Origin of the sequence: Ralstonia mannitolilytica, assembly GCF_000954135.1 — a bacterium.
In the GTDB taxonomy this organism is placed as follows: domain Bacteria; phylum Pseudomonadota; class Gammaproteobacteria; order Burkholderiales; family Burkholderiaceae; genus Ralstonia; species Ralstonia mannitolilytica.
Genome location: NZ_CP010800.1, coordinates 450,989 through 678,669, shown reverse-complemented (window position 1 = coordinate 678,669; position 227,681 = coordinate 450,989). Strand labels below are relative to the sequence as shown.

General features: G+C 66.1%; 204 protein-coding genes, 1 tRNA gene and 5 pseudogenes (1 of these 210 cut by a window edge). 113 read left to right on the top strand and 97 right to left on the bottom strand.

Going from position 1 to position 227,681, the window contains the following annotated elements; genetic code table 11:
* Positions 1–425: 425 nt before the first annotated feature.
* The 6 genes from TK49_RS19740 to TK49_RS19715 all read right to left on the bottom strand — a co-directional run bounded on the left by TK49_RS19740 (position 426) and on the right by TK49_RS19715 (position 5,796).
* The gene (locus TK49_RS19740; protein WP_045219308.1) at positions 426–704 is read right to left on the bottom strand and encodes a hypothetical protein; all 279 of its coding nucleotides are present in this window, start codon (positions 702–704) and stop codon (positions 426–428) included.
* Positions 705–1,120: 416 nt separating this feature from the next.
* Positions 1,121–1,729: a hypothetical protein gene (locus TK49_RS19735; RefSeq protein ID WP_045219306.1), complete on the bottom strand. Its 609-nt coding sequence runs from the start codon at positions 1,727–1,729 to the stop codon at positions 1,121–1,123.
* A gap of 68 nt (positions 1,730–1,797) precedes the next feature.
* Positions 1,798–2,883, bottom strand: a complete 1,086-nt coding sequence (locus TK49_RS19730; RefSeq protein WP_157774021.1) for a hypothetical protein — start codon at positions 2,881–2,883, stop codon at positions 1,798–1,800.
* Between the two features lie 53 nt (positions 2,884–2,936).
* The gene (locus TK49_RS24625; protein WP_045219302.1) at positions 2,937–3,914 is read right to left on the bottom strand and encodes a PD-(D/E)XK nuclease domain-containing protein; all 978 of its coding nucleotides are present in this window, start codon (positions 3,912–3,914) and stop codon (positions 2,937–2,939) included.
* Positions 3,915–4,021: 107 nt separating this feature from the next.
* Positions 4,022–4,702: a GIY-YIG nuclease family protein gene (locus TK49_RS19720; RefSeq protein WP_045219300.1), complete on the bottom strand. Its 681-nt coding sequence runs from the start codon at positions 4,700–4,702 to the stop codon at positions 4,022–4,024.
* A gap of 134 nt (positions 4,703–4,836) precedes the next feature.
* Positions 4,837–5,796, bottom strand: a complete 960-nt coding sequence (locus TK49_RS19715) for a restriction endonuclease (protein ID WP_045219299.1) — start codon at positions 5,794–5,796, stop codon at positions 4,837–4,839.
* A 403-nt stretch (positions 5,797–6,199) separates the two neighbouring features.
* Between TK49_RS19715 and TK49_RS19710 the strand changes: the two genes are divergently transcribed.
* The 9 genes and pseudogenes from TK49_RS19710 to pdeM all read left to right on the top strand — a co-directional run bounded on the left by TK49_RS19710 (position 6,200) and on the right by pdeM (position 16,316).
* Positions 6,200–6,931: a fatty acid desaturase gene (locus TK49_RS19710; RefSeq protein ID WP_157774019.1), complete on the top strand. Its 732-nt coding sequence runs from the start codon at positions 6,200–6,202 to the stop codon at positions 6,929–6,931.
* Complete coding sequence (locus TK49_RS19705) at positions 6,924–8,180, top strand: SLC5/6 family protein (RefSeq protein WP_157774018.1); 1,257 nt, start codon at positions 6,924–6,926, stop codon at positions 8,178–8,180. Before TK49_RS19710 ends, TK49_RS19705 begins: the two co-directional genes overlap by 8 nt.
* Before the next feature lie 42 nt (positions 8,181–8,222).
* A complete protein-coding gene (locus tag TK49_RS19700) occupies positions 8,223–8,969 on the top strand; it encodes a metallophosphoesterase family protein (protein WP_045219297.1) in 747 nt (248 codons plus the stop codon).
* Between the two features lie 199 nt (positions 8,970–9,168).
* Positions 9,169–10,011 (top strand): DUF2242 domain-containing protein, encoded by an 843-nt coding sequence (locus TK49_RS19695; protein WP_045220376.1) that lies wholly within the window; start codon positions 9,169–9,171, stop codon positions 10,009–10,011.
* A 59-nt stretch (positions 10,012–10,070) separates the two neighbouring features.
* Positions 10,071–10,226: pseudogene (locus TK49_RS24450) on the top strand (VOC family protein); the annotation flags it as partial.
* Between the two features lie 135 nt (positions 10,227–10,361).
* Positions 10,362–11,408 carry a ligase-associated DNA damage response exonuclease gene (locus TK49_RS19685; protein ID WP_045219295.1) on the top strand — a complete coding sequence of 349 codons (1,047 nt, stop codon included), beginning with the start codon at positions 10,362–10,364 and terminating at the stop codon, positions 11,406–11,408.
* Complete coding sequence (locus tag TK49_RS19680) at positions 11,405–13,051, top strand: ATP-dependent DNA ligase (protein ID WP_045219292.1); 1,647 nt, start codon at positions 11,405–11,407, stop codon at positions 13,049–13,051. Before TK49_RS19685 ends, TK49_RS19680 begins: the two co-directional genes overlap by 4 nt.
* Positions 13,048–15,663, top strand: a complete 2,616-nt coding sequence (locus TK49_RS19675; RefSeq protein ID WP_045219291.1) for a ligase-associated DNA damage response DEXH box helicase — start codon at positions 13,048–13,050, stop codon at positions 15,661–15,663. Before TK49_RS19680 ends, TK49_RS19675 begins: the two co-directional genes overlap by 4 nt.
* Positions 15,660–16,316, top strand: coding sequence for a ligase-associated DNA damage response endonuclease PdeM (gene pdeM / locus TK49_RS19670; protein ID WP_045219289.1), 657 nt, complete (start codon positions 15,660–15,662; stop codon positions 16,314–16,316). Before TK49_RS19675 ends, pdeM begins: the two co-directional genes overlap by 4 nt.
* A gap of 18 nt (positions 16,317–16,334) precedes the next feature.
* On the opposite strand, the gene TK49_RS19665 is transcribed toward pdeM, so the two are convergent.
* The 3 genes from TK49_RS19665 to prpR all read right to left on the bottom strand — a co-directional run bounded on the left by TK49_RS19665 (position 16,335) and on the right by prpR (position 20,823).
* Positions 16,335–17,678, bottom strand: coding sequence for a GGDEF domain-containing protein (locus TK49_RS19665; RefSeq protein ID WP_045219286.1), 1,344 nt, complete (start codon positions 17,676–17,678; stop codon positions 16,335–16,337).
* 207 nt (positions 17,679–17,885) lie between these two features.
* Positions 17,886–18,803, bottom strand: a complete 918-nt coding sequence (yddG, locus tag TK49_RS19660) for an aromatic amino acid DMT transporter YddG (protein ID WP_045219284.1) — start codon at positions 18,801–18,803, stop codon at positions 17,886–17,888.
* Between the two features lie 70 nt (positions 18,804–18,873).
* The gene (gene prpR / locus TK49_RS19655) at positions 18,874–20,823 is read right to left on the bottom strand and encodes a propionate catabolism operon regulatory protein PrpR (RefSeq protein WP_045219282.1); all 1,950 of its coding nucleotides are present in this window, start codon (positions 20,821–20,823) and stop codon (positions 18,874–18,876) included.
* Between the two features lie 166 nt (positions 20,824–20,989).
* On the opposite strand from prpR, the gene prpB reads away from it, so the two are divergent.
* From prpB to prpF, 4 genes are all read left to right on the top strand, one after another.
* The gene (prpB, locus tag TK49_RS19650) at positions 20,990–21,886 is read left to right on the top strand and encodes a methylisocitrate lyase (protein ID WP_045219281.1); all 897 of its coding nucleotides are present in this window, start codon (positions 20,990–20,992) and stop codon (positions 21,884–21,886) included.
* Positions 21,887–21,923: 37 nt separating this feature from the next.
* Positions 21,924–23,093, top strand: a complete 1,170-nt coding sequence (gene prpC / locus TK49_RS19645) for a bifunctional 2-methylcitrate synthase/citrate synthase (protein WP_045219279.1) — start codon at positions 21,924–21,926, stop codon at positions 23,091–23,093.
* Between the two features lie 276 nt (positions 23,094–23,369).
* Positions 23,370–25,967 carry a Fe/S-dependent 2-methylisocitrate dehydratase AcnD gene (gene acnD, locus TK49_RS19640; RefSeq protein WP_045219277.1) on the top strand — a complete coding sequence of 866 codons (2,598 nt, stop codon included), beginning with the start codon at positions 23,370–23,372 and terminating at the stop codon, positions 25,965–25,967.
* A complete protein-coding gene (prpF, locus tag TK49_RS19635) occupies positions 25,964–27,148 on the top strand; it encodes a 2-methylaconitate cis-trans isomerase PrpF (RefSeq protein ID WP_045219275.1) in 1,185 nt (394 codons plus the stop codon). Before acnD ends, prpF begins: the two co-directional genes overlap by 4 nt.
* Positions 27,149–27,236: 88 nt before the next feature.
* Here prpF and TK49_RS19630 read toward each other — a convergent pair whose 3' ends face one another.
* The 13 genes from TK49_RS19630 to TK49_RS19570 all read right to left on the bottom strand — a co-directional run bounded on the left by TK49_RS19630 (position 27,237) and on the right by TK49_RS19570 (position 43,234).
* Positions 27,237–28,367, bottom strand: a complete 1,131-nt coding sequence (locus TK49_RS19630) for a collagen-like triple helix repeat-containing protein (RefSeq protein WP_045219273.1) — start codon at positions 28,365–28,367, stop codon at positions 27,237–27,239.
* Positions 28,368–28,669: 302 nt separating this feature from the next.
* A complete protein-coding gene (locus tag TK49_RS19625) occupies positions 28,670–30,232 on the bottom strand; it encodes a SulP family inorganic anion transporter (protein ID WP_045219272.1) in 1,563 nt (520 codons plus the stop codon).
* 123 nt (positions 30,233–30,355) lie between these two features.
* A complete protein-coding gene (locus TK49_RS19620) occupies positions 30,356–31,000 on the bottom strand; it encodes a carbonic anhydrase (protein WP_045219269.1) in 645 nt (214 codons plus the stop codon).
* Between the two features lie 395 nt (positions 31,001–31,395).
* On the bottom strand, positions 31,396–33,132 hold the full coding sequence (locus TK49_RS19615) for an ATP-binding protein (RefSeq protein ID WP_045219267.1): 1,737 nt from the start codon (positions 33,130–33,132) through the stop codon (positions 31,396–31,398).
* Positions 33,133–34,263, bottom strand: coding sequence for a substrate-binding domain-containing protein (locus tag TK49_RS19610; protein ID WP_082076359.1), 1,131 nt, complete (start codon positions 34,261–34,263; stop codon positions 33,133–33,135). It lies immediately after the preceding gene.
* Between the two features lie 23 nt (positions 34,264–34,286).
* Positions 34,287–35,735, bottom strand: coding sequence for a response regulator c-di-GMP phosphodiesterase, NosR family (nosR, locus tag TK49_RS19605; RefSeq protein WP_045219264.1), 1,449 nt, complete (start codon positions 35,733–35,735; stop codon positions 34,287–34,289).
* Positions 35,736–35,765: 30 nt separating this feature from the next.
* Positions 35,766–36,377 carry a chemotaxis protein CheC gene (locus tag TK49_RS19600; protein ID WP_045219262.1) on the bottom strand — a complete coding sequence of 204 codons (612 nt, stop codon included), beginning with the start codon at positions 36,375–36,377 and terminating at the stop codon, positions 35,766–35,768.
* On the bottom strand, positions 36,370–36,738 hold the full coding sequence (locus tag TK49_RS19595) for a response regulator (RefSeq protein ID WP_045219260.1): 369 nt from the start codon (positions 36,736–36,738) through the stop codon (positions 36,370–36,372). Before TK49_RS19595 ends, TK49_RS19600 begins: the two co-directional genes overlap by 8 nt.
* A 13-nt stretch (positions 36,739–36,751) precedes the next feature.
* Positions 36,752–38,179 (bottom strand): PAS domain-containing sensor histidine kinase, encoded by a 1,428-nt coding sequence (locus TK49_RS19590; protein ID WP_045219258.1) that lies wholly within the window; start codon positions 38,177–38,179, stop codon positions 36,752–36,754.
* Positions 38,180–38,391: 212 nt separating this feature from the next.
* A complete protein-coding gene (locus tag TK49_RS19585) occupies positions 38,392–40,419 on the bottom strand; it encodes a transglutaminase TgpA family protein (protein WP_045219256.1) in 2,028 nt (675 codons plus the stop codon).
* Positions 40,416–41,480: a DUF58 domain-containing protein gene (locus TK49_RS19580; RefSeq protein WP_240480074.1), complete on the bottom strand. Its 1,065-nt coding sequence runs from the start codon at positions 41,478–41,480 to the stop codon at positions 40,416–40,418. Before TK49_RS19580 ends, TK49_RS19585 begins: the two co-directional genes overlap by 4 nt.
* Positions 41,481–41,504: 24 nt before the next feature.
* Positions 41,505–42,461, bottom strand: a complete 957-nt coding sequence (locus TK49_RS19575) for an AAA family ATPase (RefSeq protein WP_045219252.1) — start codon at positions 42,459–42,461, stop codon at positions 41,505–41,507.
* 128 nt (positions 42,462–42,589) lie between these two features.
* Entirely contained in the window at positions 42,590–43,234 is a 645-nt protein-coding gene (locus tag TK49_RS19570) for a TetR/AcrR family transcriptional regulator (protein WP_045219250.1), read from the bottom strand.
* Between the two features lie 174 nt (positions 43,235–43,408).
* Here TK49_RS19570 and TK49_RS19565 point away from each other — a divergent pair, with 174 nt between their 5' ends.
* Positions 43,409–44,707 (top strand): MFS transporter, encoded by a 1,299-nt coding sequence (locus TK49_RS19565; RefSeq protein ID WP_045219248.1) that lies wholly within the window; start codon positions 43,409–43,411, stop codon positions 44,705–44,707.
* On the opposite strand, the gene modA is transcribed toward TK49_RS19565, so the two are convergent.
* The 4 genes from modA to TK49_RS19545 all read right to left on the bottom strand — a co-directional run bounded on the left by modA (position 44,708) and on the right by TK49_RS19545 (position 47,760).
* Positions 44,708–45,481 (bottom strand): molybdate ABC transporter substrate-binding protein, encoded by a 774-nt coding sequence (modA, locus tag TK49_RS19560; protein ID WP_045219245.1) that lies wholly within the window; start codon positions 45,479–45,481, stop codon positions 44,708–44,710.
* A 90-nt stretch (positions 45,482–45,571) separates the two neighbouring features.
* Positions 45,572–46,456 carry a LysR family transcriptional regulator gene (locus TK49_RS19555; protein ID WP_045219243.1) on the bottom strand — a complete coding sequence of 295 codons (885 nt, stop codon included), beginning with the start codon at positions 46,454–46,456 and terminating at the stop codon, positions 45,572–45,574.
* 50 nt (positions 46,457–46,506) lie between these two features.
* Complete coding sequence (locus TK49_RS19550) at positions 46,507–46,941, bottom strand: VOC family protein (RefSeq protein WP_045219241.1); 435 nt, start codon at positions 46,939–46,941, stop codon at positions 46,507–46,509.
* Between the two features lie 240 nt (positions 46,942–47,181).
* Positions 47,182–47,760: a GNAT family N-acetyltransferase gene (locus tag TK49_RS19545; RefSeq protein WP_045219239.1), complete on the bottom strand. Its 579-nt coding sequence runs from the start codon at positions 47,758–47,760 to the stop codon at positions 47,182–47,184.
* 140 nt (positions 47,761–47,900) lie between these two features.
* On the opposite strand from TK49_RS19545, the gene TK49_RS19540 reads away from it, so the two are divergent.
* The 5 genes from TK49_RS19540 (at position 47,901) to TK49_RS19520 (ending at position 53,096) form a co-directional block, all read left to right on the top strand.
* Complete coding sequence (locus tag TK49_RS19540) at positions 47,901–48,443, top strand: winged helix-turn-helix transcriptional regulator (protein WP_045219237.1); 543 nt, start codon at positions 47,901–47,903, stop codon at positions 48,441–48,443.
* Between the two features lie 167 nt (positions 48,444–48,610).
* On the top strand, positions 48,611–49,435 hold the full coding sequence (locus TK49_RS19535) for a GntR family transcriptional regulator (RefSeq protein WP_045219234.1): 825 nt from the start codon (positions 48,611–48,613) through the stop codon (positions 49,433–49,435).
* A 99-nt stretch (positions 49,436–49,534) separates the two neighbouring features.
* Positions 49,535–50,776, top strand: a complete 1,242-nt coding sequence (locus tag TK49_RS19530) for an MFS transporter (protein WP_045219233.1) — start codon at positions 49,535–49,537, stop codon at positions 50,774–50,776.
* 182 nt (positions 50,777–50,958) lie between these two features.
* The gene (locus TK49_RS19525; RefSeq protein ID WP_045219231.1) at positions 50,959–52,263 is read left to right on the top strand and encodes an MFS family transporter; all 1,305 of its coding nucleotides are present in this window, start codon (positions 50,959–50,961) and stop codon (positions 52,261–52,263) included.
* 173 nt (positions 52,264–52,436) lie between these two features.
* Positions 52,437–53,096: a carbonic anhydrase gene (locus TK49_RS19520; protein ID WP_045219229.1), complete on the top strand. Its 660-nt coding sequence runs from the start codon at positions 52,437–52,439 to the stop codon at positions 53,094–53,096.
* 73 nt (positions 53,097–53,169) lie between these two features.
* Here TK49_RS19520 and TK49_RS19515 read toward each other — a convergent pair whose 3' ends face one another.
* From TK49_RS19515 to TK49_RS19505, 3 genes are read right to left on the bottom strand one after another with little or no spacing between them, the layout of a single operon-like run.
* Positions 53,170–54,102 carry a TIGR01777 family oxidoreductase gene (locus tag TK49_RS19515; protein WP_045219227.1) on the bottom strand — a complete coding sequence of 311 codons (933 nt, stop codon included), beginning with the start codon at positions 54,100–54,102 and terminating at the stop codon, positions 53,170–53,172.
* Between the two features lie 34 nt (positions 54,103–54,136).
* On the bottom strand, positions 54,137–55,678 hold the full coding sequence (locus TK49_RS19510) for a cryptochrome/photolyase family protein (RefSeq protein ID WP_045219226.1): 1,542 nt from the start codon (positions 55,676–55,678) through the stop codon (positions 54,137–54,139).
* Between the two features lie 48 nt (positions 55,679–55,726).
* Positions 55,727–56,338: a lipocalin family protein gene (locus TK49_RS19505; RefSeq protein WP_099050680.1), complete on the bottom strand. Its 612-nt coding sequence runs from the start codon at positions 56,336–56,338 to the stop codon at positions 55,727–55,729.
* 339 nt (positions 56,339–56,677) lie between these two features.
* Between TK49_RS19505 and TK49_RS19500 the strand changes: the two genes are divergently transcribed.
* Positions 56,678–57,157, top strand: coding sequence for a chalcone isomerase family protein (locus TK49_RS19500; RefSeq protein WP_045219224.1), 480 nt, complete (start codon positions 56,678–56,680; stop codon positions 57,155–57,157).
* A gap of 11 nt (positions 57,158–57,168) precedes the next feature.
* Here the strand turns inward: TK49_RS19500 and TK49_RS19495 are convergent, their stop codons facing one another.
* Positions 57,169–57,801 carry a lipocalin family protein gene (locus tag TK49_RS19495; protein WP_240480066.1) on the bottom strand — a complete coding sequence of 211 codons (633 nt, stop codon included), beginning with the start codon at positions 57,799–57,801 and terminating at the stop codon, positions 57,169–57,171.
* Between TK49_RS19495 and TK49_RS19490 the strand changes: the two genes are divergently transcribed.
* Positions 57,790–58,320, top strand: coding sequence for a DUF2878 domain-containing protein (locus tag TK49_RS19490; RefSeq protein WP_045219221.1), 531 nt, complete (start codon positions 57,790–57,792; stop codon positions 58,318–58,320). The genes TK49_RS19495 and TK49_RS19490 overlap by 12 nt on opposite strands.
* A gap of 15 nt (positions 58,321–58,335) precedes the next feature.
* Here the strand turns inward: TK49_RS19490 and TK49_RS19485 are convergent, their stop codons facing one another.
* From TK49_RS19485 to TK49_RS19455, 7 genes are all read right to left on the bottom strand, one after another.
* Complete coding sequence (locus tag TK49_RS19485; protein WP_045219220.1) at positions 58,336–59,436, bottom strand: SAM-dependent methyltransferase; 1,101 nt, start codon at positions 59,434–59,436, stop codon at positions 58,336–58,338.
* Between the two features lie 29 nt (positions 59,437–59,465).
* Positions 59,466–60,242, bottom strand: coding sequence for a DUF1295 domain-containing protein (locus tag TK49_RS19480; RefSeq protein WP_045219217.1), 777 nt, complete (start codon positions 60,240–60,242; stop codon positions 59,466–59,468).
* Between the two features lie 2 nt (positions 60,243–60,244).
* Positions 60,245–61,444 carry an SAM-dependent methyltransferase gene (locus tag TK49_RS19475; protein ID WP_045219216.1) on the bottom strand — a complete coding sequence of 400 codons (1,200 nt, stop codon included), beginning with the start codon at positions 61,442–61,444 and terminating at the stop codon, positions 60,245–60,247.
* Positions 61,441–62,208, bottom strand: coding sequence for a DUF1365 domain-containing protein (locus tag TK49_RS19470; protein ID WP_045219214.1), 768 nt, complete (start codon positions 62,206–62,208; stop codon positions 61,441–61,443). Before TK49_RS19470 ends, TK49_RS19475 begins: the two co-directional genes overlap by 4 nt.
* Positions 62,205–63,500: an NAD(P)/FAD-dependent oxidoreductase gene (locus TK49_RS19465; RefSeq protein WP_045219211.1), complete on the bottom strand. Its 1,296-nt coding sequence runs from the start codon at positions 63,498–63,500 to the stop codon at positions 62,205–62,207. Before TK49_RS19465 ends, TK49_RS19470 begins: the two co-directional genes overlap by 4 nt.
* A gap of 28 nt (positions 63,501–63,528) precedes the next feature.
* The gene (folE, locus tag TK49_RS19460; RefSeq protein WP_045219208.1) at positions 63,529–64,257 is read right to left on the bottom strand and encodes a GTP cyclohydrolase I; all 729 of its coding nucleotides are present in this window, start codon (positions 64,255–64,257) and stop codon (positions 63,529–63,531) included.
* 86 nt (positions 64,258–64,343) lie between these two features.
* Entirely contained in the window at positions 64,344–65,258 is a 915-nt protein-coding gene (locus TK49_RS19455; RefSeq protein ID WP_233902565.1) for a MerR family transcriptional regulator, read from the bottom strand.
* Between the two features lie 325 nt (positions 65,259–65,583).
* Between TK49_RS19455 and TK49_RS19450 the strand changes: the two genes are divergently transcribed.
* Positions 65,584–65,997: an HU family DNA-binding protein gene (locus TK49_RS19450; RefSeq protein WP_045219204.1), complete on the top strand. Its 414-nt coding sequence runs from the start codon at positions 65,584–65,586 to the stop codon at positions 65,995–65,997.
* A gap of 141 nt (positions 65,998–66,138) precedes the next feature.
* Here the strand turns inward: TK49_RS19450 and TK49_RS19445 are convergent, their stop codons facing one another.
* The 11 genes from TK49_RS19445 to TK49_RS19395 all read right to left on the bottom strand — a co-directional run bounded on the left by TK49_RS19445 (position 66,139) and on the right by TK49_RS19395 (position 80,892).
* On the bottom strand, positions 66,139–68,706 hold the full coding sequence (locus TK49_RS19445; protein ID WP_045219201.1) for a 2-oxoglutarate dehydrogenase E1 component: 2,568 nt from the start codon (positions 68,704–68,706) through the stop codon (positions 66,139–66,141).
* Positions 68,707–68,970: 264 nt separating this feature from the next.
* Positions 68,971–70,611: a methyl-accepting chemotaxis protein gene (locus TK49_RS19440; protein WP_045220366.1), complete on the bottom strand. Its 1,641-nt coding sequence runs from the start codon at positions 70,609–70,611 to the stop codon at positions 68,971–68,973.
* A gap of 99 nt (positions 70,612–70,710) precedes the next feature.
* Entirely contained in the window at positions 70,711–72,006 is a 1,296-nt protein-coding gene (locus tag TK49_RS19435) for an ISL3 family transposase (protein WP_045218767.1), read from the bottom strand.
* A 617-nt stretch (positions 72,007–72,623) separates the two neighbouring features.
* A complete protein-coding gene (locus TK49_RS19430) occupies positions 72,624–73,016 on the bottom strand; it encodes a RidA family protein (RefSeq protein ID WP_045219199.1) in 393 nt (130 codons plus the stop codon).
* A gap of 14 nt (positions 73,017–73,030) precedes the next feature.
* Entirely contained in the window at positions 73,031–73,459 is a 429-nt protein-coding gene (locus TK49_RS19425) for an acyl-CoA thioesterase (protein WP_045219198.1), read from the bottom strand.
* Positions 73,456–75,072, bottom strand: a complete 1,617-nt coding sequence (locus tag TK49_RS19420) for an AMP-binding protein (RefSeq protein ID WP_045219196.1) — start codon at positions 75,070–75,072, stop codon at positions 73,456–73,458. Before TK49_RS19420 ends, TK49_RS19425 begins: the two co-directional genes overlap by 4 nt.
* Before the next feature lie 27 nt (positions 75,073–75,099).
* Complete coding sequence (locus TK49_RS19415) at positions 75,100–76,284, bottom strand: acyl-CoA dehydrogenase family protein (protein ID WP_045219194.1); 1,185 nt, start codon at positions 76,282–76,284, stop codon at positions 75,100–75,102.
* A 1-nt stretch (position 76,285) separates the two neighbouring features.
* The gene (locus TK49_RS19410; protein ID WP_045219192.1) at positions 76,286–77,146 is read right to left on the bottom strand and encodes an enoyl-CoA hydratase family protein; all 861 of its coding nucleotides are present in this window, start codon (positions 77,144–77,146) and stop codon (positions 76,286–76,288) included.
* 17 nt (positions 77,147–77,163) lie between these two features.
* Positions 77,164–77,748: a MarR family winged helix-turn-helix transcriptional regulator gene (locus TK49_RS19405; protein WP_045219190.1), complete on the bottom strand. Its 585-nt coding sequence runs from the start codon at positions 77,746–77,748 to the stop codon at positions 77,164–77,166.
* Positions 77,745–78,527: an SDR family NAD(P)-dependent oxidoreductase gene (locus TK49_RS19400; protein ID WP_045219188.1), complete on the bottom strand. Its 783-nt coding sequence runs from the start codon at positions 78,525–78,527 to the stop codon at positions 77,745–77,747. The genes TK49_RS19405 and TK49_RS19400 overlap by 4 nt, the downstream gene beginning before the upstream one ends.
* A gap of 1 nt (position 78,528) precedes the next feature.
* Entirely contained in the window at positions 78,529–80,892 is a 2,364-nt protein-coding gene (locus TK49_RS19395; protein ID WP_045219187.1) for a bifunctional salicylyl-CoA 5-hydroxylase/oxidoreductase, read from the bottom strand.
* Positions 80,893–81,077: 185 nt separating this feature from the next.
* Between TK49_RS19395 and TK49_RS19390 the strand changes: the two genes are divergently transcribed.
* From TK49_RS19390 to TK49_RS25105, 4 genes are all read left to right on the top strand, one after another.
* Positions 81,078–81,761, top strand: coding sequence for a DUF2076 domain-containing protein (locus TK49_RS19390; RefSeq protein WP_045220364.1), 684 nt, complete (start codon positions 81,078–81,080; stop codon positions 81,759–81,761).
* 158 nt (positions 81,762–81,919) lie between these two features.
* Positions 81,920–82,336, top strand: coding sequence for a MarR family winged helix-turn-helix transcriptional regulator (locus tag TK49_RS19385; protein ID WP_045220362.1), 417 nt, complete (start codon positions 81,920–81,922; stop codon positions 82,334–82,336).
* A gap of 54 nt (positions 82,337–82,390) precedes the next feature.
* Positions 82,391–82,783 carry a tautomerase family protein gene (locus tag TK49_RS19380; RefSeq protein WP_045219185.1) on the top strand — a complete coding sequence of 131 codons (393 nt, stop codon included), beginning with the start codon at positions 82,391–82,393 and terminating at the stop codon, positions 82,781–82,783.
* A gap of 42 nt (positions 82,784–82,825) precedes the next feature.
* Positions 82,826–82,960: a hypothetical protein gene (locus TK49_RS25105; RefSeq protein ID WP_045219183.1), complete on the top strand. Its 135-nt coding sequence runs from the start codon at positions 82,826–82,828 to the stop codon at positions 82,958–82,960.
* Positions 82,961–82,984: 24 nt separating this feature from the next.
* Here the strand turns inward: TK49_RS25105 and TK49_RS19370 are convergent, their stop codons facing one another.
* Positions 82,985–83,800 (bottom strand): anti-sigma factor family protein, encoded by an 816-nt coding sequence (locus TK49_RS19370; RefSeq protein WP_045219180.1) that lies wholly within the window; start codon positions 83,798–83,800, stop codon positions 82,985–82,987.
* Positions 83,790–84,419, bottom strand: coding sequence for an RNA polymerase sigma factor (locus tag TK49_RS19365; protein ID WP_045219178.1), 630 nt, complete (start codon positions 84,417–84,419; stop codon positions 83,790–83,792). Before TK49_RS19365 ends, TK49_RS19370 begins: the two co-directional genes overlap by 11 nt.
* 180 nt (positions 84,420–84,599) lie before the next feature.
* Here TK49_RS19365 and TK49_RS19360 point away from each other — a divergent pair, with 180 nt between their 5' ends.
* Positions 84,600–85,559, top strand: coding sequence for a metallophosphoesterase family protein (locus TK49_RS19360; RefSeq protein WP_045219176.1), 960 nt, complete (start codon positions 84,600–84,602; stop codon positions 85,557–85,559).
* Between the two features lies 1 nt (position 85,560).
* A complete protein-coding gene (locus TK49_RS19355; protein ID WP_045219174.1) occupies positions 85,561–85,938 on the top strand; it encodes a cupredoxin domain-containing protein in 378 nt (125 codons plus the stop codon).
* Positions 85,939–86,008: 70 nt separating this feature from the next.
* On the opposite strand, the gene TK49_RS19350 is transcribed toward TK49_RS19355, so the two are convergent.
* Positions 86,009–86,527 (bottom strand): SRPBCC family protein, encoded by a 519-nt coding sequence (locus TK49_RS19350; RefSeq protein ID WP_045219172.1) that lies wholly within the window; start codon positions 86,525–86,527, stop codon positions 86,009–86,011.
* Complete coding sequence (locus tag TK49_RS19345; protein WP_045219170.1) at positions 86,517–86,861, bottom strand: ArsR/SmtB family transcription factor; 345 nt, start codon at positions 86,859–86,861, stop codon at positions 86,517–86,519. The genes TK49_RS19350 and TK49_RS19345 overlap by 11 nt, the downstream gene beginning before the upstream one ends.
* A 103-nt stretch (positions 86,862–86,964) precedes the next feature.
* Between TK49_RS19345 and TK49_RS19340 the strand changes: the two genes are divergently transcribed.
* From TK49_RS19340 to TK49_RS25235, 7 genes are all read left to right on the top strand, one after another.
* Positions 86,965–87,591, top strand: coding sequence for a J domain-containing protein (locus tag TK49_RS19340; RefSeq protein ID WP_045219168.1), 627 nt, complete (start codon positions 86,965–86,967; stop codon positions 87,589–87,591).
* A gap of 786 nt (positions 87,592–88,377) precedes the next feature.
* A complete protein-coding gene (locus tag TK49_RS19335; RefSeq protein ID WP_240480064.1) occupies positions 88,378–90,852 on the top strand; it encodes a type VI secretion system Vgr family protein in 2,475 nt (824 codons plus the stop codon).
* Between the two features lie 9 nt (positions 90,853–90,861).
* On the top strand, positions 90,862–91,773 hold the full coding sequence (locus tag TK49_RS19330; RefSeq protein WP_157774017.1) for a DUF4123 domain-containing protein: 912 nt from the start codon (positions 90,862–90,864) through the stop codon (positions 91,771–91,773).
* Entirely contained in the window at positions 91,766–94,363 is a 2,598-nt protein-coding gene (locus TK49_RS19325) for a T6SS effector BTH_I2691 family protein (RefSeq protein WP_045219161.1), read from the top strand. Before TK49_RS19330 ends, TK49_RS19325 begins: the two co-directional genes overlap by 8 nt.
* Positions 94,360–95,520: a DUF6708 domain-containing protein gene (locus TK49_RS19320; RefSeq protein ID WP_240480059.1), complete on the top strand. Its 1,161-nt coding sequence runs from the start codon at positions 94,360–94,362 to the stop codon at positions 95,518–95,520. Before TK49_RS19325 ends, TK49_RS19320 begins: the two co-directional genes overlap by 4 nt.
* Positions 95,517–96,770, top strand: a complete 1,254-nt coding sequence (locus TK49_RS19315; RefSeq protein ID WP_045219160.1) for a hypothetical protein — start codon at positions 95,517–95,519, stop codon at positions 96,768–96,770. The genes TK49_RS19320 and TK49_RS19315 overlap by 4 nt, the downstream gene beginning before the upstream one ends.
* 13 nt (positions 96,771–96,783) lie before the next feature.
* On the top strand, positions 96,784–97,272 hold the full coding sequence (locus tag TK49_RS25235) for a PAAR domain-containing protein (protein ID WP_082076358.1): 489 nt from the start codon (positions 96,784–96,786) through the stop codon (positions 97,270–97,272).
* Here the strand turns inward: TK49_RS25235 and TK49_RS19310 are convergent.
* The gene (locus TK49_RS19310) at positions 97,175–98,080 is read right to left on the bottom strand and encodes a LysR substrate-binding domain-containing protein (RefSeq protein WP_045219157.1); all 906 of its coding nucleotides are present in this window, start codon (positions 98,078–98,080) and stop codon (positions 97,175–97,177) included. The two genes, TK49_RS25235 and TK49_RS19310, sit on opposite strands and share 98 nt — an antisense overlap.
* A 165-nt stretch (positions 98,081–98,245) precedes the next feature.
* Between TK49_RS19310 and mdcA the strand changes: the two genes are divergently transcribed.
* From mdcA to TK49_RS19260, 11 genes are read left to right on the top strand one after another with little or no spacing between them, the layout of a single operon-like run.
* Positions 98,246–99,934, top strand: coding sequence for a malonate decarboxylase subunit alpha (gene mdcA, locus TK49_RS19305; protein ID WP_045219155.1), 1,689 nt, complete (start codon positions 98,246–98,248; stop codon positions 99,932–99,934).
* The gene (locus tag TK49_RS19300; protein WP_045219152.1) at positions 99,934–100,851 is read left to right on the top strand and encodes a triphosphoribosyl-dephospho-CoA synthase; all 918 of its coding nucleotides are present in this window, start codon (positions 99,934–99,936) and stop codon (positions 100,849–100,851) included. Before mdcA ends, TK49_RS19300 begins: the two co-directional genes overlap by 1 nt.
* The gene (locus TK49_RS19295) at positions 100,838–101,143 is read left to right on the top strand and encodes a malonate decarboxylase subunit delta (RefSeq protein WP_045219150.1); all 306 of its coding nucleotides are present in this window, start codon (positions 100,838–100,840) and stop codon (positions 101,141–101,143) included. Before TK49_RS19300 ends, TK49_RS19295 begins: the two co-directional genes overlap by 14 nt.
* 9 nt (positions 101,144–101,152) lie before the next feature.
* Positions 101,153–101,998, top strand: a complete 846-nt coding sequence (locus TK49_RS19290) for a biotin-independent malonate decarboxylase subunit beta (protein ID WP_027679644.1) — start codon at positions 101,153–101,155, stop codon at positions 101,996–101,998.
* A complete protein-coding gene (gene mdcE / locus TK49_RS19285; protein ID WP_045219148.1) occupies positions 101,995–102,825 on the top strand; it encodes a biotin-independent malonate decarboxylase subunit gamma in 831 nt (276 codons plus the stop codon). The genes TK49_RS19290 and mdcE overlap by 4 nt, the downstream gene beginning before the upstream one ends.
* Positions 102,826–102,855: 30 nt before the next feature.
* Complete coding sequence (locus TK49_RS24620; protein WP_157774016.1) at positions 102,856–103,197, top strand: hypothetical protein; 342 nt, start codon at positions 102,856–102,858, stop codon at positions 103,195–103,197.
* Complete coding sequence (gene madL / locus TK49_RS19280) at positions 103,194–103,601, top strand: malonate transporter subunit MadL (protein ID WP_027679642.1); 408 nt, start codon at positions 103,194–103,196, stop codon at positions 103,599–103,601. Before TK49_RS24620 ends, madL begins: the two co-directional genes overlap by 4 nt.
* A gap of 11 nt (positions 103,602–103,612) precedes the next feature.
* On the top strand, positions 103,613–104,377 hold the full coding sequence (gene madM, locus TK49_RS19275; RefSeq protein WP_045219146.1) for a malonate transporter subunit MadM: 765 nt from the start codon (positions 103,613–103,615) through the stop codon (positions 104,375–104,377).
* A complete protein-coding gene (locus TK49_RS19270; protein WP_045219144.1) occupies positions 104,374–105,009 on the top strand; it encodes a malonate decarboxylase holo-ACP synthase in 636 nt (211 codons plus the stop codon). The genes madM and TK49_RS19270 overlap by 4 nt, the downstream gene beginning before the upstream one ends.
* Positions 105,006–105,941: a malonate decarboxylase subunit epsilon gene (gene mdcH / locus TK49_RS19265; protein WP_045219142.1), complete on the top strand. Its 936-nt coding sequence runs from the start codon at positions 105,006–105,008 to the stop codon at positions 105,939–105,941. The genes TK49_RS19270 and mdcH overlap by 4 nt, the downstream gene beginning before the upstream one ends.
* Positions 105,942–106,505 (top strand): hypothetical protein, encoded by a 564-nt coding sequence (locus TK49_RS19260; RefSeq protein ID WP_240480057.1) that lies wholly within the window; start codon positions 105,942–105,944, stop codon positions 106,503–106,505.
* A 42-nt stretch (positions 106,506–106,547) separates the two neighbouring features.
* Here TK49_RS19260 and TK49_RS19255 read toward each other — a convergent pair whose 3' ends face one another.
* Complete coding sequence (locus TK49_RS19255) at positions 106,548–108,143, bottom strand: peptide chain release factor 3 (protein WP_045219138.1); 1,596 nt, start codon at positions 108,141–108,143, stop codon at positions 106,548–106,550.
* Positions 108,144–108,513: 370 nt separating this feature from the next.
* On the opposite strand from TK49_RS19255, the gene TK49_RS19250 reads away from it, so the two are divergent.
* Together TK49_RS19250 and TK49_RS19245 are read left to right on the top strand one after the other, a co-directional pair.
* Positions 108,514–108,741 carry a hypothetical protein gene (locus TK49_RS19250; protein ID WP_045219136.1) on the top strand — a complete coding sequence of 76 codons (228 nt, stop codon included), beginning with the start codon at positions 108,514–108,516 and terminating at the stop codon, positions 108,739–108,741.
* Positions 108,742–108,884: 143 nt separating this feature from the next.
* Positions 108,885–109,190, top strand: a complete 306-nt coding sequence (locus tag TK49_RS19245) for a hypothetical protein (protein ID WP_045220358.1) — start codon at positions 108,885–108,887, stop codon at positions 109,188–109,190.
* A 1-nt stretch (position 109,191) separates the two neighbouring features.
* On the opposite strand, the gene TK49_RS19240 is transcribed toward TK49_RS19245, so the two are convergent.
* The 4 genes from TK49_RS19240 to TK49_RS19225 all read right to left on the bottom strand — a co-directional run bounded on the left by TK49_RS19240 (position 109,192) and on the right by TK49_RS19225 (position 112,266).
* A complete protein-coding gene (locus TK49_RS19240; protein ID WP_045219134.1) occupies positions 109,192–110,151 on the bottom strand; it encodes a YihY/virulence factor BrkB family protein in 960 nt (319 codons plus the stop codon).
* A gap of 105 nt (positions 110,152–110,256) precedes the next feature.
* A complete protein-coding gene (locus tag TK49_RS19235) occupies positions 110,257–110,562 on the bottom strand; it encodes a membrane protein (protein WP_045219132.1) in 306 nt (101 codons plus the stop codon).
* 47 nt (positions 110,563–110,609) lie between these two features.
* Positions 110,610–110,777 carry a DUF1328 domain-containing protein gene (locus TK49_RS24285; RefSeq protein WP_004632450.1) on the bottom strand — a complete coding sequence of 56 codons (168 nt, stop codon included), beginning with the start codon at positions 110,775–110,777 and terminating at the stop codon, positions 110,610–110,612.
* A gap of 88 nt (positions 110,778–110,865) precedes the next feature.
* A complete protein-coding gene (locus TK49_RS19225) occupies positions 110,866–112,266 on the bottom strand; it encodes a sigma-54-dependent transcriptional regulator (RefSeq protein ID WP_045219130.1) in 1,401 nt (466 codons plus the stop codon).
* 525 nt (positions 112,267–112,791) lie between these two features.
* Between TK49_RS19225 and TK49_RS19220 the strand changes: the two genes are divergently transcribed.
* Complete coding sequence (locus TK49_RS19220) at positions 112,792–113,892, top strand: sigma-54 interaction domain-containing protein (RefSeq protein WP_045219128.1); 1,101 nt, start codon at positions 112,792–112,794, stop codon at positions 113,890–113,892.
* 225 nt (positions 113,893–114,117) lie between these two features.
* Here the strand turns inward: TK49_RS19220 and TK49_RS19215 are convergent, their stop codons facing one another.
* The gene (locus TK49_RS19215) at positions 114,118–114,516 is read right to left on the bottom strand and encodes a hypothetical protein (RefSeq protein WP_045219125.1); all 399 of its coding nucleotides are present in this window, start codon (positions 114,514–114,516) and stop codon (positions 114,118–114,120) included.
* Positions 114,517–114,850: 334 nt separating this feature from the next.
* Here TK49_RS19215 and TK49_RS19210 point away from each other — a divergent pair, with 334 nt between their 5' ends.
* Genes TK49_RS19210 through TK49_RS19200 form a run of 3 tightly spaced genes read left to right on the top strand, consistent with a single transcriptional unit; the run spans position 114,851 to position 118,392 of the window.
* The gene (locus TK49_RS19210) at positions 114,851–116,356 is read left to right on the top strand and encodes an RNA polymerase factor sigma-54 (RefSeq protein ID WP_045219122.1); all 1,506 of its coding nucleotides are present in this window, start codon (positions 114,851–114,853) and stop codon (positions 116,354–116,356) included.
* Entirely contained in the window at positions 116,353–117,585 is a 1,233-nt protein-coding gene (locus TK49_RS19205; protein ID WP_240480056.1) for a glycosyltransferase, read from the top strand. Before TK49_RS19210 ends, TK49_RS19205 begins: the two co-directional genes overlap by 4 nt.
* A 9-nt stretch (positions 117,586–117,594) precedes the next feature.
* Entirely contained in the window at positions 117,595–118,392 is a 798-nt protein-coding gene (locus TK49_RS19200) for a DUF2334 domain-containing protein (protein ID WP_045219119.1), read from the top strand.
* 43 nt (positions 118,393–118,435) lie between these two features.
* On the opposite strand, the gene TK49_RS19195 is transcribed toward TK49_RS19200, so the two are convergent.
* The 6 genes from TK49_RS19195 to TK49_RS19170 all read right to left on the bottom strand — a co-directional run bounded on the left by TK49_RS19195 (position 118,436) and on the right by TK49_RS19170 (position 125,313).
* The gene (locus TK49_RS19195) at positions 118,436–118,972 is read right to left on the bottom strand and encodes a phosphatase PAP2 family protein (RefSeq protein WP_045219117.1); all 537 of its coding nucleotides are present in this window, start codon (positions 118,970–118,972) and stop codon (positions 118,436–118,438) included.
* A complete protein-coding gene (locus tag TK49_RS19190) occupies positions 118,950–120,122 on the bottom strand; it encodes a glycosyltransferase family 4 protein (RefSeq protein WP_045219115.1) in 1,173 nt (390 codons plus the stop codon). Before TK49_RS19190 ends, TK49_RS19195 begins: the two co-directional genes overlap by 23 nt.
* 7 nt (positions 120,123–120,129) lie before the next feature.
* Positions 120,130–120,537, bottom strand: a complete 408-nt coding sequence (locus tag TK49_RS19185; protein WP_045219114.1) for a hypothetical protein — start codon at positions 120,535–120,537, stop codon at positions 120,130–120,132.
* Positions 120,538–120,736: 199 nt separating this feature from the next.
* The gene (locus tag TK49_RS19180) at positions 120,737–122,008 is read right to left on the bottom strand and encodes an AI-2E family transporter (RefSeq protein WP_045220354.1); all 1,272 of its coding nucleotides are present in this window, start codon (positions 122,006–122,008) and stop codon (positions 120,737–120,739) included.
* A 49-nt stretch (positions 122,009–122,057) separates the two neighbouring features.
* On the bottom strand, positions 122,058–124,442 hold the full coding sequence (locus TK49_RS19175) for a hybrid sensor histidine kinase/response regulator (protein WP_045219111.1): 2,385 nt from the start codon (positions 124,440–124,442) through the stop codon (positions 122,058–122,060).
* Between the two features lie 88 nt (positions 124,443–124,530).
* Positions 124,531–125,313: a DUF4397 domain-containing protein gene (locus tag TK49_RS19170; protein WP_045219109.1), complete on the bottom strand. Its 783-nt coding sequence runs from the start codon at positions 125,311–125,313 to the stop codon at positions 124,531–124,533.
* 293 nt (positions 125,314–125,606) lie between these two features.
* Between TK49_RS19170 and TK49_RS19165 the strand changes: the two genes are divergently transcribed.
* Entirely contained in the window at positions 125,607–126,872 is a 1,266-nt protein-coding gene (locus TK49_RS19165; protein WP_045220352.1) for an integrase, read from the top strand.
* 271 nt (positions 126,873–127,143) lie between these two features.
* On the opposite strand, the gene TK49_RS19160 is transcribed toward TK49_RS19165, so the two are convergent.
* On the bottom strand, positions 127,144–128,448 hold the full coding sequence (locus TK49_RS19160) for an NCS2 family permease (RefSeq protein WP_045219107.1): 1,305 nt from the start codon (positions 128,446–128,448) through the stop codon (positions 127,144–127,146).
* A gap of 1,414 nt (positions 128,449–129,862) precedes the next feature.
* On the opposite strand from TK49_RS19160, the gene TK49_RS19155 reads away from it, so the two are divergent.
* The gene (locus TK49_RS19155) at positions 129,863–130,930 is read left to right on the top strand and encodes a replication protein RepA (protein WP_045219105.1); all 1,068 of its coding nucleotides are present in this window, start codon (positions 129,863–129,865) and stop codon (positions 130,928–130,930) included.
* Positions 130,931–131,004: 74 nt separating this feature from the next.
* Here the strand turns inward: TK49_RS19155 and TK49_RS19150 are convergent, their stop codons facing one another.
* Positions 131,005–131,208: a cold-shock protein gene (locus TK49_RS19150; RefSeq protein ID WP_045219103.1), complete on the bottom strand. Its 204-nt coding sequence runs from the start codon at positions 131,206–131,208 to the stop codon at positions 131,005–131,007.
* A 413-nt stretch (positions 131,209–131,621) separates the two neighbouring features.
* Here TK49_RS19150 and TK49_RS19145 point away from each other — a divergent pair, with 413 nt between their 5' ends.
* The 7 genes from TK49_RS19145 to TK49_RS19115 all read left to right on the top strand — a co-directional run bounded on the left by TK49_RS19145 (position 131,622) and on the right by TK49_RS19115 (position 140,505).
* Positions 131,622–132,293, top strand: a complete 672-nt coding sequence (locus TK49_RS19145; RefSeq protein ID WP_045219101.1) for an AAA family ATPase — start codon at positions 131,622–131,624, stop codon at positions 132,291–132,293.
* A complete protein-coding gene (locus tag TK49_RS19140) occupies positions 132,290–133,297 on the top strand; it encodes a ParB/RepB/Spo0J family partition protein (RefSeq protein ID WP_045219099.1) in 1,008 nt (335 codons plus the stop codon). Before TK49_RS19145 ends, TK49_RS19140 begins: the two co-directional genes overlap by 4 nt.
* A 314-nt stretch (positions 133,298–133,611) precedes the next feature.
* Positions 133,612–134,448, top strand: coding sequence for a hypothetical protein (locus tag TK49_RS19135; RefSeq protein ID WP_045219097.1), 837 nt, complete (start codon positions 133,612–133,614; stop codon positions 134,446–134,448).
* 224 nt (positions 134,449–134,672) lie between these two features.
* The gene (gene galU / locus TK49_RS19130; protein WP_082062903.1) at positions 134,673–135,617 is read left to right on the top strand and encodes a UTP--glucose-1-phosphate uridylyltransferase GalU; all 945 of its coding nucleotides are present in this window, start codon (positions 134,673–134,675) and stop codon (positions 135,615–135,617) included.
* A 278-nt stretch (positions 135,618–135,895) separates the two neighbouring features.
* Positions 135,896–137,236, top strand: a complete 1,341-nt coding sequence (locus tag TK49_RS19125; protein ID WP_045219095.1) for an MFS transporter — start codon at positions 135,896–135,898, stop codon at positions 137,234–137,236.
* Between the two features lie 4 nt (positions 137,237–137,240).
* On the top strand, positions 137,241–139,154 hold the full coding sequence (locus tag TK49_RS19120; RefSeq protein ID WP_045219093.1) for a sensor histidine kinase: 1,914 nt from the start codon (positions 137,241–137,243) through the stop codon (positions 139,152–139,154).
* On the top strand, positions 139,147–140,505 hold the full coding sequence (locus TK49_RS19115; RefSeq protein WP_045219090.1) for a sigma-54-dependent transcriptional regulator: 1,359 nt from the start codon (positions 139,147–139,149) through the stop codon (positions 140,503–140,505). The genes TK49_RS19120 and TK49_RS19115 overlap by 8 nt, the downstream gene beginning before the upstream one ends.
* Positions 140,506–140,523: 18 nt before the next feature.
* On the opposite strand, the gene TK49_RS19110 is transcribed toward TK49_RS19115, so the two are convergent.
* The gene (locus TK49_RS19110; protein ID WP_045219087.1) at positions 140,524–141,324 is read right to left on the bottom strand and encodes a YhfC family intramembrane metalloprotease; all 801 of its coding nucleotides are present in this window, start codon (positions 141,322–141,324) and stop codon (positions 140,524–140,526) included.
* Between the two features lie 143 nt (positions 141,325–141,467).
* Here TK49_RS19110 and TK49_RS19105 point away from each other — a divergent pair, with 143 nt between their 5' ends.
* The 7 genes from TK49_RS19105 to TK49_RS19075 all read left to right on the top strand — a co-directional run bounded on the left by TK49_RS19105 (position 141,468) and on the right by TK49_RS19075 (position 149,715).
* Positions 141,468–141,884 carry a surface-adhesin E family protein gene (locus TK49_RS19105; protein WP_233902564.1) on the top strand — a complete coding sequence of 139 codons (417 nt, stop codon included), beginning with the start codon at positions 141,468–141,470 and terminating at the stop codon, positions 141,882–141,884.
* Positions 141,885–142,007: 123 nt separating this feature from the next.
* Complete coding sequence (locus TK49_RS19100) at positions 142,008–144,689, top strand: sensor domain-containing diguanylate cyclase (RefSeq protein WP_045219082.1); 2,682 nt, start codon at positions 142,008–142,010, stop codon at positions 144,687–144,689.
* 432 nt (positions 144,690–145,121) lie between these two features.
* Positions 145,122–146,282, top strand: coding sequence for an ABC transporter substrate-binding protein (locus tag TK49_RS19095; RefSeq protein WP_045219080.1), 1,161 nt, complete (start codon positions 145,122–145,124; stop codon positions 146,280–146,282).
* Between the two features lie 108 nt (positions 146,283–146,390).
* Complete coding sequence (locus TK49_RS19090; protein WP_045219078.1) at positions 146,391–147,272, top strand: branched-chain amino acid ABC transporter permease; 882 nt, start codon at positions 146,391–146,393, stop codon at positions 147,270–147,272.
* Between the two features lie 13 nt (positions 147,273–147,285).
* Positions 147,286–148,185: a branched-chain amino acid ABC transporter permease gene (locus tag TK49_RS19085; RefSeq protein WP_045219076.1), complete on the top strand. Its 900-nt coding sequence runs from the start codon at positions 147,286–147,288 to the stop codon at positions 148,183–148,185.
* 10 nt (positions 148,186–148,195) lie between these two features.
* Positions 148,196–148,993 carry an ABC transporter ATP-binding protein gene (locus TK49_RS19080; protein WP_045219074.1) on the top strand — a complete coding sequence of 266 codons (798 nt, stop codon included), beginning with the start codon at positions 148,196–148,198 and terminating at the stop codon, positions 148,991–148,993.
* A complete protein-coding gene (locus TK49_RS19075; protein WP_045219072.1) occupies positions 148,990–149,715 on the top strand; it encodes an ABC transporter ATP-binding protein in 726 nt (241 codons plus the stop codon). Before TK49_RS19080 ends, TK49_RS19075 begins: the two co-directional genes overlap by 4 nt.
* 75 nt (positions 149,716–149,790) lie before the next feature.
* On the opposite strand, the gene TK49_RS19070 is transcribed toward TK49_RS19075, so the two are convergent.
* Positions 149,791–150,663 (bottom strand): LysR family transcriptional regulator, encoded by an 873-nt coding sequence (locus TK49_RS19070; RefSeq protein ID WP_045220347.1) that lies wholly within the window; start codon positions 150,661–150,663, stop codon positions 149,791–149,793.
* A 198-nt stretch (positions 150,664–150,861) separates the two neighbouring features.
* Between TK49_RS19070 and TK49_RS25230 the strand changes: the two are divergent.
* From TK49_RS25230 to TK49_RS19045, 5 genes and pseudogenes are all read left to right on the top strand, one after another.
* Positions 150,862–151,859, top strand: a pseudogene (locus tag TK49_RS25230) (quinone oxidoreductase family protein).
* Between the two features lie 83 nt (positions 151,860–151,942).
* Positions 151,943–152,260: a YciI family protein gene (locus TK49_RS19060; RefSeq protein ID WP_045219070.1), complete on the top strand. Its 318-nt coding sequence runs from the start codon at positions 151,943–151,945 to the stop codon at positions 152,258–152,260.
* A gap of 51 nt (positions 152,261–152,311) precedes the next feature.
* Entirely contained in the window at positions 152,312–153,706 is a 1,395-nt protein-coding gene (locus TK49_RS19055; protein ID WP_045220346.1) for a ClcB-like voltage-gated chloride channel protein, read from the top strand.
* A gap of 275 nt (positions 153,707–153,981) precedes the next feature.
* The gene (locus TK49_RS19050) at positions 153,982–156,216 is read left to right on the top strand and encodes a TonB-dependent receptor (RefSeq protein ID WP_045219068.1); all 2,235 of its coding nucleotides are present in this window, start codon (positions 153,982–153,984) and stop codon (positions 156,214–156,216) included.
* Between the two features lie 47 nt (positions 156,217–156,263).
* Positions 156,264–156,950 (top strand): Fe2+-dependent dioxygenase, encoded by a 687-nt coding sequence (locus TK49_RS19045; protein ID WP_045219066.1) that lies wholly within the window; start codon positions 156,264–156,266, stop codon positions 156,948–156,950.
* 56 nt (positions 156,951–157,006) lie between these two features.
* Here the strand turns inward: TK49_RS19045 and TK49_RS24810 are convergent, their stop codons facing one another.
* The 4 genes from TK49_RS24810 to TK49_RS19030 all read right to left on the bottom strand — a co-directional run bounded on the left by TK49_RS24810 (position 157,007) and on the right by TK49_RS19030 (position 159,217).
* Positions 157,007–157,153, bottom strand: coding sequence for a hypothetical protein (locus TK49_RS24810; protein ID WP_164491387.1), 147 nt, complete (start codon positions 157,151–157,153; stop codon positions 157,007–157,009).
* Positions 157,154–157,267: 114 nt separating this feature from the next.
* Positions 157,268–157,558 carry a PEP-utilizing enzyme gene (locus TK49_RS19040; protein ID WP_045219064.1) on the bottom strand — a complete coding sequence of 97 codons (291 nt, stop codon included), beginning with the start codon at positions 157,556–157,558 and terminating at the stop codon, positions 157,268–157,270.
* Positions 157,558–158,196, bottom strand: a complete 639-nt coding sequence (locus tag TK49_RS19035; RefSeq protein ID WP_045220344.1) for a TetR/AcrR family transcriptional regulator — start codon at positions 158,194–158,196, stop codon at positions 157,558–157,560. Before TK49_RS19035 ends, TK49_RS19040 begins: the two co-directional genes overlap by 1 nt.
* A gap of 109 nt (positions 158,197–158,305) precedes the next feature.
* Positions 158,306–159,217, bottom strand: a complete 912-nt coding sequence (locus TK49_RS19030) for a LysR family transcriptional regulator (RefSeq protein ID WP_045219062.1) — start codon at positions 159,215–159,217, stop codon at positions 158,306–158,308.
* Positions 159,218–159,339: 122 nt separating this feature from the next.
* On the opposite strand from TK49_RS19030, the gene leuC reads away from it, so the two are divergent.
* From leuC to TK49_RS18995, 7 genes are all read left to right on the top strand, one after another.
* Complete coding sequence (leuC, locus tag TK49_RS19025; protein WP_045219061.1) at positions 159,340–160,755, top strand: 3-isopropylmalate dehydratase large subunit; 1,416 nt, start codon at positions 159,340–159,342, stop codon at positions 160,753–160,755.
* Entirely contained in the window at positions 160,748–161,410 is a 663-nt protein-coding gene (gene leuD / locus TK49_RS19020) for a 3-isopropylmalate dehydratase small subunit (RefSeq protein WP_045219059.1), read from the top strand. Before leuC ends, leuD begins: the two co-directional genes overlap by 8 nt.
* A gap of 97 nt (positions 161,411–161,507) precedes the next feature.
* Positions 161,508–162,830, top strand: a complete 1,323-nt coding sequence (locus TK49_RS19015; protein ID WP_045219056.1) for a 2-hydroxycarboxylate transporter family protein — start codon at positions 161,508–161,510, stop codon at positions 162,828–162,830.
* 79 nt (positions 162,831–162,909) lie between these two features.
* Entirely contained in the window at positions 162,910–163,863 is a 954-nt protein-coding gene (gene pip, locus TK49_RS19010; RefSeq protein ID WP_045219055.1) for a prolyl aminopeptidase, read from the top strand.
* A 3-nt stretch (positions 163,864–163,866) separates the two neighbouring features.
* The gene (locus TK49_RS19005) at positions 163,867–164,772 is read left to right on the top strand and encodes a LysR family transcriptional regulator (protein WP_045219053.1); all 906 of its coding nucleotides are present in this window, start codon (positions 163,867–163,869) and stop codon (positions 164,770–164,772) included.
* Between the two features lie 103 nt (positions 164,773–164,875).
* Positions 164,876–165,535, top strand: coding sequence for an HAD-IA family hydrolase (locus TK49_RS19000; RefSeq protein ID WP_099050682.1), 660 nt, complete (start codon positions 164,876–164,878; stop codon positions 165,533–165,535).
* A gap of 10 nt (positions 165,536–165,545) precedes the next feature.
* On the top strand, positions 165,546–166,697 hold the full coding sequence (locus TK49_RS18995) for a DSD1 family PLP-dependent enzyme (RefSeq protein ID WP_045219050.1): 1,152 nt from the start codon (positions 165,546–165,548) through the stop codon (positions 166,695–166,697).
* A 65-nt stretch (positions 166,698–166,762) separates the two neighbouring features.
* Here the strand turns inward: TK49_RS18995 and TK49_RS18990 are convergent.
* Positions 166,763–166,847: transfer RNA gene (locus TK49_RS18990), tRNA-Leu, on the bottom strand.
* A 179-nt stretch (positions 166,848–167,026) separates the two neighbouring features.
* Here TK49_RS18990 and TK49_RS18985 point away from each other — a divergent pair.
* The 5 genes and pseudogenes from TK49_RS18985 to TK49_RS18965 all read left to right on the top strand — a co-directional run bounded on the left by TK49_RS18985 (position 167,027) and on the right by TK49_RS18965 (position 171,646).
* Complete coding sequence (locus TK49_RS18985) at positions 167,027–167,854, top strand: OXA-22 family class D beta-lactamase OXA-443 (protein ID WP_045219048.1); 828 nt, start codon at positions 167,027–167,029, stop codon at positions 167,852–167,854.
* Positions 167,848–168,122, top strand: a pseudogene (locus tag TK49_RS25010) (MFS transporter); the annotation flags it as partial. The gene TK49_RS18985 and the pseudogene TK49_RS25010, both read left to right, overlap by 7 nt.
* Before the next feature lie 430 nt (positions 168,123–168,552).
* Positions 168,553–168,732 carry a DUF3311 domain-containing protein gene (locus TK49_RS18975; protein WP_009240236.1) on the top strand — a complete coding sequence of 60 codons (180 nt, stop codon included), beginning with the start codon at positions 168,553–168,555 and terminating at the stop codon, positions 168,730–168,732.
* A complete protein-coding gene (mctP, locus tag TK49_RS18970; RefSeq protein WP_045219042.1) occupies positions 168,732–170,240 on the top strand; it encodes a monocarboxylate uptake permease MctP in 1,509 nt (502 codons plus the stop codon). The genes TK49_RS18975 and mctP overlap by 1 nt, the downstream gene beginning before the upstream one ends.
* A 485-nt stretch (positions 170,241–170,725) precedes the next feature.
* Entirely contained in the window at positions 170,726–171,646 is a 921-nt protein-coding gene (locus TK49_RS18965) for a recombination-associated protein RdgC (protein WP_045219040.1), read from the top strand.
* A 46-nt stretch (positions 171,647–171,692) separates the two neighbouring features.
* On the opposite strand, the gene TK49_RS18960 is transcribed toward TK49_RS18965, so the two are convergent.
* Positions 171,693–172,403, bottom strand: coding sequence for an IclR family transcriptional regulator (locus TK49_RS18960; RefSeq protein WP_045219037.1), 711 nt, complete (start codon positions 172,401–172,403; stop codon positions 171,693–171,695).
* Positions 172,404–172,574: 171 nt separating this feature from the next.
* On the opposite strand from TK49_RS18960, the gene TK49_RS18955 reads away from it, so the two are divergent.
* The 6 genes and pseudogenes from TK49_RS18955 (at position 172,575) to TK49_RS18930 (ending at position 178,934) form a co-directional block, all read left to right on the top strand.
* Positions 172,575–173,273 (top strand): RraA family protein, encoded by a 699-nt coding sequence (locus TK49_RS18955; protein ID WP_045219035.1) that lies wholly within the window; start codon positions 172,575–172,577, stop codon positions 173,271–173,273.
* Positions 173,273–174,220: pseudogene (locus TK49_RS18950) on the top strand (NAD(P)-dependent oxidoreductase). The gene TK49_RS18955 and the pseudogene TK49_RS18950 overlap by 1 nt, the downstream one beginning before the upstream one ends.
* Positions 174,220–175,167 (top strand): SMP-30/gluconolactonase/LRE family protein, encoded by a 948-nt coding sequence (locus tag TK49_RS18945; RefSeq protein WP_394372238.1) that lies wholly within the window; start codon positions 174,220–174,222, stop codon positions 175,165–175,167. Before TK49_RS18950 ends, TK49_RS18945 begins: the two are co-directional and overlap by 1 nt.
* Before the next feature lie 50 nt (positions 175,168–175,217).
* On the top strand, positions 175,218–176,588 hold the full coding sequence (locus TK49_RS18940) for an MFS transporter (RefSeq protein ID WP_045220340.1): 1,371 nt from the start codon (positions 175,218–175,220) through the stop codon (positions 176,586–176,588).
* Between the two features lie 85 nt (positions 176,589–176,673).
* Entirely contained in the window at positions 176,674–177,999 is a 1,326-nt protein-coding gene (locus tag TK49_RS18935) for an MFS transporter (RefSeq protein WP_045219034.1), read from the top strand.
* 2 nt (positions 178,000–178,001) lie between these two features.
* On the top strand, positions 178,002–178,934 hold the full coding sequence (locus tag TK49_RS18930; RefSeq protein ID WP_045219033.1) for an amidohydrolase family protein: 933 nt from the start codon (positions 178,002–178,004) through the stop codon (positions 178,932–178,934).
* 84 nt (positions 178,935–179,018) lie between these two features.
* On the opposite strand, the gene TK49_RS18925 is transcribed toward TK49_RS18930, so the two are convergent.
* The 6 genes from TK49_RS18925 to TK49_RS18900 form a co-directional block, all read right to left on the bottom strand.
* Positions 179,019–181,190, bottom strand: a complete 2,172-nt coding sequence (locus TK49_RS18925) for a TonB-dependent siderophore receptor (RefSeq protein ID WP_157774015.1) — start codon at positions 181,188–181,190, stop codon at positions 179,019–179,021.
* A gap of 108 nt (positions 181,191–181,298) precedes the next feature.
* Positions 181,299–182,918, bottom strand: coding sequence for a PepSY-associated TM helix domain-containing protein (locus TK49_RS18920; RefSeq protein WP_045219031.1), 1,620 nt, complete (start codon positions 182,916–182,918; stop codon positions 181,299–181,301).
* Positions 182,919–182,925: 7 nt separating this feature from the next.
* Positions 182,926–183,192 carry a hypothetical protein gene (locus tag TK49_RS18915; protein ID WP_045219029.1) on the bottom strand — a complete coding sequence of 89 codons (267 nt, stop codon included), beginning with the start codon at positions 183,190–183,192 and terminating at the stop codon, positions 182,926–182,928.
* Entirely contained in the window at positions 183,189–183,473 is a 285-nt protein-coding gene (locus TK49_RS18910; protein WP_045219027.1) for a hypothetical protein, read from the bottom strand. The genes TK49_RS18915 and TK49_RS18910 overlap by 4 nt, the downstream gene beginning before the upstream one ends.
* Positions 183,474–183,586: 113 nt before the next feature.
* A complete protein-coding gene (locus TK49_RS18905) occupies positions 183,587–184,075 on the bottom strand; it encodes a hypothetical protein (RefSeq protein WP_226947021.1) in 489 nt (162 codons plus the stop codon).
* A 5-nt stretch (positions 184,076–184,080) separates the two neighbouring features.
* Positions 184,081–184,614: a hypothetical protein gene (locus TK49_RS18900; protein WP_045219022.1), complete on the bottom strand. Its 534-nt coding sequence runs from the start codon at positions 184,612–184,614 to the stop codon at positions 184,081–184,083.
* A gap of 215 nt (positions 184,615–184,829) precedes the next feature.
* Here TK49_RS18900 and TK49_RS18895 point away from each other — a divergent pair, with 215 nt between their 5' ends.
* Together TK49_RS18895 and TK49_RS18890 are read left to right on the top strand one after the other, a co-directional pair.
* Positions 184,830–185,255 carry a MarR family winged helix-turn-helix transcriptional regulator gene (locus TK49_RS18895; protein WP_045219020.1) on the top strand — a complete coding sequence of 142 codons (426 nt, stop codon included), beginning with the start codon at positions 184,830–184,832 and terminating at the stop codon, positions 185,253–185,255.
* Between the two features lie 66 nt (positions 185,256–185,321).
* On the top strand, positions 185,322–186,020 hold the full coding sequence (locus tag TK49_RS18890) for an SDR family oxidoreductase (protein WP_045219018.1): 699 nt from the start codon (positions 185,322–185,324) through the stop codon (positions 186,018–186,020).
* Here TK49_RS18890 and TK49_RS18885 read toward each other — a convergent pair.
* A complete protein-coding gene (locus TK49_RS18885) occupies positions 186,005–186,823 on the bottom strand; it encodes an AraC family transcriptional regulator (protein WP_045219016.1) in 819 nt (272 codons plus the stop codon). The two genes, TK49_RS18890 and TK49_RS18885, sit on opposite strands and share 16 nt — an antisense overlap.
* 110 nt (positions 186,824–186,933) lie before the next feature.
* Here TK49_RS18885 and TK49_RS18880 point away from each other — a divergent pair, with 110 nt between their 5' ends.
* From TK49_RS18880 to TK49_RS18870, 3 genes are all read left to right on the top strand, one after another.
* Positions 186,934–187,824, top strand: coding sequence for a DMT family transporter (locus TK49_RS18880; RefSeq protein ID WP_045219014.1), 891 nt, complete (start codon positions 186,934–186,936; stop codon positions 187,822–187,824).
* A 109-nt stretch (positions 187,825–187,933) separates the two neighbouring features.
* Positions 187,934–188,974 (top strand): LacI family DNA-binding transcriptional regulator, encoded by a 1,041-nt coding sequence (locus tag TK49_RS18875; RefSeq protein WP_045219011.1) that lies wholly within the window; start codon positions 187,934–187,936, stop codon positions 188,972–188,974.
* Between the two features lie 427 nt (positions 188,975–189,401).
* On the top strand, positions 189,402–190,625 hold the full coding sequence (locus TK49_RS18870; RefSeq protein ID WP_045219009.1) for a GumC domain-containing protein: 1,224 nt from the start codon (positions 189,402–189,404) through the stop codon (positions 190,623–190,625).
* Positions 190,626–190,692: 67 nt separating this feature from the next.
* On the opposite strand, the gene TK49_RS18865 is transcribed toward TK49_RS18870, so the two are convergent.
* From TK49_RS18865 to TK49_RS18845, 5 genes are all read right to left on the bottom strand, one after another.
* Positions 190,693–191,619: an NAD-dependent epimerase/dehydratase family protein gene (locus TK49_RS18865; RefSeq protein ID WP_045219007.1), complete on the bottom strand. Its 927-nt coding sequence runs from the start codon at positions 191,617–191,619 to the stop codon at positions 190,693–190,695.
* A 272-nt stretch (positions 191,620–191,891) separates the two neighbouring features.
* Positions 191,892–193,091, bottom strand: a complete 1,200-nt coding sequence (locus tag TK49_RS18860) for a sugar ABC transporter permease (protein ID WP_045220337.1) — start codon at positions 193,089–193,091, stop codon at positions 191,892–191,894.
* Between the two features lie 13 nt (positions 193,092–193,104).
* Positions 193,105–194,652 carry a xylose ABC transporter ATP-binding protein gene (locus TK49_RS18855; RefSeq protein WP_045219005.1) on the bottom strand — a complete coding sequence of 516 codons (1,548 nt, stop codon included), beginning with the start codon at positions 194,650–194,652 and terminating at the stop codon, positions 193,105–193,107.
* Between the two features lie 42 nt (positions 194,653–194,694).
* Entirely contained in the window at positions 194,695–195,702 is a 1,008-nt protein-coding gene (gene xylF / locus TK49_RS18850; protein ID WP_045219003.1) for a D-xylose ABC transporter substrate-binding protein, read from the bottom strand.
* A 27-nt stretch (positions 195,703–195,729) separates the two neighbouring features.
* Positions 195,730–197,088 carry a carbohydrate porin gene (locus tag TK49_RS18845; protein WP_045219002.1) on the bottom strand — a complete coding sequence of 453 codons (1,359 nt, stop codon included), beginning with the start codon at positions 197,086–197,088 and terminating at the stop codon, positions 195,730–195,732.
* Positions 197,089–197,384: 296 nt separating this feature from the next.
* Between TK49_RS18845 and cynS the strand changes: the two genes are divergently transcribed.
* A complete protein-coding gene (gene cynS, locus TK49_RS18840) occupies positions 197,385–197,828 on the top strand; it encodes a cyanase (protein ID WP_045219000.1) in 444 nt (147 codons plus the stop codon).
* 505 nt (positions 197,829–198,333) lie between these two features.
* A complete protein-coding gene (gene pobA, locus TK49_RS18830; protein WP_045218996.1) occupies positions 198,334–199,518 on the top strand; it encodes a 4-hydroxybenzoate 3-monooxygenase in 1,185 nt (394 codons plus the stop codon).
* A 20-nt stretch (positions 199,519–199,538) separates the two neighbouring features.
* Here the strand turns inward: pobA and TK49_RS18825 are convergent, their stop codons facing one another.
* Positions 199,539–200,375, bottom strand: a complete 837-nt coding sequence (locus TK49_RS18825) for a FadR/GntR family transcriptional regulator (protein ID WP_045218995.1) — start codon at positions 200,373–200,375, stop codon at positions 199,539–199,541.
* A gap of 355 nt (positions 200,376–200,730) precedes the next feature.
* On the opposite strand from TK49_RS18825, the gene TK49_RS18820 reads away from it, so the two are divergent.
* The 7 genes from TK49_RS18820 to TK49_RS18790 all read left to right on the top strand — a co-directional run bounded on the left by TK49_RS18820 (position 200,731) and on the right by TK49_RS18790 (position 208,080).
* Positions 200,731–201,930: an ABC transporter substrate-binding protein gene (locus TK49_RS18820; RefSeq protein WP_045218992.1), complete on the top strand. Its 1,200-nt coding sequence runs from the start codon at positions 200,731–200,733 to the stop codon at positions 201,928–201,930.
* 84 nt (positions 201,931–202,014) lie between these two features.
* Positions 202,015–202,872 carry a branched-chain amino acid ABC transporter permease gene (locus tag TK49_RS18815; protein ID WP_009240143.1) on the top strand — a complete coding sequence of 286 codons (858 nt, stop codon included), beginning with the start codon at positions 202,015–202,017 and terminating at the stop codon, positions 202,870–202,872.
* A complete protein-coding gene (locus tag TK49_RS18810; protein WP_045218988.1) occupies positions 202,872–203,840 on the top strand; it encodes a branched-chain amino acid ABC transporter permease in 969 nt (322 codons plus the stop codon). The genes TK49_RS18815 and TK49_RS18810 overlap by 1 nt, the downstream gene beginning before the upstream one ends.
* Positions 203,837–204,607: an ABC transporter ATP-binding protein gene (locus TK49_RS18805; protein ID WP_045218985.1), complete on the top strand. Its 771-nt coding sequence runs from the start codon at positions 203,837–203,839 to the stop codon at positions 204,605–204,607. Before TK49_RS18810 ends, TK49_RS18805 begins: the two co-directional genes overlap by 4 nt.
* On the top strand, positions 204,604–205,320 hold the full coding sequence (locus tag TK49_RS18800; protein WP_045218983.1) for an ABC transporter ATP-binding protein: 717 nt from the start codon (positions 204,604–204,606) through the stop codon (positions 205,318–205,320). The genes TK49_RS18805 and TK49_RS18800 overlap by 4 nt, the downstream gene beginning before the upstream one ends.
* 11 nt (positions 205,321–205,331) lie before the next feature.
* Positions 205,332–206,585: a Zn-dependent hydrolase gene (locus TK49_RS18795; RefSeq protein WP_045218982.1), complete on the top strand. Its 1,254-nt coding sequence runs from the start codon at positions 205,332–205,334 to the stop codon at positions 206,583–206,585.
* Between the two features lie 19 nt (positions 206,586–206,604).
* Positions 206,605–208,080 (top strand): M81 family metallopeptidase, encoded by a 1,476-nt coding sequence (locus TK49_RS18790; RefSeq protein WP_045218979.1) that lies wholly within the window; start codon positions 206,605–206,607, stop codon positions 208,078–208,080.
* Here TK49_RS18790 and TK49_RS18785 read toward each other — a convergent pair.
* Both TK49_RS18785 and TK49_RS18780 read right to left on the bottom strand, forming a co-directional pair.
* A complete protein-coding gene (locus tag TK49_RS18785; RefSeq protein WP_197742994.1) occupies positions 208,011–209,210 on the bottom strand; it encodes a cupin domain-containing protein in 1,200 nt (399 codons plus the stop codon). The genes TK49_RS18790 and TK49_RS18785 overlap by 70 nt on opposite strands.
* A gap of 88 nt (positions 209,211–209,298) precedes the next feature.
* The gene (locus tag TK49_RS18780; RefSeq protein ID WP_045220333.1) at positions 209,299–210,654 is read right to left on the bottom strand and encodes a polyhydroxyalkanoate depolymerase; all 1,356 of its coding nucleotides are present in this window, start codon (positions 210,652–210,654) and stop codon (positions 209,299–209,301) included.
* A 256-nt stretch (positions 210,655–210,910) separates the two neighbouring features.
* Between TK49_RS18780 and TK49_RS18775 the strand changes: the two genes are divergently transcribed.
* Positions 210,911–211,570: a glutathione S-transferase family protein gene (locus TK49_RS18775; protein ID WP_045218977.1), complete on the top strand. Its 660-nt coding sequence runs from the start codon at positions 210,911–210,913 to the stop codon at positions 211,568–211,570.
* 77 nt (positions 211,571–211,647) lie between these two features.
* Here TK49_RS18775 and TK49_RS18770 read toward each other — a convergent pair whose 3' ends face one another.
* Together TK49_RS18770 and TK49_RS18765 are read right to left on the bottom strand one after the other, a co-directional pair.
* On the bottom strand, positions 211,648–212,901 hold the full coding sequence (locus TK49_RS18770) for an NAD(P)/FAD-dependent oxidoreductase (protein WP_045218975.1): 1,254 nt from the start codon (positions 212,899–212,901) through the stop codon (positions 211,648–211,650).
* Between the two features lie 13 nt (positions 212,902–212,914).
* The gene (locus TK49_RS18765) at positions 212,915–213,271 is read right to left on the bottom strand and encodes a RidA family protein (protein WP_045218973.1); all 357 of its coding nucleotides are present in this window, start codon (positions 213,269–213,271) and stop codon (positions 212,915–212,917) included.
* 423 nt (positions 213,272–213,694) lie between these two features.
* Between TK49_RS18765 and TK49_RS18760 the strand changes: the two are divergent.
* A pseudogene (locus tag TK49_RS18760) lies at positions 213,695–214,623 on the top strand (hypothetical protein).
* Between the two features lie 3 nt (positions 214,624–214,626).
* Here the strand turns inward: TK49_RS18760 and TK49_RS18755 are convergent.
* The 4 genes from TK49_RS18755 to TK49_RS18740 form a co-directional block, all read right to left on the bottom strand.
* On the bottom strand, positions 214,627–216,096 hold the full coding sequence (locus TK49_RS18755; RefSeq protein ID WP_205624852.1) for an efflux transporter outer membrane subunit: 1,470 nt from the start codon (positions 216,094–216,096) through the stop codon (positions 214,627–214,629).
* Positions 216,096–217,403 (bottom strand): efflux RND transporter periplasmic adaptor subunit, encoded by a 1,308-nt coding sequence (locus tag TK49_RS18750; RefSeq protein ID WP_045218968.1) that lies wholly within the window; start codon positions 217,401–217,403, stop codon positions 216,096–216,098. The genes TK49_RS18755 and TK49_RS18750 overlap by 1 nt, the downstream gene beginning before the upstream one ends.
* Positions 217,396–220,602, bottom strand: coding sequence for an efflux RND transporter permease subunit (locus TK49_RS18745; protein ID WP_045218965.1), 3,207 nt, complete (start codon positions 220,600–220,602; stop codon positions 217,396–217,398). Before TK49_RS18745 ends, TK49_RS18750 begins: the two co-directional genes overlap by 8 nt.
* A 216-nt stretch (positions 220,603–220,818) precedes the next feature.
* Positions 220,819–221,679: an SDR family oxidoreductase gene (locus TK49_RS18740; protein WP_045218962.1), complete on the bottom strand. Its 861-nt coding sequence runs from the start codon at positions 221,677–221,679 to the stop codon at positions 220,819–220,821.
* Between the two features lie 140 nt (positions 221,680–221,819).
* Between TK49_RS18740 and TK49_RS18735 the strand changes: the two genes are divergently transcribed.
* The 6 genes from TK49_RS18735 to TK49_RS18710 all read left to right on the top strand — a co-directional run bounded on the left by TK49_RS18735 (position 221,820) and on the right by TK49_RS18710 (position 226,885).
* Positions 221,820–222,311, top strand: coding sequence for a DUF421 domain-containing protein (locus tag TK49_RS18735; RefSeq protein WP_045218960.1), 492 nt, complete (start codon positions 221,820–221,822; stop codon positions 222,309–222,311).
* 47 nt (positions 222,312–222,358) lie between these two features.
* Positions 222,359–222,625 (top strand): hypothetical protein, encoded by a 267-nt coding sequence (locus TK49_RS18730; protein WP_045218958.1) that lies wholly within the window; start codon positions 222,359–222,361, stop codon positions 222,623–222,625.
* Between the two features lie 8 nt (positions 222,626–222,633).
* Positions 222,634–223,905: an Nramp family divalent metal transporter gene (locus TK49_RS18725; protein ID WP_045218956.1), complete on the top strand. Its 1,272-nt coding sequence runs from the start codon at positions 222,634–222,636 to the stop codon at positions 223,903–223,905.
* A gap of 88 nt (positions 223,906–223,993) precedes the next feature.
* Positions 223,994–225,265, top strand: coding sequence for a zinc-dependent alcohol dehydrogenase (locus TK49_RS18720; RefSeq protein WP_045218954.1), 1,272 nt, complete (start codon positions 223,994–223,996; stop codon positions 225,263–225,265).
* Positions 225,262–225,978 carry a PIG-L deacetylase family protein gene (locus tag TK49_RS18715; protein ID WP_045218952.1) on the top strand — a complete coding sequence of 239 codons (717 nt, stop codon included), beginning with the start codon at positions 225,262–225,264 and terminating at the stop codon, positions 225,976–225,978. Before TK49_RS18720 ends, TK49_RS18715 begins: the two co-directional genes overlap by 4 nt.
* Complete coding sequence (locus TK49_RS18710) at positions 225,962–226,885, top strand: glycosyltransferase family 2 protein (protein ID WP_045218950.1); 924 nt, start codon at positions 225,962–225,964, stop codon at positions 226,883–226,885. Before TK49_RS18715 ends, TK49_RS18710 begins: the two co-directional genes overlap by 17 nt.
* Positions 226,886–226,898: 13 nt before the next feature.
* On the opposite strand, the gene TK49_RS18705 is transcribed toward TK49_RS18710, so the two are convergent.
* Positions 226,899–227,681, bottom strand: partial view of a UDP-glucuronic acid decarboxylase family protein gene (locus TK49_RS18705; RefSeq protein WP_205624851.1) — the 3' portion only. It continues 240 nt past the right edge of the window; only the last 783 of its 1,023 coding nucleotides appear in the window; the start codon falls outside the window, past its right edge — the gene reads right to left on this strand; the stop codon is at positions 226,899–226,901.

Genomic DNA, 227,681 nt, shown 5'->3' with positions numbered 1-227,681 from the left:
GGCTGTGTCTTCCCGGGAACAATGCCGACCGCTGTTGGCGCGGGGGCTTGCGGCGGCTCTTTCAGGGTTCGGAACGCGACTCCGGGTTCTGGACTCCACCGTTGGAGTTCTGAGCCGCACCTTCGGCCCTCAAAGCTCCGATTTGTCGGACCTAACACCTCGGCGGTTGGCCTGCTGACCGCGGTGCGACTGTTTGAGATCGCCACGCGGGTGTCTGCGCTCGGTGCGCGCGTGTTTGCGGTCGAAATTTTGAATGTCTGCGAGCGGCGCTTGGACGTTGGCGCTCGGCGATTGGGCCACAGACGTCTGCGGTCGGGCCGTTGAGCATCGTGCGTGGGCCGTTGGGCTCGGCACGTCAAGGACTGGGTAGGTCCCCCGGTATAGCGTGCCCCGCCCGTCTCGGGGTCGCCTTTCCTGCTGTTCTTTTATTTCTTGCGGTTTGCGCTTTCCAGCACGCGCAGCACTTCCCACCCGTACAGATCGACCAACACCCCCTCCAGCGTGATCAACATGTAGGCGCCAATCGCGTCCAGAAAGCCGGCCTGATATTCAGGGGACTTGTCCTGGACGTAGAGCTGATATTCCCAGCGGAACGTCTTGGGCTCGAACTGCCGATGCAGTTGCAGACTCGCTTGCGTGCGCCGCAGAAACTCTCGCCCGCCTATGGCGCCCTGCAGATACTGGCGGTTGGTTTGCAGGCTCATCGGGCACCTCCGGACGGAGGACGTTGCGCGATGCGTGGGAAGGAACAGATTGCGGCGTGCTGCCCGCGTGGGATGGGTATGGCTTGGGTCGGTTGATCCATTGTCTTGCCCTCTGGTTGAGTGAGGAGCCACCCACCTGGGAGGGTGGGCGGGCACACGACAAGGTCTGCAATACCGACGATCCATCAAGACGGCAGGGCCTAAGCCCTCCCTGCCGAGGCCCGCCCGTAGGGGCGAACGACAGCAGCGGTAGAAACTTGATGTTTCTTCCGGACGGATCGATCGAGATTGCAGTCTCGGCTGCGGTTGTTTTCGCAGCGGGGGCAGTTTAGCGGTGCAGGCAACAGCAAGGCAAGCTGGCAGTAGCGAGTCAGGCGCCGAGTCGCGGTTCGGTTTAAACAACTGGCCCGCAAGCGTCAGCGTGTGCTCTTAGGAAGCGACTGTCGGAGTAGCGGCAAAAGATCAATTGCCTGCTCCGTCGGTATCTTGGCTGTACCGTTATTGGACAAGTGAAGGGATACATTTTTTCCCGGCGTTGTCAGCCGAACCTGAATCTTTTCTAGTGAATACCGCTTACCTTTCAAAATACTACCCACCGCTTCACGAACATCTTTGTCGCCCTTTAGAAGAATCTTCCCAGTGATTCCCTCTTCCAGTTCAACGCCCGAAACCTGCAGAGAATCCACGATGATCCGGTCTCCAAGAACCTTCTGAAACGATGTTACCCAATCAAGAAGGTTCACTGCGACAGGAGAAACGACTAAGTCGAAGTTGCATGCCTGCAGTAAGCGATTCACGAACTCCTTGATACTACGTTGACCATTTCGTAGTTCGATGTAGGGAAACTGTGCAAATAGGGTGAAATCAGTCAAACGATAACCTGTTCGCTCAATCATCTCCTCCCCACCAAACGGATCTACGTTGATTTCCTGGTAAACGTACCTCTCAATAAATCGCCCTTCAACGAAATCGTCACGAATACGCTCCACCCAAAACCCGTCCACACTTTCTTCCGTGAAGGGCATGCCTTTCAGCCGGTTTCCAATCGTTCGCATTGACGAAGGCCACAGCGCATTAAGCCATCTGACCCTATTCATACAGGCTCCCCCTGAATTTTTCCTTCTTTTTCTGCAGAATAACTAGCCATCTTTTGCAGAAGATTTTTAATAGCATTCGCAGCCGTATCCTCAATGATACCCAAATATGTCTCTCTATCTGCGGGATCGACGGGCCGAATAGTCTTCGTATACTGCTTATCGATCATATTATAGGCGCCACGAACGAAGTATTTAAAACCTCGACCGAGCAACGGCTCTTCGAAGGCAGCCTCAAACTCGACCATAGGATATGGATGCTTTTTCAGTGTCGAACGCCAAATAATAGACGTGATGAAAAATCCTTTTTTTGTAAGGCTTTGATACTCTTCCGAGGCAAGCAGTGTCTCCCCTTTCAGGGCCACTTTCTTCACCAGAGCCAATGCTTCTTGCTTCGCCTCCTCGGCTTCTTGGTCATCGTCAATGTCCAGTTCGTCTTCCTGCGGCTCTTGCTTCAATCGCTCGACTTTGACACTAGTGACATTTTTTAGATCGAAACCCTGGAGCCCACTAATGAGAGTTGTGAAAAACTCGGTACGCATAGCAGCTGACTCGAACTGCCCAATTTCGATCCTAATTGCCGGAATCTCAGTCTTTCTTTTGCCGTCAAGCTTGTCCTTAATCTTTCCAAAAATCCCTTTGACCCTGTCGTTCGCAGGCATGCGGATGATCGTTCTGTCAGCCTCAATATGGAACTCGATTCCGGCTTCTTTTGGGGTACGCTGAACCAGTCGCGTCTTTCCGTAGTCAATGTCTGAATATTTTATATTCGCGACAACCTGATCCCCACCCTTAGCGTGATGTGTTACCCGCTCGTCGCTGGGCGATTCAGCAGTGTATTCCTTTATGACCTCTTTAATTTCCTCCACAGTCAGGACTGCTGGAAGAATTACCGACGTCAGCTTTTCCGGCCTTCCCGCATGCTCCCTCTGCTCCAGTAACGTATTTAAATCGTGGAAATCTTGTGGCAGAAGAGATATGGCACTTATCAGGTCCTCGCGACTATCCTTTGGCGAATAAAATATACCTCGATCCTTTGCCAGCTCCAAAATTACTTTCTCATTTATTTTCTGCTTCGCGGACATCAGAGCATCAAATATCTCTTTGTCAGTAGCACAATACTGCAGAGCGTTCTTTATCATTGCCGTGACAGCTCCAATTCGCAAAACGTGGTGCGCACATTCTCCAGCTTCCCCATGTCAATTTCATCAAGGATTTTTTTTATCATTTCTCCACCCTGATAGTCTGATACATACTGGTCCTTAGCCTTTGCAAAGTTCGCCGATGAATTTGGGTGCGGATCCAAAATTCGGATAGTAACCTCCGTTACATCCGTGATGACTTGATAGTGCATGAGGTATTCAATTAGGTAGAGAAACTCATCTACGGTACTCCCTCTTTTTCTCATGAATACCACAAACCCTTTCTTGCCATTATTTTTTTGGTTTACATAAGACAGAATAATCCAAGGGGCCGTTAGCATTTCCAAAGTTGCCGCCTTAGCCTGATCCATCTGTACATTTTTTCTTCTCACCAAATGGGGATAGAAGAAACGGCATTGGTCTCGTTCAGGCAACAACCCCGCACCGCCACGAAGATGAATAATTTCATGGTGAACATTGTTCAACCAGAAAATATCCTCGGGCCCGAAAACGACGATTTTGGCCCCTCTCGGAATATCCAAATCCTCATTTCGAACCCTATCTAAGATTTTGGAAAATTCCTTGTCATAGCCTCCGTCGTGGTTATAGACAAAAAGCATCCCATGAATGTTTGCTGAAACGTTCTGATGAATATATGTTTCACTGAACTCTTGACTAACCTCTGCACAACTCAAGGTCTTTGCAAGACTTTCGATCGCTTCCCGAATTGCTGATGTTGTTATGGAACCTTGAGCATAACTCTTGAGATCACAATTCACATAAGTCCGCGACTGAGAATATGGTTCGTCATACCAAAAAACAACATCTGAAGGATGTGTTTTTACCTCATGCTTCTCCTTATTCTCACATGACCAATTAATATTGGTATGCTCCATACGCCCCCATAGGAATTCATTAAAAATCCCTTTTGATAGCTTCTCTGCCATCTTTGCAATATTTATAGTTTCAGCCATAGCTTCCAAATAAATAATCAACCGACAGAGCTTTATTAATAAAATCTACAACTAGCTCTTGTCAAGAAAACCAATTCCGATCCAGATTGAATCAAAAATACCCCTAATTACGCCCTGGCATTAGCAAAAGTCTCCATACGGACATTTAGTAAATTGTTCGCGAAGCCCCTCACCATTAGCGCCTCAAGATCATCGATCATGCCAACATCGACCTGATACGCGCTGAAATAGAAAGCCATATCGAACAACTCAAGTCTCTTATCAAGAGGCCTCCTCAACTTCTCATACCCCGGCTTGAAATCTTGATTTCTCCCTGGATGACGAACGAGCTTTATGGTCTGAATTTCCCGCTTTCTGTTAAAAGCCAAATTCATTTCTTTCCATAATGACTGCTCGCGTGCCTTACCAACATATAGCGCTTGCCCGCGAGAATCATAGAAAATATAAATCCCATTGCAGTCCTCCAAAAAGCCCTTCAGACCCTGCGCGTACAAGCTAGCTTCCTGACTAGCATCGAACAACAGCCAGTTCCTCTCACCTTTGCTTAGGCATTTTTCAATTCGATAAAGCTCTGCAATTGGTTGGATAGTTTTCAGTTGAGCTTCACGAACCGCTACATCTCTGGATTTCGCAAGGGCGGAGGCAACCTGATTCGGGCTTAGGTCTTCATTTCTACCCCTCCAATTTATTAAAGTTCCCACCGATACCCCGAGAGCGCGAGCCAACTCCAACTGTGAGCTGGTATTTAGTTTTCTCGCCAATGCATCAATCAGATCCGTTGCCTTCATAATGTCTATTTAAGAAATACAAGTGCAGTTCGCAATTCATTTGTAGACATCGGCCGCCGAACCGTGACAGGCTTGGCAGCGGGACAGTCCACTTTTCATATTTCAGGCACGACTTTTTTCGTATGGATGCATCCTCACGAAGCGCGCCCGATCTGCAACGTATACCGACACCCCTTCCAGTAATTGCTGCACCCCCAAAACGCCCCACTCTTCCCCTTCCGCGCCACCAGCTTCACCCCACAAGCCGGGCACGAGGGCGTCCGGTAATCCCCCTCAAACACCTTCGCCAGCAGCGCAGCCTGCTTGTCTTCGGCCAGCGCGCGAATGCGCTCAAGCACCGCCGGCCCGTCCAATAGCTGGATGCCGGCAAGCTCGGAATACTCTTGCACCGGGTTGCCGACATAACCGGACAAAGACCAGAACACGCCCCGCTTGACCTTGTGCGCCAGCATGGAGCCGCCCAGCGCCCGCACCTGCTCCACCTTCACGGGCTTGGACCACGCCTTGCACTGGACGACCGCCACGGGCGCGTCCTGGCCGGCCATGTACAGCGTGGCGTCAATGCCGCCGTCCGGGCCGTGCGGCACGGTCTTCACGGTGAACCCCATGTGTTCGTAGTACTGGACGCACAGCAGCTCGAACCGCTTCCACTCGAGGGACTGGATGGCCTCCAGCGTCCAGCGCTGCGGCGTGGCGGGTTCTGTGGGGGTGGGTGTTTGGCTTGGGGTGGCAGTGGCACCTGCCGGGCTGCGCGCTTGCTGGTCTGCCGCGTTGTGGACAGTGCGCAGCGGCGCGTGGGATGACCGGCCGCGCGTGGCAGGCTCAGCCCGCACGGGGCCGAGCCGGGCATCGGCCTGATGGCTGCGCTCGCGCAGGTACGACAACAGGGCAAAGAACGCCAGCAATACGGCGGGCATCCACGCCAGCCCGCGAACGAGCATCGCGAGCGGCGCCAGAATCGGGTTGCCGCGGAATATTGCCGGCGCGAGGCTCAACACCACGTAACTCGCCAGCGAACCGATCGCCAGCATCCACCACGGCAACGCCAGAAGCAGATCGCTCGTGGACGGTTGTTGTCTTCTCCTACGCCCCATTCATCATCCCCCGGCCCGCTGTTTTTAGATATTTTGGCTTAGGCGCTTTCTCTGATAATCCCAACGCAAATCAGGGCGCCGTTTTTTTGCCGGGAAACAGCATAGACGATGGGTTGCAATTTCGCTGCCCCCATTGGTGGGGTTTTATGGGGGTTTTTTGCTTTCTGCTAATGAAAATCCAAGCTCTGCCTCTGATTTATATTTAGTTGATATCTGAATTCAATAACAAGCATCACTGGCACCTTCTTTTGGGGGATGCGACTGGGTATGCCGCCGCCTAAGATCGTGGGCACTTTCCGTGGCCGCCACAAGCGGCGTCCGGCAACACTTACCGTCTCCCAAAAGGAAGTCATGACACTGCTCTCCCGCCCTGCTGCAGTGGTGCCCGCGGGCGCCCTCGCGAGTGGGCCGCTGCGCTCGGCACAGGCAGACATCCACGCGTTCCGACAAGCTTCATACGCGCCTCAACGATGCAATCGGGCAGTGGTGGATTGCGCTGCCATCGCTGGCATCGCTCTATCGCTACCGGAGCACGCATTTTCAGCACCATGCCAAGTTGGGGAGCCGAGCCAATGACCCGGACTATTACGCTCACCACGTATTCCAAGTCGGCAGCAACGATGCGGTTGCGGTTTTCTTGCGCATGGTTTGGAATCGGCGGCACTGGCTTGGGGATGGTTTTGGCGATCTGCTCGGCGCGTCGTGGCATGTTCGTCTGCAGATCGTGGCGTGGTGGGGTGTGGCTTGGATGGTGCTTGGGGCCCTCTCCACACCAGCGGATGCCAACGTCTTTTTGGCGCTGTGGTTCACAAGCCGTCTGACGGTCTTTCACGCAATCACGTCCTTCCGCGAGTTGTGCGACCACACGGGCATGACGCCTGGCGGTGTGTTCGCGTATACCCGCAACGTGGTCGGCAACGGATGGCTGAGGCAGTTGATCCATCCACATAACAATGGCTATCACTTGGTGCATCACCTCATGCCGACCATTCCATACCATCGCCTTGCAATAGCGCATCAGCAGTTCTCTACGGTGGCAATGTATCGGCAGCAGGCTTGTCATTGCACGGGTTACTTTGCGGGCGAACAGCCTGCCGTGAACTGCTGGATCAAACGCGGCTACCACCATGAATAAGCGTTCTCTGGGCCCTTGGAATGTGGCGATCCTGCTGGTGTCGGCCAGCTACGGTATCGGTTTTGTATTCGGCACCGGTGAACTGGCGCGAACTGTGGGCATGGCCTCCAGCCTCTACGCCGCAGCCACCGGTATCGGCATGCTGTTCCTGGCCGTGGCGGCCGGCACGTTCTGGCGGCTGGGCACGCCCATTTGGGGCCTTTTCAGAGGCAAGAACGCAGCGCTTGAGAGCGGTGTCGCGCTGTTGTCTTCGGTGTGGTTGCTTGGAATTTTCTCTGTACAACTGCAGGGCGCTGCTGCGGTACTCGGGCTCAATTTCGGCCTGACGCCAGTGTGGCAATACGCCATTGCCGGGTTGCTGGTGTGGGGGCTGGGGCGGCTGCGGCCGGGGCGGCTGGGGGCTGTGTTTTCGGTATTCCTCGCTGCCGCCTCCGCATCGCTGGTGGTGGTGATTGTGCTGAACAACGGCATTGGCTTATATGGCCGCTCACTGGCCTTGCTCGCCACGGATGCGGCGCGCTACCTGTCGGTGTCGGACATCGGGGTCACGATGTTGAGCACGATTGCGCTGGTGGTACTGGGGGCGGACTACCAGCAGTTCGTCATCCTCGCGCGTTCCCGGCGGGCGGCCGTGTTGGGCTGTGTGCTGGCCGGTGTGCTCGTCATGTTGATCAGCACGTTGCCTTCCACGGCGGTATTGGCTGCCATGCAGGCTGGCCATCTGCCCGACGGCTTGGCCGCCAAGGAGACAATTCCGTTTCTGGTCGTAGAGCCGTTCGGCGGCAGCCATACCGGCGTTGGCAAGGGCATTCTGTGTGCGCTGCTGCTGGCGGCGCTCGGTTCCGGCGCCGCCGTTGCCATGGCGGCAGCACACGCCATGCGGCAAGCGCTGTCGTGGCACCGCGCGCCAGACGGCGTTGTTTCGCTGGCCGTCGTGCTCGGCGGCATCGGTATCGCTCAGATCGGCACGAGCATGGTTGGGTTGATTGTGTCGATCAACACGCTGTTTCTGACTACGGTGGCGGTGCCCTTGGTGGCCACGCTCCTTGGCTATGGCGGCGGGCGCAGTACCGCATGGGCTATGGGTGCGAGCTTTGTCAGTGCGCTGACGATGCTGTGCGTATCACCGCTATTGGCGTGGCACGCCAGCGCTTGGGTGAGCGCGCTGGTGGGCATTGCGTGTGGGGCACTGGTGCTGGTGGGCGTTGCGCTGTACGAGGCGCGGGCAGACGTGGCGTCGGCCGCCTGATTGCCACCGGTAGGATTGGCGCTTTGCCAACATCGCCCCGCCATGAGAATCGCCGCCCTCTCTGATATTCACGGCAACTTGGCCGCGCTGGACGCCGTGTTGGAAGACATTCAAGCGCAAAGTGTCGATCTGATCGTGAACCTCGGCGATATTGCGTCGGGCCCGCTGCAACCGCGCGAAACGGTCGATCGCTTGATGGCGCTGAACCTGCCGACCATTCGCGGCAACCATGAAAGGCAGGTTCTTGCCGGCGACCCGTCAAGCATGGGCCCGTCGGACCAGTACGCGTTTGCGCAGTTGAGGCGGGACCAGCTCGCGTGGCTTGCCCGCCTGCCCGTGCTTCGGTACATCGAAGACGAGGTGCTCCTCGTTCACGGGTCTGTGCACTACGACCAGACCTACTTTCTGGAATCGCTTTGCGAGCAAGGATGTCGCGCGGCGACCCACGATGAAGTGCTCTACCGCGCAGAGGATGCCGACGCGAGGCTCGTGCTTTGTGGGCACACCCATATGCCACGCGCGATGCGACTGGTGGATGGCCGCTTTATCGTCAACCCCGGCAGTGTCGGCCTGCAGGCTTACAGCGACGCCTATCCTTTCCCCCATACGATTGAAACCGGCAGCCCGCATGCACGCTACGCCATCCTGACTGAACAGGAAGGAGAGTGGACCGCAGAATTCCGTGCGGTGGACTACGCGTGGGACGATGCAGCGGCGCTTGCGGACGAACGAGGCCGCCCGGATTGGGCGTTTGCGCTGCGCACTGGCAAGGTGCGCTCGCGGGGTTAGGCCCAGAACGCACGAATGCGGCTGCCGAAGGCTGTCCGCGCCACCCAACAAACTTATAATGTCGCCCGGCCACACCAGCCCACGCGCCACGTGCCCGGGCCGCGCACAAAACTTGCGCCGCCCACGCAGTGGCACCGCCGGGCGGCTGCCTGATGACGCATCGGGCACATCGTCCGGCCGAGCCCTTTTGCCCAACACCATGCCCATCCGCCTCCGTCTGTCGTCTGCTTCGTGCGCCCTTGCCGTTGCCGTGTCTGCCCTGTCGGCGTGCAGCTCTTCTCCCACGCCGCTCTACCAGCAAGAACAGTTCGATGCGGACAAGAGCCCCTACGCGCGCACGTTCCACGCACGGTCCGACGCCACGTGCGAGGCCGCGCGCCGGGCACTGCTGAGCCAGGGCTATGTCGCGAGCTCACCGCGCGCAGACACGATTGACGGCAGCAAGAACTTCCAGCCGAGCAACGATTCGCACGTGGTGATCTCGTTCCACGTGGTGTGCGCCGATGCCACGTCAGACGGCACGTCGAGCACGGCCTACGTGAACGCGGTGCAAGACCGCTACGCGCTCAAGAAGACAAGCACGTCGGCAAGCGTGGGGCTGAGCGTGCTGGGCTCGCTGTCGCTGCCGATCGGCTCGGGCGACGATTCGATGGTGAAGGTGGCAAGCGAGACGATTCCGGCCGGCGTGTTCTACGAGCGCTACTTCAACCTGGTCGACCACTTCCTGAAGATCGACCCGGCGCGCCACGACCGCAAGGTGGCCAAGGCCGCAGAAAAGGAACCCGTGGCTCCGCTGCCCGAACCCGCGCCCACGCCGCAGGGCGAGCCGATGAAGATGACGACACCGGTGGTGCCGACGCCGCCCGCGCCGCCTGTGCCGGTGGCGGCGCCCGCGTCGGCGCCGGCTGCTGCGCCGGCACCGAAGGCACCGGCGGAAGCGGCACCGGCATCGGCCCCTGCGGTGACCACGCCGCCCGCACCGGCTGCGGAGCCGGCACCTGCGTCCAAGCCTGCCAGCTCGACGACGGGCGGCGCGAGCTGAGTGCCTCCGCTAAAAAGCGGTGCCGGCCCCTTCAGGAGACAGCCATGACGAGCAAGTCCCGGGACAAATGGGGCCTGTCGTGGCAGATCACGCCGCGCGCGCTGATCGCCGCCGTGACGGACCCTGACCGCGCAGCCGCCAAGCGCGCGTTTGACGCGATGATGACGATGGGCAAGATCGACATCGCCAAGATCGAGGCCGCGCGGCGCGGTTGAACCGCGCGCGGGGCGGCACGGGCACAAACCGTGCTGAAGTGACATCACCGTCGCACGCCGTCGGCGGTGACGGCGCGTGTGGCCGCCTTCCATGCGCCGGGGCGCGGCCCTCGCGGCGCATGGAGCCAACACAGCATGCCCCCAACAGCCGATCTGATTGTCACCACGCCCAGCGGGCTGTACTGCCCCGCGGGCGATTTCTATGTAGACCCATGGCGGCCGGTGGACCGCGCCGTCATCACGCACGCGCATAGCGACCACGCCCGCGTGGGGCACCACCACTACCTGGCGGCCGCGCCGGGCGCGGGTGTGTTGCGCGCGCGGCTCGGCAGCGACATTCCGCTGCAGACGCTCGCGTATGGCGAATCGGTCGTCCACCACGGGGTGCGGCTGAGTTTCCATCCGGCGGGGCATGTGCTGGGCTCCGCGCAGGTGCGGCTGGAATACGGCGGCGAGGTCTGGGTGGTCTCGGGTGACTACAAGGTCGAGGCCGACCGCACGTGTGCCCCGTTCGAGCCCGTGCGCTGCGACACGTTCATCACCGAATCCACCTTTGGGCTGCCGATCTACCGCTGGCGGCCGCAAGCCGAGATCTTTGCGCAGCTCAACGCGTGGTGGCGCGCCAATGCGGAGGCGGGCCGCGCGAGCGTCGTGTTCTGTTATTCGTTCGGCAAGGCGCAGCGCATCCTGTCCGGGCTGGATGCCGGCATCGGGCCCATCGTTTCGCACGGCGCCATGCTGCAGATGGACGCGGCGTATCGCGCGGCAGGCGTGGCGCTGCCGATGACGCAACTGGTGACCGACCTGCCTCGTGCGGCGTTGCGGCGCGCCATGGTGCTGGCGCCGCCATCGGCGCAACGCACGCCGTGGATGCGCCGCTTTGGCGACTATGCCGATGCGTTTGCCAGCGGCTGGATGCAGTTGCGTGGCGCGCGGCGGCGGCGCGGCGTCGATCGCGGTATCGTGCTGTCCGACCATGCCGACTGGCCGGGCCTGCTGCAGGCAATCGAGGCCACGGGCGCCACGCGCGTCTACGTCACGCACGGGCAGGTGCCTCCGATGGTGCGCTGGCTGTGCGAGCAAGGCTTGGACGCGCGCGCCTTCGCCACCGAGTACGGCGACGAAGATGAAGCGGCCGCGGCGCAGAGCGCGCCGGTTGCAACGGAGCCGTCCGCCCCATGAAAGCCTTTGCCGACCTGTACGCGCAGCTGGACGCCACCACGTCGAGCAACGCCAAGCTGGCCGCGCTGGTGGCGTATCTGCGCGCCGCGCCCGACGCCGATGCGGCGTGGGCCGTGTACTTCCTGGCCGGCGGCAAGCCGAGGCAGCTCGTGCCCGTGCGCGTGCTGGCCAACTTCGCGCAGTCAGCCTCCGGCCTGCCCGAATGGCTGTTCGACGAGTGCTACCAGGCCGTGGGCGACCTGGCCGAGACCATCGCGCTGATCCTGCCCGATGCCGACCACACGGACGACGCCAGCCTGGCCGAGTGGATGGAAGCGCGGCTGCTGCCGCTGCGCGGCCTGCCGCCCGAGGTGGTGCTGCCGCGCCTGGCGGAGTTGTGCCGAGGCCTGCCGCTGCACGCGCGGCTGGTACTGATGAAGCTGATGACGGGTGCGTTTCGTGTGGGCGTGTCGAAACTGCTTGTCACGCGCGCGCTGGCCGAGGTGGGCGGCACCGACCCGAAGCATGTGGCGCAGCGGCTGATGGGCTATACGGATATTGCCCAGGCGCCCACGGCCGAGCGCTATCGCGCGCTGCTGGCCGATGCGAGCGCCGACGGCCACGCGCTGGACGCAGGCCACCCGTATCCGTTCTTCCTGGCGCATCCGCTGCAGGCCGACGTGGAGGTCTTCGACACGCTGCTGGGCCCGCCGGCCGATTGGCAGATCGAATGGAAGTGGGATGGCATTCGCGCGCAACTCGTGCGCCGGGCCGATGGCGCGTGGCTGTGGTCGCGCGGGGAGGAGCTCATCACCGAGCGCTTTCCTGAACTTGCCGACATGGCGCGCGTGCTGCCGGCCGGCACGGTGCTCGACGGCGAAATCGTGGTCTGGCGCGAAGGCCGCGTCCAGCCGTTCGCACTGCTGCAGCAACGCATCGGCCGCAAGACGCTGAATGCGCGCGTGCTGCGCGATGCGCCCGCCGTGCTGCTGGCGTATGACCTGCTCGAATGGCAGGGCGAGGATTGGCGCGGCCGCACGCAAGCCGAGCGGCGCGCCCAGCTTGAACGCGTGATTGCCGAATGCGTGCACCCGGCGCTGGAGCTGTCGCCGCTGCTTCAGGGCGACGACTGGCCGCACCTTGCGCACCAGCGCGAGGCCTCGCGCGAGCTCGGTGTGGAAGGGCTGATGCTCAAGCGGCGCGATGCGCATTACGGCGTGGGCCGTACCAAGGACGTGGGCGTGTGGTGGAAGTGGAAGATCGATCCGTACTCGGTCGATGCGGTGCTGATCTACGCGCAGCGTGGCCACGGGCGCCGCGCGAGCCTGTACACCGACTACACCTTCGCCGTGTGGGATGCCCCGCCCGACGTGCCCGAGCGCAAGCTGGTGCCGTTTGCCAAGGCGTATTCCGGCTTGAGCGATGCGGAGATCCGCCAGGTGGATGCGCTCATCCGCAAGACCACGGTGGAGACCTTCGGGCCCGTGCGCAGCGTGACCCCGACGATGGTGTTCGAGCTCGGCTTTGAGGGCATCGCCCGCAGCGCGCGCCACAAGAGCGGCATTGCGGTGCGGTTTCCGCGCATGCTGCGCTGGCGGCACGACAAGCCCGTCGCCGAGGCCGATACGCTGCAGACCCTCGAAAGCCTGCTGCCCGTGCCATGAGCGAAGCCGCGCTGCCCACCGTCGATGCATGGTTTGCCGCGCGCGGCTGGACGCCGATGCCGTTTCAGCGCGCGGTATGGGACGCCATGGCGCGCGGCGAATCGGGCCTGCTGCATGCCACCACGGGCGCGGGCAAGACGTATGCCGTGTGGCTGGGTGCGCTGCAGCGCCTGGCCGACGTACGCGGGCGCGGCGGTGCGCCGCCGCTGTCGGTGCTCTGGCTCACGCCCATGCGTGCGCTGGCCGCCGACACCACGCGTGCGATCTCGGAAGCGGCACAGGCGCTGGCACCGCACTGGACGCTGGGCCTGCGCACCGGCGACACGGGCAGCGCCGAACGCGCTGCGCAATCGCGCCGCTTGCCCACGGCACTGGTCACCACGCCGGAGAGCCTGTCGCTCATGCTGGCGCGTGCCGATGCGCGCGAAGCGCTGGGCTCCGTGCGCGTGGTGGTGGTGGACGAATGGCACGAGCTTGTCGGCAACAAGCGCGGCGTGCAGGTGCAGCTGGCGCTGGCACGGCTGCGGGCGTGGTCGCCGGGGCTGATCGTGTGGGGCCTCTCGGCCACGCTGGGCAACCTGACGGAAGCCATGCAAGCCCTGGGCGACGCCGGCACGCCCGCCGCCGGCACGCTGGTGCAGGGCCACCTGCCCAAGCGCATGGAGATCGACACGCTGCTGCCCGATGGCGTCGGACGGTTTCCGTGGGCCGGGCATCTGGGCATGGCGATGCTGCCTCACGTGCTGGAAGAACTGGAGAGCGCCCGCACCGCGCTGGTGTTCCTGAACACGCGCTCGCAGGCGGAACTGTGGTACCAGGCCGCCATCAACGCGCGGCCGGAATGGGCGGGTCTGATTGCGCTGCATCACGGCTCGCTCGATCGCGGCACACGCGACTGGGTGGAAGCGGGGCTCAAGCAAGGCGCGCTCAAGGCGGTGTTCTGCACGTCGAGCCTGGACCTGGGCGTGGACTTCCTGCCGGTGGAACGCGTGCTGCAGATCGGCTCGCCCAAGGGCGTGGCGCGGCTGCTGCAGCGTGCGGGGCGGTCCGGCCACGCGCCGGGGCGGCCGTCACGCGTGACGGTAGTGCCCACGCACAGCCTGGAACTCGTGGAGAGCGCGGCCGCGCGTGCAGCCGCGCTCTCGGGCCAGGTCGAGGCACGCGCCTCGCCGCACAAGCCGCTGGACGTGCTGGTGCAGCATCTGGTGACGGTGGCACTGGGCGGCGGCTTCGTGCCCGATGCGCTGCTGCCGGAAGTGCGGCGCGCGTGGGCGTATCGGGATCTGCGCGACGACGAATGGCAATGGGCGCTCGACTTCGTGCGCCAGGGCGGCCACTCGCTCACGGCCTACCCCGACTACCACCGCGTTGCGCCCGACGAACACGGCATCTGGCGCGTGCCCGACGCGCGCCTGGCCCGCCGGCACCGCATGAGCATCGGCACCATCGTCAGCGATGCCACGATGACCGTGCGCTGGTGGCGCGCGGCGGGTGGCGGTGCGCTCGGGTCGATCGAGGAAGGGTTCATCGCGCGCCTGCGCCCCGGCGACAACTTCCTCTTTGCGGGCCGGCTGCTTGAACTGGTGCGCGTGCAGGACATGACCGCCTATGTGCGCCGCGCCAGCGGCAAGCGGGCCGCCGTGCCGCGCTGGAATGGCGGACGCATGCCGCTGTCCACCGAGCTGGCGCATGCCGTGGTGGCACAGCTCGATGCCGCGGCACACGGGCGCTTCGACGGCCCCGAGATGCTGGCTGCGCGCCCCCTGCTGGAGTTGCAGGCGCGCTGGTCTGCACTGCCGACCACCGCCACGCTCGTTGCCGAGACCTTGCACACGCGCGAGGGCTGGCACCTGTTCCTGTATCCGTTTGCCGGGCGGCATGCGCATCTGGGGCTGGCGAGCCTGCTGGCGTGGCGCGCGGCCGAGCGCACGCCGGCCACGTTCTCGATGGCGTTCAACGACTACGGGCTGGAGCTGCTGTCTGCCACGCCCATCGACTGGCCCACGCTGCTGGCCAGCGGCGAGCTGTTTGCAACCCACACGCTGCTGCACGATGTGCTGGCCAGCCTCAACGCCGGCGAGCTCGCGCAGCGGCGCTTCCGCGAGATTGCGCGCGTGTCGGGGCTGGTGTTCCAGGGCTATCCCGGCGCGCACAAGAGCACGCGCCAGCTGCAGGCGTCATCGGGCCTGTTCTATGAAGTCTTCCGGCGGCACGACCCGGGCAACCTGCTGCTCACGCAGGCCGAGAACGAAGTGCTGCGCCAGGAGCTCGATCTGGACCGCATCGACGCGGCCCTCACACGCATGCGCGCGCTGCGGCTGGAGCTGCGGGCGCTGCAGCGGCCATCGCCGTTCGGGTTTCCGTTGATGGTGGAGCGCTTTCGCGAGCAGCTGTCCACCGAGAAGCTGGCCGACCGCATTGCCCGCATGCTGGCCGACGCCGAACGCGCGGCCGGCCCCGAGCCGACCGACCCCGATGCGGCGCCGCGCCCCGCCATCGATGCCGACGTGCAAGCCGCGCTGCGCATGACGGAATCGCCTGAGACGGCGGGCAAGGGCAGCCGCCGTGCGCGCCGTCCGCGCAAGACGTCGAAACCGCTGCCGCTGCTATGACCGGGCCGCACGATCTCGTCATCCAGTGCGCGGGCGAAGCCGTCTGGCTGCTGCCCGAGCGCGCGCTGTGGTGGCCGGCGCAGCGCATGCTGATGGTGGCCGATGCGCATTTTGGCAAGGCGGCGACGTTCCGCGCGCGCGGTGTGCCGGTGCCCGCCGGCAGCACCGGGCAAGCCGTGGCGCGGCTCGATGCCATGCTCGCGCGGCTGCCGGTGGCGCACATCGCCTGGCTCGGCGACCTGCTGCACGCACGCGAGGCGCAGGCGGCCCTCGAAGCGCTGGCGGCATGGCGCGACCGGCATGCCGACGTGGCGTGCACGCTGGTGCGCGGCAATCACGACCGCCACGCGGGCGACCCGCCGGCCGCGCTGCGCTTCAACGTGGTGGAAGAACCGTGGGTGCTCGGCCCCTTCGCGCTGTGTCACGCGCCGCAAACGGTGCCCGGCCACTACGTGATCGCCGGGCATGTGCACCCCGGCATCGTCATCAGCGGACGCGGGCGCGACCGGCTGCGGCTGCCGTGCTTCCGCTTTGGCCCCGGCGCTGCGCTGCTGCCGGCATTTGGTGAGTTCACGGGCTTGTGGACGGCCCCCGCCGCGCCCGGTGAAGCCCTGTATGGCGTGGCAGACGGCCAGGTGTGGCCGTTGTTCTAGCGCGCCCAGCGCGGCGCCTCAGACGCTGACGACCTTGTTCTTGCCCGCGCGCTTGGCCTGGTACATGCCGCGGTCTGCGCGGTGGATGGCCGCCATGGGCGGTTCGTCCTTGCCCAGCTCCGCCACGCCGGCAGAAAACGTGATGAACAGGCGCGTGTCGCCGGCCATGAAGAAGCGCTGGGTCAGTGCACGCTGCAGCCGGACGATGGTCTTCACGCCGTCTTCCAGGCGCGTGTCCGGCATGAGCACCACGAACTCCTCGCCGCCGAAGCGGGCCAGCGTGTCCTGCGGCCGCATCGACTCGCGCGCCACCTGCGCCAGGTGCGCGAGGGCATCGTCGCCCGACGTGTGGCCGTGCGTGTCGTTGATAGCCTTGAAGTTGTCGATGTCCAGGAAGGCGATCGACAGCGCGGCGCCCTGCTGCATCGCCTGGGCCACCTCGCGCTCCAGCGCCTCTTCCAGGCCCTTGCGGTTGAGCGCACCCGTGAGCAGGTCGTGCCGCGCCGACGCCGAAGCAAGGTCCAGCGCCTTGCGCAGCCGGGCCACTTCGGCGGCGGCTTCTTCGGCCTTCATCTGCATGGCCGACAGCTCGTCGCGATTGCGCGCGGCTTCCGAAGACATCCACCGCGTGGCCGACAGCGCGTCCTGGATGACGGGCGCAATGTCCGCCACGGTCCGGGCCGCTTCGATGCGCCGCGCGCAGGCTTCCATCTGCCGGTGGTGTGCGTCCGACGTGGCGGCCGCGGCAGACAGGCGCTCCATGAAGGCGGCCAGCAGCCGCTTCATCTCTTCCTGCGCCTCCATCGACTTGCTCTTGAGCGAGCTCTGCTTGTGGATGACCTCCTTGAGGCGGCGCCGCAGATCGTCCAGCCGGCGCAGGCTCACGGGCGCTTCGCTGGCCCGCATCAGGGCGTCGATCTGGCCGCGCAGCCAGTGGTCGTCCAGCGAGAGTTCGCTAATGTTCTCGAACACGAGCTGCAGCAGGCCCAGCAGCGACTGGCGGATGTCGTTCTGGTCAGCGGCCGCCAGCGCCAGCCGCTGGTTGAACGCCGCGAGCCGGCTGTTCACGCTGGCGAGGCTTTCGGCGTCGGAGCGGCACGCCTTGACGAGCGCCCAGGCCGCTGGGCCGACCAGGGCATCGTCGGTGCCCAGGGCCGGCAGGCAGCACTCGACGGTGCGCGCAAGATGCTCGCGCAGGTCGCGCACGAGCGCCGCGCGCTCTGCCGGGGCGTCTTCATGGGGCTTGCTGCCTGCGATTTCGTAATAGATCGCGGCAAAGTTGTCTGGCGTGGGAGCCAACCTGCGTGAGGCCAGCAGCCGGAGAGCGTGCCGCGCGGTCTCCGATGGGTTCTTTTCGGTCATACCTAATACAACAGGTTGGCAAGCGGGATTGGAGACCGATTCTCCATGGTTCGCGCCGCACCGAAAAGCCGCGAAAAGGTGTATGTGGGTGTTTGTTGTGGAAAGGCGTCCGCCGTGATCCCCGGGCGAGACACGCCGCCAGGCGCGGTGGCGAGCGAAGGATTGCGCCGGGCAGCGCCGTGCGCCGCTGGTGGACGCGGCCTGCCGTTACGACAGCTCGGGCGCGGCAGCGGCGCGCGCGCGTTGCCCACGCGTTGCCACCCAGCAGAGGATGGAGCCCGCACACACCATCGAGGCGCCTTTCCAGAACGCGAACGACAGCGGCGTGCGCAGCAGCGCCGCGGCCAGCGCCGCAGAAAACACCGGAATGAAGTACGACGCGCCGGCCAGCACCGTCACGTTGCCGTGCAGGATGCCCACGTTCCACGCTGCATAACCGAAGCCCATGGCCGATGCGGCCATCGCCAGGTAGACAATCGCCTCGACGCTGAAGTGCATCGCGCCGCCGCCGGTGGCGAAGTATTTGATCCACAGCGCCAGCGCCGTCAGCATGAAGAACAGCGTGATGCCGTTCTTGCCCTCGGCGATCCGGGCGGTCACGGTGCAATACGCGGCCCAGATCACGGCGCCCGAAAACGCCAGCCCATAGCTGAGCGGGTTGTCGCGCACGTTTGCGGCCATGCCGCCGATGTCGAGCCCCTGGTCGCCGCCCAGTACGAGGCAGATGCCGAGAATGGCAATGAGAAACCCCGGCACGATCAGCAAGTTCGATCTCTGCTTGTTGAACACGATCGCGCACAGCATCGTGAACGACGGCCACAGGTAGTTGACCATGCCGACCTCAATGGCCTGCCGGCTGGTGTTGGCATAGCCGATCGACAACGACAGGCACAACTCATACGCCACGAAAAGCAGGCTTCCCCACACGAGATACCGGCGCGGAAAATCCTTCCAGCGGATGAACCCGACGGTGAAGAGCAGCAGCACCGAGGCCACGCTGTACATCATGGCGGCACCGCCCACGGCCCCGAGGCTCTGGCTGACGCCCCGGATCAGCCCGACGATCGAGGCCCACAACAACACCGCGATGAGCCCGATGAGGGTCGCCCTGCTCCTGCTTTGCATAACGTGCCTGCGCTGACTTGTCGATTGGGAAGGGGCCGATCTTACCGCCATCGCGCGGCACGTCGATCGGCTAGCCGGCCTGCAACCGCCGCCACAGCGTCGTCTTGCTGATGCCGAGCGCCGCGCACACCGCGTCGCGGTCGCCGCCATGCGCGGCCAGCGCGGCCCGGATCGCTTCGGCTTCCACGCCACGGCTGCGCTCACGCAGCGTTTGCGCGCCGCCCCTGCCGCGCGCCGTCTGTGCAAACACCTCGGGCGCGATCATGCGCAGCACGTCTTGGGTGAGGGGGCTGGCGTCGTCGGTATCGGCCAGTTCCACCGCAATGCGCTCGACCACGCTTTGCAGCTCGCGCACGTTGCCGGGCCACGTGTAGCGCTGCAGCGGCGCCGCAATGCCGGCCAGCAGATGCGCGGCCTCGTCGGTATCGGCAATGCGCAGCAGCAGGCGCGGCTCGCGGCGTGCGGCCTGCACGAGCAGTTCGGCGGCCAGCGGCATCACGTCGTCGGGGCGCTCGCGCAGCGGGGGCAGCGCGATGCTGAGGATGTTGAGGCGGTAGTACAGATCGGCGCGGAAGGCGCCGGCTTCCACCGCGTCGGTCAGGGCACGGTGCGTGGCCGCCACGACGCGGATGTCCACGCGCGTGGGCTCGGTCGAGCCAAGCCGCACGACTTCGCGCTCCTGCAGCACGCGCAGCAGGCGGCTTTGCAGCGGCAGCGGCATCTCGCCGATCTCATCGAGGAAGAGCGTGCCACGATGCGCCGCCTCGATCAGCCCGGCCTTGCCGCCCTTGCGTGCGCCGGTGAACGCGCCTTCTTCGTAGCCGAAGAGCTCGCTCTCGAGCAGCGCCTCGGGAAACGCACCGCAGTTGATGGCGACGAACGGAAAATCGCGCCGCGCGCTGAGCTCGTGCATGCTCTGCGCGACCATCTCCTTGCCGGTGCCGGATTCGCCGAGCACGAGCACGGTCGCATCCGACCTGGCATAGCGGCGCACGAGCGTGCGCACGCGCTCCATGGGCGGTGATGCGCCCACGAGATCATCGAGCCGGTAGCGCGCGCTGAACTGCTGCGGGCGCTGGCGCGAGCGCAGCGTGCGGTCGAGCCGCTCCACGGCGCGCGACTCCTGGAACGTGAACACGGTACCGTCTGCGGCGCCCATGCCGGCCAGCGGGCCGCGGTGGATGACGTAGCTCACGCCGCGCACGGTGCCGAGCGTGTCGCCGTCCGCATCGGGCAGCAGGCCCAGCAGGTTCGGCGCGATGCTCAGCAGCGGCTGGCCGATGGCCTGCTTGGCGTCGATGCCGAGCGCCGTGGCCAGCCGCTCGTTGATCGCTTCCACGCGACCTTGCGCATCGAGCGCCACCACACCGTCGCGCAGGTGCTGCAGCAGGTTGTCGAGCCGCTGGCGGCGCTGCGCTTCGCGGCGCGTGGCCTGCACGACTTCAAGCGCGGTGTCGAACGCCGCGCGCACGGAATCGCGCGAATACAGGAACACGGCCTGCATGCCGGCGCGCGCGGCCAGGTCCGTCACCAGGCCCGGTCCGACGACAGCGCCGACGCCGCGGTCGCGCAGGTCGAGCACGCAGCTCTCCGCGTCCTGCCGCGACGCATACGACGCGAACACCACGTCCATGTTGTATGCAGCGACAAAGCGGCGCACCTCCTCGGGCGTGTCGCCATGCGTGACGAGCGCCACCGGCTGCGCAGCATCGGCCACCGCACGGCGTGCACGGGCCAGCGCGTGCATCACGTCAAAGCCCGTCGGGTTGATGACGACCACCGGCAGAGACAGCCGCGGCTTCAGGTACGCGCCGTTCGAGCCGCCCGCGACCACCACATCCGGGCGCTGGGGTCCGGCCATGTCGATCTCGCGCACGATGTCTTCAAAGCCGCGCGTGACGACGCGCAGCTCGGCGCGGTCGTTGTACTCGGCGGCAATGTCGAGGAACAGGTCGCTCAGGCGGCTGATGCCGCACGCCCAGATGCGCGGGCGGTCAGCATGGTCGGCAGTCGGATGCATGATCCCTGCATTATGCGCCCGCCATTTCTATATTGAAATGGAAATTTCAATATAGAAATGAGGTGATCCGGGGCGCCAACGCCACACCCATACAAATCAACGGCTTAGGCGGCGCGGCGCCGATGGCCCGCTTCCTGCTCTATACGGCGATTCTTCTGGAGCACGCATGAGCACAACCAAACGACAGCCCACCAGCGCGGGCGCCAAGTTCCGCCAGGCCGTGGCGGAGTCCCAACCGCTGCAGGTGGTAGGCGCCATCACCGCCTACGCCGCCAAGATGGCCGAGCAGACCGGCTTCAAGGCCGTGTACCTCTCGGGCGGCGGCGTGGCCGCCAACTCGCTGGGCCTTCCGGACCTGGGCATCAGCACGATGGAAGACGTGCTGATCGACGCCCGCCGCATCACCGACGCCGTGCAGGTGCCGCTGCTGGTGGACATCGACACTGGCTGGGGCGGCGCCTTCAACATCGCACGCACGATCCGCTCGTTCATCAAGGCGGGCGTGGCGGCCGTGCACCTGGAAGACCAGGTCGGCCAGAAGCGCTGCGGCCATCGCCCGGGCAAGGAAGTCGTGCCGACCGACGAGATGGTCGACCGCGTCAAAGCCGCCGTGGACGCCCGCACCGACGACGACTTCGTCATCATGGCCCGCACCGATGCGGCCGCCTCCGAAGGCATCGACGCGGCCATCGAGCGGGCCGTGGCCTACGTGGAAGCCGGCGCCGACATGATCTTTCCGGAAGCCATGAAGACGCTGGACGACTACCGCCGCTTCAAGGCCGCCGTGAAGGTGCCCATCCTGGCCAACCTGACCGAGTTCGGCAACACGCCGCTGTTCACCACGGACGAGCTGCGCAGCGCGGACGTCGATATCGCCCTGTATTGCTGCGGCGCGTATCGTGCGATGAACGCCGCGGCGCTGAACTTCTACCAGACCGTCATGCGCGACGGCACGCAGAAGGCCGCCGTCGAAACCATGCAGACCCGCGCCGATCTGTATCAATATCTCGGTTACCACGCGTACGAAGACAAGCTCGACGCGCTGTTTGCCGCACAGAAATAAGCCCGAAGATTCAACGCATCCAAGGAGACACCGCACCATGAGCGAAGCAGACAACAGCACCCCGAACACCGGCGCCTTCAAGCCCAAGAAATCCGTGGCCCTGTCGGGCGTGACGGCTGGCAACACCGCGCTGTGTACCGTCGGCCGCACCGGCAACGACCTGCACTACCGCGGCTACGACATCCTGGACCTGGCCGCCGCGTGCGAGTTTGAGGAAGTCGCCCACCTGCTGGTGCACGGCAAGCTGCCGAACAGGGCCGAACTGGCCGCCTACAAGGCCAAGCTCAAGGCGCTGCGCGGCCTGCCCGCCAACGTGAAGGCCGCACTGGAATGGGTGCCCGCCTCGGCCCACCCGATGGACGTGATGCGTACCGGCGTGTCGGTGCTCGGCACCGTGCTGCCCGAGAAGGACGACCACAACATCCCCGGCGCCCGCGACATCGCCGACCGCCTGATGGCCAGCCTGGGCTCGATGCTGCTGTACTGGTACCACTACAGCCACAACGGCAAGCGCATCGAAGTCGAAACCGACGACGACTCCATCGGCGGCCACTTCCTGCACCTGCTGCACGGCGTGGAGCCGTCGAAGTCGTGGGTCGATGCGATGCACGTGTCGCTGAACCTGTACGCCGAGCACGAGTTCAACGCCTCGACCTTCACCGGCCGCGTGATCGCCGGCACGGGCTCGGACATCTACTCCGCCATCACCGGCGCGATCGGCGCACTGCGCGGCCCGAAGCACGGCGGCGCAAACGAAGTGGCGTTCGAGATCCAGAAGCGCTACGACACGCCGGACGAAGCCGAGGCCGACATCCGCCGCCGCGTGGAGGCCAAGGAAGTCGTGATCGGCTTCGGCCACCCGGTGTACACCGTGTCCGACCCGCGCAACAAGGTCATCAAGGAAGTGGCGAAGAAGCTGTCGAAGGAAGCCGGCAACATGAAGATGTTCGACATTGCCGAACGCCTCGAAACCGTCATGTGGGACATCAAGAAGATGTTCCCGAACCTCGACTGGTTCAGCGCCGTGTCGTACCACATGATGGGCGTGCCCACCGCGATGTTCACCCCGCTGTTCGTCATCGCACGCACCTCGGGCTGGGCCGCGCACATCATCGAACAGCGCATCGACAACAAGATCATCCGCCCGAGCGCCAACTACACCGGCCCCGAAGACCTGAAGTTCGTACCGATCGGCAAGCGCCCGTAAGAAATAGGAAAGAAGAAAGGAGCGTCAACACACACCCACCGGCGGTGTGGCCGTTGACGTTGCTGCCCTAAATGGCGCCTTGAGTTTCTGTAAGCGGGCGAAAAAAAGAAGGAGGCTTGTCTGAGCGAAGCGAGTTTGCCTCCTTCTCCGCACGGTTACATAAATTCAAGGGGAAGTCGCCATCTCGGGCGCGCCTTTCTTTGCTTGCTTTCTTTGGCAAGACAAAGAAAGTAAGTCGCCCCCGGCAGGGGGAGAAACAAGGGATGGACCCACACCATGAACACAGCACACCGCAAACCCCTCCCCGGCACACACCTCGACTACTTCGACGCGAGAGAAGCCGTCGAAGCCATCCAAGCCGGCGCCTACGACAAGCTCCCCTACACCTCCCGCGTCCTCGCCGAGAATTTGGTACGCCGCTGCGACCCGTCCACCCTCACCGCCTCGCTCAAGCAACTGATCGAGCGCAAACGCGACCTCGACTTCCCGTGGTTCCCGGCACGCGTGGTGTGCCACGACATCCTCGGCCAGACCGCATTGGTGGACCTCGCCGGCCTGCGCGATGCCATTGCCGACCAGGGCGGCGACCCGGCCAAGGTCAACCCGGTCGTGCCGGTGCAGCTGATTGTCGACCACTCGCTGGCCGTCGAATGCGGCGGCTTCGACCCCGACGCGTTCGCCAAGAACCGCGCCATTGAAGACCGCCGCAACGAAGACCGCTTCCACTTCATCGACTGGACCAGGCACGCGTTCAAGAACGTCGACGTGATCCCCGCGGGCAACGGGATCATGCACCAGATCAACCTGGAGAAGATGTCGCCCGTCATCCAGGCGCACGACGGCGTGGCCTATCCCGACACCTGCGTCGGCACCGACAGCCACACGCCGCACGTCGATGCGCTGGGCGTGATCGCCATCGGCGTGGGCGGGCTGGAAGCCGAAAACGTGATGCTCGGCCGCGCCTCGTGGATGCGCCTGCCGGACATCGTCGGCGTGGAGCTGACCGGCCAGCGCCAGCCCGGCATCACCGCCACCGACATCGTGCTGGCGCTGACCGAATTCCTGCGCAAGCAGAAGGTCGTGGGCGCGTACCTGGAGTTCTACGGTGAAGGCGCGTCCAAGCTGACGCTGGGCGACCGCGCCACCATCTCGAACATGGCACCGGAATACGGCGCCACGGCGGCGATGTTCTCGATCGACCAGCAGACGCTCGACTACCTGCGCCTGACCGGCCGCAGCGACGAGCAGGTCAAGCTGGTCGAAACGTACGCCAAGACCGCGGGCCTGTGGTCCGACACGCTCGAGCACGCCGAATACGAACGCGTGCTGCGCTTCGACCTCTCCAGCGTGGTGCGCAACATGGCCGGCCCGTCGAACCCGCACGCGCGCGTGGCCACGACCGACCTCGCTGCCAGGGGCATCGCCGGCAAGTGGGAAGACACACCGGGCCAGATGCCCGACGGGGCCGTCATCATCGCCGCCATCACGAGCTGCACGAACACCAGCAACCCGCGCAACGTGATCGCCGCCGGGCTGCTGGCACGCAATGCCAACCGCCTGGGCCTCACGCGCAAGCCGTGGGTCAAGACCTCGCTCGCGCCGGGCTCCAAGGCGGTGGAGCTGTACCTGAAGGAGTCGGGCCTGAAGGAAGAACTCGAGAAGCTCGGCTTCGGCATCGTCGCGTTTGCCTGCACCACCTGCAACGGCATGAGCGGCGCGCTGGACCCGAAGATCCAGCAAGAGATCATCGACCGAGACCTCTACGCCACGGCCGTGCTGTCGGGCAACCGCAACTTCGACGGCCGCATCCACCCGTATGCGAAGCAGGCGTTCCTCGCATCGCCGCCGCTGGTGGTGGCCTATGCGATTGCGGGCACCGTGCGTTTCGATATCGAGCGCGACAGCTTCGGCACCGATGCCAACGGCAAGCCGATCCTGCTGAAAGACCTGTGGCCGACCGACGAAGAGATCGACGCCATCGTGCGCGCCTCGGTCAAACCGGAGCAGTTCCGCCAGGTGTACATCCCGATGTTCGAGCAACGCAGCGAAACGGCCGCCAAGGTGAGCCCGCTGTACGACTGGCGCCCGCAAAGCACGTACATCCGCCGCCCGCCGTATTGGGAAGGCGCCTTGGCCGGCGAGCGCACGCTCAAGGGCCTGCGCCCGCTGGCGGTGCTGGGGGACAACATCACGACCGACCACCTCTCGCCGTCCAACGCCATCCTGCCCAACAGCGCGGCGGGCGAATACCTCGCCAGGATGGGCTTGCCGGAAGAAGACTTCAACTCGTACGCCACGCACCGCGGCGATCACCTGACCGCACAGCGCGCGACGTTCGCCAACCCCACGCTCGTCAACGAGATGGCCGTGGTGGACGGCAAGGTGCAGAAGGGTTCGCTCGCGCGCATCGAGCCCGACGGCAAGGTCACGCGCATGTGGGAAGCGATCGAGACATACATGGAGCGCAAGCAACCGCTCATCGTCATCGCTGGCGCCGACTACGGCCAGGGCAGCTCGCGCGACTGGGCCGCCAAGGGCGTGCGCCTGGCCGGCGTGGAGGCCATCGTGGCCGAAGGCTTCGAACGCATCCACCGCACGAACCTGATCGGCATGGGCGTGCTCCCGCTGGAGTTCAAGCCGGGCACCACGCGCCTCACGCTCGGCATTGACGGCACCGAAACCTTTGACGTGATCGGCGAGCGCAAACCGCGCACGGACCTGACGCTCGTCATCCACCGCAAGAACGGCGAACGCGTGGAAGTGCCCGTCACGTGCCGCCTGGACAGCGACGAGGAAGTGTCGATCTACGAAGCCGGCGGTGTGCTGCAGCGCTTTGCGCAGGACTTTTTGGAATCGAACAAGGAAGCAGCATGAGCCACCCCGCGCAAGTGAAGATTCCCGCCACCTACATGCGTGGCGGCACCAGCAAAGGCGTGTTCTTCCGTCTGCAGGACTTGCCGCCGGCCGCGCAACAGCCCGGCGCCGCGCGCGACGCGTTGCTCATGCGCGTGATCGGCAGCCCCGACCCGTACGGCAAGCAGATCGACGGCATGGGCGGCGCCACGTCGAGCACCAGCAAGACTGTCATCCTGAGCAAGAGCACCCGCCCCGACCATGACGTGGATTACCTCTTCGGCCAGGTCTCGATCGACAAGCCGTTCGTGGACTGGTCCGGCAACTGCGGCAACCTGTCGGCGGCCGTCGGGCCGTTCGCCATCAGCAACGGCCTGGTGGACCCAAGCCGCGTGCCGGAAAACGGCACTGCCATCATCCGCATCTGGCAGGCCAACATCGGCAAGACGATCATTGCCCACGTGCCGATGACCAACGGCGCGGTGCAGGAGACGGGCGACTTTGAACTGGACGGCGTGACCTTTCCGGCGGCGGAAGTGCAGCTCGAATTTCTCGACCCGGCTGCCGAAGAGGAAGGCGACGGCGGCGGCGCGATGTTCCCTACCGGCAACCTCGTCGATGACCTGGAGGTGCCCGGCGTGGGCACGCTCAAGGCGACGATGATCAACGCGGGCATCCCGACCATCTTCGTCAACGCAGAGGCCATCGGCTACACCGGCACCGAACTGCAGGACGCCATCAATGGCGATGCGAAGGCGCTGGCGATGTTCGAGACCATCCGCGCGCACGGCGCGGTGCGCATGGGGCTGATCAACAGCATTGAAGAAGCCGCCACGCGGCAGCACACGCCCAAGGTGGCGTTCGTCGCACCGCCGAAGGACTACGTGGCATCGAGCGGCAAGAAGGTCGGCGCAGGTGATGTGGACCTGCTGGTGCGTGCGTTGTCGATGGGCAAGCTGCACCACGCGATGATGGGGACGGCAGCGGTCGCCATCGGCACGGCGGCGGCGATTCCGGGCACGCTGGTCAACCTGGCAGCGGGCGGTGGAGAACGCGGTGCCGTGCGCTTCGGGCATCCGTCGGGCACCCTGCGCGTCGGGGCGGAGGCCAAGCTCGTCGACGGGGAATGGACCGTCACCAAGGCCATCATGAGCCGCAGTGCGCGCGTGCTGATGGAGGGGTGGGTGCGCGTGCCGGGCTGAGCGTTGCCGACAAAACCGCCGTTCAGCGCCAACGCATGAACGGCTCGGAGAGGGCCAGCCATTGCTGGCCCTTTTCGCAGGATGCGGCTCAGCGCGACAGCGCGCCGCCCACGGTGGTCAACGCACCGCCCACCGCACCCGTGACGGGTGACAGCGGCGTGGTGGCCCCCGTCGACGTGACCGACGAGCCGACGCTCGTCACGAGCGAACCGATGGGGGCGGTGACGCCGGTGGTGGGAGTCGCCCCGCCCAGCGCGCCGGTCACGGCCCCGAGCGGGTTGCTGCCGCCCGTGGCACCGCCCAGTGCACCGGTGATCGGCGCCAGCGGGCTGGCCGTTGTGCTGCCGCCCGACAGCGGCCCGCCCAGGGCGGCCACCGTGTTGCCCGTGGCCGTCACCACGCCCCCCAGGTTCGACACCACCGGCGCGTTGGTCGCCGTGAGCGATGTACCGACGTTGGCCACGCCGCCGCCCACCGTCTGCAGCAGGTTGGTGGCCGGCGCACCCAGGCCCGTGGTGTTGCCCAGCGTCTGCGTGGCGTCGGTCACCTGCGAGGTGAGCGGCACCACGGCCGAGCTCAACTGCTGCGTGACCTGCTCCACTGGCCCCGTCGACAGCGACGTGCCCAGCGTGCCGCCCGCCTTGGCCACCGCCTGGCCGACCTGCGACACCGCGCCACCCACCGGCGAAGTGACCGGCGACAGCGGCTGCAGCGGCCCCGTGCCGAGGCTGTTCACCAGCCCGCCCGTCGCCGTGACGGTGTTGCCGACCTCCGTGACGACGTTGCCCGTGCTCGACACCGTGGTGCCGATCGGGTTCGGGTTCGTGCCGATGCTGCCCAGCCCGGACTGCACGCCCGTGCCCAGCGCAGACACCGTGTTGCCGGCCTTGTCGATGACGTTGCCCAGGGCCGACGCGCTCGGCACATTGGTGCCGCCCACGGTGGTGCCCAGGCTGCTGACGGCATCGCCCGTGGCTGTCAGCACGCCGCCGCTCTTGTTGGCGATGGTGCCGGTGGGTGTGGTGGACGCGGTGGTGCCTGTCCCGCCCGTGCCGCCCGAGCCGTTCGACCCCGAACCGCCGCCGCCGTTATTGGCCGAGCTGCCGCCGCCGTCCGTGGTGCCGCTCATGTCGCCCGAGCCCGAACTGGCGCAACCGCCCAGCACCAGCAACCCGGCCACAAGGGCCGACACCAAGGTCCCTCGTTGGATTTTGTTCATGTCCGCCTCCTGTTTGAAATGCATGCTCGAAATAATGCGAGACCCTGCCCTGCCAAGTGTTTTTCTGCATGCCGCCATCGATTAATACGCGGCATGTTCAAACCGAGTCTATTAACTGGACCCGGGGCGATTGCAAACATTGTCAAACGCCGAAAAGCCTTTGCTGATGCGGCATCGGCACATGCACCCGCTGCCGGTAGAGGTCAAGCTACAGGAAACAGTGTTTTCCGGGTGCATCGTGTGCCGATTATGTTTGGAGGCCAGGCTCTAAACTACCCAGATTGGGTTAAATCCATTCGGCCTTATCGGGCAGCCGGACGCACAAATGGCAGCCGCGGGAACCGGAAAACCGGAGTGCGAGGCGGAATGGCCGGATCAAAATGGTGGCGCTCGATGACAATGCCGCGCGCCGGCGCCTCCTCGATGAAGCGCTCGACCAGCTCGCGCACATCGGCATCGATGTAGTCCGCGCGCGCGGCATCGACGATGAGCGTGGCGCCGTTGGGCACCTGCGCCAGATAGCGCTTGAGCGGCACCTTGCCCATGAACGACACGTCCTTGCGAAACGACAGCAGGAAGTGGTCCTGGTGGCGCGCCATGACGATCGTGCGGCGCACGTTGGCGCGGATCGCCAGCGCAACGCTCAACGCGATGCCGATGAGGATGCCGACGAGCAGATCGGTCAGCAGCACGCCAACGACCGTGGCAATGAACGGGGCGAATCGGTCGACCCCCTGCCGCGCCACCGACGCGAACAAGGACGGCTTGGCCAATTTGTAGCCCGTGAAGATCAGGATGGTGGCCAGGCACGCCAGCGGAATGCGGTTGACGATGGCCGTCAGCACGAACACGCTCGCCAGCAACAGCACGCCGTGCACCACGGCAGACCAGCGGCTCTGCGCGCCGGCATGCACGTTGGCCGAACTGCGCACGATGACAGACGTGATCGGCAGCCCGCCCAGCGCGCCGGCCACCAGGTTGCCGATGCCCTGCGCCTTGAGTTCGCGGTCGGGCGACGCCCAGCGCTTCTTCGGATCGAGCTGCTCGACGGCTTCGAGACACAGCAGCGTTTCGAGGCTCGCCACGATGGCCAGCGCCACCGCCACGCGCCACACGTCTGGATTGCCGAGCGCGCCCAATGCCGGAGACGCCATCGCATCCAGGAACGCGCCGAACGATGCCAGTTCGGGCAGGTTCACCCGCTGCTCGCCCGACGGCGCGATGCCCGGCGCCATCGCATCCAGCAGCACCGTCACGCCGATCCCGAGCGCCACCACCACCAGCGGCGACGGCAGTGCCCGCACGAGCGCAAAGCGGCGCAGCGCCGGCGTATCCCAGCCGATCAGCACGGCGGCCGAAAGCAGCGCCACCAGCGTCGCCGTGGCAGACACGGCGCCCACCGGCGTGCTGAGCATGCCCGGGCCCGCCGCAGCCGGCCCCTCCGCCAGCCCGAACGCCAGGGGCACCTGCTTGATGATGAGCAGCAGTCCGATCGCCGCCAGCATGCCCTTGATGACCGAAGACGGCACATAGGCGGCAAAGCGCCCGGCGCGCAGCGTGCCGAACAGAAACTGCAGCGCGCCGGCCAGGCCCACCGCCACCAGAAACGTAGAGAACCCGCCCAGCCTGGCGATGCCGTCAACCACGATCACCACAAGCCCGGCCGCCGGACCGCTCACGCTCAGTTGCGAGCCGCTGAGCAGCGCCACGACCAGGCCGCCGATCATGCCAGAGATGAGCCCCGCCAGCGGGTCGACGCCCGAAGCATTGGCAATGCCCAGGCACAGCGGCAGGGCGACGAAAAACACGATGACCCCGGCGAGCACGTCGCGCGGGGAGAATGCCGGTGAGGTGGATGTCTGCATGGCTATCGGTGTTGTCGGAAATGCGTACGCGCGAACGCCTGCCCGCGGGCGTGGCACCGCCGCGCCGGCATGCGTGAGGAGAAAACGTCAGGAGATGCGGCCGCGCAAAGGCAGCCGCGCTGGCTAGGCGATGGCCTCGGCGGGCATCAGGATGTCGCCGCGGGCCGCGTGTTCGGCATCGGGGTCGCCCGAAGCCAGCACGCGGATGCGCCCGTCCGCGAGGCCGAAGATCCAGCCGTGCACGCGCGGCGGCGGGTCGGCATCGCGCACGATGGGGCTCTCGCGCAGGCAGCGCACCTGTTCGAGCACGTTGAGTTCGGCGAGCCGGTTCACGCGATCGTCCGGATCGGGCACCGCCGACAGCGCGCCGCGATGCCGGGCAGCCAGCGCGCACAGCGGCCCGATGCGGCGCGCCACATGCGGCAGCCCGTCGGGCGGAGGCAGCAGGGAAGCGCGCACGCCGCCGCAGCCCTCATGGCCGCACACGATCACGTGCGCAACCTTCAGGACGCGCACGGCATATTCGAGCACGCTCATCGTGTTGTCGTCGGCCGGACACACGAGATTCGCGATATTCCGATGGACGAATAAATCGCCCGGATTGGAACGGGTAATGGTTTCAGCGGGGACACGGCTATCGGCACAGCCGATCCATAACACTTGCGGTTGCTGGCCTTGTGCCAGCCGTGAAAAGAAATCGGGATCGCGCGCGACGGTTTCGTGCGCCCACGCGACATTCTCGACGAGCATGCGTTTCGGACGATGCATTGAATACACTCCTGCGGAATCGGCTTGGCCGCTGCGAGGCTGAAAAACCCGTAAACCCAGATCTGAAGGGCTTCTACGTTGACGTTGCAGTGCAGCGGAACAGCTACGAAACGATCGTACGAGAAAGGTTCCCGCCGTGCCAATCTGGTCCCGATGCAATATCGGCGCGAGAACGCACTGATAATTTGCACACATCTGCAAGAGCGAATCACGACGATTATCTGCAAGCGCGAAACTGCGTGCAGTTATTGCATGGCCGAGTTATCTATCCTGAATATTCAAACCAGGGATTGGAAAATATTCCATCACAAGTGAATGACCGGAACCCTTCAACGCCACCGCTTTGCCCGTATTTGGGGCGCGCTTTCTAAGCCGATCGACAGCTTGTGCGCAACTCAGGCGTCGGCGGGCAACGGCAGGGTCATGCGAAAGCACGTGCCGCGACCAACCTCGCTGCGAGCCTCGATGTGGCCGCCATGCTTGCGCACGATGCCGTAGGAGATGGATAGGCCGAGCCCCGTTCCGAGGCCCACGGGCTTCGTGGTGAAGAACGGGTCGAAGATGCGGCCCAGGTGTTCGGGGCGGATGCCGCTGCCCGTGTCTTGCACCTCGACCCAGACGCTGCCGGCGTCGCGGCCCGTGCGCAGCGTGATGCGCCCATGCTCGTGGATCGCCTGACCGGCGTTGACGAGCAGGTTCATGAAGACCTGGCTCAGCTGCGACGGCATGCAGTCAACCTCGGGAATCCCGCCGTACTCGCGCACCACGTCCACCTTGTACTTGAGCTCGTTCCAGACGATCTTGACGGCGGTCTCGAGGCACGTCTCGAGGTTGCAGCGCTGCAGCTGCGCATCGTCCACATGCGAGAACGCCTTGAGACCGTGCACGATGCTCTTGACGCGCTGCAGGCCATCCAGCGATTCGGCCAGCAGCGCCGGCACGTCTTCGCGTACGTAGTCCAGGTCGGCCCGCTGCCGCACCTCGGCCAGCGTGGCGCGTGTGGCAGGCGTCAACTCCGCCTCGTGCGACTCATACGCAGAGACGGTGTCGAGCAGCGCTGCGACGTAGCGCTGCAGGCTGCCCAGGTTGGCATTGACGAAAGAGACGGGGTTGTTGATCTCGTGCGCCACCCCGGCCGCCAGTTGGCCGATCGAAGCCATCTTCTCCGACTGCAGCAACTGGCCCTGTGCCTGCGCCAGCTCGTGCAGCAACTGCTCCTGGCGTGCGCGCTCGGCCTGCAGCGCCTGGTGCGCCAGCGCGAGCTGCCATCGGTCACGCTGGAACTGCTCGACGGCGCGCGCCATCTGGCCGATCTCGTCGTCGCCCCTGACCGGCACCGCCCCGGGAGCGCCGTCGGCATGCTGATCGCGCAGGCTGCGGCTGACCTGCAGCAGCCGCTGCAGCACGCGACGTCCCAGCAGCGCGTACGCGGCAAGGCAGGCAAACGCCACGCTGCAGGCGAGCAGCGCGGTCACCCAGCGCTCGTTGCGCTCCGACACGGCGGCCAGCGCCTCCAGGGCCTGCTGAAACGCATGCGCATGCCGCGCCGACAACTGCTGCGCAGACTGCACCATGGCGCCGGCCTGCATGTACAGCGCCTCCGCAGATCGACGCCCGGCCTGGGCGCGCGCCGACGCTGCCGCAGAAGCCGTGGCGCCAGCGCCCGCACGCTGCAGCTCGCTTTCCCACCACTGCGCGACGATGTAGACCGCATTGCGAAACAGCTGGGTCGACTGGTGCAGATCGAGCACTTCAATGTCGTCATCGGCGGCGGCCAGATGTTCGGACAGCTGTTCGAACGCCTGCAGGTTCTGCAGGATCTCCGCATAGTGGCGGCGCAGCGCCTCCACCGAGGCCGTCTTCTCGAGCTGCGCCGATTCGCGCTCGATGAGCAGCGTGCGCTGCACGAGCTCCTGCGCGTGCCGCAGTCGCGTGAGCTGTTCGTTGGCCAGCGCCCGTGTCGCCTCCGCGGATGTCCGCAGCGCATACACCGCGGTAAAACCGCCCGCCGAGATCAGCAGCGCCAGCACGGCCACGGCCAGCACGAACTGCCGACCGAGCGAACTCGGCCACACCCCGCGCAGCGGCACACGAAGGCGCACGAGAGCGATACCGGCGACGTCCCCTGGCATTCAGCGGCCCCAGATCCGCCGATAGACGGCGCGATACCCGCTGTCGGGGTCGTACTGCCCGAGCGGGCCACCGTCAAACGCGATGTTGCCCGCGGTGACAAGATGCACCGGCGACACATAGCCGCTCACCGGCTGACCGGCCAGAAGCCGGTTCAGCTCGTCCACCAGCTGCCAGCCCTGCAGGTTCAGCGGCTCGGCCACCGTGCTGGTCTGGAAGGCACCGGCCTGGATGCGCAGGAACGCCGCGGCGCTGCCGTCGCCGGCAGAGAGCATGCGCAGCCCTTCGGACCTGCCGGCCCGCGTCAGTTCGGCACCGGCGTAATCGAAGTAGATGTCGTTGATGGCCAGCGCGTACGTCCACGTCCGCCCGTACCGCTCCAGCAGACGGCGCATGACGCCAGGCATGGCTTGCGCGCTGCCCGAGATGGGCACGTCTTCCAGCGCCAGCAGCCGGCAGCCGCTGCACGCGCGGATCACCTCCGCCATGGCAGCGGCCTTGGCCTTGGCGATCTGGAAGTTCGAATCGGTAAAGATGACCACGTTGGCGTGGCCGGCGGAATCCGCCACCGCTGCCATGGCGGTGAGCCGTGCGACGGCGAGCGGGTCGGTCGATACGTTCACCGCGACAGGGCCATCGGCCATGGGCCCGGCGGTGGCGGCCACATGCCAGCCCACCACCGGGATGCCGCGTTGCGCGAACGGGGCCAGCGCCGGGCGCATCTCGACGGCATCGCCGCCTACCAGCACGACGCCGCCGGGCTGCAGCGCCAGCGCGGAGGCCACGGCGCGCCGCCGGCCCTCGGGCGTACCGCCTGCGTCGTACACGTGCACCTTCCACCCGATCACGCGCGCAGCTTCCTTGATGCCCTTGGCAACGCCAAGGATGCCGCCGTTACGCAAGTCTTCACTCACGATGGCAAGCGTGATGTCGGCCCGCGCGCGCGGGCCCGACGCCGGACCATCCCAAGGCGCGCCGTGTTCGCTGGCGCGCGCGACGATCTGCTGCATGCGCACCGTGTCGGGCAGCGCCTCGGCCGCCCGTGCAGCCCCGCCTTGGGCGAGCGCGCTCAACAGGCCACACGCACATGACGCAGCCGCCAGCCTGCGCCTGCCATCCGTCCACCAATCCATGGGCGCTCCCAAAAGGCGAAGGTTCAAGCGGCGTCCGGGGCGCCGGGCGCCGTCGCCGCGGGGCCGCCCGACGCGCGTGCGGCTTCCGCGTAGACGAGGATGGCGAACGGCACGTCTTCGTGCGCTTCGAAATGCTTGATCTGCTGCACCTGGTGGGCACTGACCACGCTGTCGCGCGTGATGAGCAGCACCCCGCGGCGCGTAAGCAGGTCATCGGCCAGGCGCATGCCTTCGCGCAGTTCCGTCGAGGTGATCTGGCGCACGGGCATCACCTCGCCCTGCTGCTTGAGCACCGCAACGAAGCGCACCACCACATCGGGGTCGTAGCGCAGGCCGGACTGCGCCTTGATCATCTCCATGGCCTGGTCGGGCGACGTACGCTGCTTGACGATCTCGCCCGACATCAGCCCCTCGAAATCGCGCGCCACGGCCACGATGCGCGCCCCGATGGGGATGGCCGGGCCTGCCAGGCGATCGGGCGTGCCGCGGCCATTGAAACGCTCGTACTGGTGGCGGATGATCTGGGCCACCTGCTCGAGCTGCGGCACCGGCGTGAGCACCATCTGCGCCCGCAGCGGATGCTGGTAGAACTGCTGCGCCTGCTCCGCAGACAGACGGTCGAGCGACGTGCTCAGCAGCACATCGGGCAACGACAGCTTGCCGATGCCATGCAGCAGCCCGGCATGGAAGATGTCCTGCACCTGCAGCCCCGTCAGCCCGCACCCGATGGCGATGCGCCGCGCGAGATCGGCCACCCGCAGCGACTGGCGCGCCATGGCACCGCAGCGCATCTCGATCATGCTGGCGCACACCTGAACCATGTTGGTGAAGCTGGTCTTCAGATCGCGCTGGGCGCCTTCCAGGAACATCACCGTCTGACGAATCTCTTCGGTGCGCGCCTGCACCTGGGTCTCCAGGCCTGCGTTGAGCCGCTGCAGCATGTCGTTCTGCTGGCGCGTGAGGTCGCTCAGGCGTTGCGCTTCACGCGCGAGCGTGCGCTGCTCGACCGCGTGCCGCACGGTGAGCAGCAGATCCTGGTCGTCCCACGGCTTGTTGAGGTAGCGGTAGACCCCGCCCTCGTTGATGGCGCGCACGGCCGAATCGATCTCGGAATAGCCGGTCAGCAGGATGCGCATCACGTCGGGATACCGCTCGCGCGCGCAGGCCAGAAACTCGGCGCCGCTCATGCCGGGCATGCGCATGTCCGAGACGATCAGGTCCACCGGATATACAGCCAGCATCTCGAGCCCAGCCGCCCCGCTCTCCGCCGTGATCACCCGGTAGCCAGTCGGCCGCAGCAGCCGACGCAACGATGCGAGCACGCCCGCCTCGTCGTCGACGAGCAGGATCAGCGGTGTGGCGGCAGCCGAGGCGGCGCCCGACGTTGCAGGCACGGGCTGGGCCGTCTCTGCCGGCCCGGGAGCGGTACCGGGCGTGGTGGTTTGTGCAGTGTCTTCTTCGTAGGCGAGCATGGCCCGGTCCTCTGTGAGTTCAAAGCGCGTTCAGAGCGCCTGCAGAAACTGCTCGAGCGCGCGCTTCATGGTGCGGATGGCCGTTTCGGGCAGCAGCATGACGAGCTGCGCCACAAAGCCGCCGCGCTCGAGTGTGAAGCGCACCTCCAGCAGCAGCGCGACGTCCCAGCGACGGAACTGTTCGCCCGACAAGGCCTGTTGCAACGCGGTCGCGGGCACGAAGCTCGGGCGCGAGAACGACAGGTTGCGCCCCAGCTGCTCGAACACGCTGCGCACGCACGCGCCCACCAGCAGGTTGGCAATGTCGGACAGCGCCTCGCTCTGGCCGTGGAGGTCGGCATCGTCGTAGCCCATCAGTTCTTCGAGCTCTTCGCGGCCGTCCTTGCCGAAGAGCACGATGGCTTCGCCGGAAATGTCCGACTGGAACGCCTGCCGCACCGGCGACGGCGCATCGCCTGCCATGTCGCAGGCCAGCAGGTTGGCCTGCAGCTGTGCGGCGTCGACGAGCTTGATGCCCGGCACCGACAGCGTCACGAACGCCCCCAGCAGTTCGGCCAGTGCAGCGCCGGCCTTGCCCATGCCGATGTTGGCGATCTCCTGCAGCGCGTCGCGCTGCTCTTCGTTGAGCGTCAGGTCATGCATAGAGCCCATACCCCCGCAGGATCGGAACAATCCGCTCGGCCGAGACCGGCTTCGGTATGAACCCGATGGCACCGAGTTCCTTGACGCGCTCCACCGCGCCGGACTGGATGTCAGCCGACACCACGATCACAAAGGCATCGGCGGCGGCCCGGCGAATGTGTTCGAGCACCTGGAAGCCGTCCATGTCGGGCATGGTGAGATCGAGAAAGACGACGGTGCCCTTGCCCGCCCGGAACAGCTCCAGCGCCTGCACGCCGTTGGAAGCCTGCGAGACTTCGACGTCCCAGTCCTCGGGCAAGGCGTTGATCAGAAGCTTGCGTGCCAGCGACGAGTCGTCGGCAACGAGCACGGGTAGCGCCATGGTGTGTCTCCCTTCAGGCGTAAGACGTGGGGTTCAGGGGGGCCGCCGCCTTGACGGCCGGCGCGGGTTCTGAGGCGAGGGCGGGCGCGGGGCCGCCCACGGGCAGCGTCACGCGAAAGGTCGTGCCCTTGCCGACCGTGCTCGATACATCGATGCGTCCGCCATGCGCCTGCACGATGCCGTAGGTGACCGACAATCCGAGCCCCGTGCCCTTGCCGACCGGCTTGGTGGTGAAGAACGGATCGAAGATGCGCTTGAGGTTCTCGGGCGGAATACCGCAACCGGCATCGGCCACCTCCAACCAGACCGACGCCTTGGCATCCGCCTCGCCAGGGTCGGGCGCATCGCACCCGGTGCGCACCGCGATCACCCCGCGCTCGCCACCAGACTCGGCCTTCTTGGCGTAAGCCTGCGCGGCGTTCACCACCAGGTTCAGCACCACCTGGTTGATTTGCGACGGGATGCACATCACGGGTGGCAGTGTGCTGTACTCGCGCACGAGATCGGCCTGGTACTTGATTTCATTGTGGACGATGTTCAGCGTGGATTCGATGCAGCGGTGGATGTCGACCTGTTCCCACTGGTGCTTGCTGTCCACGCGCGAGAAGTCGCGCAGGTCCACCACGATGTCGCGCACGCGGGCCAGGCCCTCTTTCGATTCTGCGACGAGCGCCGGGGCGTCTTCGGTGAGGTAGTCGATATCGGCGGCCTGGGCGAGCGCGGCGAGCTGCGGGTCCAGCGAAGGCGCCGCCTGCGTGATCAGTTGCTCCATGCCGCGCGCATAGTCGAGCAGCGTGCCCATGTAGCGTTGCAGGCTGTTCAGATTCGACAGCACGAAGCCCACGGGGTTATTGATCTCATGCGCAATGCCGGCCGCCAACTGCCCGATGGCGGCGAGCTTCTCCGATTGCAGCAACTGCTGGTGCGCCTGGGCCAGCTCTTCGTTCAATGCCGAGAGCTGCGCGTTGCGTACGGTCAGCTCCTGCAGCGCATCGGTCACGATCTTTTCGCGCTTTTTCAGCTCGCCATAGGCCAGGCAGACATCGGTCGCGTCGAGCAGCGTAATGCCGACGGCAATCACCACGCCGTGCTCATCCTCGATCGGAATGAAACTGCAGTTCTGCTGCATCCATTCGATCGTGTCGGTAATGGGCCGGGTATGCCGAAAACGGAACAGATAAGGCCGGTGCTCCCACGATGTATATGCCGAGACGCCCAATACAAAAACGCTCTCGATTTTCTTGCGCAGCCATTTTTCGGGCAGCTCGGGAAACAGGGCGAACATATCCTGGCCGAGCACCTCGTCGGCCGAACGCCCGCTGTGATACTGCATGAAACGGTTCCACGACAGGATCCGCATGTGCCGATCCACCGAGAACACGCCGCAACTCACCAGTTGCGCAATGGCGTCGGAGAGTTGGGATGGGGTGATGTCTGCCATGCCTGGGCGCCGGTCTGCAAATGCATGCGGTTGATGTCGGGTCACATCGCATAACCCGCTCTTACCCTGCTTATCGACAGAGTTTTGCTCAGGCAGATAAGGACAAATCCCTAATCGCGCGTGATTATCGGAAGATCAGAGTGAAGACACATGAACATCGGCCGCGGCGCCATGAATAATGTGCGGGATTACACGCTTTTTCTCGGCCGGTTTCAGCTGCGCAGATGCAATTGCGCCAGAAGCTGCCGCCACTGTGCGAATTGGCGCGCCCGTGCCTGCGGATCAGCAGCGTCGCGGCCATAGCGCAGCGCGACGTAGCCGGCGGCGGCCTCGCGGATGGCCTGCGCGGCCTGGGGGAAGTGCACGGCGGCGCGTTCGGCATAGGCCATCGGGCCTTCTGCCGGTGCGCGCGGGCAGCCATGCCGCGCCAGCCTGTCGCACAGGCGCTGCCACTGCGCCTGCACCGGATCGGGCTTCGGCTTGCGCGGCTGCCACAACAGCGGCAGCGCGGCCAACAGCACGAGGCCCGACACGCCCCACAGCACGGCGCGCGGGTCTGCCGCATCCAGCCCCAGCCACGCGAACAGACGCGCCTGGCGGCTGCGGTCATAGCCGAGCACCCAGCGGTTCCACCCGCTGACCAGGCCATCCAGCCCCCAGCGCACGTTGCGCAGCCACGCGGGCTCTTGCGCGCGGCGCGAGCGGAATTCGCTGGCGGGCACGGCTGCCGCAAGCCCCCGTTCCACCCGCTGCGGCGCGACGGCGGCGGTCGGGTCCACGCGCACCCAGCCGCGCCCGTCCAGCCAGACCTCGGCCCAGGCGTGCGCATCGGACTGGCGCACGATGATGTCGCCGCTCACGACATTCACCTCGCCCCCCAGGTAGCCGACCACCACGCGCGCCGGCATGCCCGCCGCACGCATCAGGAAGACGAAGCTGCCGGCGTAGTGCTCGCAGAAGCCGCGGCGCGTGCGGAAGAGGAAGTCGTCGATCTGCGGATCCTGCAGCGGTTCGGGCTCGAGCGTGTAGGCAAACGGCGCGCGGCCAAACAGCTTCAACGCGGCCGAGATGCGCTCGGCAGGCGGCAGGCCAGCCCATTGCGCGGCGAGCGCACGCGCCTGCGGGTTGCCCGGCGGCAGTGCCAGCGCCAGCTGCCGCGTAAGCGGATCGAGCGGCCCGGCATCGTCCGCGCCACGGCGGCCGGGCAAACGCGAGCGCGCGTGATAGCGCATGCGCTGGTCGAGCACCTGGGTGCTGACGAATTCGCCGTCAAGGCTGCGGCGGATGCCGTCGCGCGCGTCGATGGACACACCGCGGTCGAGCGCAAAGAGCCAGCGCTGGCGTGTCGGCTCGAGCGTGATGTTGTAGTCGACCAAGTCCGCTGCGCTGCCGGCAGCGTCCGCAGAATCGGGTACGCCTTCGGGCGCGGGACGCTGCCGCATCGAGGCGGCCGTCCACGCCTGGCCGTCGAAACGCCACAGCACCAGGCCGCGCCAGTAGAGCGTGTCGGGCGGCGGCGGCGCGCCGGCAAAGTCGGCGCGGAAGGCGAGGTCATCCGACAGGATCAGCTGGCCGACCGAGCCCGGCGCCATGCGGTCAGACAGGCCGCTGGTGGCGGTGTCGGCGGCTTGCGGCAGGCGCCACAGCGGGTGATCCAGGCGCGGGAACAGCAAGAAGAGTACGGCCGCGCACGGCAAACCCATCAGTACCAGGCGCGTCAACACGCGCGCGGGCGACACGCGCGTGCGCGCCTGCGGATGCAGCAACACCAGCCAGTTGCGCAGCAGCAGTGCCACGGTGGCCAGCATGCTGGCGGCCAGCCATGGCGGCTGGTCAAACAGCACTTGCGAGAGCAGCAGGAAGCAGCACAGCTGCGTGACCAGAACGCCATTGCGCACCGTGTGCGACTCCATCAGCTTGAGCACGAGGAACGCGCCGAGCAGCGCCACCGACAGGTCGCGCCCGATATTGCCGCCCGTGCGCATGGCCAGCGCCAGCGTCACGAGCAGCGTCGCCACGCCGGTCAGCCCGAGCACCCACTTGCCCGGCAACGGCGCGCGGCGCACCCACAGCAGCGTGCGCCAGAGCAGCAGCACGCCAAACACGGCACAGGTGACGAGCGGCAGCGCCCGCAGCAGCGGCGCCAGCACCACGGCCAGCTGCGCGATGAGCCAGCCGTGCTCGCGGTGCGTGAGCGCGCGGGCCGGGCCAAACACGGGGGTCTCCGAAGGCGGGCTCATGCGGAGGCCGCCTCGGGCATGGCAGGCCTGCCCCACAGGGCCAGGGCTTGCAGGCATGCATCGCGATGCGCACACCCGCGTGCGGGGCCGATCGACAGGCCCGGAAGGTTCAGGGTGTAGTCGGGCGCCTCGGCAGCCGGCGCGTGCTCGGCAGCCAGTACCCAGGCACACAGGCGCGAGAGGCGCTGCTCCACGCTCATCCACGGCGGCAAGGCATCCCACGCCAGCACGCACTGGGCGCGGCGCACCTGCTGCCCGGTGCGGCTGACCCACGTATCGAGCCGCGCACTGTGCTTCCACGCAATGCTGCGCAGCGGGTCGCCGGGGCGGTAGGCGCGCAGCTGGTCGGCGGCGTCTTCGGGGGCGCTGCGGGCGGCGCGCAGGTCATCTTCCTCGCCGGGGTCGGGAGCCATGCTGGCGGGCAGCGGTGGGGGCGAGGATTCCGGCTCGGGGTACACGAGCAACGTCAGCGGCGCGTCGGCATAGCTCCACGCGCGGAACAGCCCCAGCGGAAAGCGCGTCGACACCGTCAGCCGCGGCAGCGCAAACCAGCCGCGCGGCTGCGCGGCAAACGACAGCACCGCGACCACCGCGTCCTGCGCGTCGAGCGACATCTCCACCGCCGCCGCGTCGCGCGCGCCCACATCGATGCCCACACGCGCCCACGGCGTGACGTTCGCAAGCGCCACGCTCACGTTGACGGCGTGCCCGACAAACACGGCATCACCCGCCGCGCCGCGCACTTCCAGGTCGACCAGGTTGCGATGCGTCTGCCACATGGCCGCGGCCACCACGCCGGCCAGCACGAAGGTCAGCAGGAAACCGAGGCTGACGTTGTAGTTGAGCGAGGTCAGCAGCATCACGATCAGCAGCAGCGCGAAGCCCGCACCGGCTGCGGTGGGCAGGATGTAGACGTGATTGCGGTCCAGCCGGATGCGGCCTTCTCGCGGCGTGCGCGGCCGCTGCAGAAAGCGCTGCACACGCCCGCGCACGAAGCGGATGCCGGGCAGCCTTGCCAAGCCCGCGCCCAGCACACGCAGCGGCGCAGACAACGCGGGCATGAAACGCGCCATGGCGCCGCGCCCTTAAGGGATGGCCACCGTATCGAGCAGCCGCTGCGCCAGCGCCGTGGCCGACAACGTGCCGCCCGTGGGCAGCAGCCGGTGCGCCGCCACGGCCTTGAAAACGGCCTGCACGTCTTCGGGCAGCACGGCGTCGCGGCCGTCGATCAACGCCCATGCGCGCGCCGCTGCCAGCAGCGCCAGCCCCGCACGCGGCGACAGGCCCATCTGCACCTGCGCATCGGTGCGCGTGGCGTTCACCAGGGCCAGCACGTAGTCGACCAGCACGGGCGCCACGTGCACCGCGTCGGCGGCAGCCTGCAGCGCCACCACCTGCGCGGCCGTCAGCACCGACTCGATGTCCTGCGGCGCGCCACCGCCGAGGTACAGCGCCCGCTCCGACGCTTGATCGGGATACCCGAGCGACAGCCGCATCGTGAAACGATCGAGCTGCGATTCGGGCAGCGGGTGCGTGCCGATCTGGTTCAACGGGTTCTGTGTCGCAATGACGAAGAACGGGGCGGGCAGCGGATACGTTGCGCCGTCATGCGTGACCTGCCCTTCGGCCATCGCTTCGAGCAGCGCGCTCTGCGCCTTGGGGCTCGCGCGGTTGATCTCGTCGGCCAGCACCACCTGCGCGAAGAGGGGGCCCGGGTGGAATTCGAAAGCGCCCTTCTCTTTCACGTAGATCGACACGCCGATGAGGTCGGCCGGCAGCAAGTCGCTGGTGAACTGCACACGTTGGTACTGCAGCCCGAGCGTGCGCGCCAGCGCGTGCGCCAGCGTGGTCTTGCCCACGCCCGGCAGGTCTTCGAGCAGCAGGTGGCCGCGCGCCAGCAGGCACGCCAGCGCCAGCCGGATCTGCAGCGGCTTGCCGAGCACGATGCGCTCGAGCGAGCGCTGCGCCTGCAACAGGGCGGCCGGCAACTGCGCCGCTTGCGGCGTGCGGATGGTAGAGAGGGGAGCTTGGTTGGGCGTCATCGGGGCGGGTGCGGCCGGAGCAACAATGCCAGCGAGTGTAGCGGTATCGCACGACACCCGCGCGCCCGGTGTCCGGCCCTGCTCACATCAGCAACGGAACAGGCCGGGGCTGCGTGCGCGCTACCACATCAGTCCGGTTTGCGCGCGGGGATAGCCGCGTCGAGCAACACGCGTGCCGTGCGCGGCAGGCTCCGGATCAGGCGCGGCGCATCGGTGCCGAAGGTCTGGCTGGCGGTATAGGCGCCTTCAATGAGGAAGGCGAGGTCGTCCGCCAGCGCGTCGGGGTCGGTGGCGCCGGCGGCCTGTGCGCGATCGCGCAGGCGCGCCAGCAGCGTCGCCTTGTTGCGCTGGACGAACTGGCGCGCAGCGTGCGACGGGTCGGGAAACTCCGCCGCCACGTTCACGAACGGGCAGCCGCGATAGCCGGGCCTCGATGCCCGCTCCGAGACGTCGATGAAGAACTGCAGCAACTGCGCGCGCGCATCGTCGGGATGCTTCGCCATGCTGGCGTCGAAGTAGCCCCAGAAGCTCTGGTCGCTGCGCTCCAGATAGGCGAGGACGAGGTCGTCCTTCGACTTGAACTGGCGGTACAGGCTCATCTTGTTGACGCCGGCCTTCTCCACCACCGCTTCCACACCCACGGCCCGCACGCCTTCGTAGTAAAACAGCTGACGTGCGGCTTCGAGCAGGCTTGCGTGTGCGTCCTCACCGCTGATGCGGCGCGGCTTCGGGGGGTCGATATTGGGAAGGGCGCGTGGCCCACGTGCTGCCATGGTGATGCTCCTGCGGGCGCGGCGGGGCACAAAGACCCTGTTCCCCTGCCGGCGCCGGTGACATTCGATGCGGCTTGACATGTTACCGATCGGTACCTACTATCGCAACCACGTTGTTACCGGTCGGTAACGAATAAGATATTGCCACCCCCACAAGAATCGGATGCCCCTTCCATGCAACGCCTCGCCCGCCTAGTTGCCCCCCGTTTCCACTACAGCTGGATCGCCCTGGCCGTGGTTTTCCTGATCCTGCTGTGCGCAGCCGGCACGCGGGCCACGCCCAGCGTGATGATGCTGCCGCTTGAGCACGAGTTCGGCTGGAGCCGCAGCACCATCTCGCTGGCCATTTCGATCGGCATTGCGCTGTACGGATTGACGGGCCCGTTCGCGGCGGCGTCGATGCAGTATTTCGGCATCCGCCCGACGGTGCTCGGTGCGCTGGCGGTGCTGGTGTCGGGCACGGCGCTCTCGGCGATGATGCACGAGCCCTGGCAGATGGTGCTGCTGTGGGGCGTGATGGTGGGCGGCGGCACGGGCGTGGCGGCCATCACGCTCGGTGCAACGGTGGTCAACCGCTGGTTCACCACGCACCGCGGGCTGGCCATGGGCATCCTCACGGCCAGCTCGGCCACGGGGCAGCTCGTGTTCCTGCCGATGATGGCGGCGGTGGTGGAGCGCTACGGCTGGCGCCCGGTGGTGCTGATCGTGGCCGGCGCGCTCGCGCTGCTGCTGCCCATCGTTGCGCTGCTGCTGCCGGAGTCGCCCAAGAGCGTGGGCCTGCGCACGTATGGCGAACCCGCCGATGCGCCGGAAGCGGTCCAGGGCCCGCGCGCCAACCCCATCACCCTGGCCATGCAGACGCTGCTGCAGGCCATGCGCCGCCGCGATTTCTGGCTGCTGTTTGCGAGCTTCTTCATCTGCGGGGCGAGCACCAACGGCTATATCGGCACGCACTTCATCGCCATGTGCGCCGATCACGGCCTCACCGAGGTCAAGGGCGCGAGCCTGCTGGCTGCCATGGGCATCTTCGACCTGGTCGGGACGACGCTCTCGGGCTGGCTGTCCGACCGCTACAACAGCCGCGTGCTGCTGTTCTGGTACTACGGCCTGCGCGGGCTGTCGCTGATTTACCTGCCGTATGCGTTCGGCTTCGAGTTCTTCGGCCTGCCCGTGTTTGCCATCTTCTACGGGCTGGACTGGATCGCCACCGTGCCGCCGACCGTGCGCCTGACCAACGACGTGTTCGGCAAGGCCGCAGCGCCCATCGTCTTCGGCTGGATCGTGGCGGGGCATCAGTTGGGCGCGGCGTTTGCCACGCTGGGTGCGGGCATGATGCGCGCGTCGCTCGGCAACTACACGCTGGCGTCGATGATCTCGGGCGGGCTGTGCGTAGCGGGTGCCTTCCTGGTGCTGCGCATTCACCGCACGCCCAAGCGCGATGCCGAAGGCGCCAGCCAGCCGGCGACCGCGTAGTCAGGGTTTCAGGAAACCGTACCGGGCCAGCACAGCCTGGCCTGCCGGCGACAGCACGAACGCCACGAAGTCGGCCGCCTGCTGCGGCTGCTTCGTGCCCGACGTCACGGCGATGGGGTACGTGAGCGGCACATTCAGCGGCACGGGGCTCGCCACCTTCACCTTGTCCGCGGCGATGGCCGCATCGGTCGAGAACACCAGGCCGGCTTCGACCTCGCCGCGCGCCACATAGTCGAGCGCCTGGCGCACGTTCTGCGCCAGCACCGCCTTGGCCTGCACCGGCTCCCACAGCCTGGCGTTTTCCAGGGCGTGCCGGGCATAGCGGCCCACCGGCACCGATGCCGGGTTGCCGATCGCCACGCGCTTCACCTCCGGCCGGACCAGATCCTTCAGCGCATGCACGGGCACCGTGCCGGCCGCGGGCACGATCAGGACGAGCTGGTTGGCCACAAAATCCCTGCGTGTATCGGTCTGGATGACGTGCTCGGCCACCGCCTTGTTCATCGCCTCCTGATCGGCGGAGGCAAACACGTCGGCGGGCGCGCCTTTCACGATCTGCTGCATCAGCATGTCCGACGCGCCGAAGTTGAGCACGACCTTGGTGTCCGGATGCTGCGCTTCGTACTGCTGCGCGATCGCCTTGAAGGCATTCGTCAGGCTGGCCGCGGCCGAGACGACCAGGTCTGCCGCATGGGCCGGCGCGGCGGCCCCCACCGAGAGCGCCGCCACCAGACCCAGGGTGCGCAGCCGCGCGCGAAGCATCAAACCTTGCATGAGGACACCGCCTTCGTAAAGGGAAAGACCGCCCGTAATATACGAGTCGATATAACGACCGGTCAACGCAGCCTGGCGGAATGCCGGGCATCACGCGCTGGCCATGGCGGTTCGGGCCGCTTCGTCGATGCAATCGGCAAGACGCCCCGCAATCGGCTGGCGGCTGTGACGCGGGCGTTCGATCAGGCCGATCTCGCGGTAGAACGTGTCATCGCCCAGCGCGATGGCGCGCACGCCGGGCGGCCAACCGTCTTGCGCGGCGGTCTGCGGCGCCAAAGCCACGCCCTGCCCGCGCGCCACGAGCTGCGTCATGCCGTGCAGCTCGTCGAGTTCGATCACGTCGTGCGGGGTGATGCGCCGGTCGCGCAGGAACTGGTCGACGCGGCGCCCGCCGAACGAGCGGCGGTCGTAGCGGATGAACGGCTGATGCTCGAGCAAGACACGCCAGTCATCGCCGGGCAGGCTGGCGGGCACCAGCAGCACGAACGGCTCGGCCACCAGCGTGCGCCATTCGAGGTCGGCCGGCACCGCAAACGGCGGGCGGATGAGCACGGCCAGGTCGATCTCGCCAGCGTCGACCAGGCCGAGCAGGTCGAGCGAGACACCGGGCAGCACGCGCGCGCGGCAATGCGGGAATTCCGCGCGGAACTGCACCAGCGCATCGACCAGGAACGACGTCTGCACCGAGGCAATGGCCCCGACGCGCACGAGGCCGCGCTGCTCGTTGCCGCCGGCCTGGTCGCCCAGCCGCTCATACAGCGTGACGATGTGCTCGGCCAGCGCCAGCGCATCGCGTCCGGCCGCATTGAGCGTGGCCGAGCGGCCCGTGCGGTCGAACAACGAAAAGCCGAGCGAGGCTTCGAGCCGCTGGATCTGCGCGCTCACCGCCGACTGCGTGAGCCCGATGCGCTCGCCGGCGCCCGCAAACGTGCCGTGCCGGGCGACGGCAATGAAGGTCTTGAGTTCTCGAAGCATGAGGCGCGCGGATCAGGGCAGAGACGCAAGGATACGCGCGCCGCACCGTCCTACCTGGCAAACAGCGAGGCCATGTTGGCAAACGCTTTGATCTCCAGCGCGTTGCCCGACGGGTCCAGGAAGAACATCGTGGCCTGCTCGCCCACCTCGCCCTTGAAGCGGATGTGCGGCTCGATGATGAACTCGATGCCGGCAGCGCGCAGCTTGTCGGCGGCGGCTTCCCACTCGGGCATGGACAGCACCACGCCGAAGTGGCGCACGGGCACGTTGTCGCCGTCGACGGCGCTGGTCTTGCGGTGGCCGACTTCGTCGGGCGCCAGGTGCGCCACGATCTGGTGGCCGTAGAAGTTGAAATCCACCCAGTCCGGCGCGCTGCGGCCTTCCGGGCAGCCGAGGATGCCGCCGTAGAAGGCGCGCGCGGCGGCGATGTCGTGCACGGGAAAGGCCAGGTGGAACGGGGCAAGCACAGGTGTCACGTCGCTCATGGTGAAGGGCAGGCCGCAGAGTTGGATCAGGTGGCACCGGTACGGGGTGGGGGGCCACCCACGCACCAGGCCACGCAGTGAGTCTATGCGCATCCATTCATCCAAAAAAAGCGATGTTTTTTTGGACTGAGCCCCGCATATTCTGATTGTTCGACCAAAAAGAAGCCGCCCAACGGCGGCGAAAGAGACACACGGTGAGCGCGCCTGCAGGCACGGCAGACGCGCGAAGACGAAGCGCGATCAGGCGAACACGAACGGCGTCATGGCTGCGGCGGCATTGGCCAGCGGCAGGCGGACCATGCAAACGGTGGCGTCGCCGGGCACGTTGCTGATGCGAAAGCCCGCATCGCGCGCCAGGCCGATCATGCGGCGGTTGGTGGAAAGCACCTCGCCAAAGATCTCGCGTGCGCCGGCCACGCGGGCCGCACGCACCAGCGTGGCAAACAGGCGGCGGCCCACACCCTTGCCCTGCCACGCGTCGGCCACCAGCATGGCGAACTCGGCCGCACCGTCTTCCATCACGAAGCGGCCATCGGCGATGAGGTCTTCGCCCGTGCCGTCGGGGCGCGCCACGCTCACCACCAGCGCCATGTGGTTGACGTAATCGATCTGCGTGTAGGCCGCGAGCATCTCGTCGCTCAACCGGCCGCCCCCGACGAGGAATCGCGCATAGCGCGATTCGGAAGACAGCCCTTCCACCAGCGCTGCCTCCAGCGGCGCGTCTTGCGGCAGAATCGGGCGCACGGTGGCGATGGAGCCGTCGTGCATGGTCCAGCGGTCGATCCATTCAGCGGGATAACGATGGATGGTGTACAGCATGGGGATCTCCTCACGCGATGGATCTTGTTGATCTTGTCTGGACCGCCAGCACGGGATCACCGCCTGACTTTTCAATTTGAATCCAGCTTAGCAGAAACCCTGGCTTTTGCAAATAAAGTTAGTGGACTATCCTGTCTGATATGAAGATCCCCGAGCCTCTACCCGTTCCGCCGGCCCCCGAGCTCGTTACGTCGATGGACGAGCCATGCTCGATCGCGGCCGCCGTATCGATCGTGGGCGAAAAATGGACGCTGCTCGTGCTGCGCGAGGCGTTTTCGGGCGTGACGCGGTTCGATGAGTTTCTGCGCCGCACGGGGTGCTCGTCGGCGATCCTGTCGTCGCGCCTGAAGGCGCTGGTGGCGCACGGCATCCTGCGCCGTGTCCCGTATCAGGAACCGGGCGACCGGGTGCGCGACGCGTATCGCCTCACGCGGGCGGGCGTCGACCTGCTGCCCGCCATCGTGGCGCTGATGCAATGGGGCGACCGCTACCTCACGCCCGACGGCGAAGGCCCGATGCTGTTGCGCGACCGCGAAAGCGGCACCCCGATCCATGTTGCGCTGGTCAACGCGCTGGGCCAACCGGTGGCGCCGCAGAATTCCATGCGCGAGCGCAACCCGCGTTATCGTCATGGCAGCAATTGCGCTGCAGATGACGACAACAAGCCGCAAGTGGACGGGTAATGCACAACTTTACACGTTCATGAAAACCCCCTATCGTCGCGGATGAACGGGGGAATGGCGGCTTTCGGCCGGCCTTTTCATGTGCAACGCCCCGTGCCCGGCCACCGCCCGTTGGCGGCCCTTTCCGACCCCCGACCTCGCCGCTCACGCCCGGACCCACGCCTGCCATGCCTGATGCCGTGGTACCGCTCTACCACCAGATCTACGTCGTCCTGCGTCAGCAGATTCTCGAAGGCAAGTTCGGGGAGGGTCCGATGCCCGGCGAGATCGAGCTGGCCCGCCAGTTCGGGGCGTCGCGCGTCACCATGCGGCGCGTGTTCGACTACCTCGTCAAGGAAGGTCTCGTGCGCCGCCATCGCGGCATGGGCACGTTCGTCGTCAAACCCGATGATCCGGTAGCGGTCGGCGGCGGCAACCAGACGCTGCTGCAGAACATCATCGACGTGGGCGAGCGCACCTCGGCCGTCGTCGTGGAATTCGAAGACGTGCAGGCCCCGCCCGACGAGGCCAAGTGCCTCGAAGTCGCGCCCGGCACCCCGATCAAGAAACTGGTGCGCGTGCGCCATCTGGAAGATACGCCCATGGCGCTCATCACCACGTGGCTGCCGCTGGACGTGACGAGCAAGCTCACGCTGGACCGCCTGGCCAACCAATCGCTGCTGCGGCTGATCGAGGGCTCGGGCGTGCGCATCGACCGCGCATCGCAAGTGGTGTCGGCACGGCTGGCCGACGTGGCGACCGCGCAATACCTGGATGTGGCGGTCGGCGCGCCGCTGCTCTCGGTGCAGCGCATCGTGCGCGAAATGAGCGGCCGTCCCGTCCAGCTGCTGCAGGGCCTCTACCGGCCCGACCGCTACGAATACCGCATGGAGCTCTCGCGCGTGGGCGAAGACCGCGCCCGCCTGTGGATCGACAACGCCGGACACGATGTCCAAGGCGGCCACAGCGAAGACGTCGAAGAAGCGCCCACCCCAGCCCGCACGCGACGCTGACACCACGGCCGGCGGGGTTATTGGCCGCCTGCACGGCGCGCGGAAAGTTGCTAGCATCGGCGCTTCGCTGCAACGCAGCAATTCCTCCATGAGGTTCCCATGTCGACCTCGCCAGCGTCCCCAACGCCTGCTGCTCCGGCTTCGGCCTCGAATTCCACCACCCCGACCACGCCCGACACGCAAGGGCTGATCCGCCTGCTCACCGCCGGTGCGGGCATCAGCGTCGCGTGCATCTACCTGAACCACCCGCTGCTCGGACTCATCAGCCGCGATCTCGCCATCACGCCGCACGCGCTGGGCGTGTTGCCGACGCTCACCGCGGCCGGTTATGCCAGCGGCATCTTTTTCTTCGGCCCGCTCGGCGATCGGTACGACCGTCGCCTCGTCATCCTGTGGAAGGCGGTGCTGCTCACGCTCGCGCTCATCGGCAGCTGCCTCGCGCCGAACCTGCCGCTGCTGGCCGCGGCGGGTTTTGCGGTCGGGCTGTCGGCCACCATCGCGCAGGACTTCGTGCCCAGCGCCGCCGCCATCAGCACCGACCAGAACCGCAATCGCAACATCGGCACGGTGATGACGGGGCTGTTGATCGGCATCGTCGGCTCGCGCGTATTCAGCGGCATCGTGGCCGACCACTTCGGGTGGCGCGCCGCGTTTGGCGTGTCCGCCGTGGCGATTGTCGGGCTGGCCATTGCCGTGCGTGCCGCACACTTTGGCGTGGCGCCCTCCCCCGCGACTGCGGGGCAGCCCTACCTCACGCTGCTGCGCTCGCTCGGCACGCTGTTCATGCAGCATCCGCGGCTGCGCGCGTCGGCCATCACGCAGGCCTTCATCGGCATTGCGTTCTCGGGCTTCTGGTCAACGGTGGCGCTGCACCTGACAAGTTCGCTCGGGCTGTCGACGGGGCAAGCCGGCCTGCTCGGCCTCGCAGGCGCTGCCGGCGCACTCGGCGCGAGCATCGCCGGGCGGCTCTCGGGCCGTGTCGCGCCGGGTCACATCGCAGCGGGCGGCGCCCTGCTGATGGCGATCACGTTCGCGGCGATGGCGCTGTTTCCGCACGCGCTCGTCGCCATCGTGATCGGCACGCTCATCTTTGATGTGGGCGTGCAGGCCGCACTCGTCTCGCACCAGACGATCATCTACGCACTCGCGCCCGAAGCGCGCAGCCGCGTCAACGCGGTGTTCATGACGATGCTGTTCATCGGCATGTCGGTGGGGGCGTATGGCGCCAGCCTCGCGTGGAATGCGGGCCGCTGGACGGGCCTCATGGCGTTCTGCACGGTGTCGGCACTGGTGGCGTTCGGACTGCGCGTGGTGTTCAACGCGCGGCAAGGGCCGCGTTGAGTCGGAACGGTGCGGCCGCACACCGGCGGCCGTACCCGTTTCTGCGTCGCACATGCGGGCCTGGCAACACCGCATCGCTTCCGCCGGGGCGATTCCGGAGCGCGGCAACGCGCGACATGTCGCTACAATTCTGAGGATCAGCTTACGCTGCCCATCAGAACAATCCGCACTGAGACGCTCCCATGGACACCACTGCCACACCGCACGCGGTCGACCCGCACGACACGCGCCGCCGCATCTTTGCCATCGTCGGTGCATCGTCGGGCAACCTCGTCGAATGGTTCGACTTCTACATCTACGCGTTCTGTTCGCTGTACTTCGCGCCGGCGTTCTTCCCCAGCGGCGACCGCACGACGCAGTTGCTGAACACCGCCGGCGTGTTCGCGGCGGGCTTCCTGATGCGCCCGATCGGCGGCTGGCTGTTCGGTCGCATTGCCGACAAGCACGGCCGACGCACCGCGATGATGATCTCGGTGCTGATGATGTGCGGTGGCTCGCTGCTCATTGCAGTGCTGCCCACCTACGCGCAGATCGGTGCGCTGGCGCCGCTGCTGCTGCTCGTGGCGCGGCTGTTCCAGGGGCTGTCGGTCGGCGGAGAATACGGCACCAGCGCCACCTACATGAGCGAAGTGGCGCTCAAGGGCCGGCGCGGCTTCTTTGCATCGTTCCAGTACGTCACGCTGATCGGCGGCCAGCTGTGCGCGGTGCTCGTGCTCGTCATCCTGCAGCAGCTGCTGACCACGGCCGAGCTCAAGGCCTGGGGCTGGCGCATCCCGTTCGTGGTGGGTGCGCTGACGGCGCTGATTGCGCTGTACCTGCGCCGCTCGCTGCATGAAACGCAGACCACCGAAGCGCGCAAGGCCGAGCACGCCGGCACGATCCGCGGCGCGTGGCAGCACAAGGGCGCATTCCTGCGGGTGATCGGCTTTACCGCCGGCGGCTCGCTGATCTTCTATACGTTCACGACGTACATGCAGAAGTACCTCGTCAACACGGCGCACATGGAAGCCAAGACGGCCTCCAACGTGATGACCGGTGCGCTGTTCGTCTACATGCTGCTGCAGCCCGCATTTGGCGCGCTGTCCGACCGCATCGGCCGCCGCAACTCCATGCTGTGCTTCGGCGTGTTCTCGGTGCTGGGCACCGTACCGCTCATGAAGGCATTGGCCACCGTGTCGAGCCCGGTGGAAGCCTTCGGCCTCGTCACGCTGGCGCTCGCCATCGTGAGCTTCTACACGTCGATCAGCGGCCTGATCAAGGCCGAGATGTTCCCGCCGGAAGTGCGTGCGATGGGCGTGGGTCTGTCGTATGCCATCGCCAATGCCGTGTTTGGCGGCTCGGCCGAGTACGTCGCGCTGTGGTTCAAGCAGGCGGGTACCGAATCGACGTTCTACTGGTATGTGACGGCGCTGTGCGCGGTGTCGCTCGTCGTGACGTACTGGATGCCCGATCCGAGCAAGGAAGGGTATCTGCGGCACGAGCCGTGAGCGGCAAAGCGCGGCCGGCCGCCGCTGCGCCGGGCCGCGCAACGTCTGATGGCCGCCTGCCCGACAGGCAACGGCCCGGATGACGCCGTTGTCCGCGATAATGGCGACCGCGCGGCGCCGCGACAACGCTGAACATCGTCGCTGCGCCGACATTGCAACAAGGAGAATTCACCATGCGCGACATCATTGACGGTTTTCTGCGCTTTCAACGCGAGGTCTATCCGCAACGGGTAGAGCTTTTCAAACAACTTGCGACCTCACAGAACCCCAAGGCGCTGTTCGTGACGTGCTCGGACAGCCGCGTCGTTCCGGAGCTGCTGACACAGCGCGAACCCGGCGAGCTGTTCGTCATCCGCAACGCGGGCAACATCGTCCCTTCGTATGGCCCTGAGCCGGGCGGCGTATCGGCGACAGTGGAATATGCGGTGGCGGTGCTGGGCGTGCAGGACATCGTGATCTGCGGCCACTCCGATTGCGGCGCAATGGGCGCTATCTCGCGCTGCACGTGCCTCGACCACCTGCCGGCCGTGGCGAGCTGGCTGCGCCATGCCGACGCGGCGAAGGTCATCAACGCGGCGCACACGTTCGACTCGCCCCGCGCCAAGCTGGACGGCCTCGTGCGCGAAAACGTGATCGCCCAGCTTGCCAACCTGCGCACGCACCCGTCGGTTGCGCTCGCGCTCGAGCAGGGTCGCCTGAACCTGCATGGCTGGGTGTACGACATCGAGCGGGGCAGCATCGACGCCCTGGATGGCGCGACGCGCCGCTTTGTGCCGCTGGCGGATTCGCCCGCCACGGTGGCCGTCGCGTCGCGCGGGCAGCGGCAAGGCTGACGCCCATGACCGGGCCCTTCGGGCACCGGTCTGTACCCAGCTATGCGGCGGGGGTGGCTCCCGCCGCTCAACATCAATCTGCGGATTGCCGGCTCGCAGGATGCTGATCCTGCACCAGCAGACCCGCCAGCGCCTCCTCCAGATTCGGGAAGCGAAACCGATAGCCGGCCTCCAAGGCCCGTCGCGGTTGCACACGTTGACTGCCGAGCAGCAACACGGACATTTCGCCCAGCGCCATGCGCAATACCCAGGCAGGCACCGACAGGAACATCGGCCTGCGCAGCGTCGCCGCCAGCGTGCGGGCAAAGTCTGCGTTGCTGACACGGTCCGGTGCACACGCATTGAAAGCGCCCCAACCATCGGCGTGGTGCAAAAGGAAATCGATCAGACCGACCACGTCGTCAAGATGGATCCACGGCATCCATTGACGCCCACTGCCAAGCCGACCGCCAAGCCCCATGCTGAACGGCAGACGCAGCCTGGGCAACATGCCGCCTTCGCTTGCAAACACGGGCGCCGTGCGCAGTAACACGACGCGCATGCCGAGCGCCTCGGCACGGCGCGCTTCCTCCTCCCACGCGACGCAGAGTTGACTGCCAAAGTCGTCGTTGCCAGCGCCGCTGTCTTCATCCAGGGGTTCCTGCCCTCGATCGCCATACCAGCCGGTGGCAGATCCGGAAACCAGCACGCGAGGCGGCCGCTCGCAACGGCCGAGCCAATCCACGAGTTCCCGGGTCAGATCGACGCGGCTGCGCCATAGAAGCTCTCGTCGGGCCGCGCTCCACGGGCGATCGGCAATCGGCGCGCCCGCCAGATTGATGACTGCATCCAATGGCGCGGCACCGTCCAGCTCTCGCAGCGCTGCGATGCCGCGCGCACCGGCACACAGCCGCGCGACGCGTTCAGGCGTACGGCTCCAGACCACCAGATCGTGCCCCTGCGCCTGCCAGTGGCGGCACAGTGCCCGCCCGATCAATCCGGTGCCTCCAGTCAGCAGGATGCGCACGATGGGGCGGCCTCCTTATTGCGGTTCAACGCAGTCATAACGCCTCCAGCCTTGCGCGCACGTCTTCGGCGCGCTTGCGCAGGACGTCGCGCTCTTCGGGTTCCATCTTGGCGAGTTGTCGATAGACCATCGACAGCCGCGGGTTACGGCCGAACACTTCACTGTGGCGCGCAAAGAAATCCCAGTACAGCGCGTTGTAAGGACATGCGCGCTCACCGACGCGCTGCTTGCTGTCGTAATGGCAGCCCTTGCAGTAATCGCTCATGCGGGAAAGATAAGCGGCGCTACTGACATACGGCTTGGTGGCAATGCGGCCGCCGTCTGCCCATTGGCTCATGCCCACCGTATTCGGCAGCTCCACCCATTCGAATGCGTCGATGTACACGCCGAGGTACCAGCGGTGCACCTCGTCCGGCGCGAGCCCCGCCAGCAAGGCGAAGTTGCCGATCACCATGAGGCGCTGAATGTGATGGGCATGAGCGGTTTGCAACGACTGGCCGATGGCGAGTTGCAGGCAGCGCATCTGCGTCTTTCCGCTCCAGAACCAGGACGGCAGCGGCGCATTGTGGTTCAGCACGTTGCTCGAAGCGTACCCGGGCATGTGCGCCCAGTAGATGCCGCGTACATATTCGCGCCAGCCCAGGATCTGGCGGATAAACCCCTCCACGGCAGGCAATGGTGCCTTGCCATGCCGATACGCTGCCTCGGCGCGATCGATCACCTCGCGCGGATTCAGCATCTTCACGTTGAGCGAAAAAGACAGCAACGAGTGGAACAACCGCTGGTGGCTGCTGCTCATGGCGTCTTCAAAATCGCCAAAGTGCGGCAGCACCTGCCCGACAAACGCGTCCAGGCAGGCCAGCGCTTCAGCGCGGTTCAAAGGCCACCGCAATGCCCCGGCCTGCGGGTTGCCGAACGACTTCACACCGCTGCGTTCAATGGTCTCCCACAACGCACGGTGATCATGCACAGGACGCACGTCGGCGGGCTCCGGCGGCGAGCCGCGCCACGGCTTGCGGTTGTCATGATCGAAATTCCACTGTCCGCCCTCCGGCGCCCCCGTGCCGTCGAGCAGCACACCAAAGCGGCGGCGCATCTCGCGATAGAACCGCTCCATGAGCCATTGCTTGCGGCCGTCAAACATCGCGGCAAGTTCATGCCTGCCCGTCAGGAAGTGTTCGGAATCGACCTCGCACGTCGACAGCGACTGCGCTGGCGCCCAACGACGCAACTGTTCATCCAGGCGCCACTCGTCAGGGGATTGCCATTCGACCCGCTCGGCGCCGTAGTGCCGGGCGAGCGCGGCGAGATTCTCGGTCACGGACTGGCGGTTGCTTTCATCGTCGATCGCCACATACCGCACGCGGTGCCCGGCCGCCCGGAGACCGCGCGCAAAGTCGCGCATGGCCGCAAAGATGGCAAGGATCTTCTGCGCGTGGTGCAGGACGTAGTCCGTTTCCTGACGCACTTCCATCAGCACGTAGACGACGTCCGCGTCCACCTCCGCAAACCATGAATGCAGCGGGTTGAGCTGATCGCCCAGCACCAGCCGGAGAATCTTTGCGCGTTGGTTCATGTCATTGCGCCGCGTGCTCGCCTTCGGTCTTGTGCATACGCCCTCGCGCTACTGAGACGGATCCTGCCGCTCATGGGATACCAAGATGAGCGCGTTCGTATCAATGCCCAGCGCACGTGCGCGTGCAAAGATCGCCTCCCGCTGCGCGGGGTCGAGTTGCTTGTCCCGCGTCAATACCCAGCAGTAGCTGCGGTCCGGCCCGACAACCAGCGCCCAGCGATAACCCGGATCGAGCGCCGCCACGTGATAGCCGCCATAAAACGGACCGAAGAAGGACACCTTCAGCGAGCCCGTATCGGGGCTGCCCACGAACAGCGCTTTGCCGACCGCCTCGCGCCATTCATTCTTGGCCGGATCGAAGCCACGATTGACCACACGCACGCTGCCGTCAGGTTGGGGCTGGTACGTGGCCGATACGTCGGTCAAGCCTCGCTCGAACGAATGATCGAGCCGTGCCTGCTCGTACCAGCGCCCCTGATACCGTTGAAGATCGAACGGCGTAACAGCAGTGATGCCTTCGGGCGGGCTCGTCGGCACACAGCCTGCCAGAAGCATCGTGCCTGCCAGCACCGGCACCAGTGCCCACCATTGCAAGCGCGCGCGCACTGCACGCAGGCCACGCTTCGCGCGTTGAAACGCGGTTGTCAACGCATCTGCCATTCAACTCCTCCCTACATGAATGCCGCCCATGGCGACATGAAACGCTGCACCACGCAGCGCGTCAACGAAATGCAGCAGAACGCGCGGCGCATTCCAAGCAATGAACACGCTTTGCGTTGGCAAATGCGTCTACACCCGATGAATCCCGTTGCAGATCGGTGTAAGCCATGAGCACGATTTGCATCGAGAAAATTTCGCACCGGCGCCTCCGCGTCAGAGGCTCTGTCAGTAGACTTTCAAAGCAGCCTGTTCAACGCTTGACCCCACGCACGCCCTCGCAATATGCCTGCCAAACGCGTTCACGCCGCCCGAGCCTTGGCGCTTGTCCTGTCTTCCATCATGAGCGTCGGCGCCTGGGCCGACTGCCGCGACACGGTGCCCGCGCCGCAGCTGTCAGGCAAGGGAGCGCTGTGCCTGCTGGGGTTCTGCCTCTACGACGCGCAGTTGTGGAGCGCTGAACTCCCGCCCAGCTATGACGCGCCCTTTGCGCTGGAAGTGACATACCGGCGCGCAATCGAACGAAGCCGCCTCATCGAAACCGCCATCGACGAAATTCGGCGGCTGCAGAGCCCCGTGCCGCCAGACGACACGCTCGCGCAATGGCAGCGCGCCATGACGCCCGCCTTCCCCGATGTCAAACCGGGCGACACTTTGTGCGGCGTGTATCTGCCCGGCCGCGGCGCACGCTTCTACGCAAATGGACAACTGACGACCGAGGTGAACGATCCCGCGTTTGCGCGCGCCTTTTTCGATATCTGGCTGGCACCCGGCACGCGCGCTCCGTCCTTGCGCCGTCACCTTCTGGGCAAGTCACGTTGATGCGCGCACGGCTAGTTGGCGTCTCCCGGCGACTGGAAGCCCGGTTGCCCGATCTGGCTCGGGAACTGCGGTACGCGCCGGAAACGCGAAATGTCGTAACCCATGGCCTGGAAACGGCCCAATGCCGCGCGATAGTCCGCATCGCTCATGTTGGGCTCGCGCGAGAACACCCAGCCGAGGCTTTTGTCCGGATAGCCGAGCAGGGTCACGCGGTATTCGGGGTCGACATACAGCGTCAGCTGCGACACGTAGATGGGCCAGAACAACCGCACACGCCATTCGCCGCCGCCGCTGCCGTCCACCACCGAATCGACGAACTGCATGCGTTTGAACGGCGCGTCGAAACTGCCGGGCCGATAGACGTACGCATCGTCGATACGGCCATCGGGCCGCAGCGACCATTCGGCATAGCTGCCGACATTGCCCCGTTCGCCAAAGTACGGAATGTTGGCGATGACATACCAACGCCCCATGTAGCGCGGCAGGTCGACCGAAACCGTCTGCAGCGGCACGGCCGCCAGCGGGTTCGGATTCGGCGGCGGGCCGGAGCAGGCCGTGCTGGCCAGCGCCAGCGTGACGACGGCCAGACAACGTGCCCAACGTGACAGGATGACCCCACGAGGGCCTCTTTGATGCGTTCTCATCGTGCTCTCCTCTATGCGGTGGCCGGACAGGCCGGCTGGTTTGTCTGCGTGCTGAGTGCCGCGCGCGACGCCGCGTGGGTCGGCATCGTCTTCGTCGCCGGACTGCTGGCGCTGCACTTGCGGCAAGCCCCCCAGCCGCGGTGGGAGTTGCGGCTGGTGGTGTGGGTCGTGGTGCTGGCGGCGCCGTGGGAAACCGTCCTGATACGTGCCGGCCTCATCGCCTATCCGCGCGGCACGTTGTGGGCCGGATTCGCACCGCCCTGGCTGCTGGCGCTGTGGGTGCTGTTCGCGATCCAAGTGAATGTCCTCTTTCGTTGGCTGCGCGGCAGATGGTGGCTGGCGATGGTGCTGGGAGCTGTTGCCGGTCCGCTCTCGTTTCGTGCGGGCGCAGCGCTGGGGGCCGCACATATTTCAGAGATGCCTACCACGCTCGGCACACTGGCCATCGGTTGGGCGATATGGATGCCGCTGCTGGTGTGGATGGGCGAGCGCACCGATGGCACCGGCATTTCGCCCTGACTACCGCTGCGGTGCCTAGCGCTTGACGAACCGGTAATGCGCCACGCCCCATTCGTTGCCGTTCGCATAACCGAACAACGTCGACACCGCCAGGTAAAACATGCGCCAGCGCTGAAACCACACGGCCGCCTGGGCCTTGCCGTAGGTCTGGACGAACACCGGCATCAAACGATCACGGGCCGCGTCCAGGTTGGCGAGCCAATGGTCGGCGGTGCGCGCGTAGTGCGTGCCGCTGACCCACCAGTGCCGCGCCATGCGCAGGTCGTCCTGGAATTCCAGCAGCAACGCCTCGGATGGCATCGTGCCGCCGGTGAAGAAGTACTTCGACATCCAGTCGGTGCCGTCCTGCACCTGAAAGTGATACGCCAGCGTGCGGTGCGCAAAGATGTGCACGAACAGCACCGCGTCCGGTCGCATCCATCGCGCGATCTTGCTCAACAGCAGGCCGTAGTTCTTCATGTGCTCAAACATTTCGATGGAGACAACGCGGTCAAAGCGGCCGCCCTTGGGCATCTCGGCAAACTCGAAATCGACGATGTTTCCGGTGTGCACGGTCAGGTTCGTCAGGCCACGCTCGGCGGCGCGAGCCTCGATCCAGCTGCGCTGGCCCCGCGAATTCGACAACGCCACGATGCGCGCGTTGGGATAGCGCTTGGCCATCCACAGCGACAGCGACCCCCAGCCGCAGCCCAAGTCGAGAATGCACTGACCGTCAGCCAGGCTGGCACGCTCGGCGTAGCAGGCAAACATTGCCTCTTCGGCCTCGGCCAGCGTTTCGTTGCCAGTCGGGTACAGGGCGCAGGAGTACTTCAACTGCGGCCCCAGATGGGCCTCGAAAAAGGCGGGCGGCAATTCGTAGTGCTGCGTGTTGGCCGCGTCTGTCTCGATGGCGATGGGGCTGCCGTGCAGCTCGTCCAGCAGTGCATTGAAACGCCGCGAACGCAGTTCGCCGTCGTTCAGGCCTTCGTCTCGCAGGCGTTGGCGCATCAGGGCGCGCATGCCGGCGCGCACCAGCCCATCCGGCAGCCACCCGCGCTCGCAGCACTGGATGAGCCAGCCGTCACTGGCGTCGGCCGCAGCCTGCGGCGGTAGGGTCGGCGTGGACAGTGCAGTCATGTGGGCTCCTTGGATCTGTACGTCTGGTATCAGTGGCGCGGCGGCCAGGGGATCAGTACGCTCGTCGTGCGGGCGTACTCGGCATAGTCATCGCGCGTGGCGTGCATGTGGGCCTCAAGCATCGGAACGCCCGAAACCTTGACGAGCAACCACGCCATGGCCACGGGCGGCAACAGCGTGAGCCATGCCCAGGGCGACCCGAGCGCCAGGGGCACATAGGCCAGCCAGTGCACGCATTCAAAAAAATAGTTGGGATGCCGCGAATAGCGCCACAGCCCCACCTGGCAGGTCTTGCCACGGTTGGCCGGGTCGGCTGCAAAGCGGCGCAATTGCCCGTCTGCCACGGCCTCGCCCGCCACAGCCACCAACCACAGGGCCACCGCAATCGCCATGGCGAAAGCGCTGGGAGAATCCGGCCGGTAGCTCGGCACGGCAAACGCGATCGACAGGAACATCGACACCGCCGCCTGCAACTGGAAGAACCCAAACATGTTTCGCGATGCGGCCGGGCCCCACTCCTCACGCAACTTGCGGTAGCGCGCGTCTTCCGGCTTGCCGGCGTTGCGCCGCCACAGGTGCCAGCCAAGGCGCGCACCCCACACCGCACCGCCGGCCCCGACCAGCAAGCGTGCCGGCAACGAACCGGTGCTCAGCGCCGCGTAGAGCAACGCCACCACGCCCAGCGAGAACGCCCAGACGGGATCGACCATGCCGGCGTTCCTGGTGCTCAACTGCCATGCCCACACGGCACTGAACACCGCCACCAGAAACACCAGCGCAACGAGTGCAACGCCGATCGCCGACATCGTCACCCCCGCTGCAGCAGAAACTGCGACACGCCGATCCGCCCCTCGTCAAAGCCGGCCTCGCAGTACGCGAAGTACAGCCGCCAGATGCGGATGAAGGGCTCGTCGAAGCCGAGCGCGCGCACGGCCTCCAGGCGGGCTTCGAAACGCTGGCTCCAGCGGCGCAGTGTCTCTGCGTAGTCGCGGCCGAAGTCGAGGCGGTCGACCACACGCAAACCGTGTTGCTCCGCCAGCCGGATAAAGCGCTCGCGACTGGGCAACATGCCGCCCGGGAAGATGAACTGCTGGATGAAATCGGTGCCGGCGCGGTAGCGCTCGAAATGCGCTTCGTCGATGGTGATGCTCTGCACCAGCGCGCGGCCGCCATGCCGCAGGCAGCGCACCAGCGTCCGGAAGTAGCTCGACCAGTACGCCTCGCCCACGGCCTCGAACATCTCGATGGACGCGATGGCGTCGTACGCCCCGTCCAGGTCCCGATAGTCACGCAGCTCCACGCGGGCCCGGGGCTCGTCGGCCAGGCGCTCGGCCGTATAGCGGCGCTGTTCTTCCGAGAGTGTGATGCCGTGCACGTGTGCACCGCGCGCGCAGGCCATCTCCATCAGGCCGCCCCATCCGCAGCCGATTTCCAGCACATCCATGCCGGGCCCTACCCTCAGCAGGTCGCACACGCGCCGGTACTTGGCGGCTTGCGCCTCAGCAAGGCCATGCCGCAGATTGCCGTTGAACCAGGCCGACGAATACGCCATGCCTTCGTCCAGCCAGAGGCGATAGAAATCGTTACCCAGGTCGTAATGCAGATGGATATTGCGACGGCTGCCGCGGCGGCTGTTCCGGCGCAGCAGGTGGCGCAGGCGCAGGACGGAGCGCGCCAGCGCATTCCCGAAGATCGCCTGGTCCAGCGTGGCCGCATTGACGATGGCCAGCCGCAGCAGGTTGGTGAGGTTGCCCGAGTCGATCCATCCGTCGCGATATGCTTCGGCAAAGCCCACGTCGCCGCTGCGCAGGATGCGTCCGCAGGCGCGCCAGTCGGTGATGCGCAGATCTGCCACGAGGGGCGACGCGGCATCGCCGATCTGCACCTCGCCATCAGGCGTGACAAGGTGAAGGACGCCGTGCCGCAGCCGCCCGGCCAGCGCTAGAAACAGCCGGCCGGCAGCAGGAACATGGGGCGGCACCCAGGCAAGGGAGCGCGAGGCGGTCATCGGGAGTTCTCCGGAGAAGATCTGTCGTGCGGGACGCGGCCAAAAAACGGCACGCCCTTGAACCACAGGCGCAGGGCCTGCCAATGGATGCGGCCGATGACCTGCAGTGCAAGCAAAGGCTGGCGCAGCAGCGCGCGTCGCAGGTGGGCGGCATCGAACGGCTGCAACCGGCCGCCGATGGCGGTCTGCAGCAAGGCGCCGTCTCGGTCGTGATAGTCGATGCGCACCAGCGCCGTTGCAGCGCCCTCGGCAAAGCGGAACCGATAACCGCCCTCGACCCGGCAGAACGGCGAGACATGCAGTTGCTTGCGGCACGTCAGCACGGTGTGCGCGTCGATGGCTCCGCCGTCGTGCGCGCACAGCAGGTATCGATGGTGCTGCCCGAAGGTGTTGTTGACCTCGGCCAAGACCGCGCGCAGCGTGCCGGCCGCGTCGTGGCAATACCAGAACGAGACGGGGTTGAACATCCAGCCGGCAATGCGCGGAAAGGTCTGCAGCCAGACCTCGCCATCGGCAGGCAAACCCGCGCTGCTCAGCACGCCACGTATCCACGTGAGCAGGTCCGTGCCGTCGCGCGGGCCGTAGTCACGCACGCGCAAGGACAACGGGCGGAGGCAGTCGACGCCGAACCACGCTCCGGTCAGGCGACCCAGCGCGGAGAGCTTCACGCGCACGGCAAACACCGGATAGACGAAGCGATTGGCGACCGGCCGCAGGCGACGGTGCATGACCTGGCCGACGAGAAGCTGTGCGTCGCCGTTCATGGCGCCACCTGTGCCCAGGCCGGAGCGCAGCCGAAATCCGCCACGACGCGCAACGCGGACTTCAGGCCGTCTTCGTGGAATCCGTAGCCGGTCCAGGCGCCCGCAAACCAGGTGCGGCTGCGGCCCTGCAATGCCGGCAGGCGGGCCTGCGCGTCGATGGCCGGTTGGTCGAACACCGGATGCTCGTATTCGAAGCGCCGATACTCAAGCTCGGGCGCGGGCGGCGCGGATGGATTGAGCGTGACCACCACGGGCGTCGTCACCGGCAGCGGTTGCAGCTGGTTCAGCAGATAGCTGACGCACGGCGCGCCCGCCGTTGCGCCGGCGTGGGGCGCGTCCAGATAGTTCCAGGCCGACCACACGCGCCGCCGACGCGGCAACAGGCGGGTATCCCGATGCAGGAATGCGGTGTTGGGCTGGTACCGGAAAGCGCCCAGCACGGCGCGCTCGTCGTCGGTGGCATCGTCGAGCAGCTGCAGCGTCTGCGGTGCATGCGTGGCGAGCACCACGGCGTCGTATCGCTCGCTTCCCGCATCCGTGCGGATATCGACATGGGCCTCTGCCCGGCGGATGCCGCGCACCGGCGTGCCGACACGCACATCGGCCAGCCGGCCGGCAATCGCCTGCACATAGCTGCGCGCACCGCCTTTGACGGTCCGCCAACGCGGCCGGTTGAAGACCTGCAGCAAGCCGTGGTTCAGACAGAACCGAAGGAATGTTTCGGCCGGGAACGCCAGGATCTCGCGGCTCGGCGTCGACCAGATGGCGGCTGCCATCGGCAGCAGATAGTGCGCGCAGAACGGCTCGCCATAGCGGCCGGCCGCCAGCAGCGTGCCGAGGCTGTGGCGCTCGTTGCGCGCCATGGCCAGATTGGCGTGCGCCTGGCGGTTGAAGCGCAGGATGTCGCTCAGCATCGACAGGAACCGCGCCGAGACCAGATTGCGCGGCTGCGCAAAGACCGTGCTGAGGCTGGTGCCGGCCCATTCCAGCGCCCCGCCGTCGACCGATACGCTGAACGACATGTCGCTCTCGCAATGCGCTACGCCAAGCTCGTCGAACAACGCAATGAGGTTCGGGTACGTGCGGGCATTGAACACGAGAAAACCGGTATCCACGCCAAAGACCTGCCCGCCCTCCTCGATGTCGACCGTATTGGTGTGCCCGCCAAGCCGTGGCGCGGCCTCGAACAGCGTCACGGCGTGCCGCTTCGCAAGAAAATGCGCCGCCGCCAGCCCCGAGATGCCGGAGCCGACCACGGCAATGCGCTTTGCAGGAAACTGAAGAATGTTCAAGGCGATGCCTCTTGGGGTGGCTGGGCGCTCATCCGCCGTGGCGGCCGGGCAGCAGCGCAAGAAACTCGCGCCGCAGGCTGGGATCGGTCAGAAACACGCCGCGCATCACGCTGCTCACCATGCGCGACTCGTCGTCTTTCGTACCGCGCCAGTGCATGCAGTAGTGCTCGGCCTCCAGCACAACGGCCAGGCCGTCGGGCGCCATGCGGTCTTCCAGCAAATCGGCGATCTGCTTGATGGCTTCTTCCTGGATCTGCGGACGGCTCATGACCCAGTCGATCAGCCGGGCGTACTTGGACAGCCCGATCAACTGGGAGTCCTGGCGCGGCATGACGCCGACCCACGCGCGCCCCATCACCGGACACAGGTGGTGCGAGCAGGCGCTGCGCACCCGCAACGGCCCGACCACCATCAGCTCGTTGAGCCGCTCCGCATTCGGAAACGCCGTCACTTCGGGGGCTTCGACGTAGCGGCCGGCAAACACCTCGCGCACGAACATCTTGGCGACGCGGCGCGCGGTTTCCCGGCTGTTGTGGTCTTGTTCCACATCGATGACCAGCGCGCGCAGCACCGCCTGCAGGCGCTCCTCCACCTCTGCCTGGAGCAGATCCAGTTCACCCTCGCGCAGGTAGGCGGCGATGTTGTCGTTGGCGTGAAAACGGTGGCCGGCACTCATCAGCCGCTCCCGAATCCGGACAGAAAGCGGCACGCTGCCAGCCGCCCCGGCAAACCCGGGCGGATCCAAAGTCAGTTTCATTGAAATGCCTCCGAAAAGCGGGCGGCGCTCACCGCCCATGCCGGCTCAGCACAGCGCCCTGGCGGCGCTCTGTTGCGTATACGCGGCTAAGTGGCGGGTGGATGCATCGACTCGGCCCGTATGGCGAACTCCATCGCGTCTTCCAGCATCAGCCGCGCGCGGTTGGCGACATCGCCCAGATGCCGGTGCAGTTGCTCATCGAGCGTCGAGCGCACCGCGCAGCCGTCACTGAACCGCTCAAAGGCATCGAGTTGCCGGATCAGGTCGACAAGATGCCGTGGGCACTCGCACGCAATCGTCTGTGACGCATTGGCAAAGATGTCCAGTTGGCGGTCGGTGAAACGGCGCGCATTCCGACGCAGGGGCTCGAGCTTCCCGTAGACAACGTCGACGCGCACGAGCTGCGTCAACTCGTTCAGTATCTGGTCCAGTTCGGCCTGGGCGTTGGGGTCCCGATACAGGCGCACACCGGCGGCGCGCAGCATGTCGGTGGCGCGGACCGTGCCAAAGCTGTAGATCACGCCCACCGCACGCGTGCCCGTGCTGCGGGCTGCCACCAGGATGGCTTGCGCGGTGTCAGGCTGCAAGGAAGCCGCGTCGACGATCAGGACGTCCGTTCCAGCCGGTACCGCAGGCGGCACGTGTCCATCCAGGGCGGGGAGTTCAGAGACCGCGTCAACGCCGAGGGAGGCGAGCGTGGTTTTCCTGCGCCGCACGCGTTCGGCCAGCAGGCTGCCACAAACGGCGAGCGAGATTGCAGCGTGCCCGGCCACGGGCGGACCCGGCTCTTCGCTGGCCTGTGATGCTTCCAGAAGCTGTTCAAGCTCGGCGCTGCTGATGCGTGCAATCGTGCCGATCGCGTGTCCGCGATTGACCAGCGTCCTGAGCAGCGCCAGGCGCCGGACGTCTTCGCCGGAATACAACCGCTGGCCTGTCTCCGATTTGGCGGGCGAAATCACGCCGTAGCGCTGTTCCCACACACGGAGCGTGGACACAGGCATCCGGGCCATGCGGGCGGCTGTACCGCTTCGATACCGTGGCGTTGCGTTGTCTTCGTGTTGCACATGCGTCTCCATGCGAGCGCTGATTCGCTTACATGAAACGCGGTGGACGGGATAACGTCAACGAAATGTCGCGGGATACGCCACATTTTCGTACGATTGAACAGGATTTGAGTTGGATTTATGCGGAACGTCGTGCCGCCACAGGCAGACGAGGCCGCCCCCCCTTTCTGCCCGGCCGTTCCCAACGTGGTGCTATGCTTGCCCCCGCACGCCATTGCGTGCCCATCCCGGATGGCCCATTTCAATCCAATCTACGCATCCCATGGCGACGAAAACCAAGACCGCAGCAAAGAAAGCCGCACCGGCAAAGAAAACCGCACCGGCCAAGAAAGCCGCTGCCGCGGCACCGGCCGTCAAGCCGCTGAAGAACACGTTCACCAAGGCGAGCCTGGTCAGCCATCTGGCCGAGCAGGCCGCCGTCGACGCCAAGTCGGTGAAGGCTGTGCTTCAGCACCTTGAGCACACCATCCTGGGCGCCCTGCACAAGAAGGGTGCTGGCGAATTCACGCTGCCGGGCCTGTTCAAGGTGACGTCGGTGAAGGTGCCGGCGACCAAGCGCCGCTTCGGCAAGAACCCGTTTACGGGCCTGGAACAGTGGTTCGAGGCCAAGCCGGCAACGGTGCGGGTGAAGGTCCGGGCGCTGAAGAAGGTCAAGGACGCCGCCGTGAACGGCTGACGTCTCATCAAGGGAGCTTCGGCTCCCTTTTCTTTTGGGCGCTGCCGCTGAACGGGCAACGCCCTCGCGCACGTCCGAGCGGCGGGTAACGTTTCCACTCGAATACGGTACCCGCAGCCCGGCGTGCCCACGCCGCGCCGATCAAGACAGCGCCGCGAACGCCGCCGCAACCAGACGGCGCTGCTCGGCCTGATGCGCACGCACCGACGCATGCGCCCCCGACGGCGTAGCCCGACGGCACACCGCGGCGAGGCGACTGCGCTTCGGTACTGACCCCTCCAGTGCGTCGCGCACGGAGCGCCATGCCCCCTGGTTGGCGTCTTCCTCCTGCGCCCAGACGATTTCCGCCAGGTTCGGGAATCGCTCCAGCGCGGCCTTGAGCGCGTGCTGGGGGAACGGATACAGCTGCTCCACGCGGATCAGCGCGACATCGGCGCGCCCCTCCCGCTCGCGCTGTGCGAGCAGTTCATAGAAGAACTTGCCGCTGCACAGCACGGCCCGCGTGACGGCGTCCGGATCGCGCGTTGCGGTGTCGGGCAAGACCGGCATGAACGCGCCCTCGACAAGGTCGCGCACGCGCGCATGCGAACGTGCATGACCCAGCAGCTCCGCCTTGGGCGACATGACGATCAACGGCTTGGGCTCGGTCAGCGCGGCCTGCTCGCGCAGCAGGTGGAACCACTGGCCGGAGGTCGACGGCATGACGACGCGCAGGTTGCCGTCCGCGCACAGTTGCAGGAAGCGGCCCAGGAACCCGCTCGAATGCTCGGGGCCGACGCCTTCATGACCGTGCGGCAGCAGCATCGCGAGCGCAGACCGGCAACCCCATTTGTACTCGCCCGATGCGATGTACTGGTCGATGAAGACCTGTGCGCCGTTGACGAAATCGCCGAACTGCGCCTCCCAGAGCGTGAGCCGCGTACGGGTCTGCACGCTATAGCCGTACTCGAAGCCGAGCGCAGCCTCTTCCGACAGCGGCGAGTTGACGACGTCAAACCCACCTTGGTGTGGCGCCAGGTGCTGCAGCGGGACGTACGGACTGCGCTCGGCAGGCTGCGTCGCTTGCGAGTGCCATACCGCATGGCGGTGCATGAACGTCCCGCGGCCCACATCCATGCCGGACAGCCGTACGCTGTGGCCGTCTTCGAGCAAGGTGGCATAGGCCAGGTTTTCGGCCATGCACCAGTCGGCCGCTTGCTCGCCGTCCGACACCGCCGTACGCCAGCGCTCGCACAGACCGCGCACCACGTCGTGCAGCAGGACACCGTCGGGCGGTGTGGTCAACGTTTGCGTGAGCGCCTGCAGGCGCCGCAACGACAGCGGCTGAAGCGGTCGCCGCGTGCACGCGGGGCCAGCTACCGCATCCGCGGCGGACACCGCTGCGGCATGCCCCGCCACCAGCGTCCGCAGCGCGTGCTCGCGCAGGTCGGCCAGGCGCGTCGATGCCGCGCTGGCCGGGTGATACTGCTCGGTGACCGTGGGATGCGCCGCAATGGCCGCATGCAATGCGGGCTGCGTGAGGGCGGGCGTGTCGTGCTCGGAATGGCCCAGGCGCCGGTAGCCGATCAGGTCGATGACGATGTCGGCACCGTGCTCCATGCGGTATGCGATGGCGATCCGTGCTGCGCGCACGACGGCTTCCGGATCGTCCGCATTGACGTGAAGGACCGGCGCATCGACCATGCGGGTGACGTCAGTGCAGTAGTCGTTCGCGCGCACGTCCATCGCGTTGGGCGTGGTGAAGCCGATCTGGTTGTTGACGATCACGTGCACGACGCCGCCAGCGGTATAGCCGCTGCGGCGGGTCAGGTTCAGCGTTTCCATGACGACGCCCTGCCCAGCGAACGCCGCGTCGCCGTGCGCCATGATCGGCACGCACGGTGTATCGGGGTGTTCGTCCACGTACGCGCGGGCCATGCCGCAGACGACCGGATACACACTTTGCAGATGCGACGGATTGGGCGCCAGCACCAGAGACACTTCACCGCCGGCAACGGTGCGCCGGGCCGCGCCCCCGAGGTGATACGGCAGGTCGCGCTGCGCGATGGCGACGTCGGAATCCGGATCGAGCCGCTCGAGCATGCCGCGCGCATCCACCCCCATCACGTTGACCAGCGCGTTCAGGCGCCCACGGTGCGGCAGGCCGAGAAAGATCTGGCGTACGCCGCAGTTGCCGGCCTCTTCGATGAGCGTGTCGAGCAGCGGCACCAGGCTCTCGCAGCCCTCCAGCGAGAACCGCTTGGCGTGCGCGAACGTGCTGCCAGCCAGCCGCTCCCACATTTCAGCGGCCAGCAGCCGGCCCAGCAGCCAGCGCTTGTGCTCGGGCGCCGGCGGCGGGGCAAGCAGTTCGGTTTCCATGCGGGCATGAAGCCACGCACGGCGCTGGCGCTTGCGCACACCGCTGCAATCGAGACCGATCGATCCGCAATACACGCGCCTGAGCTGCCACTCGAGCTCCTGCACGGTGGTCGCTGTCGGCAGGGCGGTGCCATCCGGTTCGCGGCGCTGTGCCGGGTCCAGGCCATGGAACGCCGGACGCAGTTCGGGCACGTCGGGCAACGGCACGCGCGCAAGCGGATCGAGACGCGCGCGGCGATAGCCGAGCTCGCGGTATGCGTCGATCAGGCCGCCGACAGCGGTGGCGGCAGCCACCGGGGCAAGCGTGGGGCCCGGCCCCACTTCGACAAGTTGCGGAGAGTGTGAAGACATGGTTGTTCACGAGAAAAGAGACACCGTGGTTTGCCCCCACCACCGGCACGCCATGCTCCCGCGCGCAACCCTCCAGCCGGCACAGCGGTCGGTCAGCAGGCACGTGGTCGGCAGACGGCGGGGACCGCTCGAAACGCCAGACCGGGCAACCGCCCGGGCGCAACGTCGATTCCTTGTTCTACGAGCCGCCTGGCGACGGCCCGTGCCTCCTCCGTTGGACTGCTGACAGCAACATCACTGCAACGACGGCACTGCAACGACAGATTACGAAAGCGTCTGGACCTCGCCCCAGGCCGCAGCCGCTGCGGGCAACGTGGCCGCGGCCCCGCCATGCACGGCATGCGTGCGATCCGACAGATCGCCATGAAGCCGGAACGCGCTGACCATGTGAGCCAGCTGATCGGCCTGGTCCTGCAGGGCCTGGGCCGCCGCGGCGCTTTGCTCGACCAGCGCGGCGTTTTCCTGCGTGACCTTGTCCATCTGGGTGATGGCCTCGTTGATCTGCTCGATGCCCTGGCTCTGCTCGCGGCTCGAAGCGCTGATCTCCGAGACGATGTTCGTCACATTCTGGATGCCGGCCACCACGTCGCGGATGATCTGGCCGGCCTCTTCGACCTTGGCGGTACCGGCGCCGACGTGGCTGACGGAATCCTCGATGAGCCCCTTGATCTCCTTGGCGGCAGCCGCGCTGCGCTGCGCGAGGCTGCGCACCTCGCCGGCCACGACCGCAAACCCGCGACCCTGCTCGCCGGCGCGCGCGGCTTCCACGGCGGCGTTCAGCGCAAGGATGTTGGTCTGGAAGGCAATGCTGTCGATCACGCCGATGATGTCGACGATCTTGCGCGACGACGCGTTGATCGTGCTCATGGTCTCGATCGCATCCCCCACTGCGTCACCGCCCTTGGTGGCGACCTGCGACGCATTCGACGCCAGGCGGCTGGCTTCCTGTGCGTTGTCGGCGTTTTGCTTGACGGTGGACGTGAGCTGCTCCATCGCGGCCGCGGTCTCCTCCAGGGAGCTCGCCTGCTGCTCGGTGCGGCTGGACAGGTCGAGGTTGCCGCTGGCCACCTCGCGCGACGCCCGGGTAATGGTGTCGGTGCCGTCGCGCACGCGCCCGACAATGCGGTGCAGGTTTTCCGTCATGTGCTTGAGCGCACCGAGCAGGCGGCCGATCTCGTCGCGCGTGTCGACCTCCAGGTGATGCGTCAGGTTGCCCTGCGCCACCGCTTCGGCCAGCTGCACGGCGCGATTGATCGGTCGCGTGATCGTGCGCGTGATGAAGCCGCCGGTGGCAATGGCCAGCAGCGCCGCCACCACGCTCAGCACGATCATCTGGATCTTCGCGCTGGCCCCCTGCTCGGCCGCTTCGCCCACGTCGCGTTCCATCTCGGCGGCCTGGTGGTCGACCATCTTGTCGACCAGCACGTAGTACTGGTCCTGCAGGCGGCTCATCTCGCCCTGGTAGAGCACGCGCGCGTCTTCCGGCCTGTTGGCATCGACGAGCTCGAAGAACTTGCGCACGCTCGCGCCATACGCCGAGCGCGCATCGAACTGCTCCTTGAACAGTGCCTTTCCCTGGTCGGTCTTGAGCAGCTTCTCGAGCCGCCCGTACGCCTGCCCGTTGGCCTGCCGGATGGCCGCGTAGTCGTTCATGTACTTCGCCTTCTGTTCAGGCGAAGTGGCCAGCAACAGGTTGCTGAGAATGCCGTTGGCCTTGTAGCCGTTGTTCTTGATCTGGTTGCTCAGCGCGATCAGCGAATAGCGCTCGCTGACGATCCGGCTCATCTTCGTGTTGTTGTCGTCCAGATGCTGTATGCCGACCGTCGCGGTCCCGATCAGCAGCAGCACGACGAGCGCGAACGCCGCACCTAGCCGTACGCCGATCTTCATATCCGAGATTCTCATTTGCTTCATTCCTGTTTCAGCGCTTCAAGAGAGAGACGTCATGGCCGGGCAATACCATTGCCGGCGGCTCCATGTCGTTTCGTGTGGAAAGCAACACTGTCACTGGGGCATCGCCGGCGCGAACGGGCTGGCCGGCAGGTGCTTGAGCTTGGACATGCGCAGGTAGGCGATGGCGATGAAGTTCTGGCTCGTCCTGAAGCCGCGCGCGGCGCGCTTGGCCTGCTGCAGCAGCCCGTTCATCGCCTCGACGAAGGCGTTGCTGCGGTGATCGACCATGCCGCGCACCACCGCGTCGAACCGCTCCTTGAGCGTGGCGGCCAGCTTCTTGAACGGCTCGAGCCGACAGCGCCGCGCCCAGCTCAGCCAGGCCCTGAGGTCGGATGCGGCCTGTTCGATGCTGTTGTGCGCTGTGGCCCGCGCGTACACCTCGCGCAGCGCCATCTTCAGCCGCCACGCCCGCGCGCTTTTGAGCGTCGAGCGCTGCAGCCAGTGCATCGCCTGGATCTGGCGGGCGCTCCAGCTGCTGGGGTTGCGCCGCATGCCCCACAGCAGCTGCCTGAGCGTCTTACGCTGGCCAGTGCCCAGCGCGGCTCGCACCGCCTGCGCGTCGGTGGCCATCTCCGCGCGGCGCACCTGGTCCATCGCCTCGATGGCCATCGAGACGACGTGAAAGCGGTCGTAGCTGATCTGCGCCTCGGGCAGCGCCAGCGCCACGCCCTTGGCGTAGGCCGCGCTCATGTCCATGCACACGTGCCGCACCTGGGCGGGATCGCCGCCATGGGCCTTCAGATCCTCGGCGAACTCCACCACCGTGCGGTGCTCGCGCCCCTCGGTGGCGAACAGCAGCCGCTTGCGATCCAGGTCGTGCACGACGGTGATGTAGTGCTGCCCGCGCCGCAGGCTGGTCTCGTCGATGCCCACCGTGCGCACGCCGGAGAAGTCTTCCAGCGCACGCGCCTGCTCGACGTAGAACTCGATGCGCCGCCACAGCCGCTTGTCCTTGCAGCGCAGCAACTCGGCGGCCTGGCGCACCGGCAGGTCCAGGCACAAGGTCAGCGCCAGCGCTTCGAACGCCGCGGTGAAGCCCGAGCCCGGACGCGCCCAGGGCACGGCCACCTGCGTGGTCTTGCCGCAGGCACCGCAGGCCACGCGCGGCACGTCGCAGTGCAGCCAGGCCTCGAACTGGAAGAAGTCCAGGTGCCGCCAGGATCGGCGCAGCCGGTCGTGCACCGGTTGCGTGGCCGCACCGCATGCCGGGCAGGCGATCCTGCTGGTGTGGCAGCCGATCTCGAAGTCGATACGCCGCTTGGCGGTGTCGAGCCTGACGTCATCGACGACCCACGGCGGCTGCAAGCCCAGCGCGCTGGTGAACAGAGCTTCTACGGCAATGCCCATGGACTCATCCTCCTGCTCAAACCCGCCCGGTGGACATGTGCACAGGCCGACCAGCGGCCTGCACACATGCCCACCGGGCTCGACGACCAGGAGTCATTGTGAGTGTTGTGTTCCACACGAAATGACGAAGGACCTTGCCGGCCATTCGGCGATGCACTCAGGTGCATGCAGGAAGGCAGAAGAATTCCGCGCAAGAAAATGCGGTCGCCATTTACCGATCTGTTTCTCCGGCCCCCTTCGACCGGACTTGTCGGCATGGCAGGACAAATCTTGAGCAGCGGCCAGATGCGGCCATGGGACTCGTTTTTGGCGCACGCGTCGTATCGCGCGCACCTCATGCACGAAATGGAATCAATACGATGAGAACAGCGTGCATCGGGCCGAATTCACGTGCATGAAAACGCACCAAATCTGGGATTCAGCATTTCGCCGGCCGCGATTTTTTCGTCGTGAAATTATTTTAATTCTCATATTAGAGGGCCATTTCAGTGTGACCGCCGCACGTCATCACGGTGCATGCGGCCGGCCGGCAGCCGGCCCTCCTCAGCGCTCGAACCGCTGTCCGATACAGGCTTCTTTCTCAGGTACGAAGCCTTGTGTATGCCGAGCTTCTGCGCTCAGTCCGGCACCACCGCCGTCACCTCAATCTCGACTTTGGCTCGGTCTTCCACCAGCGCCGACACCTCCACCGCCGTCATCGCAATGCTGAAGCTTCCGATCAGCTCACGGAATGCCTTGCCGATTTCCGGATACGCCTCAACGTAGGCCTGCTTGTCGGTCACATACCACGTCATGCGCACGATGTGCTCGGGCTTGGCGCCACCTTCGGCCAGCACCTCGACAATGTTCTGCAGCGCCTGGCGCACCTGGCCGGCGAGGTCATCGGTATGGAAGACACCTTGCGCATCCCAGCCGATCATGCCGGCCACGAAGATCATGCGCCCGCGCGCAGAGACGCCGTTTGCATAGCCTTTCGGGCGCGGCCAGCCGGGGGGGAGAAGCACTTGCATGATGCGATTCCTTCTTATTCGATGTTCCAGTGTGGGACGCTTGCCTCGATCGCCTGCCGCACATCCGGCGGCACGGCAATCGCGCGATGCGTATTGAGATCGGTAAATACCAGCACCTGCTGCGAGCGCACGCGCTGTTCGTCGCCGGCCCAGCAATCGAGGCCCAGCGTGAGCGACGCATTGCCGAGCCGCTCCACCTTCAGCTTGAACTGCACGTCGTCGCCCATGCGGCTGATGGCGCTGAACTCGCAGTGCAGCTTGACGATGGGCAGGCCGATGCGGCGCGGGCCGAGCATCTGCGCATACGAAATGCCCAGCCCATCGGTGAACCAGTCTTCGACCAGGCCGTTGAACAGCACCAGGTACTGCGGAAAGTAGACGATGCCCGCCGGGTCGCAGTGGGCGAAGCGGATGCGCGTGGCGCGCTCGAAGTGGTAGCTCATGCCGCGTTGTGCTCCCGCAGGCGATAGCGCAGCAGCTTGCCGACTTCACTGCGCGGCAGGCTCGCGCAGAACTCGATGGCGCGCGGGTACTTGTACGGCGCCACCGTCTGTTTCACGAAATCCTGCAGCGCCTTCACCATTTCCGGACCGGGCGCGTGGCCGGGATGCAGCACCACGAAGGCCTTGACGATCTGGCCGCGCTCTTCATCGGGCACGCCGATCACGCCGCACTCGGCCACGGCCGGATGCTGCATCAGCGCGTCTTCCACCTCGGGCGCGGCGATGTTGTAACCCGACGAGATGATCATGTCATCGGTGCGCGAGTGGTAGTGGAAGTAGCCTTCCTCATCCATCACGTAGGCATCGCCCGTGAGGTTCCAGCCGTTGCGCACGTAGGCGCGCTGGCGATCATCGGCCAGGTAGCGGCAACCGGTCGGGCCCTGGACGGCCAGCCGGCCGACGGTGCCGGGCGGCACGGGGTTGCCTGCGTCATCCACCACGCGGGCGACATAGCCGGGAACGGCCTTGCCGGTGGCGCCCGGGCGCACGTCGGCATCGGCGGCGGAGATGAAGATGTGCAGCATCTCCGTCGCGCCGATGCCGTCGATCAGCTCGATGCCGGTGGCGTTCTTCCACAGTGTGCGCGTGGCCACCGGCAGCGCTTCGCCCGCCGACACACAGCGGCGCAGCGGCGTGGCGCGCAACTCGTCTCCGCGCGCTGCGATGTTGCGGTACGTGGTGGGCGCGGTGAACAGCACCGTCGCGCCGAATGTGCGGATGCCGTCCACGAGATCGTTCGGCGACGCCTTCTCCAGCAGCACCGTCGATGCCCCCACGCTCATCGGAAACAGCAGCAGGCCGCCAAGGCCAAACGTAAACGCCATCGGCGGGCTGCCGATGAAGATGTCATCGGCCCGCGGCTTGAGCACATGGGGCGGCCAGCACGCGCAGATGGCCATGATGTCGCGGTGAAAGTGCATCGTCGCCTTGGGCACGCCGGTGGTGCCGGACGTGAAGGCGAGCAGGCACGTGTCGTCCGCCGCCGTATCGACGTTGACGAACGTGGCCGGCTGGCGTGCCATGGCCGCTTCCAGTCCCTCGGGCGTGTCATCGTGAAAGCGCATCACCTGGACCGGCTTGGCGGCCTGCGCAACGGCGTCATTGAGCTCGTCAATCAGGCGCGCATCGCAGAGCGCAAAGCCGATCTCGCCTTTGCCGATGATCTGCCCCAGCTCCTTGGCGCGCAGCAGCGGCATGGTGGTGACGGCAATCGCGCCCACCTTCATCACCGCAAACCAGCACGCGGCCAGCATCGGGCTGTTGGGCGAGCGCAGCAGTACGCGGTTGCCCGGCACAACGCCCATCTCGTGCACCAGCACGTTCGCGATGCGGTTGGCGTGCTCCTGCAGGTCTGCATACGTCCAGCGGATGCCCGGCGCCTGGATGCACAGGCGATCGCCCTCCCCCGCCGCCACACGACGGTCCAGCAGCTCCGTCGCGCAGTTCAGCTGCGCCGGAAACTGCAATGCCGGCAGGTCGAAGCGATACACCGGCTGCAGCTCCACCGGAGGCAGGCGATCGCGGGCGAAGGTGTCGATATGGGCGCTGGGCATGGCGAGCTCTCCGTCTCGATAAACGTGTCAGTGCGCTGCGGGCTGGGAAGGGGTGGCGGTACGCAGAAGCTCGCGCGCGATGATGAGTTGCTGAACTTCGGTCGCGCCTTCGTAGATGCGCAGCGCCCGGATCTCGCGGTACAGGCGCTCGACCGGCTGCTCGCTCACCACGCCCAGGCCGCCCCACATCTGCACGGCGGCGTCGATCACCTGCTGCGCGTTCTCGGTAGCAGTCAACTTCGCCATGGCAGCCTCGCGCGTCACGTTGCGGCCCTGGTCGCGCTGCCATGCGGCGCGGTACGTCAACAGCGCGGCGCTGTCGATGGCGGTGGCCATCTGCGCAAGCTTGGCCTGCGTGAGCTGGAAATCGGCCAGCACGCCGCTGAACATCTTGCGGGTGGTGGCGCGCGCCAGCGCTTCGTCCAGCGCGCGGCGCGCAAAACCCAGCGCGGCTGCCGCCACCGACGTGCGGAACACATCGAGCGTTCGCATCGCCACCTTGAAGCCCTCGCCTGCCGCGCCCACGCGCTGGCTGGCCGGAATGCGGCAGTTGGTAAAGCGCAGGCGGGCGAGCGGATGCGGCGCGATCACGTCGATGCGCTCCGCAATCTCAAAGCCCGGCGTACCGGCGTCGACGATGAACGCGCTGATGCCGCGCGAGCCCGGCGCCTCACCGGTGCGGGCAAACACGACGTAGAAATCTGCGATGCCGCCGTTGGAAATCCACGTCTTCTCGCCGTCGAGCACATAGTGGGTGCCGTCTTCACGCGCGGCGCAGGCCATGGCGGCCACATCGGAGCCGGCCTCCGGTTCGGACAATGCAAATGCAGCGATGGCCTCGCCGCGCGCGACCTTTGTCAGATAGCGTTCACGCTGCTCCGGCGTGCCGTGCAACGAAATGGCACCCGACCCCAGCCCCTGCATCGCAAAGGCAAAATCGGCCAGCCCGGAATGGCGCGCCAGCGTCTCGCGGATCAGGCAGATGGCGCGCGTGTCGATGGTCTCGGCGGCACCGCCTTGCGCGGTGCCGCCCACGGCGTGGCGCAGCCAGCCGGCCTGGCCGAGCGACTTGACCAGCGCGCGGCACTCGGCATCCACATCGGGGCCGTGGTCGTGCGGAATGTGCTTCGTGGCCCAGGCGTCGAGTTCAGCTTCGAGCTGGCGGTGTTTGTCGTCAAAGAAGGGCCATTGCAGATAGTCTTTGTCGCTCATCTCAGTTCCCCTCGAACACCGGTTTCTGCTTGGCGACAAAGGCGTGGTACGCACGCGAGAAGTCTTCGGTCAGCATGCAGATGGCCTGCGCCTGCGCCTCAGCCTCGATGGCCTGCTCGATCGTCATCGTCCATTCCTGGTGCAGCATCGTCTTGGTGATGCCGTTGGCGAAGGTCGGGCCGGCGGCCAGGTCGGCAGCCAGGGCTTGCGCTTGGCTCAGCACTTCGGCAGGTTCGCACAGGCGGTTGAAGAAGCCCCAGCGCTCGCCCTCTTCGCCGCTCATCGAGCGGCCGGTGTAGAGCAGTTCGCTCGCGCGGCCCTGCCCGATGATGCGCGGCAGGATCGCGCAGGCGCCCATGTCGCAGCCGGCCAGGCCAACGCGGTTGAAGAGGAACGCCGTCCTGCTGCGCGCCGTGCCCAGGCGCAGGTCGGAAGACATCGCCAGGATGGCGCCCGCGCCGGCGCAAACGCCGTCAACTGCAGCGACGATGGGCTGCGGGCACGCGCGCATCGTCTTCACCAGCTCGCCCGTCATGCGCGTGAACATCAGCAACTCGGGCGCCTTCAGTTGCACCAGCGGCCCGATGATCTCGTGGACATCGCCGCCGGAGCAGAAGTTGTCGCCCGCGCCGGCCAGCACGATGGCCTTGACGTCATCCGCCCATTTGAGCTGATGAAACAGGTCACGCAGCTCGGCATACGAATCGAACGTGAGCGGGTTCTTGCGCTCGGGCCGGTTGAGCGTGATGGTGGCAACGCCGCCTTCCACGCTCCACAAGAAATGCTTGGCTTGATAGCCCGCCAGCGGTCGGCGGTTGCCGGCCAGCAGGGCCGGGTCCACATGGTGATTCGGGTCGGTCATGGTTGGGTCGGGTTCGTTCAAGGTTGATCTTCGCGGGCGTCCAGCTCTTGCTCGCGCTGCGCGAGGTGGACACGCAGGTGGCCGAGCTGCGCATAGAGCGCGTCTTTGTTGGCCATGCCAAGGCCGTCGAACATTTCGATCAGCCAGCGTTCGTGTTCGGCGGCCATCTCGGCAAAGTGGCGGCGGCCGGCATCCGTCAGCAGCACGCGAAAGGACCGGCGATCATCCGGATCCGCCTCGCGTTTGACAAGCCCTTCCTTCTCCAGCTGGTCGGTCAGGCCGGTGACGTTGCCGCCGGTCACCATCAGGTAGCGCGACAGCACGTTCATGCGCAGCCCGTCCGGATGGCGATCGAGTTGCGCCAGATAGTCGAAGCGCGGCAGCGTGGTGTTGAAGCGCGTGCGCAGGCGCTGGCGGATCTGCTGTTCGATCTGCGTGCTGCACGCCAGGAGGCGCAGCCAGATCTTGACGTCTATGTGGTCGTCCACATGCGCGCGGGCTTCCAGGCCGATACGTTCATCGCCCAGCGCATGCACAACGGCGTGGTGGCCTGAGGCGCGCGTGGCGAGTGCGGTTTTGCGCCGGGTGCGTTCGGTGCTCACATCACCTCCCCGCCGGATACCGAGATGGCCTGCCCCGTGATTGACGACGCGCCTTCGGAGCACAGCCACACCACGGCGTTCGCCACTTCGTCGGGCGCGATCAGCCGACCCTGCGGGTTGCCCTTCACCAGCTCGGCCCGCGCTTGTTCCGCGCTGCGGCCGGTGCGGGCGACGATGCGATCGATGCTCTCACGCACGATGTCGGTTTCCGTATAGCCGGGGCAGACTGCGTTGACGGTGACGCCGCGCGCCGCAAGCTCCAGCGCCAGCGCGCGCGTGAGCCCGATCACCCCATGCTTGGCCGCCACATACGCCGACACATACGGATAACCGCGTTGCCCCGCCGTGCTGGCAATGTTGACAATGCGGCCGCGGCCCGAGGCTTGCACATCGGCCAGCGCCGCCTGCGTGCACAGGAACGTGCCCGTCAGGTTGACGGCCAGCATGCGCTGCCATTGATCGAGCGTGGTCTTGGCAAACGGTGCGCTCTCCGCCTGGCCCGCGTTGTTGACAAGAATGGAGATGGGGCCGAGCCCCGCGCGCGCGGATTCGAATGCGGCTGACACATTCGCCTCGTCGGTCACGTCGCACGTCACGACTTGCGCGCGGGCGCTGTCGGGCAACGTCTTGGCGGTGGCGTGCAGCACATCGGCGTTGCGGCCCATCAGCGTGAGCGTGGCGCCATGCGCCGCGAGTTGCGCGGCAATCGCCGCGCCGATTCCGCGCCCCGCGCCGGTAACAACGGCGTGGTGCCCGCTGAGCATTGCAGGTGTCGCCATCTCAAACCCCCTGCATGCGGTTGGCCTGCTCCAGCGGCGACAGCCCCGCCGCCTGCGCCGCCATCGCGCGTTCGCGCTCCAGGTTGCGCTCCAGTTGCAGCTTGCCTGCGCGGTATTGCTTGGGCCACGGCATGTCGAGGTAGCCGATGCGCGCGGCTTCGTTCAGCGTCCAGGCCGGGTTGGCCAGGTGCGGGCGCGCCACGGCGCACAGGTCGGCACGGCCCGCCGCGATGATGCTGTTGACGTGGTCTGCCTCGGAGATGGCACCCACCGCGATGGTGGCGATGCCGGCCTCGTTGCGAACGCGGTCGGCAAACGGCGTCTGGAACATGCGGCCGTATACGGGCTGCTCTTTCTTGCTGACCTGGCCGGACGAGCAATCGATCATGTCCACGCCTGCGGCCTTGAAGACGCGCGCAATTTCCACCGCATCGTCCGGCGTGATGCCGCCCTCCACCCAGTCGTGCGCCGAGATGCGCACCGACATCGGCTTGTTCTTCGGCCACACCTCGCGCACCGCGTGGAACACTTCCAGCGGGAAGCGCAGCCGGTTCTCCAGTGAACCGCCGTATTCGTCATTGCGCTGGTTCGTCAGCGGGGAGATAAACGACGACAGCAGATAGCCGTGTGCGCAGTGCAGCTCGAGCCAGTCGAAACCCGCCTGCGCCGCCAGCCGCGCCGAACGGACGAAATCATCACGCACGCGGTCCATGTCGTCGCGCGTCATGGCGCGCGACCACTGGCTCACGCCGTCCAGGTACTGCTGCGGCGATGCCGAGATGAGCGGCCAGTTCTGCCCTTCGTCCAGCGGCAGATCGATGCCCTCCCACGCCACACGGGTCGAGCCTTTGGCGCCGGCGTGGCCCAGCTGGATGCCGAGCTTCGCGTCGGTGTTGGCGTGCACGAACTCGACGATGCGCGCCCAGCCGTCGCGCTGCGCCGTGTTCCACAGGCCCGGGCAGCCCGGCGTGATGCGTGCATCGGGCGACACGCATGTCATCTCGGCCATGACGAGGCCAGCACCGCCCATCGCACGCGCGCCGAGATGCACAAGGTGGTAGTCCGCCGGCTGGCCGTCGACACACGAGTACTGCGCCATGGGCGACACCACCACGCGGTTCTTGAGCGTGACACCCCGCACGGTGAACGGCGTGAACATCGGCGGCACCGGGCCGTGCTGCGGCCCGCGCCGGACACCTGCCTGCTCGGCAATCCAGTCTTCAAACTGTTCGAGATAGCGCTTGTCGCGCTGGCGCAGGTTTTCGTGGCTGATGCGCTGGCTGCGCGTGAGCAGCGAATACGCAAACTGCTGGGTCGGCAGGCTCGCATAGCGGGCGACGTTCTCGAACCACTCGGTCGAGTTGCGCGCCGCGTTCTGGATACGCAGCACTTCCACGCTGCGCACGGCTTCGTAGTGTTCCAGCGCGCCGCGAAGGTCGCCCGGGTGCTCGCCGATGCTGCGTGCGAGTTCGATCGCATCTTCCAGCGCCAGCTTGGTGCCCGAGCCGATCGAGAAGTGTGCCGTGTGCGCCGCGTCGCCCATCAGCACCACCGGCGTGCCATTGGCATTGGCATGCACCCAGTGCCGGCACACCACGCGCGGAAACCGGATCCACTGTGCCGAACCGCGCAGGTGCGCCGCGTTGGAGATCAGCGGGTTGCCGTCGAGGTGCCTGGCGAACAGGCGCTCGCAGAAGGCGATGGCCTCTTCCTTCTCCATCGTGTCGAGCCCGACCTTGCGCCAGACCTCTTCGGGCGTCTCCACGATGAAGGTGGAGGTGTTGTCATCGAAGCGGTAGGCATGCGCCTGAAACCAGCCGTGTTCGGTCTCTTCGAATGCAAACGTGAACGCCTCGAACAGTTTGTGCGTGCCCAGCCACACAAAGCGGCAGCGGCGCGTGTCGATATCGGGTTGATACGTGGCGGCGTACTTGGTGCGGATGCGGCTGTTCAGGCCGTCGCTTGCGATGATGAGGTCGGCATCGGCGTACGCGGTGTCATCTTGCACGTCGGTTTCAAAGACCAGCCTGACGCCCTCTTCCTCGCAGCGCGCCTGCAGGATGTTCAGCAGGCGCTTGCGCCCGATGCCGCAGAAGCCGTGGCCGCCCGAACGCACCACCTGGCCGCGGATGTGGACTTCAATGTCGTCCCAGTGGTTGAAGGCATCGAGGATCTGCGCGGCGCTCTTGGCGTCGGCGCGCTGCAGGTTGCCCAGCGTCTGGTCAGAGAACACCACGCCCCAGCCGAAGGTGTCATACGGCCGGTTGCGCTCGACCACGGTGATGTCGTGTGACGGATCCTGCAGCTTCATGAGCAGGGCGAAGTAGAGGCCAGCCGGCCCACCACCAATACAGACGATCTTCATGACGGCTCCGCGTTCAATGCGGTGGTACCTTAGTCATGAATAGTTTAGTTGTAAAGTAATTTCAGGGAATGTCCGAAGGCAGGCGATGCAGCGGCACATGCGCGATGCGGCACGTCGTTCTTAATACTGGCTTAAGTTTGGCTTTCTAGAGTGTGCTCGTCACATACCAGTTCGAAGGCACCATCATGACACCGCAAGAGATGCAAGCCCTGGACACCTTCCTTGCCCAGCTCGTCCAGGCGCGCGCCGAGGCGAAGGACCCGCACGCCGAAGCGCGCATCACGCAAGCCGTTGCCCAGCAGCCCGACGCCGCGTACCTGCTCGTGCAGCGCGCGATGCTGCTCGACCAGGCGCTGGCCGCAGCGCGCTCGCAGATTGCCGCTCTGCAGAATCAGCTGCAGGCGGCGCAGGCCGGCCGCAGCACAGCGTTCATGGACCCGGCCAACAACTGGGGCAACCACACCGCAGGCGCGGCGCCCACCCCGGGATACGCACCGCAGCAGGCCGCCCCAGCGCCCATGCCGCCTCAACCGCAAGCGGCCCAGGCCCAGCCCGCGCGCCCAGGATTCTTGAGCGGCGGCCTCGGCAGCACGCTTGGCAGCATCGCCACCACGGCGGCCGGCGTGGCCGGCGGCGCGCTCCTGTTCCAGGGGATTGAAAACCTGCTGCACCACAACAACGGGGGTGGCGGCTTCCTTGGCCAGCAGCCGCTGATGGGCGGTCCCACCGAAACCGTGATCAACAACTATTTCGACGGGGACAGCGCCGGCACCACCACCACGGCCTCGCGCGACGACAGCCTCGGCCTGCTCGACGACAGCGACCTGGTCGGCAGCGACTATTCCGACGACGATTCGACGCTGATCTAGCCCCCAGGCCGAGCCCCACCCGATATCGCGCCCCGAGAAGGAAGTTCCCAACTTGGGGCGCCTTTCTCGCCAGCTTTCCGCGGCAACACAGCTTCGACATGGCACCTGGAAAAAACAAGTTGCATATCTAACCATCACCGTCTAACATGCAACTCACCATGTTCGACCACTGCCTGTACTTCAACACCACCGCCCTGGCACGCAAGCTCGACCGCGTCTGGGCAGACGCCTTTGCGCCGTTCGGCCTGACGCCTCCGCAGGGCTTCATGCTCCGCGCGATCGTCGACCGCCCAGGCATGCTGCAGAGCGAGCTTTCGGCAGCCATGTCCATCACGCGGCCCACGGCAACCCGCGCGCTGGATGGGCTGGAAGCCAAGGGTTTGATCGAGCGCCGCAAGACGGAAGCCGATGGCCGCGAGACTGCCATCTTTCCGACGCGCGAAGCGGTGAAGATCGGGGCCGCGCTCAATGAAGCGAGCGGCGCCGTCACGGCACGGTTGAAGCGTGTGCTGGGCACCGCCGAGTTCACCGATACGGTGACGAAGATCCGGGGTGTGCGCTCGACCCTGACCTGAGCGTTTTTTTTTTGGTTCATATAGTTGCATTGCTAATTAACAAGGAGAATCATCATGCCGATCCTCAACGTCAAAGTCAGTGCCCAGCGTTCTGCCGAGATGACGCAGAAGATCGCGTCCACGCTGCTCGAACTCACCTCGCGCATCCTCGGTAAAGACCCGAAGGTGACGGCCATCGCCATCGACTACATCGACCCGGCGGACTGGGTCGTCGGCGGGCAAACGTTGGCTGCGCAGGGCAAGAACAGCGTCTATTTCGACATCAAGGTGACGGACGAAACCAACACCAAGGCAGAGAAGGCGCAGTACATCGCCGAGGCGTTCGAGGCCTTCTCAGCACTGCTCGGCAATCTGCACGAGGAGTCCTATATCTATATACAGGACGTCCGGGCCGCGGCTTACGGCTATGGTGGCAAGACGCAGGAGTACCGCTTTCAGCACGCGTGAGGTGGGCGCGCAGCACGGCAGGCCAAACTTCAGGGGCAAATCATGAACCGCATGGGTGCATTCTTTGCGGCCAGCTGGCTGGCCGCCGCGTTGCTGTATTTCGGCCAGCACTCGCTGGCGTCCATGGCCCTGGCAGGCATTGTGCTGCTGGCCGGGTTCGATCTGCTGCGGCCCTGAACCTCGCGCCCATGCGCGTGCGGTTCAATCTCGCAGGGCGTTGGCAAAGGCTTCCACCACATCGGCAGAGGCGTCGGTGATGGCCCAGTAACCCATACCGGCACGGCGCCAGTGCAGCAACTGGTAGCCGCGCTCGGTGCGCAGGACGGGCGCCGTGTCGGTGCCGCTTTCGGGCCGCACGTACAGGTCGACCGGATGCTGGGCCGCGCGATAGACGAGCACCGCCACCGGGTGGCCGTCCACATAATCGAGCCGCCCCCCGACCAGCGGAAACCCGCGCGCGGCCAGATCCACGACCAGCGGCGCGTAATCGATGCGGCCGTTGAACCACGGCTTGACGGTATGGCGATCCGACGACACGACGTCGGTCTCGCGCGCGCCCAGCAGCGCCCGTACATGGCTGGCTGTGATATCGCGGGCGGTCAGCGCCGAGGTGTCGGGGCGGCCAACGAGTACGCCCACGCCAAGCGCCATGGCGGCAACGGCGCCGGCGCTCAAACCCCAGCCCACGCCGGTGCCGGGCGCCACCAGCCAGCCGGTCAAGCGTTTCCACGCCGAGCCTGCGCTGCGGCGCGCCGCCGACGGTGAGGCCGGTTGCGCGCCCGCCTCGGCTTGCACGGCGGACCGCACGCGGGCGGCCAGGTCGGCCGGCGCCCTCGCATACAGCGCCGGCGCGCGCAAACCTTGGCGCAACGCATCCACGGTGGCGTCATGGCGCGCGGCCGCCTCCGCGCAGCCGGCGCAGGCGGCAAGGTGCGCATCCATGCGCAGGCTGTCGGCCGCAGCGAGTTCGCCATCGGCGCGCGCAGCAAGCAGGGCGCGGATGTCGTCACAGGTCATGGCGGGCCTCCTTGGTGCCCTTGGGGCGATTGCCGCTGCCCGCCGTTGCGCGGATGGGCGTCACGTTCGTGCGCGGCGGCGCGCCGTCTTCGGTCAACAGGCGCGCGAGCTGCTGCCGCGCACGGGCCAGCCGCGACATGACCGTCCCGATCGGCGCCTCGATGATCACCGCGATATCACGATAGGGCAGCTCCTCCAGCTCGCGCAGCACGATCACCTCGCGATACGGCACGGGAAGCCGTGCCAGCGCGGCCTGCACGCGGCGCACATCATCCACGCGAGCGAGCAGCGCGGCCGGGTCGATGCCGTAGCCGGTGGTGTCGTCGTCGGTGGTATCGAACGCCTCGTCCCAGGGCTGGGCGGGCGCCTGCTTGCGGCGCGCGCATTCGGAGTACCACGTGTTGCGCACGATCGCGAGCAGCCACGGACGGCCGTCTGCGCCGCGGAATCCGCCGAACAGCCGGAACGCGCGCAGGCAGGCTTCCTGGACGATGTCGTCGGCGTCCTGCGTGTTGCCGGCGAGCCAACGCGCCAGGTTGTAGGCGGCATCGACATGCGGCAGCACGGCCAGCGCAAAACGCTGGGCGTCGGCGGACGGCGCGAGGGCAGGGTCGGGCATGGCAGCCTGGGGGCAGTTGACCTGGGTATACCAAGGCGCAAACCAGTTTATTCCCGCACCCGAGAAATTTCGCGGCAAACGCGCGTTTGGCGGAATACGCCGGATCCGCCCCCGGTATGACAGGCAGGACCGGCGCACCCGTCACCGCGCCGGCTCGACCATCCAACCCAGGGGACCCTCATGAGCCAATCACCCGGACGACGCCAGTTCCTGCAACTCGCGGCAGTGGGCGGTGCGGTCTACGCCTCCGGCCTGCGCGGCTGGCAGGCCATGGCCGCCACTGCGCACGCAAACGACCGCGCGCCGGAAGACTTCTACTTCGTGCAGCTATCCGACACGCACTGGGGCTTCAAGGGCGCACCCAACCCCGATGCACGTGGCACGCTGCCCAAGGCGATCGCCGCCGTGAATGCGCTTTCGCCCGCGCCGGATTTCGTCATCTTCACGGGCGACCTGACGCACATCAGCGACGACCCGGCGGAGCGCCGCAAGCGTCTTGCCGAATTCCGCGACCTGGCCGCGGGGCTCAACGTGCCCGTGGTCCGGACCATGCCCGGCGAGCACGATGCTTCGCTGGACAACGGCGAGGCCTATATCGAACTCTTCGGCCGCACGCACTATTCGTTCGATCACAAGGGCGTGCACTTCATCGCCATCGACAACGTGTCGGATCCGTCGGCGCGCGTGGGCGATGCACAGCTCGCGTGGCTGGCGGCAGATGTGCGCTCCGTGCCGGCGCACACGCCCATCGTCGTGTTCACGCACCGGCCGCTGTTCGATCTGTACCCGCAATGGGACTGGGCCACGCGCGATGGCCAGCAGGTCATCGACTTGCTGATGCCGCACCCCAACGTGACGGTGTTCTACGGCCACATTCACCAGGAGCATCACCACATGACCGGGCACATCGCGCACCACTCGGCGCGCTCGCTGATGTTCCCGCTGCCCGCACCGCCCGCGCCGGGCTCGCAGGCAAAACGCAACCCGATCCCTTGGGATGCCGCCGCACCGTATCGCGGCCTGGGCTGGCGCAGCATCGCGGAGCACGGCAAGCAGGACGCCGCCACCTGGGTGCTGGCCGAGCAGCCGATCCAACCCACCAGCGAAGCCACTGCCACCAAGACCCCGGAGACCACCTGACATGCGCGCCCTCATCGCACACCACCCCAAGCGCCGCTTGGCGCTGCGTCAGTTCACCGTGCTCGCGGCCGGCGCGGCCCTCGCCTGCATTGCGCACGGCGAGGGCCCGGCGGTGATCCGCGTGCACGCGCGCAAGTTCACGTTCACGCCAGACAAGATCACGCTCAAGCGGGGTGTGCCCGTGGTGTTCGAACTGACCGGGCAGGACATCCTGATGGGTTTTTCGATTCCGGATTTCAACGTACGGGCCGATGTGGTGCCGGGGCAGACCGTGCGGCTGGCGCTCACACCCGACAAGACGGGCACGTTCGATTTCCTGTGCGACATCTTCTGCGGCTCGGGCCACGAGACGATGAATGGAACGCTGACCGTCACCTGAAGCGCAGCGCCGCGTACCCAACGCAAAACGCCCCGAACAGGTCGGGGCGTCTTCATCTGCGAGCGCGGTCTTAGGCCAGCGCGTCGCGCTCGGCCAAGGTCAGCAGCAGTTCGTCGAGTCGCTCCAGGGTGGAGGTCATGCCGTCCTTCAACCCCATGTCGATGACCTTCTGCACATCCTCCGGCGAGTTGTACAACACCACGGTCGTCACGAGGGTGCGTTCGTTTGCATCGGCAAAGGTCACATCCCAGCGGGCGCGGGGCAGATCCGGATTCACCGCGCCGGCTTCATCAGAAAACGCATCAAGGGCCGAATAGCCGTCGATCGGGTTGATCTTCTGATAGTCCAGGCGGCTCCAGAACGACTGTCCATCGGGGGTGATCATGGCGTAGTGCCAGTAGCCGCCCTCTTTGAATTCCATGTGCTTGGTCTTGGTGGTCAGCGGCTTGGGCGCAAACCACTGATCGAGCAGTTCGCGCTTCGTGTGGCAATCCCACACAAGCTGGCGCTTCGCCGCGAACTCTCGCCTCACCGTGAGGCTGCTCTTTTGCATGTCGACCACGAAATCAAACCGAAGATCAGCCTTCATTGCCTTCTCCTTGGAGTTTCTCTAAGAGGTTGTCCAGATTGCGGTACCTGCTCGCCCAGATCGCGTGCTGTTGCTCAAACCAGCGCTCGGCGGCCGCCAGCTTCTGGCGCTCGAGCATGCACGTCCGGATTCGCCCGCTCTTTTCCGAGCGGACCAGCCCGACGCCTTCCAGCACCCGCATGTGCTTCATGAACGACGGCAGCGCCATGTCGAATGGCCCTGCCAGTTCACTGACCGTCGCGGGCCCTTCGCCGAGCCGTTGAATAACCGCCCTGCGCGTTGGGTCCGAAAGCGCGTGAAATACCGCGTCTAGCGCAATTCCATTGTTATCCATTTGGCTAACTATACGCTTGAGAATCCGTCGATGCAAGCGCGCTCAATGACGCGTGCCGATGCGCGACATTGGCCCGCAAAAGTGTCCACATACCCATGCTAGGATGACCTTCCCACCGGCAGCCGCCACACCGCACATGACGACCATCTACGCGACCCTCGGCGTGCAGCCGGACGCGACCCTGGACGAAATCAAGCGCGCTTACCGCCGCGCCGCAATGAAGTGGCACCCCGATCGCAACCCCGGCCGCGAAGCCGAGGCCTATGCGGCGTTCCAGGAGATCCGCGAGGCCTACGCCATCCTCTCCGACGCCGAGCAGCGGCGCGTCTACGACGAAGTGTTCGCGCAGGAAATGCAGCGCTGGCAGGCCGAGCAAGAGGTGCACGAAGCACAGGAGCGCGAAGCGCAACGCGAGCGCGAACGCCTTGCGCAGGAACGCTACGAAACGATGGTCGCGACAGCCATGCGCTTTGCCGAGGATGGCCAAAATCGCGACGTCCTGTTCGGCGTGCTGCTCGGTCGGGACTGCGATGCAGAACTGGCCGCGCGCATCGCCGACAGCGTGTGGGCCTTGCAGGAAGCGCGTCGCTCGCCCGAGCCTGCAACGGATGCGTCCGACACGTGCGCAGCCTCGACGCCCGAAGAACCAGCGTCCGCGCCCGACGAGCCAGCGTCGCCGCGCCGTGCGTTCGAATCGTTCTGGCATGGTTTGTTTGGTGTGCGGCAATAGCGTGCCGGATTCCCACGAGCGTGGGGCGGCGAGACACCATCCGACCGGCCATACGCGAATTCTGATTTATAGTTTCGCCCCTGCTTAGACGAAGCAGCCATCGGTACACTCTGCGCCATCGTTTTCAGTGCCATAGAGAAAACGATCGAGGTGTGGAAACCTTGTACATACCGGGCAGGAACCGAGCATAGGTTCTTGTCCTCATTTGCTATGGCTTGGCTTCGTCTCCCTCCTGGGGCGAGCCAGGCTTGAACGGCTTCGGCCGTGCCGATTGGTATGTATCGGTTTTCCACCTTGCCTGTGCTCGCCCACCCCTCCCAAGGGTTGGGCGCGGTTCCGTTCATCACATGAAGAGGAATGCCGTGACCCGCTCGATCTTCCACGCCACCCGCTCACGCGCGGTGTTCAACCGCAACCCTGCCGGCAACGCGTGCGCTACGAGCGCGATGGATACGCCGGAACACTCCAAGCAACAACGCTGACTTGATGGGCGACCCAGGCGCATCCAGCCTGGTGCCGATGTTGCAGCGTCGGCGCCAGGGCTTGCCTGGGTTCGCCCGCCCTTTGCCCGCTGTGGAGCACGTCATACATCCACGACTGCGGTCGTATTGCACGTAGTAACGTCGATATTCGCCGCTAACTGAACGTTGGACCGCAAGGAGTCGCTCGACGCGCCAACAACATGTGAATTCTTGTTGGGCTGATAGAAGTCGGGGCCCGTGCAAGCTAGCCTTGCCAGTTCTCCCGCGTTGGCCGCTGGTTGGCTCATTGCTAAACGCGGGTTCCATGACTTCTGTTGGAACACCGTCGATGGGCCACCGTCCTGCCTTGCTGAATGCGCGCACAGTTTCCGTCACGGGCCAAGGCCTGCCCGAGATTCTCGGCGAACCGGCGTTGGTGTTCTCCAAGCTCTCCGGCACCGAGCGGCTGTGCGAACTGTTCGAGTACGAAATCGAACTCAAGACCCCCGACGAACGCAACGTCCTCTACGGCCCCGGTGCCGACCTAGATACCAACGCCCTGCGCAGCCAGGAACTCACTGTCACCATCGCGTTGGACGGCACCGACGCCGGCACCCGAGAAATCAGCGGGCTTGTCACCGACATCGTCGGTCCCATCCCCGTCAACGGCGGCCGCCAACTCAAATATCGTCTCACGCTGCGCCCCTGGCTTTGGCTTGCCACGCTCAACCGCGACACCCGCATCTTCCAGCAGCAGACAGTGGTGGAGATTCTGGACACGCTGCTTGGTGGCTACATCTTCCCCGTCGAGCGCCGCCTGGACATCGCCCGCTATCCCAAGCGCGAATACCAAGTCCAATACAACGAGTCCGACTTCGAATTCTTCCAGCGCCTGACGCAGGAATGGGGCATCGCCTGGCACATCGAGCACAGTGACGGTAAACACCGCTTGGTGCTGACGGATGGCAACGGCGCCTTTGCTCCCTTCGCCAGTCCTGCCTATCAAACCATCCGCTGGCAGCCGTCTTCCGACCGCATCGACGAAGAACACCTGCACACCTTCGAGCTGCACGACAAAGTCGTCTCCGGCCAATGGGCCGCCACCGACTACGACTTCGTCAAGCCCAGTGCCGATCTCACCGTCCGCACAGCCGACCCGCTGGACACCGCCCACGCCAACGCCGAAGTGCGCGAATGGCCCGGCGACCACAGCCAACCCGCCACCGGCAACGACCCCTGGGCCGAAGGCGACCAGATTGCCCGCCTGCGCATGGAAGCGATACGCCAGCATGGCCGGCGTGCCCGGGGTGCCGGCAACGTGCGTGCTATGGTGCCCGGCTGCACCTTCGAACTCACGCACTTCCTGCAAGACAGCGCCAACTGCGAATACCTCATCCTCGGCGCTGCCCTCCTGATAGAGGACGTCCCCGAGGCCTCCGGCCACGGTACACCCTGGCGCTGCGAAGTCAGCTTCACCGCCCAGCCCACCAACGAACTCTTCCGCCCCGAGCGCACCCAGTCCAAGCCTCGTACCAATGGCGTCCAGACTGCGATCGTCGTAGGGCCCGAGAACCAAGAAATCTGGACCGACGAATACGGCCGCGTCAAAGTGCAGTTCCACTGGGACCGCATCGGCCAGAAGAATGCCAACAGCTCCTGCTGGGTCCGTGCGTCCTCCCCCTGGCAGGGCGAACGCTTCGGCGCCATCCAGATTCCGCGTATCGGACAGGAAGTCATTGTCGATTTTCTGAACGGCGATCCGGATTGTCCGATTATTACGGGGCGTGTCCCGAACCGGAACAACATGCCGCAGTGGCCGATGCCAGGGCACCATGCGCTCTCTGGTTTCGTCAGCAAGGAACTGTTTGGCGGGCGCACCAACACCTTCGTCCAGGATGACACGCAGGGCCAAATCCAGACGCAACTGCAAAGCGATCACCAGAACTCCAGCCTGAGCCTGGGCTATATCACCCGTGTCCTGCGCGGCACCGGACGCCAGGACAAACGGGGCGAAGGGCTGGAAGCACGCACCGATGGCCATGCCGCAGTACGCGCCGCACTGGGACTGCTTCTAACCACCCTGCGCCGCCCTGAGGCCGAGGGTGGCATGATGAGCGTCGAAGACGTGATCGGCTTCATGCAAGAGGCGCTGACGTTGGCGGACTCGCTCGGGCAAAGCGCCGTCAACGGGCAAGCGCAAACTGGCGAGCAACAGAACGTAGCCAAGGTGCTGCACAGGCAGGCCGATGCCATCAAGGGCGGCGGCAAACTCGCCGAATTCAGTGAGCCTCACATCACGGTAGCGAGCCAGGCGGGCATTCTGGCTTCAGCCCCAGGCACCACCCACATCGCCAGCGGCGAGCATATTGCACTCACCAGCGGGCAACATCTGTCCTTCTCCTCAGGCGGCGGCATGTATGCCACCGCGACCGAACGCTTCTCGTTGTTTGTACAGCGCGACGGCATCAAGCTGTTCTCCGCCAAAGGCAAGGTCGAGATGCAAGCGCAATCCGACGCTATGGACCTGCTGGCGCAGAAGGTGCTGCGCATCCTGTCAACGACAGACTGGGTCGAGATCAGCGGCAAGAAGGGCATCCGCCTGAACGTCGGCGGCAACGAAATCCGCATCACCCCTGAAGGCATCGAAAACCTCTCGCAAGGCAAATGGGCTGTGTACTCCGCAAGCAAGTTGCTGACCGGGCCGAAGACGGCGACCTATGCCATGCCCACCACCAAGATTTGCGCCCACCTCGCAGCCGGTGCCGCTACGAGCGGTGCGGGCGCTGTACCTATCCAGTAAGTAATGGTCATGACGAAATTCAAGACCGAGCATCTGGTGCCGAAACCGTGGCCGTCCGCTTGGGACGACGGCTTGCTCGTGCTGGACCTGCTAAACCACGATCCTGTCGTACTGGATTTGTCATCGCTGCCCCTGCACGAGTGCCTACCTTCCGGGGTGGGTGACAACGCCAGCCTGATGCCGATGTTGCTGGATCTGGCCAAGACGCCTCCGGACATGCGGCATGCCTTGGCGCATTTGATGTGGCGAGGTGCACAGCGTGCCGACCCGCCTGTGGTGTGTGCCCGGCTACAAGGGCCAGCGCCGATCCAAGACGTGGCTACCCATCTGGCAGGCTGCCTCATTGGCACGGATCATCGACAGGGGCAAGCGCTATGGCGCTTCTACGATCCGCACGTCTTCATCCACATGGCATGGCTGTTGCGCCCCGCGCAACTGCACGCGCTTTACGGGCCGTGCGAAACCTGGGGCCTTGCCTGGGCGGGCGACTGGTATGAACTGGAGCGACCCGCCGCACCCGCGCAATCGGACAACACCGATCCACGCCCATGGTGGCCGGATGCCAAGCAGTGGCCATCGATCCAGCATGTGGTCGATATCGAACAGGTACTGGCTCGTATCGCCTCGCCCGCCAAGCCATCGATTGCTCAGGCCCCCAATGTCGATCGGCTACTCCGGTTTGCTACCGAAGATCTGCATATTCGCAGCGATACCGACCGCAGGCACTACGCCACGTATGCCGCAGCCTTTGGCCAGCCGTTCGAGCACCACGCCAAGCTGCAAGCGCTGTGGCCCGCCGTCGCCAGCGGCGAGGTGACGTTGCGCCAAGCGATGGCGCAGTTGTCTACCAACGACTGGGAACTCATGCGGATCATGGCCCGAACCGCCAAACAGACTCAAAGCCCCACGCAGCATGGATAACGCCAAGAAATCCGTCGACCGCTTCACCCCGCCCGTCAAAGGCTGCCAGTTCTGCGACCATGCACCGGGGCTGGCCGTCTTTCCGGTTCGCTACGCCGTCGTTGGGCCGGAAGACAAAGTCGGCGCCCCCACACTGTCCGGCAACTTCAAGATCGAGAACGCCCCAGCCCAGTTGGGCGGCGGTGCCCAGTACACCCTGCGCACCATGCGCCCCGGCTTCCTCTACCTGTTTCACGAAGCCTTGCAGTTGTGGGAGTCTTACCTCGTCGTCAACGGTGGCCACCTGTGGAAGATCATTCCGGAGCGTCCCGCCCCGCCCAGGTCCCCCGACGAGTTCTTCTGCAGCATGGGTATCGGGCATGGCTATACCTCGATGTATTTCACCATCCCCGACGCCGAGCATGCCACCACCGTGTGGTATGCCTACTCGCACGTACAGTGGACAAAGTCGCAGCTCGACGAGAACAAGAACCGCGCCGACGTACGCCGGCAGCACATGCAATCGCTCAACGTGCAGACCTGGCTTGCCAGCCACAAGGCACCGCACGCCGCACGCGCCACCGAGCTTAGCCAGCATGTCGCCTCCTACGCCATGCCGCCCGAAGCACAGGACAAGGCTTTCCAGTATCTGAGCGCCCCGCCGCGCACCAAGGCGGACAATCGCCTGGACCTGATCGGCTTGAACGCTGGCGCCATTCTTTCTGAAACCATGGAGCGCGTCTCGCCCGGTGATGCGCTCATGTTGGCCTTCGAAGACCCCAAAGGCATCATTAAAGACCTCGCCGCGCTCACCAGCGACAAGATGCACGCGCGTGCCGTCAACAGCGTCATCTGGGACAAGACCACCGATTTCCTGCTCGACCGGTTGCAAGCCAACCTTGAAGCTCAGGCCATCGCTCGTATGACCGCAGAAGAACAAGCCCGGCGCACGGAAACCGATGCAGAAGGCCGTCCCGGCTACGAACTCCTGTCGGCCATGTTCGCCTACGAAAGGACTAAGGCGCGCTGGGCCAGAGAAGACGCCGAGCGCGAAGCCACGCGCCAGAAGCGCGAGACTGATGCCAAGACCGCCGCCTGGAAACCCTACGCCGACGTGCTCGACAACAGCAAGCGGCACCGCGACCATACGGCGCGCTTGAAAACACTCAACGAAACCGTTCTCGCCCCAATTGCGCAGAGCCACAGCCAGTGGCTCACCAGCGGCCAATTCACCAGCTACATGACCCATCGTCATGACCGGATGGACCTCGCGCACGGCTACCACTACAACGAAGCCCTCACACGTTGCATCGAAGGTGCACTCGACACCGTTGAGTGCCGCAAAGTCATCAAGCGCTGGTACGAAGACGCTAACCCGCAAAAGGACAGCAACCTGCTGGCCCGCGCGCTGTATCTCAACTACCAACCGGCAATCAAGACCGTGGCGGACCCGACCGACGCGGCCTACGGCGCCATGCTGGCCGTCTTCCGGTCTGGGCTGGACGCCATGGACGGCTTGCTGGATCGCGGACTGTCACTGACCGCAGCCGTCACCAAGCTCAAGCTCGTACCGCGCTTGGCCTGGGTGCTGTCCGACGAGATCATCCCGGCGCTGGCAAACAGGCTGGGTTCCAAAACCGCCAGGATGTTCATTCATGGCCTGAGCCTGTTCGGCGGGGCGCGCATCGTCCCGGTCGACAAAAACCTCTTGCAGCTTCGGGCCTCCACGCTGGGCGATCTCAAGGCACAGAACGCCAAACTGTATGACCAGCTTGGCCGGACCCAGCGCCGGGAGGAAGCGTATGCCTTTGCCCGGCGTGCCAAGGGCCTGGCTCAGAATACCCGCCTGGTGTGGTTCGATCCGAAAGACCTCACCAACACGGCGGGACTAGGCGCGCTAGAACTGAGAACCACCGCCGACGTTCCCGGCGTCAAACAAGTCAAGGCGGCACTGAGCTCACCGCACGTCAACATCGGCGCGATCGCGTGCATTCTGCAAGGCGTGGCGGTCTACCACGCCGCACAGTCCTTCCGGGCTGCGGGCGAGTTTGACGAAGCGGAGAAAGGCACCAAGCTCATGGGCGGGCTGGTGACGATGGTGGGGACGCTGGCCGAGCAGGCGGGCGTGGCAGTGTCCAAGGCGCCGACGCATCCGCTGGTGGCAAGAGCCATGCGGGCTACGCCGCGAGAAGAATGGGTGGCGAAGGGAGAAAGACTGGCGCGCGGGGGAAGGTGGATTGGCTTTGCGGGAGCAACTGTGGCTGTTGGGTGGGATGCTTGCCATGCGGGCGATGAGTACATGAAAGGAAATCGCCTCGTCGCGGTCTTGTATATGACCTCAAGCGCTTCTGGCCTCGCGGCAGCAGCGCTCCCGGTCGCAGCCGATATTTTCCCTCTGATATTTGGTGGGGTCCCGGTCTGGCCGGCCCTTGTAATCCTGTTTGGCGTGAACGTTGGCTTGGCGATGCTGGATGATCCCGCCACGCTCAAGTGGGTTCAGAAATGCCGCTTTGCCAAGCGGCCCGACCCCGACAAATATCACTCGATGGAAGCCGAGTGGAAGGAGTTTGTGCAATTGGGAATCGAAGTCAAGGACGAGGGCGTGAAATGAGATTTGCGCCAAAAGATGAGCGTATTTATTTTTACCAAAGAGGCAAGCCACTTGGAGAGTGGGAGCGAGAACACCGGCTGCACATTGACCAACCCGCGAGCGATGAGATTTTCGAGATTGGTAACGTCTACCGTATCGACTCGACGTGCCTGGAGATCACCGACGAATCGCAAACGCGTGTGCAGTTGGCCGGGATGCTGCTCTTGATCTGTGCAGTCGCGGTCGGATTTTCACTTTTCCTCGGGGCGATGTTTGCATCGACACCATTTCATGTCTCAGCCGAAGAGATGAGGGAGAATGGAAATTGGATTGCGACTGTATTTGGAACGATCCTCGGGCTTGCATCTTCTGCATTCTTCGGCCTAATTGGAGGCGACGCAGCCCGCCGCTATCTGCTTTCCCTCAAGCGCCGTCCCATCCGCCTGAATCGCAAGACGCGGCGCATCTACGCCATGCGCACCAAAGACCGCGAGGGCCTTTGGGAAGTGCCCTGGAGCAACGACGAGTTCTTTTGCATCGGCAAGCGTAGGGTGGGCGGCTTATCCACCAGCTATTCCATGTACGACATCCGCCACTACACACTGGATGCAAACGGCAACGTCGTGCGCGGCTTCGTGCTCGGGCGATTGATGTTCACGCTGGAGCAAGCCCAACAACAATGGGAGTACTACCGTCGCTACATGCAAGACGGCCCCGCCGATTTGCCCGAGCCGCACCGCTTCTGGAACCCCCGCGAATCGTTCTGGGAAGGCTTCAAGATTTGTCGCGAAGACAAGCTCTCCAGCCTGTTCAGTTCGCTCTTCGACTACGTCTTCTTCCCGTTCATGCTGCTGGACGCGACGGTACGCTGGCTTGTGCTTGCCACCTGTAGCGACCCGGTGTGGCCCGCCGAGATTGAGGCAGCCTGCAAGCCCGAACCCAACGACCCGTACGCCCGCCCCTACGCCGACGACTACATCGGTTTCGCCAGCGGACCAGGCGGCAGGCCCTCGCGGGCAGACCTGGAACGCGCGTGGGCACTGGAACCCCAGCGCAGGCGAGAGGGCGCGCTGACCCGATCCGAGGCAGAAGCCATCCTCAAGCAACAGAAATCCCAGGCGGTGTTTAACGCGATGATCGCGCCAACGCTCGATTCACCTGTCAAAAATTCAACATGACTCACGAACAAACGATCGCCACCGCTTCCGCAACAACCAGTACGGGCCCGTTGGCCTGGCGAGCAATCGAGATTGACCAGCACACCGACGAATGGAAGCTCAGCGTGCTGCTGATGGACGGTTTCATCACCGAAGCCGTCCATGATCAAGCGATCCAATTGCTTCAAGACACGAAGGCCGTCAGCACGAAGCGCATTCTCCTTGACGCCCCGCTGTTTGCCAGCCCTGGGGGCGCCATGCATTGGCTGGTCAAGCATGGTCTCGTGCCTGACGAGATGTTGGATGAGGTTGCATCCAAGGTCTTGAAGACGTCCGAAAGCGACGAAGACCTTGTGGCCGAGACCCGGCTAATTTCCTATTGTGAGCTGGATCCAGATCGTTTTCTGGAAAAAATCAGACCGATTTCGATCCGGATGAATCGGCGTAAAAGGCTGTGGCGCTTTGGCGGGTGGGCGACAGGGCTTGGCGTTGTGGCGGCGGCAGCAGCGTTCTACCTCGCCCCTCCCACCACGCCAGCCTGTAAATCGAAGGGGGCATCCGCATCCTTATTCAATATATCGATGAGTTCGTACTTGTCATCGATCGATGCAATACAGGCAGGACCTCCTGATTTGTCTAACATTCGGGAAATCGGATACGAAAACACTTCACGCTCCCGTGGATGCACGGTTGATGTCAAGGTCGGTGATTTGAAGACGACCGTTGGTTTTGTCATTCGCCCAGCGGCCGAGGGGGGCTCTGGTTTTGAGGTCGCTATGGTGCCCGCGGAGTTTGTTCAGACCCAATACGGTGGCGACCAACATAGCGAATCGCTGGGGGCGCCAATCGGAAACGAGAGGCTCCGCAAAGCGTTCATGGACGGCCTGGAGGTGTTGCAAAAGAAAGACCTTTCAGCCTCACCGACAAATTATCGGCAGGACCGGTTCGGCGTCAGCCATTCAAAAACATTGAGCCAGCGCGTGATGTCCTTGAGCCCCACGGCCGATTGCACCGAGAAATCGCCCACCCAACTGTCATGCCCTTTGCGCATCGCATACGAGGACCCGCTACTTGCAAAACTCTCGGAAAATGGCGTGCTTGAAATCGATGAGAAATTTACCTTTGAAAAGAAGGGGCAACTCGGTCGATGGCATGTGTCGGAGCAATTTGAGATTGAGTTTCTGGCTGCGTTGAGCAAGGCATTGGCAGCCGCGCCTAAGAGCCTATTCCCTGAAAGTACCGTCCAGGGGAACATCAAAGACAAGAAGTAAGGACAGCACAAGCATGGACGGAAGCATGATCACAGTGGGTTGCCCCCACTCCCATGGCGGCCACGTCACAACGGGCTCGCCAGAGAGCCTGCTCGATGGCAAACCAATCGCGCGGCGCACAGACTGGGTGGACTGCCCGATTCACGGGCCCAACAGGATCATCAAGGTGCGCTGCGATATGGAGGTGGACGGCGAGCCTGTTGCCACGCATGGGGACGAGACCGAGTGTGGCGCGGTGCTCATCGGGGATGGCTGCGCCATTGTGGATTGCAACCACAGCGCCATAGGTTCGCGTTGCTACCATCCATCGCTCGCCCCCCACCCCCGACCGGCGCGAGACGCGCGCAGCAGTACCAAGCCAGACCAGTGGGCGACTTCAGCGGCCACACGGCACGCCACACTGATCACCGCGCCCCCAACAACCGACACTCCGCCGACAGCGCCAACAGATTCGGATCGCGCTCGCGATTGCGCTGCATCACCAGCACGATGTGCTGACTGATCGCATAGCGCGCGGCCAGCGGAATCAGTTGCACCTTCGGGCTGAAATCGGCCACGCGGCGCGGCAGCAGCGCATAGCCGATACCGCCGCTCACAAGGTTCATGAGCGAGAAGATGTCGCCCACGCGCAGCGCGATCTGCGGGGCAAAGCCGGCCTTGTCGAAGGCGGCCATGAAGTCGTGGTACGTCGCAAAGTCATCGCCGAGTGCGACGAACTTTTCGCTGCGCACCGTCTGCAAGTCGATCTCGGCCGATGCGGCATACGGGGAGCCAAGCGGTGCGGCAAACAGAATCTCATCGTCGAACATCGGCACGGTCAGCAGATCGGGATTGCGCAGCGGCTCGCCCAGCGCGATGACGATGGCGTCGAGTTGCCCGTCTTCCAGCTTGGCGAGCAGGCTGCGGTTCGAACCAAGCGTGAGTTCAATGTCGAGTGCGGAGCGGCGCGTTTTCAGGCCCGCAAAGATGCGCGGCAACGTGCCGACCGTCATCGAATAGAGCCCGCCGATCTTCAGCGTCGTTGACGAAAAGCCCGCAGCTTCGCGCGTGCGGCGCACACCGGCTTCGCACTCGGCCAGGATGCGCTCCACGTGCTCGGCAAACACGTAGGCGGTCGACAGCGGAATCAGCTTGCGCCCATCGCGTTTGAACAGCGGACAGCGCAAACCCTCTTCCAGCGAGTGCAGCGCGCGGTGCACGCTCACCGTGCTTTGCCCCAACGCCTCCGACACGCGGGCCATGTTGCCCAGCGTCATGAACGACTGGAAGACTTCGAGCTTCTTCAGGGTGATGTCTTCATCGATTGCCATGGCAGGGGCTCCTCCGGGCGCCTTCTACGGGCGCGCTGCTATCAGAATCGGCCATTGTTTCATTAACTTCAAGTTAATGAAACCGCGCCTAGGTTGATTGAAGTGCATCTTCTTACAGCCTACGGTACAGGGCATCAAATCAATCAAGGCTGGAGACGCCACCCAATGCAACCGATGCCCAACCAATCGGCAAACGGGATCAACGCACCCATCCCGCCGCAATGGCGCCGGCGGCGCGACGAAAAAGAACGCCGCCTGACTGCAGCGCGCCGCATTGCCAACGGCAAGGTCATTCCCACTGGTGACATCGTCGCCGCACTCGAAGCACTGCTCGCCCCGGGCGACCGCGTCGTGCTGGAAGGCAACAACCAGAAGCAGGCGGATTTCCTCTCGCGCTCACTCGCCAAGGTGAACCCCGAGCGCCTGCACGATCTGCACATGATCATGCCGAGCGTGAGCCGCGCCGAACACCTCGACATTTTCGAAGCCGGCATCGCGCACAAACTCGACTTCTCGTTTGCGGGGCCGCAGAGCCTGCGCATCAGCCAGTTGCTGGCCGACGGCCTGCTGGAAGTCGGCGCCATCCACACCTACATCGAGCTGTATGCACGGCTGGTGGTGGACCTGATTCCGAATGTATCGCTGGTGGCTGGTTTCAAGGCCGACCGCGACGGCAACATCTACACCGGCCCCAGCACGGAAGACACGCCAGCGCTGGTCGAGCCCACCGCGTTTTCCGACGGCATCGTGATCGTGCAGGTCAACGAGATCGTCGATGACCCGGCCGACCTGCCGCGCGTCGACATTCCCGGCTCGTGGGTCGACTTCATCGTGCAGGCCGACAAGCCGTTCTACATCGAGCCGCTCTTCACGCGCGACCCGCGCCTCATCAAGCCCGTGCACGTGCTGATGGCGATGATGGCGATTCGCGGCATCTACCAGCGGCACAACGTGCAGTCGCTCAACCACGGCATCGGCTTCAACACGGCCGCCATCGAGCTGATCCTGCCAACGTACGGCGAGCGCCTGGGCCTCAAGGGCAAGATCTGCCGCAACTGGACGCTGAATCCGCATCCGACGCTGATCCCCGCCATCGAATCCGGCTGGGTGGAAAGCGTGCATTGCTTCGGCACCGAACTGGGCATGGAGCGCTACGTGGCCGCACGCCCCGATGTGTTCTTCACCGGGCGTGACGGCTCGCTGCGCTCGAACCGCATGCTGTGCCAGCTCGCCGGCCAATATGCGGTGGACCTCTTCATTGGCGCGACGCTGCAGGTGGATGGCGACGGGCATTCGTCCACCGTCACGCGCGGGCGGCTGGCCGGCTTTGGCGGCGCGCCCAACATGGGCCACGACCCGCGCGGCCGCCGTCACGCCACGCCCGCGTGGCTCGACATGACCGAGCCGGTGACGATGCTCGAGCGCGGCAAGAAGCTCGTCGTACAGATGGTCGAAACGTTCCAGGAAGGCGGCAAGCCCACCTTTGTCGACACGCTGGATGCCGTGGCCGTGGCGAAGCAAAGCGGCATGCCGCTCGCGCCCATCATGATCTACGGCGACGACGTCACCCACCTGCTGACCGAAGACGGCATCGCGTATCTCTACAAGGCACGTTCGCTGGAAGAGCGGCGCGCCATGATTGCCGCGGTGGCGGGTGTCACGTCGATCGGCCTGCGGCATGACCCATCCAAGACCGAACAGATGCGCCGCGACGGCCTGATCGCGCTGCCCGAAGACCTCGACGTGCGCCGCAGCGATGCCAGCCGCGAGCTGCTCGCCGCCAAGAGCATCGCCGACCTCGTCGAATGGTCCGGCGGCCTGTACGACCCGCCTGCGCGCTTCCGGAGCTGGTAATGGAAAAGACATTGCAACGGCCCCTGCCCGCCAGCCCGAAAGCGCGCGCGAAGCGATTGGCCGCATTGGTCGAATCTGCCCTCATCGACGAGGTGACGCTGTCGCCCAAACCCGGTCTGGTGGACGTGCGCGGCAACGGCGCGCATCACGATCTGGACTGGACGCTGATGGTGCATTCGGCGCAAAGCCTGCGTCCGGCGTTCGAAGCCATGGCGCTGGCCGGCGCACAGCTCGACGCACCGCTTGCGTTGCGCGAACGCATCGGCCGCCTCGGCCGTGAAGGCGAGGCGGCCATGCTCGATGCCACCGGCGGCATCAACACGCACCGCGGCGCCATCTGGGCGCTCGGCCTGCTGGTGACCGCCGCCGCGCAGGCGCCGCATGCCTTGGGCGCCGCGGCAGTGGCGAATCGCGCCGCGCGTCTGGCGAACATCCCCGACCGCTTCGCCCCCGTCTCGACCGGCCACAAGGGCGAGCGCGCCTGCAACGACTACGGCGTCGGCGGCGCCAAGGGCCAAGCCTGTGCGGGGTTCCCGCATGTCGTCAAGGTGGCGCTGCCGGCGTTACGTCGGGCGCGTGCCTCGGGCATCCGCGAAGACCATGCGCGCGTGGATGCACTGCTCGCCATCATGGCCAGGCTGGACGATACGTGCCTGCTCGCACGCGGCGGCGCCGATGCGCTGCGCGCCGTGCAGACCGGCGCGGCCACCGTGCGCGCCGCCGGCGGCCTTGCCACACCGCAGGGCCGCCGCGCGCTCCGCCTGCTGGAAAAGGACATGCTGGCGCGGCACGTGTCGCCCGGCGGCGCGGCCGACCTGCTGGCCGCCGCCCTCTTCCTCGACCGCCTGCCCGCAAGCGCGCCCGCAGTGTCCGACACCGAATCCGCTGACCAGGAAACCGAACATGGAGCGTCTTGACTTTCAATTCACCGGCGGCGCCCCCGCCAGCCGCCGCGCGTATGCCGGCGTGGTCGGCTCGGGCGACCTCGAAGTGTTGTTGACGCCGGGCAACGCCGGCCAGATCGACGTGACCATCACCACGTCTGTCAATGGCATGAGGGCGACGTGGCAGGCGCAGCTTGCGCGTGTGTTCGGCTCGCACGCGTGGCCGGCGGCCAAGATCATCATCAACGACTTCGGCGCGACACCGGCCGTGGTGCGGTTGCGGCTTGAGCAGGCGCTTGAATCGCTTAACGCGCTCGGGTCATAAGGAGAAGCCATGTCACGCAACCCGATTGAACGCGACAGCTTTATCGAACGCGATGCGCGCCGACGCGCCATTGCGCTGCTCGACCCCGGCACCTTCCGAGAGCTGCTGGACCCGTTCGAACAATTGACCTCGCCGTGGCTGCCGCGTCAGGGCATCGTCACGCAGGCCGATGATGGCGTCGTCGTGGCGCGCGGCACGCTGGGCGGGCAGCCCGCGGTGGTGCTCGCCATTGAGGGCGCCTTCCAGGGCGGCAGCATGGGCGAAGTGTCCGGCGCCAAGATTGCCGGCGCGCTGGAGCTGGCGGTGGAAGACAACCGCAACGGCATTCCCACACGGGCCGTGATCGTCTTCGAAACCGGCGGCGTGCGGCTGCAGGAAGCCAACCTGGGCCTTGCCGCCATTGCTGAAATCCATGCAGGCATCCGTGCGCTGCGCGAGTACGGGCCAGTGATCGGCATCACCGCAGGCGTGGTCGGCTGCTTTGGCGGCATGAGCATCGCCGCGGGCCTGTGCAGCTATCTGCTGATGACGCGCGAGGCGCGCCTCGGCCTGAACGGCCCGCAGGTGATCGAACAGGAAGCCGGCATCGAGGAATACGACTCGCGCGATCGCCCCTTCATCTGGAGCCTCACCGGCGGCGAACAACGCGCCGCCACCGGCCTGGCCGATGTCTGCATCGAAGACGATTCCGTCACGATCCGCGCACAGGTGATCGAGTGGCTGCGTGCCGGCGCACCCGCGCGCCAGCGCAGCGAGCAGATCGACCACTACCTCGCACAACTCGCCGCTGTCGACACGTCGCGCCAAGCCACGGCAGAGGATGTACGCGCGCACTACGCAAAGGACGTCGCATGAGCCAGAACGAACTTTCCACGCGCGGCGCGACCTGGATGCGCGCGCTCGCCGTCGGCACACCGGTGCCGGGTTACGGCAGCACGCTGCAAGTCGTCGATGCCGCGCTCGCGGGCCAGCCCGCGCGCTACATCGCCGTCGTGCCCGATGCCGAGAACCGCTTCCCTCGCGCACGCAACGGTGAAGTCGGCCTCGTCGAAGGCTGGCAGCTCGCGCGCGCCGTGCGCGATGTCATGACTGCAGACGCCGCGCAGGAAAAGAAGCGCGCCATCGTCGCCGTCATCGATGTGGCAAGCCAAGCCTACGGCCGTCGCGAGGAAGCCTACGGCATCCACCTCGCGCTGGCTGCAGCGGCGGACGCCTACGCTGCCGCACGCCTGGCCGGCCACCCCGTCATCGGCCTCATCGTCGGCCGCGCCATGTCGGGCGCATTGCTCGCGCACGGCTACCAGGCCAATCGCCTGCTCGCACTGGACGACGCCGACGTGATGGTGCACGCAATGGGCAAGGCCGCAGCCGCGCGCGTAACCCTGCGCTCCGTCGCCGACCTGGAACGCCTCGCACAAGAGATTCCGCCCATGGCCTACGACATCGCCAGCTTCGCGTCGCTCGGGTTGCTGTGGAAACTGCTGAAGGTGCAATCCGCCGACGCACCCGACGCCAGCGACGTCGACACCGTGCAGACCGCACTCGCCGCAGCACTGGCCGACATCGCAGCCGACCCATCACGCGGCCTGGAAAGCCGCCTGGGCGCAGCGCTGCGCACCGCATCGTCGGAAGTCCGCAAACGCCTGCGCGAGCAATGGAACGCCCAGCCAGAAGGCGCATAACGAACAGTAGACACATCGCGGCGCCAACACATGCGCCTCGACGGTTTGGCCGTACCTGCCCTAGATGGCGCCTTGAATTTCTGTTGCAGGGAGGAAAAAGAGAGGAGGCTGTTTGAGCGAAGCGAGTTTGCCTCCTCTCCCTCCCTGCGACAGAAATTCAAGGAATCTTTCGCCATCTCGGGCGCGCCTTTCTTTGCTTACTTTCTTTGGCAAGACAAAGAAAGTAAGTCAGCCCCGGCAGGGGATGAAACAAGGGATGCACCACCAACGCAATCAACGCAATCAACGCCAAACAACCAGTCTTCAACCCTCGATCACCCAAACACCACAACAGGCGACCCATCGCCGTTCCTTCAGGAGACAAAGACGTGATCATCTACGGTACAACCCTGCTGGCGCTCTGTCATATCGCCGGCCTCTTCCTGGGCGACCTGCTCGGCCAGGCCATCGGCGTGAAGGCCAACGTGGGCGGCGTGGGCATCGCCATGCTGCTGCTGATCTTCGCGCGGCTCTACCTGCACAAGCGCGGCCTGATGCCCGCCGCCACGGAGGCGGGCGTCTCGTTCTGGGGCGCAATGTACATCCCCGTGGTGGTGGCCATGGCAGCCACGCAGAACGTCGTCACGGCACTGCGCGGCGGCCCCGTTGCGTTGCTCGGTGCCATCGGCGCGGTGATCGTGTGCGGTGCGTGCATCGCGGTCATCAACCGCACCGGCAAGGCAGAAAACCGACAACCGCTGCCGCCACTGCCTGAATCCGAACAAGCCCGCGCCTAAGGAGCCGCACCATGCTGTCAATGCTAGAGAAAGTTCTGCAGCACAACGGGCTTGTCGCGGCGTTCGCGCTGGTCGGCATCGTCATGGGTCTGTCGATGTGGGCGTCCAAGAAGCTGACGTTCGGGCGCGTGCACGGCTCGGCCATCGCCATCATGATCGGGCTGGTGCTCGCCTATTGGGGCGGCATGCAGACCGGCGGCGAGCGTGGCCTGGCAGACCTGAAGCTGTTCGGCGGGATCGGTCTGATGGGCGGGGCCATGCTGCGCGATTTCGCCATCGTGGCGACGGCCTTTGAAGTGCAGGTGACCGAGGCACGCAAGGCCGGCATGATCGGTGCCATCTCGCTGCTGCTGGGAACGGTGCTGCCGTTCATCGTCGGCGCCTGCGTTGCCTACGCCTTCGGTTACACCGATCCGGTGAGCGTCACCACCATCGGCGCAGGCGCCGTCACATACATCGTCGGACCGGTGACTGGTGCGGCGCTCGGGGCCACCTCCGATGTGATGGCGCTGTCGATTGCGACGGGCCTCGTCAAGGCGATCCTGGTGATGGTCGGCACGCCGTTCGCGGCCAAGGCGCTCGGCCTGAACAACCCGCGCGCGGCCATGGTGTTCGGCGGATTGGCGGGTACGGTCAGCGGGGTGTCGGCGGGCCTGGCCGCCACGGATCGGCGGCTGGTGCCATACGGCTCGCTCGTGGCGACGTTCCATACGGGCCTCGGCTGCCTGCTCGGACCGTCGATCCTGTTCCTGGCCACCCAAGCGCTGCTGCGATGACAGCCACGCCGCTGCGCGCGCACGATCTGCTGTGGGTGTCTGAAACACCTACAGCGACGGATGGCGCCCCCTTGCCGGACTGGGCCATCACGGTATGCCGGCAAGGGGCGCCAGTCGTGGTGCGACGCGCACCGCGCGGCACCGATGGTTCCGTGCCGGTCGGCTTGCGCGGTGGCACACGGCATGAACGCTGCGCGGCGACGGCAGCTGCCAACAGCATCACGCGTGTCGTCTCGCCCGAGGCGCTGGCAACCGAAGCGGCCGCCATCGCACACGACGCGCCATTCGCGGCGCTGCGCACCTTGCGCGCGCTGGCACCAGGACTCAACGCACTCGGCTGGGCGTGGGGGCCGACGGGCGGCGCCGGCTTTGCGCTCGCCAGCGGGCTGCCTGTGCTGCATGCGCAGAGCGATCTCGATCTCGTTGTGCGCATGCCGCGTGCCCCGTCGACTGCGCAACGCGATCAGCTCGTCCGCCTGTTGAGCGATACCGAGTGCCGCGTCGATTTGCAGATCGACACCGGCTGCGGCGGCTTCGCGTTACGCGACTGGCTGGCGTCGCCGCATCAAACGTTGCTCAAGACCGACCACGGCCCCCGGCTCGTCGCAGACCCATGGAGCGACGCGGCATGAGCATCCTGTTCATGTTTCCCGGCCAGGGCAGCCAGCGCGCGGGCATGTTGCATGCGCTGCCTGATGACCCCGCTGTTGCGCAGACGTTGACCGAAGCTGGCGACGTGCTCGGCGTCGATCCGCTCACGCTCGATACCGCAGAGGCGTTGCGGTCAACGGTGGCCGTACAGCTTTGTCTCCTGATTGCCGGCGTGGCCGTGGCCCGCACGCTGACTCGACAGTACGCAGGACCGGACATGGTGGCGGGCCTGTCCATTGGCGCGTGGCCTGCGGCGGTTGTCGCCGGTGTGCTGGAGTTCAGCGATGCGCTGCGCCTGGTGCGCCTGCGGGCTCAGCTCATGGAAGACGCTTACCCCAGCGGTTACGGCATGGTCGCCATCATCGGCCTCGCCGAACCGGAGGTCAGCGGCATCGTTGCGCAAGTCAACGCCACCGCCACGCCGGCCTATGTCGCCAACGTGAATGCGGAACGGCAGATCGTCGTGGCCGGCAACGACGCAGCGCTCGCGCGGGTCGCCGAGCGTGCGCTGGCCCACGGCGCGTCGAAGGCGACGCGGTTGTGCATGGCGGTGCCGTCGCACTGCCCGTTGCTGGGCGCGCAGGCCGCCGAGCTTGCGGCCGCCGCGGCAAAGGCCACCGCCCACGCGCCACAGATCACCTACGTCAGCAGCAGCCGCGCGCGTGCGCTGTTCCGCGCCAATCTCATCGTCGAAGATCTCGCCTGGAACATGGCGCGGCCGGTGTTGTGGCACGACACGCTACGGCATGCGCTGGAACGCGGCGCAAACATGGCGGTGGAGGTGCCGGGTGGCGGTGCTCTGGCGCGCCTGGCGCAGGGTGTGTTTGCCGCAGAGGCCGTGTTGGATGCGGGCGCCGGGCTGGATGCGGTGCGAGTGCGGATACGGCGAAAACGCCGCGGGGATGGCGTTTGAATGTCTGCCAGATGGACTTTTCAGCGGCATTCCGGCATCGTTGCGCGCCGGATTTCATCGCTCGTGAGAGGCCCCGAAGTGCGCGTCCTGCCCTTTGCCGCCATCGCCGCCTTGTTCGCCTCCTCCGCATTGGCGGCCAGCACGCAAACCGCCGAAGACGAACTCGCAAGCTGGCACTACGTCGCACACTCATTGACGTATGGCGGCTATGAAACCGAAGGCCTGAGCTTTTACGCCAACTGCGAGTTCAAGCGGCTCTACGTTGCGGTATCCATGCGTGCGCAACCGCGGCAAAACGGTACGGCCCTCCGCCTCCAATTCGCTTCCGGCCCTCTTCGTTTAGCGATCCCGGCGCGCCTGCAAGTGTCCGACATGGAAGCGTATGCCGTGGGTGACGTGAAGTCGCGCGCGCGCTTCTACGCGTTGTTCCATACAGGCAAGCCGATCACGGTCAAAGTGGCCGGCGCCAACCCGCAGCTTCTGCAGCTCTCAGCGCGAAACGCCGACACCGGCGCCCGCCAGCTTGAAGCGGTTTGCCCGGTGGCGCACCAAACAGGTCAATAAAAAACGGGGCGCATGGCCCCGTTTCTTCTTGCTCATCGCCCGCTAGACGATTTCCCGCGTTTCCATGAACTGGATGTCCGGAAAGCGCTCCTGCGTCAGGCGCAGGTTCACCTGGCTCGGCGCCAGGTACACGTAGTCGCCAGCGCCGTCGAGCGCCACGTTGTGGCCGGCCTTGTCGATGAGCTTTTCAATGTCTTCCGGCTTGCCCCTGAGCCAGCGGGCGGTGGCGCATTCGTGCGGCTCGAAAATCGCATCGACGCCGTACTCGTGCTCCAGGCGGTGCGCCACCACGTCGAACTGCAGGATGCCGACCGCGCCCAGCACGAGGTCGTTGGATGCCAGCGGTCGGAACATCTGCGTGGCGCCTTCTTCGGCCAGCTGCTGCAGACCCTTCTGCAATTGCTTCAGGCGCAGCGGGTTGTTCAGGCGCGCGCGACGGAAGAACTCCGGCGCAAACGACGGGATGCCCGTGAACTTGAGCGGCTCGCCTTCGGTAAACGCATCGCCCAGGCGGATCGTGCCGTGGTTCGGCACGCCGATGATGTCGCCGGCAAAGGCCTCTTCCGTGGTGTTGCGGTCCTGCGCCATGAACGTGATGGCGTTGTTGATGGCGACCGTCTTGCCGGTCGACACCTGCAGCAGCTTCATGCCGCGCTCGAAGCGGCCCGAACACACGCGCACGAAGGCGATGCGGTCGCGGTGCTTCGGGTCCATGTTGGCCTGGATCTTGAAGACGAAGCCGGTGAACTTCTCTTCCATCGGCTTGACTTCGCGCGTTTCGGTGGGGCGTGGCAGCGGCTCGGGGGACTGATCGACCAGCGCATCGAGCAGCGACTGCACGCCGAAGTTGTTCACCGCCGAACCGAAATACACCGGGCACTGCTTGCCGGCCAGGAACGCCTCTTTGTCGAACGTGTGCGAGGCGCCGCGCACGAGTTCGATGTCGATGCGCAGCTCCTCGGCCTGCGCGCCCAGCACGCGGTCGAGCTCGGGGTTGTCCAAGCCCTGGATCAGGCCGGCGGTGGCGCCCTTCTCGCTGTCGGCGTTGGGGTCGAACAGCTGCACCGTATCGTTCACGAGGTGGTACACCCCTTTGAACGATTTACCCATGCCGATCGGCCACGTCATCGGCGCGCACTGGATCTGCAGCACGCTTTCGATTTCATCGAGCAGTTCGATGGGCGCGCGGCCTTCGCGGTCGAGCTTGTTGATGAACGTAAGGATGGGCGTGCTGCGCAGCCGGCAGACGTTGAGCAGCTTGATGGTCTGCGCTTCCACGCCGTTGACGGAGTCGATCACCATCACGGCGGAGTCGACGGCCGTGAGCGTGCGGTACGTGTCTTCCGAGAAGTCTTCGTGGCCCGGTGTGTCGAGCAGGTTGACGATGTAGTCGCCGCCGTCGTTCCGGTACGGGAATTGCATCACCGAGGACGTGACGGAGATGCCGCGCTGCTTTTCCATCTCCATCCAGTCGGACGTGGCGTGACGGTTGGCCTTGCGTGCGCGGACGGCGCCGGCCATCTGGATGGCGCCGCCGAACCACAGCAGTTTTTCCGTCAGCGTGGTTTTACCCGCATCCGGGTGGGCAATGATGGCGAACGTCCGGCGGCGCCGGATCTCCTGCTGCAGCGTACTCACGGGCAAAAAACCGAAAGGGAGGGGGTGAACAATGCGGATGAATGCGCACCTGGCAGGTGCGCGGGCCGGCGGGTCATCCTGCCGGCCGATGGAATGCCGGGTTCGGGTGGGCGATCCAGGGCAGCCGAGATTGTACGCGATCGGCGTAGTTGCTTAGGATCAACTGACCCGGGCGGCAAGAGAGGGAAACTCCGGAGGAACCGTCACCCGATGGGTGGAGACCAACCGCTTGTCGGAATACTCCGACAACCCTTTCGGAGATGGCGTTATCGAAGTTGTCATGAAGCTCCCGTATTGTGGAGCCCGTCGCAAAAACGGCGCCCATGCGTGGTGCCGGCGATGCTGAAAGACATCAAGAAGGAGTCTAATCGTGCGTAGTCGAACCCCTGTCGATCCGGCAGTGCAACGCATCATCGAGACCACGCGCAAGGCGTGGGAACTCGACGAGCAAAGCGTGCGCGCGGCGCGTCAGCAACGCGCCGCCAATCGCCGCAAGCGGATCAAGGCCCTGCCGCAGCACAGCCTGCAGGCACTCGCCGCACTGGCCCTGCAAGCTGAAATCTGGGCCGCGCGGAAAACCGTGGTGACGGTCGGTTAGTTGCGCAGTTCCTCACCGTGTCGAGGGCCACAGAAGTGGCCCTTTTCTTTTGCACGGCGTTCTTTGTGACGCTCTGGCAGGGCATGGCGGTTGCTTCGTGTTGGCTGAGGAGTTCCACGCCGATGCACTTTACGGAGGCCCGCATGACCGAACTGAACCCCACCCCCACGTCAAGCAACGGCACGAACGGTTCCACCGTCACGACGCTCCATCCGCAGATCGATCAGACCGCCCAGCGCGTCAAGGATGCCACCGCCGACGGCATCGACCGGCTTGCCGGCGTCATCTCCAGCGCACTGGCGCAGTTCGACCGGCGCACGGAGCAGTTGAAGAACCTGCACGCCAACGTGTCGCAACAGGCCAGTGGCTCGGTGCGCGAGCACCCCGTCATCACGATCGGCCTGGCCTTCGTGGCCGGCATGCTGCTGGAGCAGCTGACGCGCGACTGAGTCAGCGGCTGTCGCGCGACAGGCTGGCCGCCAGCGTGGGGTTGAGCAGCGCCGCCTGCGCTGCGCGGCCGGCCTGCTCGTGCTGGCGGCTGCCGAACTGCAGCGCGTATTGGCGCGTGATGAGCGCCCCGAAGAAGAAGATCTGGGCCGAATAGTAGATCCACAGCATCAGCGCCACGACCGAGCCCGCCGCGCCATACGAAGACGCCACCGCGCTGTTGCCGAGATACAGCCCGATCAGGTGCTTGCCAAGCGTGAAGAGCAGCGCCGTCACGACCGCGCCCAGCGCCACATCGCGCCAGGCCACCCGAGTCTCGGGCAGCATCTTGAAGATGGTGCCGAATAGCAACGACACCACCGCAAACGAAAATGCGGACGACAGGATTTCGGCCACCACGGCAAAGGCGCCCGAGCCTGACCACAGCGCCCCCCAGAAGCGCTCCACCACCGCCAGGGCGGCGTTGATGATGAGCGACACGAGCAGCAGGAAGGCGAGAACCAGGATCAGGCTGAACGAGAGCAGCCGTGAGCGCAGGACGCCCCACAGCCCCGACTGCTGGCGCGGGGGCACATCCCAGAGTTCGTCGAGGCTGTCCTTGAGTTCGGAGAAGGCGGTCGTGGCGCCAACCATGAGCAGGGCGACTGCTGTGACGGCCGCGAAGACACCATTGCCGGACCGCTTCGTGGCCGCGAGCACGGCCTCGACTGCGGCCGCCCCCTGTGCGCCGACGAGACCCTCGATCTGGCCGAAGATCTCGCCGCGCGCGGCCTGTTCGCCGAAGAACAGGCCGGCAATCGAAATGACCAGCACAAGCACGGGCGCCATCGAGAACAGGGTGTAGAACGACAGCGCCGCGCCCTTGCTGGCCGCGCGGTGGGTGGACCACTGGCGCACCGCGCCGAGCAGCACCTGCGCAGCGCGCTTGAGCACGTCCCGGTTGAGGCAGGCAGCCAGGCGCATGGATTCCTCGCAACGTGGCGCGGCCATCCGCGCCCGACCTTGAGCGTAGTCACGGCGCGGCGCACGCGCAAGCGTGGCGGCCGCGCGTGAAACCGGCGCGGGGCCTCAATCTGCGCGGCCCCCGAGCAGGCGGCTGATCAGGAAGCCGGCCCCGAACGCCAGGCCGATCGTGGCCAGCGGATGGGTGCGCATGCACTCGGCGGCATCCCGCATGAGCTGCTGTTGCGATGCTCGCCACTGCTCGCGCCGTGCGGCCGCCTCGTCGAGTGCGGTCGCGGCCGCGTCGGCGGTACGGTCGATCGCCTCGGCGGTGGTCGCCTTGACGCGCTGCGCGGCTTGCGCCACGTCATCGCGAATCAGGTTGCCGTGCCCGTCGGATTTCGGGAACGGATTGGTCTCGGATGGTTCCATCGTGCGGCGCTCCTGTGTGGGGGATCTGGACTCGGGCGAGCACGACGTCATCCTCGTCCCGCCACCAGGCCCCAGATGAGGCTGACGACGAACAGCACCACGAAGATCATGAACAGAATCTTGGCAATGCTGGCGGCGCCTGCGGCGATACCGCCGAAACCAAGCACGGCCGCGATCAGTGCGATGATGAAAAAGACGACTGCATAACGCAGCATGGCAACCTCCTTGTGTGGTGGAGTGGGCTTGCCGCCGTAGGGCGGATACCCACGGTCAGCAAGCCGCGTACCGCACCACGTGCAGGTGTCATGCCTCCGTGGCATGCGTGCGGCCAGAGCCGCTGCTGTCGTCGCCGCTCTCGGCGCCCGTGCTGCCGTATTCCTCGAGGCGGTTGTAGAGCGTCTTGAGGCTGATGCCGAGCAGTTCCGCGGCGCGTTTTTTCACACCGCCGCATTGCTCCAGCGTGGCAAGGATGAGCTTCTTGTCGGCGCTGGCGAGCGACGTACCCACCGAGATCGTCAGCGTGGAGCCCGATGAGGGCTGCGTACTCGACACCTGCAAGGGCACGTTGGCCGTGTCGATGCCCGCATCGTCGGAGAGGATGTAGGCACGCTGCACATAGTTGCGCAGCTCGCGCACGTTGCCCGGCCAGTTGTACGCGCGCAGCGTTTCGAGCGCAGATGGCAGGAACGTCTTCTTGGTGTTGTTCTGCGCGTTGAGCTGGTCGAGAAAATGCTGCGCGAGCAGCTCCACGTCCTTGCCGCGCTCACGCAGCGGCGGCAGTTGCAGCGGGAACACGTTCAGCCGGTGGTACAGGTCGGCGCGCAGCTTGCCGTCGGCCACGGCTTCTTCGGGGTCGCGGTTGGTGGCGGCAATCACGCGCACGTCGGAATCGATCTCGCGGTTGGTGCCCACGCGCATGAACACGCCGGTTTCCAGCACGCGCAGCAGCTTGACCTGCAGCTCGATCGGCATCTCGGTGATTTCATCGAGGAACAGCGTGCCGCCGTTCGCGCGCTCGAAGTAGCCCTTGTGCTGGCGGTCTGCGCCGGTAAAACTGCCGCGCTCGTGCCCGAACATTTCCGATTCGATCAGGTTCGGCGAGATCGCCCCGCAGTTGACCGGCAGGAACGGTTGCTTGCGGCGCAGGCTCAGGTCATGGATCGTCTGCGCGGCCAGTTCCTTGCCGGTGCCCGATTCGCCGATGAGCAGCACGGTCGCCTCGGTCGGCGCTACGCGGCTGACCTGGTCGTACAGCGTCTGCATGACCGGCGAGTTGCCGAGCATCTGGCCGAACAGGCCGAGCCGGCGCAGCTCGCCGCGCAGGTTGCCGATCTCGGCCTTCAGGTCGCCCGGGCGCGGGATGCGTGCGAGCACCGATTTCAGACGTTGGAAATTGACGGGCTTGACCAGGTAATCGGCAGCGCCCATGCGCAGCGCCTCGACGGCGGTTTCCACGCTGGCGTGCCCCGTCATGACGATGATCTCGGTGCCCGAGTGCGGTGGAATGTCTTCCATCAGGTCCATGCCGTTGCCATCGGGCAGGACAAGATCGATGAGCACCGCATCGGGGCTGTGACGCGACATCTGAATGCGCGCATCGCGCAGCGACCCGGCCAGCGCGGTCGTGAAGCCTTCGGCGCCCACCAGTTCACCGAGCGCGGCGCGTGCGTTGGCATCGTCTTCGACAATCAGGATATGTGGCATCTCGATTCGATTGAGTGAGCCGGCAGGTGCCGGCAGTCAGTGCGCACCCGACATGCATGCGCAAACAGACCTGTGCTGCAAGAAGCATTCCATCCGGGCCCATCCCGACCGCGGCGTGCCCCGCCACCGCCGGGGGCGGCAGTCGGGCATTTTTTACACGCGGCAATGCAAGTTAAGGACCGGATGCGTCACGCGGGGGCCCCGCGGACAAGGCAGTGCAGTCAGCATAGTTGAGAAGGCCGACGCTTCGCCACCCATCCAGCCAAATGGACAGGCTACGCCGCGCCAAAAGGCGGAAGCGGGGCGCCGTCTGGGTTTCAGGCCCGTTTCTTGTCAGCGTTTGACCGACAGGATAACGAAAACGTCAGCGCCTGCCCGACATACAACGCACTCGGCGCGCCCTGATAATAATTTCACTTTTCGACACGATGTGACGGGATGACGACGTACCAAGACTTCCAGAGGCCGAATCGCTGACGCGGCCCTTGCCGGGACGTCCCCGTCGCGACCGACCACGAGGGAGCCATGTCCTTGAGCGAAGCCTTCGCCGACGATCGCGCAGTCACCACAGGGCGCATGCCCTGCCCGCCCACCTTGGCCGACTTTGACGACACCGAGCCCGTGTCGGCCGAAACCCCATCCCCTGCTCCACCCGTTGCCGCACCCGATTTCGGCCACCTGTACGGCCGGTCGCCGGTCATGCGTGCCCTGTACAAGCAGATCGGCAAGGTGTCGACCACGCTGGCCACGGTACTGATCATGGGCGAATCGGGAACGGGCAAGGAGTTGATCGCGCGCACCGTGCACGACATGAGCCCGCGCGCCGACCAGGCCTTCATCGCGGTCAACTGCGGCGCCATTTCGCCGAACCTGATCGAATCGGAACTGTTCGGCCACGAAAAGGGCAGCTTCACGGGCGCAACGCAGCGCCACATCGGCTATTTTGAGCACGCGTGCGGCGGCACGATCTTCCTCGATGAGATCACCGAGATGCCGGTGGACATGCAGGTCAAGCTGCTGCGTGTGCTGGAAACCGGCGTGTTCATGCGCGTGGGTGGCACCGAGCCCATCCAGACGCGCGCCCGCATCATCGCGGCCACGAACCGCAACCTGCACGAAGCGGTGGCCGAAGGCGCCTTCCGCGAAGACCTGATGTACCGCCTGGCCGTCGTGCCGCTGCAGGTGCCGCCGCTGCGCGATCGCGGCGACGACATCGAAGAACTGGCGCTGCACTTCCTCGCCCAGTTCAACGCCGCGCACCAGACCGACAAGGTGTTCTCACGCGCCTCGCTGGCGGCGCTGCGCAGCCATACGTGGCCGGGCAACGTGCGCGAACTGCGCAATGCCGTGCAGCGCGGCTACATCCTGGGCGAGAAGACGGTCGAACTCGCGACGCCGCTGACGCCCGCACGCGGCCCTGCCAGGCCGACAGTGAAGGAAGGCGTGCTGAGTCTCTCAGTAGGCGTCACGCTGGCCGATGCACAGCGCGCGATGATCCTCGCCACGCTCGAGCACTTCCAGGGCGACAAGCGCCAGGCTGCCAAGGCCCTCGGCGTGAGCCTGAAGACGCTGTACAACCGGCTCGATCTCTACCAAAGCAGCGGGGCCGCCGCGATGGCGGCATGACGGCGCTGCGTTTTCCCTTCCTGGTGTTGCCTGACGCATCCGCGCTCGCGTCTTAGCGCGGATGCGCCTGCGTGCGCTCGCCCGGATGCTCGTGGCGCCGGCGCTCATGCGGCGGCCGGGCCGGCCGACGTGGTGCGGTGTCCGTCTCGGCCCGGGTGCGCGGGCTCGTGCGGAGGGCGGCAGTGGTGGACATCGGCATAGCGGGCTCCCTCATCGGTGTGTGCGTCACTGGCCTTGCTTCGAGCTGCCGGGCTGCGAGTTGCCAGTCGTCGTCGCGGCGTCGTTACCACCGGACTGCACGCCCGAATGCGACATGTCTCCGGCGCTGTTCGTGCCGCCCGGCACGGTCGACTTCGACTTCTTGTGCTGACGATGCTGCTTGTGCATGGGCTTCGTGGAGTCGCTGCTGCCGGCGGCCGCGGCAGCGTCGTTGCCGGGCATCGGCGTATTGGCGGTGCGGTCTGCCGTCGAGGACGGCGGATCGGTGCGCTTGCCCGGCGCCTTGGTCGGGTTGCTGGATTCCTGGTTGTCGACGGGCGCGGTGGTGGTCTGCGCCATGGCGGCGGTCATGCCGAGGCTCAGCAGGGCGCTGGCGAGCGCCGCAGTCAGGTAGCGAATTCGCATGGTGATGTCTCCAAGGATGTGGGCAGGGGTAATGCGGTGCAGGTATGTCATGCAGACGCGCCGCAGCGCATCTTCGACACCGTTGGTGGCAGCAACGCATGTACCCGCGCTGCCACGTCCGCACGGCGCCTCCACGCGTCGCCCGGCACTGGGCACTGTCACGTACGGGCAACACGGTGCATATAAAAAGGAACACGACCATGTAGAAACGGCGTGCCAGCGCCCCGCAAAGCCTTGTCAGAACTCGGTTTGCCGGCATGGCATACCCTTTGCATGAGTGCGGTGACCTGCCGGCGCGGACGCCGGCGTCCACTCACACAAGGAGGCAAGGCGAATGGTCAAGGCCGCTCTGGAAATGCGTGCGAAGCAGCATCTCGCGCTGACGCCGCGGCTGCAGCAGTCCGTGAAGCTGCTGCAGTTGTCTGCAACCGAATTTGCGCAGGAAATGCAAGAAGCGCTCGCCAGCAACCCGTTCCTGGAGGAGGTCGAACAAGAAGCCCAAGGCGCTGGGCTGCAGGCCGACACGGCAGGCGTGGGCGAGTTGCCCGCGACCGGTCTGGATGGCGCGGCCGATCATGCATCCGCCGACGAAGCCCCACTGGAGACCACCACCAGCGCCATCGAGACCGACCCGACGCTTGTGGCATCGGAAGACTTTCCTGCCGACTTCAGCACCTATTACAGCCACGGCGGTGCGCACCACGGCGATGGCGAAGACAGCGACATCGGGGAATGGGTGCATGCCACACCGAGCCTGCGTGAGCATCTGCATCAGGAGTTGGGCAGCTACCGGCTGTCGGAGCGGGACAGCCTGCTCGCGCAGACGGTGATCGAAGCGCTGGACGACGACGGCTACCTGCGCCAGTTGCTGACCGAACTGATTCCGCTCGCGCCCGTGGACCCTGCACCCACCGAGAAGGAGATGCAGATCGCGCTGGCGCTGGTGCAGAGCCTGGACCCGCCGGGCGTGGCCGCCCGCGACCTGTCGGAATGCCTGCGCCTGCAGATCGAGGCCCGCCCCGCTGACACGGAAGCCGAGGAACGCATCCAGGAAATCGCGCACGACATCGTGCGCAGCCACCTGCCGCGCCTGGCCAAGCGCGAGTTCACGCAGATGCGCCGTGCGCTCGGCTGTACGGAGGACGAGTTGCGCGAGGCCTGTGCGCTGATCCGCATGCTCGACCCGCGCCCGGGGCTGCGCTTTTCGCAGGCGCATGCCGGCTACATCGTGCCCGACGTGTTCGTCGCCAAGGTCAAGGGCAAGTGGGTGGCCGTCACCAACCCGGCGGTGGCGCCATGTGCGCGCATCAACAAGGTCTACGCCGAGCTGTTTGCGCAGACGCGCGGCCACCACCGCACGCCGCTTGCGCACCAGTTGCAGGAGGCCCGCTGGCTGATCCGCAACGCGCAGCAGCGCTTTGCCACCATCCAGCGCGTGGCCGAAGCCATCGTCGCGCACCAGAAGCACTTCCTGGAATATGGCGAGGTGGCGATGAAGCCGCTGGTGCTGCGCGACGTGGCCGAAGAGCTCGGCCTGCACGAATCCACCATCTCGCGCGCCACCGGCAACAAGTACATGGCCACGCCGCGCGGCATCTTCGAGTTCAAGTACTTCTTCTCGCGCCAGCTGGCAACGGACACGGGCGGCGCATGCTCGGCCGCGTCGGTGCGGGCGCTGCTCAAGGAGATGATCGAAGCCGAAGACGCCGAAGCGCCGCTCTCCGACGTCTCGCTGGCGAAAATGCTGGCGGAGCAAGGTGTGATCGTGGCAAGACGCACGGTCGCCAAGTACCGTGGCCTGATGCGCATCGCCCCGGCCGAAATGCGGCGCCAGGTTTGACGCCGACCACCGACACGACGCCCGTGCGCAAGCTCCCGGACCACCGCTTCACCGCCGCCGGCGACCCCACCGGGGTGTCCCTGCATCTGGCCGACGTGACGATGTTCTGGGCGGCGGAAAGCGGCGGCGTCAAGCGCTACCTGCGCGCCAAGCACGATTTCCTGCGCTCGACGCACTGGCGGCACACGCTGGTGGTGCCCGGCACGCCAGACGACGCCAGCAACGAGGTCGCCGTGGTGCCGGGCGTGCCGCTGCCAATGTCGCACGGCTATCGCGTCCCGCTGCGCAGCGGGCCGGCCGAGCAGGCGCTGTGTGCGCTGTCGCCGGACCTGATCGAGGCCGGCGATCCGTACCGGCTGTCGTGGGCAGCACTGCGTGCGGGTGCGCGCCTGCAGGTGCCCGTGGCGGCGTTCTGCCACTCCGACCTGCCGGCCTTCTTTCGCCGCCTGGGCGGGCCACCGGCGGAACTGGCCGCTACGGCATATGCACGCAAGCTGTACCGCCACTTCGATACGGTATTCGTGCCGAGCCGCTACATCGCGCAGAAGGTGGCCGACCTGGGCGTGGAACGCGTCGAACTGCAGCCGCTCGGCGTCGACACGCGCCTGTTCCATCCCGCGCGTCGCTCGCTGCGCTGGCGCGAGCAGCTCGATCTGCCGCGCGATGCGCGCGTGCTCCTGTACGTGGGCCGGTACGCGCCCGAGAAGAACCTGCAAGTGCTGTGCGACGCGGTGGACCGTCTCGATGACGGCAGTGTGCTCGTCACCATCGGCTCCGGCCCGACGCCGCCGCGCGGCAGGCACGTGCGCGCGTTGCCCTATGAAGGCGATGCGCAACACCTGGCGGCCGCCATGGCCAGCGCCGATGTGTTCGTCCACGCAGGAGACCAGGAAACGTTCGGCCTCGTCGCGCTGGAAGCCATGGCCAGCGGCGTGCCGGTCGTGACCTGCAGTGCCGGCGGGCTCGGGGAACTCGTCAACGCGCGGGTGGGCTACGCGGTGCCGCATTGCCGCGCCGACGATTTCGCCCAGGCGCTGCAAGCACTGCGCGGGCGCGACCCGGTTGCGCTGGCGCACGCGGCGAGGCGCCACGCCCTGCAGTACGATTGGCGTGCGGTGCTGCCGCAGCTGCTGCGCCGTTATCTGGCGCTGCTGGGCCGACAGGCCAGCCTCGCCGCCGAACCATCGCCGACGGCCCGCCAGCACGTGCGCGCCGCACGCGGCCGCTAGAGGGTTGTCATGTCGCGCTACGTCGTTGTTGCCATGCATGACGTCACGCCCGCCACCTGGCCGGCGTGCAAGGTGTTGCTCTCGGCGCTGGATGAAGTGTGCCGCGTGCCGAAATCGCTGCTCGTGATCCCGAACTTCTACCGTGGGCCCACCGCGCGCAACAGCGAGCGCTTCTGCCGCCTGATGACCGAATGCCTGGCCGAAGGCGATGAGCTCGTGCTGCACGGTTATGCGCACCTCGACGACCAGCCGCCTGGCGGCCTGATCGAGCAGTGGATCCGCACGCGCTACACCGCCGGCGAGGGCGAGTTCTCGGCGATTCCGCTGGCGACGGCGCGCTCGCGCATCGAGGCCGGCGCCGCGTGGTTCGCGGCCAACGGCTGGCCGCTGCATGGCTTTGTCGCGCCCGCCTGGCTGATGAACCCGGCCACATGGGAAGCGCTGGAAGGCCTGCCGCTGCGCTACACGACCACGCTGCGCCGCTTCTACCTGCTGCACCCCAAGCGTGCGCTGAAGGCGCCGTGCCTGACCTACAGCGTGCGCACGCCTGCCCGCCGGCTGGTGTCGCGCTACTACCTGCGCTGGCTCGCCCAGCACCACGCCGATACGCCCGTGATGCGCCTCGGCCTGCACCCGGTGGACGCCGCCTACCCCGACGTCATCCGCCACTGGCAGGACCTGCTCGCGGCGTGCCTGGAAACGCGCACCCCCGTCACCAAGAACGGCTTTGCGCAGGTGCTGGCCCAGGCCTGGATGGGCGGCGGCCCCGAAACCGCTGTCGCCGGGCCTGCGCAGACCTCGTATTGACGTGCATCAGCGGGCCGGCACGATGCGCGGCCAAGCGAAAGCGTCAGAACAACCACACCGACAACCCGCCGATCAGCATGCCGAGCCCCGCCCCCGCGAGCACGTCGCTCGGGTAATGCAGGCCGAGCACCACGCGCGAGAGGGCCACCATCAGCGTGAAGGGGACGAGCGCGAGCGCCATGCGGGGGTAATACGCCGCCATCACGATGCTGAACGACACGGCATGCAGCGTATGGCCGGACGGAAAACTGAACTGGTCGAGCACGCGCCCGCACAGCCGGATCTCTTCGCACGACTGGTACGGCCGCGGGCGGCACACGCCACGCTTGAGCAGGATGTAGATCACCAGCGAGAGCAGCCCCGTGAGCCCCATCTGCTTGGCGCATTCCCAGCCCGTCTCACCGCCGACCACCGGCAGCGCCGCCATCAGCGCGTACCACAGCATGCCGTCGCCGAGACGGCTGACGCCACGGTAGAACCGCATGGCCGCCACGTCGCCGGCAATGTGGTTCAGCGCGACGGCGAGCTGCCGGTCGCGCTCGCGCCAGCGTTTCCAGTCAGGCCAGACGTGCGTCGCCATGGTAGGCCTCGCCCGTGGTGGCCGCTTGATGGACGGCCAGGAGTGCCGCTTCGAAACGCTCGAGCACCTGCGGCCAATCGAGCGCCTGTGCGGTCTGGCGCGCGGCGCGGCCAAGGCGCTCGCGCAGGCCGCCGTCGGCAGCCAGTGCGACGGCCGCAGCGGTGAAGGCCGCAACGTCCCCCACGGGGGCCAGGCAGCCGTTCTGCCCCGTGCGCACGTGCATGCCCGCCGCCGCGGTGTCGAACGCCACCACCGGCAGACCGCTGGCCATGGCTTCGACCACCACGTTGCCGAACGTCTCGGTCAGGCTCGGAAACAGGAACACGTCGGCCGAGGCATAGTGGGCAGCCAGCGCCTGGCCATGCTGCGTGCCGACAAACACGGCATCGGGACAGCGCCGCCGCAAGGCGTTCCGCTGCGGGCCATCGCCGACCATGACCAGGCGTGCATCGGGCCTGCGCTGTCGAATGGCGTCAAAGGCGTCGAGCGCCACACCCAGGTTCTTTTCCAGCGCGAGGCGTCCGACGGTCAGAACGACAGGCGTGTCGCGGCCCGCGCCCCATTTGGCGCGCAGTGCATCGCTGCGATGATGCGGCGCGAACTGGCGCGCATCCACGCCGCGTGTGCTGACGCTCAGGCGCTCGAAGCCAAGCTCGCCGAGCTGTTTGCACAGTTCGCGCGTGGGGACGAAGGTGCGGTCGGTGCGGTTATGAAAGGCGCGCAGGTAGGCGCGCACGAGCGTGACCGCGCCCTCCCACGCGTAGTGGCGGCCGTACTCGTCAAAGCGCGTGCGGAAATCCGAGGTGACCGGCACGCCGAGATCGCGCGCCGCGCGGATGGCGGACCAGCCGAGGGGGCCTTCCGTAGCCACGTGCACGAGGTCGGGCGGATCGCCGCGCCACGCACGCAGGAGACGGCGGCGCGCCGGCAGCCCCATGCGCAAGTCCGGATACAGCGGGATCGGCACGCCGGGCACGCGCAGCGCGTCTTCGGATAGCGCCGGCTCGCCGGCGTCGATGGCGCGTTGGCGCGGTCGCACGACACGCACATCGTGGCCACGCGCGTGCAGAAAGGCCACCGTGCGCGCCGCCGTCAGCGACACGCCATTGAGCTCCGGCGGCCAGGTTTCGGTCACGTAGGCGATGCGCATGGCCGGCTCAGCCCTGGCTGTCGTCGTGGCTGCGCGACGGCTTGCCGGTCTGGCCGCGCTTGTGGGCAAGGTCGTCCGCGCTGCGGTTGGCGACCTGGCGGTCGGTGTCTTCGCGGTTGGCGGCGTGCCGCTCCCGCACGACGCGTTCAACGCCCGGCGTGTCGTGCAGGTCGGTATCGAGTTGCCCGCTTTCGATGTCGCGCGCGGCTTGCTGGACGTTGCTGCGCGGCTCCGAACGCTGCTCTTCGAGCTTCTGGTCGCGCTCGTGGGGCAGCCCGTCGGGCGCGCTTGTCACGGGCTTGCCGGACTCGGGCCGTCCGAGCACGGCTTCTACGCGCTCGGCGTTGCCGGCCCCCGGCCCTCCTGCCTCCCGTCGGTCCGGGCTGCACACGATGCCGCGTGGTTGCGGGGTCATGAGGCGCTCCTGCACATGATCTGGATGCCCTGGGCACCGCAACCGACGTGCCCGCACCGCTTCTGCAGGCGCTGCCGCGCTTCGAGCATCGCTGCGTCCGCACGCCCGACACTGCGCGACGGACCGCTGCCGGTGCAGCCATCGCGCCCGTTGCGTAACGGTTACATGGCACTTGTAACGCTTGCTGCGCAGGCCCGCGTCAATGCGGCTGCGGGCGCTCGGGCCGCCGGGTGGGACGGCCGCGCAGGCGGTCGAGCACGCGCTGCGATACACCGGCCGGCGCATCCGTGGTGCCAAGCAGCGTGCCGAGGGGGCGCAGGCGCTCGACGTGATCGCAGACCACCTTGATCATCGCCGTGACCGACGTGCCGAGCAGCAGCCCCCACACGCCCCACAGCCATCCCCACAGCAGCAGGCCGATATAGACCACGCATGGATCGAGCTTGGACGCCCGGCTCTGCAGCCACGTTACCAGCAGCGTGCCGATGAGCGTGGCGAGCAGCAGCGTGGTGCCGGCCACGACCAGCGCATCCGACAGCGCGCCCATCTGCAGGTACGCGCCGACGCCGCTGGCCACGGCGATGACCGCCGAGCCGAGGTACGGCACGAAATGCAGGATGGCGCTGGCCAGGCCCCAGACGGCCGCGTTCTCCATGCCGAGCAGCACGAAGGCCACGGCTGTCACCACGCCCAGCACGATGTTCGTGACAAACAGCACCAGCAGCGAATACTGGATTTGCGTGCCGATGCCCGCCATCATGCGCACCGCGCGTTTCTTCTCGCTCAGCGTGCGTCCGACGGCCCGTACCCACTTGCGCTTGAGCGCCTGGCCCGATGCCAGCAGGAAGTAGACAAGGAACGAGACCACGACGATCTGCCCGGCCAGCGCGAACAGGTTGGCCGAACCCGTCCACAGGAACTCGCGCACCGGCAGCACCGGCGCCGCATTGGGCGGTTCGCCCAGGCCTGCGGGCCCACGCTTGGGCGGCGGTGGCGGGGGCTTGCCCTGCACGCCTTCGGCCGCGTGCTCGAGCGCGACCGTCACTTCGCGCATCGTGTCGAACGCGCCGCCCACGTGGTTGCGCAGGCGGTCGACCGATTCCGCCACTCGCCCGGCGGCAATCGGTATACGCGCGGCCATGGCTGAGATGCCGTCCTGCATGCCGAAGACGATCGCCGCACCGCCGATCCACAGGCCGAGCACGACGAGCGCGGACGCAATCGGGCGCGGCACGTACCAGCGCTGCAGCCACACCACCAGTGGGTTCAGGGCGAAGGCCAGCACCACCCCGATGGTGAGCGGCACCAGGAACACGCGCGCCCACTGCAGAAACACCAGCGTGCCGCCAATCGCGACCAGCACCATCGCAACGCGCCAGGCTGGCTGGCGCAGACCGTCCATCACACTGCCCTGCGATGTGGCAGGCGGAATGGCGGGCGGAATCGGAGCGTGTGTGGGGGGTTCCGGCATGGCAAGGATGTGGTGCACCCTTCTCTGCGCAAAAGCCGTGCCGCGCCAGCTACGTCATGGCCAGCGACCGCAGCGTGCGCACCAGGTCGTGCGGCGACACCGGCTTGACCAGATGCTCCTGGAAGCCGCTGGCCAGTGCACGCGCACGGTCGTGAGGCTGGGCAAACGCTGTCAGCGCAATGGCTGTCATGGGCGCAGCGCCGTCGGCAAGGTGCCGATGCTCCCATGCACGTATCTTCTGCAGGATCGCGTAGCCGTCTTCATCGGGCAGCGCAATGTCGCAGACGAGGGCTTGTGGGTGGCCATTCGATCCCCAATCGTCGAGCTGGGCGATCGCGTCCCGGCCCGAGCCTACGCTGCCGACGTCCGCACCGACCTGCGCGAGCAGCGTCGCAAGCGCGTCGCGCGCGTCCTGCTGGTCGTCGACGAGCAGCACACGCAGCCCCGCCAGCGATGGCAGCGGACCGCTGCGCGCCGGGTCCTCGCTCAGCGGTGCCGTCAGCTCGGCGCCGGCGTGCAGCGGCAGATATACGGTGAAGGTCGCGCCGCGCTGCTCGCCGTCGCTGTGCGCGTGCACGCGGCCGCCGTGCAGTTCCGTCAGGCGCTTGACGAGCGCCAGGCCCAGCCCGAGGCCCCCCGTGCGCCGCGTGTGCGCGCCGTCGGCCTGCCGGAACGCATCGAACAGGTACGGCACGAACGCCGGTGCGATGCCACGCCCGTTGTCGCGCACCTCGATGCGCGCCACCTCGCCGACGAGGTCGGCCGACAGCCAGACGTCTGCCCCCTCGGGCGTGAACTTGATGGCGTTGGTGAGCAGATTCCAGACGATCTGCTGGACACGGTCCGCGTCGCCGTCGATTTCGCGCTCGCCCAGTGCGATGCGGGTATGCAGCGTGATGCGGCGCTCGGTGGCGAGTGCACGCACGCTGTTCAGCGCGCTCTCGAGCGCCTTGCGCAGAACGAACGGTTCACGGGTCAGCCGCAGCTTGCCGCTCATCACGCGCGTGGCGTCGAGCAGGTCTTCGATCAGCCGCACCTGCTGCTCCACGCCCGTCTTGATGCCGGCCAGCGCGCGCTGCACCAGCGGGGAGCCGTCGGCAAGCTGGCTCTCCAGCACGTACGTCCAGTTCTGGATGCCGTTGAGCGGCGAGCGCAGTTCATGGGACACCACGGCCAGAAACTGATCGCGCGCCAACGCGGCGGCCTCGGCCTGTGCACGCGCGGCCTGTTCGCGCAACAGCAGCGCATCGCGCTCGCGCTCAGCCTCGGTGCGCTCGGTCACGTCGTAGACGATGAGCAGCGCGGACTCCATCACGCCGTGCCGGTCGGCTTCCGGGATCACGCGTGCGTTGTAATGCGCGATGCGAGGCAGCGCATGGCCGTCTTCGAGATGCAGCGTGAGCGTCTGCTCGGCCCGCGTGTCGAACGCCCGCTGTGCGGCGCCCTCGAGCGCCTGCGCCACCTCCGCGGACAACGGCGAGGCCGTGAGCGTGCGGCCCGTCAGCGCAGCCGGTGCGACATCGAAGGCGTCGTTCACGGCGCGGTTGACGTACACGCAGCGCAGCTCGCGATCGAGCCGCGCGATGACGTCGGGCGCGTTTTCAACCAACGTGACGAATTCACGCTGATGCCGGAACCGCTCGCGCTCGGCCTCCTTGCGCTCGGTGATGTCTTCGATCACGCAGACGAGTGCCTGCACGCTGCCATCAGCCCCGCGCTGCGGCGAGTACGCGCCATGCACGAAGCGGCGGCCAAGCCCGTTCGGATACGGAAGCTCCATCTCGAAGTTCACGCGCCGGCCAGCGAATCCCTCCTCCAGGTGCGACAGGATGCAGGCATAGGCTTCCTCGCCCATCACGTCGCGGACCAGGCGCCCGTGCACGTCTTCGTGCGGCAGGCCGAACCGCTGGGCAAAGGCCCGGTTGGCAAAGCGCACGCGGCGATCGGGATCGAGCTGCACGAGCGGAAACGGCACGCTGTCGATCAGCCATTGCAGCTGGAACTCCGATTCGGTCAGCGCCGCCAGCGTCTGCCGAGGCTGTGTCACGTCTTCGACCATGCCGACGGCGTGGGCCGACGTGCCAACCGCCGACGGCATCATGAACCCGCGCTCGCGCACGCGTCGCTCGGCCTGGCCATCGCAGACCCAGCGGTATTCCAGTACGAAATCCTGGCCATGCGCCAGGCCATCCCAGGCGGCACGCAGCGCGTTGTGGTCTTCGGGATGGACGTGCGCGAGCCAGCGTTCGCGAACGCCGCACAGGGCCTCGGGCTGCACACCCCATGTCAGCGCGGCGGCGCTCACATGCAGACGCGTGCCCGTCAACGGATCATCCACCCAGAACACATCGACTCGCTTTCCGCCGCCTGCTTCTGCGCACCTCTGTCGTTCGGTGCGCACCGCAGCCGGCCAGTCCGTTATGGATTCAGACATTGCGTCCATGCGTAGCAGTTTTTGTTCCTGGCCAGCCGGCCGCAAAAAAAAATGCGGTGCCGCGGCACCGCATCATCCGTCCGTGACTTTACTGCGACGGCAGTTCCGACGCCGTTTGCGATGCACCATTGGCCTGGGCCACGAGCACGCGGATATTGTTCGGCGTCACGGCACCGATGCCGCCGGCAGGCAGCGTCGTGATCAGCCAGTCGGCATTGTTGGCCAGGCTGAACGGCTGCGAGCTGAAGATGACATTCTTCGTGCCGGCGGTCGTCACGCGGATCTGATACGTGCCGCCGTCCACGTAGATCGAATCCTGCGTGCTGGCCGGCGAGGCAGCACCGTAGGCCGCGCCGCCCATGGTCGGGGCGACGTTGGTGAGGTCGGCATTGGGCGCCGTCACGTACACGTCGACGTTGGGGGCGTTGTACGAGGCGTTGAAGGTCCGCACGCGGGCCTTGTCCGAGAGGATGGACTTGTCGTACGGGTCATCGATGATCGACAGATTGGTGGCCGTGCCGTTCGCACCGACAATGGCGAGCGCCGTATAGCGGTGACCGTTGACGGGGTTGAAGGTGGCTGACGCCAGGGGCGAGTTGCTGCCTGCATTGGACACCGTAGCGGTGGTCGCTGTGGCATCGATGCCGAAGTAGTTGCTGACGTTCTTGAAGCCGACGTTGGCGATGCGCACGGTGCCGTTCACGCCGAAGTCGACGTTCTGGATGAACGGGTTGGCATGCACGGTGCGGTACTGCGGCGAACTCGTGCCGATGATCTGCCCGATATCGTCGTCACCACCGCCACATCCGGCCAGCACGGCCAATGAACCCAGTGCCAGCACGGCGGCAATCTTCCTGATCTGTATCTTCATCGTTCACCTCGGACGAAAGCGTGTTCAAGACAGGCGCAGACATCGCGCGCCCATGTAGGTTGTCATCGACATGTGGAGCCGACGATAACCGCGCCCATCCGGCGCGCCTATCGAGACGGTTCCGATCGTGTTGTCGGAAGACTCCGACATGCAACCCGACGCCCGGGCAACGAGCATGGCGCGTGCCCGCGCGCCTGAACCGTCCTTCGAGGGCTATGCGCGCGGCCGCGCAGACAAGCGGCTCGCTATACTTGCGCGATCCGTGTTTTCTCATGCGCCACCCGCTCATCCGCATGCCCGAACCGCGTCCGGCGAGCCCCGCGCCGCTGCCCGACCACACCGCTTCTCCGGCCGATCCGCAGGCATTTGCGCGCGAACGCGAACGGGTGCACGCGTGGCTGCAAGCGCGTGCCTCCGGCGCACGCGCCGTGAGTGCGTCCACGCTGTCGCAATATCGCGTCGAAGCCGAGCGTGTGTGCTGGTATGCGCGCACGCTCGGTCAGCCAATCGCAAGCTGGCAGCGCGACGACGCGCGCGCGTATCTGCGCTTTTTGCAAGAACCGCCCGCCTGGGCTGTCAGCGCGCGCGGCATCGAGCGTGACGATCCGGGGTGGACGCCACTGCGTGGCCCGCTCTCCGCACGTTCGGCGCGGCAGAGCAGCATCATCGCGGCCAACCTCTGCGGCTGGCTGCAGCGCACCGGCTATCTGCAAACGAACCCGTTTCTCGATGACGACGCGATGGTCATCACCGTGCCGGATGCCGGACCGCGAGTCCGTGCCACACCGGCAACCGCGCCCGGAGCCCACACCGCACCCACCGCCGCCGACATGGCGTTGATGGCCGATGCCGTGCGCGGCCGCGTCGCCCTCGGGCGCGAAGCCCGCCTGCGACAGGCGCGCGACCACTTCCTCGCCGTGCTGCTGTCACAGGCAGGCATGCGCGTGTCAGAACTGGTGAATGCGCGGATGGGCGACGTGGCCCTGCACGCCGTGCCGGCCGAGCATGCCACCCCGGATGCGCCGTTGCCGGCGTCCGTGTGGCTGCTTGCGGTGGGCGCGGGGCGCGCGCGGCGCTGGCTGCCGTGCGATGCGCTGATGCCCGCGCTGCGCGAGTACCGCACCGCCTTTGGCCTGTCGCCGCTGCCGCTGCCTGATGAAGCGACACCGCTGCTGCTCTCGATACGCAAGCGCTCGCCGCGTCGGGCCGACGGCAGCATCATCGACTCGCCCGCCCTACGCCGCGATTTTGGCGAGCGCAAGGGCATTGGTTCACGCTCGCAGTTGCTGCTCATCGTCAAGGCGATGCTGAACGAAGCCGCTGACTACGCTCGCGCCATCGGCCACACCGACGCGGCACTGCGTCTGGCGAACACGTCGTTGCGCGAGCTGCGGGGAGCGCATCTGCGCGAGCGTCTTGCCGCCGGCGACGCCGCAGCCGACGTGGCGCACGCGCTGGGCCTGGCGGCGTTGCCGGCGGTCGCCGTACGCGCGCGCGAAGCTGACCTCGCAGCCAGCATCGCCGACGCCGCGCGCAAACTGGCCGGGCCATCGGCCTGACATTCCTCCACACAGCGCGCAGAAACGGGTACGCATCGCATGCATCGGGCAGCGCGCCGATGCATTGTCGCGCGCCATTGTTGTCCGGCTTTACGCAACAGTTGTCGCTCACATCGTCCGCAGAATTGGGTTCGCGCGGGGCATGCATCGCCGACGATGTCTCGCAGAAACGGGTACGCACCGCTCAAAAATCGTGCGCAGAAATGGGTACGCTTTCAGGCAAAAAAAACGCGGACCCACGGCCCGCGTCTTTCGTCTGCGATGCAATCGCTCAATGTCCGCCGGACAGATAGAAGAAGCGGAACAGGAACACGGCCGAGATGATCCACACAATGACCGGCACTTCGCGCATGCGGCCCGTGAACAGCTTCAAGCCCGAATACGCAATGAAGCCGAACGCCACGCCATTCGCAATCGAATACGTGAACGGCATCATCAGCGCCGTGAGCACGGCCGGCACCGCTTCGGTGGTGTCTTCCCAGTTGAGGTCGACCAGCTCGCGCAGCATCAGACACGACACGTACAGCAGCGCGGGCGCCGTCGCATACGCTGGCACCACACCAGCCAGCGGCGAGAAGAACAGGCACAGCAGGAACAGCACCGCCACCGTCAGCGCAGTCAGGCCCGTGCGCCCGCCTGCCTGCACGCCCGAGGCGCTCTCGATGTACGCCGTGGTGGAGGACGTGCCGAGCAGCGACCCGGCCATGATGGCGGTGCTGTCGGCCAGCAGCGCCTTGTTCAGGCGGTCCATCTTGCCCTGCTTGAGCAGGCCCGCTCGGTTCGCCACGCCCATCAGCGTGCCGGTCGCATCGAACAGTTCGACCAGGAAGAACACCAGCACCACGTTCAGGATGCCCACCGACAGCGCGCTCATGATGTCGAGCTGCATGAGCGTCGGCGCCAGCGACGGCGGCATCGACACCACGCCGTGGAAGGTGTTGCCGGCAAAGAAGAAGCTCGCCGCCGTCACCGCCAGGATGCCGATCAGGATGGCGCCCTTCACGCGCAGGTGATCCAGCGCCACGATGAGGAAGAAGCCGATCACCGCGAGGATCACCGACGGCTGATGCACGTCGCCGAGCGAAACGAGCGTCGCCGGATTCCCGACGATCAACCCCGCCCCGCGCAGCGACACGATACCGAGGAACAACCCGATGCCCGCGGTGATCGCCACGCGGATCGAATGCGGGATCCCGTTGACGATCATCTCGCGGATGCGGAACACGCTCACCAGCAGGAACAGGCAGCCTGAGATGAATACCGCGCCCAGCGCCGCCTGCCACGTGAAACCCATGCCCTTGACCACCGCATACGCAAAGTAGGCGTTCAGGCCCATGCCCGGCGCCATCGCGATGGGGTAGTTCGCGTACATCCCCATGATGACCGTGCCGATCGCCGCGGCAATACACGTGGCGACGAACACCGCATCGTGCGGCATGCCCGCATCGGCGAGGATGTTCGGGTTCACGAAGATGATGTACGCCATCGTGAGGAAGGTTGTCAGCCCGGCGAGCACCTCGGTGCGAACGTCGGTCTGGTGCTCCTCGAGCTTGAAAAAGCGTGCGAGCCAGGTCATGCGTCTTGTCTCCTCTTGTTATGAAGTGCGATCGCCGCTCGGCCGTGCATCGGACCGAACGCCCCCGCTACGCGCCCGCGGTACGGGCGATTCGACTCTTAGCAAGATTCCGGCGCCCGAAGGTCGCGCGATCGAAATACTGTTCATGCGAATGGAATGATGGAGAACACGCCGGCCAGGCACGAGGCCGCCCGGCGCGCGGGATGCGCATGATGCCCGAAACACCACGCACGTGCACGCGGCGGCCAGCGGGCCGGCGGCGTCGGCTGCGTACCCGTTTCTGCGAAAGCACGATGCCAGGCCGCATGCGGGTCGATATGCGTACCCGTTTCTGCGCGGCAACTCGCAGAAATAGGTACGGGGCGAGGGCCGCTTCCACACGCTGGAAACCGGGCTTGGCCGTACCCGTTTCTGCGAATCCACACGCAGCTCCACCGTACCCGTTTCTGCGGCCCCTCGCCGTTTCGGCGCGCAAGCACCGAACCCGTTTCTGCGAAGCGGCTTGCCGCTGAGCCGTACCCGTTTCTGCGGGGCCGCGCGCAGAAACGGGTACGCGCGCGTTGTAGGCGTGCGGCGCAAGCCTTTGGCTAATAAGGGTTTTTACCCGCAGAAACAGGTACGGCGGTTTGCGCGGGCCGTCCAGGACCGGTCTGGCGCGGGGGCCATCGCCGGGAAGTTTCAGCGATGAAAGTTGTAAAGACGGAGCCGCCGCCGTACTGGGCCATGCTGCATCGCCCTTGTACCGCTTCGCGCGTCCGCAGAAACGGGTACGCCGACGATTCATCGAACTCGACCGAAGCGTGTACTCGCTCTTCTGCAAACCGCAAGAGTATGCGGACGCCGAAACCTCCCTTGTGTTCGAGCCCGCAGATTTGCGTACACACGCACGTGGCGCCACATCACAGAATCACGCAGAAACAGGTACGCACAGGCTTTCCCGAAACCGCTGCAGCCGCCCCGATGGTCGCTTTCCACGCAGAAACGGGTACGCTGGCAAGGAAAGACGCTCCAGGACTGCCAGAGAAGGGCGTTTTCTGTGGATAACACTGTGGACAACCCAATGTTGTCCCCGCAGATTCCGGTACGGCCGATGCGCAGAAGCAGGTACGGTTTCGCGCAGAAGCGGGTACGCAGTCTCGCAGAATCGGGTTCGCACGTCCGCAGAATCGAGTACGGTTTTGCCCCCCAAACCCAGACGCGCCAAGGCTTTGCGGGTCGCGTATACGGTTTACCTGTAGTTAACGTAAGGGGTATATATGACTGGTAGTGAGGAAAGGTCTTCCGGGGACAACCTTGCAGGTTGCCCCCCGACGCCCTTCCCGCGACGACGAGCAAAAATCGGAAAACGTACCCAATTCTGCGTGACAAGCCGGAGGCGTTTTAGTACAAAGGCTCTGAACAATTCTTGCCCAATATGGTCACCAAACGCCTCACACCCAATGGGAAGCCGGACGACAATGCGCCCGGCCGCATCATCGTCCCCTCGGGAGGGCAAGTCATCGCCGCGCCGGAGAAATTCCAGAGGCTCTTCGATGAAGCCCAGGCCATGGAGCGCGAAGACGCCTGGCAAAGCGGCGAAGTCGGCTTCCTCAGCCGTGCAAGCGTGCAGGTTACCCTGCCCTACCGTGCGCCCAAAGGTTCGCCACCGGTCTGGACGCGCTCCAGCGGCAATATTTCGTTGATGATCCAGCCGGGGTACTTCACCCAGCAGCGCTCGGAGCGGGCCAGCAACGGGCGGCAGCGCATCGTCTCGGAGACGGTCTCCTTCGGCTACCCGTACGGCTCGTATCCGCGCCTGATGCTCGCCTGGATCGGCAAGGAGATCATGGCGAAGAAGAAGCGCGGGGAATTCCAGGGTACGGTCGAAGACAGGCGTATCTCGCTGGGCAATTCGCTGTCCGAGTTCATGTACAACCTCGGCATTCCGATGGCGACCGGCGGCAAGCGGGGCACCATGACGCTGGTGCGCCAGCAGATGATCCGGCTGTTCTCGGCGACGATCGCCATCGTCCAGAACAAGTCCGCCCCCAACCAGAACCAGGAGCCGCTGTCGATCGACCGCATCGGGTACCTGCTCGCCGACCAGCTGTCGACCTGGTGGGACCCCATGCAGCCTGGCCAAGGCTCGATGTTCGAGAGCTTTGTGGTGCTGTCCGAGCCGTTCTTCAACGAGCTCGTGAACCGGCCGGTGCCCGTCGACATGCGTGCGTTGAAGGCGCTCAAGCAATCGCCGTTTGCGCTCGACGTCTACTCGTGGCTCACCTATCGCTTCTTCACGATCCAGAAGCGGACGGAGATTCCGTGGGAAGCGCTGCAGATGCAGTTTGGTACCGAAACGGAAAGCGAGCGCAAGTTCCGGGCGCTGTTCCGCAAGGCGTTGAAGGACGTGCTGGTGGTCTATCCGGACGCCAAGGTGGATGCGGATTCTTCGAAGGCGCTGATCCTGCAGCCCTCACGCACCAGCGTACGCAAGCTGGCCTAGCGCATCGTCCAGACAAAAAGAAAGGGGAGCCGAAGCTCCCCTTTTTTCATCTCGGGCCTAACAGCCTGAAATGCTTATTCCGGCTTGATTCCCGAGGCTTGCAGACCCTTCGGGCCTTGCTTCACCTCGAAGGACACCTTCTGGCCGTCCTTCAGGGTCTTGAAGCCCGAACCCTGAATTTCGGAGAAGTGCGCAAACAGATCTGCGCCGCCTTCGTCCGGCGTGATGAAGCCGAAGCCTTTGGTTTCGTTAAACCATTTGACAGTACCCGTGGCCATGCAAAAATTCCTTTAAAAAACAAAAAACAGGTCGTCCAGCCGATCCGGACATCGCACGAAGAACCGGCTGATTCCGAATCCTGCGTAGACAAAGTCTTCAGACGACTGTCTGGGCATCATAACCAGTTTGTGGCGGGGTGTCGATGGGCGGCATTTTTCTGAAATGTCGCTTTTATGCACTCAATGGTAAACACCTAGAAAATGGCCAATTCGCACGATGAACGCATGGGGTTATGCGTTAAAGGCCGCATTTACATCTCAATTCAAGTGTATTGAAAACCGCATGTGTTGCCGCGGCAACGTGACCCCGCTCTGGAGGATTTATATAAATTAAATTTTATCGATCTTGTGTTTTTCTCCTCTCTTCCCTAAGATGGGCGGTACTGACTTTCAGCGCTGAAAGTGGAGGACCAGTGAGCGCCAAGATCGTAACGGTATTCAATCAAAAAGGCGGCTGTGGCAAGACCACCGTCAGCATGCACATCGCCGGCACGCTCGGCTTACGGGGCAACAAGACACTGCTGGTCGACATGGACGAGCAGGGAACCGCCACCCGTTGGGCTTCCCAAGCCCCCGAGGACAAGCCCTTTCCCGCTTCGGTGATCGGTTTGGCGCCTTCCGGCGGCGCTATGCACCGCGAGGTTCGCAAGTTTGTGGCGGATTACGACTACATCGTGGTCGACTGCCCCCCGGCTGTCCATTCCCCGTCGTCTTCAAGCGCACTCCTTATTTCCGACATCGCGTTGATTCCCGTAGTGCCCTCGCCGCCTGACCTGTGGGCTGCGGTGGCCGCCAAGGCATTGGCCCAGCAGGCGCAAGTGACGAACGAAACGTTGCGAATTCGCGTGCTGGCGAACATGGTGCAGCGCCGCGTCTCGCTCGCCAAACAAGCCATCGAGATCCTTGGAGATGACGGGGATATTCCGTTGATGGATTCGATGATCGGATCCCGATCCGCGTTTCGTGAGTGCCAGGCAATCGGCGCAACGGTGCACGGCGTGTCGGGGGCCCGGGAGGCTGTCAGCGAGGTCGACGCCATGGTCGACGAAGTATTGCAGTTGTTGTTGCAGGAGGAACGCGTATGAGCGCGAAGTTGAAATCGCTCAAGGACGGAATGCTGGCTGGGATTGCGGCCGAAAAAACGAAAACCGCGCCCGTGGACCGATTTGCCTTGGCAGAGAAAGCGATCACCTCGCACCCACGCGGGCTGCTGGGTCAGCCGGTCGCCTCCACTTTCAGCGCTGAAAGCGCTGCGCACGAGACACCGGCCGAGCGCCGTGTCGTGAAGATCCCGCTGGACCGGCTGCAGGAGAACCCGCTGAACGCACGGCGGATCTATGATCCGCAGATCGTTCAGGAGCGCGCCGCTTCGATCGCCACGCATGGCCAGCAGACGCCCGGCTTGGCCGCCCCCGATCCCGCCAAACCGGGTTGGTACGTCCTCATCGATGGTCACTATCGCAAGCGCGCACTGGCAGCCGCCGGCAAGACCGAGATGGACTGCTTTATCGAAGACGGTCTGTCAGACATCGATTTCTACCGGCTGTCCTTCGTCCTGAACGAGCAGCGCTCGGGGCAGTCGGTGCTCGACAACGCTATCGCGTGGCGCCAGCTGCTCGACGAAGGAAAAGTAAAAAAAGAAGAAGATATTTGCGAAATTACCGGTGTCTCAGCCGGTACGGTCAACAAAACCCTTGCGCTGTTGAAGCTGCCAGAGTCGGTGCTCGAAGTCATGAAAGAACGGCCCGCCGGCATCGGGATCGCGACCGGTTACGAACTCACGCTGTACTTCAAGAGTGCCGGTGAGGAACGTACGCGTGAGCTGGTGCAGCGCGTGTTGGAAGAAGGGCTGTCCAGCCGCGACGTCGAACAGATTCGCAAAGTCGCCCAAGAAGGGCGCACGCGCAAGGTCAAGGAGGTTAGCCGGCAGTACAAGATCCGTAGCGCAGAAGGTGATCTACTAGGCACAATTAAGGAATGGGATTCTGGCCGCGTAATGCTGGACGTCAAGCTGGAAGACCGCGCCGCGCGCGAATCCCTCGTAGAGGCGCTGAAGAGCCGTTTCGGCCTCGACGTGGCGCTGCTATAGGCTGCTATAGGACTTTCCGCGGCTCGCTGATGAAAGCGCCCGTTCGGGCGCTATTTTTTTGTTGCCCCTTTCTTCAGTGCCGAAAGGGGCCGGGCCGTACCCGTTTCTGCGGGGCGACGGGCGGCGCCGCCTCATCCGTTTTCCCTCCGCAAAGGGACGGTTCACACCCTCCGAGAACCGTCTGCGGTGTCTCCCGTCCCGCTGCGGTCCACTGCAACTATACCGCTACATTATTGGAATAATGTACGAGTACAGAGATGCATTGATGTTTTTAACATCTGATGTACACTGTAAGAACATCAACAGTACTCAACATGGCGCGGCCCAGCCTTCACTTCTCTCCCCAGCAACAGCAGCGGATTCTCGAGGCGATCCAACGGCTCGACATTGCGTTTCCGCATGACAACGCCGTGTTCCTGGACGAAGTCATCGACGCGGTACAGGCGGTGACGCGGCGGATCTACGGCGCGGGCCGTTATGCCCGGTGGCTGGCGGAAGCCGGAGTGCGTCGGCGGCCGAGCAATACGACGCTGCAGAAGGCGGTCGATCGGGCGCGAGGGCGCGCCGGTGCGGTCTCGGGCGGGGCGGCGGAGGCCGTGGAACCGTGGCCGATTCCGTGGGCGCCCGCAGAAACGGGTACGCAGGCGCCGCTTTCTGGCATGTCGATGCGCATTGAACGCGACCGCGTGGCGTCGCGTGCCATTGGCGCACCCGGGGCCGGGGCCGAATGGATGGAAGCCCGCATCCGGGCAGAAGTGGCGGAGCGCGCGCTCGAGCACGAGGCCGCCCGCAATCGCCAACTGCAGGCCGCCATGGCGGACCTTGAACGCCGCCTCGGTGAGGCCCTGGCCACGGCCCCCGCCGTGCCGCCCAAACTGACCGACGCAACGCTGGAACGCCTTGAGCAGACCATCGAGACCGTGGCCCGCCTGGAAGGGGCCGCCAGCGCGCTGGCTGGTACCGAGCGGTTTCTACGGCTGCAGAACGATGCCGTGCGCCAGCAGACGCAGAACGAGGCCGATCAGCTGCGCCAGCGAATCCGCGCGCTCGAGGCAGAGGTCTCGCAATTGCGCGCGCAGATCGACGCCTACCGGCGTGCACCCGAACGTGCTGCGCCCGTCTCCCGAGGTTGGGTCAAGCCGTCTTTGTGATCCAACCTGCCCATTCTGGCGGGCCGGTGCACGCAGAATCGGGTACGCCCGGTCCAACTTTCGGCGCTGAAAGTGGACTGGCGGACTTGCAACCGGTTGTAGGAACGCACGTGCGCCACGTCGCCGAGCCTTCTTTCGACGCCTGGCGAAGCGCGCTCCACCAAAGGGTTGAGCCACTGGCATATGACTTGCTGGTGACGCTACGTCTCACCAATGGAGCTGTCATGAACGAGAAGATCACCAAGGCCGTGTTTCCCGTGGCGGGGCTCGGTACGCGCTTTCTACCCGCCACCAAGGCCAGCCCCAAGGAAATGTTGCCCATCGTAGACAAACCGCTGATCCAGTACGCGGTGGAAGAGGCGGCAGCCGCGGGCATCACGGAGATGATCTTCATCACCGGGCGCGCCAAACGCGCCATTGAGGACCACTTCGACAAGGCCTACGAGCTCGAAACCGAACTCGCGGCCAAGAACAAGCAGGCGCTGCTGGAGATGGTGCAATCCATCAAGCCGCCCGGTGTCGAGTGCTTCTATGTGCGCCAGCCCGAGACGCTGGGCCTTGGCCACGCCGTTCTGTGCGCGCAGAAACTGGTACGCGACGAACCCTTCGCCGTGATCCTGGCGGACGACCTGCTCGACAACGAGCCGCCCGTCATGCAGCAGATGACGGAACTCTACGATCATTACCGTTGCTCCGTCGTCGGCGTCGAAACGATTGCGCCCGAAGCAACGCGTTCGTACGGTGTGGTGGCAGGCCGCGAGTGGGATGACCGGCTCGTCAAGCTCGACGGCATCGTCGAAAAGCCGGCGCCCAAGGATGCGCCGTCGAATCTTGGCGTGGTCGGCCGGTACATCCTGACGCCGCGCATCTTCGACCACCTGCGCAACCTGAAGCCCGGCGCGGGCGGCGAGCTGCAATTGACCGACGCCATTCAGAGCCTGCTGGCCGAAGAGCAGATCCTGGCCTACCGCTACCGTGGCCAGCGCTTCGACTGCGGCAGCAAGTTCGGCTATCTGCAGGCCACCGTTGAATTTGCGCTGCGCCATCCGGAAGTGCGCGCCGACTTCGAGGCGTATCTGTACGACCGCCTCGGCTTGTCGCATGAAGAGGCCAAGGCCGAGGTCGACGCGTTGGTTCGCGACACCATTCCGCTCGGCGTGGCGGCCTGACGATCGCCCGCCTTCGGATCGGCCGTGCGGGTTTTCGCACGGCACGCGCGGCCGATTCTGAGAATCCGCACACTCCTCCCGTCTCCCGCCATTCGGCCACTTTCCCGCAAAGCCTGACACCACGGGCGTTTGCGGGACGCCCGCGCGCCTGCTTCCTGCATGGAATGCTTCTTGAGTAAGAGCGACCACTCATAAACCGGCGGACCGCCCCGCACCTGGCGCACGACACCACCCGGTGACGTGCCACGGGCAAGGCCGCCACGCTCCAAGGAGACATCATGACTCAGCCCCAGGCTGGCGCGGTCACGGGCGACTTTGCGCCCGCCCAAGCCCCCGCGAAAGACACCCCGGCGGACGTTCGCCGCCGGCTGCGTTCCATCTTCTCCGGTTCGGTCGGCAACCTGGTCGAGTGGTACGACTGGTACGTCTATTCGGCGTTTGCGCTGTACTTTGCCAAGGCGTTCTTTCCCAAGGGCGACCAGACGGCGCAGTTGCTCAACACCGCCGCGGTGTTTGCCGTCGGCTTCCTGGCGCGTCCGGTGGGCGGCTGGCTGATGGGCATCTATGCCGATCGCTATGGACGTAAGCGCGCGCTGTTCTTCTCGGTGGTGCTGATGTGCCTGGGTTCGCTCATCATCGCGCTCACGCCGAGCTACGCGACCATCGGCGTCGCGGCGCCCGTACTGCTGGTGCTCGCCCGCCTGCTGCAAGGCCTGTCGGTCGGCGGGGAATACGGCACCTCGGCCACGTACCTCAGCGAGGTCGCCAACAAGGAAAACCGCGGTTTCTATTCGAGCTTCCAGTACGTCACGCTCATCGCCGGGCAACTGACGGCGCTGGCGCTGCTGATCGTGCTGCAGCAGTTCGTGCTTTCGCCGGCGCAGTTGGAGGCGTGGGGCTGGCGCATTCCGTTCTTCATCGGCGCGCTGTGTGCGCTGGTGGCGATGCGCATGCGCTCGCACATGGAAGAGACGGAGTCCTTCACCGCCGCCAAGCAGAACAAGAGGCGCGGCACGCTGGCGGAGCTGGCCAAGCATCCGCGGGCCGTTGCGACCGTAGTCGGCCTCACGCTCGGCGGTACGGTGGCGTTCTACACGTACTCGATCTACATGCAGAAGTTCCTGGCCAACACGGTGGGGCTGACGAAGGACAAGGCAACGCTGGTGTCCGGCGCCACGCTGCTGCTGTTCGCCATCCTGCAGCCGATCGTGGGCGGCCTGTCCGACCGCATCGGCCGTCGCCCGATCCTGATCGCGTTTGGCGTGCTGGGTACGCTCTTCACGGTGCCCATCATGACCGGCATCAGCCAGACCACCAACGTGTGGATGGCCTTCTTCCTGATCATGGCCGCGCTGGTGATCGTCTCGGGTTACACGTCGATCAACGCCGTGGTGAAGGCCGAGCTTTTCCCGGCGGAAGTGCGCGCGCTCGGCGTAGGCCTGCCGTATGCGCTCACGGTGTCGATCTTTGGCGGCACGGCGGAGTACATCGCGCTGTGGCTCAAGCAGATCGGCCATGAGCCGCTGTTCTACTGGTACGTGACGGGTACCATCTTCATTTCTCTGATGGTGTACGTGTTCATGCGCGATACTCGCAAGCATTCCCGCATCGAACACTGAGCTCATGCCCGCCACCGACGGCCATGCCGATCACCTTGCCCACCCCGTACGCGGGCCCGGCTGGCGGTTGGCCGTCGCGCTGGCGATGGCCGCGTGCTGCGCGGCAGCGGGGTGGGGCGCTTATGCGATGGCCCTGCAGCGCTACGTGGCCACGCGCGCCGAAGAAGCCGGCCAGCGCACCACCTTCTATGCGCAGAACCTGCGCAGCACGCTCGCCCGCTATGAGTCGCTGCCGCGCCTGGCGGCACTCGAGCATGTGCTGCACGTGGCGCTGCAGGCGCAGCATCATGCCGGTGACGCCGCCATGCGGCGCGCCGCCAATGCCTACCTGAAAGAAGTGCAGGCCGCCACCGATCTGTCGGCGGCCTATCTGCTCGACACGACGGGCCTCACGCTCGCTGCCAGCAACTGGGATCTCCCGTCCTCCTTCGTCGGCCGCAACTACGCATTCCGCCCGTACTTTGCCGAAGCCATGCGCGAAGGCCTGGGCCGCTTCTACGGCGTGGGCAACACCACGGGCGAAACGGGCTACTTCCTCGCGGCCCCGGTGCGCGAGGCGGGCAAGCCGATCGGCGCCGTGGTCGTCAAGATCAATCTGGATGCGTTCGAAGCCACGCTTTCGCGCAGCGGCGATACCGTACTGCTGGTCGATCGGCATGGGGTGATCTTCCTGAGCTCGGTCCCTGAATGGAAGTACCGCACGCTCGGCACATTGAACGCCGACCAGCGCGCCGCCCTCGATGCGACCCGCCAATATGCGCCGCATGCGTTGACTCCGCTCGACACGCACGGTGCGAGCGTACCCTTTTCTGCGGACCGGCCGCCGCAGACGGTGCACGTGGCGCTGCCCGGAAAATCGCCGTCCACGCTGCGCGTGCAATACCGCCCGGTGGATCTGCTCGGCTGGCAAGTCGCCGTGCTGATCGACCCGCGCGACGAGCAACGGACCGCCCTCGTGGCCGGCGCCAGCGCGGCGTTTGCGATGGCGCTCGCGTTTGCCGTGTTGGTTGCGCTGCGCCTGCGTGCGCGCCGCCGGGAAGAACAGCGCCGCGCCCGCGCCGCACTGCGTGAGGTGCAGCGTGACCTGGAGGCGCGCATCGCCCAGCGCACCGCCGAGTTGACGTCGGCCAACACCGCGCTCGCCAGCAAGGTGGAGGCGCTCGACGCCGCGCAGCGTATCCTGCGCGAGACGCGCGACGCCGCCGTGCAGGCCGGCAAGCTGGCCGTGCTGGGGCAGATGGCCGCCGGCATCACGCATGAACTGAATCAGCCGCTCACCGCGCTGACCACGCTGTCCGACAACGCCAACCAGCTCGCCGAGCGCGGCCGCATCGACGAAGTGCGCAGCAACCTCACGCACATCAGCCAGCTTGCCAACCGCATGGGCCGCATCGTTTCGCACATCAAGGCGTTCTCGCGCAAGGGCGACGCCGCGCGCGCCGCTGTGTCGGTCGACGAGGCGATCCGCCAGGCGCTGATGCTGGTCGAAACGCGCCGCCGCCAGGCCGCTGTGCCGATCATCGCCGCGCCCGTGCCGGCCGAGCTTGCCGTGTGGGCCAATGCGGTGCGGCTCGAGCAAGTGCTGGTCAACCTGATCCGCAACGCCATCGACGCCACCGCCGAGGCATCGCGGCCCGAGCCTGCGGCCGTGCATGTACGAGTCGAACCCGTGGACAAATGGGTCCGCATCACCGTGCGCGACTTCGGCCCCGGTATTCCGGACGAGGTGCTGCCGCGCCTGTTCGAGCCGTTCTTCACCACCAAGGACGACGGCCAGGGGCTGGGCCTCGGGCTGGCGATCTCGCTGGCCATCGTGGAGGATTTCGGCGGCCGGCTCATCGGCCGCAATGCCGAAGACGGTGCAGGTGGCGCAGAATTCCTCATCGAGCTTGAACGCGTTGACCCACCGCATGCCTGAAAACGTTTCTTCCGACCTCGCTGCCGTCGACCACGCGCCCGTCTTCCTGATCGAAGACGACGATGTGGTGCGCCTGGGCTGCGAGCAAGCGCTCGCCCTGGCCGACGTGCCGGTGCAGGCCTTTGCCGATGCCGAAAGCGCGCTGGCGGCGCTCGCCACGCAAACGCCCGCCGTGGTCGTGACCGACGTCCGCCTGCCCGGCCGCGACGGCCTGGCCGTGCTGCGCGAGATGCTGCAGCACGACCGCCAGCTGCCCGTCATCCTCATCACCGGCCACGGCGACGTGACGATGGCCGTGGCCGCCATGCGCGCCGGTGCCTACGACTTCATGGAAAAGCCGTTCCACTCCGAGCGCCTGGTCGACGTGGTGCGGCGCGCGCTGGAGAAACGCCGGCTCACTTCCGAAAACCTGCGCCTGCGCGAGGCGTTGCAGGGCCGGCAGGCGTACCCGCTCATCGGCCAGAGCGCCGCCATGCAGAATGTGCGCCGACTCGTCACGGCGCTGGCGCCCACCGATGCCGACATCCTCGTCACCGGCGAGACCGGCTCGGGCAAGGAAGTGCTCGCGCGCGCCATCCACGAGGGCAGCCGGCGGCGCGGGCCCTTCGTTGCGCTGAACTGCGCGGCGCTGCCCGAATCGGTGTTCGAGAGCGAAATGTTCGGCCACGAGGCCGGCGCCTTTACGGGTGCCAACCGGCGCCGCGTCGGCAAGATGGAATACGCCGATGGCGGCACGCTGTTCCTGGATGAAATCGAATCGATGCCGCTGGCGCTGCAGGCCAAGCTGCTGCGCGCGCTGCAGGAGCGCAGCATCGAGCGGCTGGGCAGCAACGCGAGCGTGCCGGTCAACTGCCGCGTGGTGGCCGCCGCCAAGGTGGATCTGAAAGAGGCCTCCGACCGCGGTGAATTCCGCGCCGACTTGTACTACCGCCTGAACGTCGTATCGATCGCATTGCCGCCGTTGCGCCAGCGGGCGGAGGACATCCCGCTGCTGATGGCGTACTTCCTGCAGCAGGCGGCGGTGCGTTACGACCGTGCCGCGCCTGACTGGTCTGCGCAGGACATGATGCGCTGGCAGCACCACGACTGGCCGGGCAATGTGCGCGAACTGAAAAACGTCGCCGAGCGCTTCTGCCTGGGTCTCGACGACGGCCTGGTCGCGTCGGAAGCGAGCCAGCACTCGCTGGCGGGCCGCATGATGGCGGTCGAGCGCGCCACCATCGAAGAGGCCCTGCGCGCCACCGAGGGCAACGTGGCGCGCGCGGCCGATCTATTGTCCGTGCCGCGCAAGACGCTCTACGACAAGCTCAACCGGCACGGCATCGAGCCGGAGCGGTTCCGCAGCAGCTAGCGAGGAGGTCGACGCGCGCTAGCGCAGCGACGATTCGCCGGTCTTCCGGCCACCCTGCGGCGGCCAGCACGTCGCCGCCAGCAGAACCGCGACGACCGCGTAGATCGCTTCCGTCACCGCCAGCGGCATCACATGCACCTGGTAGAGCGCGGCGGGCAGATCGGCGAGCGCGTGCAGCAGCATCGCCACCACGACGAGCACAAGGCGGCGCTGCCGCACGGCATGCCACACCACCAGCGTGAGCGTGAACTGGATCAGCATCGCCGCCATGCGTTCGGCCACCGCCCCCGCCGCAAGCCACGGCGAGAGCTGCGCGAGCATCGCGTGGATCGTGCCGGCCATGGCGTCGGCGCCGCTGGCGGCCAGGCGCGCGTCGAGCTGGCCCTGGTTGGCGGCCACGCCAAAGGCCACCATCTGAGCCTGCGACGCCGTACCGACGAGCCACGCCTCGATACCGGCATGCCCGAGCGCATAGGCCACGGGCGTCGCAGCATCGCCGGGTCTGCGCGTCAGGAACCGCAAACCGAGCCAGCGGCCGGTTTCCTCGAACACGCCCGCCATCAGCGCGCCATAGACGACGAACAGCGCGGGAGCGCGCAGCCATTGCGCCGTCGCCGGATTGACCTGCAGCAGGTAGACGTGCAGCGCGCGCTCCAGCACCAGCGCAACGACCACGAACACCGCCGCGCCGACGCCAATGTCGCGCCACGCCAGGTCGAACCGCCGGCGCAGCCAGAACCACGCCACGATGGGAACGCAGGCGAGCAGCAAGGCCGCGCTGGCATGAGCAAGGAGGGCAGGCAGGGCAACGACGGGCATGGCGAAGATGTGGCGCGTGAGTAGGTGGGCCGCATCCTACCTGAGCGCCACGGGCCCGAGTCTTGCGGATCGATTGTTACAATGCATGGATGGCAGCAGATGCCGCGATTCTTGATAGGGCAGGGCAGACGGTCGTGAAACGCATGATGTGGCGGTGGATCTGGATGTGCGGCGTCGGCATCGGCGCGGTGGGTGCGGCAATGCCGGCGCAGGCTGCGTCCCGCTGGCATGAATACCTCACCACGACGTCGGTCTCGGCTTCCATCGACCGGACCTCCCTGCGCGCCAATCGCCCTGGCCACAAGACGTTTCTCGCGCGGACGGTGCTCAAGCGCAGTGAACGCCGCGCGCATGGCGCCCGCTATCGGCCTGGCACGGTGATCCTCTCGCGCCAGGAGATCGATTGCCGCCGCCACCGCATCCGTCTCGTCGACTACGTCGTGCGCGGCCCCGACGGCGCCACGCTCGACACCGACACCGCCGACGGCGCGCACTGGATGCGCATCCGCTCCGGCACGCTCGCGGCCCGCTCCGCCGCGTACGTCTGCGGCCGCCGCTAGCGCGGCATCGCCCCGGCGCTGCGCGCGCGGCTCGACAACGGCCGGCCGCCATAGCACTATGGTGTGGCCCACGACAACAAGAAGGCATCGGCTCCGAGGCGCCGCTGCCGGCCGACCGTTTCGATGAAACTGACCCTCAAATCGCAGGCGGCAATCATGGCGACCGTCATCAGCGTGGTGCTGGTGAGCCTGTTCGGCTGGTCGCAGCGCGAGCCTATCCGCCGCGAGATGATGGCGCAGATCCAGGCGCAGCAGACGGCCCTGGCGAAGGTGTCGGCCGAAGACCTGCAGCAGCGGTTGGACACCTACCTGGGTGTGCTCGAACGCACCGCGCGGCAGATGCGGACCGTGCGGTTCGATACGCCGCAGCAGGAAGCGGCATTCTTCGCGTCGATCGAGCCGGCGGCAGGCCTGTTCGACAGCGTGTTTCTGGCCACGGCGGGCGGCGACGTGACGGCGCTGCGCCCGTTCCGCGAGGGCGTGGTCGGCATCAACATTGCCGACCGTGACTACTTCAAGCAGGTCATGGTGGTCGATCAGCCTGCCGTTTCCGCGCCGCTGAGCAACCGCGTGGGCGGCGAGCCCATCATCATCCTGGCCGCGCCCGTGCATGATGAGGCGGGCCGGCCGGTCGGGCTGATCGGCGCATCGCTGTATCTGCTCAAGCCGAACTTTCTGGGCGCGCTGCGTGACATGCGCGTCGGCCAGACCGGCCATGTCTACGTGGTTGCGCATGGTCCGAAGCCGATCTTTATCGTCCACCCCGACGCCGGCAAGGTCCTGGCGCCGCTCGATTCGGATCCGGCCGTGGCGGCGGCCTTCCGCGCCGATCCGTGGGCCGCGCCCGAGTCGGGCGCCGACGTGTTCGCCAGGCAGGACGTGGTAGCGGTCGGGTGGACGCTGGCTGCCGTGCTGCCGGGGGCAGAGGCCAATCGCCAGCTTTCCATCATGCGCCAGCGGTTCCGGTGGTCGGTGATGGCGCTGGCCGCGTTGATCGGGGTGTCGGTGTGGGCCGCGATGCTGTGGCTGCTGCGCCCGCTCGGCCGGCTGCACGCCGCCATGACGCAGCTCTCCACGACCGACCTGCGCAATGCCCCGCCCCTGGAACTGCCGGTCGCTTCGGCCGAGATCGAAGCCGTATCGACCGCCTTCCACAAGCTGATGAGCGAGGTGACACGCCAGCGCGCGGAACTCGAAGCCGTAAACGATGCCTCGCCGCTCGGCCTGTTCCGTACCGATACAGCGGGCCGCACCATCTATACCAACGAGGCGTACCGCCGCCTGCTGGGCGCAACGCACGACGAAGCGCTGGCCGACGTGTGGCTGCAGCGCCTGCATCCGCACGACCGCGACACCATCATGGCCGGCTGGCGCGATGCGGTGACGCGTGGCGTCGGCTACAGCGCCGAGCAGCGCGTGATCGTGCCCGGAGTGGGGGAACGGCTGCTCGTCGTCAACACGGCGCCCGTGCGCGTGGCGGGCAAGGTGGTGGGCCACGTGGGCGCGATGGAGGACATCACCGTCCGGGCGCGCGCGCAGCAGGCCTCGCGCGTGCTCACGAAGATTCTCGACTCCACCACGGACTTTGTCGCGCAGTGCGATGTGGACGGCAACGTCACGTACATCAATCCGGCCGGCCGCCGGTTTGCCGGCATCGCCGAGGACGCCGACGTGCGAGGCATGTCGGTCGAGGCGTTCTATCCGCCCGGAACGATGCAGTGGCTGCGCGAAGTGGCCGTGCCGGCGGCAGCACGCGACGGTGTGTGGATCGGCGAGACGACCGTACGCAACGCGCAGGGCAAGGACGTGCCGATCAATCACATGATCATCGCGCACCGCGATCCGGCCGGTGCGATGGAGCACTTCTCGTCCATCATGCGCGACATCACGCGGGATCGGGCAGCCAAGGAGGCACTGCAGCGCAGCCGCGAGACGCTGCAGACCGTGACCGACGCCATTCCCGCGCTGGTGTCGTTCATCGATACCGACGAGCGCTTCCGCTTTCTGAACGCGGCTTACGAAAAGACCTACGGGCGGCCTTCGTCCACCATGCTCGGGCAGATCGTGCGCGAGGTCGTGGGCGATGCGCCCTATGCCACCATGCAGCCCGCCCTGCGCCGCGCGCTGAACGGCGAGACCGTCGTCTTCGAGCGCGAGCATCGCGGCCGCGACGTGTATCGCTGTGAAGAGATCACGTACCTGCCGCAGTTCGATGCGCAGGGCCGTGTGAGCGGCGTGCACGCCGTCACGCTGGACGTGACGGAGCGCAAGAAGCAGGAGCTGCGTCTGCGCGCGCTGACCACGACCGACCACCTGACCGGTCTGCTGAACCGCGCGGGCTTTGAAGCGCGGCTCGCCATGGCGCTCGACCAGGCGCGCGTGGCGGCCTCGGCAGGGGCCTTGCTGCTCATCGATCTCGACGGCTTCAAGGCCATCAACGATACCTACGGTCATGCCACCGGCGATGCGCTGCTGCGTGCGTTCGCGCAACGGCTCGCGCGCGCGGTGCGCCCGTATGACGGCGTGGCGCGGTTCGGCGGCGACGAGTTCGCCGTGATCCTGGAGCATCTCTCGCAGCCGGACGACGCCAGAACGGTCGCGGCCAATATCCTTGGCGCATGCAACAGGCCGTTTCGGCTTGGCGAAGCGATGGTGCGGGTCGGGGCAAGCATCGGCGGGGCGCTTTTCGATGCGCGCACGCTCGCGCAGAACGCCGTCTTCGAGGCGGCCGACGAAGCGTTGTACGAGGCCAAATCGCGCGGCAAGGGGCTGTTCGTCAGCGCGGATGAACTTTCCACCGGATGACCCCGCGGCGCCGCACACCACGCAGAAACAGGTACGCCCGGTAGCATCGGGCCGAGCAATCCGGCGCGTGCTGCGGCGCAATATCGGCCTCCCGGCTTGGGTGGCGGACAATTCCCTATCGCACGACCGTGCGGTTTCCGGTAAAGTCCCGCGACTGACTGCGCGCGCCAGCCACCCTGGCGCGCCGCACGAGAGCGCTACACCCAAGGCGCCTTCGCTTCACTCTCCGACGCACTTCCTGGCTGCGCATGCCCGACCCGGCACCGCGCGCCTGGCTGGTTTGCCGATGTCATTGCCCGTCGAGCCCGACGGCGCCGTGCACGGCGCGCGCGGCCGGACGCGATGCAGGGCGCATGGGGAGGAGCGACGGTGTTGGGCCAGCGCACTCTTCGGAACATCGCAATCGCGACGGATAACAAGGAGCAGGTTCACATGCAAAACACGATCAAACGGCTGCTGTTGACGGCAGTGGCTGCGGGGGCGGCAATCGCAACGGGCGCGGCAACCGCGGCCCAGGACATCAAGATCGGCGTGGCAGAAGCACTGTCGGGCGGCGCAGCCCAGTACGGCGTGGCCATCCGCAACGGCTTCCAGCTGGCGACTGACGAGATCAACGCTGCCGGCGGCATCAACGGCAGCAAGATCGCGCTGGTGATCGAAGACGAGCAGGGCAAGAAGGAAGAGGCCATCAACGTCTTCAAGAAGCTGATCTTCCAGGACAAGGTGACGATGGTGTTCGGCCCCACGCTGTCGAACTCCGCGCAGGCGGCTGACCCGATCGCGCAGGGCGCCAAGACGGTCGTCTTTGGCACGTCCAACACCGCGGACGGCATCACCAGCATCGGCGACTACGTGTTCCGCAACTCCGTGACCGAAGCCGACGTGCTGCCGGCCACGATCCAGACCGTGGTGAAGAAGGCCGGCGTGAAGAAGGTCGCAGTGCTGTACGGCAACGACGACGTCTTCACCAAGAGCGGCTACGACAACTTCAAGAAGGCGCTCGAAGACCTGAAGATTCCCGTCACGACCACCGAGACCTTCGCCAAGGGCGACGTGGATTTCAAGGCGCAGCTCACCAAGATCAAGGCGACGAATCCGGATGCCATCGTGCTGTCGGCGCTGATCGCCGAGGGCGGTCCGATCATGGTTCAGGCCCGCCAGCTCGGCCTGAACGTGCCCATCATCGGGGGCAACGGCATGAACTCGGTCAAGGTGTTCGACCTGGCCAAGGACAAGTCCGACAACCTGTGGGTGGGCAGCCCGTGGTCCATCGAGAACCACACCCCCGAGAACAGCAAGTTCATCACCGCCTACACGGCCAAGTACAAGGCCGCCCCGGACCAGTTTGCCGCGCAGGCGTATGACGCCATGTACATCGCGGCGGCCGCGCTGAAGAAGGTGAAGTTCACCGGTGACCTCGCCGCGGACCGCAAGGCCATCCGCGATGCGCTGCCGGCGGTCAAGCACACCGGGGCAACCGGCGCGTTTGCGTTCCGCCAGGTGACGGCGCGCGGCAAGCCGGCCGGCTACGACGCCGTGCAGACGCCGATCGTGAGCGTGACCAAGAACGGCAAGTACACGATCGAGAAGTAATCTTCGGTTCTCTATGGACCGGGCAAGCGGGGCGTAGCTAAACCTACGCCCCATCGCTTTTTTTGTGGCCGCTTTGCAAAACGCGGCCACACCTCACTCTGATTCATCATGCTGGAACAGCAACTCGTCAACGCGCTGTCGCTTGGCTGCGTGTATGCGTTGTTCGCCCTGGGGTTCACGCTGGTGTTCGGCATCCTGGGCGTGATCAACCTGTCGCACGGCGCGGTCTTCATGCTCGGTGCCTACGCGGCGCTGCAGGTCGTGACGCATTTCGAACTGCCGCTGTGGGCGGCGCTGCTCGTGGGCTTCGTCGTCAGCGGCGTGGCCGGGCTCATCATCGATGTGCTGCTGCTGCGCCCCTTGCGCCGCCGCAACGCACCTCACCTGATCCCGATGATCGCCACCATCGGCGCGGGCATCGCCATCAACAACGCCATGCAGGGCGTGTTCGGGGCCGAGAACCTGCGCTTTCCGTCCGGGCTCGTCTCCGATGCCTCGCTGGACCTTGGCGGCATTCACCTCACGTCGCTGGAGCTGGGCATCATCGTCCTGTCGTTTGTGCTGATGGCCGGGCTCATGCTGCTGCTCAAGCGCACGCAGCTCGGCCGTGCGCTGCGGGCGATTGCGGAGTCGCCCAAGGCGGCAGCGCTGCTCGGCATCAACGTGGAAGGGCTGTTCCTGCTCACGTCGTTCGCGGCGGCGGCGCTCGGCGGCCTTGCCGGCGTGCTGATCGGCCTGTACTCCAACGCGGTGTTCCCGCTGATGGGGCAGCCGATGCTGCACAAGGGCATCGCCGTCATCATCCTGGGCGGCCTGGGCGACATTCGCGGCGCGATGCTGGGCGGGCTCTTCCTCGGCTTTGCGGAGGTGCTGTCGGTGGCCTACATCGGCTCGACCATGCGCGATGCGGTGGCGTTCGGCCTGCTGTTCCTGATCCTGCTGGTGCGGCCCCAAGGGCTGTTCGGCAAGGTGCTGGAACGCAAGGCATAAGGAGACCGGCGACATGGAGTGGTTCGACAATTTCTGGTCGGTCTACAGCAACCTGGTGCTGACGCTGGGCATCAACGCGCTGCTGGCGCTGTCCATCTACCTGACGCTCTCGTGCGGCTTGCTGGCGATGGCGAACGCGGCCTTCATGGGCATCGGCGCGTATACGTCTGCGCTGCTGACGATGAATGCCGAGCTGCCTTTCCCGGTGGCGGTGCTGGGCGGCATGGCGGCACCGGCTGTGGTGGCGTTCGTCATCGGCGGGCCGACGCTGCGCCTGTCCGGCGTGTACCTGGCCATGGCGACGCTGGGCTTTGGCGAAGTGGTGCGCGTGCTGATCCTGAACACCGAAGACTGGACCGGCGGCGCGCTGGGCCTGAACGGCATTCCGCAGCTCACCCAGTGGTGGCACGTGGCGCTGGCCGTGGCGGCCACGCTGTTCGTGCTGGCACGCATGCGCCGCTCGAAGGTCGGCCGCGCATTCGAGGCCATCAAGGAGGACGAGACCGCCGCCGGGCTGATGGGCATCAACGTGGCCGGCACCAAGCTGCTGGCGTTCGTGCTCGGTGCGGTGATTGCCGGCCTGGCTGGCGCACTCAATGCGCACCTGACCTTCTTCATCGGCCCGAACGAATTCGGCTTCGACCGCGGCGTGGAAATCCTTACCATGGCCATCCTGGGCGGCACGAACGGCCTGATGGGGCCGGTGCTCGGCAGCGTGATCCTGTCGCTGCTGCCCGAACTGCTGCGCGCGTTCAAGGATTTCCGCCTGGTCGTCAACGGCGTGATCCTGATGGTGATCGTGCTGTTCCTGCCCAAGGGCATCTGGGATCCTGCGCGTTTCGCGCGCTGGTTTGGCGTCAAGCGCGGCGGCACCATGCCAGGCGCGTCGGCGGCTTCCAATGAATCGCACTGAGGAGGCCCCCATGCTCAAGCTCACATCCATTTCCAAGCGCTTTGGCGGCCTGTCGGTCCTGCAGGACGTCAACATCGAAGTGCCGCAGGGCAGTATCTTCGGCTTGATCGGCCCGAACGGCGCCGGCAAGACGACGGTGTTCAACCTGATCACGGGGCTGCTCGCACCCAGTGGCGGCTCTCTCACGTTCAACGGCGAAGACCTCGTCGGCAGGAAGCCGCACCACATCACGCAGATGGGCATCGCCCGCACGTTCCAGAACATCCGCATCTTCAAGGAGATGACGCTGCTCGAGAACGTCGTGGTGGGCATGCATCGCCACCTGGACTACGGCGCGCCGGGGCTGCTGCTCTCGCTGTCGAAGTACCGCGCTGCCGAGCGCCGCGCGCGCGACCGGGCGCTGGAGCTGCTCTCGTGGGTCAAGCTCGACCACAAGGCACACGACATTGCCGACAACCTCTCGTACGGCGACCAGCGCAAGCTCGAGCTCGCGCGTGCCCTGGCGACCGAGCCGAAGCTGCTGCTGCTCGACGAGCCCGTCGCCGGCATGAACACCGGCGAGAAGGTCGACCTCATGGCCGAGATCGAGAACATCAAGGCGCGCGGCTACACGATCTTCATGATCGAGCACGACATGCGCTTCGTGATGGGCCTGTGCGAACGCATTGCCGTGCTGAACTTCGGCCGCATCATCGCCGAGGGGCCGCCGGAGGCGATCCGCAACAATCCGCAAGTCATCGAGGCGTATCTGGGCAGCGATGACGACGAAGCCGACGGTTCCGGCGCCGCAGAGAAGGAGACAGCATGACGACGCTGCTGGAAGTCAAAGGGCTGCAGGTGTCGTACGGGCACATCGCGGCCGTCAAGGGTATCGACTTTGCACTCAGGGCGGGCGAGATCACCTCGCTGGTCGGTGCAAACGGTGCCGGCAAGTCCACCACGCTGCTGGCGCTCTCCGGCCTGATCCCGAAGGCGCAGGGTGAGGTGCGCGGGCAGATCCTGTTCGAGGGCGAAGACGTGACGCAGTGGTCGGCCCACAGGCGCGTGGAGCGCGGCATCGTGCAGGTGGCCGAAGGCCGCGCCACGCTCACCACCATGACGGTGCGCGAGAACCTGGAGCTCGGCGCCTACACGCGCAAGGACCGCGGCCAGATCGCGTCCGACCTGGAGCGCGTGTTCCATCTGTTCCCTCGCCTGAAGGAGCGCATCGACGGCATGGCCGGCAACCTGTCGGGCGGCGAGCAGCAGATGCTTGCCATCGGACGGGCGCTGATGGCCCGCCCGCGCGTGCTGTTGCTCGATGAACCGTCGATGGGGCTGGCGCCGATCATCGTGCAGGAGATCTTCCGCATCCTGCGTACGATCAACGCCGAAGGGCTGACGATCTTCCTGGTCGAACAGAACGTACGCCAGGCGCTGAAGATCGCGCAGCACGGCTACGTGCTCGAAACCGGCCAGATCGTGCTGGCCGACAGCGGGCAGAACCTGCTCGGCAATCCGCGCGTGCTCGAAGCCTATCTGGGCGGCTGAACTCACATCGCACACCACCGGCGCCCACTTCGGCGCCGGTTTTTTTTTGCAAAGCGTACCCGTTTCTGCGTACGCTCAATGCCCCGCCAATACGTGCCGCTGCGCCTCGAACAAGGCGATCATGGCATCGGCCACGGCGCGCACGCGCGGCGATCGACGCACGTCCGGGTGGATGGCAAGCCAGATGTCCCGGTGCAGCGCAGGGTCGTCGATGGGTAGCCGGCGCAAAGGCGTACCCGTTTCTGCGGGCGCGCCCAGGAAGTGCGGCAGCGCTGCCACACCCAACCCGGCCAGCGCGGCCTCGTGCATCGCCAGCAGATCGCTGCAGCGTAGAACCACACGCCGCTCGCCCGCGAATGCATCGAGCCAGCGTTGCTGCGGCACGTGCCGCAGGCCTTCGTCGTACCCGATGAATTCCCATTCGGCTTCGGGGCGTGCGATTGCCTCAGCCGTCGCGTACAGGCCGTAGCCGAGGCTGCCGAGCGGCCGCGTCGCCAGCGTCGAGGCCGTGGGGCGCGACAGCCGGATGGCGAGATCGGCCTCGTGCGCCATCAGGTTGGCGTTGCGCTTTTCGCCCAGCAGGACCACGTCGATGCCCGGCCATTGCCTGCGCAGTGCCGTGAGGTTGGGCGCGATGACGTGGCTGGCGATGGTGGGCGGCGCCGAAATGCGGACCGTGCCGCGCAGGCTGCCCGCGCCCGCGGCTGCGCGCGCAAAGCCGGCGGCTTCCTGCTCCATGCGTTCGGCGCGTTCGGCCAGCGCATGGCCCTCCGCGGTCAGGCGCCAACCGCGCGGCAGCCGATCAAACAGCCGTACCCCCAGCGATTGCTCGAGCGCATCGGCGCGCCGTGCCACCGTGGTGTGTTCCACGCCGAGCCGCCGCGCCGCAGCCGACAGGCTTCCCTCGCGCGCCAGCACGAGAAAGTAGCGCACGTCATCCCACTGCAGCGAAGAAGAAGGTTCGGCCGCCGCAGCGCGCGCCTGCGCACGCTTAGCCCGACCTGTGTGTTTTTGCACAGAACGTGGTCAATTTTTCCGGATTCCCGGGCGATTCTGAACGGAATACGCTTCTTTCACAACGTGACACACGCGGCATCCACACCACGGATATCGAAAAGCGTACCCATTTCTGCGAGGACACCTGCCATGCCTGCCAAGGTCATTCAACTCCGCGAAACCGGACCAGCATTGGGTTTGCAGCCCGCCAGCGTCATGCTCGCGCCGCCCGCTCCCCATGCGATGACGGTGCGGCACACCGCCGTCGGGGTGAACTTTGTGGACGTGTATCACCGCACCGGGTTGTATCCGGTACCCGCGTTTCCGGCCGTGTTGGGTGTGGAAGGCGTGGGCGTGGTCGAAGCCCTGGGTTCGGACGTGCGCGGCTTTGTGGTCGGCCAGCGGGTCGCATGGGCCGGGCTCATCGACGGGGCGCCCGGCGGGTATGCCAGCCATCGCAACATCCCGGCCGAGCGGGCGATTGCACTGCCCGGTGCGCTCGATGACGACACCGTGGCGGCGACGCTGGTTCGCGGCATCACGGCGCACATGCTGCTGACCCGTGTGCGGCGGGTGCAGCCGGGCGATACGGTGCTGGTGCACGCGGCCGCCGGCGGCTGGGGGCGCTGCTCGTGCAATGGGCAAAGCGGCTCGGCACCAGGGTGATCGGCGCCGTCGGCAACGAGGCCAAGGCGGCCGTCGCGCTTGCCCATGGCGCCGACCACGTCGTGCTGTATCGACAGCACGACATGCGCGAAGCCGTGTTGCAGCTCACTGGCGGGGAGGGCGTCGATTACGTCATCGACGGTGTGGGCGGCCCGATGCTGCACACCGCATTGGCGGTGGCGCGGCCGTTCGGCATGGTGGCGAGCATCGGGCAGGCCGGCGATGTCGAGAACGCGCAAACGCAGACGGTGGACCTTGCGGCGCTTGGGCCCTCGCGGTCCATTGCGCTGGCGCGGCCCGGCGTGTTCCGCTACATGGCCGATCTGTCGCGTTACCGCGATGGCGCACAGGCCGCGTTGCAGCGCATGCTGGAAGGCCTGCGCGTGCCGCTGGGCGGTACGTACCCGCTCGAAGACGCTGCTGCCGCGCATGCCGTGCTGGAGGCCGGCCACACGACCGGCGCACTGCTGCTGCGCCCCTGAGCGTACCCGTTTCTGCGAGACGCCTTGCGAGGTGAAAGCGTCCCGCTGTGCCAACCCGTCACCTCACGTACAAGGAGCCGTGCATGCTGTACCTGATTCTTTTTACCTACACCGCGCCGCTCGCGGAGCTCGACCGCGTGTTGCCTGCTCACCGCGCGCATCTGGATGCGCACTACGCCAGCGGCCATTTCCTGATGTCGGGGCCGTTCTTTCCGCGTGAAGGCGGCGGCATCCTCGCGCGCGCGGCTTCCCGGGAAGAGATCGACGCCATCGTTGCGCGCGATCCGTTCGTCGTCGAAAACCTCGTGCAGGCGCGCGTGATCGCATGGGGCCCGAACCGCCGCAGCGCCGATACACCCTCGGCATGGCTGCCCGACGCTGTCGTTGCGACCTCGACATAAAGCCGCGCGGCACGGCCGCTATCATGGCGATCTGCCATGTCCCGGACCGTCATGCCCGACACGCCGCCACGCTCACCCACTTCACCTGTTCGCATGCCATGGTGGCAACGCGTACTCGCGCGGCTGCCGTTCGGCCGCGAACACCTCGTGTTCGTCATTGCCGGGGTGATCGGATGCGCGGGGGCGTTGTCGACGATCGTGTTTCGCGAGTGCCTGCGCCATCTGCAATGGTGGCTCTCGGGCACGGACCAGGGGCTGGTGGCCACGGCCCGTGCACTGCCGTGGTGGGCGCGCCTGGTGGTGCCGGCGGCCGGGGGGGTGCTGGCCGGCATCACACTGCAGGTGGGCTTGAGGTGGATCCCCCGCAAGGGGTCGGAAGACTACATGGAAGCGATTGCCGTGGGCGACGGCGTGCTCAGCGCGCGGCAGAGCCTGGTTCGCAGCGCGTCGTCGCTGTGCTCGGTGGCCAGCGGGGCATCCATCGGGCGTGAAGGGCCGATGGTGCAACTGGCGGCGATGTGCGGTTCGTTGCTGGGCCGGGTGTTGGGGCGCTGGACGCCTGTGTCGGTCGAGCAGTTGCGCCTGCTCGTGGCGTGCGGCGCAGCCGCGGGGATCACGTCGGCATATAACGCGCCAATTTCCGGGGCGGTGTTCGTCTGCGAAATCGTGTTTGGCGTCATCACGACGGCAACGCTTGGGCCCTTGCTGGTGGCGGCCGTCACGGCCGACATCGTGGTGCGCCAGTTCTTCGGCTACGGCGCGGTCTACGAGATGCCGCACTTCGATTTCGTCTCGGGCTGGGAGGTGCTGACGTATCTTGGGCTGGGCCTCGCGGCGGGCATGGCGGGCCCGCTGCTGCTGGGGCTCATCGACCGCGTGCGCGATGCATTTGCGCGGACCCGCTTGCCGCTCCCGTTGCGGCTCGCGGCCGGCGGCCTGATCGTCGGCGCGCTTTCCATTGGCGTGCCCGAAGTCTGGGGCAACGGCTACAGCGTGGTCAACGGCTTCTTGCACGAGCCGTGGCTGTGGCAGACGGTGGCGCTCGTCCTCGTCTGCAAGGTCGCGGCGACGGCGTCCAGTGCGGGGTCCGGCGCCGTGGGCGGTGTGTTTACGCCCACGCTCTTCTGTGGAGCCGCGCTTGGCCTGTTGTACGGTACGGGCATGCACGCGCTGTTGCCCGGTGCGGCCCCGGTGCCCGTCAGCTATGCGGTGGTTGGCATGGGCGCGCTGCTGGCGGCCACCACGCATGCGCCCCTCATGTCGATCCTGATGATCTTCGAGATGACCCTGTCCTATCAGGTTGTGCTGCCCCTCATGCTCGCGTGCATTGCGGGTTATGTGACCGCGCATGCGGCGGGCGCGCCGTCGGTGTATGCGCGCGCGCTGGCGCGCAATCGTGACGATACGCAACACGCTTCCTCTGCCTCAGGCGCTACGCAGAAATAGGTACGCTTCGCGCTCGCGGCGCCCTATCGGCCGCCACAAAACCCTCCGTTCTCAGCAAAAAAGAAGAAAAAGCGATCTATAAATCGCTTCCTGGTGTGCGCGTTCGGGAACTTTTTGAAGAAAGTGCGACAAGTTGTTGCTGTTGAGAATCACTATCATTTATATTTGCGCTCGACATTCGTAGTGCGCTCTCGTGCACGGCGGCACGGGCGCAGGAGGGCGCCCGCAGCGGCCGGCATTCACAGAAAAAGGGCGCCGCTGGAGAAACCACGACAATGAACCGCCGTACCCCGATCGCCAGCGCCCTGCTGGCGTTGTCTGCCACGCCCGCCGTTGCTCTTGCCCAACAAGCCGCGCCCGCCCAGGTGGCAGCCACGGCCACCACCACGCTGCCTGAAGCCGTCGTCAAGGGCACCGCGCCGCGCGACGACTACAACGCCGTCAAGAGCTCCATCTCCAAGCTGCCCGAGAACCTGCGCGATGTGCCGCAATCGGTGACGGTCGTGCCCAAGGCGCTGACGGATGCGCAAGGCGGCAGCTCGCTGGCCGATGCGCTGCGCAACGTGCCAGGCATCACCATCGGTGCGGCCGAGGGCGGGCAGATCGGCAACAACATCAACCTGAACGGTTTTTCTGCACGTACCGACATCTACCTCGACGGCTTCCGGGATCGCGGCCAGTACTACCGTGACCTGTTCGCCCTCGATTCGGTGGAAGTGTTGATGGGCCCGTCGTCGATGCTGTTCGGCCGCGGTTCGACGGGCGGTGTCATCAACCAGGTGACGAAGAAGCCGAAGCTGAAGGCCGCCACGGAAATCACCGGTTCGGTCACCACCAACGGCCTGGTGCGCGCCACTGCCGACGTCAACACGCCGACGTCCGAGACTTCCGCTTTCCGCATCGCCGCGATGGCGCAGAACGGCAAGACGAGCACGCGCGACGAGATGACCGCGCAGGATTTCGGCGTCGCCCCGTCGTGGCGTTTCGGCATTGGCACGCCGACCGAGGTGACGCTCTCCGCGCTGCTGCAGCACAACCGCGACATGCCGGATTACGGCCTGCCGAACCTCAACGGCCACCCGGTCAACGTCAGCCCCAAGACGTACTACGGCTACACCGACGACCGCACCACGCAAGATGTGGCGTCGTTCTCGGCGAATATCGATCACAAGTTCTCGCCCAACCTGCGCCTGCGCAACCAGACGCAGTTCAACTACGTGCAGACCGACGCGCGCGAGACGGCGCCCAACGCAGTGGGTACGGTCAATTCGTCGGGCGTGTTCACGGCCCTGACCAACAGCAATCTGCCGCTGTCGGCGCTGTCGGTGCGCCTGCAAAGCCACGACCGCCGCATCCGTGACTACTCGTTGTTCAACCAGACCGAGCTGACGGCCAAGTTCGATACGGGTTCGGTCAAGCACACGCTGCTGGTCGGCACCGAGTTCGGCCACGACGGCTACGACAACCAGAATGACTATCGCAACGGTTCGTGCAACGGCACGCCGCTGGCGCAGTCGAGCATGACGAGCGGCTTTGTCTCGTGCGAGCCGCTGGTCAGCCCCAGCTACACCACGTCGCCGGCGAGCACGCCGTCGAGCCTGGGCAACCTGCAGGGCGGCTCGGCCAACACGGTAGCGGCGTACTTCAACGATTCGATCGAATTCACCAAGCAATGGAAGGCCGTCGCCGGCCTGCGCTATGACCGCTACGTGGCGAGCATTTCGAACTCGCTGAATGCGGCGAATACGCCGGCGTCGGCCAAGATCACCGCGCTGCCGTACGCGCAGCAGACCGTGAACTTTGTCAGTACGCGCCTGGGCGGCATCTGGCAGCCGACGGACTGGCAGTCGTACTACGTGTCGTACGGCACGTCGTTCAACCCGTCATTGGAGCAGCTCGTAGGCACCACGGGCCAGCAGAACCTGGACCCGGAGAAGAACAAGTCGTACGAGGCCGGCGGCAAGTGGGACCTGCTCAACGGCGACCTGTCGGTCAGCTCGGCGCTCTTCCAGATCACCAAGGACAACGCCCGCACGCAGGTCGACAGCACGACATACACGCTGGCGGGCAAGATCCGCGTGCGCGGCGCACGCCTCGGCGCGGCGGGCCGCCTGACCGACAAGCTGCAGCTCTTCGCGGGCTACACGTACCTCGACGCGCAGATCGTCAACGGCATCGGTGCCGGTACGCAGGGCATGGTGCCGGCCAACACGCCCAAGCACTCGGCCACGGTGTGGACGAGCTACACGTTCCTGCCGAATTGGGAGGTGGGCGCCGGCGCGTTCTACATGTCGCAGCGCTACGCCAACAACACCAACACCGTGCAGGCGGGCGGCTTCGTGCGCTGGGACGCCATGCTGGCCTACCACCAGCCCAAGTACGACGTGCGCCTGAACCTGTTCAACGTGTTCAACAAGACATACTACGATGCGCTGATTCCGTCCGATGGCGGTCGCGCCGTGCCGGGGACCGGTCGGGCGGCGATGCTGTCCGTGGTGTATCGCATGTAATGGCTTGGGGGATGGGCCCTCGGGCTCATCCTTCTGTCCTGAGCGCCATGCTGGTCTGCATACCAAACGTCTTCAACGCCGCGCAGGTGGCTGCGCTGCGCGACCTGCTCGACAACGCGGGCGATGCCTGGGTGGATGGCCGCGTGTCGGCCGGCTATTCCGGGGCGCCGGTCAAGAACAACCAGCAGATCGATGAGGGCTCGGAAGTGGCCCTCCAGTGCCAGCAGCTCATCCTGAGCGTGCTGGAGCGGCATCCGCGCTTCATCAGCGCGGCGTTGCCGAATGTGGTGTACCCGCCGATGTTCAACCGTTATGGCGAGGGCATGACCTTCGGCGCGCACGTCGATGGCAGTGTGCGCATCCACCCGCACGACGGGCGCAAGCTGCGCACCGACATCTCGGCCACGCTGTTCCTGTCAGATCCTGCCAGCTACGACGGCGGCGAACTGCAGATCGAAGACACCTATGGCATGCACAGCGTCAAGCTCAATGCCGGAGACCTCGTCATCTATCCGGCCACGAGCCTGCACCAGGTCACGCCCATCACACGCGGCGTGCGCGTGGCGAGCTTCTTCTGGATCCAGAGCCTGGTCCGCGATGACGCGCAGCGCGCCATGCTGTTCGACCTGGACAACGCCATCCAGACGCTGAACCAGACCGGCGCCGACGAGACGGCGCGCCGCACGCTGATCGGCGTGTATCACAACCTCATGCGGCAGTGGAGCGAAACCTGATCCGAGCCGGCTTCAAGCCGTGATGGCCGCGCCGCGCCCGGTTGTGTCAGCGGCGCTTAGCGGCCCGAACGGCGATACAGCTCGGCCATCATGCCGCAGCTTTCCACGTGCAGCGCGACGGCTCGGGCGGCTTCACGGCGGACGATCTGCCAGAAGCGGGCGAAGCGGGAGGTGGGGGCAGCATTGAGGACGGCGGCTTTCATGGCGGTTCCTTTCTGAGCGATGACTAGGGATAACCCTAACAGGGAATACCCGAATATTAGTCCGAATATTGCATCGCAGCAAACCAGGTGTGCCGTTGTTGCCTCATCGCCACATCAACGTGATTCCGCTTCCACTCGAAAGACGACGCCGGCGTTGCCGTCCACCCGGAGGGCGTCGCCGTTCTTCAGCTGCGCCCGGATGCCGGGCAGATTCACCACCGCCGGAATGCCGAATTCGCGCGCCACGATCGCGCCGTGGGAGAGATAGCCGCCGGTTTCCATGACCAGCGCGCTGGCTTTCAGGAAGAGCGGCGTCCAGGCCGGGTCGGTGCTCGGCGCGACGAGCACGTCGCCCGCCTGCAGTCCGGTGCCGGCCGCGGCGTGGTCGACCAGGCGCGCTTCCATCAGGCCCCCTTGCGGGCGACGCCGTGCAGGAACAGGTCGATGACGGCGGCAAAGCCTTCGTGCAGGTCGCGCGCGCCCGTATCGGGGCGCGCCAGCCAGCGCATGAGCGCGCCGAGATACAGGTACTCCAGCAGCCCGGCAAGATGCTCCGCCCCAAGCCGGGTATCGAGTTCGCCCGCGCGTTGGGCCGCGTCAATAAGCGCCATGAACACCGCTTCGAACCCGCTGCGCTTGTCCGCATCATGGCTGCGATCGGCGGGGTCGGCACTGGCGAAGCGGTAGCGGAAGTACGCGGCCAGGTAGGGACGCCGGACGTTGCACCAGTCGGCCGAGGCAGACAGCAGCACCGAGAGCCGCGACGCGAAATCCGCCTGCGCTTCAATCAGCGGGCGCAACTGCGCACCGCCCTCGGCCAGCTCGGCATGGAAGCGGTGCGCCAGCAGCGCCTCCTTGAGCGGAAAGTGGTTGTACAGCGTGCCTTTGGAGACATCGGCCTGCGCTGCAATCTGCTCCATCGTCACCGCGTCGTAACCGTGCTGCTCGAACAGCGCGAATGCCGTGGCGGCGAGGTGGTCCAGCGTCTGGAGGCGCTTGCGCTCCCGGCGGCCGGTTCCGATGGGGAACGGGATGGACGGCATGATCGGCACATAATTTTTGACGATGCATAATTTTATACGTCGTTCAAAAATATTGCCAGGCGTACGTCGGGCCGCCCCCGAGTCTGGCGTGGGATTGCGCGGCGATGGGTCAGCGGCGGTCGGCCCAGCCGGCGTCGCGCTGGAACCACTCCGAGAGGAAATCGATGAACGCGCTGACTTTGGCCGACAGGTTCGCGCGCTCCGGATACACCGCGAAAACATCGGCCACGGGCAGCGTCCAATCGGTCAGCACGGGCACCAGCCGGCCGTCGCGCACGTGGGCGTGGATGTCCCACTCCGAGCGCATGAGGATGCCGTAGCCGGCCAGCGCCCACAGCACGCCGGTCTCGCCGTCGTTGGTGCTCAGCGGCCCGCGCACCTTGACGGTTTCATGCTTGCTGCCGCGTGTGAGGTACCACGTGCCGTAGGCGGCATCGCTCTCGCGCAGCACGATGCACGCATGCGATTGCAGATCGCGCGGCACCTGGGGCGCGCCCGCGCGTGCGAGATATTCGGGCGACGCGCACAGCAGCCGGCGATTGCTGACGATCTTGCGCGCCACCATGCGCGAATCGGGGACCGTGCCGAACCAGATGCCGATGTCGAAGGCCTTGTCGGCCAGGTTGACGGAGCGGTCTGTCAGCTCCAGTTGCACCTCCACCTCGGGATAACGCCGGGCGAACTCGACGACGGCCGGCGCGATATGCCGGCGCCCGAAGCCGAACGTGGCATTCACCCGCAACAGGCCCTTCGGTGTGCCGCGGCTGCTGGAGACCGCCTGCTCCAGCGCCTCGAGTTCTTCCAGCAGCCGCGAGCCGGTGGCCAGGTAGATCTCGCCTTCATGCGTGACGCTCAGGCGCCGCGTGGTGCGGTTGAGCAGGCGCACGCCGAGGCGCCTTTCCAGTTGCGCCAGCCGCGCCGTCACGGCCGGCGGTGTCACGCCCAACTCGCGCGCCAACGCCGCCAGGGAGCCCTGCTTGACCAGCCGGGTAAAGAACTCGAGATCGGACACGCGATCCATTATTCAAATGAAGTAAAGAATAAATAAAGATGTCGGACAATTATAAATTGCATCTTCATGGCTAGACTCCATCTCGCAAAGGAAGCCCGGCGCGCCGGACGCATCGAACGAATGGAGAACGCATGGCAAAAACGCTGTATCGGAAGCTGGTCGACTCGCACACCGTCGCCCGGCTCGATGCGCAGAACGTGCTGCTGTACGCCGATCTGCACATCATGAACGAGTACACCAGCCCGCAGGCCTTTGCGGGCTTGCGCGAAGCAGGCCGCGCAGTGGCGGCGCCAGGCCAGCACATGGCGGTGGTCGACCACATCATCCCGACGCACCCGGTGCGCGTGCGCGTCATCGAAGACGCTGCTTCGGCGTTGCAGGCGTCCAACCTGGCGGAGAACTGTGCCGAACACGGCATCGTCCTGTTCGACACGAACGATGCGCTGCAGGGCATCGAGCATGTGATCGCGCCGGAGCTGGGCATGATCCGCCCCGGCATGGTCGTGCTCTGCGGCGACAGCCACACCACCACCTACGGCGCGTTCGGCGCGCTGGGCTTTGGCATCGGCACGTCCGAAGTCGAGCACGTGCTGGCGACGCAGACGCTGGTGTACCGGCTCGCGCAGGACATGCGCATCCGCGTGGACGGGCAACTGCCGACAGGCACCACCGCCAAGGACCTGATCCTCCACGTCATCAGCCGCATCGGCGCGCAGGGTGCGCGCGGCTATGTGGTCGAATTTGCCGGCAGTGCCATCCAGGCGCTCTCGATGGAGGCACGCATGACCCTGTGCAACATGGCGGTGGAAGCCGGTGCGCGCGGCGCGCTGATCGCGCCCGACACCAAGACCACGCGCTACGTGCTCGAACACGCACGGGATGTCGCAGGCGCCCACGTGAACGCGGCATTGGCCGACTGGCGCCAGCTCTTCAGCGATGCCGATGCGCAGTTCGATGCCGAGTACCACTTCGATGCCAGCGAGGTCGCGCCCTACGTGACGTGGGGCACCAGCCCGGATGAGGCCATCCCCGTGACCGGCACGATTCCGCCGGCGCAAGCGGCATCCGAGCGGGCCCTGCGCTACGTGGGGCTGGAGGCCGGCAGCGCCATCGAGGGCGTGCCGGTGCAGCGCGTGTTCATCGGTTCGTGCACGAATGCGCGCATTGAAGATCTGCGCGAGGTGGCAGCCGTCGTGCGCGGCCGGCGCGTGGCCGCGGGTGTGCGGGCGATGGTCGTGCCGGGGTCGGGCGCAGTGCGCCGGCAAGCCGAGCAGGAGGGCATTGCCGAGGTGCTGATCGCCAGCGGTTTTGAATGGCGCCAGCCCGGCTGCTCGATGTGCCTGGCGATGAACGACGACGTGCTCGCGCCGGGAGAGCGCTGCGCCTCCACCACGAACCGCAACTTCGAAGGCCGCCAGGGGCGCGGTGGCATCACGCACCTGATGAGTCCGGCCATGGCGGCGGCCGCCGCCATCACGGGCCGCATCACCGACGTCCGCAAGCTGCAAGCCGAGCCGCAACCTCACCCGGAGACCGCACATGCCTGAGACCACGTACATCGAAGGCATCGCCGCGCCGCTGCCCACGCCCAACCTCGATACCGATCAGATCATGCCGAAGCAGTTCCTGCGCGGCATCGACAAGGCCGGCCTCGACCGCGGCGTGCTGTACGACCTGCGTTACGACGCCAACCACGAGCCGCGCAGCGACTGCGTCCTGAACCAGCCGGCGTACCAGGGAGCGTCCATCCTCGTCGGCGGGAGCAACTTCGGATGTGGCTCCAGCCGCGAGCACGCGGTCTGGGGGCTGCAGCAGTTCGGCATTCGCGCCGTCATCGCCCCGAGCTTTGGCGAGATCTTCTACAGCAACGCGATGAACAACCGTCTGCTGCTCGTGATGCTCGAGCCAGCCGATGTGGCGCGCATCCTGGCCGAAGTGTCCGACCCCGCCACGCACCGCATCGCCATTGATGTGCAGGCGATGACGGTGCGCAGCCACAGCGTTGAAGTGCCGTTTGCCCTGTCGGATCGGCACCGGCACATGTTCCTGCATGGCCTGGACATGATCGGTGCGACGCTGGCGCGCTGGAGCGAGATCGACGCGTTCCAGCGGGCGCACTGGCAGGCGCGGCCGTGGTTGCGCGACATTGCGGCCACCACGCGCGCGCGGCTTGCCGCGGCTCCACCGGGCAGCCTGCCTTGAGCGCTTCCTCGTTTCGTTACACCACCACACACAACAGCGGCGCATCGTCACCTCGCCCAAGACGAGGGGCGACGCCGCGCCTGTCAGGAGACAAACCATGCAAGCCTCCCTGCCTGCGGATCCCGCCGCGCCCACCGGGTTCTGGCGCACGCTCGCGCGTTATCGCGTCGGGCCGTTGCCGTTGCCGCTCTATGTCGTCATCGCCGCCGTCACGGTCCTGGCGGCCGCCAGCAAGAAGCTGCCCAACGACATGATCGGCGGGTTTGCCGTGCTGATGCTGCTCGGCTTCCTGTTGGGCGAGATCGGGGCGCGGCTTCCGGTGTTCCGGCACGTTGGCGGGGCGGCCATCCTGTGCCTGTTCGTGCCGTCGGCGCTGGTCGGCTACAAGGCGATCGACCCCGAGATGGTCAAGGCGCTGACCACCACCATGAAGACGGCCAACCTCCAGTATCTTTACATCGCCTGCCTGGTGGCGGGCAGTATCCTCGGCATGCGCCACCGCGTGCTGGTGCAGGGATTCATGCGGATGTCCGTGCCGCTGCTGGTCGGCACGCTGGCGGCCGTCGTGGCGGGCGTGTCGGTCGGGCTGCTGTTCGGTCATGACCCGATGCATACCTTTTTCTTCATCGTCATTCCCATTGTGGGCGGCGGCATCGGGGAGGGCATCCTGCCGCTCTCGATCGGCTATGCAGAGATTCTGGGCCGGCCGCAAGCCGAGCTGGTTGCCATGCTCGTGCCGGCGGCCTTGCTCGGCAACGTGGTCGCCATCCTGTCGAGCGGTGCGCTCAGGTGGCTTGGCGAGAAGCGCCCGCATCTGACCGGCAATGGCGACCTCGTCAAGGCCGGCGACGATGCCGACCTGCTGCGCAACGATCATGTGGACGCCCCCATCCAGCTCGGGCTCATGGGCGCCGGCTTGCTGATTGCATGCGCGTTCTTCATCTTCGGCGCGCTCCTGGCGCCGTTCACGGGCATTCCGGGGCCGATCCTCATGATCATTAGCGCGGCGGTGCTGAAGGTGACGAAGCTCATGCCCGAGAAGATGGAGCTGGGCGCCTTCCAGATGTACCGGTTTGTCTCGACCAACCTCACGTTTGCGATCCTCGTCGGGCTCGGTGCGCTGTTCGTGTCTTGGAAGGAACTGGTGGTGGCGTTCACGCCTGGCTACTTTGCGATCTGCGCGGCCACGGTGCTGGCGCTCGTGGCATCGGGCTTCTTCGTCGGCAGATGGCTGGGGATGCATCCGGTGGAATCTGGCATCGTGACGGCGTGTCACAGCGGCCTGGGCGGCACGGGAGACGTGGCGATCCTCTCGGCATCCAACCGCATGGGCCTGATGCCATTCGCGCAGATCAGCACACGCATCGGCGGCGCCGCGATGATCGTGTGCGCCACGATCCTGCTCAGGCTGCTGCACTGAGGGGGCCACCACCAGCAAGCACGGCGGGCACGGCAACGGCGCTACACTCAAGCACCGTTCACGCACTTCCCGGATTGCCATGACCGCACTGCGCACGCTGTATCCCGCCATCGAACCGTACGAAACCGGCATGCTGGACGTGGGCGATGGCCACACGATCTACTACGAACGCGTCGGCACGCCCGGCGCCAAGCCGGCGGTGTTCCTGCACGGCGGGCCGGGCGGCGGCATCTCGGCCGACCACCGCCGCCTGTTCGACCCCGCGCGCTACGACGTCATGCTGTTTGACCAGCGCGGCTGCGGCCGATCGACGCCGCACGCGGGGCTCGAAGCCAACACCACGTGGCACCTCGTGGCCGACATCGAGCGCCTGCGCGCGATTGCCGGCGCCGGGCGCTGGCTCGTCTTCGGCGGCTCCTGGGGTTCGACGCTGGCCCTGGCCTACGCTCAGAAGTATCCGCAGCACGTGAGCGAACTCGTGCTGCGCGGCGTCTACACCGTCACGCAGGCCGAGCTGCGCTGGTATTACCAGTACGGCGTGTCGGAGATGTTCCCGGAGAAATGGGCCCGCTTCCAGGCGCCCATCCCCGAAGACGAGCGCGGCGACATGATCGCGGCCTACCGCAAGATCCTCACCGGCACCGATACCGCCAAGCAGATCGAGGCGGCCCGCGCGTGGAGCGTGTGGGAGGGCGAGACCATCACGCTGCTGCCCGACCCGGGCAACAGCGCCAAGCACGCCGACGACCATTTCGCGCTGGCCTTCGCACGTCTGGAGAACCACTACTTCACGCACCAGTGCTGGCTCGAAGAAGGCCAGCTGCTGCGCGAGGCGCACAGGCTGGCCGGCATTCCCGGCGTGATCGTGCATGGCCGCTACGACATGCCGTGCCCAGCGCGCTATGCCTACGCGCTGCACCAGGCGTGGCCCGATTCGGACTTCCACCTGATCGAAGGCGCGGGCCATGCGTGGTCCGAGCCCGGCATCCTCGACCAGCTCATTGCCGCCACGGACCGCTTTGCCGGCAAATAGCGGATGACGGACTCCGTCGACCTGCGCTTCCTGCTCGCCATCCAGGACAACGGCAGCCTGGTGGCGACGGCGCGCGCGCTCGGCCTGACGCCGTCGGCCGTGTCGCAGCGCCTGCAGCAGCTGGAGAAGAAGCTTGGCACGCGGCTGGTCGACCGGACCGCGCGCAGCCTGCGATTCACGCAGGAGGGCGCACTGCTGTGCGAGCGCGGCGCGGAGCTGATCCGCCAGCTCGATGCGCTGTCGGAAGACCTGCACACGCGCCGCGGCGGCCTGGTCGGGACGCTGAAGGTCAACGCGCCGCTCGGGTTCGGGCGGCGTTATGTGGCGCCGATCATTGCCGAGTTTCAGCAGCAGCACCCGGATGTCGACATCGAACTGACGCTGTCCGATGCACCGCTCACCGAGGCGGCGGATCGCTTTGATGTGGTGGTGCATATCGGCGCGTTGCAGGTATCGAACCTCGTGGGCTACGCGATTGCGCCGAATGCGCGGTTTGTCTGCGCATCGCCCGCGCTGGTGAAGCGTTTCGGCCTGCCGCAAGCACCGGAGGACCTTGCCGCGCTGCCGTGCATCGTGCTGCGGGAGAACAAGGAGGATGTCACGCTGTGGCACTTCAGCAAGGGCCGCACGAGCCGCAGCGTGCGCGTGCGGAACCACCTCGTCTGCAACGACGGCGACGTGATCCGCCAGTGGGCGCGCGAGGGCCGCGGCGTCATCCTGCGCTCCGAATGGGACGTGGCGGACGATCTGCGCGCCGGCCACCTGGTGCGCCTGCTACCCGGCTGGAAGGCGCCCGACGCCAACGTGATCGCGCTCACACACGGCCGTGCCGGCTTGCCGCAGCGCACGCGCCACTTCATGCAGGCCTTGCAAAGCCGCTTCAGACCGCAGCCGCCGTGGCGCGCCTGATGTAGTGCAACTGAATCTATGAATCAAAGCGGCTTCACCGAAAGACCGCGCCTGATGCCTACAATCGGCTGCATCGATTCCCGCCGATATGCAGGTGACACGCATGCCCCTTGCTGCCGCTCCTTCCCGTTACCCGAGGGCCGTCCTGTTCGATCTGCTGACCGCGCTGCTCGATTCGTGGTCGCTGTGGAACCGCGCCGCCGGCTCTGAGCCGGCAGGCCGCACGTGGCGCGCGGAGTATCTGCGGCTCACGTACGGCTGCGGCGCGTATGTGCCGTATGAAGCGATGGTGCGGCAGGCTGCCAGCAACGTCGGCCTGCCCGATGCGGCGCCCGACGCGCTGGAAGCCCACTGGCTCGAGCTGCAGCCGTGGAGCGGCGCGGTGGAGGCGCTGACCGCGCTGCAGCCACACTGCAGGCTGGCCGTCGTCACGAACTGCTCCGAGCGCCTGGGCCGGCAGGCCGCCGCGCTGTTGCCCATCCGTTGGGATGTCGTCGTCACGGCCGAGCAGGCGGGCGTCTACAAGCCCGACCCGAAGCCGTATCGGATGGCGCTGGACCAGCTTGGCGTGAATGCAGCCGACGCCGCGTTCGTGGCGGGCTCCAGCTACGACATGTTCGGCACCGCCGCCGTCGGCCTGCGCACGTACTGGCACAACCGCATCGGGCTCAAGCCCGTGCAAGGTGCGCAGGTGCCGGAAATCACCTCGCCGACGCTCGACGGGCTGCTGCCCTGGGCCGGCCGTTTTGCCGCACCCGTTTGAGGAGGCCACCATGACATCCGATACCGCACACCCGCTGGAGGCGCTTGACACGCCCGCCGCGCTCATCGACCTGCCGCGCATGCAGCACAACATCGCCCGCATGCAGCACCGCATGAATGCGCTGGGCGTGAAGTTTCGCCCGCACGTGAAGACCACCAAGTGCCTCGACGTCGTGCGCGCGCAGCTGGCCGCCGGCGCGCAGGGCATCACCGTGTCGACGTTGAAGGAGGCCGAGGCGTTCTTTGCCGCAGGCATCAAGGGCATCCTCTATGCCGTCGGTATCGTCGCGGGCAAGCTGCCGCGCGCCATGGCGCTGCGCAGGCGCGGCTGCGACCTCAAGCTCGTGGTCGACAATGTCGAGGCCGCCCGGGCCGTGGTCGACCACGCCCGCACGCACGGCGAGCGCTGCGAAGTCTGGATCGAGGTCGACACCGATGGCCACCGCTGCGGCCTCACGCCCGAACAGGATGCGCTGCTGGACGTGGGGCGCACGCTGCAGGCCGGCGGCATCGACGTGGGTGGCGTGATGACGCACGCGGGTTCCAGCTACGACCTCAGCGACCGTGCTGCGCTGGCTGCCCTGGCCGAGCAGGAGCGTGCAGGCTGCGTGCGCGCCGCCGAGCGCCTGCGCGAAGCCGGCGTGCCGTGCGCCGCCGTCAGCGTCGGTTCGACACCCACCGCGCTGGCCGCCGAGCGGCTGCCGGGCGTGACGGAGGTGCGCGCGGGCGTGTACGTCTTCTTCGATCTCGTGATGCACAACGTGGGTGTCTGCGCGATGGATGAAATTGCGCTGAGCGTGCTCACGACCGTGATCGGCCATCAGCCTGACAAAGGCTGGGTGATCGTCGATGCCGGTTGGATGGCCATGAGCCGCGACCGCGGTACCGCCAGGCAGGCGCACGACTACGGCTACGGGCAACCGTGTACGCTGGACGGCATGCCCCTCGACGGGCTCACGCTGATCGGCGCGAACCAGGAGCACGGCATCCTGGGGGCCACCGACGGCACGGTGGCGAGCGATCTTGTCGGGCGTTTTCCGGTGGGCACGAAGCTGCGCGTTCTGCCCAACCACGCGTGCGCGACGGGCGCGCAGTTTCCGGCGTACCAAGCGGTGCCGTCATGCGGCGCGGTGCAGACCTGGGCGCGCTTCCATGGCTGGTAATCGACCGGGCTGTCGACTGTGCAAAAGCAAAAAGCCCGCATTGCTGCGGGCTTTTGCCTGAATCCTGGTGCCCAGGAGAGGACTCGAACCTCCACGGAGTTACCCGCTAGTACCTGAAACTAGTGCGTCTACCAATTCCGCCACCTGGGCTAGGTGAGCGGCGCATTTTACCGGCCGCTCCAGAATTTGCAAGCCCCTTTTTTGCGCAGGCCGGCATTGCCGCGCGGCGCCGCGGTTACACCCGTTACGTCGCTGGCCATCTGCCGGGCCGCCACCTCGCTGCTACGCTGCCGCGCAGTGCATTGCAGTCCATTAACGAGGTTTGCCCGATGACGAAACTCCGCCACGCCACCACCGGCGCCTTCCTTGCCGCCCTGGCCACCTTCGCCCATGCCGAACACCCTGTCTGCACGCTCGTTGCCGACGCCGCCACGGGCAAGGTCGTCCTGCAGGAGGGCAAGTGCAACGAGCGCGTGACGCCGGCGTCCACCTTCAAGCTGGCGCTGGCCGTCATGGGCTACGACGCCGGCTTCCTGAAAGACCCGCACACGCCGGTCGAACACTTCAGGCGCGGCGACCCCGACTGGGGCGGCCGGCCGTGGCGCCAGCCTGTCGACCCGACGCTGTGGCTCAAGTATTCGGTGGTCTGGTATTCCCAGCGCATCACCCACGCGATGGGCGCGCAGATGTTCGCCTCGTACGTGCGCAAGCTCGACTACGGCAACATGGATGTGAGCGGCGACCCGGGCAAGAACAACGGCCTGGATCGCTCGTGGATCACCTCGTCGCTGAAGATCTCGCCCGAGGAGCAGGTCGGCTTTCTGCGCCGGCTCGTCAACCGGCAGTTGCCCGTGTCGGCGCAGACGTACGAGATGGTCGACCGCACCGTGCAGACGTGGCAGGTGCCCGGCGGCTGGGCCGTGCAGGGCAAGACGGGCACGGCGGGCCCGGCGCCGGGCAATACCTCGGCCGACGGCACGTGGGATCAGGCCCACGCTTATGGCTGGTTTGTCGGCTGGGCGAAGAAAGGAGGCCGGACCTACGTGTTTGCGAACCTGATCCAGGACGACAAGATCGAGCCCACCTCGGGCGGCATCCGCTCGCGCGACGCGATGCTGGCGCGCCTGCCGCAGGTGCTGGCTGCCGCCAAGCCCTGATCGGCCTCGGCATGGGCTGTGCCACGGGGTCGCAGATGGGGCGCGGCGGTGGGCGCCATCGGACCCGAGCGCTCGGGCACGGCGTCCGCGCTTGCCAACGTGGCGCGAATGAGGGGGGCGACGCTGGGCGTGTCCATGCGCGGCGCGGCGTATGCCGCCAGCGGCGGCGGGGTGCCGGGCTTGCGCGTCGCCATGCCGTGCGGCGGTGCGGTGCAGCTGGTTTTGCGCGGCCGTGGCATGGCGGCATGGGGACGGCCGCCATTCGTGAGACAAACTGACTAATACCCCCGGCAGCAGCCAGGATTCTGCTGTGCCGCAGGCCGGCATCCGTAACGCCCCGCGGCCAACACCGTCCGCCCCGCTTTGCTTGGCGGCAAGCCGCACTTGCGCGCCGCTTCCGCGTTTCCTCGCGTATCCCACCATCAGCGCGCGTTGCCGGAATTCGTGAAAACCCTAGGAAACCCGCACCAGCCTTAGCGATTGGTTATTTCACGCGAAAAGTCTACGCTTGCTACGTAGTACTACGTGTGGTGGGTGCGTACAGGTGCGGATGGTTTTCCGAGGATGGCGCGGTCACAGTGCGCCCGATAACAACAGAGACGGAAAGCACTTCGTCAGATGACTGTCCGGTCACGCGCTTCGCGTGGCACCTCACCGGTTCAAAACAACATCCGAAGTCCGCATCAGGAGACAGATCCATGAAGTTCTTGCTCGCGCTGCCATTCATCGGCCTGCTGTGGGTGCCGTTCTACAACCAGGAAACGCCCACGCTGTTCGGCTTTCCGTTCTTCTACTGGTATCAGTTCCTCTGGGTGCCGATCACCTCGCTGCTGATCTGGATCGTCTTCAAGAACGGCCAGAGCAAGGGAGAAGAATGATGGACGGACAGATCAACTGGACTGCGCTGGGCATCTTCATCTTCTTCTTTGCCCTGGTGACGGTGCTGGGTTTCATCGCCTCGCGCTGGCAGCGCGGGCAATCCGACAAGGGCGCGCACATCGACGAATGGGGCCTGGGCGGCCGCAACTTCGGCACCTGGATCACGTGGTTCCTGGTGGGCGGCGATTTCTACACCGCCTACACCGTGATCGCCGTGCCGGCGCTCGTGTATGCGGTGGGCGCGTATGGCTTCTTCGCGCTGCCGTACACGATCCTGGTGTATCCGATCGTCTTCCTGATCATGCCGAAGCTGTGGAAGGTGGCGCATGCCAATGGCCACGTGACGGCGGCCGATGCGGTGTACGGCCGTTACGGCTCGCGCGCACTCGAGTTTGCCGTGGCGCTCACCGGCGTGGTGGCGACGATGCCGTACATCGCGCTGCAGCTCATCGGCATGGAGGTCGTGATCAAGGCGCTGGGCCTGACGGGCGAGCTGCCGCTGGCGGCGGCCTTCATCATCCTGGCGCTGTACACGTACTCCGCGGGCCTGCGGGCGCCGGCGCTCATCGCGTTCGTCAAGGACATCATGATCTACATCGTGGTGCTGGTGGCCGTGGTGCTGGTGCCGGCCAAGCTGGGCGGCTATGGTGCGGTGTTTGCCTCGGCGCATGACGCGTTTGCCGTCAAGGGCGGGGCCACGGGGCTGACGCTGAAGCCTGCGCAGTTCCTGCCGTTTGCCTCGCTGGCGATCGGCTCGGCACTGGCCGCGTTCATGTATCCGCATACGCTCACGGGCATCTTTGCCGCGCGCAGTGCAGACACCATCCGCAAGAACGCCGTCTTCCTGCCGGCCTACACGGTGCTGCTGGGCCTGATCGCGCTGCTGGGCTTCATGGCCTACGCTGCAGGCATCAAGGTGACGAACAACAACGACGTGGTGCCCGCGCTGTTCAACGCGCTGTTCCCGAGCTGGTTCACGGGCTTTGCGTTTTCGGCCATCGCCATCGGTGCGCTGGTGCCGGCGGCGGTCATGTCGATCGGCGCGGCCAACCTCTTCACGCGCAACTTCTGGAAGCCCTACGTGGCGCCGGACCTGTCGCACGCCGGCGAGGAAAAGGTGGCCAAGGTGATCTCGCTGATCGTCAAGGCGGGCGCGCTGGTGTTCATCCTGTTCCTGCCGACGAAGTTCGCACTGGACCTGCAGCTGCTGGGCGGCGTGTGGATCGTGCAGACCTTCCCGTCGGTGGTGTTCGGGCTGTTCAACGTGTCGAACCGCTTCCGTGCGCCGGCGCTGCTGACCGGGTGGGCGGCGGGCATGATCGCCGGCAGCTGGTTGGCGTTCTCCGACGGCATCAAGCCCGTGCACACCTTTGTGATTGGCGGCGACAAGTTCTCCATCTACACGGGGCTCGCGGCGCTGGCCTTCAACATCATCGTCGCGGTGGTGGTGCAGCTGGTGCTGGGCAAGCGCGGGGAAGAAACGCCCGCGGTGCGCCAGGCAGGCTGATCGATGCAGAATGAAGAGCCGCCGGAAACGGCGGCCCTGGCGCAAAGAAGGCCGTGCTCGAGAGAGCGCGGCATTTTTTTCGAGGAGCGAGCCGCCTTCTGTCGCTTGGCATCGTCGCAACAGGAGCGCAGTGCCCCCCCTCTGATGTGACTGGGTCACCGCGCCCTTCGCGCTCAAGGGGTTTGCGTTGCGCTTGCCGACAAGCGCATGCACGCTGCGTGGGCGGGCGCGGCCGGTGCGCTCGAGCTCGAGTTGGCGAGCGCCATCGCGGAGCACTTCGACAGCATCGGGCCGCTTGCCAGTCTGGGCGGATCTGCGGATTCGGCATCGAAACCTATCGGCTCGCACTGCGGGCCGTCCACGCGGAAATCGGCGGCTGAAGCGCACCGTTGCAGCCGTGGCGCGGCGCGACGGGTACCCGCACGGCGGCAAAGCCGGGCAAAGCGCCGCGGTCATTTAAAATCGCGGACTTTGCCCGGATTCCCATGTGGTTCAAGAACCTTCAGCTTCATCGTCTTCCCGCCCCCTGGACCGTTGCCCCGGATCAGCTTGAACAATGGCTGGCACCCCACGCCTTCCAGCCCGGCAACAGCGTCGAGAAGCAGACCTTCGGATGGGCAGCGCCGCGCGACGACGGCGCGCTCGTGTATGCGGCAAACCGGCAGATGCTGCTCGTGTTCCGCGCCGAAAAGAAGCTGCTTCCCGCCTCGGTCATCAACCAGGTCACCAAGGAACGCGCGCTTGAAATCGAGGAGCAGCAAGGCTACAAGCCGGGCCGCAAGCAGCTGCGCGAACTCAAGGAGCAGGTGACCGACGAGTTGCTGCCGCGCGCGTTCAGCATCCGGCGGGATACCCGTGTGTGGATCGACACCGCCAACGGCTGGCTCGTCATCGATGCCGCTGCGCAGGCCATTGCGGACGACGTCCGGAGCCTGCTCGTGAAGTCGATCGACCCATTGCCGCTCACCACCGTGCAGGTGGCGCGTTCACCGGTGGCTGCGATGACCGATTGGCTGCTGTCCGGCGAGGGCCCGGGCGGATTCACCGTGGATCTGGACGCCGAATTGCGCTCGACCGGCGAAGGCGGCGCCACGGTGCGGTATGTCGGCCACGCGCTCGAGGCCGACGACATGCGTCGGCACATCGAAGCCGGCAAGCAATGCACGCGTCTGGGCATGACGTGGGACAACAAGATCTCGTTCGTGCTGACGCCGTCGCTGACCATCAAGCGCGTCACGCCGCTCGACGTGATCAAGGAAGCCGCGGACCCGACCGCACAGAACGACGACGAACGCTTCGCGTCGGACTTCGCCCTGATGACGGGCGAGTTGGCGCGGATGCTGGCGGATGTGGTCGACAGCCTCGGCGGGGATCAGCGCGAGGCGATGCAGCGAGCCGCTGCCTGAGCGCCGCGGGCTGCGGGGCGGCCTGGTCGAACGTAGACCCGGCCCGTCAGGCGCCGTAAATCCGTTCGCACCAGCCCGCGCTCGCGCCGAGCTTGCGCGACAACTCGGACGCCGCCTGCAACTGCGTCGCAACGAAATCGCCCGATGCGCGCGCGGCTTCCAGCCTGGATGCCGCGCCCGACAGCGTCAGGGCTGCCATGAATTTGTCGCCGGAGCCGAACACCGGCGTCGCAAACGCCGCCGTGTGCTGGTCGCGCGCGCCGGAGGTGAAGAGCGGCAGCGCGGGCGGTGTGTCGTACAGCGGTTCGCCCAGGCCCCAGTAGCGCAGCACGTGGCTGATGGCGGTGTCGTCCAGCGGTAGCGACGTACCGGGCAGCCGCGTCTCGCGCAGGCCCTCCGACGGCTCGGCGCGGAACAGGCAGAGCCGCCGGCCGTGGTCGATCACGTAGTACGATGCGCTCTCGCGCGTGGCGGCCGCCAGCGCATGCAGCACCGGCTCCACCACCGACGACAGGTGGAACGACTGTTCATACAGCTTGCCCAGGTACAGCAGGCGCGGCCCGAGCGAATACGCGCCAGACTCCGAGCGGATGACATAGCGCATGCGCTCGAGCGAGTTCATCAGCCGATACACCGTCGTCTTATGCATGCCGGACACTTGCGCCAGTGCCGCAAGTGAGAGCGACTCCGCTCCCGGCTTGAAGCAATCCAGCAAGGCCAACGCCTTTTCCACTGCGGCGACGCCGTCGTTCCCCATTTCCTCGCCCCCGAACCGAATAACGGCACGATTGTACTATGTACAACGCCGTTTTATGTGGCGGAAGGGTAAACGCTAGTGGATCGCCGCGGATGTCGTGGTTATAGTGGTTTCACTGGGTACACCAGTGTTGTACGTAGTAAAACTGATATCCACTGAGACAGGTTTTTCATGAGTACCCCTTTGCATTCCACTTCCACCATCGTGCGCGACATTGAGCGCGTTTCTCCGGCCCTGGTGGAGGCGGCTGCCCGCTTTCAGGCCGCCATCCTGGCCGACGTGGCAGGCCGTCGCGGCACGCTGAACGGCCGGGTCAAGCCACTGTCGCCGACGATGAAGTTGGCCGGCCCCGCCGTCACAGTGGAAGTCCGGCCCGGCGACAACCTCGCCATCCACGCGGCGCTGGCCGTTGCCAAGCCCGGCGACGTGATCGTGGTGGACGGCAAGGGTGACCAGAGCTGCGCGCTCATCGGCGAGATCATGGCCACGCAGGCGCATGCCACCGGCATTGCGGGCTTTGTGATCGACGGCGCGGTGCGGGATTCGCACGAGCTGGCGACCGGCGCGTTTCCGGTCTTCTCTGTCGGCCTCAACCCGTGCGGCCCGACCAAGAGCGTGGCGGGACGCGTGAACCTGCCGGTGTCCGTGGCGGGCGCGACCGTGCATGCGGGCGACCTCGTCGTCGGCGATGCGGACGGCGTGGTCGTCATCCCGCGTGACGATGTCGAGCGCATTCTCGTGCTGGCGCAGAAGAAGGTCGATGCCGAAACCGCCCGCATTGCCGCCATCCGCAAGGGCGACACGCGCCCAGGCTGGCTGGAGAAGGAACTGCGCGCCGTGGGCATGCTGGCCGAAGGCGAGGCACTGTGATGGGCGCGACTGTACACAAGCCTGTCGTCCTGGTGACGGCGGCCGACCTGGCGCCGCAGGCGCTCGACATGCTGGCCGACTTCGAGGTCGTGTTTGCCGGCAAGCAGCCGACCGAAGACGACATCGTCGCGCTGTGCGGGCGGCACAAGCCGGTGGCGATCATCGTGCGCTAGGGCAAGGTCAATGCGCGCATCATGGATGCGGCCGGCAACCTGCAGGTCATCTCCAAGCACGGCAGCGGCATCGATGTTATCGACCAGGAGGCTGCTGCCGCGCGCGGCATCGCCGTGCGCGCCGCGGTCGGCGCCAATGCGGCGGCGGTGGCCGAGCATGCGTGGGCGCTCATCCTGGCGTGCGCCAAGGCCGTTCCGCAACTCGACGCGCGCATGCGCGCCGGACATTGGGACAAGGCGACGCACAAGTCGGTCGAGCTGGATGGCCGCACGCTGGGCCTTGTCGGCCTGGGCGCGATCGGACGGCGCACGGCCGCCATCGGGCTGGCGTTCGGCATGAAGGTGCTTGCGTTCGATCCGTATGCCAAGGAGGCACCGGCCGGCGTGCAGCTGGTCAGCCTCGACACGCTCTACGCGCAGTCGGACGTGGTCTCGCTGCACTGCCCGCTGACGGCCGAGAACCGCAGGATGCTGAACCGCGACACGCTCAAGCGCTTCAAGCCGGGTGCGATTCTCGTCAACACCGCGCGCGGCGGCCTCATCGACGAGGCGGCGCTGGCCGAGGCACTTGCCAGCGGCCAGCTGCGCGCGGCCGGGCTCGACAGCTTCGAGGTGGAGCCGATGACGACGCCGCACCCGTTCCAGGGCATCGGCAACGTCATCCTGTCGCCGCACATCGGCGGCGTGAGCGATGCGGCCTACGTGAACATGGGCAAGGGCGCGGCGGCCAACGTGCTCGCGGTGATCGAGGAGCGCGCGCGTACTGCCGCGTGATGGCCATGTACATGCTCTCGCCAGCTGTCGTGCGTGAAGCGGAAGTCTTTACGCGCATGCCGGACACGTTCCGCAGGCCCGACGTGCAGACCGAGTGGGCGCGCGCCAACCGCGGTGGCCAACCCACCGACGCCTTCCTCGAAGGGCCGGTGTGGAGCCCCGATGGCCAAGGACGCGGCCATCTGTACGTGACCGACATCCCGCATGGCCGCATCTTCCGCATCTCGCCTGCGGGCGAATGGGAGCTTGTCGTCGAATACGACGGCGAGCCGAACGGCATGAAGCGGTTCGACGACGCGCACCTGCTCATCACCGACTACCGCAACGGTCTGATGCTGCTCGACATCCGGCGCGGCGTAGTCACGCCGTACCTGGAGCGGCGCAACTCCGAGCGCTTCAAGGGCGTGAATGACCTGACGTTCGATTCGCGCGGCAACCTGTACTTCACGGACCAGGGCCAGACCGGGCTGCACGATCCGACGGGGCGCGTCTATCGCGTCTCGCCGGAGGGCAAGCTCGACACGCTGCTGGACAACTGCCCCAGCCCCAACGGGCTGGTGCTCTCACCGGACGAGAAGGTGCTCTACGTGGCCATGACGCGCGGCAATTGCGTGTGGCGGGTGCCGCTGCAGGCCGACGGCTCGGTCAGCAAGGTGGGGCAGTTCTTTTCGTCGTATGGCCCAAGCGGCCCGGACGGCCTGGCGATCGACACGTCGGGCAGGCTGTTCGTGGCCAACCCCGGCCTGGGCCGCGCGTGGGTGCTGAACCATCGCGCGGAGCCGGAGGTGATTGTGACGAGCCCCGAAGGTGCCTCGCTGACCAACCTGTGCTTTGGCGGGCCCGGGATGAAGACGCTGTTCATGACGGAATCGATATCCGGCACGGTGCTCATGACCGAGATGGACATCGCCGGCCCGCTGCCGCACCGCGCGAGGGCTCCAGCCTAGCGCATCGATACGCAACCCGGAGCGCCCACAGAGGCGCGATGGAGGAGACCATGCAACTATCCCAGACCTTGAGTGCAGCCACGCCGCCAACAGACGCGAGTGCGCATGTCGCGGCCACCCTGCCGGATGCCCACTACCAGGCGAGCGAGCGCACGCTGGCCAAGGCGTTTCGGCGCATCCTGCCCTTCATCTTCGCCTGCTATGTGATCAGCTATCTCGATCGCACCAACGTGGGCTTTGCGGCGCTCACCATGAACCAGGACATCGGCCTGACCGCCGAGCAGTTCGGGTTCGGGGCGGGGCTGTTCTTCATCGGGTATTTCCTGTTCGAGATTCCCAGCAACCTCATCATGCAGAAGGTGGGCGCGCGCGTCTGGATCGCGCGGATCATGATCACGTGGGGCATCTTCTCGATGGCGACGGCGTTTGTAGTCGGACCCAAGAGCTTTGCGGCCGCGCGCTTCCTCCTGGGGCTGGCCGAGGCGGGCTTCACGCCCGGCATTTACCTGTATTTCACGCACTGGTTTCCGGGCAAGTGGCGCGCCAAGGTGACCGCGGCGTTCCTGGTGGGCATTCCGGTGGCAAACATGATCGGCTCGCCGATTTCCGGTGCGTTGCTGCAGCTCGGCGGCCTGCATGGCCTGCGCAGCTGGCAGTGGCTGCTGCTGATCGAAGGGTTGCCAGCCGTGCTGCTCGGTATCGCGTGCCTGTTCGTGCTGGCGGATCGGCCGGAAAAGGCGAAATGGCTCACCGACGATGAGAAGGCCGTCCTCGCACGCCGTCTCGCGCTGGAGCAGCGCGACATCGCCAGCAAGCATGGCGCGACCCTGCGCGATGCGATGACGAACTGGCGCGTCTTCGTGCTGGCGTTCATCAACTTCTGCGGCATCGTCGGCTCCATCGGCGTGGGCCTGTGGATGCCGCAGATCATCAAGCAGTTCGGCGTCGAGCACACCGTGGTCGGGTGGCTGACGGCGACTCCGTACGCAATGGGCGCTGTGGTCATGCTGTGGTGGGCGCGTGTGGCGAACCGCGCGCAGAACCGCATTCCTTACGTGGCCGGCGCGCTTGTCGTGGCGGCGGCGGCGCTGGCGGCCAGCACGGTGTTGCACGCACCCGCGCTGAAGCTGGTCGCCCTGTGCGTGACGGTGAGCGGCATCCTGGCATTCCAGGCCACGTACTGGGCCATCCCGTCGAGCTTCCTGACGGGCCGTGCGGCGGCGGGCGGTCTGGCGCTGATCGTATCGGTGGGCAATCTCGGCGGCTTTGTCGGGCCGTCGATGATCGGCGCGATCAAGCAGTTTTCCCACGGCTTCACGGCGCCGCTCATGGCGGTGTCTGCGGTGCTGCTCATCGGTGCGCTGGCCATCGCCTGGCTGGGCGACCCGGGCGCAGATGCCGGGGAAGCGGCCGCCCATTGACGGCCCCATCGCAGTACCTACCCTTGTTTCTGAACACCCCATATCGACAGCGCCGCAAAATCCACGACGGCGCCAGGAGACACACATGCAAGTGACGGGCAGTACCGGTGTCACCGATCTCGAGCAGCGGACCCTGCGCAAGGTGGTCTGGCGGCTCGTGCCATTCCTCATGGTCTGCTACCTGCTGGCCTTCATTGATCGCGGCAACGTGGGCATGGCCTCGCTGCAGATGAACCATGACCTCGGGCTCACGGCCCGGGTGTTCGGGTTCGGCAGCAGCCTGTTCTTCGTGTCGTACTTCTTCTTCGAGGTGCCGAGCAACCTGGCGCTGCAGCGCTACGGCGCGCGCATCTGGATCGCGCGGATCATGATCACGTGGGGCCTGGTCTCGGCCGCCACCGCGCTGGTCAGTGGCCCCGCGTCGTTCTACACGCTGCGCTTTCTGCTCGGCGCGGCCGAGGCGGGTTTCTTTCCCGGCGTGCTGCTGTATCTGTCGTACTGGATTCCGGCCACGCACCGCGCGCGCATCGTGGCGATTTTCATGGTGGCAATTCCGGCAGCGAGCTTCATCGGCTCGCCCATCTCGGCCGCGTTGCTGCAGATGGACGGCGTGGCCGGGTTGCGTGGCTGGCACTGGCTGTTCATTCTCGAAGGGATTCCCACCGTGCTGCTCGGCTTTGCGTGCCTGCGCGTGCTGACGAACCGGCCCGAAGAAGCGAAGTGGCTGTCCGACGAAGAACGCCAGTGGCTGACGAGCACGCTGGCCGGCGAAGCACGTGGGCCGAAGAAGGTGGCGCAGATGCCGCTGGTCAAGCTGTTCTGCAATCGCTACGTGCTCTGCCTCGCGCTGGTGGATGTGTGCGCGTCGGCGGCCGGCAGCACGCTCTCGGTGTGGCAGCCGCAACTGCTGAAGTCGTTCGGGCTGACCGTCATGCAGACCGGGCTGCTGAACTCGGTGCCGTACGCGCTGGCATCGGTCCTGATGGTTCTCTGGGGTCGCAGTTCCGATCGCCGGAAAGAACGTCGCTGGCACACGGCCATCCCCATGCTGCTGATCGGCCTGGGCCTGTTCGGCACGTCGCTCAGCGACTCGCTCATGCCGACCATGGTGATGCTGTGCGCGGTGCTCGTCGGCGCGTATTCGTTCAAGGGACCGTTCTGGGCGCTCGCATCGGGCATGCTGTCGAACAGCGCGGCAGCAGCCGGACTGGCCACCATCAATGCGATTGCCAACCTCATCGGCGGCGGCCTCATGGTGAATGTGTACGGCTGGGTCAAGCAGGCGACCGGCAGCTACGCACTCGCGCTGATGCCCCTGGCCGTGTTGACGCTTGTGAGCGTGGCGACGCTGCTGCTCCTGAGCCGGAACCGGCGGCAAGCGCAGGTGCTGAGCAAGACGGAGGCCGCCTGACCATGACCGCGTTCAATCGAAGGCACTTCCTGCTGGCGACCGGCGCGGGTGCCCTGGCTGCCGCCGCTGCGCCGTTCGGCCATGCAGAGGAGGTGTGGTCCAGCGGCTCGGCGGCGCCGTCGTTCAAGCTGCCCGCCGGTGCCGTGGACTGCCACATGCACATCTACGACGACCGCTTCCCCAGCGCGCCCCACACCACGCTGCGGCCGCCCAACGCCAGCATTGCCCAGTACCGTCACGTCCAAGCCCGCCTGGGCGTGCAGCGCAATGTGGTGGTCACGCCTTCCACCTACGGCACCGACAACCGCTGCCTGCTCGACGCGCTCACGCAGTTTGGCGGCAACGCGCGGGGCGTTGCGGTCGTCGATACGTCGGTGACCGACGCGCAGCTTGCGCAGATGCACGCGGCGGGCGTCCGCGCGATCCGCTTCAACCTGAGCTACCCAGGCGCCACCACCGTCGACATGCTGGCCCCGCTGGCAGCGCGCGTGGCCACGCTTGGCTGGCATATCGAACTCGTCGTGCCCGGCGCAAAGCTGCCGGAACTGGAGCCTCACCTGCGCGCGCTGCCGTGCCCCCTCGTCATCGACCACATCGCGCATATCCCCCAGCCGGGCGGCCTGCAGTCGGACGCCATGCGCACGGCACAGCGCCTTGTCGACAAGGGCAACACGTGGATCACGCTGTCCGGCCCCTACGTGGACACGCAGACCGGCGCGCCCGCCTATGCCGATGTGGAACCCGTGGCGAAGGCGTTCATCGATATGGCGCCCGAGCGGATGCTTTGGGGCACCGACTGGCCGCATCCGACCGAGAAGACACACAAGCCCGATGATGCCGCCCTGGTGGACTTGATGGCGCGGTGGATCGGGCGCGCCGATTGGCTGGAGCGCGTATTTGTTTCCAATCCGGCGCGGCTTTATGGCTTTGGTTGACCCTGGCGCCATGCAGCCGCGTTGCGCCCCAATGCCTCGGCGGCCAGCCCAGCGCCTCACCGGGCCCGAGCCAACTTCCGGCACTCAGAAGTACACCGTCGCACTGGCCCGATACGTTCGCGGCGCGCCCTGCACCAGGATGAAACCCCAGCTCGGCAGCCAGTACCTCTCGTTGGTCAGGTTGTCGACGTTGAAGCGCAACGTCACCGGCTTGCCGCCGACCTTGGTGCTGTAACGCGCGCCCACATCAAACGTGTGATACCCCGGCACGATGTTGCTGTTGTTCGCTTCGAGCGCCGAGTTGCCAACGTACTGCCCTCCCGCAGACAACACCAGCCCCGGCATCGCGGGCACGGCGTATTCGAGGTACGCCGTTGCCTTGAAGCGTGGCGCGCCGTAGGCCCGCTTGCCCTGCACCGACGCATCGGCCTGGGTGTTCTCCGCGTCCATGAAGAGCACGCCACCGAGCACCGTCCAGTCGCGCGCCAGCCTGCCGCGCGCACTGAGTTCCAGCCCGCGATAACGCGTCTCGCCGTCTTGCGTGTAGACGTTGTCCGGGCGCAGATAGGCCAGGCCCCGCTGCACCTGGAACAGCGCTGCACCGAACGTCCAGTCGTGCAGCTCGGCCTTGGCGCCGATTTCCATCTGCTTGCTCTTGAGGGGTCCGAACACCGTGCCCGCATTGGCGGCGGTGTTGGGCGCGCTGTTGCCGGCTTCCAGAGATTCCACGTAGCTCGTGTACAGCGTCAGGGGCTGCACGGGCTTGAACATCACCGCCAGCGTGGGCGTGATCGGGTCGCGATCGTACTTGGCGGACGTGGTGCCGTCGGCGCTGTAGCCGGTCTGGCGGAAGCGCGTGTAGCGCAGGCCACCGAGGACCGACCACTGCTCGTTGAACTTGACCGTGTCGCTCGCAAACACGGCGGTCTGATTGATCTTCGACGTGCGGTACATGCCGTCTGACGATGGCACCTGCATCGGTGTCGCGCCCGAAGAGACGAACGCCGACGTGTCATACAGGTTGCCCGTGCCGAGCAGCGTGGCGCCGAAGCCCGTGGTGGCCTGCGTGAGGCTCTGCCATGACGTGCCCAACACCAGCTCATGCTCGATCGGACCGGTGCGGACTCGGCCGTTGACCATCACCTGCGCCTGGCTGTACTGGTAGCGCTGGTACGAGCCGTACTGCAGTTCCGTGAACGTGCCCGCGTTGTCGGTGAGCTGGATCGCGCTGTCGGCGTTGCCGCGATTCTGCTGCGCGTAGCGGTACGAGGCGCGCACGTTCCAGTCGGGCGTGGCGGCCCAGTTCAGCTCCGTGCCGACGGTCTTGATCTCGGTTTCGTAGTACGACCCGCGCGAGGCCACACGCTGGCTGCCGTCAATTGCGCGCGGCGTGCGCACGAACTCCGTCACGGGTACGCCAAAGTCCTGGCCGGGGATGATGCCGTAGTACGCGCCCTGTACGTTGCGCTGCATGTACAGCCCGTCGAACGACCATTGCAGATCGGGCGTGATGCGCGCATCGAGCGCGAGCGATGCGGAGTCGCGCTTGATGTGGCCGCCGTCGACAAAGGTGTCGCCTTCTTCATGCACCACGCCCAGACGCGCGCCCAGCGCCTTGCCCTCCCCGAAGCGGCCGCCCACGTCTATCGATTCCTTCAGCGTGCCGCCGCGGGTGAAGCCGAATGTGGCGCTGCCGCCAAACGTGTTGGCTGGCCGCTTCGTGACGAAGTTGGCAATGCCGCCCGGCGTGCCAAAGCCATACATGAAACCGGACAGGCCCTTGAGCAGTTCGACACGCTCGAAGTGTTCGAGCGGGAAATCGCTGCCCCAGTTCGGCACGGCAAGCCCGTCGATCTTGTAGCCCTCCAGCAGGTCGAGCTGCAGCCCGCGGATGGTGATGTTCGATGCTTCGCCGATGTAGCCGTCGTTGTTGGCCGTGACGGACGGGTCGCCCTTGAACACCTCCCCGATGGTCTGCGCCTGGCGATTCTGGATGAGTTCCTGCGTGGCGACGTTGATGGAGAAGGGCGTGTCGAGCAGGGGTCTGTCGCCCAGCGCGCCGGTACTTGCCTGCTTGGCGCCGTACGCGACCGATTTGCCCGCCGACACCTGCGTGGCAGGCAGCTCGACCTGCGCGGTGCTCGGTTGTGCCAACGCTGCGCCGGCGCTCATCGCGCTCAATGCCAGCGCAAGCTGCCGTGCCAGCGGCGTGGCACGAAGGTGGACGGTGGAATGGCGTGGTGCTGCGGCTCGCATGATCAAGCTCCCCGGGATCAATGTGTCGATACGGACGTGCGTGACCACGCGCATGCCGACGGCGGCACGCGCGAGGCCTCTGCGGATGGATGGTTTTTCTTTAGGGCGTCAGGGCTCTCGGGCCACGCTCCTCAGGCTGCGGTGGGCGTGCGATTCACGCGCCGGCATGGCCCAGACGGAATCGGGCGCACCGTGGCGCCCCCGGCGCAACGTGGCACGCGCGAGGCCGATAAAGCCGCACGCCAGCGCCAGTGCGCCGATGTCGAAACCGGCGACCATCCAGTCGCCGCGCGCGATGGTGCGCAGCAGGTGGTCTCCGGTCACGACGGCATTGGTGATGGGGGCGAGTACCGCCGCAACGGCGGCAGCGCCCAGCAACTCGACCGCGCCCCGTGCGGGCGGACGCAGCATCGCCCACGTAATCGCCGCGAAGAACACGGTGTAGTACGTCACGCCAGCCGATTGCCCGGGCCACAGCAGCGCTGCGGGAAACGTCGCCATCACGCCCACGCAGCAGCCGATGCAGACGCCCACCGTCGCACGCGCCAGCAGTTGGTGCACGCGCGGCTGGTCGGCCTGGCGTTGCTTGCGCCGCGATTCGATCCACAGCAGGTTGCCGGAATAGAACACGAACGCGCCGGCCAGGCCCATCACGAGGTAGGCCAGGCGCAGGGCGATATCGCCATAGGTGCCGAAATGCAGCCCGTAGACGAGGCTGTAGATGGCGTGGTTGGTGTCGCGCACGTCCGGCGTCTGGTTGCCGACGAGCTTGCCGCTGTCGGGCTGGTCGGCCGCCGCGCGGATCGCCACCGAGCCGTAGTCGCCCACGGCGCGTGTGCTGCTACCGCGCACTTCCGCCACGGCATTGGCGTCGCCAATGTGCTGATAGTGGATCGACTTTGCCGTAAAGGCGGGTCCGGCCGCTTCGCGTGCGCGGGCCAGCAGTTGCTCGGCGGGCAGCAGCGGCGCGGCGCGGTGGGCGGCGGTCACCGTGCCGGCTGCCGTGGTCACGCGCGGCACTGCGTCGAACAGCTTGCCGTTGAGCGAGACCGTGTTGAACACCGTCATCAGCAGGATGCTCAGGCACAGCACCGGCGCCGTGATCGCAAAGATCAGATGGAAGGGCAGGCTGAACAGGCCCAGCACGTTGTGCATGTCCATCCAGAAGCGCTTGAGATTGCGTCCCGGGCGCACCGCCAGCAGATCCTTCTTCAGGCGCGGCAGATGCAGCAGCACACCGGAAATGAGCGCCACGCAATACAGCACCGAGATCACGCCCATGAAGTACATGCCCGGCTCTTCCAGCCCGAGCGAGTAGTGCAGCCGGTTCAGGAAGTTGGCCAGCTCGCCCTTCATCGGTTCGATCGACAGGTCTTTCGGCGACGTCTTGCCGGCGGCAAGCCCGCTGCCGGTGGTCATCTGCCATTCGCCCTTGCTGTTCTGCCAGTAGGCGGAGAAGTCCGGCTCGCCCTCATTGGGAAAGATGACGTAGGTGCTGGCCGCCGCCGCCGGGTGCGTGCGCACCAGCGTGTTGACGAAGCGGTCGACCTCGGCCGGTGCGATGGCTGCCGACGCGTGATTCGCCCGCAGCGGGTTCTGCCAGGCGTGCAGTTCTTCATGGAACACCGTCAGCGCGCCGGCAAAGAAGGCGATGAACAGTGCCCAGCCGGCCATCAGGCCGACCCAGGTATGCAGCGTCTGATACAGGCGTAAGGTTGCAGGTTTCATCGCGGAGTCAGCTCACCATCAGGCGCGGCAGCCATAGCACGCCGAACGACACCGCGTTGGCCGCAGCCAGCACGGCCCAGGCGCGAGCGCTGGTCGGAAACAGCACACTCAGGCTGATGATCACCGCCCACAGCGGCAGGCAGAAGAGCAGCGCGCCGATGACGCCGCTCTCCCATCCGCCCGGCAGCCAGACGATGGCCAGCGTGCACAGCGCAATGGACAATGGCAGGCCAAGCACCGCCCCGGCCAGCCACTTGGTGCCCATGCCCGTCATGGCTGCGGCTCGGCGCCGGCGCGCCGGCGCTGCACCCAGGCGCCTGCCAGCGGCCACAGCGACAATGCGCCCGTCATGACGAGCACCACCGCGATAACGGCACCGGCCCAGCCCAGCACGTCATTCCACAGCACGACGGCCACGGCGCACAGCGCAGCGGCGGCGCTGCACAACAGCCGCCCGCGCCCGCGCGTTGGCGGCGCAAACAGCACCTGGTTCGGCGCGGCCGCATAGAGGCAGCCCGCCGCCAGCAGCCCAAGCAGGAGGGCAATACCGTGCATGGCAGTCTTCAATGGAACTAAGAACGCAAATGATAATGATTCGCATTGCAAGTGGCAAGCGCTACCCCCTGCTCGTTGTAAGGACGGCGCGATGCCGTCCGCCGAGCCGGATGTCAGTGGAGGTTGCCCCAGCGCGGTACGGCCGGCTCCGCATTGGCCCATTGCCATGCGTTGCCGTTCTGGCAGGCGTAGATGGTGTATCCGGCGCCCGGGGCGGTCTTCGGCGCGCCGGCTTCCTGCACGGTGAGGATGGCTTCGCGGCAGGTGGCCAGCGGCGTGGTGAAGGTCCGCACGAGCACGACCTGGCCGTGCGCTTTGGTCACGCCCATCATCCGTTCGAGGGACCAGTTCAGCGACGGCGTGCTGTCGCTCAAGCGGCCCACTGCGGTGGCCAGCGCGTCCTGCTCGCTCGCGGCCCATTTGCGTGTCGCATATTTGATGGAGGCATCGGTGGCGGCGTTGACGGACACTGCCACGCCATAGGCCACCGCCGGGTTGGCTGTCACCGTGCCGGAAGCGATGCCCGCGGCAGCGCCGGTGAGCGGGCCGACCGACGAGCAGCCGGCCAGGAACGCGGCACCGGCCGCCAGGAGCCAGCGCATGCCGCTCATTGCAGCGAACCCCAGCGCGCGGTGGCCGGTTCCGCCGTGGCCCATTTCCATTGCTTGCCGTCGTTGCAGATGGAGGCAATGAAGAAGTCGACCTGCGTGGCCTTGCCATCGGCCGTGTCGACCGTGAAGAGGATTTCCTTGCAGTGGACGAGCGGCCCGCTGATCGACCGCGTGACGACCACACGCCCCTGCTCGTTCGGCTCGAGCGGGATGCGGTGCTTGACCTGCCAGGTGCCGACCGTGTTGTCCGGCAAGCTGCCGGCCACCTGTGCGATCAGGTCCTGGGTCTCGGCATGCACGACGCGCTGCGTATGCTGCAGCGCCGCCCGCGCCCCCGCCTGCACGCCCAGGCCGATGCCGGTGGCAACGGCGGCGTTGTCGGTCACCTTGGTGGCGATGGCCGCACCGGTGACGCCGGCGGCGGCCGTGGTGCCCTCCGACATCAGTGAACTGCAGCCGCTGAGTGTCAACGTGCCGAGGGCGAGCGCGCTGCCCAGCAGCCGGGCAGATGCGAACCGAGGTGTGCGCATGTGAGGGCTTCCAAATCTGCAACACGGCGCATTCTAAAGGACACGGCGGCCCGCAAACGGCGATGCCGCGCGGTTTCTCACAATTGTTTTGAGTTGAGCGGATGCGTGATCGCAGCGCGTGGCAGCTGCGCACGGGGTCTCGCTGCCGGATTGAATCGATCGTCCGCGGCAGGAAACCGCTTGACATGTGCATATGCACTGATAAACTGCAGCCCATGTCGCAGCCACCCGGAACCCCCAAGTGCACCGCGCTCGCCATCCGCCAGGCGGCGCGTTATGTCACGCAGCTTTATGACCGCCATCTGGGCGAGGTCGGGCTGACGTCATCGCAGTTTTCGGTGCTGGTGGCCATTGCCACCGCCGCCGGTGAACCGACGATGGCCTCGGTGGCGGAAGCCCTGGTGATGGACCGGACCACCCTCGTGCGCGCGCTGCAACCGATGCAGCGCGATGGCTTGCTTGTGCAGAAGCCGGCGTCCACAGGACGTGCTACGGCCTTGCACCTGACGTCGCGGGGGCGGGCGCTGCTCAAGGCCGCCGAGGCACACTGGCGGGCGGCGCAGCAGGAGATTGACGACAAGTTCGGGGTTGACCGGGCCAGGGCGCTTCGCGAGGCCCTGTTTGCACTCACCACGGCTTGAACCCGCGCCAGGCAACGGCGCATTTTTTTGCGGTAAAACTGTGCATATGCACACATGGAGATCGATATGGATATCAAAGGCAAGACCATTCTGGTGACGGGCGCCAATCGCGGCCTGGGGCGGCAGTTCACGCAGGCGCTGCTCGCCGCTGGCGCCGCCAAGGTCTACGCAGGCGCCCGCGACCCGCAGACGGTCACGCAGCCGGGCGTGCAGGCCGTGCGCCTCGATGTGACCGACGCCGAGTCGATCGCCGCAGCAGCAGCGGCGCTCACGGACGTTGACGTGGTCGTCAACAACGCAGGCATCATGCAGCCCGCGTCCTTGCTCGCGCCCGCTGACATCGGCGCGATCCACCAGACCTTTGACGTGAACGTGTGGGGCCTGCTGGCCGTCACGCAGGCGTTTGCGCCGGTGCTCAAGCGCAACGGCGGAGGCGCCGTTGTGAACGTGCTGTCGGTACTGAGCTGGGTGGCGCTCCCGACGAGCGGGGCTTACAGCGCATCGAAGGCCGCGGCCTGGGCGCTCACCAACGGCTTGCGGCACGAGTTGCGCAGCCAGGGGACACGCGTGGTCGGCGTGCACCCGGCCTACATCGATACCGACATGACGGCGGGCGTGGCCGCGCCGAAGTCGACGCCCGAACACGTCGTGGCCGAAGTGCTGCGCGCACTGGCCGACGGCCGCGACGAAGTCCTCGTGGATGACGTGGGCCGCAACGTGAAGCAATCGCTCTCGAGCGCAACGCCGGCCTACCTCGCGGCCTGAGCGGTGGCGGGGCGCTCGCCCTCGCCGCACATCTGGCGGCGATAGCGCTGCGGTGAAAACCCGACCTGCTTGCGGAACATCGCAATGAACGCAGAGGGCGCCCCGTAGCCGAGCGCAAGCGCAATCTCCTGCACCGGCCGGTCTTCCCTGAGCCACACCAGCGCGCGCAGCAGGCGTACGCGGTTGCGCCATTGCACGAAGGTCATGCCCAGTTCGGCCTGGAAGCGGCGAGCGAGTGTGCGCTCGGTACTGTGCACGCGGTCGGCCCATTGCTTGAGGGTGGTGTTATCGGCGGGGTCGAGGCGGATGGCCTGCAGGATGGGCTCGAGCTGGCGATCGGTGCTGTCGGGCAGGTAGCTGTCGGCGTGGCCGGCCCGCACGAGGGCCTGGACGAGCAGTTCGAACTGGCGGAGGTCCCAGTCGTCGGCCATGGCGGTGATGCGGCGCGTGGCGAAATCCTCGATCAGTGCCCGCACCAGCGGCGTCTGCGGAATCAGGCATGCCATGGGCGGCAGCCGTTGCGCGAGCGGCTCGGCCACGTACACCGAGAGGAAATCCGTCGCCTGCCGGATCGACGCGGAATGCGGCTGGTTGGCCGGCACCCAGATCAGGTACTCCGCCGGCGCCGTCAACCGGCGGCCATCGACGGCCACTTCCATGAGCCCCAGGCTGATGCGGTTGATCTGGCCCCACGGATGCGTGTGCGGCTCGATGTCGGTTTCGGGCGCGAAATGGTCGTAGCGGAAGTAGAACGGTGCGCCCTTGGGCACCCGCAGATCGGCTTCGCGGTAGGCGGTGTACATGGGGCTCGCTCGGTTGTCGTCTTCGAGCGGTGAAGTTGTCCGGTTTGCAGTATATGTTCTGAACCGGACATCACTACACTGCCTTCTTCGATTGTTCCACGGAGGCCCTCGTGCCTGTGCTGTATCCCTTGCTGGCAGTGCTGATCTGGGCTGCCAATACGATTGTGTCGAAGGCCGCGGCCGGTGTGGTCGACCCGGCGGCCATCTCGCTGTACCGCTGGGTGGTGGCGGCGATCGTGCTGACGCCGTTCTGTGCGCGGCCGTTGTGGCGCCAGCGCCAGGCGATCGCGGCGCAGTGGCGGCGCTTTGCCGTGCTCGCGCTGCTCGGCATGGTGATGTACCAGTGCCTCGCGTATTACGCGGCGCACAGCACGAGCGCGACCAACATGGGCGTGATCGGCGCGTTGATCCCGCTGCTGGGGCTGGTCCTGAACGTGGCGGTGTTTCGTCAGCCCGTGGGCGCGCAGGCGGTGGCGGGGGTGGTTGTCTCGCTGCTGGGCGTGCTGTATCTGCTCGGCCGCGGAGAGCCGGCCAACCTGTTCGACGGCGGCATCAACCACGGCGACGTGCTGGTGCTCGTCGGCGCCACGGCCTACGCGCTGTACAACATCCTGTATCGGCGCTGGGCGCTGCCGTTCGGGCAGTGGCTGAACCTGTATGTGCAGGTGCTGATGGCCGTGGTAATGCTCGTGCCCGTGGCCATGACGGCGCACAGCCTGGCCATTCCGGCCAAGGGCATCGGGCTGGTCGTGTTTGCGGGCATTGCCTCGTCGATTGTCGCGTCGTACCTCTGGATGCTCGGCCTCAAGCGCATCGGCAGCGAGCGCACGGCGGTGCTCATGAACCTGATGCCGGTCTTCACGGCCGGCCTGGCCGCGGTCATGCTCGGCGAGACCGTGCACAGTTATCACTGGATCGGCGGCGGTCTCGTATTGCTGGGTGTGAGCCTGGCGCAGGGCATCGTGCGCCTGCCCGCGTTGGGGCCGGGCGCGCGCGCCTGAACACGCACGGATTTCCCCCCGCGCGGCGCGGTGGTTGGCGGTAAAATCGACCGCACGACGGGCGCACCAGTGGCGCCCGCCGCGTCTTCCAGAACCCCAATCGCAGACCATGAAACGCAGCGCCGGAGCCGTCACCGTCGATGATGTTGCCGCGCATGCGGGCGTGTCAATCAAGACCGTCTCGCGCGTGCTGAACCACGAGCCCAACATTAGCGAAAAGACGCGCGCCAAGGTGGTCGAGGCGATGCAGGCGCTGGATTACCGGCCCAACCCCGCCGCCCGGCGACTGGCCAGCAAGCGCGCCGACATCATCGCGCTGGTCTACGACAACCCGTCGGACAACTACATCGTCAACATCCAGCACGGCGCGCTCGAAGCATGCCGGGCGCTCGACTACAGCCTGCTGCTCACCCCCTGCAACTACCGCGATCCGGGCCTCGCCGCGCAGATCATCCAGAGCGCCCGCCAGCGTGCACTGGCCGGCGTCATCCTCACGCCGCCGGTGTCGGACGTGTCGTCATTGGTTGCGGCGCTGGATGAAGCCGGCATCGATTACGTACGTCTCGCACCGGCCGATCGCCAGCACAATGGCCTGTCCGTCAACACCGAAGACCGCGCCGCCGCGCGCGACATGACGCTGCACCTCATCGGCCTGGGCCACCGCCGCATCGGTTTCGTGGTGTGCGACCCGCACCACGGCGCTGCATACCAGCGCGTGTTCGGCTACCGCGATGCGATGGCGCAAGCCGGCATCGAGGTCGACGAGCGCCTGGTCGAGCAGGGCGAGCATTCGTTTGAATCGGGCGTCGCCTGCGCCGAGCGGTTGCTCTCACGCGAGCCGCGGCCGACCGCGATCTTTGCCGGCAACGACGACATGGCCGCCGGCGTGCTGCGCGTGGCGCAGGCGCGTGGCATCAAGGTGCCGGAAGAACTGTCCATCTGCGGCTACGACGACACGCCGCTCTCCCGCCAGCTGTGGCCCGCCCTCACCACCGTGCGCCAGCCGATCCAGGCGATGGCGCATGCGGCGGTGGAACAGCTCGTCGCGATTCATCGCCCGCATTTACCGGGGCTGAAACCGCATTCGGTGCACGAAAATTTACAATACGAGCTGGTAATCCGGGAGTCCACCTGTCCACCCCGGATTTAAAATGCGGCTGGCCATGGCAGCCAGGCAAATTAAAAAGTGACGTCAGGCGCCCTTGTGCCGCCCCAATCCACTGACTGACCCACCCGGTCGGGGGGTGGTGGAACCTTGACCGGGACGTTATGTTGCAGTGCGGGTTATTCGCACAACGGTTTGCCGATCGCCTATATTGGGATTTCCGGTGACCGGCCGGGCCCTCCTGAAATGATTACGAAAACGTAAACGTCTGTTCCGTTTCGTCATCGCTTCCATTCGCGCAATTCGTCACCAAGCTGTCATGTCTGCACGGCCTCATGGCAAGGTTGGCGAGCCTCTTTGGCCCGATGCCCCCTCCGCTACCCGCGCGACTCTGGCGAAATGGACCAAGTCGAGGGCGCGATTGCGGCCACCCGCCGGCAGTAATTGAACGATTTTTTGGACGGAAGAATTGATGAAGAACGGCAATGCCGCGGTATATGCGGAAGACGGCGAGTTTGGTCTGGATTGGCAAGCATTAATGTCGCGCTGCTGGCAATTACGGCGACAGATCGTTTTGTTTTCCGTTGCATTTGCCGCACTGATTTTCGCCGTAGCTTTCTGGATGGGTCGGCAGTATTCCAGTGAGGGTTTCCTGCGTGCCCCCCGCAAGTTTGCCGAGTACAACGCGCAAAAGGCGGCATTCTGGGACCGCGAGACGCTGCGCCGCTATCTCGAAGAAAACAAGAAGCCCAACGACGCAAACGATAACTACCTGCTCGGACACCTGAGCGAACATTTCGTGCAGGCCCACGTGCAGCCTGTTCTACCGTTGTCCAAGGAGGATCTGCGGTATATCGTGGATGCAAAGGGTGTCCTCGATGCCGCCGGCATTCTCGGGTTCTCGATCTCGTTCAAAGACCCATCCGCAGAGCATGCGCAGGCACGTGTCCAATTGATGGGCGACTACATCAAGGACACCATGCTCAGCGAGGACCTCGTCGATACGATCTACACCAAGGCCGGCGAGGCGAAAACCAAGAAGCAGACGATCGACAACCAGATCATTCAGAAGCGCGTGGCATTGGCGCAGGCGGGCAGCCGGCTGGAAGCGGCGCGGGCGATCGCTGGCAAGTATCCGGAAGCGTCGAAGATGGAAGCGCGGCAGTTGCTGTCGACCGGGAGCGACAGCCAGTCCTCACGCTATCTGTCGCCCATGGCGCAGCTGGTCGGCATTGAAACCGAGATTGCCGACCTGAAGGCGCAGTTGACGTTGCTCGAACGCGATGGTGCGCAGAATGCACTGCGTATGGAGTTCTATGACCGCATTCAACAACGCAGCGCTCAGCCGCAGACAGGCGCCGCGCTGCTGGCTGAGTTCGTGAAGACGGCGAAGGCGGTCTTCGCTGACAAGGATCTTCAGGATGACAAGGTTCGCGAAGTCTATAACCAGATCATGCTGGTGGCCGAGCAGATGCGGAACAAGCACATCACGGAAGCACGGTTTGTTTCCGGCCCGACGTTGCCGGAGTATCGCTCGGGCCCCGGTCCGCTGGCGTTGATGCTGCTGTCGTTGATCGGGGGGATCGGCCTCGGCGCCGCCGTTGTGCTGGCGCGCGATAAGCTGCGTGCACCCCAGGCAGCGCACGGCCAGGAGGATGACCCGGAAGACGTCCTGCGACCCGTCCACGTGGCCTGACTCCAGACGCTGCAAATGCAAAAGGCCCGGCTATCATGCCGGGCCTTTTTTGCTGCTGGCGGCGCGGCTACTGCGATACACCGACCAGCGCATACAGGTCATCCTGCGGGTCATAACCCAGCAGCTTCCGGCCGGTCTCCAGCCCCCAGTCCATCCCGCTGTTGTTCGACACCCCGTTGACGACGATGGCCGGTGCCGGCCAGCTTTCCGGGTCTGCCGTGACGGCGCTGAGGAACAGCCGGCGCAGGTCGCCGTTCGATAGCCACATGTTGCGGAACCAGCGCAGGGCGATGCGGCTGGCTTCGTCGGGCAGTTCGTCCGGCACGGGCGTGCCGGCGGTGCCGGAATAGTTGATGTCGTTGGGATCGTTTTCGTCGGGCAGGGCCCAGCCGATGCGCAGCGACACGATCGACAGCTTGCCGCCGTTGGCCGCAGACACTTCGGCGATGGCTTTGCACAACCGTTCTCCCATCGCCTTGGAGGTGCCGTAGGCGAGCGAATAGACGTCTTCGGTGCCGTTGTTCCAGCGCGTGCCGGGCGCGGGCGGCAGCTCGGCGGTGAGCTTGCCGGGGCCGATGGTGGCGGCCAGCGGCTGATCCTTGTACGCGCCCATGGCGTGGTTGGACGAGGCGAACACGAAGCGGCGCACGCCGCGCGTGGCGGCGGCCTGCAGCACGTTCAGCGTCATGCCGTACGAGGCCAATGCCTGCTCCCACGTCGCATCTGGCGTGGAATGGATGGCGGCCAGGTGGATGACGGCATCGACGTTTTCGAGCAGGTCGGTCCATGCGCCGTCGGCCTGCGTGAGGTCGGCTTTGACCCACTGGAGGCGCTGGGTGGCCTGCGCAGAGAACGACACGTTCTGGTCGACCCAGTCGATACCGATGATGGCGGTGCACCATGGGGCGGAGGCCAGTGCCTCGACGACCTTGCGGCCGAGGTTGCCGGCTACGCCGGTGACCAGTACGCGAGCGGGGGGTTGGTAGTTAGCCACGGTGTTGGAGTTGGGTTGGGTGTTGGGGTGGGGCGGGGGTTGGACGGTGGTGGTCCATCCCGTGCTTTCGTCCCTGCCGGGGCCGGCTGACTTTCTTTGTATTGCCAGAGTAAGTCAGCAAAGAAAGGCACTCCCGGGATGGCGAGAACGTCGTCGGATTTCAGAAACGGGCGGAGATGCCCGCTTACAGAAACCCAAGGCGCCATCCAGGGCAGGGACGGCCAGACCGTCTCTGTGCTTTGCGTTGCGCCCGGCTGGTTCCGCTCGCCTTGTCAGCCGCGGTTGGAGCCGGACAGCACGTCGATCAGCACCGCGAGCACGAGCACGCCGCCCTTGACGATCATCTGCCACGAGGCGTCGACGTTCATTTGCTGCATGCCGTTGTCGAGGCTTGCCATGACGAGGGCGCCGATCAGCGCGCCGTACACGGTGCCCGAGCCGCCGCGCATCGAGGTGCCGCCGATGAAGCAGGCGGAGATGGCGTCGAGCTCGCCGCCCACGCCGGCCGACGGCGAACCCGCCGCCGAGCGCGCCGTGGTGATGATGCCGGCGAAGGCGCACATCAGACCCATCAGCACGAACACGAACAGCTTCACACGGCCCACGTTCACGCCCGACAGGCGCGTTGCTTCCATGTTGCCGCCGACCGCATACACGTGGCGGCCGAACACGGTTTGCGTGGCCACGTACGAGAAGATGGCCAGCAGCACCAGCAGGATCAACACCGGCAGCGGCACGCCGTTGGCCTGGTTGAGCACGGCGACGAAGCCGAACGATGCCGCCGCGATGGCCAGCAGTTTCAGGCCGTCGGCCCACAGCGGCGGCAACGAGAGCGACAGGCGTGCGCGGTCACGGCGGCGGCGCACGGTCAGGAAGACCGAACCGGCGACGATGAGAGCGGCCAGCGACCACGCCAGCGATGCCGGCACAAAGCTCTGGGCCAGGTTGCCGAGGTCATCGGGCACGGGCGCGATCGTCACGCTGTCGGTGCTCCATTGCAGCAGGCCACGGAAGGCCAGCATGCCGCCCAGGCCAACAATGAACGATGGCACGCGCAGCTTGGTCGTGATGAAGCCGTTGACCACGCCGATGGCCGCACCGGCCACGAGCACGGTGATGACCGCCAGCCACGTGTTCCACCCCAGGTTGACGGTCAGGATGGCGACCAGCCCGCCCAGCAGGCCGAGCAGCGAGCCGACCGACAGGTCGATCTCCCCGGCGATGATGACGAACACCATGCCGCAGGCCAGCATGCCGGTCACCGACATCTGCAGGAACAGGTTGGAGATGCTGTTGGGCTTGAGGAACGTGCCGTTGGTCTGGACCTGGAAGAAGATCCAGATGAGCGCCACGGCCAGCAGCAGGGCCAGCACCTTGTAGCGCACGAACAGTTGCTGAATGGCGCGGCTGTCGAGGCGGGGGCCGCCGTTACCGCCTTGGCGGGCGAGTTGGGATTGCAGGATGTTCGACATGGCGAAGCTCTGTTCAGGCAGCCTGGGGCTGCGGTTCTGCATGGATGGCTGCGGCCAGGATGCGCTCCTGGGTCAGGCCTTGATTGACGAAGTCGCCGCGCACCTGGCCCTCGCCCATGACGAGGACACGATCGCTCATGCCCAGGATCTCCGGCATCTCGGACGAGACCATGATGATCGCGACGCCGCTGGCGGCCAGGTCGGCAATCATCTTGTAGATGTCGTACTTGGAGCCGACGTCGACACCGCGCGTCGGTTCGTCCAGGATCAGCACCTTCGGCATCGCCAGCACCATCTTCGTGACGACGGCCTTCTGCTGATTGCCGCCGGACAGGCTGGCGATCGACAGCGCCGGGCTGGCGGTCTTGATACGCAGGCGCTTGATTTCGCGATCGACGGTGGTCAGCTCGGCGCCCTTGTCGACGCGTAGACCGCGTGCGTACTGCGCGAGCGTGGCCAGCGTGATGTTCTCGCCCACGGCCATCAGCGGCACGATGCCGTGCCGCTTGCGGTCTTCCGGGACGAGGCAGATGCCGTTGGCAATCGCTTCCGCCGGCGAACCGACCTTGACCGGCTTGCCCTCCATGATGATCTCGGCGGTGGAGCGGCCGGGGTAGGCACCAAACAGCGCGGACACCATCTCCGTACGCCCCGCGCCGACCAGGCCGGCAATGCCGAGAATCTCGCCGCGCCGCACGGCAAAGCTCACGTTGTCCGCGCGCTTGCGGTTCGGGTTGGTGACGTCCCAGCAGGTGACGTTGCGTGCTTCCATCACCACCTCGCCCACGGTGTGTTCGATCTTGGGGAACAGCGACGTCATCTCGCGGCCGACCATCATGGTGATGATGTCATCGATGCGCATGTCGGCGGCCGGGCGCGTGCCGATGTGCTTGCCGTCGCGGATGACGGTGATGGTGTCGCACACGCGCTTGACCTCGTCGAGCTTGTGCGAGATGTACACACACGCCACGCCGCTGCGCTTGAGGTCTTCGATGATGGACAGCAGCACCTCGATTTCCTTGGCCGACAGCGACGACGTCGGTTCGTCCAGGATCAGCAGGCGCGCGTTCTTGGCGAGCGCCTTGGCGATTTCGAAGAGCTGCTGGTGGCCGCTGCCGTAGTTCATCACGGGCGCGGCCACGTTCACGTCGGTCAGTCGCAGGCGCGCGAGCAATGCCTCGGCCTTGGCGTGCATGGCGTCGTAGTCCATGCGACCCCCGGGCTTGGTGATCTCGTTGCCCAGGAAGATGTTTTCCGTCACGGAGAGCTGCTGGACCAGCATCAGCTCCTGATGGATGATCACGATGCCGGCGCGCTCGCTGTCGCGCACGGAATGCGCGTGCAGTGGTTGCCCCTCCCAGAGGATTTCGCCCTCGAAGGTGCCGTACGGGTAGACCCCCGACAGCACCTTCATGAGGGTCGACTTTCCGGCGCCGTTCTCCCCGCACAAACCGACGCACTCGCCCGGCTTCACTGCCAGGCTGACGCCGTCGAGCGCGCGCACACCGGAGAACGACTTCACGATGTTGCGCATCTCGAACAGGGTGCCGCTACTGCTCATGGCGTTCTCCTACTGACTACGACTGACCACTGCATCGACGGCTTACTTGCCGAAGACCTGCTGGCGCGTATAGAAGCCGTCCTTGACGACCACGTCCAGGTTGTCCTTGGTCAGCAGCGTCGGGGTCAGCAGGATGGTGTCGACGTCCTTCTTGCCGTTGTTCAGCTTGGTGTTGAACTTCGGCGTGGTGCCCTTGACGAAGTCGACGGCCATTTCGGCAGCGGTCGCGGCGATCTGCTTGATCGGCTTGTACACCGTCATGGCCTGGGTGCCCTCGGCCACCCGGCGCACGGCAGCCAGGTCGGCGTCCTGACCGGACACCGGCACCTTGCCTGCCAGCTTCTGGCGCGCCAGCGCCTGGATCGCGCCGCCGGCCGTGCCATCGTTAGACGCCACGATGCCCTGGATATTGTTGTTGTTCGCCGTCAGCGCGTTCTCAACAATGTTCTGCGCCTTGGCGGGGTCCCACTCGGGCGTCCACTGCTCACCGACGATCTTGATGTCGCCCTTGTCGACCAGCGGCTTGAGCACCTTCATCTGGCCTTCGCGCAGCAGGCGAGCGTTGTTGTCGGTCGAGGCCCCGCCGAGCAGGAAGTAGTTGCCCTTCGGGGCCAGCTTGACCACGCCCTGTGCCTGCAGCTCGCCCACCTTCACGTTGTCGAACGTGACGTAGCCGTCCACATCGGCGTTCAGGATCAGGCGGTCATACGACACGACCTTGATGCCCTTCTTCTTGGCGCTGGCGATGGCGTTGCCCAGCACCTTGGAGTTGAACGGCACGATCACGAGCACGTCGACGTTCTGCGCGATCAGGTTTTCGATCTGGGCGATCTGCTTGGCTTCGTTGGCGTTGGCCGACTGCACGTTGACAGTCGCGCCCAGCTTCTTGGCCGATTCGACAAAGTAATCGCGGTCGTGCGTCCAGCGCTCCACGCGCAGGTCGTCGATCGAGAAGCCGATCACCGGCGCTTCCTTGCTGGCGTGCGCCGACGTTGCGGCAAAGGTGAGGATGGCCGCTGCGGCCAGGGTGTTCAGTACGCGGGAAATCATGAAGGTCTCCTGTTTTGCGTCGATGCTTTAGAAGGTGACGCCCGTCTTCAGGCCGACGACGAACGCATTCTTGTTCTGCGTGGTGCCGCCCGGATGCAGGATGTACTGCAGATTCGGCCGGAAGTACACCGATTTCACCGGCGACCAGCTGTAGTAGAGCTCGCTCACGTACTCGTAGCCGTCGCCCACCACGGTATTCGCGCCGGTGCGGGCATTGACCTGGTGCACGTAGTCGGCGAAGCGCCCGTTGTTGTGCGTGGCGCCCACGGCAAAGCCGATGGTGTCCTGCAGGCGGTCAAACGGCCCCTTGTACTGCACGCCGACCGAGATCTGGTGATCGGTCTGCGCGGTGTTGCGGTCCGCCTGCGAGAAGTTCAGGAACACCGTGGCGCCGCGGCCATCGGGCGCGCCGGTGATCTGCTGCTGCAGGTTCAGGTAGGCGCCGTATTGGCCGTTGCGCTGGCGCGCATCCAGCCCGGTGATGCCGCGCGGGTTGCCGTTCACGTCTTCGTAGAGGTCCTTGCCGTCGGACGTGTTGTACCAGACGCCCACGCGGTACGTGCCGGGGCGGCCCTCGATCTTGGGCATCCAGCCGAATTCCAGCGGGATCAGGGCGCCGGTGGTGCCGCCCGGGTTGTTGAGCTTCCAGCCGTTGCGGCGGGCCCAGCCGTCATCCACGTAGTTCGGGTTGACCTGGTACACGCCGATCTGCGCGTAGGTGTCGGCCGAGGTGTGCACCTTGGCGCGCGCGCCCCACTGGCTGGTCGGCCAGTTCACCCAGTAGCCACCCACCAGGTTGCCCGGCTGCGAGCCGCAGAACGTCAGGTTCTGGAAGTCGCACGAGAACGAGAAGAAGTCTTCGCCCACCGTCACGCGGCCGGCCTTGATCTCCAGGCGATCGTTGAGCAGCTTCTGGTTCAGCCAGAACTGCGTCAAGTGCCACGTCTGGCCGCGGCCATAGACTTCCTGGATCAGCATGTTGTTGCCGATGTTCGCATCGCTGCCGAGGTTGCGGCCGTTGCGGTCCGTCACGGTCGCCTGGAACGTTGCACCCTGCCAGCCGACGAGCTTCTGCAGGTCCATCGCGGTGCCGATGACCCACTGGTCGGTGTAGCGCGTGAGGTGTTCGGTGCCGCCGCTGAAGTTGTGCGCGATTTCACTGCCGTAGCCGAGGTTGAAGGTCACGCCCTGTTCGGCCAGGCGGGTGCGCAGGCCGCCCCAGTCGCCGGTCAGATACGGGCTGGTGGTGACGTCATACGCGTGCGCGCCGGCCGCGCCCAGGGCGAGCACCGCGGCGGTGATGGCCGACATGCCGATGCGTTTGCTGCGGGACTGCTGACGTGCGGCCGGACGTGCTGTCGAGCGGCGCGCGAATTCGAGCTCCATGGACTGTCTCCTGATATTGGAACCGCATGTCGCATGACAGCGGTGTCGGCGTTCTCTTCTGAATAGTGTGGCGGGCCGACGGACGCAAGAATGGACACAATTGACAGCGCTGTCAATCTCGGGGTTTGCCCTAGTTCGTTCGGGACCATGCACCGCATCGAGGGCGATGGACGGCGATGCTGCGGTGCGGAAATCGCAGGCGACAGGCCCAGCGCTGCCATGGGTGCGCGGCTTTCTGCATGGTATCGATCTTGCTCATGCTGCACGCCGTTTTCCGAACCGCCCGAGGAGCCGCCATGCAACGCGAAGATGTGACCGACCTGATCGTCCTGCAGAAGATCAAAAAGCAACTGACGTGGGCGCAGTTGGCCGAGGTGATCGGCCACAGCAAGGAGTGGAGCACGGCAGCGCTGCTCGGCCAGATGACGCTGACCGAAGCGCAGGCGAACGCCATTGGTGCGGCGCTGGACCTGCCTGAAGAGGCCATCGCGCTACTGCAGGTGCCGCCGTACAAGGGCTCGCTGCCGACGGCCGTGCCGACCGATCCGCTGATCTATCGGTTCTACGAGCTCATCAGCGTGTACGGCACCACGTTCAAGGCGCTGATCCACGAGGAGTTTGGCGACGGCATCATGAGCGCGATCGATTTCAACATGGATCTCACGCGCGAGCCGGACCCGAAAGGCGACCGCGTTCGCATTGTGATGAGCGGCAAGTTCCTGCCCTACAAGACGTATTGAAGCGTCCTGCCGCGCCGGTGCGCCATCGCGCGGCAATCCGCTCGCTGCGAGGGCTTCGGTGTCGGCTCCGCCCTCTACGTGAAGCACTATCCGAAATCGAGATACCGGGTATTCCCAATATGGCGTTGTGAAATTTTGCTCCTCTTCCTACGATCCACCGCAGATCCGTTATCCGTACGGATGTTCGCAACAAGAACATCCGCTGCCGCCGCGGACGAACAGCGACAGATCCGAAGGATCAAGGAGACAAGATGATTTGGCGCCCCACGGCGCAGGCATCACGCCTGTGCGACGCTCTCCGGCTCCGCGCCACCGGCCGGGGTTGGCGAATGAGCACGACCCCCGCAACAGCCGCACTCCACGTGCAGCGCTTCCTTGCCGAGTGCCCCTCCTCGCCGTCCCGGTGGCCCATCCTGCTGCTGCGTTTCCCGATCGTTGCCGCCTTCGGCTTTGTCGCGCCCGCACAAGGGCCCCAAAACCCCCGGCAACACAAGGAGACATCGCGATGAAGACTTGCGTCGCCATCATCGGTGCGGGGCCGTCGGGCCTGCTGCTCGGCCAACTGCTCAGCAGGGCCGGCATTGACAACGTCGTGCTCGAGCGGCAAACCGGGGAATACGTCCTTGGCCGGATCCGTGCCGGCGTGCTCGAGCAGGGCACGGTCGAACTGATGCGCGAGGCGGGCGTCAGCGAGCGCCTCGACAGGGAAGGCCTGATTCACGAGGGGATCGAACTCATCTATGGCGGACGACGCGACCGCATCGACCTGAAAACGCTGACCGGCGGCTCGACCGTGACGGTCTACGGGCAGACCGAAGTCACGCGGGACCTGATGGCCGCCCGCAAGGCCAGCGGCGCCCAGACCGTGTACGAAGCCGCCGACGTGCGCCTGCATGACCTCGACACCGACAAGCCCTACGTCAGCTTCCAGACGCACGGCGAATCGTTGCGCGTCGACTGCGATTACGTCGCGGGATGCGACGGCTTTCATGGCGTTTCGCGCAAGAGCATTCCCGAACATCTTCTGACGCACTATGAGCGCGTCTATCCGTTCGGCTGGCTGGGGCTGCTTTCCGACACGCCGCCCGTCGGTGACGAGCTGATCTATGCATACCATGCGCGCGGCTTTGCGCTTTGCAGCCAGCGCTCGACCACGCGCAGCCGGTACTACCTGCAGGTGCCGCTCGATGAGCGCGTGGAAGCCTGGCCCGACGATCGCTTTTGGAAGGAGCTGCGGACGCGTCTGCCCGAGGACGTGGCCGCCCACGTGGTCACGGGCCCGTCGATCGAGAAGAGCATCGCGCCGCTGCGCAGCTACGTTGTCGAGCCGATCCAGTACGGCAGGCTTTTCCTCGTGGGCGACGCGGCGCACATTGTTCCGCCGACCGGTGCCAAGGGGCTGAACCTCGCCGCGAGCGACGTGAACACGCTCTACCGGATCCTGCGCGGGGTGTACCACGAGGGGCGAACGGACTGGCTGCAGAAATACTCTTCGATTGCGCTCGGCCGCATCTGGAAGGCCGAGCGGTTCTCGTGGTTCATGACCAACCTGCTCCACGAGTTTCCTGGCCGCGACGCGTTCGACAGGCGCATGCAGCAGACCGACTACGCCTACTTCCTCGACTCCGAGGCCGGACGGAGAACCATCGCAGAAAACTACGTCGGCCTGCCGTTCGATCCCATCGAATGACGGCCGAGCGACCGGGCCAGTTACGCTTCGTCGCCGTCGTCGTGCCCGTCGATGAGCGGGCGGCCGCGGCGCGGCATCTCCGAATCCAGCACCAGGCGGCCATGCACGCGGCCCTTCATGCGCGTGACGTGGTGCGTGCAGTCTTCCATGTGCGTACTCATGAGTTCACGCACGGTGTCGGCGTCGCGCGCGCGGGCCGCATCCAGAATCTGCCGGTGGAACTTCACGTTGGAGGCGCCGAACTTCGCGTGGTCCTTCGGCGAGGTTTCGTTGCCGAACACCACCAGCTGCCGAATCATCTCGTTGATCAGCTCGCAGCAGAACCGCAGCATCGGGTTGGGATTGGCCGCGGCCAGGATGTCGTGAAAGCTCAGGTCTTCCTGGCGCTGGTCCAGCGGCGCGGCAGCCTTGGCCGAGGCGGGGTCGCACAGGTCGATGGTGTGCTCGAGCGCGCGGAAGTCGTCTTCGGTCAGATGCGGCACGGCGCCGGCGGCCAGTTCAGGCTCCAGCAGGCGCCGCACGGTGTAGACATCCGCAATGCCGATGTCTTTGAAGAACAGATAGTTCTGCATGAGCTGGAACGTGCGGTCCAGCGGCACCTCGACGATGGTGCCGCCGCCGGCGGGCCCCGTGCTCACACTCACCAGGCCTTGCACTTCCAATGATTTGAGGGCTTCGCGGATGGTGCCTTTGCTCACGCCGAAGGTCTCCTGCAGCTTGACCTCCTGCGGGAGCTTGTCGCCGGGCTTGAGGTTGCGCTGCGTGATCAGCCGCTTGAGTTCTTCGGCAACGAGATCAGCGCGTTTCTGCTTGAGGATGCCGATCGGCGGTGTCTTGCCTGCTCCGAGTGTGGCCATGGATGTCCGTTCCTTGTTGCGCGCATTCTAACTGCCGGGCTGTGCTGCAGGGCTTGCCCGACGTGGTGCATGCATGCCCTCCGATCGTGCGCACGCACCGCGTTTCCGCATCGTCGCCAGCGGCCTTCATCGTCCATACCTTGGCGTAAACACCGACTTCGTCGTCGTTGACGCGGCGTGGAGGCGGCTTCTATGATGATTTCGCCTATTTATCATAACAAATATAAGAAACTGGTCTGGTTCTTGCTCGACGGGATGGCCGGCGAAGACCTTGCCGGTGAAGGCCTGGAGGAAGCTGCCGCCGGTGGTGGCTCCGAGCGCTGTTCTGTATCCACACGACCCCAAGGAGTGCGCTTTGAATCGTCGAGATTTGCTCAAACTGGCGGCGCTGTCCGCCGTGCCCGCGTCGGTGCTGCAGGCCCGTTCCGCGTTGGCCGCCGATGCCATCGAACTCGGCTGCCCGGTGCCGATGTCCGGCGCGTTTGCCGCCAACGGCAAATTCGCCGACCTGGGCATGAAACTGGCCGTGGAGCAATACGGCAAGGTGCTGGGGCGCCCGCTGGCGTACAGCGTGCTCGACACCGAAGGCAAGCCGGCCACGGCCGTGCGCAAGGTGCAGGAACTCGCGCAGCAGAAGAACGCGCGCTACTTCGCGGGCGGCATCCTGTCGTCCGAGTCGCTCGCGATGGGCAAGGAGGCGGAGAAGTTCGGCGGGGTGTTCATCACGACCGCGGGCGCCGATGAAATTACCGGCAAGGACTGCAACCGCGCGACCTTCCGCTGGTCGGTGCCCACATACGGCGCCATCGAGCGCACCGTGCGCCCGCTGATCGAATCGATGCCCAAGGCCAAGCGCTGGTACACCATCACGCCGCAATACGTGTTTGGCGACGGGTTGCTGTCGGCGGCCAAGAACATCTTCAAGGAAAAGGGCATCGAGCATGTGGGCAACAGCTATCACGCGCTCACCGAGAAGGAATTCAGCGGTTACCTGACCAACGCGATGGCCGCCAAGCCCGACGTGCTGCTGATCCTGAACTTCGGCTCGCAATCGTCCGACACGCTGCGCCAGGCGGTGAGCTTCGGCATGAAGAAGAACACGACGATCCTGGTGGCGTGGGCGTCTGGCCTGGAGCAGTTCGAATCGCTCGGCGCCGACCTGTGCGATGGCGTGTACTTCGGCGCGCAGTACTGGCACGACGTCGATACGCCTGCCAACCGCGATCTGGTCAAGCGCACACAGGCCGCGTTCAAGACCAACCCGAACTACAGCCTGGCAGGCTCGTACACCTGCACCAAGATCCTGCTCGACGCGATGGCCAAGGCCGGCAGCGCCGATCCGAAGGCCGTGATTGCCGCGCTGCAGGGCATGAAGTACGACGGTCTGACGGGCCACGAAGAAATTCGCGCGGCCGACCACCAGGTGCTCAAGAACTACTACCTGCTCAAGGGCAAGCCCAAGAACCGCATGAAGGACAAGGACGACTTCGCCGAAGTGGTCGCCGTCGGCAAGGCCTTCCTGCCGGTGGAACAGACGCAGTGCAAGCTGGCCTGAGGGTCTGATCTGCGGCACGCCCGGCTGGCTTCAGCTGTTGAGGCACGGGCGCTTGTCTTCCTGAGTGCCATTTCGGTCAACGCAATGAACGTCTACCTGCTCCAGGTCGTCAACGGCGTGGGGATCGGCATGCTCTACTTCCTGCTGGCGGTGGGGCTGTCGATCATCTTCGGGCTGTTGCGCTTCGTCAATTTCGCCCACGGCGCGTTTTATGCGCTGGGCGCGTATCTCTGCTTCCAGGCCCTGCAGATGGGCATGGATTTCTGGCTGGCGCTCGTGCTTGCGCCCATCGTCATCGGCGCGCTGGCGTGGGTGACGGAGAAAGTGCTGCTGCGCCACGTCTACGCGCAGGCGCACGAATTCCACATCCTCGTCACCGTGGGTCTGGCCCTGGTCGTGCAGGAACTCATCATCGTGGCGTGGGGGCCGCTGGGCGTCGATGTACCGGCGCCCGATGCCTTGCAGGGCGTGGTGATGTGGGGCGATTTCGTCTACCCGAAATACCGCCTGTTCGTCATCGGTTTTACGGCCGTGCTGGCGCTCGCGCTGTGGTGGCTGCTGGAGGGCACGCGCCTGGGCAGTGCGGTGCGGGCGGGCAGTGAATCGACCGAGATGGTCTCGCTGCTCGGCATCAACGTGTTCCGCCTGTTCAGCTTGATGTTTGCACTGGGCGCGGCGACGGCAGCGGTGGCCGGTGTGCTGGCGGCGCCCATTCGCGGCGCGGAACCCTTCATGGGCGTGGAGGCCCTCGGCGTCGCCTTCGTGGTTGTGGTGGTGGGCGGCATGGGCAGCTTTGCGGGCGCGCTGGTCGGCGGCCTGCTGGTCGGCATCGTGCAGAGCCTGATGAGCACGCTGTGGCCCGAGGGCGCGCGGCTGATGATCTACGTGGCGATGGCGGCCGTGCTGCTGCTGCGCCCGCACGGCCTGCTGGGGAGGGGATGATGCAAGCCGCATTCCATGGAATTTCGCGACACCGCTTCTGGTGGCTGGCGCTGGGCGTGACGTTGCTGCTGCCGCTGGTGCTGAGGTCCGGCACGTTGGCCACCGAAGTGCTCGTCTACGCGATGGCCGTGATGGCCTGCAACGTGCTGCTCGGCTACACGGGGCTGCTGTCGTTCGGGCAAGGGATCTTCTTCGGGCTCGGCAGCTACGCCGCAGGCATCGGCCTCACACAACTGGCGCTGCCGATGCCGGTGGCGCTTGTCCTGGCCGTGGTGGTGGGCGCGGTCGTGGCGGCGGTGGTCGGCTGGTTTGCGATCCGCCAGCGCGGCACGTACTTCGTCATGCTGACGCTGGCTTTCTCCCAGATGTTCTATTTCCTGGCCTACACCACGCCGTCGCTCACAGGCGGAGACAACGGCCTGCTGGACATTCCGCGTCCGGCGTTTGCGGCGTCGCCGTGGGCGTTCTACGCGTTCGTGGCAGTGCTGTTCCTTGTCGTGTTCTTCCTCGTGCAGCGTGTGACGGAATCGGTGTTTGGCCGCACGCTGCTGGCGATTCGCGACAACGAAGAACGTGCGCTCGCCGTCGGCTACAACGTGCGCGCCTTCAAGCTGCTCGCGTTTGTCATCTCCGGTGCGGTGACGGGGCTGGCTGGCGCCCTGCACGCCATGCTCACGGGCATCGCGCCGCTGGCCAATATCGACTACCACGTCAGCGAGATGATTCTGGTGATGACCGTCATCGGCGGCACGGGTAACGTGTTTGCCTCGGTGTTGGGCGCAGCGTTCTATGTGTTGCTGTCGGACTGGCTCTCGAGCCTGTGGCCGCGCTGGCTGATGCTGCTGGGCTTCCTGTTGATTGCGGTAAGCCTGTTCATGCAGCGCGGGCTGTTCGGGCTTGGGCAGAAGCTGTGGCAGCGCGTGCGCGCGCCGCGTCACGCACCGGCGGTGCAGGAGGAGCGCGCATGACCACCACGCCCATCCTCCAGGCCACCGGCATCGTCAAGCAGTACGGCAAGTTCACCGCACTGGGCGGCGTTGACTTGCGTGTGATGCCCGGCACGGTGCACTCCGTCATCGGGCCCAACGGCGCGGGCAAGACCACGCTGTTCCACATGCTCACGGGCACGCGCATGATCACCAGCGGCACCATCGTCTTCGATGGCCACGACGTGACGCGTGAAGCCGACTACCAGCGCGTGCAGCGCGGCATCGCACGTTCGTTCCAGGTGACGAGCCTGTTCCCGAGCTTGTCGGTGCGCGAGAACCTGCGCCTGGCCGCACTCGGCACCACGCCGCGTCGCGCCATGCACGGCTGGCGCCTGCCGCAGGGCGATCTGGCCTGCTCCGATACGGTCGACCGCGTGCTCGAACGGCTTGAGTTGCCGCGCCTGGCCGACACGCCAGCCGCCGCGCTTTCGCACGGCCAGCAGCGGCGGCTGGAAGTCGGCATGGCGCTGGCCGCCAACCCCCGCGCGATCTTTCTCGACGAGCCGACCTCCGGCATGGGCGTGGACGACCTGCCCGCCATGAAGGCGCTCATTCGCGGCCTCGCGCAGGACCACACGGTCGTGCTGATCGAACACAACATGGACATCGTGATGGACATCTCCGACACGATCACCGTCATGCAGCAGGGCAAGGTGCTCATGGAGGGCACGCCCGACGCCGTGCGGTCGGACCCGCGCGTGCGCGCCGCGTATCTCGGCAACATGATCACGGGAGGCAAGAAATGACGACGACGGCGATTCTCGACGTTGCAGACCTCCACGGCTATTACGGCAAGAGCCACGTGCTGCAGGGCGTGGCGCTCACGGTGGGCGAGGGCGAACTCGTGACGCTGCTCGGCCGCAATGGCGCCGGAAAATCGACCACCCTGAAGACGATTGCCGGCGTGGTGACGCCGCGTGGCGGGCAGGTGCGTTTTCGCGGCAAGGACATCGCTGGGCAGCCACCGCATCGTATTGCCGCCCAGGGCCTGTGCCTGGTGCCGGAGCATCGCGGCATCTTCAAGCTGCTGACGGTGGAGGAAAACCTGAAGCTTGGCGCGCGGCGGGATTCTCCGTGGCAGCTGGCCGACATCTATCGCATCTTCCCGCGCCTGCATGAGCGGCGGCGCAACGGCGGCGCCAACCTCTCCGGCGGCGAGCAGCAGATGCTCGCCATCGGGCGCGCGCTGATGAACCACCCGCGCCTGCTGATGCTCGACGAGCCGGTCGAAGGTCTGGCGCCCGTCATCGTGGAAGAGATCGTCGCGCAGCTGAAGGTCATCAAGCAGGCGGGCGTATCCATCCTGCTCGTCGAACAGAACCTCGAAGTCTGCACGCAGCTCGCCGATCGCCACGTGATCATCGAACAGGGCCGCGTGGTCTACACCGGCACCAACGAAGCCTTCCGCGCCGACGACGCCATCAAGGACCGCTACCTTGGCGTCGGCCTGGCCGCTTAAACGTACACATCATGACGACCACCCAACTCGATACCACTTTGCGCATCAACGGCGCGCGCCTGTGGGACACGCTCATGCAGCAGGCGCGCATCGGCGCCACGCCCAAGGGCGGCGTGCGTCGCCTCGCGTTGACCGATCTCGACCGGCAAGGCCGCGATTTCTTCGTTGCACAGGCCGAAGCCGCGGGCTGCACCGTGCGTGTGGATGCCATCGGCAACCTCTTCGCGCGCCGGCCGGGGCGCAACAACGCGCTGCCGCCCGTCATGACCGGCAGCCACATCGACACGCAGCCGACCGGCGGCAAGTTCGACGGCAACTACGGCGTGTTCGCGGGCATCGAGGTGGTGCGTGCGCTCAACGATGCGGGCATCGAAACGGAAGCGCCCATCGAAGTGGCCGTGTGGACCAACGAAGAAGGTTCGCGCTTCGTGCCGGTGATGATGGGCTCCGGCGCGTTCATCGGCGAGTTTGCGCTGGACGCCGTGCTGGCCGCGCAGGACCGCGACGGCGTGGCCGTGGGCGAGGCGTTGCGCAGTATCGGCTACGCGGGGAGTGAGCCTGTTGGCGGCCGAGCCGTCGGTGCCTACTTCGAAGCGCATATCGAACAGGGGCCGGTGCTGGAGGCGCACGCCACGACCATCGGCGTGGTGACGGGCGCGCTCGGCCAGCGCTGGTACGACGTGGTCTTGACCGGCATGGAAGCGCACGCCGGCCCCACGCCGATGGAGCTGCGCCGCGATGCGTTGCTGCCCGCCGCAGAACTCGTCGGCATTGCCAACCGCATCGCGCTCGAGCGCCCGCCGCATGCGCGCGCCACGGTGGGTTGCCTGAGCGTGCATCCGGATTCGCGCAACGTGATTCCGGGCCAGGTTTCGATGACGATCGACTTTCGCGCGGCCGACGACGCGGTGTTGTCCGACATGGATGCGGCACTGCATGAGGCGGTGGCGGAGTTGCGCACACGCAGCGGCATCGACATCGCATTGCGCCAGGTCGTCTACTTCCCGCCGCAGCCGTTTGACGCCACGTTGGTGAACGCGGTGCGCAGCGGCGCGCGGCAGTTGGGGTTGTCGGAGATGGATGTGATCAGCGGCGCAGGCCATGACGCGGTCTATCTGGCGCGCGTGGCCCCCACCGCGATGATCTTCGTGCCGTGCAAGGACGGGATCAGCCACAACGAGATCGAAGACGCCCGCCCCGAACATCTGGAAGCCGGGGCCAATGTGCTGCTGCACGCAATGCTGCAGGCCGCTGGCCGCGTTTGACACAACCCCCCGACCGCCCATGCGCATCCTGATCGCCCGCTTCAATCACGAGACGAATACGTTCTCGCCGGTGCCGACGCCGCTGGCATCGTTCCATCCGCACTACGGCGCCGACGCGTACCGTGCCGCCAAGGGCACGCGCACGGCGGCCGGTGCGTTCATCGATCTGGCGGAGGCGGCCGGCGCGGAAATCGTCGTGCCCGTCGTGGCCGGAGCGAACCCCAGCGGACGCGTCGCTGCCGAGGCGTACACCACGTTGTGCGACGCCATCGTCGCGGCGGCGCCGGGGTGCGATGCGCTGTTGCTCGACCTGCACGGCGCGATGGTCGCGGAGAACAGCGACGACGGCGAAGGCGATCTGCTCGAACGTCTGCGCGCGGTGGTGCCCGATGTGCCGATTGCCGTCGCGCTCGACTTGCACGGCAATCTCACGCAGAAGTTCATCGACTTGGCCGACATCGCAGTCAGTTTCAAGACGTATCCGCACGTTGACATGTACGAAACCGGCGAGCACGCCGGCCGCCTGCTGTTCGACAAGCTGGCCGGCCGCGCGAACCCCGTGCTCGCGTGGCGCCGCCTGCCGATGGTCACGCACACCCTGCGCAGCCGCACCGACGAAGGCGCGATGCACCGCGCTGTGGCGCTCGCCAAGCAGGCCGAGAATGACGGCATGCTGGCCGTGTCCGTCCTGGCCGGATTCGGGCTGGCCGACATTGCCGCGCCGTGCCTTTCCGTCGTGGTGGTCGGCAACGGCGACAAACATGCCGCCGACGCTGCGGCGCAACGCATTGCCGATGCCATCTGGGCTGATCGCGAAGGGTTCGTCTATCGCTCTGAACCGTTGACCGAATCGATCGCGCGTGCGGCCAAGTTGGCCGATGCCCCGGGCAGCGGCCCCGTGCTGCTGCTCGACCACGGCGACAATTGCATGTCGGGCGGCACGTGCGACGACATGCACGTCCTGCACGAAGCGTTGCGGCAAGGCTTGAGCGGCATCGCTGTCGGGCCGGTGTGCGACCCGGAAGCCGTCGCGGCGATGATCGAGGCGGGCGAGGGTGCCACGGTCACGCTGCCAGTGGGCGACAAGGTGCCGCTCGTGCAGCTCGGCATCTACCCCGTGCCGCGCGCGCTGACGGGCAAGGTGGTCGCCATCAGCGACGGCGAATACACCATCACGGGGCCGACCTATACGGGCCAGCGCATCCGCATGGGGCGAACGGCGCTGCTCGACATCGGCGCGGCGCAGATCGTCGTCACGGAGACGCCGCAGGAGCATTGGGACCTCGGCATCTTCACGCACATCGGCGTGGACCCGCATGCCGCGCGCTTCGTGCTGTTGAAGTCGCGCATGTATTGCCGGCCCGTGTTCGTGCCCATTGCCAGGGCCGTGGTGGAGTGCGACGGCGGCGGCGTGACGAGTTCGGACTACACCCGCTTTCCGTTTGCCACGCTCAAGCGGCCCGTGTTCCCGTTGGATGCCGCGACGGTTTCGTAGAGATACCCGACCGGCTTACCTTCGGTCCGTTGCGGGCGCGTCTCTGTCCTGTTGATGATGCGGCCCGCCAGGCCGTCGATCTCGTCGCATTGCGCGCGCGTCCAGCTGCGCAGCTTTTCGATGTTGCTCAGCAGGCCGAGGCGGAGGATCTGCGTGTCTTCGCCCATGCCGACGAGCCTGACCGAATGCTGGCCTGCCGTGACCACGTCGCCGGCGGCCAGCTCGAGCATATTGCCCGCGCCGTCCTTGAATTCGGCCGTGCCGCGAATGACGCGGTAAACGACCACCTCGCCTTTCGAGAAGGACGCCGCGTCCACTGCCCCTGCCTGGCTCTTGGGAAGGCTCGACTGGCCGCGCGTGTCGGTGGCAATGATGTGTCCCGTCACAAGCTGGCCGCTGGGTGCTTCGATGCCGGTGTCGCGCACGTAGACCGGTCCGGGCGATCGGATGGAGTCGCCGGCAAGCGGTTTGTACAGCGCATGCAACTCCAGCGGGTCTTGCACCCAGAAGTCGGCGCCAGCCGGCCGGTCATGTGCTGGATGACTCCAGGCGATGCGCGGCGTCTCGGCTTCGTCGATCAGCGCCGACGGCACAATCGTCGGGTTGGGAAACGTTGTCGGATCGGTGATGAACGCTTCGAGAAACTTGCCCGAGCACCCCATGGAAAGTGCGTCGGGCACCACGGTTTGCGGCGTGCTCAGGTTGTCTTCGGTCGACAGGCCCGACCACGTGTAAAAAAGCTGCCGATGCACGATTGCGCTTTGCAGGATCACCGAGCCCGGGCCGACGTAATGCAGCCGGCCATCGTAGTCGAACGTAAATACGCCCGAGGTGACCAGCACGAACTGAAACGCGCCCGGCGGCAGATGCAGATGGAAATCGGTCGGGCCGGTGTCTTCCAGATAGATCGGCCGGTTGGTGGCGACCTCATGCAGCAGGAAGGCTTCGTTGTTGGCGGCAAAGCCTTCGTCGGCGCGGCTGTACAGCGCCTGCGGGCGATAGGTCGCTTCGTACTTGGCATCCTGGCGGCGATCGACCGCAACGAAGTCGCCTGTATTGAGGCGGATGGGATTGCCGCCCGGATGCAACAGGCTCGAAGCGCGTTGGAACTCCGTGGTGTGAGTGTTCATCGCAACCCTCCGTGAATCGATCAACATCGATGGAGAATGACCTGCCCCGCTTCGATACTCGCCCTGCTGAATGACGCCTCGCTGACAGTCAGTGCGTGAGCGCCATCTTGCGCGAGCGTCGGCGGGTGACGGCCTGGCTCGACGTTCGCGCATCGAGCAGCGCGCGCAGTGTGACGCGCTGCGCGTTGTCTTCGTCACTGGCGGTGGTGCTGGCGTCGAAGGGCTCGTTGTCGTGGATGGTGGCGCGCACGATCGGGTAGATCTGCTTTTCCCATTTGCTGCCGTTGAACACGCCGTAGTGGCCCGCACCGGCCTGCACATGGTGCGTCTTCAGGTAGGGCGGCAGCCCCGAGCACAGATCCTGCGCGGCGACGGTCTGCCCGACCGCGCAGATGTCGTCCTTCTCGCCCTCGACCGTCAGCAGCGCGGTGCGATGGATCGCCGCCGGTTCGACCAGCCGACCGCCGACCATCAACTCGCCGCGCGGCAATGCGTATTGCTGAAACACCTTCTCGACCGTTTCCAGATAGAACTCGGCGGTGAGGTCGCACGTGGCGAGGTATTCGTCGTAGAAGGCGCGGATCGTGTCGGCCTTGGCCGGGTCGCCCTTGGCGCGCTGGTAGTACATCTCTTCAAACGACTGCACGTGGCGTTCCGAATTCATCGACATGAACGCGCTCAACTGCACGAAGCCCGGATACACGCGGCGCTGCTCGCCAGCAAAGCCGGGCGGCACAACGCCGATCAGGTTCTTCTCGAACCATTCGATCGGTTTGCTGTTGGCCAACGCATTCACCGCGGTGGGGCCCACGCGGCAATCGATGGGGCCGGCCATGAGGGTGAGGCTGGCGGGCTGCGCGGGGTCGTTGTCGGCGGCCAGGAGCGAGACCGCCGAGAGCGCCGCCACGGTCGGCTGGCAGATGGCCAGTACGTGTGCGTCGGGGCCGATGTGGCGGATGAAATCGATCAGGTGGCCGACGTATTCATCGAAGCCGAAGCGCCCGGCTGACACCGGAATGTCGCGCGCGTTGTGCCAGTCCGTCACGTACACATCGTGATCGGCCAGCATCGTGCGCAGCGTGCCGCGCAGCAGCGTGGCGAAGTGCCCGGACAAGGGCGCGGCAACCAGCACGCGCGGTTGCGGCGTGGGCGCGGTCTTGCGGAAGTGCACGAGGGTTCCGAACGGCGTTTGCATCGCGGTCTCTTCCACGACCGGCACCACGCGGCCGTCGACCTCGACGCTGTCGATACCGAACGATGGGCGGCGGTGCGTGATCGCGCTGCACTCCAGCAGTTCGAGCCACGCATCCACTGCCCGGGCAGTGGGATGCTCGGTCGACTGTGGCCACTGCGCCATCGCCAGCCGGGAGAACGAGGCCCATGCACGCGCGGGCCGCAGGCATTCGGACAGCCACTGGTAGAGGGGATACGCGAGCAGGTTCATGGCAGCTTCCGTGATGGCGTCGCAAGACACGTCAAGGCCGGTGGAACGAAGCAGGCAATACATGTGCCAACTCACATGCCGGTGGGCGCCAAACCGCATCCGCGCTGATGATGACTGGCACAGGCTTTGCGCGGCATCCATGCGGGGTGCGGCGTGGCACGCGTCTTTGCAGCGCGCGGGTGCAACCAGCGCACCGGCAAGGTGCCTGACGCCGGTCATGCACCTGATTGAAAAACGGGGACAACCGGGGACCGACATGAAATCCGTCGACCTGACAACGCTGACGATCAGCAGTCGCAACTATTCGTCGTGGTCGATGCGCGGCTGGCTCCTCGCCAAGCTCAGCGGCCTGCCTTTCGAGACGGTGAGCGTGCCGATCGACGCCTCATCGCGCGCGGAATTGCTGCTGCTGTCGCCGTCGATTCTCGTACCGTGCCTCACGCACGAAGGCCGCAAGGTGTGGGACGTGCTGGCGATTGCCGAATACCTCAACGAACTGTCGCCCGAGGCCAAGCTGCTGCCCGCCGACCGACATGCCCGTGCGCATTGCCGATCGATCTGCGGTGAGATGCATTCGGGCTTCAGCGCGCTGCGCTCGGCGCTGCCGATGAACCTGCGCGCACATTTTCCGAACTTCCGCATCTGGTCCCGCGCGCAGCACGACATCGAGCGCATCACGCTCATCTGGCGCGAATGCCTCGCCCAGTACGGCGGCCCCTGGCTGTTTGGCGAGATCAGCATGGCCGACGCGATGTACGCGCCAGTCGTCATGCGATTCCTGACCTATGACGTCAAGCTCGATCCGGAGATTGCCGAGTACTGCCTGCGCGTGCTCGAGCACCCGCACGTCGCCGAATGGATTGCCGGGGCGAAGGCTGAGCAGGCAGATATCGATGAGCTGGATATGGAGTTTTAGGCGGGCGAGGGCGCCGAAGGACCGGCGTGACGATGGCCTGCCGATCAAATACCCGCCCCGCACCCGCGCGGATGGAACTAGCCCGCTGAATCCCAGAACCGCTGAGCACGGAACGGGCGAACATCCACTGCCGGTGTTTCGCCCATCATCATTTCCGCAATTAAGCGCCCGGTGATGGGCCCCAACGTCAAGCCGTGGTGTGCATGGCCGAACGCGAACCACATGTTTGCGTGGTGCGGCGCCGGTCCGATGATCGGCAGCATGTCGGGCGTGCAGGGGCGTGCGCCCATCCAGGGTTCCGCATCCACACGTTCGGCCAGCGGGAAGAGCTTGCGCGCGACGGGCTCGACGGCGTTGAGCTGCACGGGCGTCTTCGGTGCATCGCGGTGTGCGAGTTCCGCGCCCGTCGTCAGCCGGATGCCGCGTGCCATCGGTGCCAGCACATAACCGCCGTCTGCATCGAGCACGGGATGGTTTAACTGCGCACCTTGCGCGGGTGCGTAGTGCATGTGGTACCCGCGCTTGACGGCCAGCGGCAGGCTGTAGCCCAGGCGCGAGGTGAGGACGTCCGCCCAGGGGCCCATGGCGATGACGACGTTGTCTGCGCGCAGCTCGCCTTCCTTGGTTTGCAACAGCCACGGGGCGTTCGGCGTGAGCGTGTTGGCATCGGCTTCAAACAGGCGGCCGCCGAGTTGCTCGAAATACCTTGCGTAGGCCGTGACCAGCGCGTTCGGGTCGCTCACGGAATCCGCTTCCGTATAACGCAGGCCGCCGAGCAGCGATGTGTCCAGATGCGGTTCAACGCTGCGCAGGCGCGCTGGGTCAAGCGCTTCAAAGGCGACGCCGTATTCGCGCTGCCAGCGCTCGACGTTGCGCGTTTCCTTGTCTTGCGTGGCGGCATTGCGGAAGACCTTGATCCAACCGCTGGGGCGGATCAGATGCGTGGCGCCGGCGGCTTCGGCCAGCGCGCGGTGCTCGCTGACGCTGTGCGCGATCAGCGGCGCATACGCCCGCGCAATCGCCGCGTGCCGCGTGGGGTGGGAGTTGCGCCAGTACTGCCACAGAAACGGCAGCAACCGGGGCAGGTCGCCAGGGTGGTAATGCACGTCCGCCGACGTGTTGCCCGCATAACGCAACAACGTCGACAGGTCGCGCGGGAACGCATACGGATACACACCCTCGCGCTGAATCAGCCCGGCATTGCCGAACGACGTCTCAAAGCCCGGCGCACGGCGGTCGACAAGCGCGACGGCGCGCCCGCGTTTCTGCAGATGCACCGCCACCGATACGCCGACAATGCCGGCGCCCAGCACAAGGGTGTCAAAGCGCATGGCGGTTGGCTCCTTAACCCTTGGCCAGCGCCGTGACGGCGATCTCCACATCGATGCCCGGGCGCATCAGGCCCGACTGCACGCAGGCGCGCGTCGGCGCGTGGCCGGCCGGCACCCAGGCTTCCCACGCGGCGTTCAGCTCGGCGAAGTGCTTGGCGTCGGTCAGCCAGATGTTGGCGGAGATCAGACGCGTCTTGTCGACACCCGCTTCAGCCAGCAACGCGTCGATGCGCGCGAGGATGTTCTCGGTCTGCTCGGTGATCGACTTGAAGTCGCTGTCAGGCACTTGGCCGGCCAGATGCACGATGCCGTTGGCGATCACGATCTGGCTCATGCGGGCGTTGGTGTGGAGGCGTTGGATGTCGGTCATGTCGATTCGGGTGTGAACAAAAAAAAGCGAAAGAAGCGTCGATGGTAGCGCTCCTCACTGCGGCAGACGGTGTGGGCGCATATCGGCTTCCTGTGAGGTTGCAGCGAGTGTAAGGAGCCTCGTCGCACACATCGCATGCAAATGGTTCCGACCGGTATGCGCGGCGGACATGCTGGCGCTTGCCGGCGAATGCGCCCACATAAGGCGCCGATACAACACTCAGTGATTTCAACATCTGATTTAAGAACAACTAATCACCCGCAATCCCTTGCCGGCATTGGATCGGCCCAGTCATTGGCGACAATGTGCTGCCGCCCCCACTCTAGAGGGGGGCGCCCGCTTTGCCCCAATGACACAATCGCCGAAATTCAGAAATCCATGCTGCGCCGCGGCGCTGCGTGGCAGACCCGGATGAGGAGCTTCATGCAAGGAAGTTGGATTGCGATATCGGCGGCGCGTGCGCGGGCGCATCGGCTGTATGGCGTTCGCGGCTGGCTGGTGACGCTGCTGTGGCTGAACACGCTGCCGGCGCTGGTGGTGGTGCTGGCGATCGCCATGGTGCTGATATCGGGCGAGACGGGCGACGGCGCGGCGCGGTGGCTGCCGGCGCTGGCGGGGCTGGCGTTTCCGTTGGGGCTCGTGGTGGTGGCGTTCTTGCGTGTGCGCTGGTTTCCGTGGGTGTGGTTGGGATATTGCCTGCTGCAATTGGCCGCTACGCTGGGCATGAGCGGTGGGATCAAGGCATGGGCCGCGCAGGCATCCGGCGCCACGTCGGCGGGATGGCCGCTTGCGCTGTTGCTGGCGGCGGAGGTGTTGGTGCCGGTCGGGACGCTCGCGTATCTCGCCCGCTCCCGCCGCGTGCGCGTGACGTATCGGCACGAGGTACGCGCGAGCGATCCGGCCGCCGCGCCGGCCGTGTTCGACAGGCTGAACCCGAACGAAACGCCGTCTGACGCCACCGACCATGCGCGCGAACGCGCTGCGCTGCGCCGCGTGACGCAGGAACTCAGTTCCGGCGTGCTCGACACGCAAACCTGGATGCACGTGATGCGCCATCACGCCGAGGCCACCGATGCGGCGCGCACCACGGCGTACGTGCGGGCGCGCATGGCTGTGCTGTGTCCGCCGGCGCATGTGCATCCGGCGCTCGTACGCACACTCGCATCGAGTTTGGGCGCGCTGCTGGTCAGCCTGTTCGCAGCGGCTGCGTTGATGGCCGCAGTGATTGCGCTGGCGATGAGCGTGCCGGGCGAGGCGACCGCGCTGCTTGAGTTGCTCGTTGCCGTGGCGCTGACGTTGAGCTGGCTGGCCGGGCTGTTTGTGGCGCGCGCTTCCTGCGCGCCGTTGCCTGAGGCTTAACGGTTGGCCGTTGGCGTGGACGTGGGCGTTGGTGTGGCCATCACGAGGTTCCAATCGCCGCCCACCGCCTTGACGAGGAACACGCTCGTCGTCATCTGCTGGCCGAGAATCTGCACCGCCGTGCGCTGGTTGTTCAACAGCGACTGCTGCGCGGTGATCACGTCCAACGACGTTGCCAGGCCGCCCTCATAGCGCGCGCTGGCAATGTCGTAGACCTTGCGGGCGCTTTCCACGGCGTGGCGCGCCTGGCTTGCGGCACGGTCCAGCGATTGCAGTCCGGCCAGACCATCTTCGACTTCCTGCAGCGCGCCCAGCACCGTCTGGCGGTAGTTGGCGATCGCACCTTGGTACGCCGCGTTGGCAATGTCCACACGCGCCCGCGTGCGGCCGGCGTCAAACACCGTCTGGGCGATCTGCGTGCCGAACGACCACAGCAGCGTCGGCGCAGAAAACAGCAGCGCCAGATCGCGGCTTTCCCAACCGGCGCCGCCGTTGAGCATCACGCTCGGGAAGAACGCTGCGCGCGCCACGCCGACCTGCGCGTTGGCAGCAGCGGCCCCGCGTTCAGCGGCCGCCACGTCGGGGCGGCGTTCGATGACGTCGGACGGCAGTGCCACCGGAATCTGCGGTGCCGTGCCCTTGAGCGGGTTCGGGTCGAGATGGAACGCAGGCGCCGGTGTGCCGACCAATGTGGCCAGCGCGTGTTCGTACTGCGCGCGCTGCTTGGTCAGCAGTTCGGCCTGCGTGGCGGTGCTGTCGACCAGCGCCTGTTGCTGCGCCAGATCGAGCCCCGATGCCACGCCGTCCTGATGCCGTGAGGTGACGAAATCGAGTGCCTTGCGCTGCAGCGCCAGCCCTTCCTGCACCACGGCGATTTCCGCATCGGTCTCGCGCAGGTTGTACCAGGTGGTGGCGACCTGCGCGGCCAGCAGCAGGCGGAAGTTCTCGGCATTGGCGCCGGCCTGCGCTTCGCTCGCCGCCGCGTTGGCGACGGTGTTGCGCACGCGGCCGAACAGATCCGCTTCGTAACTTACGTCGGCGCGCACCACGAAATCGCTTTGCACGGTCGACATGGTCGGACTGGTGTACGACGAAAGCGGCCGTTCCGACGAGGTGCGCGTGCGCGTGTCGTTGTTGGTGGCCGTGATGGTCGGCAGCAGGCTGGCGCGTGCCACGCGCGTCTGCGCCTGTGCCTGCTCCAGGTTCGACAGCGCAACCTTGAGCGATTGGTTTTCCTGAAGCGCCTTTGTGATCAGCCTGTCGAGCTGTGGATCGTTGAAGCGCTGCCACCACGGTCCCTTGGGCGCTGCATCGGCGGGCTGCGCGGCGCGCCACGGTGCTTCGGTCTGCCAGTGCGCCGGCACGTCCATGGCGGGGCGCTCGTACGTCGGTGCCAGCGAACAGCCGGCCAGCGAGACGATCAGCCAAGCCGCCAGCGCGGCAGAGCGCAACCGCGGTCGACCCATCATGATGCGCGCGGCGCCGATGCCGCCGGTGCCGAAGCCGGCGCCGGCGTGACGATGGTCACCGCCTCGCCTTGCTCGATGGAATCGGCCGGGTTGAGGATCAACGCGTCGTTGGGCTTGAGGCCCGAGACGATCTCCACCGTGCGGCCGTAGTCGCGCCCGATGGTGACGGGGCGCAGGTCGACGCGGCCGTTTTCTGCGATGGCGATGCGCGGGCCTTCCTTGCGGAAGAGCAGCGTGTTCGTGGGCACGAGGTAGGTGCCCTGCGCGCTGGCGCCGGCGCTCGCGCTATCGCCGGACGATTTGCCCTTGATGGCGACCTGCACGTACGCACCCGGCAGCAGGCGGCCGTCCTTGTTGGGCAGCTGCACTTCCACCTGCATGGTGCGGGTCGTGGCGTCGATGGCGCCCGAGGCGCGAGCGATGGTGCCGTGGAAGGTCTGGCCGGGCAGCTCCGACAGCGTGACAGCCACGTCCTGCCCAACCTTCACCTGCTGCGAATACGCCTGCGGCACATACAGGTAGATGCGCAGCGGATCGGTCTGCGCCAGCGTGAACAGCTCGCGGTTGGCGCCCGCGTTGCCGGCATTGACCAGCGTGCCGACATCGACGTTGCGCTTGGTCACCACACCCGCAAACGGTGCCACCACGCGGCGGAAGCCTTGCAGCTCCTGCAGGCGGCGCACGTTGGCTTCGGCGGCGGCCAGGTCCGCCTGGGCTTGGTTGGCGGCGCTGGTGCGCTCGTCCAGTTCCTGTTGCGAGACGGCGTCTTTCTGGCGCAGGTTCTGCCAGCGCGTGAGCGAGGTCTGCGCCAGCGCCTTGCGTGCGGCGGCCTGGTTGCGTGTGGCTTGCGCCTGGTTCAGTTCCTGGTCGACTTCGGGCGTGTCGAGCAGCGCCAGCACTTCGCCCTTGTCCACATGGGCGCCGATGTCCTTGAACCAGCGCAGCACGTAGCCGCTGGTGCGGGCATAGATGGGCGATTCAACGTAGCCCTGCAGCGTGCCCGGCAGCGTCAGCTCGCGGCTGGCGTTGGCCGGTTTGGGTGCAGTGGTGGTGACGTAGCGGCTGGTCTGCGCGCTCACCTGACGCTCCAGCGCATGCGCGTTGTAGTAGCGGCTGACCAGCGTGCGCCCAGCGCCCAGCGCCAGCAGAACCACCACGACGATCACGACCCAGCGTGCACGGCGCATGGCCGGCGCGCGGTCCACCTGTTCGATCGGGTCGACGGTGACGACGTGGTGCGGCGGGCCGTCCGCGGGATGCCCGGAATGCGCCCCAGGATGGGCACTGGATGTTTGCTCAGACATGTCCTTCGCTTCCCCGCAAATCGTCACTACGCCGGGCGGCGCGCCGCTGCAATCTGTTGTGCACGCTGGCAAACACCACCGGAACAAAGAAAAGGGTCGAGACGGTCGCGAACAGCAGACCGCCGATCACAGCGCGCCCCAGCGGCGCGTTCTGCTCTGCGCCCTCGCCGAGGCCCAACGCCATGGGCACCATGCCGATGATCATCGCCAGCGCCGTCATCAGCACCGGACGCAGGCGGGTGGCGCCGGCTTCGAGCGCGGCCTGCACCGGCGCAATGCCTTCGGCCAATCGCTCGCGCGCGAACGAGATCAACAGAATCGAGTTGGCGGTCGCCACGCCCATCGTCATGATCGCCCCCGTGAGCGACGGCACCGACAGCGTCGTTTCCGTCAGGAACAGCATCCACGCAATGCCGGCCAGCGCGGCGGGCAGGGCGGTCACGATGATGAGCGGGTCGATCCACGACTGGAAGTTCACCACGATCAGCAGGTACACCAGCACGATGGCCATGACGAGCCCGACGCCCAGGCCAAGGAACGACGATTCCATCGTGTTGACCTGACCGCGCACCGTGACCTGCGCGCCGCGTGGCAGCTTCGGGCGGATGTCGTCGACGGCCTTCTGCACTTCCTTGGCGACGGCGCCCAGGTCGCGGCCCTGCACGGCGGCATAGACGTCCACCACCGGCGTGATGTCGTAGTGCGACACCACTTGCGGCTGCACCGCGGGGCTCACCTGCACGAGGTTGCCCAGCAACTGCGGCCCGCCCGCCTGTGCGGCGCCACCGCGCGAGCTTGCCACCGGCGTGCGCAGCAGCGCGTCGAGCGAATCGACGCGGTACTGCGGGCTGGTGACGGCCACCTGGTACACCACACCGTTGATCGGGTTAAGCCAGAACGTGGGCGAGGTCTGGAAGCTTGAGCTGAGCGACACGAGCAGGTTCTGCGCCACGTCGCGCCCTTCCAGGCCGACCTGCTGGATGTGCGTGCGGTCCATGTTCAGGGCGAGCGTGGGCTGGTCGAAACGCTGGTGCACATGCGTATCCACCGCGCCAGGAATCTGCTTGATGCGGTTGGCCAGGATGCCCGCAAGCTGCTGGTTGGTTGCCACGTCGGCGCCGGAGAACTGCACGTCGATGGCCGACGGCAGGCCGAAGTTCAGGATCTGGCTGACGATGTCTGCAGGCTGGAAGGCGAATTCCACGCCCGGAAAGCGTTTGGGCAGTTCTTCGCGCAGGCGGCGGACGTATTCCGCGCTGGGTTTGCGTTCGCCCTCGTGCAGGGCAATCAGGATTTCACCGTCGAGCGTGCCGATGGTGCCCGCGTTGCTGTAAGACAGGTTGATCCCCGAGTTCGGCACGCCCAGGTTGTCGAGGATGGTCGACAGCTCCTGCTTGGGAATGATCTCGCGGATGGCGGTTTCCACTTCGTCGGCCAGCCGTGCGGTTTCTTCAATCCGCAGGCCCGACGGCGCGCGCATGTGCAGGCGGATCTGGCCGGCATCCACATCGGGGAAGAAGTCGCGCCCGAGCACGAGGTACAGGGCGCACGACGCCACGCAGAAGCCCAGGAACGACAGTGCGAACACGCGGCGGTATTCCAGCAGCCCGCCGAGGATGGCGGCGTAGTTGCCGCGCATGTGTTCGAACTGCGTGTTGAACGCCCGGTAGATGCGGCCGAACGTGCTCGGTTTTGCGTCGGCTTTCCGGGCGTCTTGCGTGTGGCCGGTCATGAGCATCATCACCAGCGTCGGCACCAGCGTACGCGAAAGCACGTAGGAAGCCAGCATCGCAAAGATCACTGCTTCGGCCATCGGCACGAACAGGTAGCGCGCCACGCCCGTGAGGAAGAACATCGGCACGAAGACGATGCAGATGCAGAGGGTCGACACGAAGGCCGGCACGGCGATCTCGGCGGCGCCGTCGAGGATCGCGGTGATCGGCTCCTTGCCTTCGTGCAGGTGGCGCTCGATGTTCTCGATGGTGACAGTGGCGTCGTCCACGAGAATCCCGACCGCCAGCGCCAGGCCGCCCAGCGTCATCAGGTTGATGGTCTCGCCGATCAGGTGCAGCACGATGATGGACGACAGGATCGACAGCGGAATCGACACCGCAATGATGGCCGTGCTGCGCCAGTTGCCCAGGAACAGCAGGATCATCGCGGCCGTCAGGCATGCGGCGATCAGCGCCTCGCGGATCACGCCTTCAATGGCCGCCTTCACGAACAGCGACTGGTCGAACAGCGGCGTGATCTTCAGGTCTTGCGGCAACACGGCGGCCGCGGCCGGCAGGAGCTTGTAGATGTTGTTGACGATATCGAGCGTCGATGCGCCGCCGTTCTTCAGGATGGAGAGCAGCACGCCGCGCTGGCCGTCCTGACGCACCACATTCGTCTGCGGCGAGAAGCCGTCGCGCACATTGGCCACGTCGCCCAGATAGAGCGTGGCGCCGTTGCTCGTCTTGACCGGAATCGCATTGAGCGCGGCGATGCTGCCCGGCGTGCCGTTGAGCGTGACGCCGTATTCGGTGGCGTCGATCTTTTGCGTGCCGGCCGGCAGGATCAGGTTCTGCGCGCCCACGGCGTTGACGATATCCACGGGCGTCAGGCCCTGGGCCAGCAGCTTCTGCGTGTCGAGGTCGACCGTGATCTGCCGGCTCTTGCCGCCATACGGAAACGGCACGGCAATGCCCGGCACCGTGATCAGGCGCGGGCGCAGGAAGTTCACCGCCGCATCGTTGAGTTCCTGCTCCGACAGCGTGTTGCTCGACAGCCCCAGTTGCAGGATCGGAATGCTCGACGCCGAATACTTGATCACCAGCGGCGGCGTGGTGCCCGGCGGCAACTGCCGCACCTGCGCCTGCGTGCTCGCCACGATCTGCGCGAGTGCGGTCTGGATGTTGGCGTTGGGCTGGAAGAAGACCTTGATGATCGATACGCCGCCCAACGATTGCGACTCGATGTGCTCGATGTCGTTGACGGTGGTCGTCAGGCTGCGCTCCGTGACCGACACGATGCGGTCGGCCATCTCCTTGGCAGGCAGCCCGTTGTAGTTCCAGATGATGCTGGCGACCGGAATGTCGATTTCCGGAAAGATGTCCGTCGGCGTACGCATGAGCGTAAACGGCGTCGCCAGCAGGATCAGCAGGGCGAGGACGATGAACGTCAGCGGCCTTCGCAGCGCGAGTTGGACAATCCACATGGAGGCGTTTCAGAACTGCGGTGCGAGGCGTTAAGGGGCGCACGCCGCTCGAACGGCGGCGACCCGTCATTCTATCGCCCGGGCCGATCGGTCAGCATGTCGCTTTGTTCTGACTTTATTACATTGCATAACGGCCTGTGCCGCCGCAACTTGAGCGCACCGCAGTCCAGCCCGTACCGGCGCGCACGGGCTGAACGCTGCTTGGGCAGGAAGCCCTCAGCCGTTGACGATCTCACCCCCGTTCGGATGCAGCGTCTGGCCCGTCATATAGCTGGCGTCGGCCGACGCCAGGAAGATGTAGCACGGCGCCACCTCGTCGGGCTGGCCGGCGCGGCCGAGCGGTTCGTTGCTGCCGAATTTGGCGACATGCTCGGCATCGAAGGTGGACGGAATCAGCGGCGTCCAGATCGGGCCCGGCGCCACGGCGTTTACCAGGATGCCCTTCTCGGCGAGTTGCTGGGCCAGCGAGCGCGTGAACGCCAGGATCGCGCCCTTGGTGGCGGCGTAGTCGACCAGGTGCCCGCTGCCCCGGAACGCGGTGACCGACGTGGTGGTGATGATGCGCGCGCCTTCGTGCAGGTGCGGCAGCGCGGCCCGCAGCAGGTAAAACATCGCAAAGACGTTGGTGCGGAACGTGCGCTCGAGCTGCGCGGCGTCGATGTCGGCCAGGCTCTGCTGGGGGTGCTGCTCGGCGGCGTTGCTGACCACGATGTCGATCTTGCCGAACGTGGCCACCGCCTGCGTGACGACGGCGCGGGCGTGCGCTTCGTCGCCGAGGTCGCCGGCGATCGCTTCGCAGCGGCGGCCGGTGGCACGCACGAGGCGGCAGGTCTGGTTGGCGTCGTCGTGTTCGTCCAGGTACGCGATCAGCACGTCGGCGCCTTCCTTGGCAAAGCCGATGGCCACCGCGCGGCCGATGCCGCTGTCGCCGCCGGTGACGATGGCGACCTTGTCGGTGAGCTTGCCGCTGCCGACGTAGTGTTCCATTTCCGCGCGCGGGCGCGGCGTCATGTCGCTTTCGGTGCCGGGCTGGCGGTCCTGATGCTGTGGCGGTTGCTGCTGTGGTTGGTCAGGCATGGCGGTTCTCGATCGGTGGGTGGAACGGTCCTCCATCTTCAGCACACCGCATGCCATGGCGGGCGCATGTGGCGGGTGCTGCCCGGCACGCCGCTTGCTGGGCGGTGGAAGAGCAATCCACATCGACGGCAGGAGGTGCCATGGACGCGCTGCTGTTCCTGTTTGGCGAGGGCAAGGACCTCAACCCGCTGCAGACCGCCATGCGTGCCGTGGTGGTGTTCGCCATCGGCCTGGTGCTGGTGCGTCTGTCGGGCCGGCGGTCCTTCGGGCAGCGTGCGCCGTTCGATTTCGTGGTCGCCGTGCTGCTGGGTGCAACGCTGAGCCGCGCGATCGTGGGCGCGTCGCCGTTTGTGGCGACGTTGTCGGCGTCGCTCGCCCTCGTGGCGGTGCATCGGCTGCTTGGCTGGGCGTGCGTGCGGCTGCCCGGGCTGGACCGGATGATCGCGGGGCGCGAGCGGGAGGTCTATCGCGACGGCCGGTTCCAGCAGGACCAGATGGATGCGGCGCTGCTCACCGTTGGCGACATCGAAGAGACCGTGCGCCAGACGCTCGGCACACACACGCTCGACGACGTGCAGGCCGCCATCCTGGAGCGCAACGGCCAGGTCAGCCTGATCCGCAAGCGCCGTTGATCCGCACGACCGCACAACCCGCACACCACTGGACACTGGAGGCCACCATGCGAGAAAAGCAGCAGACCGAAAACCGTGGCGCAGAGAAGCGCCAAGCCGATTGGGAACAGGCCGAGTCGCACCGCAAGCCGGGCGAACGTCCCGCCGACGCCGCGCTGGGCCGCCCGGGGAGCACCGCGCCCAGACCGGAGAGCGTGCACGACACAGCGCGGCGCATCCGCCAGGGTGAAGTGCCGCCGGGCGTCACGCGCGACAAGCTCCACGACCCCGGCCGGCAGACGCCCGAAGCGCCGCCCACCGACAACCGCAGCTGACCGCCATCGTGCCGGACGCGGACGACGCCCCGTGGTATCGCCGGCTGGGGCCCGGCTTCATTACCGGGGCGGCTGACGACGACCCGAGCGGCATTGCGACCTATGCGCAGGCCGGTGCGCAGTCCGGGACAAGCATGCTATGGACGCTGCTGCTCACGCTGCCGCTGATGATTGCGATCCAGCTCGTCAGCGCGCGGCTCGGGCGGGTGTCGGGCTCCGGCGTGGTGGCGAACATCCGCCGGCATCATTCGCCGTGGCTTGCGTATGCGTTCGTTGCGCTGGTCACGCTGGCCAACGTCATCAATGTCGGCGCCGATATCGCAGCCATGGGCGACAGCATCCGGCTGCTGCTGGGCGGCTCTACTGCCTTGTATGCGTGCGGGTTTGCCGTTGTCTCGCTCGTGCTGCAGGTATGGATGCCGTACCGCCGGTACGCGCGCTATCTGCAATGGGTCGCGCTGTCACTGCTCGCTTACGTGGCAACGGCGTTCGTGGTCAAGGTGGACTGGGCGCAGGCGCTGCACGACACGGTGGTGCCGAAGATGCAGTGGTCCAAGGACTACGTGATGACGCTGATTGCCGTGTTCGGCACGACCATCAGCCCGTACCTGTTTGTCTGGCAGGCCGCCGGGGAAGTCGAGGAGACGCGGCTGGCCGAGGGCGAGCAACCGTTGAAGAAGGCGCCGTGGCAGGCCGAGGCTCAGCTGGCGCGCATCCGCCTCGATACGACGGTCGGCATGGCGGTCTCCGCGCTCATCGCGTTCTGCATCATGCTCACCGGCGCCTATGCGCTGCACACCCACGGCGTCACGCAGATCGAAACCTGCGCGCAGGCCGCCGAGGCGCTCAAGCCGGTCGCGGGCCGCTTTGCGCAGATGCTCTTTGCACTGGGTGTGGTCGGCACCGGCCTGCTTGCGGTGCCGGTGCTGGCGGGCTCCGCCGCATATGCCGCCGCAGAGGCGTTCCGATGGCGCAGGAGCCTGGAAGACCGGCCGGCCCGCGCGCCCAGGTTCTATCTGTTCCTGGCCCTGGTGATGCTGATGGGCACCGGCATGGTGTTCCTGCCGGTGGAACCCTTCAAGCTGCTCTATTGGGCCGCGGTGCTCAACGGGCTGGCCGCCACCCCGGTGATGGTCATGCTGCAGCTCATGTCGCGACGCAAGACCGTGATGGGGCCGTTTCGCAGTTCCCCGGCGCTGCACGGTACGGCGTGGGTCGCCACGATCTGCATGTGCGCCAGCACGCTGCTGTTCCTTGCACTGGCGGTACTGGGGGACTGACGGCCTTCGCACCCTCGCTGCGCCCGAGGCGACGCGGGCACTGCAGTTGCGTGTCATGAGCGTCCAATCATCCAACGAGGGGTCCATCATGAAAGCTGTCGTATTTCACGGCGTCGGAGACATCCGTCTGGAAGACGTGCCCGAGCCGACACTGCGCGAGCCGACCGACGCCATCGTGCGCCTGACGGCTAGCGCCATCTGCGGGACGGACCTGCATTTCGTGCGCGGCACGATGTCCGATGTGAAGGAAGGGCGCATCCTTGGCCACGAGGGCGTGGGTGTGGTCGAGGCCCTCGGCGAGGACGTGCGCAACCTGTCGGTGGGCGACCGTGTGGTGATTCCGTCCACCATTGCGTGCGGGGCGTGCGCGTACTGCCGTGCGGGCTACACCGCGCAATGTGACGTCGCCAATCCGCACGGCCACCTCGCCGGCACGGCGTTCTACGGTGGCCCCGAAGGCGCCGGCGGGTTTGACGGGCTGCAGGCCGAGAAGGCCCGCGTGCCCTTCGCGCATGTCAACCTCGTCAAGCTGCCCGACGAGGTGAGCGACGACCAGGCGATCCTGCTGTCCGACATCTTCCCCACGGGCTACTTCGGCGCCGACCTGGCCAACATCAAGCCGGGGCACACCGTGGCCGTGTTCGGGGCGGGCCCGGTGGGGCAGTTCGTGATCGCCTCGGCCAAGCTGATGCAGGCGGGGCGCATCTTCGCGATCGATCATGTGCCGGACCGGCTCGACATGGCGCGCGCCCAGGGCGCCGAGGTGATCGACTTCGAGCGTGAAGACCCGGTGCAGGCGCTGCGCCGGCTGACCGGCGGCATCGGCGTGGATTGCGCCATCGACGCCGTCGGCGTGGACGCTCAGCATGCCGACCACGGCCCGGCGCGGCCCGACGACAAGACCACGCAGGCCTTTGCCGCCGAACGCAAGGCCACCGCGCCGCAGGCGCGCGGCACCGGCGCGGTGTCCGACGCCAACGAGAATGCGCCATGGCAGGCCGGCGATGCGCCGTCGCAAGCGCTGCGCTGGGCCGTGGAAGGGCTCGCCAAGGCGGGCACGCTGTCGATCATCGGCGTGTATCCGCCCACCGACACGACGTTCCCGATCGGCATGGCGATGAACAAGAACCTCACGCTGCGCATGGGCAACTGCAACCATCGCCGCTATCTGCCCAAGCTGGTCGAGCTGGTGCGCACGGGCGCGATCGACCCGGCGGCGGTGCTGTCGGTGCGCGAGCCCATGGCCGCGGCGCTGGACGCCTACCGCGCTTTCGATACGCGCCAGCCCGGGTGGATCAAGGTCAAGCTCGATCCGCAGTCCGGCGACGGCGCGCGTGCACCGGGTGCGTCCCGCGCATGAGCCGCGCACTGCACGATCGCGTCGCGCGTCTGGGGCCGGTGCTGGTGATTTCACCGCACTTTGACGACGCGATCTTCTCGTGCGGCAACCTCCTGGCCGCGCACCATGGCAGCCACACCGCCACGGTGTTCGGCGGCGCGCCCGACACTCCGATGTCCACGGAGTGGGACGCCCAGGCCGGCTTTGCCCATTCCACCGAGGCCATCGCCGTGCGTCGGCAGGAGGATGCCCAGGCCCACGCCCAGGTGAGCGCCACCGTGCATCACCTCGACTTCTGCGACAGCCAGTACGGGCAGACGCCCGCCCTCGATGCGCTGGAGCGCGCACTGTACCGGCTGGTCGCGCGTCACTCCGCCGAGGCGGTGTTCGTGCCGCTCGGGCTGTTCCATAGCGACCACGTCCTCGTGCACGAAGCGGCGCTGCTGATGCTGCCCAAGCTGCCGAAGCGGTTGTGGATCGGCTACGAAGACGCGCTGTACCGGCGCGGGCGCGGCGCCGTGCAGTCGCGCCTGGTCGCCCTGGCCGAGCGCGGCATCGTCACCACGCCGGTCTCGCCGGTCTGCGCCGTGGACGGCCGCCAGAAGCGGCGCGCCGTCGCCTGCTATGCAAGCCAGTTGCGCGCGTTCGGCCCCGGCGGTATCGAAGACGTCTACCAGCCGGAGCGCTTCTGGCTGCTGGAACAAGGAGATTCCGATCATGCAACCACTGGATGACGCCCGCACGGCGCCTGTGCCGTGCTCCATCGTCGTGCTCACGTACAACCGTGCGGCCACCGTGCTGGAAACGCTCGGCAAGCTCACGGCCCTGGCCGAGCCGTGGCCCATCGTCGTGGTCGACAACGGCTCCACCGACGGCACGGCCGACCAGATCGCGGCCCGCTTTCCGGGTGTGACGCTCGTGCGCGCGCCGCGCAACTATGGCGCCGCCGGCCGCAACCTCGGTGTCGCGTCGGTCGACACACCGTACGTGGCGTTCTGCGATGACGACACGGTGTGGCTGCCGGGCTCCATCGCGCGTGCCGTGGACGTCCTGCAGCGGTATCCCTCGGTGGCGGTGGTGGCGGCGCACGTCGTGGTGGGCCCCACGCGGCGGGACGATCCGGCGTGCGAGCCGATGGCGGCCAGCACGCTGCCCTCCGAAGGCCTGCCGGGCCCGGCGCTGCTCGGCTTCATGGCAGGCGCCTGCGTGGTGCGCGCGCGTGCCTTTACCGAGGCAGGGGGGTACCGGCACGACCTCTTCATCGGCGGGGAGGAAAGCGTGCTGGCGCTGGACCTGGTGGATGCCGGCTGGCGCATCGTCTATTGCCGCGAGGTGGTCACGCACCACAACCCCTCGCCGGTGCGCGACGTGATGCAGCGGCGCGCGCTGCTCACGCGCAACGAGTTGCTGGCCGCATGGCTGCGGCTGCCGCAGGATCTCGCCTGGCGCGTCACCGGCCGGGCGCTGCGTGCGATGGCCGAACAGGGTGTGCTGGGCGAGGCGCTGCCAGCGGCGCTCGTGCGCCTGCCGCGCGCGCTGCTGCGCCGGCACACCGTGCAGCCCGCGACGGCCGCGCTGTGGCGGCAGATGGACGCCGACCGCCAGCGCCGCCAGGCCATCCCGACCTTGTCGATCGGCTGACCCGCGCGAGGCCTCAGGCAAGCACGGGGGCCGGCGCCAGGAAGAACTGCTGGCGGAAGTATTCGACCGTGCGCGCGAGCCCCACTTCCAGCGCGGTAGACGGCTCCCAGCCGAGCTTCTCACGCGCGAGCGTGATGTCCGGGCACCGTTGCGTGGGGTCGTCCTGCGGCAGTGGGCGGAAGACGAGTTCCGAATTCGAGCGCGTGCACGCCACGATGTGCCGCGCAATCTCCAGCATGCTCATCTCGACCGGATTGCCGAGGTTGACCGGCCCGGCAAAGTCGGGCGGCGTGTTCATGAGGCGGACGAGGGCGTCGATCAGGTCATCGACGTAACAGAACGCGCGCGTCTGGCGGCCGTCGCCATAGAGCGTGATGGGCTCGCCGGCGAGCGCCTGCATGATGAAGTTGGACACGACGCGCCCGTCGTTCGGGTGCATGCGCGGGCCGTAGGTGTTGAAGATGCGCGCCACCTTCACGTCCAGGCCGTGCTGGCGGCGGTAGTCCATGAACAGCGTCTCTGCGCAGCGTTTGCCCTCGTCGTAGCACGAGCGCACGCCGATCTGGTTGACGTTGCCCCAGTACGCCTCGGTCTGCGGGTGTTCGTGCGGGTCGCCATACACCTCGCTCGTCGATGCCTGCAGGATGCGCGCGCCGACCCGCTTGGCCAGCCCGAGCATGTTGATGGCGCCGTGCACGCTGGTCTTGGTCGTCTGCACCGGGTCGTGCTGATAATGGACGGGCGAGGCCGGGCAGGCGAGGTTGTAGATGTCATCCACTTCCACGTAGAGCGGGAA

Excerpts from the sequence above, each read along its gene's own strand:
- TK49_RS19740 (WP_045219308.1), bottom strand. The coding sequence starts at position 704 with ATGAGCCTGCAAACCAACCGCCAGTATCTGCAGGGCGCCATAGGCGGG.
- TK49_RS19735 (WP_045219306.1), bottom strand. The coding sequence starts at position 1,729 with ATGCCCTTCACGGAAGAAAGTGTGGACGGGTTTTGGGTGGAGCGTATT.
- TK49_RS19730 (WP_157774021.1), bottom strand. The coding sequence starts at position 2,883 with ATGTCCGCGAAGCAGAAAATAAATGAGAAAGTAATTTTGGAGCTGGCA.
- TK49_RS24625 (WP_045219302.1), bottom strand. The coding sequence starts at position 3,914 with ATGGCTGAAACTATAAATATTGCAAAGATGGCAGAGAAGCTATCAAAA.
- TK49_RS19720 (WP_045219300.1), bottom strand. The coding sequence starts at position 4,702 with ATGAAGGCAACGGATCTGATTGATGCATTGGCGAGAAAACTAAATACC.
- TK49_RS19715 (WP_045219299.1), bottom strand. The coding sequence starts at position 5,796 with ATGGGGCGTAGGAGAAGACAACAACCGTCCACGAGCGATCTGCTTCTG.
- TK49_RS19705 (WP_157774018.1), top strand. The coding sequence starts at position 6,924 with ATGAATAAGCGTTCTCTGGGCCCTTGGAATGTGGCGATCCTGCTGGTG.
- TK49_RS19700 (WP_045219297.1), top strand. The coding sequence starts at position 8,223 with ATGAGAATCGCCGCCCTCTCTGATATTCACGGCAACTTGGCCGCGCTG.
- TK49_RS19695 (WP_045220376.1), top strand. The coding sequence starts at position 9,169 with ATGCCCATCCGCCTCCGTCTGTCGTCTGCTTCGTGCGCCCTTGCCGTT.
- TK49_RS19685 (WP_045219295.1), top strand. The coding sequence starts at position 10,362 with ATGCCCCCAACAGCCGATCTGATTGTCACCACGCCCAGCGGGCTGTAC.
- TK49_RS19680 (WP_045219292.1), top strand. The coding sequence starts at position 11,405 with ATGAAAGCCTTTGCCGACCTGTACGCGCAGCTGGACGCCACCACGTCG.
- TK49_RS19675 (WP_045219291.1), top strand. The coding sequence starts at position 13,048 with ATGAGCGAAGCCGCGCTGCCCACCGTCGATGCATGGTTTGCCGCGCGC.
- pdeM (WP_045219289.1), top strand. The coding sequence starts at position 15,660 with ATGACCGGGCCGCACGATCTCGTCATCCAGTGCGCGGGCGAAGCCGTC.
- TK49_RS19665 (WP_045219286.1), bottom strand. The coding sequence starts at position 17,678 with ATGACCGAAAAGAACCCATCGGAGACCGCGCGGCACGCTCTCCGGCTG.
- yddG (WP_045219284.1), bottom strand. The coding sequence starts at position 18,803 with ATGCAAAGCAGGAGCAGGGCGACCCTCATCGGGCTCATCGCGGTGTTG.
- prpR (WP_045219282.1), bottom strand. The coding sequence starts at position 20,823 with ATGCATCCGACTGCCGACCATGCTGACCGCCCGCGCATCTGGGCGTGC.
- prpB (WP_045219281.1), top strand. The coding sequence starts at position 20,990 with ATGAGCACAACCAAACGACAGCCCACCAGCGCGGGCGCCAAGTTCCGC.
- prpC (WP_045219279.1), top strand. The coding sequence starts at position 21,924 with ATGAGCGAAGCAGACAACAGCACCCCGAACACCGGCGCCTTCAAGCCC.
- acnD (WP_045219277.1), top strand. The coding sequence starts at position 23,370 with ATGAACACAGCACACCGCAAACCCCTCCCCGGCACACACCTCGACTAC.
- prpF (WP_045219275.1), top strand. The coding sequence starts at position 25,964 with ATGAGCCACCCCGCGCAAGTGAAGATTCCCGCCACCTACATGCGTGGC.
- TK49_RS19630 (WP_045219273.1), bottom strand. The coding sequence starts at position 28,367 with ATGAACAAAATCCAACGAGGGACCTTGGTGTCGGCCCTTGTGGCCGGG.
- TK49_RS19625 (WP_045219272.1), bottom strand. The coding sequence starts at position 30,232 with ATGCAGACATCCACCTCACCGGCATTCTCCCCGCGCGACGTGCTCGCC.
- TK49_RS19620 (WP_045219269.1), bottom strand. The coding sequence starts at position 31,000 with ATGCATCGTCCGAAACGCATGCTCGTCGAGAATGTCGCGTGGGCGCAC.
- TK49_RS19615 (WP_045219267.1), bottom strand. The coding sequence starts at position 33,132 with ATGCCAGGGGACGTCGCCGGTATCGCTCTCGTGCGCCTTCGTGTGCCG.
- TK49_RS19610 (WP_082076359.1), bottom strand. The coding sequence starts at position 34,263 with ATGGATTGGTGGACGGATGGCAGGCGCAGGCTGGCGGCTGCGTCATGT.
- nosR (WP_045219264.1), bottom strand. The coding sequence starts at position 35,735 with ATGCTCGCCTACGAAGAAGACACTGCACAAACCACCACGCCCGGTACC.
- TK49_RS19600 (WP_045219262.1), bottom strand. The coding sequence starts at position 36,377 with ATGCATGACCTGACGCTCAACGAAGAGCAGCGCGACGCGCTGCAGGAG.
- TK49_RS19595 (WP_045219260.1), bottom strand. The coding sequence starts at position 36,738 with ATGGCGCTACCCGTGCTCGTTGCCGACGACTCGTCGCTGGCACGCAAG.
- TK49_RS19590 (WP_045219258.1), bottom strand. The coding sequence starts at position 38,179 with ATGGCAGACATCACCCCATCCCAACTCTCCGACGCCATTGCGCAACTG.
- TK49_RS19585 (WP_045219256.1), bottom strand. The coding sequence starts at position 40,419 with ATGAGCCCGCCTTCGGAGACCCCCGTGTTTGGCCCGGCCCGCGCGCTC.
- TK49_RS19580 (WP_240480074.1), bottom strand. The coding sequence starts at position 41,480 with ATGCCCGCGTTGTCTGCGCCGCTGCGTGTGCTGGGCGCGGGCTTGGCA.
- TK49_RS19575 (WP_045219252.1), bottom strand. The coding sequence starts at position 42,461 with ATGACGCCCAACCAAGCTCCCCTCTCTACCATCCGCACGCCGCAAGCG.
- TK49_RS19570 (WP_045219250.1), bottom strand. The coding sequence starts at position 43,234 with ATGGCAGCACGTGGGCCACGCGCCCTTCCCAATATCGACCCCCCGAAG.
- TK49_RS19565 (WP_045219248.1), top strand. The coding sequence starts at position 43,409 with ATGCAACGCCTCGCCCGCCTAGTTGCCCCCCGTTTCCACTACAGCTGG.
- modA (WP_045219245.1), bottom strand. The coding sequence starts at position 45,481 with ATGCAAGGTTTGATGCTTCGCGCGCGGCTGCGCACCCTGGGTCTGGTG.
- TK49_RS19555 (WP_045219243.1), bottom strand. The coding sequence starts at position 46,456 with ATGCTTCGAGAACTCAAGACCTTCATTGCCGTCGCCCGGCACGGCACG.
- TK49_RS19550 (WP_045219241.1), bottom strand. The coding sequence starts at position 46,941 with ATGAGCGACGTGACACCTGTGCTTGCCCCGTTCCACCTGGCCTTTCCC.
- TK49_RS19545 (WP_045219239.1), bottom strand. The coding sequence starts at position 47,760 with ATGCTGTACACCATCCATCGTTATCCCGCTGAATGGATCGACCGCTGG.
- TK49_RS19540 (WP_045219237.1), top strand. The coding sequence starts at position 47,901 with ATGAAGATCCCCGAGCCTCTACCCGTTCCGCCGGCCCCCGAGCTCGTT.
- TK49_RS19535 (WP_045219234.1), top strand. The coding sequence starts at position 48,611 with ATGCCTGATGCCGTGGTACCGCTCTACCACCAGATCTACGTCGTCCTG.
- TK49_RS19530 (WP_045219233.1), top strand. The coding sequence starts at position 49,535 with ATGTCGACCTCGCCAGCGTCCCCAACGCCTGCTGCTCCGGCTTCGGCC.
- TK49_RS19525 (WP_045219231.1), top strand. The coding sequence starts at position 50,959 with ATGGACACCACTGCCACACCGCACGCGGTCGACCCGCACGACACGCGC.
- TK49_RS19520 (WP_045219229.1), top strand. The coding sequence starts at position 52,437 with ATGCGCGACATCATTGACGGTTTTCTGCGCTTTCAACGCGAGGTCTAT.
- TK49_RS19510 (WP_045219226.1), bottom strand. The coding sequence starts at position 55,678 with ATGAACCAACGCGCAAAGATTCTCCGGCTGGTGCTGGGCGATCAGCTC.
- TK49_RS19505 (WP_099050680.1), bottom strand. The coding sequence starts at position 56,338 with ATGGCAGATGCGTTGACAACCGCGTTTCAACGCGCGAAGCGTGGCCTG.
- TK49_RS19500 (WP_045219224.1), top strand. The coding sequence starts at position 56,678 with ATGAGCGTCGGCGCCTGGGCCGACTGCCGCGACACGGTGCCCGCGCCG.
- TK49_RS19490 (WP_045219221.1), top strand. The coding sequence starts at position 57,790 with ATGCGTTCTCATCGTGCTCTCCTCTATGCGGTGGCCGGACAGGCCGGC.
- TK49_RS19495 (WP_240480066.1), bottom strand. The coding sequence starts at position 57,801 with ATGAGAACGCATCAAAGAGGCCCTCGTGGGGTCATCCTGTCACGTTGG.
- TK49_RS19485 (WP_045219220.1), bottom strand. The coding sequence starts at position 59,436 with ATGACTGCACTGTCCACGCCGACCCTACCGCCGCAGGCTGCGGCCGAC.
- TK49_RS19480 (WP_045219217.1), bottom strand. The coding sequence starts at position 60,242 with ATGTCGGCGATCGGCGTTGCACTCGTTGCGCTGGTGTTTCTGGTGGCG.
- TK49_RS19475 (WP_045219216.1), bottom strand. The coding sequence starts at position 61,444 with ATGACCGCCTCGCGCTCCCTTGCCTGGGTGCCGCCCCATGTTCCTGCT.
- TK49_RS19470 (WP_045219214.1), bottom strand. The coding sequence starts at position 62,208 with ATGAACGGCGACGCACAGCTTCTCGTCGGCCAGGTCATGCACCGTCGC.
- folE (WP_045219208.1), bottom strand. The coding sequence starts at position 64,257 with ATGAAACTGACTTTGGATCCGCCCGGGTTTGCCGGGGCGGCTGGCAGC.
- TK49_RS19455 (WP_233902565.1), bottom strand. The coding sequence starts at position 65,258 with ATGCCTGTGTCCACGCTCCGTGTGTGGGAACAGCGCTACGGCGTGATT.
- TK49_RS19450 (WP_045219204.1), top strand. The coding sequence starts at position 65,584 with ATGGCGACGAAAACCAAGACCGCAGCAAAGAAAGCCGCACCGGCAAAG.
- TK49_RS19445 (WP_045219201.1), bottom strand. The coding sequence starts at position 68,706 with ATGTCTTCACACTCTCCGCAACTTGTCGAAGTGGGGCCGGGCCCCACG.
- TK49_RS19440 (WP_045220366.1), bottom strand. The coding sequence starts at position 70,611 with ATGAGAATCTCGGATATGAAGATCGGCGTACGGCTAGGTGCGGCGTTC.
- TK49_RS19435 (WP_045218767.1), bottom strand. The coding sequence starts at position 72,006 with ATGGGCATTGCCGTAGAAGCTCTGTTCACCAGCGCGCTGGGCTTGCAG.
- TK49_RS19430 (WP_045219199.1), bottom strand. The coding sequence starts at position 73,016 with ATGCAAGTGCTTCTCCCCCCCGGCTGGCCGCGCCCGAAAGGCTATGCA.
- TK49_RS19425 (WP_045219198.1), bottom strand. The coding sequence starts at position 73,459 with ATGAGCTACCACTTCGAGCGCGCCACGCGCATCCGCTTCGCCCACTGC.
- TK49_RS19420 (WP_045219196.1), bottom strand. The coding sequence starts at position 75,072 with ATGCCCAGCGCCCATATCGACACCTTCGCCCGCGATCGCCTGCCTCCG.
- TK49_RS19415 (WP_045219194.1), bottom strand. The coding sequence starts at position 76,284 with ATGAGCGACAAAGACTATCTGCAATGGCCCTTCTTTGACGACAAACAC.
- TK49_RS19410 (WP_045219192.1), bottom strand. The coding sequence starts at position 77,146 with ATGACCGACCCGAATCACCATGTGGACCCGGCCCTGCTGGCCGGCAAC.
- TK49_RS19400 (WP_045219188.1), bottom strand. The coding sequence starts at position 78,527 with ATGGCGACACCTGCAATGCTCAGCGGGCACCACGCCGTTGTTACCGGC.
- TK49_RS19395 (WP_045219187.1), bottom strand. The coding sequence starts at position 80,892 with ATGAAGATCGTCTGTATTGGTGGTGGGCCGGCTGGCCTCTACTTCGCC.
- TK49_RS19390 (WP_045220364.1), top strand. The coding sequence starts at position 81,078 with ATGACACCGCAAGAGATGCAAGCCCTGGACACCTTCCTTGCCCAGCTC.
- TK49_RS19385 (WP_045220362.1), top strand. The coding sequence starts at position 81,920 with ATGTTCGACCACTGCCTGTACTTCAACACCACCGCCCTGGCACGCAAG.
- TK49_RS19380 (WP_045219185.1), top strand. The coding sequence starts at position 82,391 with ATGCCGATCCTCAACGTCAAAGTCAGTGCCCAGCGTTCTGCCGAGATG.
- TK49_RS25105 (WP_045219183.1), top strand. The coding sequence starts at position 82,826 with ATGAACCGCATGGGTGCATTCTTTGCGGCCAGCTGGCTGGCCGCCGCG.
- TK49_RS19370 (WP_045219180.1), bottom strand. The coding sequence starts at position 83,800 with ATGACCTGTGACGACATCCGCGCCCTGCTTGCTGCGCGCGCCGATGGC.
- TK49_RS19365 (WP_045219178.1), bottom strand. The coding sequence starts at position 84,419 with ATGCCCGACCCTGCCCTCGCGCCGTCCGCCGACGCCCAGCGTTTTGCG.
- TK49_RS19360 (WP_045219176.1), top strand. The coding sequence starts at position 84,600 with ATGAGCCAATCACCCGGACGACGCCAGTTCCTGCAACTCGCGGCAGTG.
- TK49_RS19355 (WP_045219174.1), top strand. The coding sequence starts at position 85,561 with ATGCGCGCCCTCATCGCACACCACCCCAAGCGCCGCTTGGCGCTGCGT.
- TK49_RS19350 (WP_045219172.1), bottom strand. The coding sequence starts at position 86,527 with ATGAAGGCTGATCTTCGGTTTGATTTCGTGGTCGACATGCAAAAGAGC.
- TK49_RS19345 (WP_045219170.1), bottom strand. The coding sequence starts at position 86,861 with ATGGATAACAATGGAATTGCGCTAGACGCGGTATTTCACGCGCTTTCG.
- TK49_RS19340 (WP_045219168.1), top strand. The coding sequence starts at position 86,965 with ATGACCTTCCCACCGGCAGCCGCCACACCGCACATGACGACCATCTAC.
- TK49_RS19335 (WP_240480064.1), top strand. The coding sequence starts at position 88,378 with ATGACTTCTGTTGGAACACCGTCGATGGGCCACCGTCCTGCCTTGCTG.
- TK49_RS19330 (WP_157774017.1), top strand. The coding sequence starts at position 90,862 with ATGACGAAATTCAAGACCGAGCATCTGGTGCCGAAACCGTGGCCGTCC.
- TK49_RS19325 (WP_045219161.1), top strand. The coding sequence starts at position 91,766 with ATGGATAACGCCAAGAAATCCGTCGACCGCTTCACCCCGCCCGTCAAA.
- TK49_RS19320 (WP_240480059.1), top strand. The coding sequence starts at position 94,360 with ATGAGATTTGCGCCAAAAGATGAGCGTATTTATTTTTACCAAAGAGGC.
- TK49_RS19315 (WP_045219160.1), top strand. The coding sequence starts at position 95,517 with ATGACTCACGAACAAACGATCGCCACCGCTTCCGCAACAACCAGTACG.
- TK49_RS25235 (WP_082076358.1), top strand. The coding sequence starts at position 96,784 with ATGGACGGAAGCATGATCACAGTGGGTTGCCCCCACTCCCATGGCGGC.
- TK49_RS19310 (WP_045219157.1), bottom strand. The coding sequence starts at position 98,080 with ATGGCAATCGATGAAGACATCACCCTGAAGAAGCTCGAAGTCTTCCAG.
- mdcA (WP_045219155.1), top strand. The coding sequence starts at position 98,246 with ATGCAACCGATGCCCAACCAATCGGCAAACGGGATCAACGCACCCATC.
- TK49_RS19300 (WP_045219152.1), top strand. The coding sequence starts at position 99,934 with ATGGAAAAGACATTGCAACGGCCCCTGCCCGCCAGCCCGAAAGCGCGC.
- TK49_RS19295 (WP_045219150.1), top strand. The coding sequence starts at position 100,838 with ATGGAGCGTCTTGACTTTCAATTCACCGGCGGCGCCCCCGCCAGCCGC.
- TK49_RS19290 (WP_027679644.1), top strand. The coding sequence starts at position 101,153 with ATGTCACGCAACCCGATTGAACGCGACAGCTTTATCGAACGCGATGCG.
- mdcE (WP_045219148.1), top strand. The coding sequence starts at position 101,995 with ATGAGCCAGAACGAACTTTCCACGCGCGGCGCGACCTGGATGCGCGCG.
- TK49_RS24620 (WP_157774016.1), top strand. The coding sequence starts at position 102,856 with ATGCGCCTCGACGGTTTGGCCGTACCTGCCCTAGATGGCGCCTTGAAT.
- madM (WP_045219146.1), top strand. The coding sequence starts at position 103,613 with ATGCTGTCAATGCTAGAGAAAGTTCTGCAGCACAACGGGCTTGTCGCG.
- TK49_RS19270 (WP_045219144.1), top strand. The coding sequence starts at position 104,374 with ATGACAGCCACGCCGCTGCGCGCGCACGATCTGCTGTGGGTGTCTGAA.
- mdcH (WP_045219142.1), top strand. The coding sequence starts at position 105,006 with ATGAGCATCCTGTTCATGTTTCCCGGCCAGGGCAGCCAGCGCGCGGGC.
- TK49_RS19260 (WP_240480057.1), top strand. The coding sequence starts at position 105,942 with ATGTCTGCCAGATGGACTTTTCAGCGGCATTCCGGCATCGTTGCGCGC.
- TK49_RS19245 (WP_045220358.1), top strand. The coding sequence starts at position 108,885 with ATGACCGAACTGAACCCCACCCCCACGTCAAGCAACGGCACGAACGGT.
- TK49_RS19240 (WP_045219134.1), bottom strand. The coding sequence starts at position 110,151 with ATGCGCCTGGCTGCCTGCCTCAACCGGGACGTGCTCAAGCGCGCTGCG.
- TK49_RS19235 (WP_045219132.1), bottom strand. The coding sequence starts at position 110,562 with ATGGAACCATCCGAGACCAATCCGTTCCCGAAATCCGACGGGCACGGC.
- TK49_RS24285 (WP_004632450.1), bottom strand. The coding sequence starts at position 110,777 with ATGCTGCGTTATGCAGTCGTCTTTTTCATCATCGCACTGATCGCGGCC.
- TK49_RS19225 (WP_045219130.1), bottom strand. The coding sequence starts at position 112,266 with ATGCCACATATCCTGATTGTCGAAGACGATGCCAACGCACGCGCCGCG.
- TK49_RS19220 (WP_045219128.1), top strand. The coding sequence starts at position 112,792 with ATGTCCTTGAGCGAAGCCTTCGCCGACGATCGCGCAGTCACCACAGGG.
- TK49_RS19215 (WP_045219125.1), bottom strand. The coding sequence starts at position 114,516 with ATGCGAATTCGCTACCTGACTGCGGCGCTCGCCAGCGCCCTGCTGAGC.
- TK49_RS19210 (WP_045219122.1), top strand. The coding sequence starts at position 114,851 with ATGGTCAAGGCCGCTCTGGAAATGCGTGCGAAGCAGCATCTCGCGCTG.
- TK49_RS19200 (WP_045219119.1), top strand. The coding sequence starts at position 117,595 with ATGTCGCGCTACGTCGTTGTTGCCATGCATGACGTCACGCCCGCCACC.
- TK49_RS19195 (WP_045219117.1), bottom strand. The coding sequence starts at position 118,972 with ATGGCGACGCACGTCTGGCCTGACTGGAAACGCTGGCGCGAGCGCGAC.
- TK49_RS19190 (WP_045219115.1), bottom strand. The coding sequence starts at position 120,122 with ATGCGCATCGCCTACGTGACCGAAACCTGGCCGCCGGAGCTCAATGGC.
- TK49_RS19185 (WP_045219114.1), bottom strand. The coding sequence starts at position 120,537 with ATGACCCCGCAACCACGCGGCATCGTGTGCAGCCCGGACCGACGGGAG.
- TK49_RS19180 (WP_045220354.1), bottom strand. The coding sequence starts at position 122,008 with ATGCCGGAACCCCCCACACACGCTCCGATTCCGCCCGCCATTCCGCCT.
- TK49_RS19175 (WP_045219111.1), bottom strand. The coding sequence starts at position 124,442 with ATGTCTGAATCCATAACGGACTGGCCGGCTGCGGTGCGCACCGAACGA.
- TK49_RS19170 (WP_045219109.1), bottom strand. The coding sequence starts at position 125,313 with ATGAAGATACAGATCAGGAAGATTGCCGCCGTGCTGGCACTGGGTTCA.
- TK49_RS19165 (WP_045220352.1), top strand. The coding sequence starts at position 125,607 with ATGCCCGAACCGCGTCCGGCGAGCCCCGCGCCGCTGCCCGACCACACC.
- TK49_RS19160 (WP_045219107.1), bottom strand. The coding sequence starts at position 128,448 with ATGACCTGGCTCGCACGCTTTTTCAAGCTCGAGGAGCACCAGACCGAC.
- TK49_RS19155 (WP_045219105.1), top strand. The coding sequence starts at position 129,863 with ATGGTCACCAAACGCCTCACACCCAATGGGAAGCCGGACGACAATGCG.
- TK49_RS19150 (WP_045219103.1), bottom strand. The coding sequence starts at position 131,208 with ATGGCCACGGGTACTGTCAAATGGTTTAACGAAACCAAAGGCTTCGGC.
- TK49_RS19140 (WP_045219099.1), top strand. The coding sequence starts at position 132,290 with ATGAGCGCGAAGTTGAAATCGCTCAAGGACGGAATGCTGGCTGGGATT.
- TK49_RS19135 (WP_045219097.1), top strand. The coding sequence starts at position 133,612 with ATGGCGCGGCCCAGCCTTCACTTCTCTCCCCAGCAACAGCAGCGGATT.
- galU (WP_082062903.1), top strand. The coding sequence starts at position 134,673 with ATGAACGAGAAGATCACCAAGGCCGTGTTTCCCGTGGCGGGGCTCGGT.
- TK49_RS19125 (WP_045219095.1), top strand. The coding sequence starts at position 135,896 with ATGACTCAGCCCCAGGCTGGCGCGGTCACGGGCGACTTTGCGCCCGCC.
- TK49_RS19120 (WP_045219093.1), top strand. The coding sequence starts at position 137,241 with ATGCCCGCCACCGACGGCCATGCCGATCACCTTGCCCACCCCGTACGC.
- TK49_RS19115 (WP_045219090.1), top strand. The coding sequence starts at position 139,147 with ATGCCTGAAAACGTTTCTTCCGACCTCGCTGCCGTCGACCACGCGCCC.
- TK49_RS19110 (WP_045219087.1), bottom strand. The coding sequence starts at position 141,324 with ATGCCCGTCGTTGCCCTGCCTGCCCTCCTTGCTCATGCCAGCGCGGCC.
- TK49_RS19105 (WP_233902564.1), top strand. The coding sequence starts at position 141,468 with ATGATGTGGCGGTGGATCTGGATGTGCGGCGTCGGCATCGGCGCGGTG.
- TK49_RS19100 (WP_045219082.1), top strand. The coding sequence starts at position 142,008 with ATGAAACTGACCCTCAAATCGCAGGCGGCAATCATGGCGACCGTCATC.
- TK49_RS19095 (WP_045219080.1), top strand. The coding sequence starts at position 145,122 with ATGCAAAACACGATCAAACGGCTGCTGTTGACGGCAGTGGCTGCGGGG.
- TK49_RS19090 (WP_045219078.1), top strand. The coding sequence starts at position 146,391 with ATGCTGGAACAGCAACTCGTCAACGCGCTGTCGCTTGGCTGCGTGTAT.
- TK49_RS19085 (WP_045219076.1), top strand. The coding sequence starts at position 147,286 with ATGGAGTGGTTCGACAATTTCTGGTCGGTCTACAGCAACCTGGTGCTG.
- TK49_RS19080 (WP_045219074.1), top strand. The coding sequence starts at position 148,196 with ATGCTCAAGCTCACATCCATTTCCAAGCGCTTTGGCGGCCTGTCGGTC.
- TK49_RS19075 (WP_045219072.1), top strand. The coding sequence starts at position 148,990 with ATGACGACGCTGCTGGAAGTCAAAGGGCTGCAGGTGTCGTACGGGCAC.
- TK49_RS19060 (WP_045219070.1), top strand. The coding sequence starts at position 151,943 with ATGCTGTACCTGATTCTTTTTACCTACACCGCGCCGCTCGCGGAGCTC.
- TK49_RS19055 (WP_045220346.1), top strand. The coding sequence starts at position 152,312 with ATGCCCGACACGCCGCCACGCTCACCCACTTCACCTGTTCGCATGCCA.
- TK49_RS19050 (WP_045219068.1), top strand. The coding sequence starts at position 153,982 with ATGAACCGCCGTACCCCGATCGCCAGCGCCCTGCTGGCGTTGTCTGCC.
- TK49_RS19045 (WP_045219066.1), top strand. The coding sequence starts at position 156,264 with ATGCTGGTCTGCATACCAAACGTCTTCAACGCCGCGCAGGTGGCTGCG.
- TK49_RS24810 (WP_164491387.1), bottom strand. The coding sequence starts at position 157,153 with ATGAAAGCCGCCGTCCTCAATGCTGCCCCCACCTCCCGCTTCGCCCGC.
- TK49_RS19040 (WP_045219064.1), bottom strand. The coding sequence starts at position 157,558 with ATGGAAGCGCGCCTGGTCGACCACGCCGCGGCCGGCACCGGACTGCAG.
- TK49_RS19035 (WP_045220344.1), bottom strand. The coding sequence starts at position 158,196 with ATGCCGTCCATCCCGTTCCCCATCGGAACCGGCCGCCGGGAGCGCAAG.
- TK49_RS19030 (WP_045219062.1), bottom strand. The coding sequence starts at position 159,217 with ATGGATCGCGTGTCCGATCTCGAGTTCTTTACCCGGCTGGTCAAGCAG.
- leuC (WP_045219061.1), top strand. The coding sequence starts at position 159,340 with ATGGCAAAAACGCTGTATCGGAAGCTGGTCGACTCGCACACCGTCGCC.
- leuD (WP_045219059.1), top strand. The coding sequence starts at position 160,748 with ATGCCTGAGACCACGTACATCGAAGGCATCGCCGCGCCGCTGCCCACG.
- TK49_RS19015 (WP_045219056.1), top strand. The coding sequence starts at position 161,508 with ATGCAAGCCTCCCTGCCTGCGGATCCCGCCGCGCCCACCGGGTTCTGG.
- pip (WP_045219055.1), top strand. The coding sequence starts at position 162,910 with ATGACCGCACTGCGCACGCTGTATCCCGCCATCGAACCGTACGAAACC.
- TK49_RS19005 (WP_045219053.1), top strand. The coding sequence starts at position 163,867 with ATGACGGACTCCGTCGACCTGCGCTTCCTGCTCGCCATCCAGGACAAC.
- TK49_RS19000 (WP_099050682.1), top strand. The coding sequence starts at position 164,876 with ATGCCCCTTGCTGCCGCTCCTTCCCGTTACCCGAGGGCCGTCCTGTTC.
- TK49_RS18995 (WP_045219050.1), top strand. The coding sequence starts at position 165,546 with ATGACATCCGATACCGCACACCCGCTGGAGGCGCTTGACACGCCCGCC.
- TK49_RS18985 (WP_045219048.1), top strand. The coding sequence starts at position 167,027 with ATGACGAAACTCCGCCACGCCACCACCGGCGCCTTCCTTGCCGCCCTG.
- TK49_RS18975 (WP_009240236.1), top strand. The coding sequence starts at position 168,553 with ATGAAGTTCTTGCTCGCGCTGCCATTCATCGGCCTGCTGTGGGTGCCG.
- mctP (WP_045219042.1), top strand. The coding sequence starts at position 168,732 with ATGGACGGACAGATCAACTGGACTGCGCTGGGCATCTTCATCTTCTTC.
- TK49_RS18965 (WP_045219040.1), top strand. The coding sequence starts at position 170,726 with ATGTGGTTCAAGAACCTTCAGCTTCATCGTCTTCCCGCCCCCTGGACC.
- TK49_RS18960 (WP_045219037.1), bottom strand. The coding sequence starts at position 172,403 with ATGGGGAACGACGGCGTCGCCGCAGTGGAAAAGGCGTTGGCCTTGCTG.
- TK49_RS18955 (WP_045219035.1), top strand. The coding sequence starts at position 172,575 with ATGAGTACCCCTTTGCATTCCACTTCCACCATCGTGCGCGACATTGAG.
- TK49_RS18945 (WP_394372238.1), top strand. The coding sequence starts at position 174,220 with ATGGCCATGTACATGCTCTCGCCAGCTGTCGTGCGTGAAGCGGAAGTC.
- TK49_RS18940 (WP_045220340.1), top strand. The coding sequence starts at position 175,218 with ATGCAACTATCCCAGACCTTGAGTGCAGCCACGCCGCCAACAGACGCG.
- TK49_RS18935 (WP_045219034.1), top strand. The coding sequence starts at position 176,674 with ATGCAAGTGACGGGCAGTACCGGTGTCACCGATCTCGAGCAGCGGACC.
- TK49_RS18930 (WP_045219033.1), top strand. The coding sequence starts at position 178,002 with ATGACCGCGTTCAATCGAAGGCACTTCCTGCTGGCGACCGGCGCGGGT.
- TK49_RS18925 (WP_157774015.1), bottom strand. The coding sequence starts at position 181,190 with ATGCGAGCCGCAGCACCACGCCATTCCACCGTCCACCTTCGTGCCACG.
- TK49_RS18920 (WP_045219031.1), bottom strand. The coding sequence starts at position 182,918 with ATGAAACCTGCAACCTTACGCCTGTATCAGACGCTGCATACCTGGGTC.
- TK49_RS18915 (WP_045219029.1), bottom strand. The coding sequence starts at position 183,192 with ATGACGGGCATGGGCACCAAGTGGCTGGCCGGGGCGGTGCTTGGCCTG.
- TK49_RS18910 (WP_045219027.1), bottom strand. The coding sequence starts at position 183,473 with ATGCACGGTATTGCCCTCCTGCTTGGGCTGCTGGCGGCGGGCTGCCTC.
- TK49_RS18905 (WP_226947021.1), bottom strand. The coding sequence starts at position 184,075 with ATGCGCTGGCTCCTGGCGGCCGGTGCCGCGTTCCTGGCCGGCTGCTCG.
- TK49_RS18900 (WP_045219022.1), bottom strand. The coding sequence starts at position 184,614 with ATGCGCACACCTCGGTTCGCATCTGCCCGGCTGCTGGGCAGCGCGCTC.
- TK49_RS18895 (WP_045219020.1), top strand. The coding sequence starts at position 184,830 with ATGTCGCAGCCACCCGGAACCCCCAAGTGCACCGCGCTCGCCATCCGC.
- TK49_RS18890 (WP_045219018.1), top strand. The coding sequence starts at position 185,322 with ATGGATATCAAAGGCAAGACCATTCTGGTGACGGGCGCCAATCGCGGC.
- TK49_RS18885 (WP_045219016.1), bottom strand. The coding sequence starts at position 186,823 with ATGTACACCGCCTACCGCGAAGCCGATCTGCGGGTGCCCAAGGGCGCA.
- TK49_RS18875 (WP_045219011.1), top strand. The coding sequence starts at position 187,934 with ATGAAACGCAGCGCCGGAGCCGTCACCGTCGATGATGTTGCCGCGCAT.
- TK49_RS18870 (WP_045219009.1), top strand. The coding sequence starts at position 189,402 with ATGAAGAACGGCAATGCCGCGGTATATGCGGAAGACGGCGAGTTTGGT.
- TK49_RS18860 (WP_045220337.1), bottom strand. The coding sequence starts at position 193,091 with ATGTCGAACATCCTGCAATCCCAACTCGCCCGCCAAGGCGGTAACGGC.
- TK49_RS18855 (WP_045219005.1), bottom strand. The coding sequence starts at position 194,652 with ATGAGCAGTAGCGGCACCCTGTTCGAGATGCGCAACATCGTGAAGTCG.
- xylF (WP_045219003.1), bottom strand. The coding sequence starts at position 195,702 with ATGATTTCCCGCGTACTGAACACCCTGGCCGCAGCGGCCATCCTCACC.
- TK49_RS18845 (WP_045219002.1), bottom strand. The coding sequence starts at position 197,088 with ATGGAGCTCGAATTCGCGCGCCGCTCGACAGCACGTCCGGCCGCACGT.
- cynS (WP_045219000.1), top strand. The coding sequence starts at position 197,385 with ATGCAACGCGAAGATGTGACCGACCTGATCGTCCTGCAGAAGATCAAA.
- pobA (WP_045218996.1), top strand. The coding sequence starts at position 198,334 with ATGAAGACTTGCGTCGCCATCATCGGTGCGGGGCCGTCGGGCCTGCTG.
- TK49_RS18825 (WP_045218995.1), bottom strand. The coding sequence starts at position 200,375 with ATGGCCACACTCGGAGCAGGCAAGACACCGCCGATCGGCATCCTCAAG.
- TK49_RS18815 (WP_009240143.1), top strand. The coding sequence starts at position 202,015 with ATGAACGTCTACCTGCTCCAGGTCGTCAACGGCGTGGGGATCGGCATG.
- TK49_RS18810 (WP_045218988.1), top strand. The coding sequence starts at position 202,872 with ATGCAAGCCGCATTCCATGGAATTTCGCGACACCGCTTCTGGTGGCTG.
- TK49_RS18805 (WP_045218985.1), top strand. The coding sequence starts at position 203,837 with ATGACCACCACGCCCATCCTCCAGGCCACCGGCATCGTCAAGCAGTAC.
- TK49_RS18800 (WP_045218983.1), top strand. The coding sequence starts at position 204,604 with ATGACGACGACGGCGATTCTCGACGTTGCAGACCTCCACGGCTATTAC.
- TK49_RS18795 (WP_045218982.1), top strand. The coding sequence starts at position 205,332 with ATGACGACCACCCAACTCGATACCACTTTGCGCATCAACGGCGCGCGC.
- TK49_RS18790 (WP_045218979.1), top strand. The coding sequence starts at position 206,605 with ATGCGCATCCTGATCGCCCGCTTCAATCACGAGACGAATACGTTCTCG.
- TK49_RS18785 (WP_197742994.1), bottom strand. The coding sequence starts at position 209,210 with ATGAACACTCACACCACGGAGTTCCAACGCGCTTCGAGCCTGTTGCAT.
- TK49_RS18780 (WP_045220333.1), bottom strand. The coding sequence starts at position 210,654 with ATGAACCTGCTCGCGTATCCCCTCTACCAGTGGCTGTCCGAATGCCTG.
- TK49_RS18775 (WP_045218977.1), top strand. The coding sequence starts at position 210,911 with ATGAAATCCGTCGACCTGACAACGCTGACGATCAGCAGTCGCAACTAT.
- TK49_RS18770 (WP_045218975.1), bottom strand. The coding sequence starts at position 212,901 with ATGCGCTTTGACACCCTTGTGCTGGGCGCCGGCATTGTCGGCGTATCG.
- TK49_RS18765 (WP_045218973.1), bottom strand. The coding sequence starts at position 213,271 with ATGACCGACATCCAACGCCTCCACACCAACGCCCGCATGAGCCAGATC.
- TK49_RS18755 (WP_205624852.1), bottom strand. The coding sequence starts at position 216,096 with ATGGGTCGACCGCGGTTGCGCTCTGCCGCGCTGGCGGCTTGGCTGATC.
- TK49_RS18750 (WP_045218968.1), bottom strand. The coding sequence starts at position 217,403 with ATGTCTGAGCAAACATCCAGTGCCCATCCTGGGGCGCATTCCGGGCAT.
- TK49_RS18745 (WP_045218965.1), bottom strand. The coding sequence starts at position 220,602 with ATGTGGATTGTCCAACTCGCGCTGCGAAGGCCGCTGACGTTCATCGTC.
- TK49_RS18740 (WP_045218962.1), bottom strand. The coding sequence starts at position 221,679 with ATGCCTGACCAACCACAGCAGCAACCGCCACAGCATCAGGACCGCCAG.
- TK49_RS18735 (WP_045218960.1), top strand. The coding sequence starts at position 221,820 with ATGGACGCGCTGCTGTTCCTGTTTGGCGAGGGCAAGGACCTCAACCCG.
- TK49_RS18730 (WP_045218958.1), top strand. The coding sequence starts at position 222,359 with ATGCGAGAAAAGCAGCAGACCGAAAACCGTGGCGCAGAGAAGCGCCAA.
- TK49_RS18720 (WP_045218954.1), top strand. The coding sequence starts at position 223,994 with ATGAAAGCTGTCGTATTTCACGGCGTCGGAGACATCCGTCTGGAAGAC.
- TK49_RS18715 (WP_045218952.1), top strand. The coding sequence starts at position 225,262 with ATGAGCCGCGCACTGCACGATCGCGTCGCGCGTCTGGGGCCGGTGCTG.
- TK49_RS18710 (WP_045218950.1), top strand. The coding sequence starts at position 225,962 with ATGCAACCACTGGATGACGCCCGCACGGCGCCTGTGCCGTGCTCCATC.